Genomic DNA, 222,717 nt, shown 5'->3' with positions numbered 1-222,717 from the left:
CGAATGATGTCCAGGTTGCTCCTGCTCATGGATTTACCCCCACGTTCAGCTCGCGAATGAAAGCCTGCGGATCTGAAAAGATAGCGCTGGCAGGTAACAACTGCATGGCGCTGTCCGCTTGTTGCAGAACGAATGTCGGCACGCCTCGACCGCCCACGCGACGCAACAAGGCACGCCCCTGCCCCACACGATCATCGTTGGCCTGCAGCAAGCCCGAATCCGGACACGTCAGCCGCTGCGCGGCGGCATCCAGACCCAAGTCCGCCAGCACTGCTGTCAACGTCTCCAGTCGAGTCACGTCCAGGCCATCGACATAGCGCGCCGCCTGAATCGCCTTGAGCGCTTCGAACTCGTGCTCAGGCGAAGTCAGGCTCACTGCGCTGAGCGCCAGGGTAGACGGAGCACTGTCGAACCCCTGAAGACGGTCGGCGAGTACCTGGTCACGATAGCGTTCACTGAAGACCTGCCCGGTCAGGCGCTCGATACGCTGGTCGTTGCTCCAGGCGTAGGCCGCAAAGTCATCATCCATGGCGCGAGCACCGCTGCCAGAAAACAGCCCCGTCGGTATCAGGCGCGACGCAATGCCCGTGGATTCGAGAACCTGAGGCAGCGGTCCCCCTGCACCGTAGCACCAGCCGCACAGTGGATCGTAGAGGTAAACCAGGGTCTTGTTCATAGTGACGCGCCTTGAATGGAATGCCTCGAATCTTATAGCGCGCGAATTGACATTTAAACGCATACAAAATAAACACACTGTATGTTATTGGCATACATCAAGGGTAAATCAATGACCGGCGCTTCCAGCCTGAACAGGCTTGCGTACTTCACCGCGGTGGTCGAAACCGGCTCCTTCACCGCCGCTGCCGAGCGCCTCGGCATCACCAAGGCCGTGGTCAGCCAGCAGGTGGCGCGACTGGAAAGCGACTGTCGCACCACACTGCTGGTTCGCAGCACGCGGAAAGTCCGCACCACCGAGGCGGGTCAACAGTTCTATCACCGCTGTGCATTGATCCTCAAGGAGGCTGAAGAGGCTTTCGAGGAATTGTCCGAAGCCGCCAGCGAGCCGACGGGCACCCTACGCCTGACCGCCCCTTTCGATTACGGCATCGGTGTCGTGGTGCCGGCCATTACCGCATTCTCGCAGCGATATCCGCAGTGCAAGGTCGAGGCACACTTCAGCGACCATACCCTGGATCTGGGCGCCAACGATCTGGACCTTTCCATTCGTGTTGGCTGGATTACCGAGCAACATCTGCAGGCACGGCGAATCGGCGAGTTTGCGCAACGATTGGTGGCCGGCCCTCAGTGGCAAGCGCGAGTGGACAAACTGCAGGCCCCGGCGGATCTGGCCGAGTTGCCGATCGTGGCGAACCTGGCGCTGCGAGAACCGACCCGTTGGCTATTTGCCAAGGGTGCCTCGCAGCGCGAAACAGTGGAGATGAAAGCCAGCCTGTCGCTCAACGCCACCTTGGCAGTGCGCGAAGCCACGCTGCTCGGGGCCGGGCTATCGGTCCTTCCGGACTATGTGGCTGAACCTGACCTGCAAGCAGGCCGGCTGATCGAAGTGCTGCCGCAGTGGTCGCTGCCCCGAGGCGAGATCCATGCGGTCTTTCCAACGGCCCGCTTTCGCCCGGTCAAGGTGCGAGCATTCATCGAGCTTCTGGCAAGCCGCCTGGCTTAATGACTGCTAGCCGGCAGCCAACTTCAGGATTGGCTCTTTTTAGCATGGAACGGCGCGAAGGTCATACCGAAGAACCAGCCGCCGATCATTGCCAGCCAGATCGATTTGTATCCCTCTACGTTGTAGGCGCACCAATAGTTGATTGCCGTTATCACAACGAACATCGAGAAAAACTGCTTGCGAGAGTACCTGTTCAGGTAACGGGTGGCGGCTGCGTCCAGTTCTTTGAGTTTCTTCATTGCGTTTCATCCTTGAATAACCAAAACCGCAGACATGGATCTGCGGGGTTTTGAATGGTGGAGACCGAGACCGGAATCCAACCGACGTAAACGGACTTTGCTTTTAATGGCTCGAAGAGATCAAGTTTTCACAGAGTCTGCGAAGGCGCCTTTCCAGGTAGCTCAAGGCTGGAATCGCGTGGCGCACGCGTGGCATAGCCATGTGCGGCGCCATTCTTCCAGCTTGTCGTACTGCGCAACGTTGAACTTCCAGTGGCGCACAAATCCGATCACACCGATGGTGGCGAGCGTGGCTCCGATGAAGAACCTGGTCCAATCGACACCCCAGTAAGTGTTAATCAGCTTGAGACCATCGTAGAGGATGATGATACCTACTCCGGTCATGATCACAGGACCCAACAGGCGTTTGCCCGGGGGCGGACCTACGCTAGCAGCCAAATCGGTCTGATGCCGACCAGTTGTTTCTATCGTGACAGGACCATAGCTGGAGTTGCTCTGGTGAGTTGCTTGAATGCGAGTGGTACCAGCAGCGTGAATCACGGATAGCAGCTGGACATTTTGGCCTTGGCAATGCGGGCAGCAGATGGCGTTGTTGCTCACCACGTAATCATTCCTTTGAGGGGTGAAAAGCGGCCATTCTAAGGCAATTGCATACAGCAGGGCACTCAAAAAAGGGATCACCGAGCGCGTTTACCGTCGCGTCGGCGCAATCGCCACCCTGGCTGTGGCGAGCCTGAATCAGAAATGAAAAAAGCCCAGCGCGACGGCTGGGCTCTATTACGCAAGGAGATAGAAGATCATGGAGTCCAGTAAGCAATCTTGCCGGCTGCACCAACAGCTACAAAATTGCCGTTACCGTAGGCGACGCTGCGGATATCGGTTCCTGCGAAAGTGTTGGCTTGCTGAACCCAGCCGATCCCATCCTCGGAAACGGCTGTCTTGCCGCCGTCGCCGACAGCTACATACTTGCCATTACCGTAAGCAATGTCGCGGATGATGGTTCCACCGAAACTGGTATCTTCAACAGCAGTCCAGGTAAGCCCATCGGATGAATATGCCATCTTGCCATCCGCACCAACGATAAACATTTTCCCGTTGCAAAGCTTCATGGAAAGGATGGTGCTAGTGCCGAAGGTGCTGGTTCTGGTCGCGAATGATTGCGGATTACCCGTTGGCATCTTCACAGCGCTAAGCAGCTTCCCATTCGATCCCGCAATCAACACAAAAACGCCAATGACGTTGACGCAGTACACAGTCTCGCTAGAAGTGAAGGTCGTAGTGCGCTCCACCGTGCCTGACCAATCCTCATAACGGGAAAAGACTTTACCGTTAGACCCAACCAGTATCCAGGTCGCGATGTCGCCGTAAATTGGCTGATAATACACAATGCCATGCAAGTCTACATACGCGCGAGCAGCTGCCGTAAGGTCTGTCCAATCCCTTAAAGGGCGTGCAATGCTGCCCTGGACCACATTGCCGGATTGAGAAAGGCCTTGAAGCGTTGTCCCAAGACCGTTCCAGTACAGCTCGTTGAGGACCTTTCCGCTATCAGAGGTGACGGCGCCCTTGAGCTTGGTCCACGCTGTACCAGTTGCGTCTCCAGTGACAAGCTGAGTGGTTGTGGGAAGACCGTTGCCACCAGCCGCATAAAACTTGCCTTGCGCAAAAACCACGCGCCTAAGCATGCCGGTGTTCTCCACCGGGTCTACTTGAGTCCAAAGATCTTGCAAGGTTTGAGACGCCGAGTTTGCGTTATCCATTTTAAACTCCGTTACTGAGCTGATTTAAGTTCAGGCCTCTGTATTGGGCGTATGGCGCTCATGGGCGATGGTTCGAGACTCGAGGTCCTCTGGCGAAGATCAGGGGTGACGAGGTTTCACCAACCTCAGACCTGTCGCTGATGTGGGAAATTATGCCACACGAACACTGTATATTCAACCAGTATTCTGAAATTTTTATTCAGGGAACTTCGACGCATCCACCGCGTTTGAGTGGACACCCGGTACCTGTAGCAGCTTCTGCGCGCTCGCCGGCTTTCGTCAGCTTATCGAGGTCGTCGGCAGCAGCGGCCGCCTCACCTGACTAAACCCTGATACCAAGAACAGCAATATCACCCTGGCTCATACTTTCCTCCAGATAATAAAAAACCGCCCGGAGGCGGTTTTCATGGGAAGCGATGTCCTACTGATACCTTTCATTCACATAGATGTGATTATAGGGCTCCTTCCTTTTGAAGGCGTCATCCCAGGAGCGCGAATAGAAGGCCATATAGCTGACTTTTGTGATTTTCCATCCTGAGTTGGAGTCTTGTCTTTCCAGGAGGTACTTGAAGGCCGATCCCTTCTTCTTGTTCGCTTGCTCGCTGGAGTCAGTTGATGCCCCAGGATCAGGCGGAGTTAGATTCTTGATCGACGCCGTTACAATCGCTCTTGTGTCTGACTGTACGTCTACCGACTCAATAGTTCTCTCGTAGCTCTCCGACACGTCAGAGCATGTCATCGCGTACTCAATTGACTCTCCTGCAATCTGCTTGGTCTTCTCTTCTAGCTTCGCCCTAGATTTCACGAGCTCTCGGCAGAGCTCATCATCCAGCTTGATTGCAGCATCCTTGAGCGCCCACCATGACTTCACGGTCATGTCTGGTGATACAGCAGACACTTTCACATCAGAAGCCTGCTGGATTGCACTTGAAAGCGCAGCATTATCGCCGCCCTTATCAAAACACCCAGCCAAGACGGTTCCAGCCACTACCACCAGTCCCAAACGCTTCATGCGCGCCCTCCTTGTTGATGAGGGCAATCTACCACAGCCAGGTGACGTCATTAGTAATCTGGTCGGTACGCCGCTTCGCGCTCCTTCACATAATCGTCATAACGCCCTTGGAGGTAGCCAAATCCAGGCTTTGAAGCGTCGAAGGTTCCGATTTGAAATACGAATCCGGTGCTGACATCAGTATCAACGATGTCCAGAAGGTCGAACCAATACGGCTGGGTTTCGATAAGAATGCCCGTATCCTGCGGAAAGTACTTCTTCACAATTTCGATATTTTGACCAGGAAGGAACTCTTCCGACTTTTGAATGAGGGGTTGACCGGTTGCGGTGTCTACCCAATGGAAGGTGAATTTATAGAAGCTGGAGGCACGTTCGTATCCTTGCATCATCAATGATTCCATGAAAGCGAAAAGCGTAATGATAGCAACATGCCACCTCAAGGATCCAGCCTGTCCACCTATCCACCCTGGATGGAAAGCCAGTATCGGGGACGGCCGGTGGCGTAGTAGCGTTGTGCCTTTGAACGACATTACAGAGTTTGGGGGTCCAGTGACGCTGTTCAAAAAAGCTATGCAGCTGATCCGAAATGAAAGCAAGCGCCCATGGTCGGAGGTCAATAGCTGGGCACTAGCTCTGATAGGCGGGCCCAGTTTTCTAGTCGGCAGCTTCTACCTATGGAAAGTTAAAGAGGTTGCGCCAGACATCCTGCACGCTACGGAGCAAGGCGGGGTTACATCATTGGGGATCGCTGCTTATGGCATCGTAGGCGTGATGCTCATTGGTTCCTGGCATTTTCTGACTATTGCCAAACGTTGCTCTGAGGTACTCCGGCAGCGCCATTACAATTAGTTCAAGCCCGGCCAAGCGCCCGGCTGGCGCCTCCGTTCATCGGGAATCACGTTGGTCTGTCGGCCCCCCTCTACAATCGTCATTAACGACCCACGTTAAGCGTTAACGATGATCATCAGCTTCCGTTGCCAAGAAACGCAGGTGCTGTACACGACTGGCTCCTCCCGTAGATGGGCGCCAATCCAATCTGTCGCGCAGCGGAAACTGACGATGTTGAATGAGGCGGTCGCCCTGAAGGACCTCAGGGCACCTCCCGGGAATCGCCTGGAAGCACTACAAGGGAACCGGCAAGGGCAATACAGCATCCGAATAAATGATCAGTACCGCATTTGCTTCACCTGGGATGCTCAGGGGCCTGAAAACGTTGAAATTGTAGACTACCACTGAGGTGACTTGTGTTTACTAACGGTATGCGCCCGGTCCATCCGGGTGAGATCCTCAAGGAAGAGTTCCTCCATCCACTGGACCTCACAGCAACAGAGGTTGCCCGGAGGCTTCACGTCTCCGCACCGACTGTTCTGGATATTGTCAACGAGAAACGCGGCATCACAGCCGATGTAGCATTGCGCCTTGCAACCTGTTTTGACACTACCCCTCAGTTCTGGACGAACCTCCAGTCTGCTTACGAGTTGCGCAAAGCCGAAATCGCGCACGGCGCGGAAATACAGCAGCAAGTGCAAAGGGTCGTGGATAACGCTGATACGTAGGCGCTAGCTTTGAGCCCCCAAGCGTCCTTCGGGCTGTCCGCCTGCCGCTCAGAACCATACTTCATACGCATGTGCCCCATTCTATACGTTATAGAATGGGGCTTTATGCATACACGGCCAGCCTTAAGGCCATCATTGGAGCCCTAAATGACTGAGCCCACCTTCGCCTTCAGATGCCTCGGTCACACCGAGCGTGACAATGATACGATCGTGAGTAGACCATCGAGGTGTCCAGCTCGCGCAATGGTCGAGTTGAGGTACTGGAGGTAGAGCCCGATCACCTCACCTCGGCCCGAAGCATGAAAAGACTTCTCCTAAATCGATGCATGTTTTACTCAGCCACCCAGAATGATCATGTAAAGACCATCGCTGCGATGTTTGATGCTCAAGACGCTGAATCAGAACAAGAGCGCCTGTAACGAACAATCTCCTCATGCAGTGACAGCCGGTCGTGAGGCATTGTCCGCCGACAAGCGAGCCTACCCGCCACCCCATCCGGTCTATCCTTACCCTCCCAGATCACTCACATGAAGGGTGCAAAGATGCCCGACAATGAGAAGCGGAGATTTGCCGAGGCGCTGGAGCACTGGGCGGAGGCTGTGGATGCTATCCGCGCCAGGGATCGGGCCGAGGCCATTGCCCAGGTCGAAGAGCTACGGAGCATGCACCTGATGCGGGCTTTCCACACCAGCGCGCTATGGGAACACTATGCGTGGAAACGCCGGGGCCAGGGGTGAGCCCAGACGCAAAAAACCCAGCGCGGGGCTGGGCTACTTCTCTTTCTTTGGCGGCTCGCCTTCATCCTTTTTAGGCTTCCCGAACAGCCAATACGCAGCGATTCCGTACAACCCTAGGACCGTAGCTGTTGTTGAGGTAATGAAGGCTACCGCAACCGTGTCAGTCAGATGAAATTTGATGTAGTCGAACCATGGAAGGATGGGAGTGAACCATTGCCCAAAACCTTGCAGAAGAACTACGAACCAAACCAAGCATACCCAAGCAACCGCTTCAGCGAAGCACGGGACAAGGCAGCGAGAAAGCTCACCGCCGACGGCAACACCGATTTGGCCGCCAAGGTTCGGCAGTTCCAGTTCCGTGACATCCGACCAAAGGCCGCCTCAGAAATCGAGGACATCAGTCAAGCCAGCAGGCTGCTTGGCCACTCCAAGGAGGACATCACAAAGCGGGTGTACCGCCGTGTCGGTGAGGTCGTCAGTCCAACCAAGTAGAAGGTTGATGCGGAAACGATGCTGATTATGCGGAAACGATCTGCTTTTCTCGGCACAAAGAAAAACCCCGCAGACCTAGATCTGCGGGGTTTTCGAATGGTGGAGGCCGAGGTCGGAATCGAACCGGCGTAGACGGATTTGCAATCCGGAGCATAACCACTTTGCTACTCGGCCTCAAAGTCGGAGTCAGCTTTCGCTATCTCCTTGAAACCGCTGGACTTTTTCAAGTCAGCTGCGTTTCGATGGACGCCATTATGTCGGCATTCGATGCACCTTGCAACCCCCTTGAAGAAAAAAATCTTCAAGGGGTTCAAGGTGTTAGCGCAGGCGCCCGAGCTTGCTCCACAAGCCGACCAGGGTATTCTCCACTGCCCCGCTAGCGGCCACACCGATGCGCTCCTGCAGGCTCTTGCGCTCGGCGAAGCGCAGGTGGAACACATTGGCCTCGCGGGCGCTGCGGCTCAGGTATTCGTCGCTGGTGCCCAGCTCGTCGACCAGCTGGCGATTGAGCGCAGCGATGCCGAGCCAGACCTCGCCGGTCGCCACTTCGTCTATATGAAGCTGCGGGCGGTAGCGGGCGACGAAATCCTTGAACAGCTGGTGGGTGATGTCCAGGTCTTCCTGGAACTTCTCCCGGCCCTTGTCAGTGTTCTCGCCGAACACGGTCAGGGTGCGCTTGTATTCGCCGGCGGTGAGCACTTCGAAATCGATGTCGTGCTTCTTCAGCAGCCGGTTGACGTTGGGCATCTGCGCCACCACGCCGATCGAGCCCAGCACGGCGAACGGCGCGCTAACGATCTTCTCGCCGATACAGGCCATCATGTAGCCGCCGCTGGCTGCGACCTTGTCGATACAGATGGTCAGCGGGATGCCGGCCTCGCGGATGCGCGCCAGCTGCGAGGCTGCCAGGCCATAACTGTGCACCAGACCACCGCCGCTCTCCAGGCGCAGCACCACCTCGTCACGCGGGGTGGCGAGGGTCAGCAGCGCGGTGATCTCGTTGCGCAGGCTCTCGGTGGCCGAGGCCTTGATGTCGCCGTCGAAATCGAGGACGAACACCCGGCGTTTGTCCTCAGGCTTTTTCTTCTGCTGTTTTTCCGCCTTGGCCTGCTGCTTGCGCACAGCCTTGAGCTGGGCCTTGTCGAGCAAGCCCGACTCCAGGCGCTCGCGCAGTTCCTTGTAGAACTCGTTGAGGCGGGTGACCTGCAGTTGCCCGCCCGGCTTGCGCCGCCCTTTGCCACGCAGGCCGGCGATGGCCGACAGCACCACAAGGATAGCGATCACCAGGGTGGCGGTTTTGGCGAGAAAGCTTGCGTATTCGGCAAGAAACTCCACATTGACTCCTTGATAAACCAGCGCCGCAAGGGCGCGAACTGGATGCAAGCATACCGGGGCGCCAGAGGCGCTGCCAGCGGGTGAAAATGCTGGCAACACAGTTCAAACGACCTTTTCAAACACTTGTATGTTTTTTCGTTGACAGCCCGCCTGGGGCAACCTAACCTCGCAGCAACCTCCAACCGGGCCGGACTTCAACGTGGGAAACCTCTACCTGATCCGACATGGCCAAGCCTCCTTTGGTGCCGCCGACTACGACGTGCTGTCGCCCGTGGGCGAACGTCAGAGCCAGGCGCTGGGTGAACACCTCGCCCAACTGGGCCTGCGCCTGGACCGCTGCGTGGCGGGTACCTTGCGCCGCCAGCAGGATACCGCCCGCCTGGCCCTGGACGCGCTGCATGCCCATGGCAACCCGGTGCCGGCCATTGAGACCGATGCAGCCTTCAACGAGTTCGACGCCGATGGCGTGATTCGCGCCCTGCTCCCGCGCCTGCTGCCTGAAGAGCCCGAAGCCCTGCATGTACTGCGCAACGGTGCCCAGCACCGCAGCGAGTTCCAGCGCCTGTTCGCGCTGATGGTGCAGCGCTGGCACGACGGCGACCACGATCACGACGACCGCCTGGAAACCTGGCAGTCTTTCACCAGCCGGGTCGGCGACGGCCTGGAGCGCCTGCTCGACAGCGCCGCCAGCGGCGACAACATCGCCCTGTTCACTTCCGGCGGCACCATCGCCGCCCTGCTCCACCTGGTAAGCGGAATCACGCCGGCTCAGGCATTCACCCTGAACTGGCAGATCATCAACACGTCGCTCAGCCACCTGAAGTTCCGTGGCCGCGACGTCACCCTGGCTTCCTTCAACAGCCAAGCCCATGTGCGGCTGTTGCGGTTGCCGGAGCTCGTCACCTACCGATGAGCCCGGTCTGTTGTGTCCTTGCGGACGCGAATATCACTTAACAAGGAATACACCATGAGCGATGTAGCTAAAGCCGTCGAGGCGATGAAGGCAAAATTCAACCCTGCAGCTGCCGCCGGCCTGGATCTGGTGTTCGGCTTCAACATCACCGACGAAGACAAGCACTACGCCCTGCTGGTCAAGGACGGTACCTGCGAGATCCAGGAAGGCGAGAACGCCGACGCCAACTGCACCCTGGTAATGGACAGCGAAACCCTCAAGGGCATCGTCAGCGGTGAAACCGACGGCATGCAGGCCTTCATGGGCGGCAAGCTGCGCGTCGAAGGCGACATGATGCTGTCGATGAAGCTCAGCGAGCTGTTCCCGGCCTGATTGGCGCGGTAGATCGCGAATGAAAAAGACCGAAGCCTGATGCGCTTCGGTTTTTTTTCGCCCGCGCAACGCCGGTCCATCAGGGCCATTGATCGGCCGGCAACACCCAGGCCAATAAGCGCCTGGCACGCTTGTACCAGCTTCGACAGGAAATTAGATTAGCCAATAGTCCTTGCTATCGATCATAAGGAAATCGCATGACGCTCACCGACCAGTCCACCCAGGTACGCCCCGGCGAAGAACTCGACGCGGCCGTCATCGATCCGTACCTCAAGGGTCATATACCTGGCCTGCAGGGCAGCCCGACCATCAGCCAGTTTCCCGGTGGTGCCTCGAACCTGACCTACCTGGTGGCCTACCCGGGCAAGGAATTCGTCCTGCGCCGCCCACCGTTCGGCCACAAAGCCAAGTCGGCCCACGACATGGGCCGCGAGTTCCGTATCCTCAACCAGCTCAACGCCGGTTTCCCCTATTGCCCCAAGGCCTTCGTGCACTGCACCGATGAAGCCCTGATCGGCGGCGAGTTCTACGTGATGGAGCGGGTCAACGGCATCATCCTGCGTTCGGACATCCCCGCCGAACTCGACCTGGACGCCGGTCGGACCGAGGCACTGTGCAAGAGCTTCATCGATCGCCTGGTCGAGCTGCACCAGGTGGACTACCAGGCATGCGGCCTGGCCGACCTGGGCAAGCCGGAAGGTTATGTGCAGCGCCAGATCGAAGGCTGGGCCAGCCGCTATGAAAAAGCCCTGACCCCCGACGCGCCACGCTGGGAACAGGTGATCGCCTGGCTGCGCGAGAAAATGCCCGCCGACCACCCGCGCCCGGGCATCGTGCATAACGACTACCGCTTCGACAATGTCATCCTCGACAGCACCAACCCGATGCGCATCATCGGCGTGCTGGACTGGGAAATGGCCACCATCGGCGATCCGCTGATGGACCTGGGCAACAGCCTGGCCTACTGGATCGAGGCCGGCGACCCAGCGCCAGTTCAGCTGATGCGTCGCCAGCCGAGCAATGCGCCGGGCATGCTGACCCGCCAGCAGTTTGTCGACTACTACGCCGAGCGCGCCGGCATCCGTATCGACAACTTCGACTTCTATTACTGCTACGGCCTGTTCCGCCTGGCCGGCATCGTCCAGCAAATCTACTACCGCTTCTTCCACGGCCAGACCCAGGACAAACGCTTCGCCCAGTTCATCCACATGAACAAGCTGCTGGAGCACATGAGCCTGCAACTGATCGGCAAATCCAGCCTGTAACCCGGCCCACAACAAGGAATACCCGAATGTCCAAGACCCACCTGTTCGACCTCGACGGCAAGATCGCCTTCGTTTCCGGTGCCAGCCGTGGCATCGGTGAAGCCATCGCCCACCTGCTGGCCCAGCAGGGCGCCCATGTGATCGTCTCCAGCCGCAAGCTCGACGGCTGCCAGCAAGTGGCCGAGGCGATCGTAGCCGCCGGCGGCAAGGCAACCGCGGTGGCCTGCCATATCGGTGAGATGGAGCAGATCCAGCAGGTGTTCGCCGGCATCCGCGAACAGTTCGGGCGCCTCGACATCCTGGTCAACAACGCCGCCACCAACCCGCAGTTCTGCAACGTGCTGGATACCGACCTGGGCGCTTTCCAGAAGATCGTCGACGTCAATATCCGCGGTTACTTCTTCATGTCGGTGGAAGCCGGCAAGCTGATGCGCGAGCACGGCGGTGGCAGCATCATCAACGTGGCCTCGATCAACGGAGTGTCACCGGGGCTGTTCCAGGGCATCTACTCGGTGACCAAGGCGGCCGTGATCAACATGACCAAGGTGTTTGCCAAGGAGTGCGCGCAGTTCGGCATCCGCTGCAACGCCCTGCTGCCGGGCCTGACCGACACCAAGTTCGCCTCGGCGCTGGTGAAGAACGACAGCATCCGCAATGCCGCGTTGCAGCAGATCCCGCTCAAGCGCGTGGCCGACCCGAGCGAGATGGCCGGGGCGGTGCTGTACCTGGCCAGCGACGCCTCCAGCTATACCACCGGTACCGCGCTCAATGTGGACGGCGGGTTCTTGTCCTGACGGTGCCCCAGGCCTGACTGGCTTGTGGGAGCGGGCTTGCTCCCACAAAGCTTGCGGCCTAGACCTTTATTGCCTGCAACGTGTAGCTCAGCGGTAGCCGCCATGGCGCCTCGACCAGGCGCCACTCGCCGTCATCGCCCAACGCCATCTGCCCAGGCAAGGCCTCCCAGGGAATGCTCTGGTGCTCGTCCAGAGCAGTGATGCGTAGGCCGTTGCGCAACAACGCGGTGATCACCTCGCCGAGGCCATGGTTCCACTCATGGGTTTCAGTCTGCGTCAGGGCCTGGTCGGTGTCGACGTAGGTCTGGTCGCTGATCCACACAGTGGGCGCCTCGCGCTCGAAGTACGGATACTCCAGTTGCAAACGGTCCGCATGGTCTTCGTTGACCGCCATCAGCATCGGGTGGCCGTCGCGCAGAAACAGGCGTCCGCCCGGCTTGAGCAATGCCGCCACTGCCTGCGCCCAGCGCTCGATACTCGGCAGCCAGCACAACGCGCCGATACCGGTGTAGACCAGATCGAAACTATCGGCAGGCAGCACCTGTGCCGCCTGGTAGACGTCCGCTTCGACATAGGCAATACCAGCGCCGCACCGTTCGGCCAGGTCACGCGCCTGGGTCAGCGAGGCGGCAGAGAAGTCCAGGCCACAGACATCCGCACCCAGGCGCGCCAGCGACAAGGTGTCGGTACCGATATGGCATTGCAGGTGCACCGCGCGCAGGCCATGGATATCGCCCAGGCGCGGCAGGTCGAAACGCACCACCTCGGACAGATGGCCGGGTTCGGCGACAAAGCGTTCGACCTCGTAGTCCTTCGAGGCAGCGTGCAGTGGCGCCCGTTCATTCCAACTGGCGCGGTTGAGTTCCAGTGATCGGCTCATGCGGTGCATCCCTGTCCTGAATAGGTCAGGCGCCACGTTAACTGGCGCCGTCGGGCGCCGCAACCGCTCTGTCAACCTGAGGTTGACAGCTCAGGTATACTGAGCGCCTCGTCCATGCCCAAGGATCCAGCACCCATGACGGAAAACAGCTTCGCCTTTCGCCTCAAGGAACTGCTCGAACACCACAAGCTGACCCTGCAGGCGGTGGGCACGGCCCTTGGAATCTCGCGCACGGCGGTGCACAAGTGGACCCGCGGTGGCGAGATCGACTACGCCAACCTGCGCAAACTGGCCGAGTTGCTCAAGGTCAACTGGATCTGGCTGCGCTACGGCGAGGAGGCCCTGCACAGCGTGCAGCAGGCCGAGGTGGTCGAGCTGCCGATGACCGACGTGCGCCGACGCTACACCGCCGAAATCATGGAGAGCGAGACACGCATGAAGCTGGCGCAGGAGGGTGCGCGCATCGTCACCTGGGAGTGGAACCTGGTCACCGACGACGTGACCTACTCGCCCAATGTCGAGGCGGTATATGGCTGGCCACTACGGCGCAACGAGGACTTCTGGGAGCACATCCACCCCGAGGACGCCAGCCACATGCAGGGCATGTATGCCCAGGCCGTGGCCGACGGTACAGGCTGCGAGTGCGACTTCCGCATCACCCGCCCCGACGGCGGTCAACGCTGGATCGCCTCGCGCGCGACGGTGCTGGGCGACAGCGCCGGCCGCCCGGTGAAAATGGTTGGCATCAGCATGGACAATACCGAGCGCAAGGTGGCTGAAGAAGAGTTGCGCCAGAGCGAGGCGCGCTTTCGCACCATATTCGAACTGGCCTGGGGCGCGCTGGCCTACATTGACCCGGATGGCAGCTGGCAGCGGGTCAACGGCAGCCTTTGCGAACTGCTGGGTTACCGTGAGGACGAGCTGTACGGAACGACGTTCCAGCAACTCACCCACCCCGAGGACCTGCCGGACAACCTGGCGCTACTGCGGCGCCTGCTGGCCGGCGAGATCGAGCGATACGAAGTACAGAAGCGTGTTCGCCATAAAGACGGGCACTACCTCTGGGTGCGGGCACGCACCTCGCTGGAGCGCCGCGCCGACGGGCAGCCGGAACATCTGATCAGCGTGTTCGAGGAGATCGGCACCGAACGCGAGGCAAGCACGCGTCCTAACTGACACCTGCCCAGCGTCGAACCTGATAGGTACAGGTGACAGTCAGCGTTTGACGCCGTGCTGGATGACGATCGAGTCGGTGCCCAGCTTGGCCATCACCTCGGCCTTGCGCGCGTCCGCCTCGGCCTTGGCCGGGAACGGCCCCATCAGTACCACCGGCTTGCCGTCGCGGTATTCGACCCAGGACGGAATGCCCTTTTCGATCAGGCGTGCGGTCATGTCGGTCAGGGCGCCCATGTTCGGCCCCTGGATCACCTCGACATCCCAACCTTCCGGCGCCGGCTGGTCGGCCAGCGCCTCGGCGCGGCGCTGCAGGTCGGCGCCACCGCAGACTTCGCGGATTCGCAGGTTGTTGCCGGTCTCGTCGATGAGGATCTCGTACTGGCCATCGTGCTTGATCGCCACATAGCTGCGGTAAGGCTCGTACTGACCGGCATCATCCTTGCCGCGCACCTGGCCGCAGATGGAGCCCTGGGTGTCGAAACGCACGTTGGCGAACTTGGCCGTCTTGGGGTTGTTCAGGTGCTCGGCCACCTGCTTGTGCACGCCTTCGACCTCGTTGTTACAGCCCGCCAGGGCCAACACCGCCATTACCACCGCCAGTTTGCGCACGCCTGTACCTCCAGATTCGAAGGAGCGGATTCTAGCATGAGCGAACCGCTCGGCCGCAGGGATGAGGCGAAGGTGGAAAGTTGCAGCGTGTGTCGGCGACCAGGAACGGCGGAAAGCAAAAAGGGCGATCCTTTCGGATCGCCCTCTTCTGATTTGGTAGGCACAATTGGACTCGAACCAACGACCCCCACCATGTCAAGGTGGTGCTCTAACCAACTGAGCTATGTGCCTGTCGTGTGGGGCGCATATTAGTGATCGACTGCGCGCCTGTAAAGCGTTTTTTTCAAAAAAATCAAAAACTTTGCGAAATTCATCCGAACCGCCCCGGCGACCTGCGGAAAAGGCTTTTACCGGCCGAGCTCGCATCTGGTTCGCCCGCTGGACGCGACCAAAAGCAAAAAGGGCGATCCTTGCGGATCGCCCTCTTCTGATTTGGTAGGCACAATTGGACTCGAACCAACGACCCCCACCATGTCAAGGTGGTGGCTGAATACCTCATAAGCCGTTGATTTAAATGGAATTATTTAGAGCGCTGACGACCTGAAAAAAGCCAAAACTAGCCCATAAGAATCAATAAGTTAGCGAGGGGTTTTGCAAATAGAGCCGCGTAAATAATATTCCACACGTCGTCCGCGCCAAGAAACCGAGGCTTTCAATTCTGTGGCGCATGACGCGAGTCTTGCGTCTATCGGCAAGCGTAAGCCGCCGATACCAGAGGACCTTCGCGACGGGGGGCAGGAGAAAACAATAGTGGCACTTCGACATTGCGCAAGCTTAGAATGTGTGGAGGCAGTAAACCCACAAGGAAATGCGTTTTGAAGAAGTTCATTTACTCCCTAGCCTTGATCGGCATGACCTCTTACGTAGCCACCTCCGAGGCGGCCCCATCGCAATTCGCCGTCCCTGGCTCCTCGGATCATGATTTCGCGGTAGCCTGCTGGGATCAGGGCAAAGCCACCTTCACAGTCAACAAAAACAAGGACAACGATTACAGGCATGCTCGCAACATCGTATTCACTAACCTGGGCGGCGGACGGGTCGCTATTAGCCTGCTGCACGGATTTGGGGATGCCAATACGCCCAGTACTTACCTCACGTCTTCAACTGAACGTTGCGAGACCTTTCAACAATAAGGACGTACTGGACTTTATCGAGAGGACGAATTCGCTCAATTACTCGGTCAGCGTGTCGTATTCGTGCTCGCACTGCTGCCCGGCGATCCGGGCAATGTCATAAGCTTTCGCCAGCTCTCCCGCTTGAGCATCAGCCCGTGCGAGCAAGTCGGAGAGCACCATGGCGGCGCGGCGGGCTGCCTCGCGCAGTCGCCGGCCAGCAGCACCACTATCGGCAGGCGCCGACTGATGCCTCGTGCATCCGCTCGTAGCCGATGCGCTGACGGCGCTCGGCCAGCAGCGCCCGCACCTTCACCTCAAGGCTGTCAGTCTTGCGCAGGTCGGTACCGCCTGGCGGAATTCGTTTAGTGACTAACCAGAGGCTGTTTATCCAACATAGTTCGCCGGAAGTCTGATACAGCTCGGCAAGCTATATCCGCCGAGCGCCGCAAACGCTCTACCTCTTCGGCCGGAGCACCATCGTCCATTGCGGCGTGGTAGGCGCGTAAGGCCTCCAGCGCTGAACGTACGATCAACTCACCGGTGGCTACTTCTTCGTGGCTCACTTGTTTCACGGATGTTCTCTCACTGGCAAAATGGAATTTGCACTAGGGCTAGCGAAGCGTATAACGAGGAGAGACGACCAGCAGGCCGCAGAACGGGTAGCCAAAGTACCTTATCGGCAGGCGAAAGCGATCGCCTCTAGCATGCGCCCGTCTCCGGCCCGTAGTCGGTTTTGAGCCAGCAACGATTGCGTCGTCTTGCTTAATCCCAACGTCCGCGAACAAGCCACACCAGCGCCTTACCTTCAATGATCCAGTCGCCCCCTTAAACTTCAATGTCGACCGGTAACTTGTTCGTATTCCACAGCAGCAACCAACCAATCGCCTGCTTGCTGAATCTGGCGATGCCACTCCACGCGAGTAACCAGCCCTTGGCGAAGCATATCATTCGCAGTGCGAATCAAATCACAATAGTATTCATCAATGCACTGATCCAAGCCCTTTGGCAAGGCGACCAATTTTTCCCAATCAGCCAAAGTCATATCCTGCATTAGCGTCACCTTCTCGAGGATGATTATGGTAGGTATAGCAGGCCCATTAAGCGATGGGATCTTTCAGCTCAGTATGGATTAGAGGGCTACGGTCGACCGTGGAGGAGCGTCCATGAATCGGCAAGGCATTGAGCAACCAAGCAAAACAGCAGCATAAAGACCTGTCAATGACGGACCAAAGGCTGGTGCCCAAGCGAGTAAAGCTCGTAGTCGGTCACAGCCTGGAACGCTGATTCGGCGATGAGCCGGAGACGGTCGACCTCTTCAAGCGGTGCGCCGGCGGCTTCGGCGTTGTGGTAGGTGCGCAAAGCCGCGATAGCCTCGCGAATCAGCGGCTCGCCCGCGCTTATCATTCCTTCGATTGTTCTCTTCACGATACCGCCCTGGTGGATTGACCAAGTCAGTATAGGCTCAAGCGCGCCGCAACGAGCACCGTTTTAAGTCAGCATGCGGTGCCATGCCAAAGTGGCCAGCGCAATACCGCAGATCCAGAGCGCAACCATAGCCCACGACTGGACCTCGATCTTCAGTTTATTCCTTCGCATAACCGCTCCTTTGCCGGTTTCACGCCGAGACATCGCAATCTCGTTGCGACCAAGCACCACAGATGAAGGTTCATTCTGTTTACCCACAAGATGCCCCTACTCCACCAAGCCGTCATAGGATGCCTCGCAGGCCAGGCCAGCTACTCGGGCCCGGTCATACGCTGCCGCCAATTCTCGATTCGTTTCGACAGACCTGTTGAGCAGGTCGGAGAGCACCATTGCGGCGCGGCGAGCTGCCTCGCCTCGAGCGATAACGGCGGGATCCTGGCCGGGGCAACCGACGGCGGCAGCGAGTTTGCCGGCTTCATCGCGCAGCCGCTGGCCAGCAGCATCAGCCCGAGCAGCAGCACCCTCAGCGATCGTTCGTTGTTGCTGAGCATGCGCCCTCACCTCCTCTTGCGCTTCGACGCGCTGTTGCTCTTTCGCCCGCTCCCCTCGCTCACCCAGCACCTCGGCCAGGCGGTCGCCACTGTCCCTCTGTGCTGATGCTGTGGCAGCCTGGGCGCGCTCCACAGATCGGCCGTGCTGGTAGACGAGCCAGTACGAACCGACCACAGCCAGCAGCGCAATCACGCGCATACCCCACGTATTCATGCCAGCGCCCTTCGCAAGCCCTCAGCGAACACCGCCGCCGGATACTCGTAGTTCGCGTTCTCGTGCTTGATGATCGCGTGCACCAGGCCGCCCAGGACCTGCTGGTTCTTGATGTCCTGGATCGGATCGCTCGGGGCAAGGCCACAGCGCTGCGCTACGGTGCGGATGTAGGCATCGGTGTCGTTCTCTACCTCCGGTGCCCAGCGTTTGATGATCGCCGCAACAGTGCGCAGGCGGTGCTTGTTGTAGTAGGTCTGCAACAGCTTGCCGAGCGCACGAATGCCATTCTCCGGCGTGTCGAAGACGCAAAATCGGCCACCGGGCTCTTTACCGACCTGGCCTGCCCAGTTGTTGGTGGGGTTGAAATCGATGTTTCCCGGGTTGCGATTGCGCACGCCGCGGGGAAGCAATTGAGTCATGGTTTTCTCCAGGCAAGAAAAAGCCCCGTCAGTGCGGGGCTTTATTGGATGAGGCTTGGCAGCCAACTAGGTGCAGGCGGCCGATGCTCAGCGGTTGGGAAAGCGTCAGCAGCCGGCCAGTCGCGCAGCGCTCGGCGGTAGGCCTGCAACTCGGCGTACTGGTCCGGCGGGATGGTAGTCGCGGCCCCCAGCTCCACTTCGTCGCGGTGCCGGGCCACTACCCACTCATAGCGCGACAGCTCGGCGGTGCGCCAGGCTCGCTCCTGTTCGATTACAAACTCAGGGGATGGCTGTTGCCGCTCGCTCAGCGTAGGAGCGCCTTCGCTGTCGGGCGTAATCGCTTTGCCCGAGGCCTCGGCCGCCAGTAGCTCGGCATGCCGCTTGCGGGAAATCTTGGTGCCGCCGTTATCGTTGAGGTCGAACGAAAACCGGCCATCGGCCTCGACCCATTTAGCCCAAATGTCCATAACTGCCCTCAATAGCCAATGGCAATCCAGCGGATGTACGCGGTGCCGGAAAATGACGAACTGTTGATGACGTCTTCACGCCGAGATTGAAAGCCTGTCTCAGTGAGCAAGCGTGCCTGGGGGACCACCGTCGATTGGGTCATGGCACCATCATGCGTAAAGCCGCTGATGCACGCGGGGATGATGCTGAAGCTTAGGGGAAACGTGACGGTTGTCTCTGCGTCTGCCGCGTTGGCGATGTGAACGCCCCACTGGATCTTCAGTCCGCCCAACCATGTTGGAAAGACGATGGCGTTGTTTGCCCCGCCCCCACCCTTGATGAATGAAAAGCCCCAGCGCAGCTTGAACGGCGTCACCACGTTGGTGTCGGTGCTGCCGCTGTCGACTTCGGCCTGGCTGGCAATGGCCCCGGCCAGCAGAGGCTGGCCGTTCCATTTCAACTTGCCGATGGAGTCCATCACCAACTTGCCGGCCACCATCCCCAACCAGTGAAAGCCGATACCGGGCGCGCAAACCTCCCGTTGATCCGAAGCACCGACCTCCATCGCTTCACGGATGATGAGGGCACCAGAGCCGTACTCCGCCCCCCAAGCAGGAGACGCCAGCACCGGCTGTTGCCGGCTGACGGATCCCACCGTCAACCTGGCGGCCAAAGCCGTGTCGACCTCGCCTTTCGTGTAGGCATCGGTGATGCCGTACCCGCCGAGCGTGATAGCCCAGTTGGCCTTCTTGGATAAGAGCCCGTCGACTTGGGGGCGGGTGTAGTAACCCGCCGGATCGAAGTTACCGCTGTGCCACAGGATGCGTGTCTTACCCCACTGCCCCGAAGTCTTGGCCGAGCGGGCCGCGATGATCGGTTCGTCGCCCGAATACATGAAGCCAATCTGGGCCGCGTAATCGTCCGTGATGTAGGGGATGTTCAACACCGAAGCGTAATTGCCAAAGGTGGTTTGCCCATCCGTGAACGAATAGAAACCGCCGTCCAGCCCGATGGTGTCGATAGGGCCTGCCGGAGCGATATTCCCGCCAAGCCCGAGATACCCTTTTTTCAGTCCATCAGTGATGCCATGCCCGGCCAGGGTCGTGGGGTTACTGCCGCCGATGACCCGGCCTAGCGCATCCACGCTCACTTGGTTGTAGCTGCCGGCGGCCACACCGGTTTTACCCAGCAGCATCGCGAACGTCAGCGCCGTGGCGCCTATCTGCGGGGGCGTCGTGTTCGTCAGTTGCCACAGCGAACCGGCGTAACTCGCACCGGATTGCACGATGATCAGGTGGCCCGGCGTGCATTCGGCGTTCTCATTCGCGTCCAGCGCCCGCGACCATGCATTGGCCGAAGCCGTGTAGATCCAGTTCTGCGCGGCGTTGGCCTGATCCTTCACAAGCACCCGGTCACCGGCCAGCAGTGCCACGCCGTCAATCGTCTGCAGGCCAGACAAGGCAATCGGTCCCGTGGTAGTAACACGCACAGCGCGCTTGACGTCACCAGCGGCGAGGCCTTGGATCGCCTGCAGCAGCTGGCTGGTGTCGTCTTCGCTCGGTGTGAAGCCGGCGGCCTTGATCACCGCCAACAGCTCATCGGTGACCGCGTTGCCCCAGGCGGCCGGGATCAGCGAACCAGGCTGGCCGGTGCTGGGGTTTTCATCCGCGAACTTGCCGCCGATCAAGCCGACATTGGGGATGCGTTTCGGGTAGTCCATATCGCGTTATCCGTAGTTGATTGATTCAAGGGTGTGCGCCGGCGCGGCGCGGCTGACCAGGCATTCCAGCGCGCCATTGGCGGCACCGCCGAAGGTCTGGCCCCAATGGCTGAAACCGAAGCGACTGCCCTGGGCCAGGCGCGGCCCCGTCTCCAGGGTCCACATGAATTGCGCGCCCCAGGTGCCGAAGCGGGCCGAGCCGAAGCGTGACCGCCCAAACCGCGGCGCCCGGTGCTCGATCACGCGGGCATTGCGGTAGCCCAGCGAGAAAGCCAGCTCCACGAAGTAGGCCGGCGTCTGCCCGCCCACCTCCAGCAGCCGGCGGCGCACGGCCAATTGCCGGTCGGCGAACGCCGGCGACTCCCCCATACAAGGGTCGGGCAGGTGCATAACCCGCTCCCAGTCGGGAACCAGCTCGCGCACCGTGGCGGGCTCACTCTCGGCCAGCAGGTCGGCGGCGCGGCGGTCCTCGGTGGCCAGCTCCTGCGCCGCCGCCTGCAGCACCAGGTCGACGCCTGGGTTGAACTCGCGATCCCAGGCCGGCCCCGGCGGCAGCAGCGTGCACAACTGCGCGTAGTAGTCCTCTACCGTCCTCACGACCACAGCACACCCCCATAGGTCAGCAGCTCATTAGCGGCCGCCTGCACATCCCCGGCGGGACTGATGACCTTGTGATCACGCTCGCCCGTGGCACCGCTGATAGCCTCGGCAATGTGAGTGGCCAGCAGCGTGGCGCCCAGCGCCGATTCCCGGTTGTGCAGGTCCACCAGGGCGGCTTCCACGGCGCGGCGGACCGCGCTGCTGTCCGGGGTGACCGATAGCTGGTACTGCACCGGCTTCTCTGCCGGCGGCAGCACGTACACTTCGGCCGTAACGGGTCGCTCCTGCTCGATGTACGCCGCCACGGCCGCCAGGGCCTCGGCGCTGGGAATGATGTCGATATCGCCATCGCGCACGAAGAACACCCCCACCGTGCCCGGCCCCACCCAGTGCCGCACCACCCAGGCCCGGGTCACCCCGGCGACCTCCAGCGCCCAGGTCTCGTAATCGCTCTTGCTGCCGCCGTGGGCAATGACGCGATACGAACGAATCACCCGAGCGCGCAGCGCCTCGATACTCTCCTGCTCGGTGCCACCGGTCAGGCCCGGCGCTGCCACGGTGAACGTGTCATTGACGCCCAGCACCGGCGACACCAGGCGCAGCTGCGTGCCGGCAGGCGTGTTGCCCAGCTCGCCCGGCTCCAAGGCCTCGACCTGGGCGACGCCGTCGGTGCTGGTCAACTTGACCGAAGCCCGCACCCTGAACAGCACCTGGTCATCGCGCTGCAGCAGCGTGCCGGCGTCGAGCAGCGCCGAGGCGGCGCCGGTGAAGGTAGCGGCGCCGGTTGCCGCAACCGCCTGCAGGCGGCCACGCTTAAGCCGCGCCTGGGCCATACGCAGCAGGGTTTCGTCGTCGGCCGTGTCGGGCAGGATCTGGTCGGCAATGTAGCGCTGGTGGCCGTAGCGGCCGGACGACGCCGCGCCGAGCACGCGGGCCAGCACCTCGGCATCGGAGCGGACCAGGGCGCTACCGCCGGCCAAGTCAGCCTGTGCCCTGGCCACCAGCGCGGGCAATGTTGGGATTTCAAACGGCATTGATCACCTGCCACAGGTTGTCTAGTTGAACATCGATCACCGGGCCATCGCGCAGGCCGACCCGCACCTGCATGTCGAGGCGGTCGACCTTGCGCGACGCAGTTACCGTAACGGCGCTCACTCGGTCGTCATCCACCGCCCACTGCAGCGCCTCGCGGGCGAACGCCTCGGCCGTGCGCACCGTATCGTCGGTCAGCGTGCGCCGGCGCAGCTGCCACAGGCGCGAACCAATGCGGTCATTGGCCAGGGTCGGGAACGTGTCGCCCCACCAGCCGTAACGCTGGTCATCGTCCAGCAGGTCGCCGGCCTCGGCGCGCCGCCAAGTCAGCAAGCTGATCACCACGGCGCGCTGCCAGGCGCGTTCGGACTCGGCATCGAGCAGCGTCATGCGGTCACCACCGGCTTACCGCTCTGCTGATTACCTTTCGCCACTCCCTCATGCTGGTGGTTGACCTGGCTGACGCCGGCGGCGATCTGGTCGCCCTTGGAAACGATCTGGCCGGTGGTGCGGATCACCGGCGTGTCGAACTCCACGGCCGTCTCAGCCTTGACCTTGAGCGTCAGCGTCTCGATCTCGATCACGCGGCCGCGCTTGAAGTGCAGGCGGTCGCCTTCGTCGGTGTAAATAGCCACCTCACCGCTCTTGAGCGCCTGCAGGCGAAAGCGCCGGTCGGCGACGCAGACCACAACCCCATGGGAGCGGTCACCGCCCAGGAACGCCGCCAGGGCCTCGGCGCCGGGCAGCGGGTTGGACGTAAAGCCGTAGGGCTCGAAATGCTCCATGCCGTCTTTCACTTCGTCGGCGGTCAGACGCATCTGCAGGCCCTGCAGCTTGCGGCTGGCATCGACCAGGGCGACCACGCCCCGGGCGAGAAAATTTCTCATGGGTTTCATTGGCCAGGCTTCCAGTCGGCGGGAATCAGGTATTCGAAGTTGTCGGCCTTGCCGCCCTTCTTGAGCTTGCGCGACTTGTGCGGGTCTTTCGGCTCGGGGTCGAAGCCATCCGGCGGGCCTACCACGATGTTGGCTACGGTGCCGGCGTCATCGAGCACGTACTCGATTTCGCTGATGAGCATGTCGCGGTCGATACCGATCAGCGGGTCGACCACGCGCACGATCATGTTCGGCACCCACAGGGCGCCGGTGGACTGCCGCCATCCCTGGATTTTGTAACGCAGGGTCAGTGCCTTACCCATCCGGCTGCCGCGCTCCCAGTTGGCCCGCGCCTGGGCCAGCTCCGGGGTCATCTGGCCGCTTTCGTGGATCAGCAGCACCCGGCGCCGTGAGGCACGCGGATCGGTGACGCCGGCCTTCACTTCGCTGGCCGCCTCGCCGTAGTCAGTGTCGGTGCCCGAGCGCTGGCCGGTGACGCGGTACTCGGAAAACACCCCCGAGAAATCCAGCTCGGCGCTGCCGGTCAGCAGGTTCTGCCCCAGTTCCAGGCGGTCGACGGCGCGGCCGGCGCTGCCCGGCTTGATGATCACCACCCGCCCCCGGGCGTCATCGGTCGAGAGCAGCCGCGACAGCGTCAGCAGGCGGTCGATGGACTCGAAAGCCGTTTCGCCTGGCTCGATCTGGTGGTCGGCCAGCTTGGTGGTTTCCGCCACCTCGCTCAGCACCCGCATCCCGTAGGGCTCGGCCAGGGCCTGCACGATTTTCTGCACGCTCTGCCCGCGCCACTGGCCGGGCTTGTTTACCGCCGAGCAGTCCACCAGGTCGGCGGTCAGCGAGCGGCCGGCGACCGACCGTTCGACGCTGCGGGCGTCGTAGCTAATCGGCGTGCCGAACACCCAGCCCGTCAGCACCAGGTCGGCGCCGATCCGTACTTCGCAGCGGTCGCCCTGGCGCACCGGGATTTCCTGCACCTGGCCCGGCCAGCTCCATGTCACGCCCAGGCGGAAATCCCGGGCTTGGCGTTCAATGCCGGCGCTGATGCTGACTTTCTTCCAGCCGCGATAGTCCAGGCCGTTCACGCTCAGCGTGACAGCATTTTGGTTGTCCATGGATTCACTCTCGAGCGATGGTCAGCGCGCCCACGGGCAGGAAGCCCGGGTGCTGCACCTTGTTACGCGTAACGATTTCCTCGGCGCGGGTGGCATCACCGTAGCGCTGATACGCCAGCACCACCGCCGGCAGGCTTTCCCGCGTAGTGACCTCGGCCAGCCGCACGCCGGCGCGGGCCACTTCGGTCAGGTGCGCCCGCACATGGTTGCGCACCACCTCCAGCCGCTCGACGTGCTCGACCGGCGACGCCAGCGCGGCCAGCCACAGGGCGTCGCTGATGGCGTCACGCAGCGCTACCACGTCGGCCGTCACCGGCACCTCGGGGCGCTGGATCGGGGCCACCACCTGCTGTTCCAGGGTGGCGAAGCCGGTCAACGGCTCGGGCGCCTGCACCACCGGCATGGCCACCGCCTCGCGCACGGCCAGCACGATCAGCGCATCGCGCACCAGCTCGCGGGCAGCGGTGACCACGGCGGCGGTGTCGGTTCCTCCGGCCGGCGGCGGCGCGCTGGCCAACTGGCGGGCCTGATCCACCTGGCCGGTGATGGCCCGGCCAGACTCCGCGAAGCTGGCAAACTCCGGCGTGGCCTCGGGCAGCGCCGCGACGGTGCGGGCAAACTCCGGATCGGCCTCCAGGTTCGCCGACTCGCCGCCACTGGACGGCCCCCAGCGATAGCCCGACGACCTTGAACTGCCGCCGACACTGGCGAACTGCCCCCGGATCATCGCCGCGAAGTTGCCCGGGGCGTTGATCAGCATGTCGGCCAGCGCCTCCACCGAGCCGACCAGGCCGGTCAGCTGGCGAAGCTCCGAGGCAATAGCCATCTGCACGCCGGCAATGCCATTCTGCAGCGCGGCCACCGCTAGCCGCGCCCGGTTCACCACCGCCATGGCGGCCTTGTACCGGGAAATCGCCGACTCAAGCAGGCTTTCCGATGAGTCCTCCAGCTGCCGCGCCGTGTTCGGCACGCCAGCAGGAAAGCCTTTCTCGCCGTCCTCCACGAACACCAGGTCAAAGCGGACCATGCCGCCTTCGCGGCGCTCATGGCTGACGCTACAGGCCGTCGCGATAGCCGTCAGCCGGCCATACCACGGGTGGACCAGCTCGCCTGCCCCGGGCTTGTCCAGGGCGTTGAGCAGGTTGTCACGCTGAAAATAGCAGTCCTCCCCGATCACGAAGGCGGCCAGCTTGATTTCCCGCGTGACGCGGCCCAGGTCTTCAACCAGGGGCTTGTCCCGCTGCGGATACTCATGCGTTTGTGTGCGCCGTCCCGCCGGCATGCTGTCGCTGTCGACGTGGAACGGCACGCCCCGAAATGAGGCCGGGTGCAGCTGATCCCGCCAGGTACTCATGACGCCCTCCCCAAGGATCGGTAACCCACTTGTGGGCTGACCTGCAACCCGGGTTGATTGGTGTCGGCCTGCTCCACCCGCATGCCGGGCGGCGCGTTGTCGAAGCGCACGACCATTTGCCCTTCCAGCTGGGCTTTGCTGGCCTGGGCCGCCTGCTGCACCAGGGAGCCCCGCGACGCAGCCAGGGCACCCGCTGCAGGTGCTGCCAGCCTGTTCTGCCCAGGCAGGCCCATTTCAGCGCGTTTCAGCGCCTCCCCCGGGGTCAGCCCCTTGGCCAGGCTTTCCTGCGCATGCTCGGCCGCCTGAGAGGCCGACAGCGGCATTGCCGCCCATGGCCCTGGCTGGTCCGGTGCGCGCAGCAGGCTGGCCACGCTGGCGGCCTCGGGCATCAACTGCACCGGCTGCGCCATCGGCTTGACCAGTGCGCCCGGTACCGGCTCGCCGGCAGCATTGCGCGCCTTCTGCTGCTCGGCCCAGTCGTTGACCTTGGCCGTCGCCGCGCTGATCACGCCGTCGCCGCTCGACTCGCTGTCGAAGCCCAGGAATTTCATCATCGGCTCGATGATGGGTCGCAGCTTGTCCCAGATCCCCTTGAAAAAGCCGGTGATGGGCTCCCAGTGCTTGATGATCAAGCCCAGCGGCGACCAGTCAAAGACCGCCTTGAGGAAGTCGAAGAACGGCACCGACAGGGCTTTGACCAGCTCCCACAGCGCGCCAAAGAACGCCGTCAGTGGCTCCCAGTTGGCGACGATCAGACCCAGCGGCGACCAGGCGAAAGTGGTTTTCATCCACTCCCACACGGCCATCGCCGGGGCCTTGATCTTGTCCCACACCGCCTGGAAGTACGGCGCCACGGTCGACCAGTTGGCAATCAGGACGCCGGCAGCGATAGCGATACCACGGACGATCATGCCCACCGGGCTCATGCTAGCGACCCCGTTCATCAGGGCCAACGCCGCCGTGGCCCCGGCCGTGGCCAAGCGCAGCACGGTGAAGCCCACGGCCGCGCCCAGCACGCCCTTGATCAGCCACGGGTGCGCCCCGGCCAAGGTGGCCACGCTGCTGATGATCGGCCCCACGGCCGCCATGAAGTCGTTGAGCGGCGGCAACAGCATGCTGCCGACCGTGATACCCAGGCGGGTCACCCGGTTCTGCAGCAGCTGCATGGCGTTCTGCGTGGTCGCGGCCCGTGCGGCGTACTCGTTGTTCATCGACCCGGCATACTGACTTTCGTCGCCGACCGATTTGAAGTTCTTCTGCAGCGTGCCCAGGCTGGTCAGCAATGGCGCGATAGCCCCTACCGACTCCTTGCCAAACAGGTTGGTCAGTACCGCCGCCTGCTTGCTTTTCTCGACCTTGGCCAGCGTCTCCAGAACGCGGTTAATCGTCCCTTCGCTGTCCGTCTGCATGCCTTTGGCCAGCTCGTTGGCATCCAGGCGCAAGGCCTTGTAAGCCTCCTTCTGCGACTTGGTGGCCGCCGTGCCGGCGGTCAGGGTCAGCATGAAGTTTTTGATGCCCGTGGCGGCCACGTCCTGGGCAATGCCCACCCCGGCCAGGGTCGAGCCCATGGCGGCCAACTGCGCCGCGCTGACGCCTGCGACCTCGCCCAACGGGCCGATGGCGGTCAGGATGTTGGAGATTTGCCCGGTGCTGGCCGCGCCGGTGTTGCCCAGGTAGTTGATCTGGTCGGCCAGCGTGACCACTTCGGTCTGGTTCATCTTGAAGGCCGTGCGCCACTTGGCCATCATCGAACCCGCCTCGGCGGCGCCCGTGTCGAACGCGACACCCATTTTCACCGCGTCTTCCGCGAAGCGGTTCAGCTCTTCCCGGGCAATGCCGGACTGGCCGCCGGCGGCGACAATCTGCGCGATGCCCTCGGCCGCCATGGGCAGGCGCTCGGACAAGCCCAGCACGTCGTCACTCATCGCCTTGAACTGCGCCGGCGACTCGAAGTTGACCACCTTCTTGACGTCGGCCATGGCGCTTTCAAAGCCCATGGCCGCCTTCACGCCCATGACGAACGGGGCCGCAATCGCCCCGCCCTGCAGAGCCTCACCGAACGTGATCTTGCCCAGGCCCGAACTGTTCAGTTGCTTGCGCAGCACCGCGGCGTTCTTGCGAACACCGTTAAGCACTGGCGACAGCTTGTCGACGCCGGTGATCAGCGCCTTGAGTTGGAATTTATCCGCCACCGCCTCCCCCATTCAGCGCGTTGATGCGCCACGCGTTTTCCTCGCTCTCGAACAGCGTGTCGAGGGTCCAGCCCAGCACCTCGCCCGGGGTGGCTTTCCACCACCAGGCAAGGTCGTAGGCCAGCTCGGTCAGGCCGCCGACTGCTTCGAATCTTGGGGCATGAAAAAACCGACGATGATCCAGGCCAGGGTGTTCAGGTCCGACAGCTCCAGCTGGTTGACCGAGCTGGCCGGGATCGCGGCGCACACGGCGATGTATTTCGCCGCCGCCTCAAGGTCGACCACCGGGTAACCGTCGCCGCCGAGGTTGTACGGCAGCACCTTGATGGCTCGGCACTCCTGCACGGTCGGGCGGCGCAAGTTCAGTTCTTTGACTTCCTCACCGTGGGCCTGGATCGGGGTTGCGAGTTCGTGGGTTGCGGTAGCCATTACTGCCAGTCTCCTTGGATGCCTTCGAATTTGAGCGAGACCTTGGCGTCATCGCCGGTCACTTTGGACTCATCCACTTGGTACGCGCCGCTCAGCACATACACCGAGCCGTCTGCCAGCTCGGCGGTGATGGTCATATTGGTCCCGTTGGCCAGCTTGGCCCGGGGGAAGTTGGCGGTTTTCACCGCATCGACCACCACATAGGGGATCAGGTCTTCTTCCTTGAAGTAGCCCCGCGTGATCGTTTCGCGTTTTGTGTCCGACAGCGGGCATTCCACGCCGCCGGTGATCACCAGCTGATCGCCGTCGATCTTCACAAAGCAGGTGCCCGCGACTTTCTGACCCATAAAGGGCACTCCCATAAAAAAGCCCGCACTGGGCGGGCTGGGGTTGAACGATGAGGGTTACGCCGCGTCTGGGTACTGCAGGCGGAACTGGTACAGCAGCGCGAACACGCGCAGCTGGTTCACCAGGTCCGGCGGGAACAGCACACTCAGGCGGTTCGGGTTCTTCGGATCGCGCTCGACGATCAGGTACTGATTGAACGCCTCGGCGTTCTCGACAATGCCCTCACGCTCAAGCGCGCCATAGGCCGCGATCAGCTCGCCGCGAATCACCTTCGGCGTGACGATAGCCTGGCCGGGACCGAAGCGCGTGCCGTCGTTGGCCAGTTTGTGGCGGCCGTACTTGCTGGTGATGATGCTGCGCAGGTAGCGGATCACGTAGGCCGACTGGTGCAGCGTCTCGCTGTCCAGGTAGGAGTCATCCGGCTGGCCGTAGGCGTTACGCTGGTAGGTCGTAACGGCCCGCTCGATGCGGTAGCTGCCGCCGTTGTAGACAGCGGTGGCCACGCCACTGGTCAGCAGCGACTGCCGCTCGGTCAGGGTGAAACGATCACTCGCCTGCGCCGGGTCGATGCCCGTCAACGCGCCGGTCTGCGTCGGTCGCGCCGGGTCGGCGCTGATGAACACGGCGGTACGTGCCGCCCAGGCCGCCGCCACTTCCCACGCCGGCTGCGGCACGCCGCGCTCGAAGCCATGCACGGAGACATGCGGATCGTTGCGCAGGCGCCCAGCGGCGACCAACTGGCCCAACGTGCCGCGCTGCGCGCTGTACACATGGCCGTAGAGCTGCTTCGCCCAGGACCAGCGGCCGGCGCTGTCGTCCATGGCGGTTTTCCAGGCGCCCAGCGTGTCGGCATCGGTCCAGGGCTGGGCGATGAACTCGAATTCTTCGTCGCCCAGTGCAGCCAGCGCCGCCGACACGGCCGGGGTGCCGGCGCCGTTGGTCATGGACGTGGCCACCACCGTCAGGCCGGCCGGCGTGGTTTCGCCATTGGCGCGCCCCAGGCGGTTCAGCTGCACTTGGATATCGTTGCCCAGCTCGCCCTTGAATTTGGCCTGCAGGGTGACCACGCCGGCGGCGGCCGTGGCCGTCACCGGCAGGTCAATGGCGGCATTGATGGCCGCCGCCAGGCTGGCCGCCACGGCCTCGGCCGATGCACCGACCACCGCGTCGGCCCGCACGCGCTGGCCACCCACGTACAAATTGACTAGGCCGGCGGTGGCGACGCTGCCCGTTACGGTAACGGTGGCGGTCGCGGCCGCGCCGGTGGCCACCTTGAGCGGCAGGCACCAGACCTCGCCAGCCACGTCGATGGCCCGCCAGCGTGCATGCATGGCAGCCAGCATCGAGCCGGTGCCGCCAATGTCCTTGGCGTCGCTGGTCTTCGACACCAGCACCAGGCGGCCGATCTCCTCGCTGTCGGCGTCGTCGTTGACCTGGCCGACGATCAGCCGGCGCAGGCTGGACCCGCCGCTGTTGGCCATGGAGTTGTCGACTTCGGCATAGAACAGCGGCACGCGAATGTCGCTGGGGATGTTGTTGAAACTGATGCTCATCGCGCTTTGCTCCCCCGGGTGGTGGTCTTCTGTTCCAGGGCATCGCCGGCGATGATACGGCGTTCCCAATAGGCATCACGGGGCACCGCGGCGCCCTCGGCGGGCAGGTATTGGCCCGGCTGGCTTGGCATCGGGCAATCGCGCCCCGGGGCCGGTTTGAGGTGAATGGTGGTCATGGGTTCAAGTCCTCGCGGGTAATGAACTCGACCCGCCCGTCTGGCCCAGGGGCGTTGACGTTGGGGTCTTTCAGGGGGTTGAGGAAGTCGAGACGGGTGTCGATGCCTTCCAGGGCCGGCAGGCCGGCCAGCTGCCATTCCTGCCAGGTCTGCGGCTTGCCCTCGCCGGTTTGCTCCCAGCGGCCGAGCTGGAAATCGGCATAGAACCGATAGCGGTAGACCATGCGGTCGCGGTCGAGCAGCAGCAGCTGACCACCGTCGTACAGCAGCGGCCCCGATTCGTCGTCGGGCTCAAAGCCCACCAGGGCGCGCCACAGCTGGGCGCGAAGGTCGTGCAGCGGGTCAGCCACCGATTGCCCGCGCTCATCGTCGGTCGGCAGTACAACGCACACGTCGATAGCGTCGCGCACAGCCTGGGTGTAAACGTTCTGCGATTCCGGCTCGTCGGCCGAGTCGCCAACGGCGATCACGTAGGCCGCCGGGGGCTTCATCTTGGCGCTGTCGGCGGTCGGGTCCCAATCCAGACCACCGGCCACGCGCCCTTTGAAGCCGGGCGCATAGGTGCGCAGCTGCTCGATCACAGGCGTGATTTTCATGTCAGGTACTCAGTTGAGCAGCGCGGCGGCAAAGGCCTGCTGCAGGATGCGCCGCACCTCGTCGCGGCTGTCGACCAGGGCGTCGGTCATGTAGTTGTCACGCGGGGCAATCCGCCAGTCGTTTTGCCGCCGAGCTTCCAGCAGTTCCTGGCGCTTGCCACGCGCCCGACGCGCCATGCCCGGACCACGGCCTCGCACCCTCGAACCCATGCGCACGCCGTAATGCAGGTAGGCCGGGTAAAACTCCTTCATGCTGCTGGTCTTGGTTGGGGAGATACGCACCAGGAAACCCGCGCGCGACACCTTGTAGCCAATGGAATCAATGGTGGCCCCGCTGCGGCTGACTGGGTAGCCGTCCTGGCCCCCGCCGAGCGCCAAATTCATCTGCGCCCGGCCGGTGATCAGTTGGCCAACCTTGCGCATGCCGGCCCGGATCTTCCGCTTGTTGAAGGCCTCGCGGTCGAACTGGTCGAAACCTTCGACATGCAGATAGCCGTCAATCGAAACGGAGTTCGCCACGGCCACCTCCCGCCGGAGAGTCCGGCCCCAACTCTTCGACCTCGATCACCGACCAGATTTGCCGGCCGGCAAGCTCGGTAGGACGCTTGACCCGGTAGACCCTGCCCCGCCCGACAAACTCAATGTCCCCTTGTAACTCAGGAATGAATCGACAGTACAAACGGTGAGTGACGCCGGTCTTGGTCTGTTGAGCATTGACGTAGGTCGCGGTACCCAGCGGCTCGACTTTCACCCAGCGCATACAAATGTGCCGAAACTCAGACGCCAGCCCGGCCCCGGCGGTCTTATCGACACGCTCACGCACCGCCATACGGTGGATCAGCTCGCCTGATGCAGGTTCGCGGATACCTCTTGCTCCCGATGCCATGGCTAAAACCTCGGAGGGACGGTGATATCCGCCAGCAAGTGGTCAACAAAGCTCGACGGCACCTCAGCGAGCCCCTGGCCGACAATCAGCACGCCCCGGTGGGTGAACGCCGTTTCAGCCGCCATCAGCAACCAGCTGCGCACGCCGGGGTGCGCCTCCAGATCGACGCCAGCGCGGTACCGGATCCGCAACCGACCTGCTGGCCGGCCACCCGGAAACTCGAGGTAGCTTTCCTTGCCCCCCTGGGTTAGCTGAACCCCGCCCTCAAACGGCACCAAAACACCGGACTCGCCCAGCATGGCAACAGACTCAACAGCCACGACCTGACCAACATCCAGTGAATGGCCTGACAGATAGCTTGCCGGCCACTCCTCCTCGTAGACTGCCTCACGAATCGCCGCCCCTGTCTTCGACTCGCATTGGGCGGTTACCCCCGGAATGATCACCAGCTCAATCAGCTCGGGCTGGAGGTCTTCGGGTTCGGCCCTGCATTGAAAGGCCACCTGCTCTATCGACAATACGGGTGGTCCGGTGTATTCAATGCGGCGAGCCATGACTATGGCTTACCGTCAGCGTCGGCCTGATCGCCTGGGCTGCCAGCTTCCCCAGCATCTGCATCACTACTGGTCGCGGGCTTGCCAGCAGCCGGAGCGGCAGTTGCAGATCTGCCTTTCTTCGCGGTCGACTTGGCAGCTTCGACTGCGTAGCTCGACTCGATCAGGCTTTCGGCGACTGCAGAATCGAAGCCCGCCGTTTCACCAGCGGCATAGCCGCGCCAGTTTTTTTCGAACGTTACGATGACCTTGGTCATGAGATTTCCCCAGAGCTGAAATGGAATACCCGGCGTACCGGGCAAGAGGATTTACAGGGAGCTGCCCCATTTCACATCGGTCATCACCGCGACCGACTCGACGTGACGCGGGCCGAAGTCGTGCTTGGCGATCACTCGCACGAGGGTCTGGTCGCGCTGGAATGCACTGATGACGTTGCCGCTGCCGTCCTTGTAGGTGGCCTCCTTGCTGAAATCGATGACCATCGCGTCGTCTTCACCGATGAAGCAGTCGGCAAAGTCCGCGAAGTGGATCTCCGACGCATCACCATCAGCACCCAGGTTGATTGGGATCTGGGTGGTCGAGCCAACCGGGAAGCCCTTGAGCATGTTCTGATCCAGCTCGGGGTACGCCTTGTTGCCATTGCCATCACGCAGGGCTGCCAACCAGCGTTTGGTGCGCGGCGCCATGGCGAAGCCTGGTGCGGTCATGTTGGAGTTCGCGTTCTCCAACCGGAGGATCAGCGCAGACAGTGCGAACTCCACCGCTTCCAGCGTTACAGCTGCCGGGGCAGCAAACACGTTGAAGGATGGCGCCCAGAAGCGCAGCCCCTTTGGCAGGTTTCCAGTACCAGCACCGCGCAGGAAGGACAGGTCTTCCGCAGTCGCCACTGAGGCGACCAGATCGCTCACGACCAGGCGGTCAACGCTCGGATTGGTGCCGGAATAAGCCAGCAGGTCGTTGCTGATCGGCACCAGAGCGGCCAGCTTTTTCGACGACAGCTTCAGGTCGTCGAACTGCATGTCGGTGGACGGCATGTCTTCCTCGGTGCCGATGTAACCGACCACAGCGCCGCCTTTGATGCGCGGTACGGTGAGGTTGCCGTTTTGCAGCGGCAGCGAAACAGCACCAAGGCTGCGCACCACCGACTTCGGACGCAGCAGTTCGATGACTTCACTGGAGAAGCTTTGTGGTACCAACACCCCGCCAGCGCCTGGCGTCACGGTGCTGAGTGCCATCGCGATTTCGGGGTTGTAACCCGAGTCGGAAGCCATCTTTGCAGCCGCTTGCTGATCACCGCGGGAAGCAGCCAGCACGCGCACCATCTGCGCCATGTTGGCACCCGGCACCGGCTTGGCAGTGAACGGGCCGCTGATGCTGCCGGGCGGGCCGTTGAGTCCTTGAGCACCTTCGCTGACAGGCACCGCGCTTGCAGTCGCCATTCGCTCGGCCGCTTCAGCACGCGCGAGCCTATCCGTCAGCTCGTTGAACTGGGTGCTGAGTTGCTCGAACTGGGCGAGTTGTTCGGCGGTGAGCGAGGTTCCGGCCGCTTCGAGCTGAGCCAGGGCCTGGATCTGGCCATTGATAGTGGCGCGTTCGCTACGCAATTGAGTTACGAGGGACATGCTGCCTCCTGGGCATAAAAAAACCGCCGTTGGGCGGTTGTGGTCACTGCCGCGAACGCGGTCAGAGTTGTGACTGAATGGCGAAGGCCGAAGCCCTCACGCTGATGCGCTGTTGTGGCTGTGAGCCTTGGCGCTGGGCGCGGCTGAGAGCGACTGCTCGCGAGAGGTTGTCCACCGCCAGCTGCGGCGACTCCAGGCGGTCTGCCAAACCAATTTCGATGGCGGATGAACCGCGATAGCAGGCAGCCTCGGTAGCGATGATCTGGGCGACATCGCGGCCGCGGTACTCGGCAACGTGGGTCGTGAACAGCTGATAGCTCTCTTGCACAACTTCGTTGAGCACTTGTAGAGATTGCTCGGTAATCGGCGCGTTCGGACTCAAGTCATTCTTGTGCGCCCCGGCAAATACCGTCGTGACCTTAACCCCCATGCCTTCGATCATCTTCGAGCGATCCATGTGGCTGGCCACCACGCCGATCGAACCTACGCCAGAGGTCAAACTAACTACGACCTCAGTGCAAGCGGACGCGATTAGGTAGCCCCCGGAGTACGCCATGAAGTTGACTAGGCCGGTGATAGGCTTGATCTTGGTCGCGGCGCGAATGTCCGCCGCCAGTTCGAATGCACCGACCGCGCTGCCGCCTGGACTGTCAATGTCGAGCACGATGTGTTCGACCATGGGGTCGGCAATGGCCTTATTCAGGGCAGCTCGCAGCCCTTCGTAGCTGGTCATAGTCTCGCAGGCGTTCAAGTGGCTGCCGCGACTGACAAGAACGCCATGGACGGGAATCACCTCCACACCCGTCAGGGCGATGGCGGCACGGCGCTGTTCTTCACGGCGATCCTGCTCGGCCTGGTAGTCCTCATCGTCATAGAACATTGAAGGGTTAGCAGCGGCGCCGCTCATGTTCAGATTTACGATATTCAGGCTCATTGTCTGGTTCGCCCAGCGCACTGCCAGGTCCAGCATGTCGGGTGTCGTCAGCAGCGGCTGGTTGAACAGCAAGCTGGCTGCACGCAGATGTCGTTTCATGCGGCAAGCATCCTCTGGATGTCGTCGCGCTGCTGCTCCAGCTGGGCGCGGACGTTGGGGTTGTTCATGTCGGGCACGCCGTGCGCCACATCCGTCATGTTCAGCGGCTGCAAGTAGCTATCGCCATTGGCAACGGGCGGCATGTTCTCCAGGCGACGGATGTCGTTGATCGATAGCCACCCCCACTGCCTGCCGATTGCATAGGCGTCATAACGGCTTTTCTGATCGCCGCGCAACAAGCCGGACAGGTTGAACTCGATGAAGTAGTCCCGCCGCTCAGATGGCAACAAGAAGTCGCGCATCATGGCCTGCTCGTGGCGCTTCACCCAGGGCATAAGGGCGAAGATCACGTACTGGATCAGCAACTGCTCAAGGCTGTTGTAGCTGGCCTTTTCCAGCTCGTTGATCATGTGCGGAGGGATCTTGTAGATCCGGGCGATATCCAGGCCCGTCGCCTTCAGGATGCCTAGCAGCTCAGCGTCGACGTTGTTCATCGACACCGGTTTGAAGGTCATGCCTTCCTGCAGCATCGCGACCTTCTTCGCGTTGTCGATGCCTGAAAACTTGTTGCCCCATTGATCGAGGATACGGTCGATACTGCCCTGCTCTTTGATCGGAGGTGCCTCTCTGGGGCGCTCGATGACACCGCTGACAGCAGTGCCATTGGCAAATGACTTACCCGCATACTGTCTAACCGCCTGCGCAAGGCCGACTGCGTCTGCATGCAACTCAACGGGGGATAGGCCGGTATAGTGGTTCTTCGTGTGCCACCGCACATGGTGAATCAAGCGCATGGGCAGCGGATCGTGACCGCCAATACGGTAAACAGGCCGAAGATCGCCGCCCTTAAGGACCGTCACCTTGTCGTTTCTCAGCGGGTAAAGGGCTTTCACCGAACCATCGTCGTTGCGTTCGATGAAGCTGTAGCAGTTTCCTCGCAACCCCAGGGCGAGCTGGCCGGACTCGCGGTACTCGTAGGGCGTCTGCCAGGGATTCGGCTGGTAGCGTAGGACATCGTAGAGCGGGTGGGCCACGGCAGACTCACGCTTGCCGTCGCCAAGCCGGCGGTACAGTTCAAGTGGTAACTGGCCTACGCTCTCCGCCAGCAGCGTGACGCACGTCTGCAAAACGGTGATGGCCAAAGCGGTATCTGGCGTCACCGTTATGCCTGCAGCCGAACGCACAGAGCCAATCAAACCGCGCCAAAAGCTACTGCCAGCGTCCGAAACGAGCCCTTCACTTGCGCCGAGCAGATTGCTGAAGAACATGGTCAGCCTCCCTCTGGGCTACGTTTAAGCTGCATGCGGGCGGCCGCCTTGTCGGCCAGCCATGCCCAGCCGATCAAGCCTAGGCCTGCAGCCATGAATGCGGCAGGTACGTGGATCTGGGCGATGCCGGCAACCAGCAGTGCAAAGCCAACCAGGCCGGCAATCCACGCAGCGATTGCAATGGTATTCAAACCCCTACTCCTTCGTCGTAAATGGAACTGCCGCTGCTGCCAGAGGACACAGCGCCGCTGATACCGGTGGCCATGATTGCAGCGATGATGCCGTCGATGCGGCCTGTGGCTTTCGCCTTGTCGGCCTTGCGGTTGTTCGCTGGATCGGAAACGATCACTGCGTTACCGGCGCACCAGGTCATTACCGGGTTGCCGTCGTGTCGCAGCGACTCGACTGTCGTGGCCGGCAGCGCATAATCGAAGAACTCTGCCGTGCGACCTTCTTCCTCTGGCTGCCGCTCGATCATACCGAGCAGGCGCCGCTCAAACTCGTCCACCGCCGGGCCCATATCCTTGAAGCCCTGCCCGAACTCCACAAGCTCAGGCAGTGTGATGTCGTACTCGCTCATCAGTTGCCGCATGTCCTCGATGCGCCATCGATCGTAGGCAATCTTGTCTACCTGGAAGTAGTCGCAGATCGTCTGCATTCGACGGAGCACATGCAGCTTGCTGATGGCCCGTCCAGGCGTCGTTTCCAAATCCCGCGATTTGATCCATGCCGCATAAGGCACCTTGTCGCGGGCTTCACGCTTGTCCAGTTCGTGGTCGGGTATCCAGAAATACGGCAACAGCCGCCAGTGCGGGTCCTCATAGGTCGGATAGAACAGCAGGACGAACGATGTCAGGTCCGTGGTACTGGACAGGTCTAGCCCTCCGACACATGGCCGGTTGCGCAACAACGACATCGGCACGCGCTCTTCAGCCTGACTCCAGACATCCCACGAGATCCACGGCGATTCGGCACCGGTCCATTCACAAAAGTTGAGCCGGCGTACCATCGCCTCCTTGCTCGGCATACCTCGGGCCTCTGTGACCTGCTCTCGCAGGTACTTCATACCCGGCAGATCAGCGTCCTGGAGCGATGGATTCGACTTGAACCAGCAGCTTTCATCCTGGATCGGGTCATCGCCCTCGTCCAACGAGCAGATATAGGCGAAAAAGCCGTCATCAATGAGCGCTCCCGACGCTACGCGTGAGCCGTACTCGTGGTATTCCCAACAAGGCCCCCGTTTGTTCGAACCACTGTTGGTGATCATGAAGATGAGCGCCTGCTTACGGCTCTTGGTGCCGGCGCGCATCATCTCCACTACCATATTGGTCTTGTGTTCGTGTACTTCGTCGATCAGCGCCATATGCGGCCGCGGGCCAGACTGGCCATCGTCCGAGCTGATCGGCCTGAAAAATGATCCTGACTTTAGGTAAGCCAAGTTCCAAATGTTCTGACCAGTGCCGCTGCAGACCAGGCGCTTGGTCAACTCCGGCGATTGTTGCACCATCGCCACAGCATCCCGGAACAAGATCATGGCCTGATCTTTTTTGGTCGCGGCGGCGTAGATTTCGGCGCGCGCCTCGTTGTCTGCGATCAGTCCGGTCAGCCCTACCCCGGCAGCCAGGGGCGACTTGCCTGAACCTTTACCGCTCTCGACGTAAACGACCCGGAAACGGCGATAGCCGTCACTGGACTTCCATCCGAAGATGCTGCCCACTATAAATTTCTGCCAGGGCAACAGCTCGAACGGTAGCCCTTCAAATTCTCCACCGTTCAACTTAAGGACGGTGCGATAGAAGCGAATAGCTTTGTTGGCCGCAGCCAAGTCCCAGGTCAGTCCGCGCTTCGGCCCCTCTTCTAGATCCCGGAGATGGCGCGCGCACGCATTTCGAATGTCTGGCCCTGCGGCACGCTCACCAGAATGCACCTCCCTGGCGTACTGGGTCGCTGGATCGTCAGCCGAAGAACTCCGCGAACTGGTCTTCTTTTGGCTCATCGTCTTTTACTTGCACCTTGGATCGCGCGGCTGGAGTCAGGCCGAATTCGACCAGGTAGCTTTTGAAGCGGCGGTCTACGTCGGCCAGCATGGCCACCGCTGGGTTCGCCTTGAGCACCAGTTCGCCCTGGGTGCTAGTGGTTTCGTATGTACGGCCCTGCGCATCGATCACGTCACGTAGGGCAAGGATCTCGGAATAACAGTCGCAGAGGCGCTCGAGCGCAAAGCCATCGGCTTCAGTAAGCACTCCCATGCGGTCAAGCAGGACTGTGAGACGCCCCCAGGCGACCTGACCATCTGAACTGAGGTGGTCCGGGGCGCTGGGAATGCGCTTGGCTGGCTGGGGTTCGTTCTTGTTGATAGGGCGCTTCCCGGGGTTCCCTCTGACAAGCTTCAGCTCCGTCGGTGTGGGTCGTCTCCCGGCCATTTATTACTCTCAAAAAAAATCATTTCATTTCGCGGTTTTGCGTAAAGAGGTGGGCGATTGGTCAGGAAAAATTTCCGAAAAAACATTTCACCCCCCCTACCCTCTGGGATGGGGCCCCGCGCGTCCACCGGCTTTCAGGAGCGCCGATTCCAATGGTGCCTGGGGTCCAGCGGTCTGCCGCTGACATCGCACCCTACCTCGCGTCCTGACTTCTCCAGACGCTGCTTGTAGGAGCTGTGACAGTTGGTACACAGCGACTGCCAGTTGGTCCGATCCCAGAACAGGGTCATGTCGCCGCGGTGTGGCTGGATGTGGTCGACGACAGTGGCCGGCTTATTCAAGCCCGACTTCTTACAGCGGGCACATAGAGGGTTCTTGCGCAGCCAGCCTTCGCGGGCCTGCTGCCAACGGTAGCCATAGGGGCTCGGCGTCTTGCCTTGATCGGCGGGAGGCATGTGTCAGCCCTCTCTCTGCATGCCGACCTTCTTGGCGATATCGGCGGCACGCTCACGTACCTCCAGCACCTGGCCGTCGAACGTATGGACGATGGCGCAGACGCCGTGCCACTGGGAGCTGGTGCCAGCCTCCTGCACGCGGGCAATGGCGGTCGGCGCCAGGAAGTGCTGGCGGCGGTTGATGTCGGTCAGGGTGATCATTGCGATATCTCGCGCCACGAAACGGCGCACCTAGAATTTGTGGCGCAGCTCAGTCCGTCTTGCGGGCCGGCAGCTTGAAGTCGGTGACACGGTCAGCAATGGAACGGACCTTGTCCACGCCAAGCAAGCCGACCCATCCACCGACAAAGGCGGCCATGCTTTGCGGCAAGCCGAAGAACTCGAAGCCGCTGATCATCGTCAGTGTCAGGCCGCCGCAGATGGCGCCCTCGACCAGCATCTGGCGACGGGTGCCACCGCCGTAGGTGATCCGGAGGACTGCCATCGCGCAGGAAAGGCCAGCCGCGTAAAGGAGGGGCGAATGCTGGCTCAACCACGCAAGAGCAATCGCCCAGGTGTCTGGTTTGTCTGGCATGTTGGACATACTCAATTCCTCCCGTTGCGGGGAGCTCAAAGGAAAGTCCCAATAGGACAGGGACCATAAATAAAAAGGCCCGCGCAAGGCGGGCAAAGAGGGATCGTGCTTTCTTAAATCTGGTGGCTGTAGAACAGCGAGTACGATTCGATACCGTCGTTGGGCTGCTGGATGCCAGCGTTGGAATAGTGAATTGCTCGGATGCCCACCTTCTGAGTCTCCCCGATCTTCAGACCTGCCCCGATCCGGTCTTCGAAGTTGAACGCCGAACCGAATTCCTGATCGCCTGCGGATGTGCCGGAGAACACCGCCACGCCGATGCCCGCTTCAACGAATGGCTTTACATTGCCGCTGCCGAATTCGTAAACAAAGACCGGGGAGAAAGACAGCGAATGCGCACCACCAGAAGCATCGCCTGCCTCCCAGTAAGTGTAACCCGCATCCCAGTAGCCAGTGAGACGCCCGGCGCTCGACTCGAACCAGGACTTATCCCAGTTAAAGCCAAGACCCACACGGGCGGTTATGCCACCTTGGCTCGTTGCGCCGATCGCACCAGAGAGCTCAGCAGCGCCAGCCGAAGCGGCAAATAGGGTCAACATCGCCGCAGCGATGAATGTTTTCATGATCACGGTCTTCCATGGTTGTTTGTTAGCAACCTATCAGAAGCGAAGTGATATCAAAACGTTCAACACATTAAAAAATTTTTTTGCCGTGCTATCGGATGCTCGCATTCGGCATGCGGCACGCCTATAAAATCGAGCGCGAGAAGGGCAGCAAGCCAGCGCTATAGGTAATGCACCGATGCGTCGACGCTATAACTCAAGCTCGAATGCTAGATCCCGTGAGCTACCCTCAAACCCGATCCGCCATGACGGATTATCGTTCATGAGCTTTTCTAGAAGCAACCCTACCGCCTCGGAATAAAGCTTGGGGCATAGGCCAAATGGTGCGGATAGTCGAATGGAAATATGGTGGTGGCCAGGGCATGCAGGCCATGCAGCCAAAAGCTTGCTCTCCACCTCGAGTTCAATCGCTGCGGCAAGTATCGCTACGGTACGCTCCATGTTCGCGTCGCCTCCGATGCAGCGGAAAGCCTAGTAACTAGGTAGGGATTTGGTAAATCACGAATCGCCATCCGAGCGATTAGATTCGCCTTTTTGAACCCCGTCAAGCGGCTTGTTAGCGCTCCAGCACATCCATGGGAATCAGGAGGATAACCCCTCTAGCTCGCTGCCTAGAAGGTAGAATGAAGCAAAAAATGAATAATTCTAAAGTAAGGGTGTCATACCGCCATTCGCCACCCTACACGACCAGAGAGGACCGCCCCATGGCTCGATCGAGAAGCCAATACGAAACTACGTTGCGTCTTTATCAAGCCCAGGCTGAAATGGACTACATTCTCGACGTCTTCGGCGATAGCTTGGCCAAGGAACACAAGCTACCGAATGACCTCTACGGAATGGAAGCTGTCGACTTCTATCTAATGCAGAAGCATAACTGGACTGCCGCGCAGCTGAACCAAATGACTAGGGAGCAGAAGCGATTTGCTTTGAGCTCCGAGCTTGCTGGCTTCATTCTTCCGAAAAACGCCCATTTTGAGTTGTAGCCACCTACAGACAGCAGTGGGGCTCTAAGTCAACCTAGTACTGCAGCCTATCAAAGCGTAACCGTCCAATTGTTAGTATTGGATTAAGCGGCGCCACTGACTTAGCCCAGTTGCCCGGGCGCGTCATATGTATAAAACGAAAACCCCCGACGCAATGGCCGGGTTCACAGTGTCTCTAGGCTACCGGGTGAGTTCGATCAGCAACTCACTCGGGTCTCCTTCAAGACCGATCCTCCATTCGGGGCGCTCATCTGCCAGCTGTTGCAGCAGCATCCCGACTGCGTCGAAGTAAACGCTAGTGCTCGCACCAGGCGGTGCAGATAGCTTGACCGTAACGTGGTGAAAGCCCCCACCCAGACTCGGCTCAACGGGCAGTTGGCTATCGACTTGGCGTTTGAACTCAGCGGCAATACTTGATGCGGTAGTTTCCATGCTCGATTCCTTTCCAGCACATAAATAAAAGCCCCAGCCGCAGTGGCCAGGGCTCTCTGTGTCGCGTGACGTTGCAAGCTGGACACGCTGCTATGAAAACAGGTGTTTATCCGGCATGAAAGAACTTTTTACGCCGCTTCGCTAATGCCGTGCAGGTAGCCGTCGACGAAGCCGACTCCGCCCTTCACGATCTCCCTGGCCGTGCGCTCAGAGATCCCGGCAGACTCTCCAAGTCGAACCATGGTCCACTTCGAGCCGAAGTACAGCCAGATGAAGGCGCCCATCTGCTGGTTGCGCTTCGTCAGCTTGGCCACTGCCGAGTCGATTGCCAGGGCTTCGTCGTCGGTCATGGAGTATCGGCATCCACCGCCACCAGCAGCAGCTGTGATCGACGGCGACACGTACCGCGGCACACCCATTCCGTCCATTCGCCAGCTACCCCATTGCTCCAGTAGCCATTCGGTGTCACCCAGCGGCTTGTCCACGTAGGTCCGTTTCTTCATGCAGCCCTCCGGGGCGTTGGGTCGGTGTCCAGGCCGAACAGCTCGCGCAGCAGCTTGTCAGCGTGTTTGTTCTTGGCGTTGCCTTCGGTGATCCAGGCCTTGGCGAACTGCTCGAAGCCTACATTGGCGCGCGCGGCGTGCCAGTCGGCAACGATGTCCATCAGGGCCGCAGAAGCGATGCGGCCATTGGTCTGCTCCAGCAACACACGGTTGCCAACCTTGAGGAACTTGCACTCCACAGCGGTCAGGCTCTTGCGCGGCAGGGCCGCAGTTACATTACTCATCGAATCATCTCCAGATCTTCGTCCACCACCCGCACGCACTCGTCGAACACCTCCTTCGGCACTCGGGCATTCAGCTCGCGCAGGATGGCCTTGTCACGGGCCTGCCAGGCTGGGCAGTTGCGGCGCGCCTCGACGCGCAGCGCCTTCATGTGCTGCATCAGACGTTGGCGATCGCGGTTGATGTGCTTAAGCGCCGCCCTGGCGCGGTGGTACCAGTCAGGGTTGGCGTACTTGCCTTCTGCAACCGCCTTGCCCTTGGCCTGGCCGATCTGGCACTCCAGACGGATGGCATCGCGGCACAGCAGTTCCTCCAGTGCCTCGCACTCCGCCAGGGTGGCGGGCAGCTCTAACGGTCCGCGCGGGGCGCTGATGGTCGCCGGGGTGTTGCCACTGGCAATAGACTGCTGAGCGTCAGCACGCTTGGTGACGGTCACCGAGACAACGGGTTTTGCTGGGGTGCGCGCCGGCGGCTTATGGCCTGGCCACAGATCAGAAAGTTTCACGATGCTTGCTCCCCTTGCGGTGTTTGGAGAAATTCAGGACGCGCCCCACCTCGACCTCGTCGTCAGGTGGGAGGCGGTTACCGGCGAAGTTGACGAATCGGGCGTACTGCCCTTGGCGCTGGACCAGGCACGAGCCCTGCGGGGCCTGCCGTCCCTTGTCGAGGACCAACTCGGTGACGCCCTGCTCGCCCGCTTCCGACTCCGGGTCGTGGTGCACCAGGATCACCGCATCGGCGTCCTGCTCGATCTGGCCGGAGTCGCGCAGGTCACTGGCCTGAGGCTTCTTGCCGGGGCGGCTCGCCGGGTTTCGGTTGAGCTGCGCCAGCACCAGCACCGGCACGCTCAATTCCTTTGCCAGGTTTTTCAGGGCGATAGATACCTTGGCCACTGCGTCAGCACGGTTCTGACTCCTCCCGTCAGTGCCCACCAGCCCCAGGTAGTCGATCATCAGAATGTCGAGGCCCCGCTCGCGCTGAAGCCTTCTTGCCTCCGACCGAATGGCGCCGACGGTCAGGCCGGGGGTGTCGTTCAGGTACAGCTGGGCGGCCTCGATCTTCGTCCCGGCGGTGCCGATACGCTGCCACTCATCCTCATCCAGGCTCTTGACCTCCTCCATGCGGCGCAGGTCGACCCCGCCCTGTGAGGCGATCGTGCGAATGGTCAGCTCCTTCTCGTCCATTTCCAGGCTGAAGATCAGTCCCACGCCTGCGCCGCGGATGGCAACGTGGTTGACGATCTGCAGGCCCAGCATGGTCTTGCCGCTGCCGGGGCGTCCGGCGATTACCACCATGCTCTTGGGGCGCAGGAAGCCGATCAGCTTGTCCAGGTCAGCCAAGCCGGTGGAAAGCTTCGGTGGTGCTTGGTCATCCAGCACCTCCTGCATGCCATCGAAGACCTTCGGCAGCACCTCGGCCATGCGCTTGTACCCGGCCTTCCCGGCGCTCTGCAGGTCGCGCAGATCAGCCATGGCTTGCTGAGCCTGAGCGATGATCTCGTCCGGAATGACTCCGCTGGCCACCGATGCCTCAGCCGAGTGGCCGATGCCGATCACCTGGCGAATCACGGCCCATTGCTTGACCTGCTTGGCGTAGGTCATGACGTTGGCCACCGAGGGTACATCGCGGCTCAGCTCTGCCGCATAGGCCAGCGTGCTCTGGCCGCTTGGGAGTACGCGCTGCACGTCGCCCACGGTCACCGCATCCACCGGCATACCGCGCTCGCGGCAGTCCCGGATCACGTCGAACAGCGCCGCGTTGTCGTCGTACAGGAAGTCGCCGCTGGTCATCTGGCCAACGATGTCGTCAGCCAGGGCATGGTTGCCGTCCAGCGAGGCGAGCATGATGGCGCCCAGGACGCCCTGCTCAGCCTCTGGATACCCCATCACCAAATCCTTGGTCATGCTTCACCTCGCGCCGAAGCCCAGGTGAACAGGACAGCAGGCCCACCAGCATCGGTCAGCCGGTCGACGGCGCGGTCACCCAGGCACTTGCGCAGCCCGGCTATGCCCAGGTTGGAGATCACGATGGTCGGCATCAGTTGCCGGTACCGGGAGTCGATCACCTCAAACAGCACCTGCCTTTCGAAGTCACTCCCGTGCTGGACGCCCACCTCGTCGATCACCAGCAGGTCCGGCGCCAGCAGGGAGGCATACACGTCGCGCTCCGTCTGCTCAGACTTCTTGTCGAAGGTCATCTTGATGTCGCGGATGATCTCGATAGCCATGGTGTAGCGAGCGCTAGCCCCGAAGTCGCGAATCACCTGTTGGGCGACGGCGCAGCTCAGGTGCGTCTTCCCTGCACCCACGCTGCCCAACAGCATCATCGAGCGGCCAGTGTCCCAGTTGTCTTCAAAGCCAACCGCATACTCCAGGCACTGGTTCAGGGCGACAGCCTGGCCCTCGGTTTCGGTTCGGTAGCTGTCCAGAGTCGAGGCCCGGAAGCGCAGCGGAACACCAGACTCCAGCAACCTGGCGTTCGTCGCTCGGTCGCGCCGGATAGCCAGCGCAGGATTGCGGATCGCATCGTCGGTCGAGTGGACTGCGTCGAACTGGCAGCGCGTGCACCCCTGCCAGAAGTGGTCACCGGAAAACGACTCAATCAGTTCGTCGGTGAACTCGCCGTGCACACGGCACTGGCCATGCTTGTATTCGAGAATTTGCGGTGCGGTCATGGTCTTGCTACCCGGTAAGTCCCGTCAGGCTGGCGAACCAGGCCTTCGGTGTGGTCAATCTTGTCGAGGTCGGTGTGGTGCGACTGGTAGCTGGCGCCAGCCCCTGGTAGCACCTTGTCCGGGAAGAGCCCCCTCCAGCCATTGCTGATGGACTGGTTGATCACCTTGTCTGGGTTAGGGTGCTTGGCCAGCTGTTGGGCCTGGTGTTTGCAACTGGTCGCCGTCAATGGCCTCTTGATCTCGCGGCGGTGTTGGCACCAGTCGGCCCAAACCTGTTCGCTCACGTTGCCCGGCTTGACGGTCATCGGATCGAACTTCTGAGCCTTCGTCTTCGGTGCCGAGGGAGCGTTAGCTCCCATCATTGGTTCTTTCTCTATTGATTGAGTAATAGAATCCTTTATTAAGTAGCTGTCGGTTTGCCCACAGTTCGGTAAACCCACACTTCGGTTAACCGAATATTCGGAAACCTGTAGGTTCGGTTCGTAGTGGACGATCACGCGACGGCCGAGTACCTTGCCGGTCCCCTCCTCGCGCACGACTTCATGGCTGACCAGACCCAAATCTTTGAGGCAGGCCATGGCCTTCGAATAGCGCTCACGACCGATTGCGAACCGGTCCTGCAGGTGCGAGCCGATCACCTTCCAATCGCTGGAACGGGTCTGCAGGTAGGTCCAGATCGCCAAGGCATCGGGGTTGATGATCATGGCAACCACATCGTTGCTTAATGAGCTATACGGCGCCTGTTTGGCGTGGAACGTCGTTGGCGTGGCTTTCTCCACGTTCACTGGCTTGCTCACAGCTCCAACTCCTCAGTGACCCGGCGCACGAACTCGTCGTAGCTCTCGCTCATCACCAGGCCCTGGAGCTCCAGCGCCTCGCGGTAGGCCTTCGCACTGCCGTAAAGCACCCAGCGGTCGCGATCTGGCAGATCACGGAAGCCGGCATAGCTTGGCCATAGGCCGCTGATGATCATTGCGCCAGCGCGCTGCTGGGGCGCCTGGACTGGGTTCGGGGTCGTGGTCATTGGAGGGTCTCCGATGAGGGACCGGTGCTATCCGTCCATGGGTTGACCTGGACCACTTCAACGCCAGCAAAGGGCGAACCTGGGCCGAACAGATCAGGCAGGTCGCCTTCGGGAGCCGTCTTGATCCAGTCGACCATCGCCATGAAGCACGCCTCGAACAACGGGCCACCCTCACCCCAACCCTCGGACTGTGGGCTGGCGCTGTTTTCCAGCCGTGCTACGTAGATCAGCCCGGCAAGACCTCGCTCGTCGTTCTGGATTGCTGGACGATGTACCGGGTTGATGCTCAGCAGGTCGCACAAGCAGTCGAAGCCAATGGCGTCGTAGCTGTTGTCGGTGTCCTTGACTAGGTGGTAACCCAGACCGATCAGACCCTGTTTGGTGGTCTTGTGGTCATCTTCACGATGGCTCTTGGATTTCGCCAGGAGGATGTCTGCCTGGTGCTGCGCCACTGGGTACGCCTTGAGCTTTGCCGCCTCGCGACGGAAGACGCGGCGTTCATCGCGAATCTGCTGCAGCTTGGCCAAACCGTTGCGCACCACTCGCTGAGTAAGGATCAGCATCGTTTTGCGAGAGAGGTTGGGCTTGTTCGCGATGCTTGCGATCTTTTCGGCAATTTCGAGTTTGATGGTGCTCATGCGGTTTCTCCCGGAGCGCCGAACAGGTCGGCCAGGTCAATTTGGTAAACGGCTGCCCAGGCGGCTGCAGGCCAGGAGCGAACCCAGCCGAATCGAGGGTCTTGGACTTTCGGGGCGCTCACCCCGTGGCTGTCGCACCAGTTCTTGAGCGGGCGGAAACCCTGGCCGCCGAAGGTACGGTGTGCCGCTCTCTCCACTGCGGTAACGGTGGCGTGCTGGCAGCCACGGCCTAGCTCGTTCTCCAGGTGCATGACTTTGCGCACCGCTGCGGACGCAGTGGCCATAGCCGTGGCTTCGCGGCGGGTGCCAATTTCGGCTTTCGTTCGGACGGCCTCATCGCGCTGCTGGGCGATCTGTCGGTTTTCGGCGATCAGCGCCAGCTGCTTTTCAACGGCGCCTTGCAGCGCAATGAGGGCACCTTCCTGGGTCGTAACGTCAGGCTGGCTGGCCCGGTTGCGCTCTTGCACCAACTCCCAGAACTCGCGGACCAGCTTCTTCTTGAAGGCGCGCACGATCTCGGTGTTACGCATGAAGGTCAGCAGCAGGGTTGCCTGGGGCTCGGTCAATAGCGCGAACTCAGTTTCGCCGCCCCCGTGCTGACCCGCTGATCTTGGTCGGATTTCAAATCGGACCAAGTCGAACTCTTCCAGGTCGCTGACATACCGCCGGACAAGGGCAATAACACTGGCGTGATCGTTCTGAGTGCCATCGGCAATGGCCAGGCTCGTGGTGACTGCATCGCCATCCTTGATGGTTACCAGGTTCATGCTGCACCTCCCGCGCCACGTTTTGCAGGGGTAGGTTTTTGTGGCGCGGCGACTGCCGACTCGATGCGCTTCTCGAGACTTTCTCGCTCGCCATCCAGCGCGTTGTGCCAGTCATCGGCGTTGTAGATGGCCAGGTTCGCCACGTTTGCGCCGTGCGCATCACCGGCACTCTTGAGTCGATCCTGCAGCAAATGCAGAACGCTCCGCAGCCAATCGATCTGACACATGGCGCACTGGATCTGGAAGGTTGCGTCCTGGGCTATGGTTTCCAGTTCATTTGTGCTCATACGGCACCTCCCTGATCGGGTGTGACGCCAGCGTGCACGCTGTAAATCAGAGCGAGCGCTGCGTCGCAGGCGAAATAGATCAACGTCGCTTGGTTGGAAATTGACGGTTCGGCCATCAAGTCGCGCAGACCGGCAATGACCGCTTCCAGGCGATCGGTTGCGGCATCGAGCGATTCGTGGATCGGGACGCCGGCCGCCGCTTCGAACACGTCGTGATTCCCGGTTGTCGCGAACGGGTGGGCAACCGTTTGAGGTCTAGGGGTCATTGCTCACCCCCGCGGCCAGCTGCGCAGGCAACACTCTTCTCAACCGACCAGATCAGCGCGCTCACGGTCTCGCCCAGAAACGCGAGAGTCGCCGCGCCATCGCAATACGCCGACTCGCCCAAGTTCAAGCTGTCGTGCAGGTGGGAGCAAAGCTGGCTCATCCCTGAAGAAAGCGTGCGGGCTACACGTAGAGCGTCTTCTGCATTCGCGCCAGACGCAACAGCGAGTAGTTGAATGCCTCGGTTGTCGATTGGCGTGCTGAGGAAACCAGTCTCGCTGGTGAGGATGGGTTGCGCCGATGATGGCGAGGTGGTATTTTCTGACTTCATCGTTTTGTCCCTTCGAAAGACAAAGTGGTACCAAAGCCACCAGGTGCGAACTGGTAGCGACTTAAAGGCTCAGCTAAGGCTGGGCTTTTTTGTGGGCGGTCGAAAAGTTCAGCCGCTCAGCAAAAACTGGGATGGGGACGGCTTCATGGCGAGACCTGCGCAGTACTGGATGGGCATACAGAGCCAACAGGCCCAGGTGCGTCAGAGGCAAATTTGCCGGATGATTCACCTACCTTGTGGCGAGCTTCGACTTGAGCAATCAGAGGGCACAGGGACGCGGCGCTGATAGCGCCTCCGGTGGCGAGTTCGGCAAGAAATGCTTTTTCAGCGCTGATCTTCACGGCCCCAGAAAGCCAATACGAAACGGTGGCCTGAGACACGCCCAGCGCCTTCGCAGTCAAAGCCTGAGTGCCGAAATGGGTTATCAGCTTGCTGATTGAATGAGCCATCTAGAGGGCCTCTGATAAGTCAATTTATATGCTGCACAGAAGCACACTTCTTTGCAAGCACATAAGCATTTTTATAGGATCAGCGGATGAATCTATCTCAACGAATCAGGGCGGCCAGACGCCACGCGAGCCTTACCCAGAGCCAGCTGGCCGAGAAAGTGGGCATCGCGCAAACAGCGATCAGTCAGCTTGAATCCGGCAAGACACAGCGCTCGACTTACCTCTTTCATATCGCTGAGGCATGTGGCGTATCGCCAACTTGGCTTGTAAGCGGTATTGGGGGGATGCTGTTCGGCCCCGAACAGCTGCGCGATAGCGAAGGAGAGCGACAGTTTCGAGAAGGCTATGAAGAGGGGCTCGCAGAGCAGTCCCGGGACGCTAGCGGCCTTACCAGCATAGGGTTTTCACCTATCAGCGTTTGGGACGATGACACACCGCTGGACGACGACGAGGTCGAAATACCCTTCCTACGGGAGGTTGAGCTTTCTGCAGGGAGCGGGCGCACAGTGATTGAGAGAAGCACCACCGCAAAACTGAGATTCGGAAAGCGTTCGCTTCGCTCACACAACGTCCAATTCGACCAGGCCGTCTGCGTGGTGGTATCGGGGAACTCCATGGAGCCTGTTCTTCCCGATGGAAGCACCGTGGGTGTGAACATAGGCCAAACCCAAATCGTCGATGGGAAAATGTACGCAGTCAAGCATGACGGTCAGTTGCGGGTGAAGGTCCTGTATCGGGTGCCAGGAGGTGGAGTTCGATTCCGAAGCTTCAACCAAAGCGAGCATCCCGACGAGACCTACACCGCAGAAGAGATGATCGAGAAATCTATTGAGATCATTGGTCGCGTATTCTGGGGCGCGTCCTTCTACTAGCCCAACCCCTGCCCAAAAAGCCCGGTCAACCCGGGCTTTTTGTTGCCCGCTGATCAGAAAATCACTCCACTGATAAAAAAATATAAGCAAACCGCTTGCAGATATTTATCAATCTGCTTATATTTCGATTCATCCTTTTACACATGGAGGTGCCAAATGCAGGGCGTAATCAGCTTCAGAGGTATGGAAGGCGATGTCGGCATTCTCGCCGCTCAAGAACTGAAGGCGGCCCTCGGGATCTGCTCCGGTTTGAGTAACAAGGAGATATCGCGAGAACTGTCCTGCTCGCCGGCGACCGTTAAGAAATCAGTAGAGCGCATTTTCTACAAGCTCGGGATCAGTAGCCGATCCGCAGTGCCGACTGAGCTGTTCTTTCGGGGTATCGCCAGGAAGCTGTCCATCTTGATGTGCGCGGTATTCCTGGGGCACGCCGCTATAGGCGACGACCACATGCTTAGGGTTCGTCGAGGTGGTGGCGAAAAGAGGATCGAAACAAGGCTCGCAGGGCGCCGAATCGAGCATCAGGTTGCGCTGGCGTAGCAGCGGCGAGCGCCTTCGGTGAGGGCGTTGTCCGGTGCGGAAGCATCACGGGCCACGGCGGGGCTGGGCATGGCCAGGTAGGGTCCGGTATGGCAGGGCTAGGGCTGTTTACAGCGGTCTGCCCTTTCATTGAGAGGGCTTTCCGGTGGCGATAGCTGCCATGCGGTTGGGTGCGGTGCGGTTAGGCACGGCAGGGTGCGCTAGGGTGCGGCAAGGGCTGAAAACAGCGTAATGCCGATTGGCAACAGTCGGTATTGCGGTGTGAAAGCACCTCAGGCCAGGGTTCGGCTAGGCCTGGCGAGGTTGAGCTAGGCATGGCATGGCTAGGCAAGGGCTACGACGTAGCGGCCTATCTCTTCTGCGAGGAGGTAGTCCGGTACCGAGTACCACGAGGCAGTGCGAGGCGAGGCTTGGTGCGGTCGGGCAGAGCGCGGCGAGGGCTGATTCAGCGTAATGGCCTTTCATTGAGAGGTCATTGCGGTGTGAAAACACCTCAGGGCGTGGCCCGGCAGGGTGCGGCGCGGAGTGGCGTGGTTGGGCCTGGCGAGGGCGGTAATCCGCACGGGGTCACTAGCGTAACTGGTGACAACTTCAAAGAAACTTCCAACGAGGTTGTTTTGAAGTTCCAACACGCAAAGCACCGTGCATCGCATTGGGCGAAAAGGCACACGCAGCTATCTACTGGAGAATTCCATGCAAACTTTGAAAGTTAAACTCACTGGCACCCGTCCGCTTCTCGTACACGCCGACGTGTTCGCCGACCCTTTGAACAAATTGACCAAAGCGCATAAGCAACTTACTTCTAAGCGCAAAAAATCTGACGAAGACCACGAGCTTATTGCTCGCAGCGAATGGCGCGGTGGACTTTATTTTGATGAATCCATCGGCCCCTTCTTGCCCGGCATCAACATCGAGTCCGCACTCGTAGCTGGCGGCAAACTTTCGAAGATGGGCACCCAACTCAAGCGCTCGGTCGAGATCATGGACACCCGCTGCCCGATCATCTACGAAGGCCCGCGCACCGTAGAAGGCCTGTGGGATGAGCAGTTCTACGACGCCCGCTCGGTCAAGGTCGGGACCGCACGGATCACGCGATATCGCCCCCTCTTCCGTTCCTGGGCCGTGGTCTGCGAGATCGCCTACGACCAGGAATCTATCGACCGCGACCAGGTGCTGAAATGCCTGGAAGACGCTGGCCAATACTGCGGCGTCGGCGACTACCGCCCGAAATTCGGCCGCTTCGCCGTGGAGGTGCTGTGATGGCCGTCGTGCCGCTCAAGCCGAACACTTGGAGCCTGGAGAAGGCGATCGAGCAGTTCAAGGCTGACAAGTTCGAAGATGGCCAGCTGATCAGTCACGCCTGGCTGGAGTGGGCGCTCAACCTGCCGAAGCCGACCAGCGCGAAGGAAATGGTCAACTGCCAGTTCATTATCTTGGACCGTGTCGAGCAGTTCAAAGAAGCGCTGTTGACCCAGCACCAGATTTACATTGTCAGCGTGCGCGGCAAGGGTTATCGAATTGTTCCGCCAAGTGATCAAGCATTCATTGCTGTGGACAATGCAATGCAAGGAGTTCTCCGGGAGTTCAGTAAGTGTGAGAAGGTGATGAAGAATACTCGCCTGGGCGAACTTGATGCTGACCAAATCAAGCGTCATACCGATGCGCAGCTGAAAGTATCTGCGATCGCCGGAATGGTCGGCAAAGGAAAGCGCGAAGTGTTCAGCCTGTTCAAGGCATAACTTCCGCCTAGTAACACCGAAACTTTCACCGAACGCCAAGTTACTCGGCGGGTACTCGCTCGCTCTCGAAAAGGAGACTCACATGCTCATGCTCAGTCGGAATATCGGCAAGGCCGTCATCATCGGCGGCAACATCCGGGTCAGCGTGGCCCAGGTTAACGGCTGCCAGGTGCGCCTTGGGATTGAGGCGCCGCGGGGCGTGATTGTTGACCGTGAAGAGATCCACCAGCGCCGCGTCGCGGAAGGCACCGCCAAGGAGGCGCCAGACGTCGACATCGACGAACACGTCAAGCTGGCTGCCGATGCGCGCCGGTACCGCTGGCTGCGCGACCGTGACTGCATCCAAGATCCTGACGAAGACCTGCTGGTGTTGCGCGGCGGCACCTATTTCACCGGTGATGAACTGGATCGCGAAGTTGACACCGCCCTGCGCCTGGAAGCACTGGGTCAACAGGCGGCGCAGGACATGCAGGAGCAGCAGCCATGACCCAGGCCAACCTGCTCCTGCTGCTGTGGGATGCCCTGCAGCAGCGCTCGACCACCTTCGGCCAGGTACTGGACCTGTCGTCCGCTTGCGGCCTGGATGGGCGCCGGGTGCTGGCCGATCACTTCCGGAGGCTGCCATGACCAAGCGTCGAGCAATCAACCCCGCCGCCCTCCCCTCTGTCGGCCAGCCCCTGGGTGGCGGCTTCTTCGCCGGGCGCCTGTTCTTCGATGGTGCCGAGCATGCCGTGATCGATGCAGGCCGGGAGTTCGAGGTCGCTGCCCACTGGTGGCAAGAAGAAGGCCCGCGCCCGCGTATTCGTGGCGCTACGTCGCGCTTCGACGGCATGGCGAACACTCAAGCCATGGCCGCCGAGGGCAGCGCCATCGCTCGAAAGGTGCTGGGCATGAACATCCGTGGCACCTGGGGCTGGCACATCCCGTCGATCGAGGAGCTGCAGGTGCTGCGCTGCAACCTGCTCCAACTGCCCGATTGGGGGCGGCAGGGCCTCGGCCAGAACAAGGAAGCCGCACAGGCCTTCGTCTGTGCGCACGACTATTGGACCAGCAGCCAGAAGGCAAACTCGGCCACGGCCTGGTACATGGCCATGCTGCCCTGGTGTGCGCCCGAAACGAACTGGGTTAGCCGGATCAAGGGTATCCGCCCGGTGCGCACGCTGCTGATCAGCCAGGAAGCTTTCGTGCACGCGCCATCAACCGACACGCCACTCACCGACGCCGATCTGCGGGGCCTGGCCAACCAGCAAGCCGTGGCCACCGTGCTCGAGCGGTTCGTGAACGAAGACGCCGGCAAGTTCTACGGGCGCACCGAGGCCCTGGTGGCTGAACTGGCAGCGCTGGCGGGAGGTCGGGCATGAGCATTTTGCAGCAATTCCCCATCAACACCGCCGGGCGCGACTTTGCCGTGGGCGACATTCACGGCCACTTCACCCGGCTGCAGCGCGCTCTGGATGCGGTCGGCTTCGATCCTTCCGCTGACCGGCTGTTCTCGGTTGGCGACCTGGTCGACCGCGGCCCTGAATCTGACCAGGTGGACGCCTGGCTGGCCAAGCCATGGTTCCACGCCGTGCGCGGCAACCACGAGCAGATGGCGATCGAGGCGTACCGGTTCGATCCATCCGGCCGCATCGGTGACGTGCACCTGTCCAACGGCGGAGCCTGGCTCTACGCCAGATCAACCGTGGAGCAGGCGTGCTACGTCGAACTGCTGGCCGACCTGCCGCTGATCATCGAGGTAATGACGCCCCAGGGCCTGGTCGGGATCGTGCACGCCGACTGTCCGTTCCCGACCTGGGCCATGCTCGAATCCCGGGCTGATGGCTGCATGCCGGGCATGCGCAATGTCGAGGAGGCCGTGCAGTGGTCGCGCAGCCGTATCACCCACGAGCAGCACCACGGTGTCGGCGGCGTTCGCGCGGTGGTGGTCGGCCACACCCCAGTCAAGCGCCCGGCAGTGCTTGGCAACGTCTACCACATCGACACCGGCGGCTGGATGGATGGGCATTTCACGCTGCTGGACCTGCACACCCTGCAGGCTTACCCGCCGATTGATCCCAAGCTGCACTGGGACTGGGAGGAGCGACCATGAGCTATGCACTGCACTGCCGCTGTATCAACTGCGATGCGCGGAAGGATCATGCGCCCTTCAGCGCCGCGTTCGAGAACAAGTTCTTCAGCTCCCGGTTCTGTGAGGCCTGTGGAGAGTCTTGCGGCTTCTATGACTCGAAAGAGATCTGGGTGGATGACTCGCGACCGCTCAAGCCTTGGACTTGGTTCTGCGGGCACTGGGAGAAAGTCGACCGGCTGATAGCTGACGCGACAGATCGGCGTGACAACCAGAACCTGACGCGTCATGCGTCGAATCACAGTGACCACTGAGGCTAAACCATGGCTAAAGTCATAGCTCAGATCACCGCCAGCCTGCCCAGGCTCATGGAGGTGGGCGAATATCGCAAGCTGCGCTACGCCGGCGGAAAGCCGAGCTTGCAGCAGCTCAAGAAATGGATTGATGAGGGAGAGTTGGCGGGGGAAGTCCGTGGCGGCATGTACTTCGTCGACCTTCAGACCGCCGTGATCGGCTCGAATGATCCGCTCCTGGCTCAAATGCTGGATATTTGAAATGGCACCACGACCGCGTAGCCCGAAGAACAGAACGCTCCCGCCCAACCTGTACCCAAACGGGAAGTACTGGCGGTACAAGAACCCGATCACCGGGAAGATGACCAGCATCAACAAGCCGTATGAGGAGGCAGTGCGCCTGGCCAAGGCTGCCAACGCCAAGCTGGCCTTCCTAATGACCGACAACGGCGAAATGCTGGCAACCATCACAGGCGAGCGCCTACCGACTATCGGCGCCCTGATCGATCGCTTCGAAACCGAATGGCTGCCCGAGCGCGGCTATGCGCGTTCGTCCCTCGACGAGATCGGCTACAAGCTCAAGCGCTACCGGGTGGATATCGGGCACCTGCTGGTGGGGCAGTTCGACGTTCTTGCCGCCGCCGAGTACCTCGACCAGTTCAGCAACAATGCCTACACGAAGCACCGTAGCCTACTAGTCAGCATACTGACCTTCGCGATCGCCAAGGGCATGGTGGAGCGCAACGCCGCCGACATGACGCTGCTCAAGAAGGAAGCTAAGAAGAAGCGCCAGCGCCACACGCTGGAGGGTGTCCAGAAGATCCTCAATGCCGATACCACGCCAAGCTGGCTCAAGCGCGCCATCAGGCTGGGCCTGACCAGCTTGCAGCGACGTGAAGATATCGTGACCTGGAAGAAGTCGGCGGTCGACCTGATCAAGAACACCATCAGGGTATCGCCAGGCAAGACCGACAACTACGACACGCCGATCCACCTGCAGATCGTCATGGGCAAGGCTCTGCGCGAGACAGTGAACGAGTGCTTCCGGTCGCCGATCATTTCGCCACTCCTCATCCATTACCGTCCGAAGGCGCGCCGCCAGGATCAGATCGAGGCGAAAGAGCACTGGACGGCGGTCACCCCGGATTACCTGTCGAAGAGCTTCAGGAAGGCCAGGGATGCAGCGAAGGCCTACGACCACCTCGACCTTGAGGAACGCCCAACTTTCCACGAGATTCGGGCCTTGGGCGCCTGGCTGTATGAGCAGCAGAATTTTTCAACTGAGTACGTCCAGTTGCTGATGGGGCACGCCACTGCCGAAATGACAGAGCGGTATCAAGACGGGCACGCACCGAAGGGAATCCAGTACGTCGAAGTGAAAGCTGACCTGGCCATCTGACGAGCGGTAAGCGCCAGCCCAGACCAAATAGAGGTGGGTGGTTTTGCTGTACGGGACACCCACATCGGTTACACAAAAGTTCACTCACATAGGTGACAACACCTTGAGTGTTACATAACCATCGGTGGCATCCCGCACATCGACTCTGCCAAGGATGATGGGACCGAAAATAACATCCCAGACGCCATCCCCAACCTGCTCCAGGCCAATGGTCTGGTGCTTGAGCACATACCCTACGTAGATCCTCAAGCCCCGGCGGTTGATGATGCCGCAGCTATCAGCCGGCAAGCTCTCGATATGACTGGGATAGGCCATCTCGGGGAGCTTTTCAGGGAACTGGCGTGGCGAGGGCTGGTAGCAAGACGCCGGTGTTTTCTGGTTCAGTGCCTCATGCAAGCGCTCGTGATTGTAGTGCTGCCGGAAACGATCAAAGTGCCGTTGTTGAGCCTCCCAGGCCACTGCCGGCGGTGATGGGAGCGTGCTTTTTAGCGTCCGATGCATGCGTTCGTGGCGGCCATTTTGTTCAGGCCGACCAGGCGCAATGCGCTCGGGAATAATGCCTAGACGCAGCCACCAGATCGACAGCTGAGAAAGTCCCGCACGCCCCTTACTGGCAAACGGCACACCGTTATCGGTACGAATCCGCTCAGGCAAACCATTCTCTCGGAACACTTGGGTGAAAACGGCCTGGGTTTCCAGCAGGTTGGTATTGGGCATGCTGTGGCAGGCGAGCAGGAAACGACTGGCGTGATCCATGATCGTCAGCGGATAGCACCAGACGCCTGCACCTGTCAGAAATTGACCTTTGTAGTCCGCACTGAACAGCTGGTTAGGCGACTCTGCCTTCTCCAGTGGCTTGGGATAGATCGCTACCCGCTGACGTAAGCGGCGTGGTTTGACCAACTCGGCCTTCTTGAGGATGTTGTAGATCGCTGTCTTCGAGGGCGGTGCCTGATCAGGGAAACGCTCCTGCAGCGCCGCCTGAATCTTTTTCGGACCCGGTTCCGTTTCGCCTCGACTGCGCAATTCGATGATGGCTTCGCGAACTGCAGCGGGTACGACCCAGTCCTGGGTCAGCCGGCGGCGGCTGCGCTCTTCCAGCCCCGAAGGCCCCTCTTTCTCATATCGCTCGACCCATTTGTAGCCGGTCTTTCGGCTGATCTCGTAGGCCTGGCACAGGGCGCTGAAGCTGGGCGGCCCCTGCAGGTAATCCGCAATGAAAAGCATTTTAAGGTCCATAGGTTTCAGCTCTCGCCAAGGCATGGTCAGATCCTCGAAAACCGACCCTGCCAGTTAAAGACTGTTACCTATGTGCGTGAACTGATTTGTAACCCATGTGGGTGAGTCATACCTTGCAAAAGTTTTGCAAAAGTTTTGCAAAAACAAAAAAGGGCGACCCTCTCGGATCGCCCTTCAAGTGCCCGGAAACCGGGGCTTTTGTTTGGTAGGCACAATTGGACTCGAACCAACGACCCCCACCATGTCAAGGTGGTGCTCTAACCAACTGAGCTATGTGCCTGTCGTGTGGGGCGCATTCTACGCGATCCAGATACCCTGTCAACTGTTTTTTTCACGCTAAGCTACTGAATCTTAAACTATTTATAGAAAGGCCGAGCTTCAGGGGGGGCGTAAAGGATTTTCACCGGACGACTAGCGGGTGTTTATTATTATTGATAGCATCGGTACATTCGTTAAAAATATAAAACACGAGGTTCCTCGAGCATGGCTAACACCCCCTACCCCCAGTCCTACTACGCCGCCTCGGCCAACCCGGTGCCGCCACGTCCGGCGCTGCAGGGTGAGGTGGAAACCGATGTGTGCATCATCGGTGCCGGCTACACCGGCCTGTCCAGCGCCCTGTTCCTGCTGGAGAACGGCTTCAAGGTGAGCATCGTCGAGGCCGCCAAGGTCGGTTTCGGCGCCTCGGGCCGCAACGGTGGCCAGATCGTCAACAGCTATAGCCGCGACATCGATGTCATCGAGCGCACCGTCGGCCCCAAGCAGGCGCAACTGCTCGGCCAGATGGCCTTCGAGGGCGGGCGTATCATCCGTGAGCGCGTGGCCAAGTATGACATCCAGTGCGACCTGAAGGACGGCGGCGTGTTCGCCGCGCTGACCAGCAAGCAGATGGGCCACCTGGAATCGCAAAAACGCCTGTGGGAACGCTTTGGCCATACTCAGCTGGAGCTGATGGACCAGAAGCGTATCCGCGAAGTGGTGGCCTGCGACAACTATATTGGCGGCATGCTCGACATGAGTGGCGGCCATATCCACCCGCTGAACCTGGCCCTGGGCGAAGCCGCCGCGGTCGAGTCGCTGGGTGGCATCATCTATGAGCAAACCCCGGCCGTGCGCATCGAACGTGGCGCCAACCCTGTCGTACACACCCCGCAGGGCAAAGTGCGAGCCAAGTTCATCATCGTCGCCGGCAATGCCTACCTGGGCAACCTGGTACCGGAGCTGGCTGCCAAGTCGATGCCCTGCGGCACCCAGGTGATCACCACCGAGCCGCTGGGCGAGGAACTGGCCCGCACCTTGCTGCCGCAAGACTACTGCGTCGAGGACTGCAACTACCTGCTCGACTACTACCGCCTGACCAGCGACAAGCGCCTTATCTTCGGCGGCGGCGTGGTATACGGTGCGCGCGACCCGGCAAACATCGAGGCAATCATCCGTCCGAAGATGCTCAAGGCTTTCCCGCAGCTCAAGAATGTCAAGATTGACTACGCCTGGACCGGCAACTTCCTGCTGACCCTGTCGCGCCTGCCCCAGGTCGGCCGCATCGGTGACAACATCTACTACTCGCAGGGTTGCTCGGGCCACGGCGTGACCTACACCCACCTGGCGGGCAAAGTGCTGGCCGAAGCCCTGCGCGGCCAGGCCGAGCGCTTCGACGCGTTCGCCGGCCTGCCGCACTACCCGTTCCCGGGTGGCCAGATGCTCCGTGTGCCGTTCAGCGCCATCGGCGCCTGGTACTACAGCCTGCGCGATCGCCTGGGCTTCTGATGTAAAGCCATCGCGGGGCAAGCCCGCTCCCACAAGGCCAATCTTGTGGGAGCGGGCTTGCCCCGCGATCATTTCAGCCTCAGCGTCCGAGGCTGGTGACAGCCTGCCTCGCCGCGATCTCCTGCCCCGAACGGGCCAGTTCATCCGCCGCCTGCAACCAGCGCTGGCGATCCACCTGGGCCGGCAATTGCTGTGGTGATTGCAGCAACACCGCCCAGTTACCCTCCTTGGCCCACGCCGACTCGAAATCATCGAAGGCCATCAACTGGCGCCGATGCATGCCCGAGCGCAGCAATACCCGCTGTTTGTAGCGGTCATAGCCGATCAGCACCGCATAGCGCGGCTCGCTCCACCACGCCGAACCTTCCTGATAACGCAGCAACACCGGGTAGCCCGCCGCCACCTGGGCAAGCAAGGCATCCAGATGTTTGTCCAGCGGGTAGACGACCCGGCCGTATTCACGGGCAACCCGAGGAATGCCGGTTTCCAGGGACTCGGCGCCGGCAGGCAGGCCCAGCGACTTGTCGAGCAGGCCCGGCGTGATCGGCGCGCCCTGCTGCGACAACACGGCGGCCAGGGCCATCGAGCCACTGTGGTTGGCGTTGCCGCCGTAGAAGGGAACCCTGCTGATCTCGACCCGCTGCGGCAGGCCCTTGAGCGCGGCCGGTGGCGCGCTGGCACAACCCGACAACGTGGCCGCCACCAGGCAGGCGGCCAACAGGCGACGTGGGCCCAGGGCCCGGGACGTGATGAGTTTTTGCAACATGGACACTCGCATGATCCAGCGCCAGGCAGGCGGTGCCCGGCCATGAGTGCCGATCATAGGGCGCGGGCGGCTTTGGGTATAGCCCGACGCGGGCTTGGAACGAAACGGCCCGAGCACGTGGGTTTGTATGAAAAGTAGCCGAGCGGCGATCAGGCAAGGCCAAAACAGGCGAGGAACGACCGGGGTCGCGCCCGACTTGACTGGTTGTCAATGAGCATTCCGACCGGGCTGGCGCACCAGACTGTTTTCTACGCAGCATGATCGTCGCGCAGGCACTTTTCGTACAAAGCCTAGACCTTCGGTCAATGGAACGTCACAGGTAACAGGCTAGACTAAAGCAGTGTCTGGATGGCGGGCCTGGCTCGCCAGAGAGAAGGAGGCACACATGAGCCTGACAATGGCAATTCTAATGCTGGTTGGCATGTGGCTGAGCGTCGCAGCCGCCATGCTCTGGGGCGTACTGCGCATCGTGCGCCGCCATGCGCACCCACATCACCTACCCCCTCAAGCCCTGGTCAAACCACAACCTGTGCGCCGTGCGCGTCGGCATGCCGGGGCGCATTGAGCTGAAGCTTTCCTGAAACGCATCGCGGGGCCAGCCCGCCGCCACAAGCTACATGTCTTGTGGCGGCGGGCTGGCCCCGCGATGGTTCACGCCAGGTCAGCCCTCGGTCGCCTCACGTTTCAAGCGCGCCCGGCGGGCCATGATGTTGAGGATCTCGATCGCGGTCGAGAACGCCATGGCAGCGTATACGTAGCCTTTCGGCACATGGGCGCCGAAGCCTTCGGCGATCAGGGTCATGCCGATCATGATCAGGAAGCCCAGGGCCAGCATCACCACGGTCGGGTTGTCGTTGATGAACTTGGCCAGCGGGTCGGCGGCCACCAGCATCACGATCACGGCACTGATCACGGCGATGATCATGATCGGCAGGTGCTCGGTCATGCCCACGGCGGTAATGATGCTGTCGATCGAGAAGACGATGTCCAGCAGCAGGATCTGGAAGATCGCCGCGGTGAAGCCGATAGTCACGACGTTGCCGGCCTTGGACTCTTCCTTGGCGCCATGAGGGTCGACACTTTCATGGATCTCCTTGGTCGCCTTCCACAGCAGGAACAGGCCACCGGCAATGAGGATCATGTCCTTCCACGAGAACGTGTGGCCGAAGACTTCGATCACCGGCTCGGTCAGCTGGACAATCCAGGCCACCGTACTGAGCAGCGCCAGGCGCATGACCAGAGCCATGCTGATACCGATGCGCCGCGCCTTGGAACGATAGGCCTCGGGCAGCTTGTTGGTAAGGATGGAGATGAAGATCAGGTTGTCGATGCCGAGCACGACCTCCATGGCCACCAGGGTGGCAAGCGCTACCCAGGCGGTGGGGCTTGCGGCGAGTTCCAGCAAATATTCCATTGGTCAGTCCTGCTCTCAGATGTCCTGGGTGTCTTTCTTGTCGTCTTCGGTCTTGGCTTTCCCGCCATCGCCACCGATGGCGTCGCTCAAGGCCTGCTGGGCGGCGTCATTGGTCTTGTCGATGGCCTGCTTGGCCGATTCGGCGGCCTGGTCAAGCATCTGCTGGGCGGATTTTTCGGCCTGGTCGCAGCCAGACATGGCGAACAGGGCCAGGGCCAGCACCAGCGGTGTGCCAATGGATTTGAGTTGTAGCATGAGGTCCTCGCTTGTCGAATTCCGGGCGGCGCTTCATGCGCCTGATGGGGTGGCATTCTAGTGGGGCTGAAACATCCGGAAAATTCGTATTTTCAGCGTATATACTTCGGTTTTCCCGAATCGAGAAACGTATGCTCAACTATCGCCAGCTTCACTATTTCTGGGCGGTGGCCAAGACCGGCAGCATCGCCCGCGCCAGCGAACAGCTCAACCTCACCCCGCAGACCATCAGCGGCCAGATCAGCCTGTTCGAGCAGACCTGGAACCTGGAGCTGTTCCAGCGCGTCGGGCGCCAGCTGGAACTGACCGAGACCGGGCGACAGGCCCTGGCCTACGCCGAGCAGATGTTCCAGATCGGCGGCGAACTGGAGGCCATGCTGCGGGCCGGACCGCAGGAGCAGATCCTGTTTCGCGTGGGCGTGGCCGATGTGGTGCCCAAGTCCATCGTCTACCGCCTGCTGGCGCCAACCATGGAATTGGACGAGGTACTGCGTATCAACTGCCGCGAGGACAAGCTCGAGCGCCTGCTGGCGGACTTGGCAATCCAGCGCCTGGACCTGGTGATCTCCGACAGCCCCATGCCCAGCCACCTGGACATCAAGGGCTACAGCCAGAAGCTCGGCGAGTGCGGCCTGAGCTTCTTCGCTACACCGGCATTGGCCGAGCGCCTGGTTCGGCCCTTCCCCGCCTGCCTGGACGATGCGCCACTGTTGATCCCGGGCCAGGAAACCGTGCTGCGCAGCCGGCTGCTACGCTGGCTGGCCGAGCAGCAGGTACAACCGCGAATCGTCGGCGAGTTCGACGACAGCGCACTCATGCAAGCCTTCGGTCAATCGGGCAGCGGCATTTTCGTCGCCCCCAGCGTCATCGCCGAAGAGGTCTGCCGCCAGTACGGCGTGCGCCTGATCGGCCAGACCGAGGCGGTGAACGAGTCGTTCTACGCCATTTCGGTGGAGCGCAAGGTCAAGCACCCGGGGATCCTGGCGATCACCGAGGGCGCGCGGCGCGAGCTGTTTCACTGGTAGGACCGTGCCTACAGGCGCCAGCGTGGTCTGTGGTAAAGTCGCGCGCTTTCACGTAACTGGATTGCGCTGCACATGACCCCCATCCTCCGCCTCATCAACCGCACCGGCCTGGTGACGCAGATCTGCATCGGCCTGGTGGCCGGCATCGCCCTGGCCCTGCTCGCCCCCGACGTGGCCCGCGACCTGGGGTTCCTCGGCAAGGTCTTCGTCAGCGCCTTGAAGGCCGTGGCGCCGATCCTGGTGTTCATTTTGGTGATGGCCTCGATCGCCAACCACCGCCATGGCCAGGAAACCCACATCCGCCCGATCCTCTGGCTGTACCTGCTGGGCACCTTCGCCGCCGCGGTGGTGGCCGTGGTGGCCAGCATGCTGTTCCCCTCGAACCTGGTGCTGAGCACCGGCGAGGCCACGCTGAGCGCCCCCGGCGGCATCACCGAGGTGATGCAGAACCTGTTGCTCAGCGCCGTGGACAACCCGGTCAACGCATTGCTCAAAGCCAACTTCATCGGCGTGCTGACCTGGGCCATCGGCCTGGGCGTGGCCCTGCGCCATGCCGGTGACACCACCCGCACCGTGGTCGAGGACCTGTCCAACGGCGTGACCCTGATCGTGCGCATGGTGATCCGCTTCGCCCCGCTGGGCATCTTCGGCCTGGTCAGCGCCACCCTGGCGCAGTCGGGGCTGGACGCACTGCTCGGCTACCTGCACCTGCTGGCCGTGCTGATGGGCTGCATGCTGTTCGTGGCCCTGGTGATGAACCCGTTGATCGTTTACTGGAAGATCCGCCGCAATCCCTATCCACTGACCTTGCTGTGCCTGCGCGAAAGCGGCATTACCGCGTTCTTCACCCGCAGCTCGGCGGCCAACATCCCGGTCAACCTGGCGCTGTCGGAGAAGCTTGGCCTGCACGAAGACACCTATTCGGTGTCGATCCCGCTGGGCGCGACCATCAACATGGCCGGCGCGGCAATCACTATTACCGTGCTGACCCTGGCCGCCGTGCACACCCTGGGCATCCCGGTCGACCTGCCGACCGCGGTGCTGCTCAGCGTGGTGGCGGCGGTCTGCGCTTGCGGCGCCTCGGGCGTGGCCGGTGGCTCGCTGCTGCTGATCCCGCTGGCCTGCAGCCTGTTCGGCGTGCCCAGCGAGATCGCCATGCAGGTGGTGGCGGTCGGTTTCATCATCGGCGTACTGCAGGACTCGGCCGAGACTGCTCTGAACTCCTCGACCGACGTGCTGTTCACCGCCGCGGCCTGCCAGGCCATGGAGCGGCCCAGCAGCTGAAACCCCGGCCGTGCCAGCTCCAACGCCACAGGGGAGCTGGCTTGGCCGGCGACGCCAGCAGTGATTGCTTAAGCCCGGCGCTTTACCTAGGCTAGTGGCCTTTTCCTCGCAATGAGACAGGGCCATGTCAGAACACGAAAGCACCCGCGAAGGCCGTTTCAACAGCATCGAGATCCGCGTGCTCGGCTCACTGATCGAGAAACAGGCCACCAGCCCGGAAACCTACCCCCTGACCCTCAATGCCCTGGTCCTGGCCTGCAACCAGAAGACCAGCCGCGAACCGGTGATGAACCTCTCCCCCGGCCAGGTCGGCCAGGCCCTGCGCGCCCTGGAGAACCAGGGGATGGCTCGCCTGCAGATGGGCAGCCGCGCCGACCGTTGGGAACAGCGGGTGGATAAAGGCCTGGAGCTGGTACCGGCGCAGCTGGTGCTGATGGGCCTGATGTTCCTGCGTGGCCCGCAGACCCTCAGCGAACTGCTGACGCGCAGCAACCGCCTGCATGAGTTCGAGGATGTCGATCAGGTCCAGCACCAGCTCGAGCGCCTGGTCTCGCGGGGCCTGGCCTTGCACCTGCCGCGCCAGGCCGGCCAGCGCGAAGACCGCTACACCCACGCCCTGGGCGACCCGGCCGAGATCGAGGCGATCCTCGCTGCCCGCCAGCAGGAAGGCGGCACGCGCGCCAGCGCGGCGGACGAGCGCATCGAGGCGCTGGAAGCACGGGTCGCTGCGCTGGAGGCGCGCCTGGCCCAGCTCGAAGGTTGACTCAGGGCTTTTCGGCGTCGGGGAAGTTACGGCAACTCTTGCGTTCGGCCAGCTCCCGCTCACTGGGGCGCTGGTCGACGAACACGGTGCGGCCGTCGGCGTAGATTTCCAGGTAGCCCCAGTGCAGGTCTTGCTCGGTCTGCCCGGGCTTGGGCGGGACGAGCCACCAGGGTTCGCGGCTGATCAGGGTCATGGCGGGCTCCAGCGAATGTCTGGGGTAACTATAGAAGACAGACGGGCCCGACTAACCAGGCGGGGATTGTTCCGCAAAGAGCAATTATGAAGTGCCGAGAGCACCGATTCTCCCCACCTGCCGAACGGACTAATCTCGATCCTGCAAACCAAGCCCACCGACCTTGAGGATTGACCACGATGTCCCGCCCACCACTGCCCCCCTTCACCCGTGAAACCGCCATCGAGAAAGTCCGCCTTGCCGAAGACGGCTGGAACAGCCGCGACGCCGCCAAAGTGGCCCTGGCTTACACGACCGACACCCACTGGCGCAATCGCGCCGAGTTCTGCAGCAGCCGCGAAGAGGCCCAGGCCTTCCTCACCCGCAAGTGGAACCGCGAGCTCGAATACCGCCTGATCAAGGAGCTCTGGGCCTTCACCGACAACCGCATCGCCGTGCGCTACGCCTATGAGTACCGCGACGACAGCGGCCAGTGGTACCGCGCCTACGGCAACGAGAACTGGGAGTTCGCCGAGGACGGCCTGATGCGCAATCGCCACGCCAGCATCAACGAACAACCCATCAGCGAAGCCGAGCGCAAGTTCCGCTGGCCCCTGGGGCGCCGTCCGGACGATCACCCGGGCCTGAGCGACTTCGGCTTCTGAAGACCGACACCGGATCAGCGGGGCCGCTCGACGGCCCCGTTTCAGGTTTGGGAAACGGACTACGCGGCCTGGGGAAACAGTGAGCGCAGCGCTGTGCCAGACTTTGCGGCGAATCCACTTCAGGACAGCCCGATGACCCTCCTTGATGCCTTTTTACAGCGTCGACGCTATGATGCCTCCCATGTGCGCAAGCGGTTTCACATTGCGCGGAGGTGTCCAGCGATGGCAGCAAAAGCGAAGAAGGTCTCCGAACGGGACCTCGATACCCTTGAACAACAGATTCCCCTGCACGCCAGCGAGGCTACGCATTCGGCCTACCTGCGTGCCCTGCAGGCCAGCCAGCGCGGCGTGCTGTGTGTCGATGACGGTGAACTGGTGCGCGTCGGTGCCGATGGTGCCCGGACCGTGCTGGGCCAAGCCAGCCCCCGGCGCAAGGTCCGGGTCGGCGAAATAATCAGTGTACGCAGGGTCGATGACCAGACGGCCGGCGGGCGTGCCTAGGCTGCGTGTTTTTGCGGGCCCCAACGGCTCGGGCAAGAGCACCATCAAGGCAAGCCTGCCTGCGGCGTTGACACGCCTTTTCGTCAATGCCGACGAACTCGAGCAAGAGGCAAAGGACAGCGGCTTCATCGACCTCGCCCCGTTTGGTATTCAGGCCACTCAGGCCGAACTGCTGACGTTCCATCTCGATCATCATCTGATTGCCTCCCGGCAACTGGCCATGCACGCCCGGCAACTGCAAGTGCTCGACAACCGGATCGACTACCGTGCAGTGCCAGTGGACTCGTACTTCGCCTCGGTGATCGCCGACTTCATTCGCCAGCGCCTGCTGGAGGCGAAGCAGAGTTTCACCTTCGAAAGCGTCATGTCTCACCCGAGCAAGATCGAATTCATGCGCCTGGCACAAACCCAGGGCTATCGCACCTACCTCTATTTCGTCTCGACCGAAAACCCGCGGATCAATATCGAGCGGGTCGCCATTCGCGTGCGCGCGGGCGGCCATCCCGTCAGGGACGATCTGGTGCGCAGCCGCTACGAGCGCTCCCTCGACCTGCTCCCGGAGGCCATCGCCGCCAGCCATCGTGCCTATGTGTTCGACAACTCCGGGCAGAGCGCGGTGTGGCTGGCGGAAATCACCGATGGCGTGCAACTGGAGTACCGCAACGAAGATATACCCGACTGGTTTTTCGAAGCCTACGTGGATGAAGTGGAGCAGCCAGCAGAGACCTAGGTTGAGATAGAGCCCCGCGACATCTGCCCACAGTTTGGCGATACTGCGCAGCCCTCATCCATGAAAAGGACTTCGCTGATGAAGCGACTGCTTACCCTCGCCCTCCTCACCCTGGCCATCGCCGGCTGCGACAAGGCCGAACAGACCGCTGCAGTGTCTGGCCAATGCGCCAAGGACACCGACTGCAAAGGTGAGCGCATCTGTGAAAGTGGACAGTGCATCAACCCCCAGCCGCAACCCGCGCTGCTGGCCAAACCGGCCAGCGCGCCACTGGCGCCGAGCATCGCCTACGAGCCGCTGCCAGTCGGCGACGAAGGCGCCGGGCCGTTCACCGTGCAAGGCATGGAACTGGGCACCGCGCTGAACTACCAGTCCCGGGCGGGCGTGACGAACGTCATGGAGGCCGTCGTCGCCGATGCCGAAAGCACCGGCTACGTTGCCATCGAAAAGGCCTATACGTTCGGCCCCAACCGCTATGTACTCGTTGTGTCCACGGGCGAAGGCGGCAATGCCTGCCCGGCGTCCACCTATGTCTTCAGCTTCGACACCGCCAGCGAGCATGTGGACGGCAAGGCGGAGGTGGACGGCTGTTCGGAAATGGTCGAAAGCATGGCCGAGGGCAACAAGCTGACCATCAAGAAGGACGGCGCCGCGACCGTGGTGTACAACGGCCAGGTGAAGTGATCAAGGGCGATCAGGTGGCCCGGCTCGCGCCAGGCGCAACGCACTGAAGTCGTTGATGATTCCGCCATGGGCCCGGCAGAACTTTTTCCGTTTTGCCGGTCTATTGGGTGAGTGCGCCACGCGGCTGTCCTGGCATCCGCTGGCCACACGCTCAATTGCCCACAGAGGTTGTCTTCACTGATGAAAATCCCTGCCCCATGCATGCTGCTCGTTGGCCTGTTCGCACTCGCGGCCGCAGGCTTGGCATCCGCCGCACCGATGAAGACTGTTGTACCTTCCGCCCTGGTCCTCGACGCGGCGAGCCATCCCGCAGCCGAACACCCCTGGCCCAGCCTGGCAAGCGCGCCATCGGCAGCGCTGCTGGCCCATGACGACCGCTACCGCCACGACGAGCGCTGGCATGACCACCGCGACGACTGGCGCCGAGAGCAGTGGCGCCGCGAACAATGGCGCCGGGAGCAGCACCGCCGGGCAATGGAGCGGCAACGCTACTGGGACCGCCACCATGATCGCGCCCTGCACCATCGCTATGACGACGAGCGTCGTTACTATCGCCGCTGATCAGCACCCCGTGTATTCAGCTCCGCGCTGAAGCTCCACTGGGGGCTGGAGTCCACCGCAACGCTTCGCTGGAATATCTTGAAAAATCGTGCAGGCCCGACCTGTTGAATGGCAATCTAGGGCGCGCAGCAAACCCTCTTCAGGATATTCGACGGAGTCATGCACTCATGGCAGCAATGGATCGCGTTTTTCATGACCTTCACCGGCAAGGGCTGTTGCTGCTGGCCAATGTGGCGGACGCCGGCGGTGCACGCCTGGTCGAGCGCCAGGGCAGCAAGGCAGTTGCCACCAGCAGCGCCGCCGTGGCCTGGTCCCATGGTTACCAGGATGGTGACAAGCTGCCCTTGGCGCTGCTGGCCGGCACCGTCGAGTCGATGGCAAGGGTACTCAACGTGCCGCTGACCGTTGATATAGAAGGCGGCTACTCGGACGCTCCCGAACAGGTCGCCAAGGTCGTCGAGACCGTCATCGCCGCCGGCGCGGTGGGCATCAACATCGAGGACGGCACCCAACCCCCGGAACAGCTCCTGCGCAAGCTCGACGCCGCCAGAAACGCCGCCAGCCAGCGCGGGGTCGACCTGTTCATCAACGTGCGCAGCGATGTCTACCTGAAGCACCTGCTGCCCGCCGAGCAACGCCTCGAAGAGCTCCTGCGTCGCGCCACGCAGTATGCCGCCGGTGGCGCAAACGGGCTGTTCGCCGCCGGCGTGGTCGAGCCCGGCGAGATCGCCACGCTGTGCCGGGAGGTGACGTTGCCGGTCAACCTACTCTGGCGCGCAGGCTTGCCCAGCTCTGCCGAATTGCAACGGCTTGGCGTTCGCCGCCTGAGCGCCGGTTCGAGCATCGCCGAGTTTCTCTACGGTGCCATGAGCGGCCTGACCCAGCGCTTCCTGGAAAACGGACAGCTCGACACCAGCGGGTTGAAGGCCCACAGCTATGCAGAACTCAACGCACTGATGGCCACCAAGGCTGATAACACCTGAACGAAGCAAAGGCTGCACGTGCAGAAGCTGAGGCTGCACGTGCAAACCTTCGCGGCTCCACGCGCCGGGTCGCAACACATGAACGTCATACCGGTAGTGCCCCGCCCCCGACCCTGTGTATGCTGCTCGGGCGCGGCAAGCGGCCCACGGCGGCTTGCAGGACATCGCGCGGCCGCCCTGCGTGATCGGACCATGACCGGGCTACCCGTATCGGACACCCCCGCCCTATGCCCGTCGACCTGCAAGCGCTCTACCCCAGGCTGATCCACCTGATGCTGGACACCGTGTTCGTGGTCGACCGGGACGACACCATCGTGTTCGTGAGCGATGCCTGCGAGGCCTTGCTCGGCTACCGCGCCGACGAGCTCACCGGCACCCCGATCACCCGCTACATGCACCCGGATGACCTGGAGGCCACCCGCGCCTCGATCGTGCGGGTGATGAACGGCAACGCCCACTGTGACTTTCGCAACCGCTATGTGCGCAAGGATGGCGAGATCGTGCACATTCTCTGGGCGGCCTCCTGGTCCGATGAAGTAGGCGCGCGGATCGGTGTGGCCCGCAACGTCACCGCCCTCACCCAGGCCGAGCAGGAACTACGCTTCCTCGCCCATCACGACCCGCTGACCAAATTGACCAACCGCTCGCTGTTCAACGACCGCCTCGCCGCGGCCCTGCGCATGGCTCGCCAGCAGCGCCGGCGGCTGGCCTTGCTGTTTCTCGACGTCAATGATTTCAAGGGCATCAACGATGTGCATGGCCACGCCGCTGGCGACCGCGTGCTGTGCACCATCGCCCGCCGGCTGCAGGACAGCGTGCAGGCGGCGGACACGGTGGCGCGGATCGGCGGCGACGAGTTCATCGTGCTGCTGACTGACGTGCCCTCGGAGGATGCCGTGTACGAGATGGTCGAGCAGATCGCCAAGGTCATGGAGCAACCGCTCGGCGCCGAGTTCGGCGAGGTCCTGATGCCTTCCTGCAGCATCGGCGTGGCCTGCTACCCCAGCGATGGCGAGGATGCCGACACCTTGCTCAGCCACGCCGATGGCCAGATGTATCTCAAGAAACGGCGGCGCGTACGCGTAGGGTGAGCCGACCTCATCGCGGGGCAAGCCCACTCCCACGCGTTCGGGTAATGGTCCAAGCGATTGCTCAGCCCTTCCAGGCCTCCACGACCACCCGCGTGGCTGCCGCGATCGTCTCGCTGTTCCATGGCGCATCCGCCTTGGTTCCACGGCTGAACACCACCACGATCCACGGCGCCCGGCCTTTGGGCCAGATGACCGCGACATCGTTGGCCACGCCGTAGTCACCCGACCCGGTCTTGTCACCCACCACCCAATCCTTCGGCACACCGGCGCGGATGCGGGCATCGCCCGTGGTGTTGCCCTTGAGCCAATCCTGCAGCTGTTGGCGCTCGGCAGCAGCCAGGCCGTCGCCCAGCAACAGACGCTGCAGGGTCACCCCCATGGCCAGGGGTGTGGTGGTGTCACGCGGATCGCCCGGCAAGGCGGTGTTGAGGGTCGGTTCGTTGCGGTCGAGGCGGAACGTCGGGTCACCCAGGCTGCGGGTAAACGCCGTAAGACCCGACGGGCCACCAACCAGCTCAAGCAAGAGGTTGCCGGCAGTGTTGTCGCTGTACTGCACCGCGGCGGCGCAGAGCCCGGCGACGGTCATGCCGGCGCCCACGTGCTTTTCGGTGACCGGGGAATACACCACCAGCTGTTCGGCGCCGTAGGCGATACGCCGCTCCAGCAATCCCGGCTCGGCCTGGCTGCGGTGCAGGATGGCGCCGGCGAGGATGGCCTTGAAGGTGCTGCAGAACGCGAAGCGCTCCTCGGCGCGCCAGGCGAGTTGCTGGCCGCTGCCGGTGTCCAGGGCCCACAGGCCGATCGTGCTGCCGGTTGTGGCCTCCAGTTGCTGCAATGCTTTGCGCAGCGGGTCATCCGCCCAGGTTGGCAGGGCCAGCAGGGCCGAGCAGCCGAGCGCGCCCTGGAGCACGCGACGGCGGCTGAGGGTGGGAGTCATGCGGGTATTCCTTACGGCAATGAGCAAAACGCGAAGGCTAGAACGTTTTAGCATGCGCGCCAAGCAGAGGATGTGCCCAGGGCGGCCAGCGGGGCGCATGACACGTGCTTCTCCCGGGACCGTGCCAGGACAATTCTTTTCGCGCCACCGCCCTGGCCACCCTTGCGCTGACTGGCAAAAGGCACGAAAGTAACCGGGTATTCCCGCAAAGAAACGGAGATTCGCCTTGACTACCGATCGCCTGAGCCTGCTCGAGTACGAGAAGCTCAGCATGAAGCCCGCCGCAGCCGAGCAGTTTGGTCGCTCGTTGGAGGAGCTTAAACAGCTGACACTCCTCGACAGCTACGCCTCTCGCGCAGCCCACTACCTCGGCGACATGGCCGAAGCGGAGAACAGCCAGCAACTGGCGGTCGCCAAGGACCAGGGCATCGGTTTCACCGAGGGCCTGCTCACCGCTGCGGCAATCGAACACGCACTGGCGAAAAGACTGATCGAGGTCTTCAATAACGCCAGCGAACGCGCCCAAAAGCTGTTGCCTCAGTAATGCCTTCTAGAGCCCGGCCACATGCCGGGCTCTGCCCTGCCCCGACCCTGTCCTACCAGCTTCTGCGTCTCGCCTGGCATAGCCCAAGGAGTCCACATGCCCCTGGTACGCATCGACATCAAGCGCCACCCCGACCCGACCCACCTGCGCACGCTTGGCCAGATCGTCTACGCCTGCCTGCGGCGCACGATCAATGTCCCCGAGCACGACAACTTCCAGGTCCTGACCGAGCACGACGGTGATCGCCTGGTGTTCGACCCGCAGTACCTTGGCATTAAGCGCTCCGACGGCCAGGTGTTCATCCAGATCACCCTCAGCGAAGGCCGCACCCTGGAGCAGAAGAAAGCGCTGTACCAGGCGATCGCCGAAGGTTTCGAACGCGAGGCCGGGGTCCGCCCACAGGACGTGTTCATCAACCTGGTCGAAGTGCGCAAGGAGAACTGGTCGTTCGGCAACGGTATCGCCCAGTACGCGCTCTGAGGTAAAACGATCACCTGTCGCAGAGGACCTGCGTCCACCCCGGCATGACACGCACTCATTCAAGGAAGAAAAGAGATTGAAAACAGTTTTCGGCGCACTATTGTGGGCTTGCCTGACGACGCTTGCCTTTGCCGATGAGAACGCCATCGGCTTCCAATCCTCCACACTGCAGGATTCGCACACTGGCCGCCCACTGCAGATGGTGGTCTGGTACCCGACCGCAGCGACCACCACCGCGCAACTGATCGCCGACAATGCGTGCAAGCCTGGCGCACAGTCATTGCTCGAAGCGCAAGTGCCCGGCGATGGCATCTTTTGCCTGGACGGCGATAACGGCCGCGCCCGCGAGGTGATCCAGCAGCAGGTCACTTCACTGATAACAGCATTTCTCGCCCAGCCAGCCGGCAGAACAACAGGCAGTCTTTGAACTTGCGGTATTGACCGCGAGCTCACGCCCGCTCAATACCGACAACTGTCGTCATCGCGGTGGTTGCCTGTGTTGCCGCTGACCGCACGCCCTGCCCGAAGCAGCGACGATTGGTATACCGTTGCCGCGCCGAAACAATGTTCAACCCCTCCCCTGATTGATGGAGCACACGCGATGGCCAACGCGCCGTTCTTTCCCCTGCAGCCCCTGGCGGACGAACTGCTGCCCTGCCTGCCCGTTGCCAGCACCGACGGCTCCCACGACCTAGCCCATGTGCAGCGGGTGTGGAGCAACGTCCGGCGCATCCAGGCCAAGGAAGGTGGCGACCTTGAACTGCTGCTCGCCGCCACTGTGCTGCACGATTGCGTGGCGGTGGAGAAGAACTCGCCTCTGCGCAGCCAGGCCTCGACACTGTCGGCCGAACGGGCCGCCGCGATCCTCACTGACATGGGCTGGCCATCGGCACGCGTCGAACAAGCGGCCCATGCTGTGCAGACCCACAGTTTCTCGGCGGGCATCGCGCCGCTGAGCCTGGAGGCGAAGATCCTCCAGGACAGCGACCGCCTCGATGCCCTCGGCGCGGTGGGCGTCGCCCGTTGTTTTTATGTCGCAGGCCGCATGGGCTCGTCACTGTACGACTTCGAAAACCCCACCGCCGAAGGGCGAGACCACCAGGACAACCGGTACGCCATCGAGCATTTCCACACCAAGCTGCTCAAGCTCGCCTCGGGGTTCCAGACAACCGCGGGGGCTCGCCTGGCCATGCTGCGGCATGAACGGCTGACGTCGTTCCTGGACGACTTCATGGATGAGATCGGCGTGGCCTGAGCTCGTCTCAGGTCGCCGGCACCTGCAAGCCGGTCTTCACATTGCTCATCGACACCAGCGTCTTGAAGCGCTTCACATTGTTGCTCTGGAAGAACAGCTCCCGCGTCAACTGGGTGTACTGCGCCATGTCCCGCACCAGCATGATCAACACGAAGTCGCATGCTCCCGCCACGTAGTAGCACTGCTGCACCTGCGGGCAGGCCATGAAGGTGCGCTTCATGGCGTCGAGCAGGTCGAGCCGCTCGTTCTCCACCTCCACTTCGGTGATCACCGTCAGCGTGTAACCCAGCGCCAGCGGATCGACCTGGGCCACGGTGCGCTGAATCACGCCGTCTTGGGTGAGTTTTTTCAGCCGGCGGTTAACCGCAGCCGACGACAGGTTCACCTGCACGCCTAGGTCGATCTGGGAAGTGCTGGCATCACGCTGCACGGCGTCGAGCAGTGCGCGGTCGAAGGGGTCAAGGCTCATGTAGGTGGGGTCCTGGCAGGCGTATGCACCCGTAATGAAATTACGCTTTTGGCCTGAAAATCAATCTTTCAGTTCAGCACAAGCAAATATCATTTCGCCCACACCGCTTGAACGAGGCCCTGGAGAAACGCATGATCAAACTGCACCTGAACGGCCCGAAACTGCTGGAACAGATCCGTGCACTGGGCGAGATCGGCGCCGATGCGCAGAATGGAGGCCGCACGCGCATCGCCCTCACCGACGCCGACAAGGCCGGCCGCGACCAACTGGTTGCCTGGATGCGCGAGCTCGAACTGGAAGTCGCTATCGATCGCATCGGCAATATCTTCGGCACGCTGCGCGCCCTCGGCGATGCCGCACCGCTGATGATCGGTTCGCATATCGACAGCGTTACCAATGCCGGCGCCCTGGACGGCTGCTATGGCGTACTGGCCGGGCTGGCGGTACAGCGGGCCTACCGCGAGGCCGGCGTGACGCCCGCACGCTCGATTACCGTGGCGGCCTTCAGCAACGAGGAAGGCGTGCGCTACCAGCCGGACATGATGGGCTCGCTGGTGCATGCCGGCGGGCTCGCGCTGCAGGCGGCGCTGGATACTCTCGGCACCGATGGCACCCGCCTGGGTGACGAGCTGCAACGCATCGGCTACGCCGGCGATATGGAACCTGGCACGATCATGCCCCACGAGTACCTCGAGCTGCATATCGAACAGGGGCCGCTACTGGAAGCCGAGCAAACGCAGATCGGGGTGGTCGAAGACCTGCAAGGGATCTCCTGGCAGCAGGTGACGGTAACAGGCAACGCCAACCACGCCGGCACCACCCCGACCCGCTTGCGCCACGACGCAGGCTTCGTCGCCTGCGCCGCGGTCACCGAGCTGCGGCGCCTGGCCCGGGATAGCGGCACGACACTGGCCACCACCGGCTGCATGCGTTTCGAGCCCGACGTGATCAACGTGATCCCACGCCGCGCCACCTTTACTGTCGACCTGCGCGACCCGGATGAACAGCGCCTGCAACAGGCCGAGGCGCAGCTGGCGCGGATACTCCGGGCGCTTGCCGAAGCCGAAGGGGTCACCCTCGAAACCGAACAGTTGGTGCGTTTCCAGCCGGTGACATTCGACGCCACGCTGGCCAACACCATCGAGGCCAGCGCCCGGCGCCTGGGCCTGAGCCATCGGCGCATGACCTCAGGCGCCGGGCACGACGCGCAGATGATCGCGCGCATTGCCCCGGCGGCGATGATCTTCGTGCCCAGCCAGGGCGGTATCAGCCACAACCCCCGCGAGCATACCGACGACGCCCAGTTGCTCGACGGCGCGCGAGTGTTGCTGGACGTGGTCACCACACGACTGAACCCCACACGCTGATCCCGCCCTGTTGCTTTGCCTATTGGAGAATCACATGCTATTCGCCAACCCCAACGCCACCCGCACGCCCTACCCTCGCGCCCTGCAAGCCCTGATGAACATCCGCCAGGCAAACGAGAGCCGCCAATGGCTGGCGCACTGGCCGCAACTGCGTGCCACGGGCACGCCACTCTACGACCTGCCGGACCTGGCCGCCGAACTGGGTGTCGGCCAGGTGCGGGTCAAGGACGAATCGGTGCGCTCACCCCTGGGCAGTTTCAAGGCATTGGGGGCGCCCATCGCCCTGGTGCGCCTGATCCTGCGCACCTTCCCCGGGCACGGTTTCACCGCCGCCGACCTGTTCGCCGGGCGGCACGCCAGCCAGCTGGCCGGTTTCAGCGTAGTCAGCGCCACCGACGGCAACCATGGTCGCGCCCTGGCCGCCGCCGCGCAAAGCGTGGGATGTCGCTGCGTCATCGTCCTGCACGCCCACGTCAGCATGGAGCGCGAACAGGCCATTGCCGCCTACGGCGCGCAGATCGTACGGGTCGAGGGCAACTACGACGCCTCGGTGGCGCACGCCGCGGGCTTGGCCCAGGCCCACGGCTGGCAGGTCGTTTCAGACACGTCCTACGATGGCTACGAACAGATTCCCGGCGATGTGATGCAGGGTTACGGAACCCTCGCCGCCGAACTGGTCGAGGCCAGAGGACAAGACCCGGCCTTCACCCATGTGTTCCTGCAAGGAGGCGTGGGTGGCTTGGCGGCGGGCATCGTCAGCTACCTGTGGGAGCTGATGGGTGAGCAGCGTCCGACCTTCATCGTGGTCGAACCCGAGCAGGCCGACTGCCTGCTGCAAAGCGCCATGGCTGGCCAGCCCCGTGCCGCCAGCGGCTCGGTGGACTCGTTGATGGCCGGGCTGGCCTGCGGGGAAACCTCACCACTGGCATGGCGGTTCCTGCAGCCGAGCGTCGATTTCTTCATGACCCTGGGTGACTGCGATGCCATCGCGGCGATGCGCCGTCTGGCGCAAGGCAGTGCCCGGGACATTCCGTTGCTGGCGGGTGAGTCGGCGGTGGCCGGGCTGGCAGGGTTGGCGCGGTTGATGGCGGTGCCTGCGCTGGCGGCCCGGGTGGGCCTCGGGCGCGCTTCGAGGGTGTTGCTGATCAGCACCGAAGGGGCCACCGCGCCAGCCCTGTATACCGAGTTGGTGGGTGAAACGCCGGCATCGGTGCTGGCACGGCAGCAGGCGTGGGATTGAGTACCCCGAACATGCAAGCGTCAGATCCATGAAAGCCGACGGGCGTCTGGGGTTATCATGCCGACACGCTGAACCGCCCCAGGACATGGAGTCACCATGAACATCGAAAAGCTGCAGAACCGCCTGGACTTCCTGCGCCAGGCCGAACAACTCAAGAGCGTGCTGCGCAGCGCCCATACCTCCAGCGGCCGTGCCGAAAGCACCGCCGAGCACACCTGGCGGCTGTGCCTGATGGCCATCACCTTCGCCGACGAACTGGGCGACCTCGACCTGCTCAAGGTCCTGAAGATGTGCCTGGTCCACGACCTCGGCGAGGCCATCAGCGGCGACGTGCCCGCTGTCAGCAAGCAGGGTTTCCCCGACAAGAGCCAGCAGGAGCGCGACGACCTGCTGCAACTGATGGCGAGCCTGGATGCGCCTCTGCGCGAGGAGATCATGGGGCTGTGGGAAGACTATGAAGCCGCGACGTCCGCCGAGGCCCAGGCGGTCAAGGCCCTGGACAAACTGGAGACCCTGTTGCAGCACAACCAGGGCCGCAACCCTCCGGGCTTCGACTACGCCTTCAACCTCAACTACGGCAAGCGCTACACCGCCGCCACTCCGCTGTTCGAGGCCCTGCGCGGCCTGATCGACGCCGACACGCGCAGACACCTGGACAATGGCATCGCCCTGCGCGACGAACGCCCCGAAGACATCGACGCCATCGGCCAATTGACCGAAGCCGCCTTCGCCGACGCCGAGCACAGCAGCCACACCGAGCAGTTCATCGTCACGGCGTTGCGTCGGGCGGGGCAGCTCACTGTCTCGCTGGTGGCAGTGGAAGCCGGCACCGTCGTCGGCCATGTGGCGATTTCCCCGGTCACCCTGGCGTCGGGCGCCAGCGGCTGGTTCGGCCTCGGGCCGGTGTCGGTGTCGCCGGCGCGCCAGGGGCAAGGCATAGGCTCGGCGCTGATCAATGCCGCGCTGGCCCGGCTGCATGGGCTTGCCGGCCAGGGCTGCGTGGTGCTGGGCGACCCGCGCTACTATGCCCGCTTCGGCTTCAAGGCCCAGCCGGGCCTGACCTTGCCAGGGGTGCCTGCCGAGTACTTCCAGGCCCTGGCCTTCAGCGGTGATGTGCCGAAGGGCAGTGTGCAGTACGCCACGGCGTTCGAGGCAACCTCCAACGCGTAAAGCATGGTCGCTGCAGGCGCGGGGCAAGCCGGCGCCTGCAGGTAACGCATCATCACAAGAGTCGACGCGGGCAGATGTGCTCCACAGCCAGCGACCATCGTCTACCTGAACGTTTTCCACCGCGTCTTTCCTCCGCACCAGGTTTTCCGATGCAAGCACTCCTGCAAGAGATCCTCGACCACGTCCGCCCCCTGCTCGTCCAGGGCCAGGTGGCGCAGTACATTCCCGCCCTCGCCCAGGTCGACCCCAACCAGCTGGGCATCGCCGTGCAGAGCCTGGACGGCCAGTTGCACTGCGCCGGGGATGCGCGCACGCCGTTCTCGATCCAGAGCATCTCCAAAGTGTTCAGCCTGGTGCAGGCGATCAATCACAGCGGCGAGGACATCTGGTCGCGGCTGGGCTACGAACCTTCGGGGCAGGCGTTCAACTCGCTGGTGCAGCTGGAGGTGGAAAAGGGCCGCCCGCGCAACCCGTTCATCAATGCCGGGGCGCTGGTGATCTGCGACATCAACCAATCGCGCTATGCCACACCGACCCTGTCGATGCGCGACTTCGTCCGCCGCCTGGCGGCCAACCCGCGTATCGTCAGCGACACGGTGGTGGCCGAGTCGGAGTACCAGCACCGCGCACGCAATGCGGCCATGGCCTACCTGATGCAGGCCTTCGGCAACTTCCACAACGATGTCGACGCGGTGCTGCGCAGCTACTTCCATCACTGCGCGCTGTCGATGAGCTGCGCCGACGTCGCCCGTGGCTTCGCCTTCCTGGCCAACAGCGGCTACTGCCCGCACAGCGGCGAGCAGGTGCTCAGCCCACGCCAGGCGCAGCAGGTGAACGCGATCATGGCCACTAGCGGGCTGTATGACGAGGCCGGCAATTTCGCCTACCGGGTCGGCCTGCCGGGCAAGAGCGGCGTGGGCGGCGGCATCGTCGCGGTGGTGCCGGGGCGCTACAGCATCTGCGTGTGGTCGCCTGCGCTGAACGCCTCGGGCAACTCGCTGGCGGGGTTGCGGGTTCTGGAGCTGTTGAGCGAACGGATTACCGGGTCGGTGTTTTCGGCGGTCTGAGCGAGGGCGTTGCAGGCAAGGGCCTGGTTGCACACATGACCTGCGATGACGTCATGCCTAGGGCTCGCCCCGCCCAGCGCTTGTTCGTACAAAGCCTAGAGTTCAATGTCCACAAACAGATCGTTAGACCGAGGAAAGACAGCGTTAAACCGCCAGCTGGGCGGCTTGTTTCGCCACTCTCCAGGCCAATGGCCCTTGCCATAATTGAAAATGATGTCTGGACAGTTGTTTCTGCTCAGCAACAAAGCAATCAGATCAAAGTCAGGGTGTTTATGCTTCGCGCCACTCGTGCTGATCAAGAATCGCCGACAGTTGATCCTGTCCAGCAAATCCCGATCTGTGTTGCGCTTGCTGCCATGGTGGGAAACCTTCAAAAGATCAATGGGTCTGATATCGGGCAGATGCATCTTGAGACCGCTGGTGACCACTGAAGCTAACGCATCGGCCGCCAGCAATACCCGCTTGTTGTCGAAGGTCAGAAGCAAAGCAATGCTACTTCGATTGGGCGTCGATCCATCAGCGGTGAACCCCCCGATGCGGTAGTCACGATAGTCATTCAGCGGCCAGCGATCATTCGGGCCTAAACTATCACCGTGCACTACGCCTTCATCGGGCGGCGGTGATTGAGGGTTCGTCCATACTCTGGCGAGCGCTTTCAAACCTGGCTCATCGGGAGAAAGCACACGCACTTCAAGCCCTCCTGGCAGGGTTACTGGCAAGACGCCCTGGTGGATCGCCCCTCCTTCGCCACCCGCCCTGTCATTTGGGAAAGATGCATTCCAGGGTAATCCAAGGGATCGAATCAACCTGCTCAACTTATCGCCCTGCGCAGGGCCAAGTTTGTCCGCGGGCTGCAGGTGCTCGTAACCGTTGAACCAGACATCACCGATCTCAAGCCAGGACGGTTTCTGCTGCAACAGTTCGATCACGCCTTCGATGTGGTCAAGGTCATAATGCGTGACAACCAGTGCCTCAAGGCGAAGCCGGCCATTCACACCTTCTTCCCCAAGTACCTTGTTCAGCACCTTCTGCAAGGTTTTAGAGGGATTTGCCGGACCACCGTCCACGAGAAGATGACGGACATGGCCATCGCTCGTGTAGCTGACCAGCAGCGAATCACCGTGGTCAACCTGTATAGACCTGACTCTGAACATGCTCACCTGCCATCCTTGCCCAGGGCGATATCGGCATCACCGAAGGCGACCACGGCAAGCCCCAGCGCCACGCCTTCGATCAACAACTGGCGGCGCAACGCACTGATGATCTCTCCAATATGAACGGTGCCCCATGCGCTGGCCGCCTGACGCAAGTGCTTGGCCAGATCACGGGCCACGCGGTTGGCATGGCGGCCGAGTACGCTGGTCATGGCCGCGATCACTACACTCGCTCCACAGTTGCGCAAAATTGCCGGCAAACTGCTCCCGGGCATTTCGCCCAACCCAGTCGAACACCCAATTGCGATCACCAGGGGAGCACCGCCTACATGCTGCTCGCTCATGCCGCCAAGTGAGAGTGAATCTTCCGCCCCTGTGTACAGCCAGTTTTTGTCCTTGTGCAGAATCATGAGCAACATCGAAGGTGATTCCAGTTCCAGCCTGTAAGTCCAATCCTCCCACGTTGCCACCCGCTTGACCGCAAGTGCTGTTTCAATCGTCTGGAGCCGCACGACCTCTTGTTCGACATCACCGTCCCAGAACACATCGGCCCGGTCACTGGCGGTAAAGACCACCTTCGACAGGTCATCGATCCGATGCCTTCCGGGCTGTTCAACGGGCGGTCTGTTCCATAGGTTCGGCGCTTGTCCCGGCGTCCAGGTATGCCGCTCAATGATGCCCGATATACCCAGGAACCCCATTGGGCATAGTTGCTCACGGGCCTTTCGGATTCCACAGCCCGGCTCGGCACTTCCTCGTTTGAGGCACGTCACGCGTTGACTACACAGCGGAGCCTTTCTGGACGGTGGGATCGGCCCATCGTATAGATACTCGATCGGAAAGAATGCGTGATCTTGCGAAACCAGCTGCAAACGCCCTTCACTGCCCGGCCACTGCGGTTCGCGCTCTGTCAAAACTCGCTGAAGCAGCGCGCCGTCGTTTGCCAGGTCCATCATCAGCGGGGCCAGATCTGCCTCGGGGTTATTCACCGCACTCTGCAGCGTAAATAGCAGTTCTTTAGGGGCCTCTGCGATTTCATCATTGCCCAACGGAACGAATATCGGTTTCCCTGCCTGGGTAATGATAGAAACGCTGGGCTGGTTACCCAGACTGTCGTTGACCAGCAGGGCAAGGTCGAACGTCTTCTTTTCACGATGCAGCGGTGTGACCACATTCTCGATAAAGAAACTGATGGTTTCATTCGGCTTAGCCTGCAACCGGGCGGTTTGAAGGATTTGCGCACCGTCGCTTACCACAAAGCGCAGGTCGACCTCGCCACATCTCCCCTCCCGGATAAAGGTAACGACTCCTGACCCATCAGTCTTTGGCAAGTACAGCGGACGAGTCACGGGGGCTTGCCCAAACTCGAACAAGTGGATCTGCAGCCCCTTGTAATCATCTACCCACTCGATTCTGTCCTCCGGGAATGTCGGGGTACCGGATTGCAACGGCGTCTTTACCACAATCGCAAGATCCAACTCGACCTGGCCTGTTGTCGGCCAGTAATCGACTGGGTTCTGGCCCTGTCGGGCCGATGCAGTCAGCACCCTTTCGATCGGCGGGGACGGCCTCGGCTTCACTGGACGCCGAGGCCGAGAAACGGCCTCCCTGGAGGGAGAAGGCGGCCGAGTATCAGGCATTGGGCGCAAAACAGGAACGCGGTAATCCTCGACTGGCCGCTCTGTAATCTCCGGCGGCAACACCTTTGGCGGGGGCTCCTTGGGCGGCACGGTGGACGGCGTCTCCTTGACGAGCTCTTTCGATACGGAATCGATAACCCCAGGCGTAAGTCGATCCGGTCCTGGATCGCGGCGTACAGGGTCAGGAACCCTCCGTGCCTTGATCATTGAGTCTTCGGGAAAACCCCCACGAACATTCAAGAAGGATTGCGTGGAAGAAAGAACGTGGAACTGCAGACCACGCTCATCCGTTGCCTGCCTGACTGCCTGGACGAAGGTCATGCCTGCATAGGACCACAACCACAGCACACTATGTAGCCAATGAATGACGCCGTGGTTATCAGCGTTAATCTGCAACACACACTGTGCACTCAGGTCATCACGCAAACGGCTGACCTGTGCGAGCACGCTACCCAGCGGATTGCCCTGAACGATGACCAGTTTTGCAGCAGCGACCGCGCGTAAGGACTCGAGGTTGCTGACTACCAGAATGTCGACCACATCGTCACGACGCGTGGCCAGCTCCCAGGACAGTTGCTCCGACTCCCCCACCAATAGATTCTCTAAGGGTAAATCAGGGCCAGCGGCCACATAGGATCGTGGTCGCTCCTTGTGGATCCGCGGAAAGCGAGGTTTGGCATTACGCTGCCATTCTGGAAAGACATAGCCCGGCCCCACCAGCAGGGAAAGCTCGCTTAAAACCGAGGCGATGGTATCGGCTCCCCCCTCCCAATCCCATACCGATCTTGAAAGCTTGATCGCTGGCATCTCTCGCCATGACAAACTCTCAAAGGCCCGCCCAAGCGCGATGGCGCGCAGAGGATCGACCCACTGCTCTGCATTGAGCACGCTGGCATCCCCCCCCCAACTGACCGGCCCGTTGCGCCAAACAGCTTTCTCCAGGTGGACCGGTATCAGCGCTCGAGCATCCCACCACCCCCACTCACCGCGCTCCAGCAGGATACCCAATGCCGCACGTACTGCAGGCCCAAGCGAGGCGTACTCCTCACCCAACCACAGGATGTCTTTTTCCTTTCGATTCATTCCTGGCGTCCTTCCATTCGACGCAACGCCGTGCCGTATCGAGTCGGCGTGGGTCGCAAAAGCAAAATTGGAGGGGAAGATAACGCTTAACGCTGGCCTAAAGCCATCTCTGCATCATTGATCGGACTACAGGCACCGCGCCCCAATGCAAACCAACAAAAAGGGGCGCAAAGCGCCCCGGACCTCATTGGTGTGAGGGCAGATGCTCAGCCATCGACATGACCTTCGACCGTCACCGGCCCGACCTTCAGCTTGCCGTCATCCAGCGATACGCTGGGCAGGCCGGCTTCAGGCAGCTTGGGCAGGTCGAGGGTGGCCTTGACCTGGTAACCGAGCGGTTTCACCTCGGCCCCGACCGTGTTCCCGCCCTGCTCCACGCCCTTGACCTGCAGCCCCAGCTCGCGCTGCGCCGTGATCTGCGACGTTTCCTGGACCCCGGCCTTGCGCACGAACTCGCCCTGGGCATTGAACGACGGCGTGTAGCCGAAGGCGGGCTTGGCTTCGCCCTCCTTGGCCTCGCCCGGCTTGCCGACCAGGCCGGCGCCCAGGTCGAGACGCACCGAGGTGGTGGTGTCCTGACGCTCCTGGATGCTGAGCCCGCCGTCGAGCTTGCCGCCGATGTGCTGGCCTTCGACACGGGCGCCGCTCAGTTGCGCCGCGCCCGTGCTGTTCAACGCCACCGTGTCGGCGGCGATCCGGCTGTTCTGCTGGGTGGTGCCCTGCAGATGATCCACATGCACCTTGCCGCCGAGGTCGAAATCATGGGACGCAGTGGCCTGCTTGTCGGCGTCGGCCGGGGTATTGCGGCTCAGGTTGCCGCCGGCCTTCAGCTCGACGCCCCAGTTGTTGCGGCTCTGGGTGGACTGCGCCGACTCCAGCGCCAGGCCACCCTCGCCTGCGCCGACGTTGACGCCCCTAGCTGCGACCTGCGTGCCCTGCAGATGCACCGACTGGCCGGCCAGGTCCACATTGGCGTGGCTGTTCAGCTGGCCGCCGCTCAGGGTCTGCGAGCGTTCGTTGGTCTGGCCCACATTGAAGTTGCCGCCCAGCTTGCCGCTCAGGTCGCGGCCCTGCTCGCCGGTGGCTGCCTTGCCGCCGAGATTGAGGCCGCCGCCCAGGTGGCTGCCGCTGACGGTCCGGGTGTCGCTGGCGGCCTGCAGGTCAAGAGCGCCACCGGCCTTGAGTTCGACCGGGCCCGCCGCGTCGATGCGCGTACCTTGCAAGGTCTGGTCGCCACCGCTGCCCAGACGCACCGGGCCGCTGCCGCTGATGCTCGCCACCTGGGCCTTGCTGTCGGCGCTGTGTTCGCCGGCATGGTCGAGTTGCAGCCCCGCGCCCAGGTCAACCTTGTCGCCCACCGGCAAGGTGCCCACGGTCAGCGAAGCGCTGCCAGCGAGGCTGCTGGTGTCGCGACGCTCATGGTTGCTGGCCTGCTGCAGGGCCAGCTTGCCGCCGGTGTTGACGGCCACCGCGCCCTGGCCACCGTCGAGGTGGCTGCCTTCGAAGCGGGCATCGCCGCCGACCTGGATGTTCAGGCCCTGATTGCCAGTGAAGGTGCCGACCACGGCAGTGGAACGGTCTTCGGCCAGGCTCTTGCTCCCCCCCGAACCACTGGCGGTTACATTCAGGTCCTCGCCGGTCTTGGTGTAGACCCGGGCGGATACATCGGCATTCACCTGCTGCTCGCTGCGGCTGTGGGTGTTGCTGGCGGCGTCGGCCTGCAACGCGCCGGCCTTGATGTTCAGCGCGCCGCCGTTGGCGTTGTACTGGGTGCCCTGGTCCTTCAGCGCACCGGCCACGTCCAGCTGGACGCCCTGGCCGTTGAACTGGCTGACCACCGCGGTGCCGGTCTGCTCGCCCTGCTGCTGGCTGGCATGGCCCACGGCCAGGTCGACGCCCAGGTTCGGCGTGCCGAGCTTGCCCAAGGCGTCGGTCAGCGTGGTATTGCCGGCAAGCACGTCCTTGACATCGCCCAGCGGCAGCTTGCCGTCGAGCGCGTCCTTCACCGATACCTTGCCGCCCACCACATCCTTGACCACCCCGGCGATCGGCCGGGCGATGTCCTTGTACTCGACATTGACGCCGACATCCGCCGTCCAGTTGCTCTGCTGGTGGCTGCTGCTGGTGGTGTCGCGAGCCGCGCGGTTGTCCACCTGGTTGGCGCTGACGCTGAGGGTGCCGGCGCTGTTGACCTGCGCGCCTTCACTGGCCAGGGTGTCGGCCTTGATGGTCAAGCTGCCGGCGCTGTCGATGCCGGAGGTCTTGGCAGTGCTGCTGTTCGAGGTGTCCTGCTGGGTGCCATGGGCGAAGTCGACCCCGGCGCCGGCACGGTCGAGGCCGGCGGTGAGGTAGACGCCACCCCCGGTGTGGCTGCTGTCGCGGGACTCGCTGCGGCTGTCCTGCTCGGCCAGCAACGACACCTGCTTGCCGGCCAGGGTGGTATCGCCTGCGGTAGACTTCACCGCTGCGCCCTTGACGGTCAGGTCAGCGCCGGCGGTCAGCTGAACCTCGCTGCCGCTGAGGCTGGAACCCTGCTGGCTGACCTGGCTGCCAGTGGCGCTCTGGCGATCGCTCGCATAGCCGACGCCAGCGCGATACTGCCCCGAGCCCGACGCGGTCTCCTTGGCCGAGGCCACGAAACCACGGCTGCTGCTGGCGCTGCCATGCTCGCGGGTGTCCTGGGCCGAGGCGACTTTCAGGTCGCCCGCCGCGTCAGCGTTCAACGCGCCGGTGGCCTTGACCGTGGAGCCGACCACCTCGATGCTTTCGGCGCTGTTCAGGCCGACACTGCCACCGGCCACCAGCTCGCTGCGCACGGCGGTGCTTTCCCGGCTGTTCTGCTTGGCTTCGTTGTGGCTGACGCCGAAGAACTTGCTCTGCTGGTTCTGACTGTCGCGCTGGTCGGTGCGCGAGGCGTTGCTGATCTGCACCTGCTTGCCGGCGATGCGGATGTCCTGGCCGCTGGTCAGCTGGGCACCTTCAGCCAGCACCGAAGCCTTGGCCCGCAGTTCGATATCGCCGCCCTTGAGCTGGCTGGTGACGCTGCGCTGGGTTTCGCTGCGGTTGTCCCAGTCGGCCTTCCAGAAGCCCTTGGTGTGCTTGCCCTGGTCGCTGTTGACCTGGCGTTCGGTGGCGGCGGTCAGGCGCAGGTCGCCACCGCTGTTCAGACTCAGTTGGCCGGGCGCCTCGATGCTGGCGGCATTGACGGTGAGATCCTGGCCGGCGTTCGCCCGTACATCACGTTCGGCCACGACCTGCACCCCATGCTCGCGGGTATCACTGTCGGTCTGGGTGCGTTGGTAGGTTTCCCAATCGATGCCCAACGCGCCGCTGCGCCAGTTCTCGCGTTTTTCCTGAAGCTTGCGGCTTTGCACGGTGCTCAGGGTGAGGTTGCGCCCGGCGTCGAGCTTGACGTCGCGCCCGGCCACGTCGGCGGCTGCCAGGGTCAGGTCCTGGGCACCACGCAGTTGCACATCTCCCTGGCTGCTGCGCACGCCCGCGCGGGTCGCTTGCAGCGAGTCGGCCACGGCGGCGCCGCTGATGTTCAGGTCACCCGCCGAGTCGATGCGCACGCCGTCGCGGCCTTCGATCTGCTCCGGCCCGACCCGCACCCCGGCACCCTGCGCGGTGCTGACGATATTGATGCGCCCGGCCTGCATCGCGCCGAACAGGCTGGCGTCGATACGCTGCTCGCCGCTGGCCGCGCCCCCGTCAAGCACCTTGACCTGGCCGCTAGTGTAATCCACCTGGTTGCGGCCCACGGTGAGGTTGAGCTGGTCCCGGGCATCCAGGCGGCCCTGGCTGTCGATGCGCGGGGCGATCAGGTTGACCGAACCGCCGTCGTTGCGCAGGCCAGCGCCCTGCACCTGCAACCGGCCGTTGGCGTCCTGGGTGCCCAGGGCCTTGAGCCGGCCCGCTTCCAGCTCGGGCCGGCCCACCACCAGGCTGGCGTTGGGCGCGTTGATGAAGCTGGCGCCGTTGACCGAGATGCCGTTGGGGTTGGCCAGCACGTAGTCGGCGGCACGGCCGAAGATTTCCTGGGCGCCATTGATGGCGGAGGCATTGCGGCTGACCACTTCATTGAGGATCACGCTCGCCGCCTGGCCCTGGAACTGCGGGTTGGCCGCCAGCTCGCCGGCCAGCTGCGAGTGCCCGGTCTGCAGGGCGTTGTTCAGTACCAGGCCCTGGCGGTCGACGTTGTAGTCGAGGAACTGGTTATGCGACAGGCCCGCGCCGTTGGGGGCGACGATATTGACGATGGGCACGCCGCCCTGGGTCTGCAGTTGCGCCGTGCCCCCGGGCCCGGGGGCGACCACCACGCCGCCGGCCAGCGCCTGGGGCAGGCTGGTGGCCAGCAGCAGGCTGGCGATCGCCCAGCGCAGCTTGCCTTGCGGGGACAAATTGAAGGTAAAGGGGGTCTTGGGCATAGGTCACTCTCCATGTAGGTACTGCTGAATCGGTGCGCTCAAATCTGCACGGCGGCCCGCAACAGCCAGACTTCGGGCTCGCGCTGGTGACCGCGGGGAGTGTTGAGGCTGCGCTGGTAGTCGATGTCCAGCTGCAGCGCCTTCCAGCCCAGGTTCACGCCCAGGCTCGCGCCGCTCAGGCGCTGGCTGGCGGCGCCGTGGTCGGCCTTGATCCAGCCGTGGTCCAGGCCCAGCCGTGGGGTGACGCTCAACGGCCCCTGCGCCCGCAACGGCAGGCGCAGGGTGTTGCGCCATACCGCCCCACTGGCGCCGGACAGGCTGCTGATGCGGTAGCCGCGCACGGCCGAATCGTCGGTGCCGAGCAACTGCTCGATGGCCGGCAGCGGGTCCGGGCTGTACTGCAGGTTGAGCTGGCTCTGCCACTGCCAGGCCTGGCCCAGCAGCTGGCCATTGCGCCACTGGCTGAGCCCGGCGCGGTACTTGTGGAACTGCGCCCTGGGCAGGTCGGGCACCGGGCGATCGGCGTCATCGTCGGCCCCGAACCAGTGCAGCCCCTGGGCGTAGTTGAGGTCCAGGTTCCACACCGCGCGGTCGAGCCAGAACAGGTTGAGCCCGGCCTCGGCCACGGTCAGTGTCGGGCTCTGCACGTCCAGGCGGACCTTGGCGAACTCGCTGTCGACATCCTTGTGCGCCAGTTGCAGGCTGGCGCTCAGTTGATGGCGCTGGTCGCGCCACAGCACGCGCTCGCCGCGCAGGCTGAGCTGGTCGGTGATGCCGCGGCTATGCAGGGTCAGCCTGCTGAGCTTGACCGGCGAGCGGTACTCGGCATGGCTGGCGAACAGGCTGAAGGTCCAGTAGCCATAGGGGATCGCGTAGTACAGGCTGGCGTTGCGGCTGTAACGGTCGCCCTGGTTGAGGGTATCGCTGGCCGACAGGCTGAGCAGGTCGTTGAGTGCCAGCGGGTTGTCCAGGCCCAGGCTGAGCACGCGACGGTCGCGCCCGGTGCTGGCGCTGCCGAGGTTGTCCAGGCCCAGGCCCACGGCCACCCGTGGCTGGCCGGCGCTGCGCGGGCGCAGGATGATCCGCGAGGCGCCCGGCTGGCTGCCGGGGGCGATGTCGGCGGTCAGGTCGACCGAGCGCAGGCGGTTGAGCTGGTCCAGGCCCTGCTCCAGGTCACGCAGGTTCAGCGGCTCGCCGAGCATGCCGGGGAAGGCCCCGGCCAGGGACACCGGCAGGCGCTGGTCGGCCAGTTCGATGGCCTCCAGGTAGCCTTCGTCCACCAGGATGTCCAGCGACTGCCCGGCCGCCGGGGCGCTGGTCAGATACGGTCGGCTGGCGATATAGCCCTTTTCCAGATAGAGCGCGGTGATACTCGCCAGCAGCTGGTTGATCTGCCCCACGCCCATGCACGCCGCCACCAGCGGGTCGATGCGCGCATCGAGGGCGGCACGGTCGATCAGGGTGACGCCGCCCACCCGCACTCCGGCCAGCGGCCAGCAGTGCGTGTCCGGGGCCGCGGCCTGGGGGATCTGCGCGGAAGTATCGGGCCCTGTGAACGCACCGCGCTGCAGTTGGCGGCGGCGTTGTTCCAGTTGCAGTTGCTGCAGGTCCTGTTGTTGCTGTTGCTGTTGGCGCAACACTTCCTGGCCAGGCACGAACGTCTCGGCACGCACGTTGCCCAGGGACAGGCAAGCCAGTACGACACACAGCGATACGCGACGGCAATCAATAGCAGACAGGTACGACATACAACACCCATTCGCAGGCAAAGGCACAGCGAGAATCGCAGCACTTGGAACTTCCCGGCACGGTTACCGAGAGTTATCGGCACACGTGCAATAACTTTAGAAAGTTGAGCGTTATTCACTGGAACGCTCACGGAAAAGTTAATGACTGCCAATTACCACCCGAAGCCTGGCATGACCACCTGGTCACCCGACACCCCGTATTGCAGAGGCTAGAGGGACTGACGCGCTAGATTGTCCAACAATCAAACTTGCCGACTGTTTGAGCCAACGGTACTTCTAGACACGAGCGGGAGACACCGGACTTTAGTCGTACGCGGCCTGCTGGTTCAACTTCCCGGCTTGCGGGCAGAAGGAAAACCTGGCCAACATCGATTAAAAACCAAACATCGCGTCACTGATCAAGTGTTCTGTGCCCCGGGTTATTCGAGCAGATAAAGGGGATGAGTATCACACAAGGGCTGCGCGCTATTCAGCACCCGCTCGAGCAAGCAACGTTCTAATTCGGTGAAATACGTCGCGCCGAAATCGAAAAAGGTCCCGGCGGGATTTCGCTGTACGTGAAACAAGCCGACTAGATTATCGCCATCACGTTCTAAAATCAGTTCAAGATGCGACTCGGCCCGCGTATTACCGACAAGATAAATGTACCCTGCTACCTCTGCCCGACCGCACCAGTTCAGTTCTGCCCAGAGCTGCAGACTGCCATCCCCGGCTGCTGCTTGAGGCAACGACCATGCCCCGGTACCGTTTGCCCACCCACGCAAGGCCGGTAGCAATCGCTCGAGGGACAAAACCTCAAGCATGTGCCCACGCAAACCGAAATGCGCAGCGTTGATTGTCGATTCAGGAGCAGCATCCAGTGCGACCACCCTGGCCTGCAGCACATGGCTGAAGGCGATTTCAGAAGGTTGCTCACTCCAGCCATTGAGATCAGAAACACTTGGGCACCAGATGAGCCGTACGGTTTCATCAATCTGAATGCGCTCATGACGCTCGAAATAGGCAAGCGTGACCGTCCCTACGATCGGCAACAGCGCATCGAGACGCACCTGCGGCGCGCTGTGATCGACCTTGCTGCTATTGGGCCAGAACAGTGGCCAGTAAGTCTGCATCAGAGCAAATCCTCAACCGCCCATGCGCTTGGTCAACGCTTCGCTACCCTTGGGCGGGTAGACCACCTCCTGGGTATCGAGGTCGCGAATCTCGGAGGTAATAGTGATGGTCATCGTCTCTCGCCCAGGTGGGCCATTGATGGCATCAACCGTATCAAAGTCGACGATGTAGCGCTTGCCTGCACGAAACTCGACGTCACGCGCGGTGAAACCGCATTTGCCGCCACCGGTTCCCAGCGCATTCATCGAGGCCCAGCACCAACTCAGCGAGTGCTTGCCCGGCGTCAGGCGCAGCGCCTGCTTGCCTGCAATATCGAGAATCGACCGGCGCCCGGCCCCTTCGAGCAACTGGTCATCGACATGGGTGGCCAGCAGTAGCCGATGGAACGGCACGCCCAAGGCTCGGTAACGGACAGTGGCGAAGTACACGACCGGTGCGTCGGCCTGGTTACCGGACAGATCATGGGGCGCCATCGTTTCCGGCGCCCAGTCGCCCTGGTATTCCTTGTAGTGGTAGTTGGAGCAGGCGCCGAGCAGGCCGGCAAGTGACAGGGCGACAACCGATTTGAAGCAGGACGACAGACGCATGGTTCTTCCTTGATGAATGCAGGCGCAAGGATAGCGGCTGCGCCCCCTGAAAATCAAAATGCCATCACCCTTATGATTCACGCCCCGCGGTGTATGCTTCGCGCAAAGGCCAGCAGCCACCTGCGGCCTCCCTGCCCCTGAAAAGGACATCGTCATGCCCCGCCTGGACTGGCTTGAACACCACATGGCCCACAGCGATACCCTCGCCCAGTGGCTGCACCAACAGTTCCACTACGAGTACGCGGACGTGCCGCTTAGCGACTGGCAACGCGAGTTCGCCGAAGGCCAGCGCAACGGCCAATGGCGATGCCTGGTCGCCCTCGACGGCGACCGCCTGCTGGGCAGCGCCGCCCTGGCCAGCGACGACCTGCCCGGGCGCAGCGACCTTGGTCCGTGGCTGGCCTGCGTGTTCGTCACCCCGCAAGCACGAGGGCAAGGCCTGGCGGAGCAACTGATCGAAGGCATCTGCGACCATGCACGCAGCAGCGGGGTCTCCACGCTCTACCTGCACACCCAAGACCAGAGCGCCTACTACGCCAAGCGTGGCTGGGCAGCGCTGGAACCCTTCGAGGCCTGGGGGCAGCAGCACTGGCTGATGTCACGCACGCTCTGATCGCTTGCCCGATGGCCTATATAGAAGCGGGCTTGCCCCGCGCCAGAGCCATCCGTGCCGCACACAAATGATCCAGCAGGGAATTATTTAGCGCGCCGTTGTATCTGACCCTAGGTACAAGGCTGGCCAAACCATGGCCATGCCCCCAAGCCTTCAAGGACAACGGCCCATGAAATCACGCAGAAAACCCGTCAAGCCCATCGGCCTGAAGGACATCACCATCGTCGACGACGCCAAGATGCGCAAGGCCATCACCGCCGCCGCGCTGGGCAACGCGATGGAATGGTTCGACTTTGGCGTCTACGGCTTCGTCGCCTATGCCCTGGGCAAGGTGTTCTTCCCCAACGCCAGCCCCGGCGTGCAGATGATCGCGGCGCTGGCCACCTTCTCCGTGCCCTTCCTGATCCGCCCGCTGGGCGGGCTGTTCTTCGGCGCCCTGGGCGACCGCTACGGGCGCCAGAAAGTGCTGGCCGCGACCATCGTGATCATGTCCCTGAGCACCTTTGCCATCGGCCTGATCCCCTCCTACGCCAGCATCGGCATCTGGGCGCCGATCCTGCTGTTGCTGGCGAAGATGGCCCAGGGCTTCTCGGTGGGCGGTGAATACACCGGCGCCTCGATCTTCGTCGCCGAGTACGCCCCGGACCGCAAGCGCGGCTTCCTCGGCAGCTGGCTGGACTTCGGCTCGATCGCCGGCTTCGTCCTCGGCGCCGGCGTGGTGGTGCTGATCTCGACGCTCCTCGGCGAAGAACAGTTCCTCGAATGGGGCTGGCGCCTGCCGTTCTTCCTGGCCCTGCCGCTGGGCCTGATCGGCCTGTACCTGCGCCACGCGCTGGAAGAAACCCCGGCCTTCCAGCAACACGTCGAAAAACTCGAGCAAGGTGACCGCGAAGGCCTGGCCAGCGGCCCGAAAGTTTCGTTCAAGGAGGTGGCGACCCAGCACTGGCGCAGCCTGCTGACCTGCATCGGCGTGGTGATCGCCACCAACGTCACCTACTACATGCTGCTCACCTACATGCCCAGCTACCTCTCGCACAACCTGCACTACAGCGAAGACCACGGCGTGCTGATCATCATCGCGATCATGGTCGGCATGCTGTTCGTGCAGCCGATCATCGGCCTGCTCAGCGACAAATGGGGGCGCAAGCCATTCATCATCATCGGCAGCGTCGGCCTGTTCGCCCTGGCGATCCCGGCGTTCATGCTGATCACCAGCGGCAAGCTGGCGGTGATCTTCGCCGGCCTGTTGATCCTCGCCGTGCTGCTGAACTTCTTCATCGGCGTGATGGCCTCGACCCTGCCGGCGATGTTCCCCACGCATATCCGCTACAGCGCCCTGGCCAGCGCCTTCAACATCTCGGTGCTGATCGCCGGCCTGACCCCGACCCTCGCCGCCTGGCTGGTGGAAACCACCGACAACCTGTACATGCCGGCCTATTACCTGATGGTGATCGCCGTGATCGGCCTGCTCACCGGCCTGACCATGAAGGAGACCGCCAACCGTCCGTTGCGCGGCGCCGCCCCGGCCGCCTCGGATATCGACGAAGCCCGCGAACTTTTGCAGGAGCACCACGACAACATCGAACAGAAGATCGAGGACATCGACGCGCAGATCGCCGAGCTGGAGGCCAAGCGCAAGACCCTGGCCCAGCAGCACCCACGCATCGATTGAGGAGGCTTGCGCATTCCGCCGGATTGCTTGCCTGATCCTCTGAACCTGCGGGGTGCATCGATTGCGCAACGGGGCCATGTGCTAGCGTTTCTGGATTGGGGAACAGCGTATTCCCCGCTTCCAGAACCGATGATCAGCAGGTGAGCCCATGGAACTAAGAATCAACCAGCAGACCTACCAGGTCGAGGCTGACGCCGACACGCCCTTGCTCTGGGTGATCCGCGACGACCTCGGCCTGACCGGCACCAAGTACGGTTGCGGCCTGGCCCAATGCGGCGCCTGCTCGGTGCTGGTGGACGGCAATGTGGTGCGCGCCTGCGTCACCCCGGTGGCCGGCGTGGTCGGTCGTGAAGTCACCACCATCGAGGCCATCGAAGCCGACGCCGTAGGCAAGCGCGTGGTCGCCGCCTGGGTCGAGCACCAGGTGGCCCAGTGCGGCTACTGCCAGTCCGGCCAGGTGATGGCGGCCACCGCGCTGCTCAAGCACACCCCCAAGCCCAGCACCGAACAGATCGACGCGGCCATGGTCAACCTGTGCCGCTGCGGTACCTACAACGCCATCCATGCCGCCGTGCACGAACTGGCCCAAGGGGAGAACGCCTGATGAACGCGCGTCTCGACACCCTTGACGACCTGGCACGGCTGCGCAGCGGCGAAACGGTCAACCTGTCACGCCGGCGTTTTCTTGCCGGTAGCGCCATCGGCGCCCTGGTGCTGGGCTTCGGCCTGCCGCTGGGCTCGGCGCGGGTGCAGGCCGCCACCGCGAACACCGAGCGCGGCACCCAGGTGCCAGCCTTCCTGGAAATCCGCCCCGACGGCAGCGTGCACCTGCTCAGCCCGTTCATGGAGGGCGGGCAAGGCGTCAACACGGCCATGGCGCAGATCATCGGCGAAGAACTGGACGCCGACCCGGCCACCTTCGTGGTCGAAAGCGCGCCGGCGGGCGAGGCCTACGTGGTGATGGAGAACGGCCTGCGCATCACCGGCGGCAGCATGTCGGTGCGCATGAGCTACCCGACCATGCGCCGCCTCGGCGCCCTGGCCCGCGCCATGCTGCTGCAGGCCGGCGCCGAGCAGCTGGGGGTGCCAGTGGGTGAACTGAGCACCGAGCCTGGCAAGGTGGTGCACGCGGCCTCGGGCCGTGCGCTGGGCTACGGCGAACTGGCCGCCAAGGCCATGGACCTGCCTGTGCCTGACCCTGCCAGCGTCAAGCTGCGCGACCCCAGCCAGTTCCGCTGGATCGGCAAGCCGGTGCAGCGCCTCGACGCCTACGACAAGTCCACCGGCAAGGCCGTCTACAGCATCGACGTCAAGGTCGACGGCATGCTCCACGCCGCCGTGCAGCATGCCCCGCGCCTGGGCATGACCGTAGGCAACCTGCGCAACGAGGAACAGGTCAAGGCGATGAAGGGCGTGCACTCGGTGCATCAACTGCCCGGTGCGGTCGCCGTGGTCGCCGAACGCTGGTGGCACGCCAAGCGTGCGGTGGAAGCGCTGCAGGTGGACTGGAAGGAAGTGGCAGCCGACAGCCAGGTGCGGCCTATGCCTGCCGATTTCTCCAGCGATGGCTGGCGCGAACACCTGGCCGCCCAGACCGGGCCAAGCCGCGACGAGGAAAACCACGGCGATGTCGCCGGCGCCCTGGCCGCGGCCAAGACCAAGGTCGAAGCCACCTACCACAACCAGTTCCTCAACCACGCGCAGTTGGAACCGCCCTCCGCCACCGCCCGTTTCAACCCCGACGGCTCGCTGGAAGTGTGGCTGCCCAACCAGGCCCAGGACATGTTCCGCGACGACATCGCCAAGCGCACCGGCCTGGACCCGGCGCGGATCACCCTGCATTCGCCACTGCTCGGCGGTTTCTTCGGTCGGCACTTCCTGTACGACTCGGCCAACCCCTACCCGCAGGCCATCGCCCTGGCCAAGGCGGTCGGCAGGCCGGTGAAACTGATCTGGAGCCGCGAGGAGGAGTTCCTGCGCGATGCCATGCGCCCCATGGCTGTGGTCAAGTTCCGCGCCGCGCTGGACGAAAAAGGCCTGCCGGTGGCCATCGAGGCGATCAGCGCCACCGAAGGCCCGACTGAAGCCATTGCCGGCAAGCAGGGCGACACGGTAGACCCCACCGCCCTCGAAGGGCTGTCGGGCAAGGCCTACGCCATCGCCAACAAGCGCATCGCGCAGATCTATGTCAAAGGCCCGGCCATGCTCGGCTACTGGCGCTCGGTGGGCAATTCGCTGAACGACTTCTTCTACGAGTCGTTCCTCGACGAGCTGGCCGACAAGGGCGGCCACGATCCCTTCGAGCTGCGCCTGCAACTGCTGCGGGACAACCCGCGCCTGACCACCCTGCTGCAGGCGGTGGGCGAGCTGTCCGGCGGCTGGAAGCGCGGCCCGTTCACCGCCGAGGACGGCAGCAAGCGCGCCCGTGGCGTGGCCATGGCCTCGCCGTTCGGCTCGGAGGCGGCGGTCATCGCCGAAGTGTCGCTGGAGGGCGGCCAGGTCAAGGTGCACGACATCTGGCAGGCCATCGACCCGGGCAGCATCGTCAACCCGGCGATCATCGAGGCCCAGGTCAACGGCGCGGTATCCCTGGGTCTGTCCCAGGTGCTGCTGGAAGAATCGGTGTGGCTGAACGGCATGCCACGGGCGCGCAACTACGACCTCTACCCGGTGCTGCCGCCGTCGCGCATGGCCCGGGTGCATGTGCGCATCGTCGAGAGCGGGGCAAAGATGGGCGGCATCGGTGAACCGCCGCTGCCGGCGGTGGCGCCTGCGGTGGCCAACGCCGTGGCGCAGCTCACCGGCCAGCGCGTGCGCAGCATGCCCCTGAGCCGCCATACCTTCAGCTGACACGACAAGGACAGCCCATGAACAACAGCCGATTCGCAAGAACCACAGGCTGGCTGGCCTTGCCGTGCCTGGTCGCGGCAGGCCTGCTGGCCTGGTACGTCACCCGCGAGCCTGCCACGCCCTTCAGCGCCTCGGACAGCGCCAACGCCGCCCTGGTCAGCCGCGGTGAATACGTCGCCCGCCTCAGCGACTGCGTGGCCTGCCACAGCCTGCCGGGCAAGGCGCCCTTTGCCGGAGGCCTGGAAATGGCCACGCCGCTGGGGGCGATCCATGCCACCAACATCACCGCGGACCGCGAGCACGGCATCGGCGCCTACAGCCTGGCCGACTTCGACCGCGCCGTGCGCCAGGGTGTCGCGCCAGGAGGTCGACGGCTATACCCGGCCATGCCCTACTCGTCCTATGCCAAGCTCAGCGACGACGATGTGCGGGCGCTCTATGCGTTCTTCATGAAGGGCGTGCAACCGGCAGCCGAAGCCAATATTCCCAGCAGCATTCCCTGGCCATTGAACCTGCGCTGGCCCATAGCCCTGTGGAACGGCCTCTTCGCGCCGACCACCGCCTATGCGCAGAAACCCGACCAGGATCCGCTGTGGAATCGCGGCGCCTACATCGTCCAGGGCCCCGGCCACTGCGGCAGTTGCCATACGCCTCGGGGCCTGGCCTTCAACGAGAAAGCCCTGGACGAAAGCGGCGCGCCGTTCCTCGCCGGGGCCCTGCTCGATGGCTGGTACGCGCCGAGCCTGCGCCAGGACCACAACACCGGGCTCGGGCGCTGGAGCGAAGCCGAGATCGTGCAGTTCCTCAAGACCGGGCGCAATCGCCATGCAGTGGTGTACGGTTCGATGACCGAGGCGTTCAACAACTCCACGCAGTTCATGAGCGACGACGACCTGAGCGCGATCGCCCGCTACCTCAAGGCATTGCCCGGTGACCCTCGGCGTGATGGTGCGCCCTGGCAGTACCAGGCGACGGCCGCAGCGCCTGATGCGCCCGGCGCGCACACCTACGCGACCCGTTGCGCCAGCTGCCATGGCGCCGATGGCAAGGGCCAGGCCGAGTGGATGCCGCCGCTGGCGGGAGCCACCTCGATGCTGGCCGCAGAGAATGCCTCGGCGATCAACATCACCCTCAACGGCTCGCAGCGCATCGTCGCCGCGGGGGTGCCGGACGCCTACCGCATGCCGGCGTTCCGTGAGCAGCTGTCGGACCGGGAGATCGCCGAGGTGCTGAGTTTCGCCCGCAGTGCCTGGGGCAATCAGGGTGGCGCGGTACAGGCCAAGGCGGTGGGCGAGCTGCGCGGGCATACCGACCCTGCCAGCAGTAGCCCGATCATCCTGCATATGCGCTGATACAACATTCTCAGCGTGGGCCACAGACAACCGAGGACACCATGGAAAGCATCGACCTGCTGGTCCTGCGCACCACCCACGACTGGCTCCAGGCCGGGCACCGCGTGCTGCTCGCCACTGTCGCCCGCACCTGGGGCTCCTCCCCTCGCCCGGTCGGCTCGATGATGGCCCTGCGCAACGATGGCCGGGTGGTCGGCAGCGTGTCCGGCGGCTGCATCGAGGACGACCTGATCCATCGCTACACCACCGCCCATGGCGGCCCCGGCCTGCCCCTGGGCAGGCCCGAGGTGATCCGCTATGGCGTCAGCGCCGACGAGGCCCACCGCTTCGGCCTGCCCTGCGGTGGCACCCTGGAACTGATCCTGGAATTCGAACCGGCCGAGCTGCCCCTGCAGCAACTGCTGGATCACCTCGACCAGGGCCGGCTGATGCGCCGCCAACTGACCCTGCACAGTGGCACGGTGAGCCTGGCCGCCACTGCCACCCCCGAGCAGTTCAGCTTCGATGGCCGACACATGATCAACACCCTCGGCCCCGGCTACCGCATGCTGCTGATCGGCGCCGGCGCGCTGGCCGAATACCTGGCGACCATGGCCTTGTTCAACGGTTTTCGCGTGGCGGTGTGCGACCCTCGCCCCGAACACATGGCGACCTGGGCGGTGGCCGGTGTCGAGCACCTCAAGGGCATGCCGGACGATGCGGTGCGCGCCTTCAACGCAGACCTGCGCACCTGCATCATTGCCGTCAGCCACGACCCCAAGCTCGACGACCTGGCGCTGCTCGAGGCCCTGCACAGCCCGGCGTTCTATATCGGCGCCATCGGTTCGCGGCGCAACAGCCAACTGCGCCGCGAGCGATTGATCGAGCACTTCGGCGAAACCGAACAGTCCCTTGAGCGCCTGCATGGCCCCATCGGCATCTACATCGGCAGCAAGACCCCAGCAGAAATCGCGGTGAGCGTGATGGCCGAGGTCCTGGCCGCCAAGAATGCGGTCGACCTGCCACGCACTGTCAGCGTTTCCACTGCCAAGGCGTGGCAACTGCCGATGGCTTAATCGGCCAGCAGCTTGTCCACGGTCAGCGGGAAGTCGCGCATGCGCCGGCCCGTGGCGTGCTGCACGGCATTGGCTACCGCTGCAGCGACACCAATGATGCCGATCTCGCCCACACCCTTGGAGCCCAGTTCATTGACGATGTCGTCCGGCTCGTCAACGAAGATAACCTCGATGTCACCGATATCGGCGTTCACCGGCATGTGATACTCCGCCAGGTTGTGGTTCATGAAGCGCCCGAGGCCATGGTCGGTCTGGGTATGTTCTTGCAAGGCCATGCCCAGCCCCCAGACCACTCCACCAAGAATCTGGCTGCGGGCAGTCTTGGGGTTGATTACCCGCCCAGCGGCAATGGCGCTGACCACGCGCGTTACCCTTACCGTGCCCAGCGCCTCGTCCACCCGCACCTCGACGAACACCGCTGAATGGGTGGCAGTGGCGAAACCCTGGCGACGCGCGGACGGCTCGGCGTCCACCTTCACCTCCAGCGCATGCCCCTGCAGGATCGTGTCCAGGGCGTAGCCGCTGTCACCGACCCACAGCTTGCCCTCGCGCACCACGAAGCGTTCCGGCGCTTCGCCAGCCAGCGCCGAATACTGCGCCTTAGCCGCCTTGACCAAGGCCCCGCGCAGCAGTTGGCACACCTGGCGCACCGCCGAACCGACCGAGGACACGGTGAACGAGCCCCCTTGCAACGGCGCGGTCGGCAGCGCGCTGTCGCCCAGCTCGAAGGTCACGTCCGACACCGCCATAGAGGCAGCATCGGCAGCGATCTGCGTCATCACGGTGTAGGTGCCCGTCCCGATATCGGTCGTCGCGCTGCCCACCCACAGGTGGCCTTCACTGTCGAGTCGGGCCCGCGCACTGGCTTTCATCTGCATCGCCTCCCAGGCGCCGCCAGCCATCCCCCAGCCAATCAGCTCATGGCCCTCGCAGCGGCAGCGCGGCCGGGTTTCGCGCCTGTGCCAACCGAAAACGGCGGCACCCTGGTCGTAGCAAGCCAGCAGCGCCTTGCTGGAATAGGGCTTGCCCTCGTTGCCATTGATGTCGGTGAAATTGACCCGGCGCAAGGCCAGCGGATCCATACCGACTTGCCGCGCCAGTTCATCCATGGCGCACTCCAGGCCGATCAAGCCCAGCGCGGCACCGGGGGCGCGCATGTCCAACGGCGTGTAGACATCCAGCGGCACCAGCTTGTAGGCCATAGCCACGTTGTCGCAGCGATAGAGCATGCCGCTCCACTCCACCACGTGCTCGGTGAAATCCTCGAAGCGTGAAGTCTGGGCAATGGCCTCATGATGGATCGCCTGCAACCGGCCCTGGGCATCGGCGGCCAGGCGCAGGCGCTGCACGGTCCGGGGCCGGTAGCCAAAGGTGAACATCTGCTGACGGGTCAGGCTGACCCTGACCGACCGCTTGAGGTTCAGCGCGGCCATCGTCGCCAGCACCAGCTGGTACTGCGGTCGGAGGCCGGAACCGAACGCACCGCCGACGTAGGCGGCGCGTACCCGTACACGGTCCTTGGGCAAGTTGAACACCTGTACCAGGTAGTCCTGGCTGTTTTGCGTGCCCTGGGTCTTGTCATGCACCAGCAGGCTACCATCGTCTTGGTAGATCACCGTCGAGGCATGCGGCTCCATGGGGTTGTGGTGCTCCACCGGAGTGCTGTAGGTGGCATCGACCTTGAACGGCGCCTGGGCATATGCCGAGGCGAAATCGCCACGGGGCTTGGGCAACTCAACCGGCGCATCATGAGCCTGGTCGAAAGCGCAGAGCAAATCGGTCTGGTGGGGCTGTTCATCGATCTCGATCCGCACCAGGGTGCCAGCGTACCTGGCCAGTTCCAGTGTTTGCGCGACGACCAGCGCCAGCGGCTGACCGCTGTACAGCACCTGGTCGTTGAACAGGGGGCGAAACGGCTGGCCATCGGCAGCATCGGCGTCCTGGTAGGGCGCGTCGTCGCCGGCCATGGGTGGACGGTTCTGGTGATGCAGCACGGCGATCACGCCCGGTACTGCCAGCGCCGCAGAACAGTCGATGGCCCGCACGCTACCGCGCGCAATCGGGCTGCCGACCACGCTGCCATGCAGCAGGCCAGGCGCGGGATATTCGCCCGCATAGCGCGCCGTCCCTGTTACCTTGGCGGGCCCGTCGATGCGGTCCAGAGGTTGGCCGTTTGAAGGTTGTGGCAGGTTCATTGGCATTTCCCTCGTTGGGCCTGGATCAGGGCGCGGACGATGGCGTTGCGCGCAAGGCGAACCTTGAAGACGTTGCCTGGCAAGGGCCGGGCAGCACGCAACAGTGAGTCGGCGAAATGGGTATAGGTGTCTGCGGTGGCCGGCTGGCCAACGACCTGTCGCTCGAGCGCGGCATCGCGCCAGGGCTTATGGGCCACCCCTCCCAGCGCCACGTGCAGTGTACGGATGGCGCTGCCGTCGAGCTCCAGCGCCGCGGCCACGGACACCAGCGCAAAGGCATAGGAGGCGCGATCCCGGACCTTCAGGTAATGGCTGTACGCGGCGAAACGCGGCGCCGGGAGCTCGATGGCCAGGATCAACTCATCGTCGGCCAGGGTATTGTCACGTTCCGGCGTATCCCCAGGTAGCCGGTGAAAATCGGCAAAGGCCACGCATCGCTCGCCACTCCGTCCGCGGACGATCACCCGGGCCTCAAGGGCGGCCAGGGCGACGCACATATCCGATGGATGAACCGCCACGCACAGAGGGCTGGCGCCCAGAATCGCATGATTGCGGTTGAGACCGTCACGAGCCGGGCAACCGCTGCCAGGTGCCCGTTTGTTGCACGGTGTCGCCGTGTCGTAGAAGTAGAGGCAGCGGGTGCGCTGCAGCAGATTGCCGCCAGTGCTGGCCATGTTGCGCAACTGCGGGGAGGCACCGGCCAGGATCGCCTGGGCGAGCAACGGATAGCCCTGTTCAACGAGCGGGTTCCAGGCCAGCTCGGCATTGCTGACCAACGCGCCAATGCGCAGCCCACCGTCAGGAGTGGGGGAAATATCACGCAGCGGCAGGTCATTGATGTCGATCAACTGAGCGGGGCGGGCGACATTCTCTTTCATCAGATCGAGCAGGTTGGTGCCACCGGCGATAAAACGTGCGCCCGGCCCTGCGAGCTGCACCGCCTGGTCGATGCTGGAGGGTTTGGCGTAGGTGAAAGGCGTCATGGCCTGCAACCTCCCTGCCCATTCATCAGCGGCAACGCTTCCTCCACCGCTGCGGTGATGTTGGAGTAGGCGCCGCAGCGGCACAAATTGCCGCTCATGCCCTCACGAATCTCATCACGCGTATGCGCCCTGCCCTCACTCGCCAGGCCCAGCGCCGAACAGATCTGCCCTGGCGTGCAGTAGCCGCACTGGAAAGCATCATGGCGAATGAACGCCTGCTGCAACGGGTGCAGCGTGCCCCCTTGGGCCACACCTTCGATGGTGGTCAACGTATCACCGTCGCACATGACAGCCAGGGTCAGACAGGCATTGACCCGCCGACCATTGCGCAACACCGTGCACGCCCCGCATTGGCCGTGGTCGCAACCTTTGCGGGTGCCCACCAGGTCGAGCTGGTCACGCAACAGGTCGAGTAAAGTCAGCCAGGGCGGCAGTTGCAACAGGTGATGCTGGCCATTGACGGTCAGTTGGATGGGCAGCAATGCTGCCAGGGGTTCGCAATCGCTCATGATCAAGGCCTCACGGTGGGTTCAGGCAGCAGCAGCGACGGCTGCTTTTTCAGGTGCGACCCAGGGTGGAGTCCGGCCGTTCAAAGCGATTGCCAGGAACGTGACGCTGGGTAGCGTGCACATCGCAAGCCAATGACTATGCTTCACCTCGCAACCCCACCCTGGTATCGACCACAAGGAAGACAGGCCAATGACGCCAACCCGCTACTTCGCACGCGCTGTCGCTTTCGCCTCATTAGTGTCCGCCGCCAGCCTCAGCGCCCACGCAGCCGAACTGCCCATCGCCAGCGAGGCGCTGGAAAGCCATATCACCACCGAAGTGACCAAGATCGACCTGCCCAACCGCCAAGTCACGGTCAAGGGCCCCCACGACAAGGACGTGACCTTCCAGCTCACCGAACAGGCCAAGGCTCTGCCCAACCTCAAGGTCGGCGACCAGGTCGACATCAAAGTCACCCGTGCCATCGCCTATGTCCTGAACACCAATGTCGGCGGCGCGCCCAAGGCCTCCGAGGAATCGGGCACCATCCGCGCCACCGCGGCCAACCCAAACCCTGGTGGCGAGGCTTTCCGCCAGGTCAAGGTCACCTCGCAGATCAAGAAGATCGACCTCAACACGCATGAAGTCACCCTGCTGCCGCCCGAAGGCAAACTGCAGGTGGTCAAGGTCGAGAATCCCGAGCTGCAGGCACGCATGAAAAACCTCAAGGTCGACCAGACCGTCGAAGCCATCTTTACCGAAGTACTGAGCGTGGAAACTTCCCGCCCAGCCCAGTAAAACCTTTGGCCGGCCCGCGCATCGAAAGCCATGCGAGCCTTTCCCCCCTTCAGGAGGTTTCCCATGTCGATGCGCCTGGCCGTGCCGTTTTGCTGCTGTCTCACCCTCGTGCTCACGGGCTGCACCAGCGCCCGCGACGAGCAGCCACCACCCACCACGCAACAGGTCGAGCTCCAGCGCTACCAGGGCACCTGGTACGAACTGGCGCGCCTGCCGATGTTCTTCCAGCGCAACTGCGTGCAGTCCGAGGCCCGTTATGGCCTGCGCGAGGACGGGCGCATCGACGTCACCAACCGCTGCCTGGAAAACGACGGCCAATGGAACCAGGCCAACGGCATCGCCGAGGCGCAGGTGCCCGGCCGTACCGACAAGCTCTGGGTACGCTTCGACAACTGGTTCAGCCGCCTGGCACCGGACCTGACCAAGGGCGAGTACTGGGTGCTGTATCACGACGCGGATTACCGCGTGGCCGTGGTCGGCCACCCGAACCGCGAATACCTGTGGCTGCTGTCGCGCACCCCCACCGTCAGTGACCAGACCCGTGACCAGCTACTGGCGCTGGCGCGCAAGCAGGGTTATCCCACCGAGCAATTGATCTGGCGCCAGGCCATGCCCTAGTGTGATGTTTCACAAATAACGACCATAACTCGCGGCGATTTTTGGTCGTAATTGCAAAACACCACACTAGCTGCCCACACCCACGCCCTGTAAGGTGAGCCAGCCGGCTCACCCAAAGGATTGCGTGCAATGATCACCTGCCACCTCAAGTACATCATCGACCCCTACCAGGTCCCCGCCTTCGAAGCCTACGGCAAGCTGTGGATCGGCCTGGTCAACCGCATGGGCGGCAGCCACCATGGCTACTTCCTGCCCAGCGAAGGCGCCAACAATGTCGCCTACGCGCTGTTCAGCTTCCCCAGCCTGGCGACCTACGAGGAGTACCGCAAAGCCTCGGAAACCGACCCGGAGTGCATCGCCGCCTTCGCCCTGGCCACCGAGCAGCGTTTCATCCTCAGCTATGAACGAAGCTTCCTGCGACCCATGCTCGACTGAATTTCCCAGGCAAGACCCAGGCTCCTGCAGGGGCCGGTAAAGCCAACGGCAAACGCCACTGAACTATTGCGCCTCGATCACGATCCTCATCTAAGCACCCTCGACCCAGGATCGTCGATCGACAAGGAGCCTAGCCAGTGACCACCACCACCCTCCCCCGTAGCACCCCAGGGCCGCTGCACGCGACCCTGCTCGCCGGCAGCGTGCCGCTGTTTCTAGGCGCCCTGCTCAGCGACATCGCCTACTACCAGAGCTACCAGATCCAGTGGAGCAACTTCGCCGCCTGGCTGATCGCCGGGGCCCTGCTATCCAGCGGCCTGGCGCTGCTGTTCGCCCTGGCCAACCTGATCCGTGCGCCACGCAAGGCCGGTCGCCCGCTGCTGTACGTGCTGTTGCTGCTTGTCACTTGGGTACTGGGCCTGGTCAACGCCTTCGAGCACGCCAAGGACGCCTGGGCCGTGATGCCCGCAGGCCTGGTGCTGTCAGTGGTGGTCACGGTGCTGGCCATCCTCGCCACCTGGGCCGGCCTGACCCGCCTGCGCACGGAGGGCGAAGCATGAAGCACGCATTGAGCGCCCTGAGCATGGCCCTGCTGCTCAGCGCCTGTGGCGGCGATGGCGAGAAGACCCAGGCCCATGGCCCGGACCCAAAATTGCCGGCCCCCGAACGCGGGCTGCTGCCAAGCATGAAGATCGCCCAGCCGGCCGCCTGGGGTGAGCAAAAACCCCAAGTGCCCCAGGGCTACCGCGTCAGCGCCATCGCCACCGACCTGAAGATCCCGCGCCAGATCCTGGTGCTGCCCAATGGCGACATCCTCGTTGCCGAGGGGCGTGGCGGCAACGCCGCCAAACTCAAGCCCAAGGATGTGATCGCCAGCCAGATCAAGGCCAAGGGCAACACCCAGGTCAAGGGCGGCAACCGCCTTACCCTGCTGCGCGACGCCGACGGCGATGGCCGCTACGAACTACAGACGGTGTTCGCCGAACACCTCAATGCGCCCTATGGCCTGGCCTATGCCGACGGCAAGCTGTACGTGGCCAACCAGGACGCGCTGGTGCGCTTCGATTACCAGGACGGCCAGACCCAGGCCGGTGGCCCGCCGACCAAGGTCACCGACCTGCCCGCCGAGATCAACCACCACTGGACCAAGTCGTTGGCCATCAGCCCCGACGGCCGCTACCTGTACGTCGGCATCGGCTCCAACAGCAACATCACCGAGCGTGGCATGGAAGCGGAGGTCGACCGCGCGATGGTCTGGCAGGTCGATGCCGCGAGCGGCGCCCACCGGCCTTATGCCACCGGCCTGCGCAATCCGACCGCGCTAGCCATCCAACCGGGGGACGGCCAACTGTGGGCAGTGGTCAACGAGCGCGACGAACTGGGCCCGGACCTGGTCCCGGACTACCTGACCTCGGTGCGCGAAGGTGCGTTCTACGGCTGGCCGTACAGCTACTGGGGGCAGAACGTCGATGAGCGCGTGCGCCCGCAGAACCCGGACAAGGTGAAAGCCGCGATCAAGCCCGACTACAGCCTCGGCTCGCATGTGGCGGCGCTGGGCGTGGCCTTCTCCAACCCGGCCATGGGCGGAACCTTCGCCGACGGCGTGTTCGTGGGTGAACACGGCAGTTGGAACCGGCCCAACCCGGTGGGCTACAAAGTGATCTTCGTGCCGTTCCGTGACGGCAAGCCGGCCGGCGAGCCGGTGGATTTCGCCACCGGTTTCCTCGGTGAGGACGGCAAGACCCGTGGGCGCCCGGTGGGGGTCACGGTCGATCCGAAAGGCGCGCTAATCATCGCCGACGACCTGGCCAACACGGTTTGGCGGGTTACACGCAATCAGTAAGCGCCTGACGCTGAACAGCCCCTCTTGCGCGAAAGTCGCGCGGGAGAGGGCTCGGGTGCGGATAGCGCTGGCCAAGGTTCACAAAACAACAGTACTTCCCAGCAAAACCGGTATTTTTTCTGTAACGAAAATGTAAAATTCGTTTTCGCATACCTATAACAAGCTGGGAGCTTCACATGTTTGCCTTCTTCCGCCCTGCCGCGCACCAGGCGCCGCTGCCCGACGAGCGCGTCGACAGCACCTATCGCCGCCTACGTTGGCAAATCTTCGCCGGGATTTTCTTCGGCTATGCCGGCTACTATCTGCTGCGCAAGAACTTCTCCCTGGCCATGCCCTACCTCATCGAGGAAGAGGGCTACACCCGCGGCCAGCTGGGCCTGGCGATCTCCGCCATCGCCATCGCCTACGGTTTGTCCAAGTTCCTCATGGGCCTGGTCTCGGACCGCTCCAACCCACGCTACTTCCTGCCCTTCGGCCTGCTGATCTCGGCCGGGGTGATGTTCATTTTCGGTTTCGCGCATTGGGCCACGTCCAGCGTGACGATCATGTTCGTGCTGCTGTTCATCAACGGCTGGGCCCAGGGCATGGGCTGGCCGCCAAGCGGGCGGACCATGGTGCACTGGTGGTCGCAGAAAGAGCGCGGCAGCGTGGTGTCGGTGTGGAACGTCGCCCATAACGTCGGCGGCGGCCTGATCGGCCCGCTGTTCCTGCTGGGCCTGGCCTGGACCAACGACTGGCATGCGGCCTTCTACGTGCCTGCCACGGTTGCCGTGCTGGTGGCCGTGTTCGCTTTCGCCACCATGCGCGACACTCCGCAGTCGGTTGGCCTGCCGCCAGTCGAGCAGTACAAGAACGACTACCCCCAAGGCTACGATGAGAGCCACGAGCAGGAGTTCAGCGCCAAGCAGATCTTCGTCCAGTACGTGCTGTGCAACAAACTGCTGTGGTACATCGCCCTGGCCAACGTGTTCGTCTACCTGCTGCGCTACGGCGTGCTGGACTGGGCGCCGACCTACCTGAAGGAAGCCAAGCACTTCAGCGTCGACACCACCTCGTGGGCCTACTTCTTCTACGAGTGGGCCGGCATCCCCGGCACCCTGCTGTGCGGCTGGATGTCCGACAAGATCTTCCGCGGCAACCGTGGCCTGACCGGCATCGTGTTCATGGCCCTGGTGACCGTGGCCACCCTGGTGTACTGGCTCAACCCACCGGGCAACCCGACCATCGACATGATCGCGTTGTTCGCCATCGGCTTCCTGATCTACGGTCCGGTGATGCTGATCGGCCTGCAGGCGCTGGAACTGGCGCCGAAGAAAGCCGCTGGTACCGCAGCCGGCTTCACCGGGTTGTTCGGCTACCTGGGCGGCTCGGTCGCGGCCAGCGCCGCGATGGGCTACACCGTCGACCACTTCGGTTGGGACGGTGGCTTCGTGATGCTGGTCAGCGCGTGCGTGCTGGCGATCGCGTTCCTGATTCCGACCTTGCGCCATACCAAGGTGGCCAGTGCCGGTCGTGAGGCAGTGGCCTGACAGCCTCGGCTGACGCTCAAGTAAAAGCCCGGGGCCTGCACCTCGGGCTTTTTTTCAAGCGGCTTGATGCAACCGCGTGATCACCGGTTGATGGCGCTGGCGCGCCTGCCAGATGTCGTAGTCCACCTGGATCGTCAGCCACAGTCGCGCCGTGCTGATGCCGGCCATTTCCAGGCGTACCGCCAGGTCCGGAGAAACCGCCGCTCGGCCATGAAGGACCCGCGACAGCGCCTCACGCGAGAAACCCAGATGCTCGGCGAACGCCTTGACCGTAAGGCCCAAGGTCGGGAGGACATCTTCACGCAGGGTTTCGCCGGGGTGAGGCGGGTTGTGCATAGCCATGATCTTGCCCCTTGTCAGTGGTAGTCGAGATAGTCGACCAGTTCGACATCAAAGCCTGTGAAACGGAATACCAGGCGCCAATTGCCGGACACGCTTATCGACCAGAAACCGAGCCGCTCTCCTTTGAGCGGGTGCAACTGCCAGCCAGGCACATTCATGTCCTCAGCGACCACGGCACTGTCGAGGAACTGCAACTGTCGCCGCAGTCGCTGGACATGGGCAGCCTGAATGCCGCGGATATTGCCCGTTTCGTGGAAGAGCCGCAGGCCTTTGTGGCGAAAGCTGATGATCATGGGGCACGCATCCGTTCCATGCGACAAAACCAGAGTGTGACCCCACGCGTCACACATGGCAAAGTATCATATGTGACCCCGTGCGTCACACCCTGCCGATGAAAATGTCATGCACTGCCTACGTGGAGCTACCAAAGGCTGTGAAGCGTCGAAGAATCTCGCCATACTCGCACTATCAGCTGTTCAGAAAGACAAGACGCTCCAGGGATAGCCGATCCGGCGTCTATACATGGAAGCAAGATTTCAGGAGCCACAGTTGACCGCCCCAGCCTTCACCCCAGAGTACCTGGCCAGGCACGTTGGCAATGGGCCAGTCGACAAACAGGTCAGAAACTGGCTCGCCACACTCCCCTGCCTGGAGCGCATCGCCTTTCTGAAGGACCTGTGGTCTATCAATACCCGCTACGCCCTGTTGCTGACACAAGGCGCCAGACTCTCCCGGCAGGAAAATGCAGCATTGCTCCGCCACTGGCTGGAGTCAGGCAACCATAATGCAGCGCAGGCGCTGATCAGCTATTTAGAACCCGTACTCGGCAGACGGGTGTTCTGGCGCATCGCCGCACAATCGGCACTCACCGAGGCGATGGGCGACTTTCTCAACTATCACAGCCAGGGTCGGCTGGACGCCGAGCGCTCATCGCCAACGGTTTGCACATGAATACCCGGGAGAAACCATCTACCTCTGCGCGATGGGTTTCGCGGTAGCCGAGCCTCTGATAGATCTCGATGTTCTCCGTCATCCGCTCATGGGTGTAGAGCCTGATCGCCGCACACCCTGCTGCACGTGCATGGGCCTCGGCAAAATCGAGCATGTGTCGACCGATACCCCGCCCTTTGCATGCAAGTCGTACGGCAACGTTCACCAGTAGCAGGTCGCCCTTTTCACGGCGTACAACAAGAACGCCAGCGATACTCCTGGCCTGCATGGCCACGAACACATCGTCGTCACGTATGACCTGCGCATAGTCATCCAGCATGGGGGCTGGCTTACGGCCGATTCGTGCGATATAGGGGGTGTACGCTTCAGCGACCAACTCTGCTATTTCGCCAGCATCTTCGACACGCGCCGGACGCAGGGTGACCACAGTGCTCATCATGTCATCCTTGAGAAACAGCGCCATGGACTGGCCACAATACCGCCTGTGCAGCCACTACATATCCCTTGCTGCTATCGAAGGTCACGCAGGGTGAACCGTAAAGCTGATAGCCCAAGGCCAGGCTCTCGGAAATGCGCTGGCAGAAACTGGCGTCGTCCTTGCCGGTGATCAGGCGATAGACCGGCAGGTCGTTTGGTGGGGTCGAGGGCATTCGAGTGATCCTTTTGAAGCAGGCGCCAATCGCGTGCGAGGTGGGCATCATGCCATAGCTGCACTATTTCCCAGACGCGGCCTGCGCTGTTGCTGTGCGGTATCGCGCCATGAAGGCTTGCCCGCGCTGTAAACGAGACCATGGATGGTGCCAGAGACGCTGGTGATCGCGGCCGAGCCCGCTCCTACCAAGATCAAACCACCTGACCTCAGTCACCGCACCGTGCCCGTTCCCGCACCGGACACTGCGCCCGGTGCAGGTTCAACGCCGTATTGATGATGCCAATATGGCTGAACGCCTGCGGGAAATTCCCCAGCATCCGTTTGCCCACCGGATCGTACTGCTCGGCCAGCAATCCCACGTCATTGCACAAGGCCGTGAGCCGCTCATAAAGCGCCTGCGCCTCCTCCTGCCGCCCCAGCAGCACGTAGACATCCGCCAACCAGAACGAACACACCAGGAACGTCCCCTCCCCTGGCGTCAGGCCGTCGCTGCAACTGTCACTGTCGTAGCGCAGCAGCAGGCCGTTGCGCAGCAGGCGGGTTTCGATCTGTTCGAGGGTGCGCAGGAAACGTGGATCGTCGGCCGGCAGAAAGCCGGTCAGGGCGATCTGCAGCAGGCTCGCGTCCAGCTCGGTCGAGCCGTAGGCCTGAACGAAGTGACGCCCGTCGGCATCCAGCCCGCGACGGCAGACCTCGTCACGGATCTGGTCCGCCACCTGGCGGTAATGTCGCCCCCGTTCACGCCCTTCCTCGGTGGTGTCGGCCAGGCTCGCCGAGCGGTCGAAGGCAACCCAGGCCATGACCTTGGAGTGCACGAAGTGCTGGCGACCGCCACGTACCTCCCACAGCCCCTCGTCCGGCTCGCGCCAGATGCTTTCGAGGTACGGCAGGATCGAGCGGGCGATGGCGGCGCTGCGCGGATGACGCGGCAGCCCACCCTTGATGGCCTGCGTCATGGCGTCAGCCAGTTCGCCGTAGATATCCAGCTGCAACTGCTCGGACGCGGCATTGCCGACCCGCACCGGCTGCGAATGCTCGTAACCGGGCAGCCAGGGCAGGCTGAACTCCGGCAGGTCGCGCTCGCCGGCCAGCCCGTACATGATCTGCATCTGCTCGGGGTTGCCCGCCACCGAGCGCAGCAGCCACTCGCGCCAGGCCTGGGCCTCGTCGAAGTAGCCGAGGTTCATCAGCGCCAGCAAGGTCATGGTGGCGTCGCGCAGCCAGCAGTAGCGGTAGTCCCAGTTGCGCTCGCCACCGACGCGCTCGGGCAGCGAGGTAGTGACGGCGGCGACCATGCCCCCGGTGGGCGCGTAGGTCATGGCCTTGAGGGTCAGCAGCGAACGGCGTACCCGCTCGGTGTATGGGCCGACGTCGGGGCAGCGGGCGGCGAAGGCCTGCCATTGGTCGATGGTCTGGTCGAGGTCGTGGTCGACATCGCAACCGGGCTGCACAGGCAGGTGCGAGGGCTGATGGCAAAGGCTGAACACCTGACGCTCACCGGCGCGCACGCGAAACCGGGCAACGCTGTGGTGGTCCCGGCCATGGGTCTCGGTGCTGCTGCGCAGGATAAGGCGATCGGGGCCGGCCACCGCGCTCAGGGTCAGCGGGTCGAGCTTCTCCACCCAGGGCACGCTGCGGCCATAGTCGAAGCGCAGCACCAGGTCCATCTCGAACGCCGTCTCGCCGGCCAGGCCCTCGACAATACGCAAAACCGCATTGGCCTCGCCCAGGGGCATGCAGTCGAGTACGCGGGCGCGGCCGCTGGCGGTGGTCCAGGTGGTTTCCAGTACCAGGGTGTCGTCGAGGTAGCGGCGCGCGCTGTGCTCGACCGGGTCGCTGGGGGCGATGCGCCAACGGCCGTTTTCCTCGTTGCCCAGCAACGCGGCGAACACTGCGGGGGCGTCGAAGCGCGGCAGGCACAACCAGTCGAGGGCGCCGTCGCGGTTGATCAGGGCGGCGCTGCGGCAGTTGCCGATGAGGGCGTAGTCTTCGATCAGGGCGGGCATCTCGGATCCTCAGGCGGTGGGCGTGAGTTTGGATGCCGAAGCGCGATTGCCGGTTCCGTTGAGATGTATTTGGCGCAGGTTGCCGAGGCGTTGGAATCGATGCGCAGGAACATTGATCCACGGCACTGATTCACTGTTGCGCTGTGTTAGAAATACCGCGCCAGTGGTTGCTTATCAGGATGATTAAGCTTCTGCCCGTGCGCAACCATTGCGCTGAGTCACTACTTTCAACAAGGACGTTTTATGAAGATTGTCGGATTATCCGGAATACTGCCCTCACGCTGCGTCAGCAACCAGGACGTTATCAACCTGGTGGAAGAACACTCCCGCAACACTTTCCAGGAAGACTTGCCGAAAACACTGAAGACCATCGGCAAGTTGCTGGAAAAAAGCGGCAGCGACACCCGCCATTGGCTGGCGGCTGACGAGACGCCGATGCAATTGATGGAAGCGGCGTTCGACGCGGCGCTGGCCCAGGCCAATATCAGCAAGGCCGACCTGGACCTGCTGATCTACCCCAACGTCACCCGTGGCTTCATCGAGCCGGCCAACAGTACCTTCATCGCCAAGGCACTGGGGCTGAACTGCCGCAACTTCGATGTGGTCGACGCCTGCAACGGCTGGGTGACGGCGATGGACGTCATCAACAGCAAGATGCAAGCGGGTGAAATCCGCTACGCCGCCATCGTCAACATGGAGTTCGGCATGTCGGCGGGCGGGCCGGTGATGCCCAAGAACTTCTCGCTGCAGTCGCCGGCCGAACTGGCCTACAAGTTCCCGAGCTTTACCATCGGTGAAGCTGCCGTTGTCACCATCCTCAGTAATGAAGCAACGGACAACTTCAAGTTCTCGTACATCAACCGACCCGACCTGAGTGACTTGTCGACCATCTCGTTGCCGGATTGGAAACTGTTCTGCAACGAGGCGGATATCGCCAAGATCGAACCCACCGGTGGCCAATATCAATTCAACTCCTATGCCGCCGCCCTGCACGAAGATGGTCGCAACGAAGCGATCAAAGTCTTCAACCTACAAAAACTCACCGCGGACGACGTGCACAAAGTGTTCATCCATACCGGCTCGCCGAAGATGTGGGAACATATTGGCCAGATGATCGGCGTCGATCACAAGTTGCATCACGTCGGGCACAAGACCGGCAACATCATTACCGCGTCGATTCCCTTCGGTATCTTTGATGCGATGAGCCGGGGCGAAGCCGAGCAAGGCCAGTTCTGCATGGGCTGGGCGGGCAGTGGCGGGATGGTGTTCTCGGCCCTGTCGTTCACTTTGTAGGGCATATTTGCGCACCTACCGCCAACGGCGGTAGGTTGCTGCAGGCTCACCCCAGCGTATGCCACTCGCGCTTGTCCCGCGCCAGCAACTCATCACCGGCCTCGGGGCCATCCTCTCCCGCCGCATACTCATGCACCTCGCCACCCTCGGCCGCCCAGGCATCGAGGAACGGCTGCACGGCACGCCAACCGTTCTCGATATTGTCGGCGCGCTGGAACAGGGTCTGGTCGCCGGTAAGGCAGTCGTAGATCAACGTCTCGTAGCCGGTCGCCGGGGTCATCTTGAAGAAGTCCTTGTAGGCGAAACCCAGCTCGACATTTTCCATCACCAGCTCCGGCCCCGGGCGCTTGGCCTGCAGGTCGAACCACATGCCTTCGTTGGGCTGAATCTGGATCTTCAGGTAGTTGGGCTTGGGCCGCTCCAGTTCGCTTTCGCGGAACTGCGCGTAGGGCGCCGGTTTGAAGCAGATGGCGATCTCGGTGTCGCGCACGCTCATGCGCTTGCCGGTGCGCAGGTAGAACGGCACCCCCGCCCAGCGCCAGTTGTCGATCATCACCTTGAGCGCGACATAGGTCTCGGTCTGGCTGTGCGGGGCGACATTGGCTTCTTCGCGGTAGCCGGGCAGTTTCTTGCGTCCCTGCTTGCCGGTGCTGTACTGGCCACGCACGGAATTGCGCAGGGCCATCTTTTGCGACCAGGGACGGATGGCGCCGATCACCTTGGCCTTTTCACCGCGCACGGCATCAGCGCCGAAGGCCGCCGGCGGCTCCATGGCGACCATCGCCAGCAGCTGGAACAGGTGGTTGGGCACCATGTCGCGCAGAGCGCCGGTGTTGTCGTAGAACGCCCCGCGCGTCTCGACGCCGACGGTTTCGGCGGCGGTGATCTGCACGTGGTCGATGTAATGATTGTTCCAGAACGATTCGAACAGGCCGTTGGAGAAACGGCTGACCAGGATGTTCTGCACGGTTTCCTTGCCCAGGTAATGGTCGATGCGGTAGATCTGCCGCTCGTTCATCACCTTGAGCAGGCAAGCGTTGAGCGCTTCGGCGCTGGCAAGGTCAGTACCGAAGGGTTTCTCCACCACCACCCGGCGAAAGCCGCCGCCCGACTCGTCGAGCAGGCCGGCGTCGCCCAGGCGCTGGGCCACCTCGGGGAAGAAGCGTGGCGAGGTGGCCAGGTAGAAAATGGCATTGCCATGGCCGGTTTTAGCGATGCGCCGAGCCAGGGCCTGGTAAGTCTCGGGGTCGAGGAAGTCGCCGGTCTGATAGTCCAGGCGCTTGGCCAGGCGCGCCCAGAGCTTTTCGTCCAGGCACTTGGCACTCCCTTCCGCGCCCTTGTCCCGCGCCTGCATGAAGGCATGCAGGCGCGCGGCAAAGTCCTCGGCCGTGGCCGGGTTGTGGTCGACCCCAACGATACGCAGGTTGCGGTCGAGCAGGCCGTCACGGCTGAGGTTGTACAGCGCCGGCATCAGCAGGCGCTTGACCAGGTCGCCGTTGGCGCCGAACAGGAACAAGGTGCATGGCGGCGCCGCGGGGATGGTCGGTTTAGTCATTTAGTCCTTCTTTTTCTCGACGTGGCCGCCGAAGCCCAGGCGCATGGCGGAGAGGATCTTGTCACCGTAGGTGCCCTGCTGCTGGCGCGAGCGGAAACGGGCGAACAGCGCGCTGGACAGCACCGGCACCGGCACGGCCTGTTCGACGGCGGCGTCGATGGTCCAGCGCCCTTCGCCGCTGTCGGACACCGAGCCACTGAATTCGGTCAGTTGCGGGTCGGCCACCAGCGCGTCGGCGGTCAGGTCCAGCAGCCAGGAGGTGACCACGCTGCCGCGGCGCCAAACTTCGGCGATCTCGGCCACATTGAGGTCAAAGCGCTGCTCTTGCGGCAACTCCGGGCCACCCTTGCTGCGCAGCAGGTCGAAACCTTCGGCGTAGGCCTGCATCAGGCCGTACTCGATGCCGTTGTGCACCATCTTCACGTAGTGACCGGCGCCGGGCGGGCCAGCGTGGATGTAACCGTGTTCGGCGCGCTCGTGCTCGCCGCTGCGGCCCTGGGTGCGCGGAATGTCACCGACGCCCGGGGCGAGCGCCTTGAACAGCGGTTCCAGGCGCTCGAACACTTCTTTCTCGCCGCCGATCATCATGCAGTAGCCACGGTCCAGGCCCCACACGCCGCCGGAGGTGCCGACGTCGAGGTAGTGCAGGCCACGCTTGCCCAGCTCGGCGGCGCGGCGCACGTCGTCCTTGTAGAAGGTATTGCCACCATCGATGATCGCATCGCCCGGCTCGAGCAGGTCGGCCAGTTGCGCGATGGTCTGCTCGGTGATTTCGCCGGCGGGCAGCATGACCCACACCGCGCGCGGCGCCTTGAGTTTCTGCACCAGCGCCCCGAGGTCGTGGGCGCCGACGGCCCCTTCACTTTCCAGGGTAGTGATGGCTTCGCGGTTGCGATCGTGGACCACAGTGCTGTGACCTGCGCGCATCAGGCGCCTTGCGATATTGCCGCCCATGCGGCCAAGCCCGATGATTCCCAGTTGCATGTGCCGACGCTCCCGTTGGTTTTGCTTTACAACAATTGAAGATTTCAGATTAGTCCAGCGTTCTGGCGTAGGGTTCACCGACGAACGGGGCGACAACGATAAACAAAAAAGTTCCCAAGGGCCTGCAAAGAATTCAGAATGCGCGCCGCGTGAAGCGTCTACGCTTCAAAATGTCACCAGCCATGCGAGGTGTGTCCATGGGTACCCTGATGCCTGCCACTCCCACCCAGACCCTCTATGTCACCGTGCGCCGCGACGAGCTGCGCCAGTTGAAGGATGAGCGGGATGACCTGCGCCAGCAGGTCGCCAAGCTGAACCTGCTGCTTGAACAGGCCCGCCTGCAAGGCAAGGCCGCCGGCCTCTGAATCAACGCCCCATCTGCGTGGGAGCTGCCAGGCTCCCACCTCTTCACAGTTTCCCGCTGTGCTCACCTTGTGCCGCGCCTGTGGCGAATCCGGATCGCCTACGCCGTCTACCCTCATATTTTGCAACAACTCGCCAACGTTTGCGCGGGCAAAGCATCGCCACAAAAATGACCAATGGGTCACTTTCATACCGCTTCGTCTCCTACACTCCAGTTTCGGCCCGCGTTTTGCTCGGAAAAAGTCAGGTAAAAAAGTCGAACTTTCCAAAACCCGGGCAGGTCAGGAATTAAGTAGGGCCGAAGCAAAAGGACTGCCTCACGCCAGGCCCACACCCCCAACCAGTCCATACGTTTTTCGGCGGGAATGCCGAGCGTGCCGTGCCTGCGCGCACGAATCTGGGGCAAGGAACGCACTACGAAGATGCAACAACGATCAGAGAGCAGACCCACGAGCCAACGCCAAGTACACAGAACAAGGGACGGAGAGAAGTATGATCAGTGCCGCTGTCGAACCTCACGTAGAGTCATTCAACCCGGATAACCGCGAGCCGCTGCCTGCGGCCCTCGCCCCGACAGGCAAGGCACCCGGCGCGCAGCGCCAGCATAACCCGAACAAGCGCAAGGTGTTGTTCGTCACCTCGGAGATCGCCGACCTGGTCAAGACCGGCGGACTGGGCGACGTTTCCGCTGCCCTGCCCCGTGCCCTGGCGCACCTGCACGATGTGCGCGTGCTGATCCCCGGTTACCGCCAGGTGGTCGAGAGCGACAACCCCATTCACATCGTAGGCGAACTGGGCGGCCACGCCGCGCTGCCGCCGTGCAAGATCGGCCGCATGGATCTGGCCGACGGCCTGGTTATCTATGTGCTGATCTGCCCCGAGCTGTACCAGCGCGACGGCACGCCCTACGGCGCCAACAACGGTCGCGACTGGCCCGACAATCACATTCGTTTCGCCCGCCTGGGCCTGGCGGCTGCAGAAATAGCCGCCGGCGAAGGAATGGCCCACTGGCGCCCCGACCTGGTGCACGCCCACGACTGGCCGGCCGGGCTGGCCCCGGCCTACATGCACTGGCGCGGCCTGAGCACCCCGACCCTGTTCACCATCCACAACCTGGCCTACCAGGGCGTGTACAGCCGTGGCTGCAGCCCGGAGCTGGCGATCCCAGACCACGCCATGCAGCAGGAAGGCATGGAGTTCTACGGCAAGCTGTCGTTCCTCAAGGCCGGGCTTGCATACGCCAGTCAGATCACCACGGTCAGCGCCACCTACGCCAAGGAAATCACCACACCCGAGTTCGGCTGTGGCCTGGACGGTTTTCTTGCCAGCAAAGCCCAGCAAGGCCTGCTCGGCGGCATCCCCAACGGTATCGACGAAAGCTGGGACTCGGCCACCGACCAGCACCTGGACTACAACTTCAGCATCAACGACTGGGAGGGCAAGGCACGCAATGCCGACCAGGTCCGTGCGCTGTTCGGCCTGGAAGCGAGCGAGGGACCACTGTTTGCCGTGGTTTCGCGACTGGTCTACCAGAAAGGCCTGGACCTGACCCTGGGCGTGGCCGACTACATCGTCGAGCAAGGCGGCCAGATCGCCATCATCGGCCGTGGTGAACCCGAGGAAGAACAGGCCATGCGCGACCTGGCCCTGCGTCACCCCGGCCGCATCGGCGTGCGCATCGGCTTCAACGAGACCGACGCCCGGCGCATGTTCGCAGGCAGCGACTTCCTGCTCATGCCATCGCGCTACGAGCCCTGCGGCCTGAGCCAGATGTACGCCCAGCGTTTTGGCTCGTTGCCGGTGGCACGCAATACGGGCGGCTTGGCCGACACCATCGAGAACGGCGTGACCGGCTTCCTGTTCGACGACTCCACCGTGGACAGCTACCGCGAGGCCCTGAGCCGCGCTTTCTACGTGTATGGCAAGAAGCACCTGCTCAATGCCATGCGCTGCCTGTCGATGACCCAGCCATTCAACTGGTGCCAGGCGGTGGAACCTTACGCGCGGCTGTACGAAGACCTGGTGAAGCAGACCCAGCACGCCTACTACTGAGCGGAGAGCCGACGATGCACAAGCATGGCGCACAGTTACTGGACGCCACGTCGGCGCGCTTCGCCCTGTGGGCGCCGGATGCGCGCAGCGTGAGCGTGACGATCGGGGAGCGGCCACCTGTGGCACTGCTGCCCGACGACGATGGCTGGTACACCGGCATCGCCCCCTGCAAGGCGGGCGAGCACTATCAGTTCGTGATCGACGATGAACTGCGCGTGGCTGACCCGGCCTCGCGCTGCCAGCCCGAGGGCGTGCAGGGCCCCAGCGAACTGGTCGACCTGGGCGGCTACCCGTGGCGTCATCCCTGGCAGGGGCGGCCCTGGCACGAGGCGGTGATCCAGGAGCTGCACGTTGGCCTGCTAGAGGGCTACACGGGCGTTGCCAAGGTGCTGCCGCGCCTGGCCGAACTGGGGGTCAGCGCCATCGAGCTGATGCCGCTGGGGCAGTTCCCTGGCGAGCGCAACTGGGGCTACGACGGCGTGCTGCCGTTCGCCCCGCAGCACAGCTATGGCCGCCCGCAGGACCTGTGCGCGCTGGTCGACGCCGCCCATGGCCAGCGCTTGATGGTGCTGGTGGACGTGGTCTACAACCACTTCGGCCCGGACGGCAACTACCTGCACCGCTACGCCAGCCCGTTCTTCCGTGAAGACCGCCAGACACCGTGGGGCGCGGCCATCGACTTCCGCCGCGCCGAGGTGCGCGAGTTCTTCATCCAGAACGCCCTGATGTGGCTGTGCGACTACCGTTGCGACGGCCTGCGCCTGGACGCGGTGCACGCCATCGACCAGCCGGACTTTCTCGTCGAACTGGCCCAGCGCGTACGCGCCACGGTCGAGCCCGGGCGGCAGGTCTGGCTGGTTCTGGAGAACGAGCACAACCAGGCGACGCTGCTCGAGCAAGGCTTCGACGCGCAGTGGAACGACGACGGCCACAACGCCCTGCACGTACTGCTGACAGGCGAAACCGAAGGCTACTACGCCGATTACAAGGACCGGCCGATCGAGCAGCTGGCGCGCTGCCTGGCCGAGGGCTTCGTGTTTCAGGGCCAGCCCGATCGCCACGGCAGGCCCCGCGGCGAGCCCAGCGGCCACCTGCCGCCCAGCGCGTTCGTGCTGTTCCTGCAAAACCACGACCAGGTCGGCAACCGCGCCCTGGGCGAACGGCTGTCCCGGCTCTGCCCGCCGCAGGCACTGAAGGCCGCCACCACCCTGCTGCTGCTGGCGCCGATGATCCCGCTGCTGTTCATGGGCGACGACGACGGCAGCCGCAAGCCGTTCCTGTTCTTCACCGACTTCCACGACGCGCTGGCCGATGCCGTGCGTGAAGGCCGGCGTGGCGAGTTCGCCCATTTCGAGGCCTTCGCCGACCCGCAGAAGCGCGAGCAGATACCCGACCCCAACGCCGAGACCACCTTCGAGACCTCCAAACCTAGGCAACAGGAGGTGCTGGCCGGATGGCACGGTTTGTACCAGCAACTGCTCGAACTGCGCAGGCGCCATGTCATCCCGCACCTGCCCGGCACCCGCGCCGAGGGCTGCGAGGTACTCGGCGCCAAGGCGCTGACCGCCCGCTGGCGCCTGGGCGACGGCCAGCAGCTGCGCATCGACCTGAACCTCGAGGCCCAGCCCCAGCCGGTCACCCTGCCGGCCCTGCCCCGCCGCCTGTTCGACAGCAGCGACAACGCCCACCCCGACTCGATGCTCGCCGCGCACAGCTGCGTGGTGAGCCTGCTGCCCCCCGACCAGGAGATGCCATGAGCGCAGAGCCCCTTCACCGCCTGGCCGCCCGGGTGGGCCTGGCCCGCGACTGGATCGATGCCAACAACCGCCCGCAGCAGGTCAGCGATGACGTGCTGCGCCAGGTGCTCGCCGGCCTTGGCCACCCGGCCGGCAACGCTGCCGAGATCGACGCCAGCCTGCGCGCCGTGGAGCAGGCCGAAGACAGCGAGCACCTGCCACCGCTGCTGACCGTCGACATCGACCAGCCCCTGGACCTGCAGCGTTACTTCAGCGCCGCCAGCCAGGTCCGCTGCAGTCTGGAAGACGGCAGCCAGCGCAGTCTGACCCTGGACGCCCAGGCGCGGCTGCCGGCCGGCTTGCCCCTGGGCTATCACCGCCTGGATATCGATGGCCGGACCTGTACCGTGGCCGTGGCACCGGCGCGTTGCCATGCCCTGCAAGACTGCGTGGAGCAACCCCCGCCCCGTTGCTGGGGCCTTGCCGTGCAGCTGTACAGCCTGCGGCGCCCCGGCGACGGCGGCTTTGGCGACTGTCTGGCGCTGGAACAACTGGCGCGCCACGCCGCCGAGCGCGGTGCCGATGCCCTGGCGATCAGCCCGATCCACACCCTGTCGGCCTTCGACCAGCACCACTACAGCCCTTATTCGCCGTCCAGCCGCCTGCTGCTCAATGTGCTCTATGCCAGCCCCGGCGTGGTCTTCGGCGAACGCGAAGTGCGCATGGCCACCGAGGCCTGTGAACTGGAGGCGACCCTCGAAGCGCTGGAGCAGCACACGCTGGTGGACTGGCCCAGGGCCGCCGAGGCCCGGCTGCGCCTGCTCGAAGCGCTCTACCGACATTTCAGCCAGGGCGAGCACCCCCTGCGCGCAGACTTCGACAGTTTCCGCGCCAACGCCGGCGAGCAACTGGAACACCACTGCCGCTTCGAAGTGCTGCAGGCCGAGGCGGTGAGCAGCGGCCTGGGCGCGGACTGGCGCAACTGGCCCAAGGCCTGGCACGACCCCTACGATCCCGAGGTCGAAGCCTTCGCCAACGCCTATCCGGCGCGGGTCGAGTTCCATGCCTTCTGCCAGTGGCTGGCCGAGCGCAGCCTGCAGCGGGCCCAGGACGCGGCACGCGGTAACGGCATGGCCGTGGGCCTGATCGCCGACCTGGCAGTGGGCGCGGACGGTGCCGGCAGCCAGGCCTGGAGCCGCCAGGACGAACTGCTGGCGGAACTCAACGTCGGCGCGCCGCCCGACATACTCAATCGCGCCGGGCAAGACTGGGGCATCTGCGCGTTCTCCCCCGAAGGCCTGCGACGCAACGGCTACCGCGCCTTCATCGAGATGCTGAGGGCCAACCTGGCCCATGCCGGCGGCCTGCGCATCGATCACGTGATGGGCCTGCGCCGCCTGTGGCTGATCCCGCGTGGCGCCAAGCCCAGCGAAGGCGCCTACCTGGAGTATCCACTGGACGACCTGCTGCGCTTGCTGGCGCTGGAGTCGGCGCGGCACCAGGCGATCATCCTCGGCGAGGACCTGGGTACCGTGCCCGAGGGCCTGCGCGAACGCCTGGCCGACAAGGCCGTGCTGGGCATGCGCGTGCTGCCATTCGAGCAGCAGCCCCCCGGACGCTTCACACCGATCCTCGACTGGCCGGACAACGCCCTGGCCACCACCGGCACCCATGACCTGGCCCCACTCGCCGGCTGGCTGAGCGGCCGTGATATCGACTGGAGCCACCGCCTGCAATTGATCGATGCCGCCACCGAGCTGCACTGGCGCCATACCCGGGCGCTGGAGCGCGACGGCCTGCGCCGCACCCTGGAACAGAACTACGGGCCACTGCGCGACGATTCGGCACTGATCGACGCAGCGATCCGCTTTGTCGGCCATACCCGCGCGCCGCTGGTACTGGTGCCCCTGGAAGACCTGCTGGGCAACGACGAGCAACCCAACCTGCCCGGCACCACCACCGGCCATCCCAATTGGCGCCGCCGCTTCAAGGCGTCGGTGCGCGAACTGCTGGACGACGAGGACGCCGCCCGGCGTCTGGAACTGCTGGCCCAGGCCCGCGAACAAGCCTGGGAGCGTGACCGATGAAACCCTTGACCGCCACTCTGCGCCTGCAACTGCACAGCGACTTCACCCTCGACCACGCGGTGCCGCTGGTACCTTATTTTGCCCGGCTGGGAATCAGCCACTTGTACGCCTCGCCGATCCTCACCGCCCGCGCAGGCTCGCGCCATGGCTATGACGTGGTCGACCCGACCCGGGTCAATCCCGAACTCGGCGGCGAGGCAGCGCTCGAACGCCTGGTAGCGGCCTTGCGCCAGCATGGCATGGGGCTCATCGTCGACACGGTTTCCAACCACATGGCTGTAGGCGGCGCCGACAACCCCTGGTGGCAGAGCCTGCTGGCCTGGGGCCGGCGCAGCCCCTACGCGGAGTTCTTCGATATCCAATGGCACTCCAGCGATCCGTTGCTGGCCGGGCAACTGTTGCTGCCGTTCCTGGGCAGCGACTATGGCGCCGCCCTGCACAACGGCGAGATTCCGCTGACCTTCGATGCGCACCACGGGCGCTTCGAAGTTGCCCACCATGAGCACCGTTTCCCGATCTGCCCCCTGGACTATCCCCGAATTCTCGGCCAGGCCGAGGACCCGCGCCTGCAAGCGCTGGCGGCGCATTTCAGCGCCCTCGGCGAAGCGGCAGAGCCGTTGCGCGAAGTCCAGCCCCTGCACCGCGAACTGGCGCGCCTGGCCGCTGCCGGCGCGGATCCGCAATCAGCCCTCGCCGCCTTCGACAGCCGCGCAGAAGCAGGCTTCAAGCGCTTGCACCTACTCCTCGAGCGCCAGACCTACCGCCTGGCCAGCTGGCGCACCGCCGCCGACGACATCAACTGGCGGCGCTTCTTCGACATCAACGAACTCGGCGGCTTGCGCGTGGAGCGTGCCGTGGTGTTCGAGGCCACCCACGCCAAGCTGTTCGAGCTGATCGAGCGCGGCCTGGTCGATGGCCTGCGCATCGACCATATCGACGGCCTGGCCGATCCGCGCCGCTACTGCCGCAACCTGCGCCGCCGAGTCGACTCGCTCTTGGCGCGACGCCCCGTCGATGCCGCGTTGGCGCACTTCCCCATCTACGTCGAGAAAATCCTTGGCACGGACGAGCACTTGCACCGTGACTGGCTCACCGACGGCACCACCGGCTACGAGTTCATGAACCAGGTGTCGCTGCTGCAGCACGACCCTGCGGGCGAGCTCACCTTGGAGGAACTATGGCGCAGTACCAGCGAGCGTCCCGAATTCCCCGAGGAGGTTCGCATTGCCAGACTCCTGGTGCTCAACGCCAGCCTGGCCGGCGACTGCGAATCGGTGGCCCAGGCCCTGCTGCAAGTGGCCCGCGACGACTTGATGACCCGCGACCTCACCCTCGGCGCGATTCGCCGGGCGTTGCAGGCGCTGGTCGAGCACTACCCGGTGTACCGCACTTACATCAACGCCTGCGGCCGGCCCGCCGAGGACGAAGCGTTCTTCCAGCAGGCGCTGGCCGGGGCGCGCCAGTCGCTGGGTGAAGCCGACTGGCCGCTGCTCGAGCAACTCGAACGCTGGCTCGGCGGCCAACCCTGGCGGCACCTGCCGCCAGGCCGCCCGCGCAAGCATCTGCGCCACGCCTGTGTGCGCTTCCAGCAACTGACCGCCCCCAGCGCCGCCAAGGCCGTGGAAGACACCGCCTTCTATCGATCCGCCCGGCTGCTGTCGCGCAACGACGTGGGCTTCGACGCTGAGCGTTTCAGCGCCGACGCCGCCTGGTTCCACAACGAAGCACAGCGCCGCCTGCGCGACTTTCCCGACAACCTGCTGGCGACCGCCACCCATGACCACAAGCGCGGCGAAGACTGCCGCGCGCGGCTGGCCGTGCTCAGCGAACGCGCGCCCTGGCTGGCCAGCCGCGTCGAGCACTGGCGCGAGCTGGCCGCGCCGTTGCGCGAAACACTGGACGATGGGCAAGCGCCAAGCCCCGGCGACGAGCTGCTGCTGTTGCAGACGCTGCTCGGCAGCTGGCCGCTGGAGCTCGACCTGGAGGATGCGCAAGGCCTGCAGCGCTACGCCGAGCGTATTCGCCAATGGCAATGCAAGGCGCTGCGCGAGGCCAAGCTGCGCAGTAGCTGGGCGGCGCCCAATGAACGCTACGAGGCGGCTTGCGCGGCCTATGTCGACGGCCTGCTGCTGGACGAGGAAAACCAGCAGCTGCGCCAGTCCCTGCATGAGGCCGCGCAGCGCCTGGCCTGTCCCGGCGCCTTGAATGGCCTGGTGCAGTCCCTGCTGCGCATGACCACCCCCGGCGTGCCGGATTTGTACCAAGGCAACGAATACTGGGACCTCTCGCTGGTCGACCCGGACAACCGCCGCCCGGTGGACTACCCGGCCAGGCGCGCCAGCCTCGACGACGGCACGCCACTCGCCGAGCTGCTCGCCCACTGGCGCGATGGCCGCATCAAGCAGGCCCTGGTGGCCCGCGTGCTGGACGCCCGCCAGGCCCATCCCGAGCTGTTCCAGCGCGGCGCCTACCTGCCACTGACCGTGCAGGGCCGCCACGCCGACCAGGTGCTGGCCTTTGCCCGCCTCGGCCAGAGCGAGCGCGCCGTCATCGTTGTGCCACGGCTGGCCAGCGCCCTGTTGGGCGCGGCCGCCACTCCGTTGATCCCGGCACAGAACTGGGACGATACCCGGCTTGTACTGCCGTTTGCCCTGTCGCCTGCCAACTGTTCGGGACTTTTCGGCGGCGGTGCGGTCAGCCCTTCAAGGGAGCTGATGTTGAGCACCGTGCTGGCGGAGTTTCCGGTCAATGTGTTGATTGATCATGCCTAACTGTATTCAGGAGCGTCGTGATGAGTGTCGATGAAAAGCGTATTCGCGAGTTCGCCTATCAGATCTGGGAATCGGAGGGTAAGCCGGAGGGTCGCGAGGAGGAACATTGGGACAAGGCGCGCAAGCTGGCCGAAGCCGAGGCGCTGGCCCCCAAGGCCCCCCCGCGCAAAAAGACAGCGGCCAAGCCCAAGCCGCCTGCAGACCCCAAGGTGGCGGCGTTGCCGGGTGTGAAGCCGGCTGCGGCGGCTAAAAAACCGCGAGCGGCGAAGAAACCTGCCGCTGGTTGAGCCTTCTGCAGCCTGTACCGCCCTCATCGCGGGGCAAGTCGCATCGGCGCACCGCCGCTCCCACGCCTCAGTCACTGAGTGCTCGTGGGTGTGAGCGGGCGTGCCCCGCGATCCCTCTGTTCACGCATTCTCTGTTCACGCACTAAAGGAACGCCATGAGCCCCCGCACCCCGAAGAAAACCCGCTCCGTCGCCCCATCGCGCATCCGCGAAGGCCTGCCTTTCCCCCTCGGCGCCACCTGGGACGGCCTTGGGGTCAACTTCGCCCTGTTCTCAGCCAACGCCACCAAGGTCGAGCTGTGCCTGTTCGACGCCAGCGGCGAAACCGAGCTTGAGCGCATCGAGTTGCCCGAATACACCGATGAGATCTATCACGGCTACCTGCCCGACGCCCACCCGGGCCTGGTCTACGGCTATCGGGTGCACGGTCCCTACGAGCCGGAGAACGGCCACCGCTTCAACCCCAACAAGCTGCTGATCGACCCTTACGCCAAGCAATTGGTAGGCACGCTGAAATGGTCCGAGGCGTTGTTCGGCTACACCATCGGCCACCCCGACGGCGACCTGTCGTTCGACGAGCGCGACAGCGCGGCGTTCGTGCCCAAGTGCAAGGTCATCGACCCCGCCTTCACCTGGGGCCGCGACCAGCGCGTGTCGATCCCATGGGAGCGCACCATCATCTACGAGGCCCACACCCGCGGCATCAGCATGCGCCATCCGGCGGTGCCCGAGCACCTGCGCGGCACTTTCGCGGGCCTGGCCAACGACGAGCTGCTGGGCCATATCAAGGAGCTGGGCGTGTCGAGCATCGAGCTGCTGCCGATCCACGCCTTCGTCAATGATCAGCATCTGCTGGACAAGGGCCTGAACAACTACTGGGGCTACAACAGCATCGCCTTCTTTGCCCCCCACCCGCGCTATCTGGCCAGCGGCAAGATCGCCGAATTCAAGGAGATGGTCGCGCACCTGCACGACGCAGGCCTGGAGGTGATCCTTGACGTGGTCTACAACCACACCGCCGAAGGCAACGAACGCGGCCCGACCCTGTCGATGCGCGGTATCGACAACGCCTCGTACTACCGCCTGATGCCCGACGACCGGCGCTTTTACATCAACGATTCCGGTACCGGCAACACCCTAGACATGAGCCATCCACGGGTCCTGCAACTGGTCACCGACTCGCTGCGCTACTGGGCCGGAGAGATGCACGTGGATGGTTTTCGCTTCGACCTGGCGACCATCCTTGGCCGCTACCACGACGGCTACAGCGAGCGCCATGGCTTCCTTGTGGCCTGTCGCCAGGACCCGATGCTCAGCCAGACCAAACTGATCGCCGAACCCTGGGATTGCGGCCCGGGCGGCTACCAGGTGGGCAACTTCGCCCCAGGCTGGGCAGAGTGGAACGACCGCTTCCGCGACACGGTGCGCAGTTTCTGGAAAGGCGACGAAGGCATGCTCGCCGATTTCGCCGCGCGCATCACCGCCTCGGGCGACCTGTTCAACAACCGCGGCCGGCGCCCCTACGCTTCGGTCAACTTCGTCACTGCCCACGACGGCTTCACGCTACGTGACCTGGTGTCGTACAACGACAAGCACAACGAGGACAATGACGAGAACAACCAGGACGGCACCGACAACAACCTGTCGTGGAACTGCGGCGTCGAAGGGCCCACCGACGACCCGGCAATCAACGCCCTGCGCATGCGCCAGATGCGTAACTTCTTCGCGACACTGCTGCTGGCGCAGGGCACGCCAATGATCGTCGCCGGGGACGAATTCAGCCGCACCCAGCACGGCAACAACAACGCCTACTGCCAGGACAGCGAGATCGGCTGGGTGAACTGGGACTTGGATGAAGACGGTCTGGCGCTGATGGCCTTCGTCAAGCGCCTGACCCGGCTGCGCCTGGCCTATCCGATCCTGCGGCGTTCGCGCTTCCTGGTCGGCGACTACAACGAGGCGATCGGGGTCAAGGACGTCACCTGGCTGGCTCCGGACGCCAGCGAGATGACCGTCGAGCAGTGGGAGGATCCGCACGGGCGTTGCCTGGGCATGCTGATGGATGGCCGCGCCCAGGTCAGTGGCATCGCCCGCCCAGGCGCCGAGGCAACCATGCTGCTGATCGTCAACGCCTACCACGACGTCGTGCCATTCACCCTGCCGGCAGTGCCGGAGGGCGACTACTGGAGCTGCCTGGTCGACACCGACCGACCCGAGCTGCGCAAGGCGCAGCACCTGGCGTTCGACACCGTGTTCGAGGTCAAGGGGCGGTCGTTGCTGCTGATGGTGTTGCAGCGGGAGGAGGACTGAACCCGAAACAGGAAGTCCTGTCCTAGACTGTGTCGAGCCAGTTGAACCTGGGGCTGCTGCGCAGCCCTCATTGAACAGGAGCGGTCGTGAACCTCGAAGCCGGCAGTCCAGGTTTCGCCAGCGTCAGCCAGGCCCCGGCCGTGCACCGGGTCAAGGTGCTGACGGTCAACACCCACAAGGGCTTCACCGCCTTCAACCGGCGCTTCATCCTGCCGGAGCTGCGCGAGGCGGTGCGCAGCACCGGGGCTGACATCGTGTTCCTCCAGGAGGTGCTCGGCAGCCACGACCGCCACGCCGCGCGCTACCCCGGCTGGCCCCAGACTTCGCAGTACGAATTCCTCGCCGACAGCATGTGGAGCGACTTCGCCTACGGCCGCAACGCGGTTTATCCCGACGGCCACCACGGCAACGCGCTGCTGTCCAAGTACCCGATCATCGAGCATCGCAACCTCGACGTGTCGATCACCGGCCCCGAGCGCCGCGGCCTGTTGCACTGCGTGCTGGACGTACCCGGCCAGCGCCAGGTGCATGCGATCTGCGTGCACCTGTCATTGCTCGAACGGCACCGGCAGAAGCAGCTGCACCTGCTGCGCCAACTGCTCGACGCCCTGCCCGCCGGCGCCCCGGTGATCATCGCCGGCGACTTCAACGACTGGCAACTGCGCGGCAACCGGACCCTGCGCCTGCACCGCGACCTGCACGAGGCGTTCGAGCGCCACCACGGCCTGCTCGCCCGCACCTATCCCGCCCGCCTGCCCCTGCTGCGCCTGGACCGCGTGTACCTGCGCAATGCCGACAGCCATGCGCCGAGAATCCTCGGCAACAAGCCCTGGACCCACCTGTCCGATCACCTCCCGCTGGCGGTGGAAGTGCGGTTGTAGCAACGATTCGGCATAGCCACGCGACGGGAAATCACCATTGTCGATATACCGAATTAAAACTTGTCATTATTCAACAAGTTAAATAGACAAACAGGCATTTATCGATTATTTCACGCTTTCTTGACGCAACCGCCGTCCTCTCCTTAGCTGAACAGTAATCACCAGATGGAAAATCTCGTGCCGGGCCTCTAGCTCGCGCCCTCGTGCGCGTTCCAAGAAGCCGGCGCGCTGGTTTGGGTCGCCCCTGTTCTTGTCGTACAGCTCGTGACATCAGGCCAGGTATCGGGCTGTTCACTTCACACATCAACAGGAGATCCGCCATGAAAAGCACCTCGAATCCCTCGCGCTTCGACGCTTTTTTCTGTGCGGTTTCCACGTCGCTGCTCCTGGCAACCCCGGTGGAAACCTTCGCCTTCGAACTGCAGGAGGGCGAGCCCTTCGCCCCCTACCTGGCGCAACCGGAGGTGCCGCGATTATCGCTCGACCCGGTCAGCGCTGGCGGCCTGAGCCAGGGTATGCTCAGCGCCTTTTCCGAGCGCATGGGTGAACGCCACGGCCAGCTTGACAGCAACCACATCGCCAGCCAGTGGGCGCAGTTCTTCCCCGGCGGGCCGCGCCCAGGTGCCCAGCCGCCGGCGCAAGTGGAAGCGCCGAGCCAGCAGATGATGATCGGCCCGGACTTGTTCGTGCGTGAAACCAGCGCCGGCAACGTCCACCGCGCCGGCATCTTCGTCGGCCACAACAACCTGCAGAGCAGTTTCAACGGCATGCGCCCGCTGCTTGGCGACAAACAGCGTGACGCGGTCAACCTCAGCGGCGAGAGCCTGGGTGTGTACTGGAGCATGACCCACGCGCAGGGTTGGCACGTGGGCGCCGTGGCGATGGGCACGCGCATCGACGTCAATGGCCGCTCCCAGGCGGGCCAGCGCCTGGACGACAGCGGCCACGCGATGACTTTCTCAGTAGAGGGTGGCTATCCCATTGGCCTGGGCGCGGGCTGGGTGATCGAGCCTCAGGCACAGTTGATCAACCAGCAGTTTTTCCCTGGCAGCCAGGTGCAGGAAGAGACCTTGCAGGCATTCGACAGCCAGCCCAGCTGGAGTGGCCGGGTCGGCGCCAAGCTGTCGGCGCGTTACGAGGTGCGTGGCATGCCCATCGAACCCTATGTGCGTACCAACGTCTGGTACGACTTCAGCAACGCTGACCCGGTGAAGCTGGATCAGGTGGACAAGATCTCCAGCTCGCGCAGCGCCGCGACGGTTGAACTGGGGTTGGGTCTGGTAGCCCGGGTAACGCCGAGCGTGGCGCTGTTCGTCAGCGCCGACTACAGCTCCGATGTGGATGACAATGACCTCAATGGGCTGATCGGCAGCCTTGGAGTGCGGATGCGCTGGTAGCCGGGTAACCCATTGCGGGGCAAGCCCGCTCCCACGCCGAGGGCTAGGTAAAGGCGTGGGAGCGGGCTTGCCCCGCGATAGCGTCGGTACAGCCCCCGCCTCAGGCCGGTTTCATCACCAATACCCCCAGCGGCGGCAGGTTCAGCGCCAGCGACAATGGCTGGCCATGGCTGGCGACCTCATCGGCGACCACCGCCCCGAGATTGCCCACGTTCGACCCTGCATACAGTTCGGCATCACTGTTGAGCAGTTCCACCCAGTGCTCGCCGAACGGCACGCCGATGCGGTAGCCCTCGCGCGGCACCGGGGTGAAGTTGGCCACCACCAGCAACGGTTCGCCCTGGCTGCTCCAGCGCAACCAGGCATACACGCTGTTGTGCGCATCGTCGCCGATCAGCCACTGGAAGCCCTGGGGCTGGCAGTCCTGCTCGTGCAACGCGGGCAGGTCGCGGTACAGGCGGTTGAGGTCGGCCACCAGCTTCTGCACGCCCTGATGCTCGGGATACTGCAGCAGGTACCAGTCCAGTTGCTGGTCGTGGTTCCATTCGCGCCACTGACCGAACTCGCAGCCCATGAACAGCAGCTTCTTACCTGGATGCATCCACATGAAAGCCAGGTAGGCGCGCAGGTTGGCGAACTTCTGCCAGCGGTCGCCGGGCATCTTGTCAATCAGCGAATGTTTGCCATGCACCACTTCGTCGTGGGAGATCGGCAGGATGAAATGCTCGGAGTAGGCATAGATCAGCCCGAAGCTCATCTCGTTGTGGTGGTAGGTGCGGTGGATTGGGTCGTTCTGGATGTAATGCAGGGTGTCATGCATCCAGCCCATGTTCCACTTGTAGGCAAAGCCCAGCCCGCCCTGCTGCACCGGCTGGCTGACCCCAGGCCAGGCGGTGGACTCCTCGGCGATGATCAGCGCGCCCGGCGCCTCATGGGCGGCGACGCTGTTGAGGTGGCGGACGAAGTCGATGGCCTCGAGGTTCTCGCGCCCGCCATGGCGGTTGGGCACCCATTCGCCGGCCTTGCGCGAATAGTCGCGGTAAAGCATCGAAGCCACCGCGTCCACGCGCAGGCCATCAATGTGGAAGTGCTTGAGCCAGTGCAGCGCCGAGGCCAGCATGAAACCGCGCACCTCGTTGCGCCCGAGGTTGTAGATCAGCGTGTTCCAGTCCTGGTGGAAACCTTCCAACGGGTTGTCGTATTCGTACAAGGCGGTGCCGTCGAAGCGCGCCAGGCCATGCTCGTCGGTGGGGAAATGCGCCGGCACCCAGTCGAGGATCACACCGATGCCGCCCTGGTGGCAGGCGTCGATGAAGAAGGCGAAGTCCTCGGCGCTGCCGTAGCGCGAGGTCGGGGCGAACAGCGACAGCGGCTGGTAGCCCCAGGAGCCGCCGAAGGGGTGCTCCATGATCGGCATCAGCTCGATATGGGTAAAGCCCAGTTCCTGCACGTAAGGCACCAGGCGCTCGGCCAGTTCACGCCAGTTGTAGTAGCGCGCGACCTCGCCGGCGTCGTCCAGCTCGCAGCGCCAGGAGCCGGCGTGCAGCTCGTAGATCGACAGCGGCGCGCTGTAGGCGTGGCGCTGGGCCCTGTGTTCCAGCCACTGGCCATCGCGCCATTCGTGGGCCAGGGCGCCGGCCACCTTGGAGGCGGTGCTCGGCGGCAGTTCGGTCGCGCGGGCCAGGGGGTCGGCCTTGAGGGGCAGCACGCCGTCCTGGCCGAGCACTTCGAACTTGTAGGTCTCGCCCACGCCGAGGCGCGGCACGAACAGCTCCCACACCCCGGCGCCATGGCGCAGGCGCATGGGGTGGCGGCGGCCATCCCAGTTGTTGAATTCGCCCACCACCGACACCCGCCGGGCATTCGGCGCCCAAACCGAGAAGCACACCCCGGCAACCCCATCCACCTCGGTCGGCTGGGCGCCGAAACGCCCGGACAGGTCGCGGTGGTTGCCCTCGGCGAACAGGTACATGTCCATCTCGCCCAACTGCGGGCCGAAGCTGTAGGGGTCCTCGGTGACCTGCTCGCCGCCGGCCCAGCCGATCTGCAGCAGATACGGGCCAGCCTGGTCCAGGTGCGCGGTGAACAGGCCGGGCACGCCACCCTGGCGCATCTCGGCGAGTACCCGGCCGTCGTCGCGGGCCAGCACGCGCACGCTCAGGGCACTGGGCAGGAAGGCCCGGATGAACTGGCCGCCCGCACCATCGGGGTGCGGGCCGAGTACGGCGAACGGGTCGGCGTGCTCGGCGCGGGCCAGGGCATCGAGGTCCCGTTGCCGAAGGCCGCCGTTGTCACGCGTGGTTGCATTCATCTATGACTCTCCCCAGGTACTGATCAATCCATGCAGGCCATGCAAAGGCACGGCCAGCCAACTTGGCCGGTTCTCGGCTTCATAGGTAATTTCGTAGGCGGCCTTCTCCAGGCAAAACAGCTCCAGCGCGGCGCGCTCGCCCTCGGCCTGCTGCCAGGCGTGGGGCATGGCGGCGGTGGCCAACCCGTAGGCTTCGACGAAGGCATGGCGCGACTGGTGCAGGTACTGCCGGGCGACCCGCTGCCGGGCCTGGCGCGCCGCCTCGGAGAGGTCTACCGCCGAGGCGCTGCGCAGGATCATCGCAGCAGCATAGTCGAAGGATCGCAGCACACCGCTGACATCCTTGTACGGGCTGTGTTTGGCCCGGCGTTCGTCCAGCGGCCGCGCCGGCTCGCCCTCGAAATCGATCAGGTAGGCGTCGCCCTGTACCACCAGTACCTGGCCCAGGTGCAGGTCGCCGTGCACCCGCATCAGCAGCCCGCCCTGGGCTTGGCGCGCGAGACTGTCGACATGCTGTTGCAGCCCTTCGCGCTGTTGCTGCAGGTCGTCGACCAGAGCCTGGCTGTCACTGTCGAGGGTGTCACGGTGTTGGGCGAGCAGGTCGAGGGCATGGCTCAGCTCGGCACTGATCTGGCGGCTCCAACGCTCGCTGTCGCGGGCGTCGCTCGGGCGTGAACGGAACGCTTCGTCGTCGCTCGGCGCGGCCAGCAGCAGGTGCATCTCGCCCAGGCGCTGGCCGAGCAAGGCGGCAAAACCGGTCAGCTCGGCCAGGGCATCGGTGTGCGTCTCCTGCTCGACGCTGGCGGGTTCCATCTGGTCGCGGATCGCCCGTTCCAGAGTGTTCTGCGTCCAGTCCCAGGCATCGCCCTGGTTGCTCAGGTAGCCTTGGGCAATCATCAGCAGGTGCCGCTGCTCGCTGTCGTCCACACGGCTGACCCAGGCCAGCAACGGTGAGATATTGGCAAAGCCGGCGGCGGTCAGGTAGGCGCTCATCTCCAGCTCCGGGTGAATACCCGGATTGACCCGGCGAATCAATTTGAGCACCAGGCTGCCGCCGACCACCACCGAGCTGTTGGACTGCTCGGCGCTCAGGTAGCGCACCTCGCTCTGCTCATCGAGCTGCAGCGCGGCCAACTGCTCGGTGCTGTGGAAGCGCAACTCGCCCAGGCCATCGCCACAGGCCAGCCGCATGCCGTCCTGGCAGCCCTGGAGCACGGCGCGAATGAAGGGTTCGAGCACGAAGGCATCGGTGATCAGCCCCACCTGGCGGCCACGGCGTACCCGCGACAGCGCCAGCTGCTGCGGCAGCGCGGCATTGATCTGCTCCTCCGGCAACAGGCCGAAGGGCAGCTGGTAGTGGGTGACCACGCCTTCGCTGTGCACCTCCAGCTCGCCAAGTAGCACCGGCAACGCCGAGGTGGCCATGCGCACGCCATAGCGCAGGCGGACTTGGTCGATCGGCCCTTCCTTGCCGGCGAACCAGCGCCGCTTGGGCAGATACTGCGGCAGGATAGCGGTCTGCAATGCCTCGCGCGCCGGTGACTCGAGCAGTTCTTCCATGCGCTTGCGCAGCACCAGGGTGGTCAGCTCGGGCAGCCCCTCGCTGGGCTGGATATGCCAGCTGGGCATGCGGTCGTGGCTGGCCAGCAGGAACCAGTAGAAGCCATAGGGCGGCAACGTCAGCAGGAACGGCAGCTGGCCGATGGGCGGGAAGGCGCTGCCGCCTAGCATCTCCACCGGCACCTTGTCGGCATACTGCGACAGCTCCAGCTCGGCGGCCTGGGCGGCCCGCGAGACGTTGGCCACGCACAGCACGATCTCGACGTTGCCCTCGGCATCGGTGTATTCGCGGATATAGGCCAGCACCCGCCGGTTGCTCGGCGTGAGCATCTTCAGGCTGCCGCGACCGAAGGCCTTCTGCTGCTTGCGCACCGCCAGCAGCCGCCGGTTCCAGTTGAGCAGCGAATGCGGGTCGTGGGCCTGGGCCTCGACGTTGATCGTCTGGTAGCCGTACAGCGGATCCATGATCGGCGGCAGCACCAGGCGCTGCGGGTCGGCGCGGGAAAAGCCTCCATTGCGGTCCGGCGACCACTGCATGGGAGTGCGCACGCCATCGCGGTCACCCAGGTAGATGTTGTCGCCCATGCCCAGTTCGTCACCGTAGTACAGCGTCGGCGTGCCGGGCATCGACAGCAGCAGGCTGGTGAGCAGCTCGATACGCCGCCGGTCGCGTTGCAGCAGCGGCGCCAGGCGCCGGCGAATCCCCAGGTTGATGCGGGCGCGGCGGTCCTCGGCGTAGTAGTTCCACAGGTAGTCGCGCTCGCGGTCGGTGACCATCTCCAGGGTCAGTTCATCATGGTTGCGCAGGAAGATCGCCCACTGGCAGTTGGCCGGGATCTCCGGGGTCTGGCGCAGGATGTCGGTGATCGGGAAGCGGTCTTCCATGGCCAGGGCCATGTACATGCGCGGCATCAGCGGGAAGTGGAAGGCCATGTGGCATTCGTCGCCATCGCCCTCGCCGAAGTACGGGCGGGTGTCCTCGGGCCACTGGTTGGCCTCGGCCAAGAGCATGCGGTCGGGGTAGTTGGCGTCGATTTCGGCGCGGATCGCCTTGAGCACCACATGGGTCTCGGGGAGATTCTCGTTGTTGGTGCCGTCGCGCTCGATCAGGTAGGGGATGGCGTCCAGGCGCAGGCCGTCAACGCCGATATCGAGCCAGAAGCGCATCACCCCGATCACCGCCTTGAGCACCTGCGGGTTGTCGAAGTTGAGGTCCGGCTGGTGCGAGTAGAAGCGGTGCCAGAAGTACTGGCCGGCCACCGGGTCCCAGGTCCAGTTGGACTTCTCGGTATCGAGGAAGATGATCCGCGTGCCGTCGTACTTCTGGTCATCGTCCGACCACACGTAGAAGTCCCGGGCCTTGCTGCCGGGCTTGGCATGCCGGGCGCGCTGGAACCAGGGGTGCTGGTCGGAGGTGTGGTTGATGACCAGCTCGGTGATCACCCGCAGGCCGCGCTTGTGCGCCTCGGCGATGAAGCGCCTGGCGTCGGCCATGCTGCCGTAGTCCGGGTGCACGGCCTTGTACTCGGCAATGTCGTATCCGTCGTCGCGCCGTGGCGAGGGGTAGAACGGCAGCAACCAGAGGGTGTTGACGCCCAGTTCGGCGATATAGTCGAGCTTGCCGATCAAGCCCGCGAAATCGCCGATGCCGTCGTTGTTCGCATCGAAGAACGATTTCACGTGCAGTTGGTAGATCACCGCGTCCTTGTACCACAGCGGATCGTCGATGAAGGCTGCCGGGCGGGAACGCTTGGCCATTGGGGACTCCTTTGTGTCCGAGGGTTCAGCTTGAAGCCCATCGCGGGGCTAGCGCGATTTCTCGATGCGCCAGATACCGAACGGCTGGTGCCACGGCTCGATGCGCATCCACTGGGTCTTGCCATGCCAGGTCCAGCGCTGGCCGTTCATCAGGTCCTCGCCTTGCGTATCGGCGCTGTCGTCCAGCCCCAGTTCCCATAGCGGCAACTCGAAGCTGGCCTCCTGGGCGTTGTGCGGGTCGAGGCTGATGGCAACGAGGATGAAGTTGTCGCGCTCGGGGGTGCGCTTGGCGAAGTACAGAATGTTGTCGTTCCAGCAATTGAGGAACACCACCCCCAGATGGGTCTGCAGGGCGCGGTTCTGCCGACGGATGCGGTTGAGCTGGGCGATCTCGGCAACGATGTTGCCGGGCTGGGTGAAGTCCCGGGGGCGGATCTCGTATTTCTCCGAGTCCAGGTACTCCTCCTTGCCCGGCAGCGGCGTGCCCTCGCACAGTTCGAAGCCCGAGTACATGCCCCACAATCCCGAACCCATGGTCGCCAGCGCAGCGCGGATCAGGAAGCCCGCTCGCCCGGACGTCTGCAGGAAGAAGGGGTTGATGTCCGGAGTGTTGACGAAGAAATTGGGTCGATAGCACTGGCTCCACGGCGGCTGGTTGAGCTCCTCGAAGTATTCGCGCAGCTCTTGCTTGGTATTGCGCCAGGTGAAGTAGGTATAGCTCTGCGCGTAGCCGACCTTGCCCAGGCGCGCCATCATCGCCGGGCGGGTGAAGGCTTCGGCGAGGAAGATCACCTCGGGGTGCTGGCTGCGCACATTGGCGATCAGCCATTGCCAGAACGGCAGCGGCTTGGTGTGCGGGTTGTCGACGCGGAACGTCTTCACCCCCTCCTCGACCCAGCCGACCACCACGTCGCGCAGCGCCAGCCACAGGCTGGGCACCGCCTCGGGGGCATAGAAGTCGACGTTGACGATGTCCTGGTATTTCTTCGGTGGGTTTTCCGCGTAGCGGATGGTGCCGTCGGGGCGCCAGCTGAACCAGCCGGGGTGCTCCTGCAGCCAGGGATGGTCCTGGGAGCACTGGATGGCGAAGTCCAGGGCGATTTCCAGGCCGTGCTCGGCGGCGGCGGCGACCAGGCGGCGGAAGTCCTCGCGGCTGCCCAGCTGCGGGTGGATGGCATCGTGCCCACCTTCGGGGCTGCCGATGGCATAAGGGCTGCCGGGGTCGCCGGGGTCGGCCTGCAAGGCGTTGTTGCGGCCCTTGCGGTGCTTCATGCCGATGGGGTGGATCGGCGGGAAATACAGCACGTCGAAGCCCATGTCGCGGATCATCGGCAAGCGCTGGTGCACATCATCGAAGGTACCGTGGCGCTCGGGGTCGTCGGTGACCGAGCGCGGGAACAGCTCATACCAGCTGGCGAACTGGGCCGCCTCGCGGTCGACGTCCAGCGGGAATTCGCGGCTGCGGGTGAGGTAGCTGCGATGTTCCGCCTCCCCCATCAGGCGTGCGGCGTCGGGGTGCAGCAACAATTTCACCTGTTCATCCACCGGCAAGCCAGGCAAGCGCTGTTGCAACTGCGCCAGTTGCTCGCGCAGCAGGCCGTCGCTGCGTTCGATGCCCTTGCCCAGCAGCAGGCGGCCCTCCTCCAGCTCCAGCTTCACCTCCACGCCGGCGGCATACTTCTTCTCCAGGTCGTGGCAATAGGTGGCCCAGGGGTCGATCCAGGCCTCGATGCTGAACAGGTGCAGGCCCAGCTCGGCAGGCGTGAAGTCGGCCAGCCACAGGTCGTTGCCCGGCGAATGCATGGCCACGCAGTGCCAGCGCCGGCTGTGGGCCTGGCGCCAGTGCAGGGTCACGGCCAGGCGATCGTGACCGTCGGTGTAGACCTTGGCGCCCACTTCGACCTTGTGACCGCGCACGGCCTTGGCGGCGAAGGTGCCGCCGTCGAGCACCGGGCTTGCGTCCTCGATCACGATACGCGGCGCCAGCAGTGCCTGGGACAGGCTGATGGCCTGGTCCGGGTGATCACCTGCCATCGGCACGCTTTCGAACGGCTCGTTACCAGACATCGACCTTGCTCCCCTGGGCTGGTGGCGGTAAGGGTTCAGAGCCGTGCGCAAGCGCGAGGGTTCAAAAAAAATGAGCGCAGGGCGCAGGCCCGGGTCAAAGCCTGCGACACCTCTTCATTCATCCCGCGAGGCCAGGCCCATGAACATTCCCATTCCACCGGAGACACCCGACCCGAACATCGACGACCCGACCTTGCCGCCGCCGGTGCCCGAGGAGGACCCGGACGAGCTGCCGATCAAGCCGACCGTGCCGCCAACCGTAGGCGACCCGCCGAGCCAGGAGCCGCCGGTGAAAGCTTGAGGATAGACAAGGCCGCGGAAATCTGACCACCTGGGCCGGCCCTGTCGTGGGGCCGGCACTGACAGCACAAAGCTGACGAAACCGCACCTGGCATTTCTACCAGTAGCACCTGCCCGCAAAGCCACGTACAGAGAGGCCTCACCCTCTGACGATCCTCTGGCATGCGCTCACGCCTCTACATCGCCTTCCACCTGCAATGGCTCCTCGCCTGCTTCCTGGAACAGAGCCTGCACAACATCCGCCCCGGCGCCGCCCTGGACGAACTGGGCGCCGACAGCTTCGACGTGGTCGAACTGCAGGCTATCGTCGAAGAGACGTTCAACATCCTCATTCCCCAGCCAATTCGCACCTACACCACCTTTGCCGAGCTGGTGGAGCTGGTGTACCGCTTGCTGCCGCCCCAGGGCAAAGCCCCATCGACCAGCTGAATTGCTCCTGCCGTACCTGGCATTTCTGCCAGTTGTGGGCGCTGACGGCACATTTTAAAAAGTAGCTTCAAGACCCTTACGCATGGAGCAAAACGCAATGGCTGCCAAATCTTCCGTTGACCTCAAGCCAGCCGCGGATACCAACACCTTCCCGGTGCCCTACCAGATCAGCAACCAACCAGATGGTAGCCTGCCCGACATGCAGGACTTCGGCCTGGAGCGGGTGGGCAGCGTCGAAGGCGGATGGTACAGCCTGTGCCCGATCAAGGCCGGTCGTTCCCTGACCAAGGGCGAAACCATCAGCGCGTGCCTGGTGCACCGTCGCACCGGCGAACTGACTCGGGTCGACTACACAGCGACAGCCGACAAGCTGGACGCTACAAAGTGGCTCGCAGACTTCGCCGAACAGGTCGCCAAAGCCGGCAAGCCGATCACTGCGGGGGGCTGGAGCGACGATAATGAGTTTTCCAGCAGCCACGAGGCGCCGCGCCTGTGGTGCCAGGCCGACTACCGAGCGTTCAGCACTGCGCCGTTCAGCAGCAACATCGTCCAGGTGCTGGCCTGTGACGACAGTTTCTCGCTGGCCAAGGGCAGGACCCTGAGCCTGCAAGTGCGCGACCTCAAGACCCAGGCGCTGCACGAACAGCACTTCTTCACCGCCAAAGAGGACAGCGGCTGGAGCAAGGCCCTGTGCAAGCAGATCAACACTGGCAGCCACCTGTTGCGGGCTGGCGTGCTGGACGCGGCAACCTGCGCCGTGACACCCGGCGACAAAGGCAATGCCTTCTGGGGGCCGCAGCACGCCGAGCTGTGCGTGACCATCACCGAGGTAGACTGGTGGGCCAGCGATACGCTCGACGGCACCGCAGTACCCAGTGGCGGCACATTGCATGCCTGGGTCTACGACGCGTTCTCCCAGCGCCTGCTCGGGCACCATGCCTGGACCCCGGCCAAGGCGCAGCGAGCCAGTGGCAAATGGCTGGAGCCTTGGTCCACAGCGCTGGCAGGATCTGACGTTGCCCCCTACCTGCGCATCGATACCACCACGGCGTTGCTCGAACAGCGCGGCGACGGCCTGCGCATCTTCGCCACGCTGCCGGGTGATGAGCACACGGTCGAAGGCCCACTGCTGAAGACCGCCTTCAAGGCACCGGAAGATGCCGTACTGGTGACCGTGCGGCATCCCGGCAACCAGGCGCTGCTGCACCATGCGCTGTTCAGGCCTCAGGACTGCAAGACAGTCCCCAATGACCAGGCAACCTGGGTGAAGGCTTTGGCCGACTTCATCGAAGCGCAAAAATGGCCGGAGTTGAATGTCAAGAATGGCAAGCAGCTTTGGCTGCCACGGCATGCAGAGCTGGCGATTGCGCTGGACAACGTTGGCGACGGTCGCGGCTGGAACGGCGATACCTATGGGCTCGAACTGCTAAGCGCCGATGAGTGGCCACGGACCGCTGCAGCCGAACCGGGGAAGCTGAACATCTTTCCTCAACCAGGCGTGACCGAGCTGACGGTCGAGTCGCTAGGCACAGAACTTGTGTTTCGCCTGAGCAAAGCGGCACGCGACAAAGGCTACCGGGTGATGGCATGTGTGCCGCGGCAGCACGAGGTGGACCTCAAAGATGCCTACAATAGCTGTGTTGCTGCGACAGTCGCGGCGGGCGGCACCCTCGACGTACCATTCGCCGAACTTATGACCTTGAATAACACCGCCAAAATTGCCATGGCCGCTTGGCGGTATACCGACCTCGACATCCCGGATGATAAACCGAAAAACTTTGAATCTTCGGTAAGGCCCATCTGCTTCGGTGCACAACTCGCCATCAAATATGCTGCTATCAAAGCCGCCTATGGGGCAAGCGACGCTGGCACCGCCGAAGTCTACTGGAAAGACTTTGACGAAGATGCCTATAAGCGGATTTACCTCAGTGCCCTCAGGAGCGTTCTAATTACGGTATACCCTCACCGAAACTTCGATGGCGATTTGGAATCTATTGAGCCTATCGCCATTAAAAACGCCTCCTCTATCAAACGCCTGCTCAACATATCGGCCCCTATCCATAATGAGTTTTTTATTTTCAATACAGCGCTGGATATAACGCAGGACACCGTCATAACGGCCGCAGACAAGCTACTCAAGGTCGTTTGCAAGCTCGCTGAGACTTACATTGAAAAATATGATCCCAATGCCGACTTCCTTGCCCTTGTTGCTAGCCACATCAAGGACTTAGGCTTAGTAGATGCTGAAGACTTAATGAATTTCCTGATGGAATCAGAGGAGGTGACGGATGAGCTAGAGGAGGATATGTATGAGGTAAACGAGGCTGTGAATAAGAATGAATGCAACCAATTAAACAACTGGGGCATGCTCGTCGAAACCATTAAACTCTTATCTTCAATTAGTATGGCTCAACGTACCGCCCTACCAGTCTGGCCGGTGTCGGTCACTGCCGACACGATCACCTGGCAAGGGCCGCTGAACGATCAGAAATATGACATCTACTTGGACTACCCAGAGTCCGAACGCGGCGGAGCCCCCTTGACCGTGGGCCATATCGGTGCCCTACAAGCCAACCAGTTGTGGCACGCGCCCAAGCCCGTCAGCTTCATCCCGCCGAAGAAACTCAAGGAGTGGAAGGAAATCAGTTTCCTCTGCGAGGACTACGCCAACACCAGCCGTTCCGAACTGTTCGACACCACCGGCCATAGCGAATCAGGGGTCGACCCGCGCACCGGGTTGTTCCACGCCCATTACCCAGTGGCCAGCTTGCAGGGCCTGCAAGGCCAGGGGCCAGCTTGCGACCTGACCTTGCACTATTCGGCGCTGCGCGCCAACGAGGCCGGGCTGGGCGACGGCTGGGCCTGGCGCTTTTCCAGCGTACAGGTGCGCGACAGGCTGCTGACCTTGGCCGATGGTGCCCAGATCAAGTTCACCGACGCACAATGGGACGACCTGGGTAAAGGCGAGGCGCTCAAGCTGGCCTCATGCGTGGTGCGCAGCAACAAGGATTACAGCGAATTCACGCTTGACCTGCCCAGCGGCCGCCAGGAAACCCTGAAGGCGCCTGCAGCCGCAGGCAGCGACGACGAGGAGCCGAACAAAGAGTTTCATGACCTGGTCGTCAAGACGTTGAAAGCCATTCGGGACAAATCCAAACCTGACTTCCCGGCAAAACCGACGAATTGGCAGCAGTGGCTACTGATGTGCGTGCCCTGGTTCTATTATGCGACAGCAGCCATCGATTACGACGAGGCAGTCAAAGCGTGGGAGGGGGACGACAACATCAAGGAACTTAAAAAGCGCATCGCCGACTACGAAAAGCCCTTCGTGCTGCTGCTGCCCTCGACCCTCGAATCGCCCTATGGTGAACAGTTGACACTGGAGTGGAAGCGCCAGAAAGGTCAGTTCCTGCTGTTGGCGATCAACAGTGGCGATGAAGCCTTGTTCAAGGCCGAGTACGTCACGCCTCAGGAGAAAAAGGCCTCGCAGGTGAAGATGCAGGTCTGGCCGGACAGCGAGGCCGAGAAATACGAGGTGAACCTGGACCTCCAAGGTTATCTATTGCGCACCCTCAAACGCCTGCAGAATGGCAAGGTGCTGCAGCAGGTCGACTGTGATTACGATGACGACCTGGCCTTGGACCGAGTGCTGTGCGGCCTGCGAGAGCTGGATGGATCGGTCGAATGCGTGAAGTACCAAGCTGCCACGCAGGACAACGGCCGCCCTGGCCTGCCCCGCGTCAATCTGCACACCCTGCTGCCAGGGGATGAGCATGAGAACCAGGTGACGACCTACCGCTACGATGGAGAATTTCTGGAAACCGACCAGCGGATCGTCAGCGTCGAGTACGAATCCGGCGCGCATGGGGCCCGGGAGAAGCATCTGCTGGTGCACGGTCGTGTCAAGCACGATAAGCGTGTCGAGCGTTTCGAACTGCTGCGCGGCGTAGCCTCTGAGCAGGATCACTGGCTGGCCTTCAGCACCCGCAGCGACCAGAAAAAAAGCGACACGCATCGGTTGACCAAAGGCTACCGCTATACGGGCGCTGGGGATGAGTTTGCCGAACTGTTATACGCCATGAGGGCCGGCGCTGACAGCGACGAGCCTGTGGTGAGAGGGGGGGGAATGCTGATCGAACGCCAACATGAACTGCTGGCGTGGTTCTTCAATAAGTCAGATAACGCCGATCGCCCGAAACTGGCCGGCTGCATCACTCGGCTGTTGGCCAACATTCCCCACTCCGAACGCGAGGCACTGGGGCGCACGGTGGAAGTAGCCACGCAGGAAGAAGACCTGAACGGCAACATCCAGCGCCTGCACAAGAGCGACGAGCACACGCTTTACCGCTGCTACTACACCAAGGCCGGCGACAACCTGATCACGCTCAGCAAACTGGCAGGGTTGAAAGACCTCCCCACGCTAAAATGCCCCTTCATTCCGGACTATGCCGCCGCGCCGGTCATGGCGGAGTACCAGTGCGATCCATTCGGCAATCCCAAGGGTCTGCGCCTGTTCGGCTACCGCAAGGTCCAACGTGGCACTCGTGACATGCTGGAGCAGGCCGAGGTGGTCGTGATCGAGGGGGTCAAGGCTCAGCTCAAGGACGACCGGCTCGACGCCGACGCCACTTGGACGCTTGTCGGCGCCTCCTCACCGCTACTGTGGCGCCAGCGCAGCACCGAGGTCTCGGTAGTCAGCGCCAAGACAGCGCAAAGCAAAGTCATGCAGTGGTCGGTCAAAGATACCCAGGTCACTCACCTTGGCCAACTGAAGTTCGAGCTGAAGAACCTCCAGGCGTTCGAGGACAACCCGAATAACGCTGGCATCGTGGTCAGCGTAAGCGCCACCACCGAGGCCGGCACCGAAACGCTCAGCAAGGAACTGCGCTCACGCCATGCCCGGCGGCGCTTGGAACAGGTGGAGCAAGGCAAAGAAGTGCACTGGCAATACGATGCGCTGGGCCGCGTGACCCAGGAGACGCACTACCTGCTCAAGGCAGGCGGCAAGGGCAAGGAAAAGGACCAGAAAGCTGACGAGCAGACTGCCACCACCTATTCGGATGACGGCAAGATCGCCACCCACACCCATGCCAGCAAGGACGTCAGCCGCAGCTACCTGGATGGCTTGCAACGGGTTTGGCGCCGCGAGTGGCGCAAGCACGGCACCCAGCACTATGTCCCGCTGGAGCAATGCAGCCTGCAAGGCCTGGATGCATCGCAGTTGCTGGCCAGTTGCAGCTGGGACTACCTGCCTGGGGGCCAGGCCGTGATAGAGATGACCCCAGAGGTGTGGGCCATGGGGCCTCAAGCCTGGACGCGGGCACAAGGCGGTCTTGATGGGCCTGGCATGCGTAGCCTGCTGCAAGCCATGGCCAAGGACAAGGCCCCCGCAACGCAAAGCGCTCTGGTATTTGAAGCGCCGGGAACCCAGAACATCACCAGCCAGTGCCTGGTCGAACAGGGGCTGGATGATCAGTGCTTGTTCCAACGCAAAACCGATTACTCCTACCGCAAGGATGGCACCTTCGAGCAAGTTGATCGCCTGACCGACCCTGCTGGCAACACCAAGATGCAATTGCTCCGGCACTTCGACAGTTCGGGGCACGTCATCAAGTACCAACGCACTCTGGGCACGCAGACCGATACCTATAGCCTTGAACGGGACGCCTTGGGCCGGGTTACCCAGCTCACGCGCCCCGACAACTCCACCGTCGCGTACAGCTACCATGGCCTGAGCAACCACGCCACGCAGCTCAAGGTAGACAGCAAGGTGGTAGCAACACAGAAAGTGAGCAACGTCAGTACGCTGACGTCGCGCACCGTGGGCAAGCGCGCCTATGGTTTCACCGACACGACGGTTACCTTGCCCGACAAGACCATCCTCACCACTGCACAAGACGCCAAGGGCATGAGTTTTAAAGACCAGAAGCGGGCCCTCTCCAGCGTTACTCACGAGGACAACACGCTGACCTTGTCCTCGGACGCCAGCGACACCGCGATGTCCAGCGGCTGGACGCAGGCCTACCGTGACGAAAACCTGCCCGGTCGGCAGCAGGTTGAGCAAACTTCGCCACGCGCCACGCGCCAGGGCTACCGCTGGCAGAGCCTGCGTGGCCAGACACTGGCTTCGCTGCGCGCCGACGGCCACTGGCAACGGGAGTTCACCGATCGCCTGGGCCGGGTGCTGCGCACGTGCCAGGACCACGAGGAAGTACTGCATCGCTATGACGCACTGGGGCGCTTGCAGTCGCGTCAAGCCCAGGCACTCAAGGCTGGCGGCCGCTGGCAGGTATTCAGCGAATACGATGGGTTTGGCCAGGAAGTGACACGGCGCTTCCTGAGCAACGGCATCGAATGCTTCAAGCAGTGCCTGACCTGGCGCGGCGATGGCCGCCTGGCGAGCAAAACCAGCTATGAAAAAGGCACCCAACTGCGCGCCGAGCACTTCACCTACGACGCGCTTGACCGCCTGCAGAAGTATGAATGCAAGACCAGCGCCGCCGAGCATTGCCCGCAAGACTGCCAGGGCACGGCGGTCAAGGCCCAGGACTTCACCTGGGATGCCATGAGCAACCTGACCCAGTGCGTTACCACCGGCTTTGACGACAAGAAGCACACCGAGGACCTGGCCTATGCCGAGGCCGATCCGACCCAGCTGACAGGCGTCACCCGCGGCAAGGCCCCCCAAGAGGTGAAATGGAACAGCAATGGCTACCTGACCGACGCAGGCCAGCACTGCTTCAGCTATAACGCCGCCGGCCAGCTCGACAAAGTCCACGACAGCGAGAACAAGCTCCTGGCCCGGTACGAATACGACGGCAGCCAGCGCCTGGCGGCGCAGTACCTGGAGGCCGACAAGAGCACCCACGAGCTGCGCTACGACGGCGATGAACTGATTGGCGAGCTGCGTTACGACCAGGCCGGCAAGGTCAGCCAACGCACAAGCTTGAGCCGCGGCCTGGCGCAGTACGATGAAAACGAGGTGCGCTGGCTGATCGACGATCCCCAGGTCGGTGTCGCCGGGCAGGTCAAGGACGGTAAGCTGGAGCTGGCTCCGCTGCTGCCGTTCGGCGAGGGCAAGGCAGTGACCGGCCTTGTCAACGGCTACAACGGCATGCGCCGCGACCCCCTAACCGGCCACTACCACGCCGGCAACGGCTACCGCACCTACGACCCGGCCCTGCGCCGCTATGCCCAGCCTGACTGGCTCAGCCCGTTTGGTGAAGGAGGCGTCAACGACTACGCCCACTGCCCGGACCCCGTCAACCTGCACGACCCCAGCGGGGCCATCATGCTCAGTCGTTGGGACCAGGGAAAACAACTTGCGTCCTATCAACAGGCGCTGCAGGACACCCAGAAAATGCCGGTCGGCGGCCGCTGGCGAGGCCTGGCGTTCTCGGCATTGGTGGCCGTGGTGGGCGCGGTGCTGACCCTTTTCACCGGGGGCATGTCGGCGATCGTGCTGGGGTTCGTCACGGCGATGAGCGTGCTGTCGTTCGCCTTCGAAGTGGCGGCGGTGTTCACAGCAGACACGAACCCTGAACTATCCAGGAAATTGAGCATCGTTTCGGTCGCCACAGGGGTGCTGAGTACCTTGGGCTTCTCCGGGTTGTTCAAGCTTGGCTTTAATGGGCTGAAACTCATGGCAAGGGGGGCCAAGCTGCTCGGCAAAGGCGCCAAGGTGGTGTGGAACGCTGGCAAGACCTTTGCCCGCTACGGATTCAAGGGGTTGTCTGGCGCCAGACGCGCGGCCCGGGCGGGCGGCCGGGTGAGTACCTATGCCGATGAACTGCTGCGGGGAAATGGGGTGCCCGGGGAGGTAGGTGGCCTTTGGCGGCGGGCGAAATCTCACCTGACAGGGACTGTTGAAATCTATACGAAGACCAACTTCGCAAATGCAGGCGCCATTGGAAAAATTGGCAGCTATATGCAAGCCAAGGGAATGCACCTCCCCCTGGTTAGCCGCCACCTGCCGACCCACCTCTCGCAGTCTACCGCCTACGCGGCCGACATTGTCGGCAACGTACTCGACGCCAACCTCCTGCAAGGCACGATCCTGTCCAGCACCGGCCTGGAAGAACAGCGCCTGGCGCTGCTGGCGGAGGAACAGCCCGAGCGGGGGGCTGGGGGCCCGATCAGTGTACGGAACGCTGGGGATTCAACTTCCGCGCGGGTCCCCCGACTTCCATACGTGGGTACAGTACGGCACAGGGTGCCACCGGCCACGCAGGGCGTGAGATTCTGGTGGTGAGCTTGCCGGCGGCTTGGCAGTAGCCCGCGCAGCAGCGTTTTCCCAGCCCCGCGCTGGGGAAGCGCATCCATAGGCAATGACAACGGAGGTGGCAATCATCAGCGATACAAAGGGCAAGACTGGAAAAGTGGTGGAGTTCGATGACGACGAGGGCTACGGTTACATCGACTACAAATATCAAGGCACACGGGTGTACCTGCCCAAGGATCAGGCCGCGGGCCTGGAAGATGACGTCGAGGTGATTTTCGACATCAGACTGGTGGGAAACAAGCCGTACGCCATCAATGTGAGGCGCAAATAGACCACGGCGTGGTGTAGCGTGCCCCGCGTCAAGGCGCGGGGCACGTTCACTCGAAAGCATCGACCAGTGCCCTCGCACGCCAGATCATCTGCCGCCGATTTGCGCGACGCTGATCTCGCGCATGCGAAACTTCTGCACCTTCCCCGTCACCGTCATCGGGAATTCATCGACAAAGCGAAAATGCCTTGGCGCCTTGAAATGCGCCAGCCTAGCCTTGCACCACTGCTGCAGCTCATCCGCCGTGGCGCTGTGCCCCGGGTGCAGGCGAATCCACGCCACCACCTCCTCGCCATACTTGCTGCACGGAATTCCCACCACCTGCGCCTCGGCCACCGCCGGGTGTGTGTGAAAGAACTCCTCCAGCTCGCGCGGATAGATGTTCTCGCCGCCGCGAATGATCATGTCCTTGTTGCGCCCGACGATGCGCACGTAACCGGCTTCGTCCATCACCGCCAGGTCGCCGCTGTGCATCCAGCCGGCCGGGTCGATGGCGTCATGGGTGGCCTGGAGGTTGTCCCAGTAGCCGAGCATCACGCTATAGCCGCGGGTGCACAGCTCGCCGATCTCGCCTTGCGCGACGATGCGCCCGTCGGCATCCACCAGCTTGGTCTCCAGATGCGGCTGGGTGCGGCCCACGGTGGTCACGCGCAACTCCAGGCCATCGTCGGGGCCGGTCTGCAACGACACCGGGCTGGTCTCGGTCATGCCGTAGGCGATCTGCACTTCGGCCATGTGCAACTGGTCGATCACCTTGCGCATCACCTCGATCGGGCAAGTGGCGCCGGCCATGATGCCGCTGCGCAGGCTGGAAAGGTCCATGGCCTGGCGTGACGGATGGTCGAGCATGGCGATGAACATGGTCGGCACGCCATAGAGGATGCTGGCACGCTCCTCGGCCACGGCGCGCAGGGTCAGCTCCGGGTCGAAGGCATCATTGGGGTAGACCATGGTGCTGCCGTGGGTGATGCAGCCGAGGTTGGCCATGACCATGCCGAAGCAGTGGTACAGCGGCACCGGGATGACCATGCGGTCGCGCTCGGTCAGGCCCAGGCTCTGGCCGACCATGTAGCCGTTGTTGAGGATGTTGTAGTGGCTCAGGGTCGCGCCCTTGGGCGCGCCGGTGGTGCCGGAGGTGTACTGGATGTTCACCGGCTGGTCGAACTGCAGGCCCTGCTGTCGCGCCTGATAGGCGTCAACATCGACTGCCCCTGCCCGCCCGGCCAAGGCGGCCCAGGGCAGGAAGCCTGAAGGCGGCTCGGCGGCCAGGCTGATCACGCCGCGCAGGTCGGGCAGGCGTTCACTGGCCAGTTCGCCCAATGCGTGGGTGGCCAGTTCAGGCACCAGCTCCTGCACCATCGCGTGGTAGTCGGAGGTCTTGAAGGCATCGGCGCACACCAGCCAGCGGCAACCGGACTGACGCAGCACGTATTCCAGCTCACCCACCCGGTAGGCCGGGTTGATGTTGACCAGGATCGCGCCGACCTTGGCGGTGGCCAGCTGCAGGATGGACCACTGGGCGCAGTTGGGCGCCCAGATACCGACCCGTTCGCCCTCCTCCACCCCAAGCGCCATCAGCGCCCGGGCCTGCACATCGACCTCGGCGGCCAGCTCGCGCCAGCTGTAGCGCAGGCCCTGGTGACGCACCACCAGTGCCTCGCGCTCGCCGTGGCGGGCGACGGTGGCATCGAAGACCTGGCCGATGGTCAGGGTCAGCAAGGGGTGGTCCTGACGGCCGCGGGTATAGCTTGGTTGAGGCATGGTGATCCCTTCTTGTGGTTGTTCTGGGCATGACTGAAGCAGGCGGCAAATACTCTGGCGCAGATTTACGTTTACGTAAAGGTGATGATGCGATTGACAGCCCCGGACGGCAGGTTTACGTTAACGTCAACCACGAGCACCGACCCTGTGGGAGCGGGTTTGCCCGCGATGAGGCCGGACCAGACAACATCGCTGGCCGTTCTGACGGGCATCGCGGGCAAGCCCGCTCCCACAGGGTCGGTGCAGTACCTCGAATTTCAAGAACAACAAGGTGCCCCCATGCATTACCCCAGCCTGAACTTCGCCCTGGGCGAGACCATCGACATGCTCCGTGACCAGGTGCGCACCTTCGTTGCCGCCGAGCTGGCGCCGCGCGCCGCGCAGATCGACCATGACAACCTGTTCCCTGCCGACATGTGGCGCAAGTTCGGCGACATGGGCCTGCTGGGCATCACCGTGCCGGAGGAATACGGCGGCGCCGGCCTGGGCTACCTGGCCCACGTGGTGTCGATGGAAGAGATCAGCCGGGGCTCGGCGTCGGTGGCCCTGTCCTACGGCGCCCACTCCAACCTGTGCGTCAACCAGATCAACCGCAACGGCACTCACGAGCAGAAGCTCAAATACCTGCCCAAGCTGATCAGCGGCGAGCACATCGGCGCCCTGGCCATGAGCGAGCCCAACGCCGGCTCCGACGTGGTGTCGATGAAACTGCGCGCCGAAAAGCGCGGCGACCGCTACGTGCTCAACGGCAGCAAGACCTGGATCACCAACGGTCCCGACGCCAACACCTACGTGATCTACGCCAAGACCGACCTGGACAAGGGCCCCCACGGCATTACCGCGTTCATCGTCGAGCGCGACTGGAAAGGCTTCAGCCGCAGCAACAAGTTCGACAAGCTCGGCATGCGCGGCTCCAACACCTGCGAGCTGTTCTTCGATGACGTCGAAGTACCGCAAGAAAACATCCTCGGCCAGCTCAACGGCGGCGTGCGCGTGCTGATGAGCGGCCTGGACTACGAGCGCGTGGTGCTGTCGGGCGGCCCGACCGGCATCATGCAGAGCTGCATGGACCTGGTCGTGCCGTACATCCACGACCGCAAGCAGTTCGGCCAGAGCATCGGCGAGTTCCAGCTGATCCAGGGCAAGATCGCCGACATGTACACCCAGCTCAATGCCAGCCGCGCCTACCTGTACGCCGTGGCCCAGGCCTGCGACCGCGCCGAGACCACTCGCAAGGACGCCGCCGGGGTCATCCTCTACACCGCCGAACGCGCCACGCAGATGGCCCTGGAAGCGATCCAGATCCTCGGCGGCAACGGCTACATCAATGAATTCCCGGCTGGCCGCCTGTTGCGCGACGCCAAGCTGTACGAGATTGGCGCCGGCACCAGCGAGATCCGCCGGATGCTGATCGGCCGCGAACTGTTCAACGAAACCCGCTGAGCATAAGGAACGGGCGCACATGGCTACCCTGCACACCCAGATCAACCCGCGCTCGGCGGAATTCGCCGCCAACAGCGCGGCCATGCTCGAACAGGTCCAGGCCCTGCGCGGCCTGCTCGCCCAGGTCAGTCAGGGCGGCGGGCCGAAGGCTCAGGAGCGGCATACCTCGCGGGGCAAGCTGCTGCCTCGCGAGCGTATCGACCGCCTGCTCGACCCGGGCTCGGCGTTCCTCGAGATCGGCCAGCTGGCCGCCCATGAGGTGTACGGCGAAGACGTGCCGGCCGCCGGCGTGATCGCCGGCATCGGCCGCGTCGAAGGCGTGGAATGCATGATCGTGGCCAACGACGCCACGGTCAAAGGCGGCTCCTACTACCCGCTGACCGTGAAGAAACACCTGCGCGCCCAGACCATCGCCCTGCAGAACCGTCTGCCATGCATCTATCTGGTGGACTCCGGCGGCGCCAACCTGCCTCGTCAGGACGAGGTGTTCCCCGACCGTGAGCACTTCGGGCGGATCTTCTTCAACCAGGCCAACATGAGTGCCCTGGGCATCCCGCAGATTGCCGTGGTGATGGGCTCGTGCACCGCCGGTGGCGCCTATGTGCCGGCCATGGCCGACGAAGCGATCATGGTGCGCCAGCAGGCGACCATCTTCCTCGCAGGCCCCCCCCTGGTAAAGGCCGCAACCGGTGAAGTGGTCAGCGCCGAGGACCTCGGCGGCGCCGACGTGCATTGCCGCACCAGCGGCGTGGCCGATCACTATGCCGACAACGACGAGCACGCCCTGGCCATCGCCCGGCGCAGCGTCGCCAACCTCAACTGGCACAAGCAGGGCAAGCTGCAATGCCAGGCGCCGATTGCACCGCTGTATGGCGCAGAAGAGCTGTACGGCGTGGTTCCAGCCGACGCCAAGCAACCGTTCGACGTGCGCGAGGTGATTGCACGCCTGGTAGATGGCTCGGTGTTCGATGAGTTCAAGGCGCTGTTCGGCACCACCCTGGTGTGCGGCTTCGCCCACTTGCACGGCTACCCGGTGGCAATCCTGGCCAACAACGGCATCCTCTTTGCCGAGGCTGCACAGAAAGGCGCGCACTTCATCGAACTGGCCTGCCAACGCGGCATCCCGCTGCTGTTCCTGCAGAACATCACCGGTTTCATGGTCGGCAAGAAGTACGAGGAAGGCGGCATCGCCAAGCACGGCGCCAAACTGGTGACCGCGGTGGCCTGCGCCCAGGTGCCGAAGTTCACGGTGATCATCGGCGGCAGCTTCGGCGCCGGCAACTATGGCATGTGCGGCCGCGCCTACGACCCGCGCTTCCTGTGGATGTGGCCTAACGCCCGCATCGGCGTGATGGGCGCCGAGCAGGCCGCTGGCGTGCTGGCCCAGGTCAAGCGCGAGCAGAGCGAGCGCAGCGGCGAGGTTTTCAGCAGCGAAGACGAGAAGAAGCTCAAGCAGCCGATCCTCGACCAGTACGAACGCCAGGGCCACCCCTACTACTCCAGCGCCCGGCTGTGGGACGACGGTGTCATCGACCCGGCGCAGACCCGCGACGTGCTCGGCCTGGCGTTGTCCGCCGCGCTGAACGCCCCGATCGAACAAAGCCGCTTCGGCATTTTCCGGATGTGACCCATGAGCGAATTCGCCACCCTTGAACTGGTCAAGGACCCTCGCGGCTTCGCCACCCTGTGGCTGAGCCGGGAAGACAAGAACAACGCCTTCAACGCGCAGATGATCCGCGAGCTGATCGTCGCCATCGACCAACTGGGCGAGGACGCCAGCCTGCGCTTCGTGGTGCTGCGCGGCCGTGGCCGGCACTTCAGCGCCGGCGCCGACCTTGCCTGGATGCAGCAGTCGGCGCAGCTGGACTTCAACACCAACCTGGACGACGCCCATGAGCTGGGCGAGCTGATGTACGCCCTGCACCGGCTCAAAGTGCCGACCCTGGCCGTGGTCCAGGGCGCGGCCTTTGGCGGCGCGCTGGGGCTGATCAGTTGCTGCGACATGGCCATCGGTGCCGAAGACGCGCAGCTGTGCCTGTCGGAGGTGCGCATCGGCCTGGCGCCGGCGGTGATCAGCCCGTTCGTGGTCAAGGCCATCGGCGAGCGCGCCGCCCGCCGCTACGCCCTCACCGCCGAGCGTTTCAGCGGCGTGCGCGCCCGCGACCTCGGCCTGCTGGCCGAGGTGTACCCGGCCGCCGAACTGGACGCCCAGGTCGAGGCCTGGGTCGATAACCTGCTGCACAACAGCCCGCAGGCGCTGCGCGCCACCAAGGACCTGTTGCGCGAAGTGGATGACGGCGAGCTGAGCCCGGCCCTGCGCCGCTACTGCGAGAACACCATCGCCCGCATCCGCGTCAGCGCCGAAGGCCAGGAGGGCCTGCGCGCCTTCCTGGAAAAACGCCGCCCTGCCTGGCAAGACAACAAGGAACCGCGCCCATGAGCCGACCCACGCTGACCACCCTGCTGGTCGCCAACCGCGGCGAGATCGCCTGCCGGGTGATGCGCACCGCCAAGGCCATGGGCCTGACCACCGTGGCCGTGCACAGCGCCACCGACCGCGACGCGCGCCACAGCCGCGAGGCTGATATCCGCGTCGACCTCGGTGGCAGCAAGGCCGCCGACAGCTACCTGGTGATCGACAAGTTGCTCGCCGCGGCCAAGGCCAGCGGCGCCCAGGCGATCCACCCGGGCTATGGCTTTCTGTCCGAAAACGCCGGTTTCGCCCGCGCCATCGAACAGGCCGGGCTGATCTTCCTTGGCCCACCGGCCAGCGCCATCGACGCCATGGGCAGCAAGTCGGCGGCCAAGGCGCTGATGGAAGCCGCCGGGGTGCCGCTGGTGCCGGGCTACCACGGTGAGGCCCAGGATCTGGAAACCTTCCGCGCCGCCGCCGAGCGCATCGGCTACCCGGTGCTGCTCAAGGCCAGCGCCGGCGGTGGCGGTAAGGGCATGAAGGTGGTCGAGGAGGAAAGCCAGCTGGCCGACGCCCTGGCCTCGGCGCAACGTGAAGCGCAGTCGTCGTTCGGCGATGCGCGGATGCTGGTCGAGAAGTACGTGCTCAAGCCACGTCATGTGGAGATCCAGGTGTTCGCCGACCAGCACGGCCACTGCCTGTACCTCAACGAGCGTGACTGCTCGATCCAGCGCCGCCACCAGAAAGTGGTCGAGGAAGCCCCGGCGCCGGGCCTGTCCCCCGAGCTGCGCAAGGCCATGGGCGAGGCTGCGGTACGCGCCGCCCAGGCCATCGGCTATGTGGGCGCCGGTACCGTGGAGTTCCTGCTCGATGCCCGCGGCGAGTTCTTCTTCATGGAGATGAACACTCGCCTGCAGGTGGAGCATCCGGTCACCGAGGCCATCACCGGGCTCGACCTGGTGGCCTGGCAGATCCGCGTGGCCTGCGGTGAGCCGCTGCCTTTGACTCAAGAGCAGGTGCCGCTGATCGGCCATGCCATCGAGGTGCGGCTGTACGCGGAGGATCCGGCCAACGAATTCCTCCCGGCCACCGGCACCCTGGCGCTGTACCGCGAGTCGGCGCCGGGCGAAGGCCGTCGGGTGGACAGCGGTGTCAGCGAGGGCGATGTGGTATCGCCGTTCTACGACCCGATGCTGGGCAAGCTGATTGCCTGGGGGCAGGACCGCGAGCAAGCGCGCCTGCGACTGCTGGCGATGCTCGATGAGTTCGCCATTGGCGGGCTGAAGACCAACATTGCCTTCCTGCGCCGCATCCTGGCGCACCCGGCGTTTGCCGAGGCGGAGCTGGACACTGGCTTCATCCCGCGTCACCAGGATGTGCTGCTACCCCCGCCACAGGCGCTACCGGCGCAGTTCTGGGAGGCCGCCGCCGAAGCCTGGCTGCAAGGTGAGCCAGCGCAACTGCGCCAGGACGACCCCGCCTCGCCCTGGACCTTGCGCGATGGCCTGCGCCTGGGGCTGCCGGCACGCAGCAGCCTGCACCTGCAAAGCGACGGACATGAGCAGGCGGTGGCGCTGGAGCGTAGTGCGCCTTCGACTTATCGCCTGGAGGGTGAGCAACTGTGCCATGAGCAGGACGGCTTGCGCCGTCGTTACCTGGCGGTTCGCCGGGGCGGCACGCTGTACCTGCAGTGGCAGGGCGAACTGCACGCTGTCAGCGCCCATGATCCGATCGCTGCGGCCGAGGCCAGCCACAGCCACCAGGGCGGGCTGGAGGCGCCGATGAACGGCAGTATCGTGCGGGTGCTGGTGGAGCCGGGGCAGGTGATCGAGGCCGGTACAGCGCTGGTAGTGCTAGAGGCGATGAAGATGGAGCACAGCATTCGGGCGCCCCATGATGGGACGGTAAAGGCGCTGTTCTGCCAGGAGGGGGATATGGTCAGCGAGGGAACAGTGTTGGTCGAGCTGGAGGAGGCGTAACGGCGGCAATGTGTTCGCCGAAAGGGTTGTTTCGCCTATGAGATCGAGCGCCGCGCGGGCGGCGCTCGATCTAGAGAGCGCTGCAAGCCCCCCGCTTGGCACCACGCAGCCCTAACACGGTCTGCGCGGGCACCTAAAGCACCCCGTGCATCCGCACCACAACGCCAATGAACTCGCACCCTTCCTCGCACACTAGCGTTGGATAGGCATTGTTGAGCGCCTTCAGATACCGCTGCCCACCCTCCTCGGTCAGCTGCCGAAAGATCGCGGACTTGCCAGGCAGCCGGGCAATCACCAGACGCCCCGGCTCGACGGCCACGCCGTCATCGACCAGGATTCGAACCCCTTCGGGCACGCTCCTGCCGCTGGCCGCGCTCATGGTGTCGTTCTCGACCCTCAGCCAGAACGCCTTGCCTTGGGCCAGGTAGTCGGTCTGTTCGAAGACATCGGATGCCTCCTCCTGCTCCTGACCCAACGCGGCCCACTCACGCAGCGGATAGCGGAAACACACGAAGTATTTCGCCTGCCCGTCGTCATCGTCCTCTTCCTCGAGGCCGTAACGCGCCGGCTCCTCCCCCACCTGCCCCAACACACGCAGCTGCATGCTGACCTGGTAATGCGGCATGCCCAGCTCGATGAACGTACGGTTCATCGAGTCGACCCGAGGCTGACGGCGCTTCTTCAGCCAATGGCCGATGCTGCCTTGGGAAACCCCAACGCGCTCGGCAAGCTGCTCCTGGGAGATATCGAGCTCCTCGATCCGTTCCCGAACCAGGGCTATCCATTTGTCCATATTCATCGCAGGCACGATACGGACTGACTCCTTGCGTTCAATACACATCAAGTAGTATTTGCCCAAACACATTTAAATACTTTAGGTATTAGAATCGAGCTTCACCTTTCACCTACTGGTATTCGCAGGTAATCAGGATGAACATCTCGAAAGAAACGGAAACAGATCTCGACGAAGAAGCAGCCCGCCGCGCCCTCGATTTCTACCTCAACCCCACGCCCACGCCCCGCGACCTGGAACGTTCACTGTGGACCCTGCGCGAAGGCGTCAGCAACGCGCAGGCCAGCGAACACGCCATGGCCCTGCTGCGATGCGCTGCAGCCACGGCACAGGAAACCGGCAACCATTTGCAGGGCACGACGCGGGAAGTGGTGTTTGCGCTGATGCACATGATCAACATGGCCCGCGCCCTGCTGGAGCAGTGCCACGCCACGGAAAAGGCAACGATCTGAAGGGAGAACGTGATAGCCGACGAACGGCAAAAGCCCCTATTGCCGGGGACGAGGAGTGCGTCAGGAAGAATTTTTTAGTCAATCGCTGAAAAATCATTTGACTGGCAAATGATAACGATTATTATTGCACTCAGCAGGTCGCGAGACCCGCTGGATAACCTGCAACGTCCTCAGGTCGGACGCTCAGATTATCTCCTCATCAGGCTAATCACGGTTTTTGACCCGGCTTTTTGCCGGGTCATTTTTTTTGGCTCTTCAGGCTAATGAAGATCGTTTAATGGCAGCGATAATAGCAAAAGTGTGTCAGCACGTGAATGCTCATTACAAATCTTTGCGGAATCAGCACTTGAGAATCAATCTCGTTTAGCCTAAGCTGGCTCTGCATCAAGGAAGATGCCCCCACCCCTTTCCTTATGAGCAAGGAGCTGTCCATGACCCGCCTGCTGCTGCCCCTCGAGCACGATCCGCGCCCTGCCGAACTGCACGCTGAAGACGCGCTACTGCATGCACTCAAGCGCTTGCCGCGCCGGGTCCAGCAAGTTTTCCTGCTCAACCGCCTCGACCAGCAGAGCTTCGCCGCCATCGCCGAGCGCCTGGACCTGCCACTGATCAGCATCGAGCGCCACATGAACCAGGCCCTGCAGACCGCCCGCGCCCCCGGCGACGCGCTGGCCAGCATCGCCGGCCAATGGTACGTGCGCCTGCAAAGCCCGCAGGTGACCGCCAGCGAACGCATCGACTTCCGCCGCTGGCTGGATGCCGACCCCGACCACCTGCGCGCCTTCCACGAAACCGAACTGCGCTGGCGCAGCCTGCTCGCCCCGGCGCGGCAATTGGGCCATGACGGCTGGTACCGGCAAGGGCGCGCGGCGCTGTCGCTGGGTGGCTGCTCGATTGCCGTCGGGCTTGGTGTTGCTGCGCTTGTGGCGCTGGGGCTGCTGACCTGATTCGCAGGGGCGGACTCATCCACGACTGCGTCAATTAACCTGCGCACCCGCACCACCAGGCGGTGTAGAGTACGGTCACAACAACGCCAACAGGAGGCTGGCAATGACCGTGACGCTCTCCCCGCTGCACATCGACTGCGATTTCGACTCCGGCAACATCCTGGTCCTGGACGCCAGCGACCCTGCCCACGTCCACCTGAACATCCGCAAGGACAGTCACAGCGACCACTTCCAGTGGTTCCATTTCAAGGCCAGCGGCCTGACTCCGGGCCAGGTCCATCGATTCAGCCTGGACAACGCCCACCAGTCCTCCTACAAGAACGCCTGGACCGGCTACCACGCCGTGGCCTCGTACGACCAGCAGACCTGGTTCCGCGTGCCCAGCCAGTTTGACGGCAAGGCCCTGAGCTTCGACGTCAAGGCCGAACAGCCACAAGCCTGGTTCGCCTACTTCGAGCCCTACCCCCGTGCACGCCACAACCAGTTGATCGAACGCGCCAAGCAGATCCCCGGCGTCGAACTGCTGGCCAGCGGGCGCAGCGTGCAGGGTCGGGATATTCCGCTGCTGCGCGCAGGCAACGGCGCGGCCGGCAAGCGCAAGCTGTGGATCATCGCCCAGCAGCATCCGGGCGAGCACATGGCCGAATGGTTCATGGAAGGTGTGATCGACGCCCTCGAGGCCAATGGCCCGGTCATCCAGCAACTGCTGGCCAAGGCCGACCTGTACCTGATCCCGAACATGAACCCGGACGGTGCCTTCCTCGGACACCTGCGCACCAACTTCAAGGGCAAGGACCTCAACCGCGCCTGGCAGGACGCCAGCGTCGAGCTGAGCCCCGAGGTGTTCTTTGCCCAGAGCCAGATGAAGCTGCATGGTGTGGACGCCTTCATCGATGCCCATGGCGACGAGGAGATCCCCCATGTGTTCACCGCGGCCTGCGAGGGCAACCCCGGCTACACGCCGCGCATCGCCAAGCTGGAAGAGCAGTTCCGCAGCACCCTGTGCAGCCTGACCCCGGACTTCCAGACCCAGTACGGCTACACCCGCGATGAGCCAGGCGAGGCCAACATGACCCTGGCCTGCAATGCCGTGGGCCAGGCCCATGACTGCCTGTCGCTGACCCTGGAGATGCCGTTCAAGGACCACGACGATGCGCCGAACCCGCGCACCGGCTGGTCGGGTGAGCGCTCCAAGGCGCTGGCCGGGGCGGTGCTTGAGACGTTGCTGAAGATGGTCGGCGATCTGCGCTGAGCTACGCCAGCACTCAGAACTGCACATCCAGAATCACGCTGTCGGTATAGGTCGCCGCCGGCGGCGTGGCCTGGTCGGTGTACACCTTGGCGTTGTAGTTGAACACCTGGCTGCCCGTGCCGGTCCCCGCCCCCGGATTCACTTCGGCATCGCTGCTCGAACGCCGCGCCGCGCCCACCGAGCCCCAGCGCACCGCGCCGGCGCTCTTGAAGATGTCATAGGCCAGGTAGTTATTGGCACTGGACTTCATTCGCCGCCGCCCGCCCGCACCATTCTGCCCGTCATCCAGCCCCACCGTGTAGTTGCTGCCCTTGGTGCACGACACGCTCAAGCTCTGGTTCACCGTGCCAAACCCGGCCACCACCGGTGCGCTGGCGAAACTGATGTTGGGCGTGGTGATCTGGCAGTCGTTGCTTACCGTCAGGCTGACATTGAGGGTATTGCTACCACTGCCAATATCGCGCCCCAGGCAGATACTGCCGATGCCGATACCAGAGCAGTAGTTCCAGCTCCAGGCGACGGTCAGCGTTTCCTGGTACAGGCCGGCGGCGACGTTGCTACCGATCTGTGTACGCAGATAGATCGGTACTGCCTTGGGCGTCGTGCCATTGAGGAGGCCGAGCAGGTCGATGATGCCATTGCGGGCAAAGTCGAAGGCAACGCCCCGGGTGATCGGGTAGTTGACGCTGTTGTCGGCGTACAGGGTGTAGTTGATCACATCGCCGGTCGGGCCGACCAGGCCACCGGAGGCGGGCGTGATGGTTGCGTAGAAGTGGTCATTGCTGGACAGCAGGCTGAGCAGCGAGCCGGTACACTGCAAGCCGGAATTGGTGGTAGAGGCAGTCTGCACGGTGGTACGTACCAGCGTCGAGTTGACGGTGCCGAACGCTGCTGGCGTGGTGGCCACCGATGAGCACAGTGCCCAGGCCGGGCATGGCGCCAGCAACAGGCCAAACAGCAGGCCGTGCCGTTGAACATTCACTGGCACACCAGCGGACCGATCAACGGGATCGGCCCCTGCCCTTCAGGCAGGTCGAACGCCACCTGGCACTGCCCACCGTCGGCCTTGTCCACCTGCAGGCGATTGTGCGGCGCCAGGTTTTCCAGGTAGACCAGCCCGTCCCAGCCCACCACCGCCTCGACGCCGCTTTCCTGGTGGCGTACACGGCTGCCCAGCTTGAGCTCCTGTTGATTGCCGTCGACCAACACCAGGCTCGCCGCCATCACACGCTTGAGCGGGAACTCCAGCAGGTAGCCACTGCCACGGCGCACCGCCACTCGCTGTTCCACCTGCGGCGCCAGCACATCGGCGGGCAGGTCCATGGGGTCGATCTCGTATTTGCCGCGGTAATAGCCGCTGCTGTAAGGCACCAGCAAGTGGCCATTGCGGTCAGTGCGGCCGATCTGCTGGTTCTCGTAGCGCACCGGCACGTCGGCGTAGCCGCTGGTGCTGACCACCACAAAGGCGTCGTCGATGCGGTTGGCGGCGAACAGCCCCGCATCCATCAGCACCAGCGAACCGCTGGCGTCGGCCCAGCGGGTCATTTCGCCGCTGCTGCCGTAGGCACCCACCTGCAACTGCACCGACTGCAGGCGCCAGGTCAGGTCGGCCTGGCGGTAGTCGTCGCGGTTGCCGCCGGTGGCGTAGCCCAGGTTGTAGCCCAGCCCACCCCCCACCGGCACCGCCTGGCTGTAGTTGACCCGCTGCAGGTCCTGGCCGTCCTTGCCGCGCTCGGCGCTGAAGGCCAGCGTGCCGTGCAGGTCGAAGGGGATCACCAGTTGCGCCTGCACCGCCCACTGGCTGTCACCGACCTCGCGGTTGGCGGACAGGTACAGGCTGCTGTTGCGCCACAGCGGCTTGCTCCAGCTGAGGTTGATCAGCCGCGTGCGCGTGCCGTCACCAGCGCGCACATCGAAGTAGCCGGCGCCGAGGCTGCCGTAACTGTCCAGGTTCAGGCTCAGGGTCGCCTGCTCGCTGCGCTGGCTCAGGCGCGTGTAGGGGCTGTCGACCCGCGACAGGTCGGCGTAGTCGCCATGGCGCTGCACGCGCTGGTAGTTGAAGCCGATGCGCCGGCTGTTGTACTGGTAGCCCAGCGCCAGCTGCTGGCCTGTATCGCCTTCGAAGCGGCTCTGGGACACTGCCGCATTGATCACGCCGAATGTGCCAAGGCGCAGGTTGCCGCCCAGGCCGCCGAGCATCAGCGACTCGGCGCTCTCGGCATGGGTTTCCACGGTGAAGTAATCGGACAGCCCGTGGCGCAGGGTCGCCGAGGCCACACCCGGGCCATAGGCGAAATCGCGCACGGCGTAGTCGCGACGCAGGCTGCCGGCAGCCACCGAGAAGTCCGACAGGCCTTTGGCCAACAGGCTGCTGGTGACATAGAACGGCAAGGTGGTCGACACCTGCCGGCCCAGGGCATCGGTGGTGACCACCACCGCTTCGCCGGCGCCGTTGATGAACGGCACGTTGGTCAGGGTGTAAGGGCCAGGCTGCAACTCGGTACTGCTGCTCTTGTAGCCGTTGATGAACAGGTCCAGCGAGGTCGGCACAGCGGCTTCGCCGGCAAAGGCAGGCAGTGGATAGGTGACCAAGTCGGGACGGGCGCCGAAGTCGCGGGACAGTTGCAGGCCACCCACGCGCACCGAGGTGGTCCAGGGCAGCGCGCCGGTCACCAGGTCGCCAGCCTCATAGGTGAGCAGGCGCTGCTCGTCGGTGTAGCGGAAGGTGCTGTCGTAGCGCAGGAAGCCCTGCCGGCCCTGGGCCTGGGCGCCATTGAACGACTGGCGCCATTGCCCGGTGGTGGAAAAGGTGCCCCAGTCGTCGAACAGGCGCAGCTCGTTCCAGGCGGCCAGGTAGCTGCCGCCCTCATCGGTGTCGTTGAGGTAGGCGTCGTAGTTGAGCAAGGCACCGAAGCTGCTGCGGGCGTCGCTGGCGGGGTAGAGGTTGCGATCACCGACCTGCTGGTCGGGCAGCCAGGCTGGCGGCACCTGCAGCAGCAGGCGCTGGTTCTGGTTGTCATAGTCGCTGTGCAGGCCGGGGATATCGTCCAGGGCCACCTCGCCCTGAGGCTCGGCCGGCAGCCTGACGCCCGCCTCGCGCAGCACCTCGCTGGCCAGGTACAGCCGCCCGGCGCGCTGCTGGACCGGCACCAGCTCAGCCTTTGCCACCTGATTCACCAGCAGGTCGAGGTACAGCGTGGCGTCGGCGATGGCGGCATGTTCCGAGGGCGGCGGCGGCAGCTCGTCGGCCACGCCCAGGCCGGGCCCCAGCACCGCCAGGCCCAGCCACAACCGGTGCGTTGCCACCCGCACCCAGCTCACACACGATTTCCAACCATTACCGGGTCCTCCCTGGCCCCTGTGATCCGTTCAAGCGTGGGTCATTGCCCCTGTTTGATGGCCTGCGCCACCTCCTGGCCGTTGACCCGCCCTTTCAGCACGCTGGCGGCACCCGGCGTGGCCGGTGCCGGCCAGCGCATGCTGGCGCCGGGCAACACATAGCCGAGCAGCCCTTCGACCAATGGCCTGTCCTGGCCAGCCTGCTGCAGCACCACGTCGGTCAGGCGCGCATGCACAGGCCCCGTGTTGCGCAGCTCGACATAGGGCTTGCCCTGCACCGTGACCGCGCGCCAGCTCAGCTGCGGCTTGCCCACGCCTTCGGCGCTGCGCTTGCCCTCCGGGTCGGGCTTGCCCCACAGCCCTTCGCCGTAGACGAACAGCGGCACCGAATAACGCATCTGCAGGCGGATCGCCGCCTTCGGCCCTTCGCTGGCGGCATCAGCCGGCAACGGCGAGGGGATTTCGTCGATGATGATGCGGTACGCCTGCTCCTGGCCCGCGGGCGAACTACCCGTGCGGGTCAGGCGGATCAGTTGCTTCTGGCCCGCCGGGATATTGGCCACCGGCGGGCTGCCGATTATCTCGCGCTGGGCCTGGAACTGCTCCTGGTACTCGCCCTGGCGCCAGGCGAACACCCGCACCTGCAGGCTGGCCGGCGCCGTGCCACGGTTTTCCAGCCACAGCGCACCGGCCTTCTGGTCGGCCTCCAGCACCGGGTCGATCGGCCAGATCAACACCGAAGTGGCCGCGAAAGCCGGTGCACTGGCCAACAGCAGCAGCCCGATGATCCCACGCGCCCAGTTAACGCCTGCCCCCATGCCCCTCTCCTTCTCTGTTATCCGCAGTAGCCTTTCACCAGGTCACCGTCACTTGCACGACATCGGTGTAGGTCCCTGCCGGCAAGGTGCCGGTCAGGGTGGTACGGCCATAGACCGGCAGTTTGATTGCGGTCGGGTCGCTGTAGCTCACCGCCACGCTGCTGCCGATACCCAGGCTCTGGCTGAAACCGGCATCGCGGTATAGCTGGTAGGCCAGCAATTGCGTACCGCCCGAACGCTTGAGGTTGCGCGTGCCGCTGGCGCTGTTCTGGCCGCCGTCCAGGCTCATGCTCAGGGCCACGCCGGGGGTGCACTGAAACGTCACCGTGCTGCCGCCCAGCGAAGTGCTCAGGGTGGCCGTGGACAGTGCCGAGCTGGTGCCGTAGTCGAGCACGCCATAGGCCGTCACGCCGCCGACGACCAGGCAGCCGGCGACGATCTGTGCCGTCACCTGGAAGGTGCTGGTGGTGACCGCGTGGGCGCCCTGGGTCAATGTCAGGCACAAGCCGACCGCCAGTAGCCGCGCAGTGCCTGGCATGGCTCAGAAACTCAGCTCGACCGCCACCGTGTCGGTGTACACCCCGGCCGGCAGGCCGGCTTTACCCCGGGCCTGGCCATACAGGTTGACGGTCTGCGCCACGCCGGTACTGGTCGGCAGGGTGATGGTGCCGTCGATCGCCAACAGCTGGGTGTGCCCGGCGTCGGTGTAGAAGTCGTAGGGCACGAAATTACCCGCGCCATCGGCCAAGGCCCGGGTCCCGCCGGCGGACTGCGAGTCATGGGCGCCGGCACGTACCTTGATCGTCGGCACCGTGCCTGCCGAGCAGAGAATGCTCATGGCTCCGCCACCACCGCCGAGCACCTGGCCATTGGCGGTGGTGAACAGTGAATCCTGGGTGCCGAAGTTGAGGCTGCCGAAATTCAGCCCGGAAGTGCCACCGCTGCCGTTGACCTGGCAGGCAGCGGTCAGGGTCAGGGTCGAGCTGATGGTGCCGGTTACGGTGGCGGCCTGGGCCTGGGCAGCCAGGGCGAGGCCAAGGCTGGCGAGGATGCAGCGGGTGAGGTGCTTGGGCATCAGAATCTCCTTGCGTGTTACCAGTCCAGGGTCACCCTGAGGGTGTCGCGATACAGCCCGGCAGGCAGCGCGCGCGGTTGCGCGACCACCACGCCGTAGATGGGCACGGGCACTTGCTGGGTACTGCTGATGGTGAAGGTACGGGCCTGGCCGATGCCGTAGCGGCTGTTGCCGCCCGGGTCGATGGCCAGCTGGTAGGGAATGAGCTCACGACCGTTGCTCAGGCGGCGCACGCCGTCGCTGCCGTTCTGCCCGGCATTGATGCGCACGCTGAACGCGCGTACCTGGGGCGAACAGCTGATCTGCAGGCTGCCCTCGCCGCCGGCCTCGTCAACCCGGCTGGTCAGGGGTTGGTCCCAGGTCGGCCCCCGCGCACCGAAGTCCATCAACCCCGGGTTGCCCAGGGTGGCCGGTTGCGGGTCGCTGCTGATCTGGCAGGCGGCGCTGATCACCAGGCGCGCCTGGATGAAACCGGTGGTGGTGCCGTGGGCCGCGCCACTGGGCAGCAGCAGCGGGCCAAGGGTGAGCAGCAGGATCGAACCACGGTGCAGCGCGTCCATGAGCATGAAGCCTCCCTACCAGGTGACCGTGACTTTGAGCAGATCGGCATACAGGCCAGCGCGGGGCACCCAGGCCAGCTTGTCGATCCGTGCGTAGAGGGGAAGCTCCACCGAGCCGCTGTCCGGCACCCGCGCCGATTGCGCAACGTCCACCGCTAGCGGCTGGCGCCAGGTGGCGTCGCGGTACAGCCGGTAGGGAATCGGTCGAGCTTGGGCGTCATGGCTTGCCAGATAGCGCAGCTCGCCGACACCGCCGTGCTGGCCGCCATCCACACGCACCTGGTAGGGGGTATCGGGGTTACACTCCAGGCGCGGCGGGCGCCGGGCCAGCAGCACGCCACTCAACGGCGCATCGGGGCCATCCAGGCGCGCCGCGCTGCCCAGGTCGATGCGCCCCTGCGCCTGCGGGCCGGCATCGCGTTGCTGGTTGACCAGCATGCACCCGCGCTGCACGCGTACCTGCACTTCGACGAGAAAATCCGCTGCCATGGCGTTGCCACTCAACCACAGGCCCAACAGCATGGCCAGCCAGCGCTCAGTCACCGGTCGATCCTTGTGCGTATAGATTGAGCTTGAGCGTAGCAGCGCGATTGGATCCCAGCCGGGCCAGGCCTATCCCTCTTTGGCATTAATGAAAAGGCCAGGGCTGGCAAAATGCCTGGCGATTGCCGCATTCCGGGCTGCTGGGCACAGGTCGCGCACAACCGCGCTACCGGGAAAATTCAGACGCAGCAATGAAACCCTGGCGCCCGCCACCGTTCAAATAACCAGATTCCGGCAAAGCGGCCGCCATTCTGGTACCGTTCATCCGCCACATCCTGTGCGAACGCATGCACCATGCGTGGACGGGCCCTACAGGAGAGTCCCGTGACGACCGACCATAACCCTCTTGACCAGGCGATCGAACGCTGTGCCCAGGAGCCGATCCAGATTCCAGGCAGCATTCAGCCACAAGGCTTCCTCCTGACTGTCGACGACAGCACATTGCGCGTTCTCCAGGCGAGCGAAAACGTCGATCGATGGTTCGGCCTGCCCGCCAGTGAAATCCTGGGGCAATCGTTCGCCGAACTGGTCAGCGCGGACTTCGACCTGCGCGGCCAACTGGACTACCTGCCGGAGGCGGATGTCTTCCCCTTTCATATCGGCGACGTGCGGCTGCGCCAAGGCGCACCTGACCAGCCCCCCCTGCGCGTGCTCGCCCATCGCCATGACCAGGTGTTGATCCTGGAATTCGAGCCCAGTCAGAAAGCCGATGGGGTCTACAAAGGCGACTATTATCCGTTGGTGCGTGCGTTCGTCAGCTCGTTGCACCAGGCGACCAGCATCGAGGAACTGCTGCTGCACTCGGTACGCCAGATCAAGCGCATCACCGGATTCGGCCGGGTAAAGGCCTACCGCTTCGATAGCGAAGGCAATGGCACCGTCCTGGCCGAATCAGTCGACCCCGGTTACCCGAGTTACCTGGGCCTGAGCTTCCCGGCCTCCGACATCCCTCGCCAGGCCCGGGAGCTCTACCGCATCAACCGTATCCGCCTGATCGAAGATGCCAACTATCAGCCTTCACCCTTGCTCCCTGCGCTCAATCCCCTGACCGGCAAGCCGCTGGACATGAGTTTCGCCGCCTTGCGCAGCGTGTCGCCCGTTCATTTGCAGTACATGCGCAACATGGGCACCCTGGCCTCCATGTCGCTGTCGATCGTGGTCGACGGACAACTGTGGGGGTTGGTGTCCTGCCACCACGAACGACCGCGGCAAGTGGATGTCCAGACCCGCACAGCCTGCGAATTGCTGGCCAGTGTCCTGTCGCTGCAGCTCGAATCGCGCGAGTCCCACGAGCGCACCCGTACCCTGCTCGACCTGCGCGAACGCATCGTGCGCATGTTGGCAGCGATGGCTGACCATGACAGCGTGAGCCTGGGCCTGCTCGAACAGCCCGAGGTATTGCTCGCGTTCGCCGGGGCCAACGGCGCGGCCATCATCAGCGCTGAACGCTGCGACCTGATCGGCGAGACGCCTACAGCGGCGCAGGTCAATGCCCTGGTGCACTGGCTGGGGCGACGCGGCGACGAGGTGATATTCCACACCGACAACGTGAGCCGTGACATCGAAGAACTGCCGGAGCTCGCAAGTCGAGTCGGCGGTATCCTGGCGGTCGCCATCTCGCAACTCCATTCGCATTACCTGGTATGGTTCCGCCCGGAACAGGCACGCTTGGTCAACTGGGCCGGGCAGCCGGAAAAAGCCATCAGTCCGCAGGGGCATCTGAGTCCACGTCATAGTTTCGACCGTTGGCAGGAAGAAGTACGAGGGTTCAGCGCTCCGTGGGACTCACTCGTCATCGATGGCGTGCTTGAACTGCGCATGGCCGTGTTGGGTATCGTCTTGCGCAAGGCCGAGGAGCTCGCACAGCTGACTGGAGAGCTCAAGCGGTCCAACAAGGAACTCGAAGCCTTTTCCTACAGCGTTTCCCACGATCTGCGCGCGCCCCTGCGCCACATTGCCGGCTACACCGAACTGCTGAACGAGATCGAGGGCGAGCATCTCAGCGAACGTGGTCGACGCTTCCTGTCCCATATCGATGAGGCGGCACGATTCGCCGGCTCGCTGGTGGACAATCTTCTAAACTTCTCGCAAATGGGGCGCTCGGCGCTGCGCTTGGCGGACGTCGATCTCAACACCTTGGTGCACGCCATCCGCCAAGAGCTCGAGCCCGATTACCAGGGGCGCGACATCGTCTGGGCTATCGCTCCACTGCCAGTCGTCATCGGGGATCCGGCGTTCATAAACATGGCCCTGCACAACCTCGTCGCCAACGCCATCAAATACACCCGCGGACGCGCCCCTGCGCGAATCGAGATTGGCGCCATGCAACACGAGCAGGAAACCGAGGTGTATGTGCGCGATAATGGCGTGGGCTTCGACATGGCCTATGCCAACAAGCTGTTCGGTGTGTTCCAGCGCCTGCATCGCATGGAAGAGTTCGAAGGGACCGGCATCGGCCTGGCCAGCGTGCGCCGCATCATCGAGCGCCACGACGGCAGGGTCTGGGCTGAGGGCCAGGTCGGCCAGGGCGCCAGCTTCCATTTCACCCTCCCTCGCCATCAACCGTATTCCTGAGGCACTTGCACGTATCATGCTCAAACCCATTCTGCTGGTCGAAGACAACCCCAGAGACCTGGAGTTGACCCTCCTGGCGCTGGAACGCAGCCAACTGGCCAACGAAGTCATCGTGCTTCGTGATGGCGCCGAAGCGCTGGATTACCTCCTACGACGCAATAGCTACGCCGGACGTGACGATGGCAATCCGGCCGTATTGCTGCTGGACCTGAAACTGCCCAAGGTCGACGGCCTGGAAGTACTCAAGCAAGTGCGCGACACCGCCGAACTGCGCAGTATCCCGACGGTCATGCTGACGTCCTCGCGAGAGGAGCCGGACCTGTTGCGTGCATACGAACTGGGTGTCAACGCCTACGTGGTCAAGCCCGTCGAGTTCAAGGAATTCGTCGCCGCCATCTCTGATCTTGGCGTGTTCTGGGCAGTGCTCAACGAGCCACCGCCAGGTTCCCTGCGCTTGAACAGGCGCGGCAGCAATTGAGACATCCGACGATGCAAGGCGCACCCCTGAGGCTGCTGCTGGTCGAAGACAGCTCGATGGACGCCGAACTCACGGTGCTTTGCCTGGAGCGCAGCGGGCTGCAGGTCCAGTCGCGTCTGGTGTACGACCATGTCGGCGTGGAACATGCCCTGCGCGAAGGCAGCTACGACTTGATCCTGTGCGACTGCGTGCTCCCGGGGTCATCGGGCACCGACGTACTGGCCATCGCCCAGCGCCTGTCCCCCGACCTGCCGTTCATCTTCCTCTCCGGCATCTATGGCGAAGAACACGCGGTCGAGATGATCCGCCTGGGCGCCACCGACTATGTGCTGAAGAAGAACCTGCCCCTGCTGCCCAAGGCAGTGCGCCGTGCCTTGACAGAAGTGCATGAGCGCCAGCGCCGGCGCCGCGCCGAGGAGGCACTGGCCGACGTCGAAGCCCGCGCACGCATCGCCATCGACGCGGCGGGCATGGGCACCTGGGAGTTTCGCCCCCAGGATGGACTGCTACTGTGGGATGACCGTTGCAAAACTTTGTTCGGCCTGCCCACCGATACGCAGATGAGCCTCGAGGTATTCTACGAGGGTATTCTTCCCGAAGACGTGCCTCAGGTACGCGAGGCCGTGGAGCAAGCCATGCGCCCGGACAGCGACGGGTTGTACCGCGTCGAGTTCCGTATCGCCCAACCCAATGGCTTGGAACCGCGCTGGTTGCTTTCCAGCGGTCAGACCCAGTTCGTCGATGAGCGCTGCGTGCGCTTTTCCGGCGTACTGCAGGACATCCACCAGCAACGTCAGGCCACCCGCGCCCTGGAACAGCTCAACGAGATGCTGGGCGAACGGGTCGAGCGGCGTACCCGTGAGCGCGATCGTGCCTGGGAACTGTCCCAGGACCTGCTGGCAGTGCTGAACCACGACCTTACCCCCGTCACTCTGAACCCGGCGTGGGAAGCCAGCCTGGGTTTCACCCGGGAGCGCCTGGGCCAGACGTCGTTGCTGCATCTGGTCCCCGAGTCCGATCAGCCTGCCCTGCTCGGCGAACTGGCGGCCTTGTCGTCGGGCAATACCAGCGCCCGCTTCGTCGGGCGCATCCTGCACGCCAATGGCCACCCTCGCTGGCTTTCCTGGGTGGTGGTTCCCGACGACAGGCTGCTGTACGTGGTCGCACGCGATATCACCAGCGAGCGCGAGGCGACGCTCGAACTGGCCAAGGCCAACGAATCCCTGCGCCAACAGATTGCCGAACGTGAACGTATAGAAGCGACGTTGCAGCAGATGCAGCGCCTCGAGGCGGTCGGCCAGCTCACCGCGGGTGTCGCGCACGACTTCAACAACCTGCTGACGGTCATCCTCACCGGCGCCAGCTTCCTCCAGCGGGACCTGGAAAAAGGCTCGCTGGACAAGGCCAGCACGCGCTTGCAGCATATCCGCGAAGCGGGCGAGCGTGGCGCGAAGCTGACCGCGCAATTGCTGGCATTCTCTCGCAAGCAGCGGCTGGAGCCGGTAGCGGTCAATCTGAACCGCACCCTGTCCGGGCTGGAAGAGCTGCTGCGACGCACCCTGGGCGGCAATATCTCGGTGCGGCTGGACCTCGATCCCCTCCTGTGGCAAGCCCTGACTGACCTGACCCAGACCGAAATGATCATCCTCAACCTGGCCATCAATGCGCGAGACGCAATGCCCGATGGCGGCCAACTGACGCTGGCCACGCGCAACGACAGGGTCAGCAATCGCCCACTGCGCCCCGAGGACCCGGAACCGGGCGAATACGTGGTGCTGTCGATCCGCGATACCGGCTGCGGCATGAGTGAGGAGGTACTGGCCAAGGTCTTCGAGCCATTCTTCACCACCAAGGACATCGGCAAAGGTTCAGGCCTGGGCTTGGCCCAGGTGTTCGGGTTCGCCAAGCAGTCTGGCGGCGGCGTGCGCATCGATACCGCTCCGAGTCGCGGCACCCAGGTCAGTGTCTACCTGCCTGCGGTGCATCAAGCAGAGACGCTGACAATCCATGAACAGAGCGCACCGCCTGCGTTCACGCAACCGGGCGGTGTGCGCAGCGTACTGCTGGTGGATGACGACCACCTGGTACGTGAAATGATGAGTGACGTCCTGCTTCGTCAGGGCTATCAGGTGCGCCAGGCGCAGAACAGCGAACAGGCGCTGGCATTGCTCGACGATCAGGTTGAGCTACTGCTCACCGATTTCGCCATGCCGGAATTCAATGGCGCGCAACTGGCGCATGCGGCGCGCCAGCGCTTCCCTGGCCTGCCCGTGGTAATTCTGACCGGTTATGCCGAGTTGCAGGGGCTGGAACTGCCCGGCAGCCTGGTCATTCAGAAACCGGTGAGCGAACAGGTATTGGCCCAGGCACTGGCCGATCTGCTGGAAAAGAGGTAGGCAGAAACGAAAAAATCGCCGAAAGGCGATTTGGGGGGATAAATAGCTTGGTGATGGCAGGGGCGGCTGGATTCGAACCAACGCATGGCAGGATCAAAACCTGCTGCCTTACCGCTTGGCGACGCCCCTATATCGGCTGTGGCAAGTGACTGGCACTGCCTGGCTGACAATCCCTGGCAACTCCGTGTGTCGTCGCTCTGGAATGGCCGGCACTTTAACAAGCTTTTTTCCAAGTGCAAAGCTTTTTTTTTAAAAAAACGCAGAAAAACAGCAAGTTAGTCAGTCACCCAGCTGTTCGCGCGCTTCCACGGAGGGGGCTTGGGACCGCCCGCCCAGGTCTTCCCCGGGTACTGCAGTGGCCTCGCGAATACGGATATACAACCACTCGTCGTAATTGCGCCGCTTCGCCTCAACACAATCGCGTTCCGCCATTCCAATCAGATAGATCCCACCGGCGCATTACAAGGAGGACGCCATGCCCGTTTCCCATGACCTCTACCAGGACCTGCACTACCCGCGCGAAATCGTCCAGCAGCGGCGGCAGCACGACCTAAAACTCGACCGCCTGCTGGACGAATACATGGACATCGACAACCAGGTGCTGGCAGCCGAGTCGATCTCGGCAGGCAACTTTGTGGACGAAGACCTGCGTCACCTCAAGGAACGCCGCCTGGCGGTGAAGTACCTGATCGAGCGGCAACTCGAGCAAACGTCCTGACCTATCGCCTTTCGCGATCGGTGCCCGACACATTCTCGATTGGTCAAAATGCCTGGCATCGCGCAAGCTGCGCCCTGCCCCAGACTCGGCCCGAGGAGCCTGCCAATTGCCCACCTGGATTCCCGCGCCCTTGCGCCAGATTAGCCAGCGCCTGCGCTGTGCCCCAGCCAAGGCCCCCACCTTGTTGACCTACTTCCAGAACATGGCCACCGCGCGTGGCTATGCCCTGAGCGACGGGCAGCTTCAGGTGATCGAGGCAATGGCCGGTCTGTTGGGCAGCCTCGACGCAGGCCCGCCGCGCAGCCTGTACCTGCACGGTGCAGTCGGCCGCGGCAAGAGCTGGCTGCTCGATGGCTTCTTTCAGGCAGTGCCGACGGCGGCCAAGCGCCGCCTGCACTTTCACGATTTCTTCGCCCGCCTGCATCAGGGCATGCACCATCACCGGGCCCAGGCCGATGCCCTGGGGGCCACTCTCGACGCACTGCTGGGCCACTGCCAGGTCCTGTGTTTCGATGAGTTCCATGTCCATGACATCGGCGACGCCATGCTGCTCACCCGGCTGTTCGATGCGCTGTTCGCCCGACGCGTGGTCTTGCTGCTCACCTCCAACTATGCCCCTGAAGGGCTACTGCCCAACCCGCTGTACCACGCGCGCTTCTTGCCGGTGATCCGCCTGATCAACCGCCATATGCAGGTGCTGGAGGTAGCTGGGGATACCGACTTTCGCAGCCTGCCGGCCAATCGCGAACACCAGCGCTTTACCCAGGGGCACTATGTCTGGCCGGGCGATGCGCGGCAACGTACGGCGCTGCGGGTGCCCACACCGCAGAGGGTGCGGCTGGAGATCAACCAACGGCCCATGCGGGCGCTGGCCAGCGAGGGGCGTCAAGTGATGTTCAGCTTTGACGATCTGTGCGAACAACCGACCGCAGTGATTGATTACCTGGCCCTGGCCGAGCGTTATGATCGTTGGATCATCGACGGCCTGGATGACCTGGCCGCGTGCTCCCTGGCGGCCCAGCAGCGCTTCGTCAACCTGGTGGATGTGCTCTACGACCAGGACCGGGAGGTGCTGGTGATCGGCAAGCAGGCGCTGGACAAGAGCCTGGGCGGCGCCATCGCCGACCTGATGCGGACACGCAGCCGCCTGGGTCAGTTGCACCAGCAAGGGCCAGCCTGAGCGCTTCAACGGCGACGCTTGGCGGCGATGAGACCGCGCCCGCTAGGCCGGCACGGCCGGCTGTTGCTCCACCAGCAACCAGCCCCCCTGCCCGTCCACCTCAAGACAATGGGAATGGAACCCCGCCAGGGTGCTGCGGTGCCCGACGCTGACCAGCAGCGTCGCCGGCAACACCTCACGCAGCAGCGAATACAACGCATGCTCCAGCCCTTCGTCCATCGCCGAGGTGGACTCGTCGAGGAACACCACCTGCGGCCGGTTGAACAGCACCCGGGAGAAAGCCAGGCGCTGCTGTTCGCCCAGCGACAAGATGCGCGACCAGTCACGCGGCTCGTCCAGTCGCTCAGCCAGGTGAGCAAGATTCACCTGGCGCAAGGCCTGTTGCATGCGCGCATCATCCCCAGACTCGCCCGGCGCCGGATAGGCGATGGCGGTGCGCAGGTCCCCCAACGGCAGGTACGGACGTTGCGAGAGGAATAACGCCTGTGTCCCCAGAGGGCGCCTGACCTCACCGTCGGCATAGGGCCACAGGCCCGCCAGGGCGCGCAGCAAGGTGGTCTTGCCGCTGCCCGAAGGTCCCTTGATCAGCAGCGCCTGGCCGCTGTGCAGGTTCAGGTCGAGATCGGCGATCAGCGCGTGGCCGTCGGGCCGGCGCACCTGCAAACCATGAATGCCCAGCGCGAGCGCTTGGTCCACCGTGGCCACGCGTGGCAAATCGCTGGCCTGCTGGTTGGCCTCGAGAAACCCGGTAAGGCGGTCGAGGGTGGCACGATACTGGGCGAAGGTGTCGTAGGACTCTCGGAAGAACGACAATGAATCCTGCACCTGGCCAAAGGCCTGGGCGGTCTGCATCACGTCGCCGAGCTTGATCGCGCCACTGAAAAAGCGCGGCGCCTGGAGGATGAACGGGAACACCACCGCCACCTGGCTGACGCCCAGGTTGAAACCGCTGAACTTGAGGTTCCGGAATACCAGAGCCCAGGCATTGCCGATCAAGGCGAAGAAACGCCCGAGCAAGGTGCCGCGCTCCACCTGCGCGCCCTGGTAGAAGGCGATGTTCTCGGCGTTCTCGCGCAGGCGCATAAGTGCATAGCGGAAGTTGGCGGTGAGTTTTTCGTTGAGAAAATTCAGGCGGATCAGCGGCTGGCCGAGGCGAAAGGCGATCCAGGTAGCGATCAGCACATAGATGTAAACGGCAAACACCATCGCCCGGGGAATTTCGATGCCAGCCACTGCCAGTGGCGCCGACAGGCCCCACAGAATGCCGGTGAATGCCACCAACGACACCACCGCACTAACCGCCCCCAGTGCCAGCGCAACCGAGCCTGTGACGAAGTTGTTCACATCCAGTTCAATACGCTGGTCGGGGTTGTCCACGGGCTCTGCGAGGAATTGCCCGCGGTAGTAGGCATCGCCGTGCATCCAGTCGGCGGTCAGGCGCTCGGTGAGCCAAACCCGCCAGCGAATGTTGAAGGCCTGGGTCACATAGAAGGTAAACAGCGAACGCAGTACATGGATGGTCGCCAGCACCGCGAACACCCCGAGCATGTACCAGAACGCCGTCTGGTCCAGGGCCTGCAAGGCACTGTAGAAACCGTTGTACCAGAACGAGAACAGCACGTTCAGCCGCACCGCGAACAACGTCAGCACCAGCAGCAGGGCGAAGGCCAGCAAGGGCCGCCAACTACGACGCAAACTGAAGTAGGGCCCGGCCAGTTGCCAGAACTGCGCGCCCCAGCGGGTATGGCGTACCGCCAGCAACGCAGTGGCGGTGAAACAGACAAGGGTGACCAACGAGGCGATCGCCAGCCAGCTCAGGCTTGCTTGCAAGGCCTGGTGCCAGTTCATGTCCATGGAGGGCTTCCGTCAGGGTGTTTTTGCGAGCGTAGCACCGGCTACTCGTTAACCCTGCGAACATGACGGACATTTCATCCAGGCCATGCGCTGCGCCGACATCTGTGCAGGACGTGTCCGGGCGCGGATAATCGCGGCACCTTCATCGCAGAGCCCCACCATGCATATTCGCCTTGCTGGACTACAGGACCTGCCGGCACTGATCGCCATTGACACCGTTACCCGCCAAGACCCGCAGCGTGCCGAGCAGATCGCCGACTGGCTCGGGCAGTACCGTTGCCTGGTGGCAGAGATACAAGGCAAGGTGGCCGCCTATGCGGTGATGCACCGGCACTTCTTCGGCTGTGCGTTCATCGAGATGCTGATGGTTGGCGAAAACCATCGGCGCGCTGGGCTGGGAGCTGCGCTGCTGGCCTGCATACAAGCCGATTGCCGTGGGCAGAAGCTGTTCACCTCGACCAATCGCTCCAATGCGCCGATGCGCCGCTTGCTGGAGCGCCAGGGCTTCGTCGCAAGCGGTGTAGTCGAAAACCTCGACGAAGGGGATCCGGAGCAGATCTATTGCTGGAGATTGGATCAAAGTGAGCGCCCGCCGGTGGCCACAGGGCACCGCTGACGCGGCGCATCGCCGACAAGCCGGCTCCGACAACGACCGCATCAGCCTCAAGCCATCCTGCAGCAGCAGGCGAGCTACGCCAAAGCCTCCCGCACCTTGGGGTCGAGCCCCTCGCCTGCATGGGCCTCGATCCACTCCAGCAACTGCCGGCGCATGGCCGGCGTCCAGAAGCTCTGCAGATGCTGCCTCACCCCCTGCACCGCCTTGGCATGATCCGGCTCACTGTCGAAGTAATGGCCGATCTGGTTGGCCATCTTCACCAGGTTGTCGCTGCTCATCGACGCACCTCCGCCTTTTCTGCCTGACGCCGCTCCTTGAGCAAGCGCCGCTGCTCGTCACTGAAGCTCTGGTAGCGCTTCTGCCATTCCGACGGCTGGAACACCTTCACCACCTCTACTGCGGTGACTTTGTATTCCGGGCAGTTGGTGGCCCAGTCGGAGTTGTCGGTGGTGATCACGTTGGCCCCCGACTCGGGGAAGTGGAACGTTGTATACACCACCCCCGGGGCCACCCGGCTGCTGACCCTGGCACGCAGCACGCTCTGGCCGGCGCGGCTGCCCACGCCCACCCAGTCGCCGTCGGCGATGCCACGGCTCTCGGCGTCGCTGGGGTGGATCTCCAAGCGGTCTTCGTCGTGCCAGGCGACGTTGCTGGTGCGCCGGGTCTGCGCGCCGACGTTGTACTGGCTGAGGATGCGCCCGGTGGTCAGCAACAGCGGATAGCGACTGTTGACCTTCTCATCGGTGGGCACATAGCCGGTGAGCATGAAGCGGCCCTTGCCGCGCACGAACTGCTCGATGTGCATGGTCGGCGTACCATCGGGGGCGGCGTCGTTGCAGGGCCACTGCAGGCTGCCGTGGCGGTCGAGCTCGGCATAGCTGACCCGGCGGAAGGTTGGGGTCAGGCGGGCGATCTCGTCCATGATCTGCGACGGATGCTGGTACTCCATGTGATAGCCCAGGGCGTCGGCCAGGGCCAAGGTCGCCTGCCAGTCGGCCTTGCCAGCCAGCGGTTCCATCACCTTGCGCACCCGCGAAATGCGCCGCTCGGCATTGGTGAAGGTGCCATCCTTTTCAAGGAACGAGCTGCCCGGCAGGAACACATGGGCGAACTTGGCCGTCTCGTTGAGGAAGATGTCCTGTACCACCACGCATTCCATCGCCAACAGCGCGGCAGTGACGTGCTGGGTGTTGGGGTCGCTCTGGGCGATGTCTTCACCCTGGCAGTACAACGCCTTGAAGCTGCCGTCCAGCGCAGCCTCGAACATGTTCGGAATGCGCAACCCCGGGTCAGGTTGCAGGGTCACGCCCCAGGCCTGCTCGAACTCGGCGCGCACGCTTTCGTTGGAGATATGCCGGTAGCCGGGCAACTCGTGGGGGAACGAACCCATGTCGCACGAGCCCTGCACGTTGTTCTGCCCGCGCAGCGGGTTCACCCCCACTCCTTCGCGGCCGATGTTGCCGGTGGCCATGGCCAGGTTGGCGATGCCCATTACCGCGGTGCTGCCCTGGCTATGCTCGGTCACGCCCAGGCCATAGTAGATCGCCGCATTGCCGCCGGTGGCGTACAGCCGGGCGGCGGCGCGAATCTGCTCGGCGGGCACGCCACACACCGGGCCAAGCACTTCAGGGGCGTTGTCGGGTTGGGCGACGAAATCGCGCCAGCGTGCGAAATCCTCGGTCTCGCAGCGGGCATCGATGAAGCGCTGGTCGAGCAGGCCCTCGGTGACGATCACATGGGCCAAGGCGTTGAGCATGGCCACGTTGGTGCCTGGACGCAGTTGCAGGTGCAATTCGGCACGGGCATGCGGCGAGTCGACCAGGTCGATACGCCGCGGGTCGATGACGATCAATCGCGCACCCTGGCGCAGGCGGCGCTTGAGCTGCGAGCCGAACACCGGGTGGGCGTCGGTGGGGTTGGCGCCGATCACCAGCACCACATCGGCCAGCATCACCGAGTCGAAGCTCTGGGTGCCGGCGGACTCGCCCAAAGTCTGCTTGAGGCCGTAGCCGGTGGGCGAATGGCAGACCCGCGCGCAGGTGTCGACGTTGTTGTTGCCGAAGGCCGTGCGCACCAGTTTCTGCACCAGGTACGCCTCTTCGTTGGTGCAGCGGCTGGAGGTGATCCCACCGATCGAATCTCGCCCGTACTTGAGCTGGATGCGCCGCAACTCGCTGGCGGCATAGGTGACTGCCTCATCCCAGCTGACCTCTTGCCACGGGTCTTCCAGGCGTTTGCGAATCATTGGCTTGGTGATGCGGTCCGGGTGCGTGGCATAGCCCCAGGCGAAGCGGCCCTTGACGCAGGCATGGCCGTGGTTGGCGCCGCCATTCTTGTCCGGGACCATGCGCACCAGCTGGTCGCCCTTCATCTCGGCGCGGAACGAGCAGCCCACGCCGCAATAGGCACAGGTGGTGATTACCGCGCGCTCGGGCTGGCCGAGCTGGATCAGGCTTTTTTCGCTCAGGGTCGCCGTCGGGCAGGCCTGCACGCAGGCGCCGCAGGACACGCATTCGGAGCTGAGGAAATCGTCACCGCCGGCCGCCGCCACCCGCGAGTCGAAACCGCGCCCGGTGATGGTCAGGGCGAAGGTGCCCTGGATGTCTTCGCAGGCCCGCACGCAGCGGCTGCAGACAATGCACTTGCTCGGCTCGTAGTCGAAGTACGGGTTGGACACATCCTTGCCTTCGCCCAGGTGATTGGCGCCGTCGTAGCCATAACGTACCTCGCGCAAGCCGACCTGGCCGGCGACGGTCTGCAGTTCGCAGTTGCCGTTGGCCGAACAGGTCAGGCAATCCAGCGGATGGTCGGAGATATACAGTTCCATCACGTTGCGGCGCAGGTCGGCCAGGCGTGGCGTCTGCGTGCGCACCACCATGCCCTCGCCCACAGGCGTGGTGCAGGACGCCGGGTAGCCGCGCATGCCGTCGATCTCGACCATGCACATGCGGCACGAGCCGAAGGCCTCGAGGCTGTCGGTGGCGCACAGTTTGGGGATGCTGGTGCCGAGCATGGCCGCGGCGCGCATCACCGAGGTACCGGCGGGCACGCTGATCGCACGGCCGTCGATGACCAGGCTGACCTGCACCTCGCTGATGCGTTGCGGGGTACCCAGGTCGAGGTCGCTGCTGGGGTCGAAGTAATTGATCATTGCGCGGCCTCCAGGCCGAAATCGGCGGGGAAGTGCTTGAGGGCGCTGACCACCGGATACGGGGTCATCCCGCCCATGGCGCACAGCGAGCCGTACTGCATCGTGTCGCACAGGTCGCGCAGCAACCCCGCCTGGCTTTCGCGGTAGGCCGGGTCGGTGCTGGCAATCAGCCGATCGACCACTTCCATGCCGCGGGTCGAACCGATCCGGCACGGCGTGCACTTGCCGCAGGATTCTTCGGCGCAGAACTGCAGGGCGAAGCGAGCCATGCCGGCCATGTTCAGGGTATCGTCGGCCAACACCACACCGCCGTGGCCGAGCATCGCGCCAATGGCGGCGAAGGCCTCGTAGTCCAGCGGCGTGTCGAACTGTCCAGGCGGCACCCAGGCACCCAGCGGGCCGCCGACCTGCGCCGCCTTGATCGGCCGGCCACTGGCGGTTCCGCCACCGTAGCCTTCCACCAGCTCCCGCAAGGTCAGGCCGAAAGCGCGCTCCACCAACCCACCCTGGCGGATATTGCCGGCCAGCTGGAACGGCAAGGTGCCGAGCGAGCGGCCCATGCCGAAGTCGCGGTAATAGGCCGCGCCCTTGGCCAGGATGATCGGTACCGAGGCCAGGGTGAGCACGTTGTGCACCAGCGTCGGTTGGCCGAACAGGCCCTCCAGCGCCGGCAGCGGCGGCTTGGCCCGAACGATGCCACGCTTGCCCTCCAGGGACTCGAGCAACGCGGTTTCCTCGCCACAGATATAGGCACCCGCGCCGACCCGCACCTCCAGGTCGAAGGCCACGCCGCTGCCGGCGACATCCAGGTAACCGGCCTCGCGAGCCAGCAGGATCGCCTCGTTGAGCACACGCACGGCATCGGGGTACTCCGAGCGCACATAGATGTAGCCCTTGCTCGCTCCCACAGCGAGGCCGGCGATGATCATGCCCTCGATCAGCAGGAACGGGTCGCCCTCCATCAACATACGGTCGGCGAAGGTACCAGAGTCGCCCTCGTCGGCGTTGCACACCACGTACTTCTGCGCGGCCGACGCCTGGCGCACGGTGCGCCACTTGATGCCCGCCGGGAAGGCCGCGCCACCTCGGCCACGCAGGCCCGAATCGAGCACCGCCGCGACCACTTCGTCGCCGTCCAGCAACGTGGCCTGGCGCAGCCCCTCGAACCCACCGTTGGCGTGGTAGTCATCCAGCGACAGTGGCCGGGTGATGCCGGCTCGGGCGAACAACAGGCGCTGCTGGGTTTTCAGGTAGGGAATGTCCTCGACCGGCCCCAGCGCCAGCGCATGGCCGGCGTGGTCGCCCGCCAGGGCATCGAGCAAACCGGGGATATCCTCGAGCGCGACCGGCCCGAAGCCCAGCCGGCCTTGCGCGGTGTCCAGCTCCACCAGCGGCTCCAGCCAATACAGGCCACGGGAGCTGGTGCGCTTGATGCGTAGCGGCAGGTTGCGCTGCGCGGCCTCGTGGGTCAGTGCCTCGGCCACCTGATCGGCGCCCGCTGCCCGGGCCAGCGAATCACAGGAGATGCACAGGCTCAACATGCCTTGACCTCCTCTCGGCAGCTCGCCACCAGTGCCCGCAGGCGTTCCGGGGTGACGCGGGCGTGGAGCTGGCCGTCGAGTTCCAACGCCGGCGAGCAGGCACAGGCACCCAGGCAGTACACCGGGCGCAGGTCGAGCGCCCCGTCTTCGCTGCGGCCGTGATCATCCATCCCGAGCTGCTCGCGCAATTGCGCGGCCAGTGCCTCGGCGCCACGGCTCTGGCAGGACTCGGCGCGGCACAGGCGCAGGGTATGGCGAGCCGGCGGCGTGGTACGGAAATCGTGGTAGAAGCTGAGCACCCCGCGCACCTCGGCCTGGCTGAGGTTAAGGGCATGGGCGATCTCGCCGACGGCGATGTCGGGGATGTAGCCGGCGCCGGCCTGGATGGCGTGGAGGATCGGCAACAAGGCGCCGGGGGTGTCCTTTTCACGGGCCAGGACACGCTGGATCAGTGGCAGGTGGTTCAACTCATCAGGCATACAGCGGACCTCGGCAACCCGGCCCGGCCCTGATCGCGGGCCAGTGTCCGGCGGTGTTCAGCTGCGGTGCGCCGGCTGCGTCACGGTAGCGGCAGCCGGGCACCCTCCTTGCCTGTGGCCGGGCGTCTTGCTGCGCTCGGTCCACGGGCATCCTCAGAGCATGGCAGCTATTGCGCGAAGAGGTTGTGCGCGGGCGACCCGGCGCGTCCTGAAACCGACCATTGGAGGGGCCCCCGCATAGGCGGCCCTGACACTCAGTCCACGACCACATGCGGCACGAACCGCGAGCTGTCCTTGGTGATCAGGGTGTCGTCTTCACGAATGCCGATCCCCGAGGCCAGATCACCGACCACCCACGAACCGATCAGGGTGTAGCTGTCACCGAACTTCGGCAAAGGCGCGAAACCTTGCAGGATATACGGCGCATCATCGTAGGGGCCGTCCTCGAATACCCGCTGGTCATCGGTGGTGCGAATGTCCACATTGGCCCCCTCGCGGGAGAAATACGGCTTACGCACCCAGCCCTTGGGCACCGGCCGCCGTGGGTCTTCGTCGAGGAAGGCCGGCAACAGGTTCGGGTGGCCCTCATGCCATTCCCACAACAACGGCAGGATGCCCTTGTTGGAGATAAGCGACTTCCACGCCGGCTCGACGAACTGGGTATTGCAACCGGCGATCGCCCGGCCGAACTCCTCGTGGAAGATGTGCTCCCACGCGTGCAGCTTGAACAACCGCGGGATCGGTCGCCCCTCGAGATCGACGAAGCGCCCGTCACCATCCAGGCCGATATCCTCGATGTCGATATGCCGGGTACTGATACCCACGTGCCCGGCCATCTTGCGCAGGAAATCCGTGGTGCCACGGTCCTCGATGGACCCGCCGATGGCCGAGAAGTAGAACGGGCTTTCACGCTCGAAGGCGGCAAAAGCCCGCACCAGGTCTTCAGCCAGGGTGTTGAACTGGCTGGCATGGGCCGGCAGCACGCCGCGTTCGATCTGCTGCTCAAGCCAGATCAGCTGAAACGCCGCTGCTTCGTACAGGGAGGTCGGCGTGTCGTAGTTGGCCTCGATCAGCTTGGCCGGGCCTGTGCCGTCGTAGCTGAAGTCGAAACGCCCGTAGAGGTGCGCATGCCCCTCCTTCCACGAACGACGCACCAGGTCGAAGAACGCCGGCGCAATCGCCAGGCGGGTCATCAGCGCTTCGCTGTCGACGATGCGCGCCACTGCGTCCAGGCACATCGCATGCAGCTCCTGGGTCGGCGCTTCCAGGTCACGGCTGACCTGGGCCTCACTGAACTGGTAGTAACCGCGCTCATCCCAGTAGCGTTCGCCATCGATGGTGTGGAAGGCGAAGCCCTCTCGCTCGGCGGTGGCGCGCCAGTCTGGGCGTTCGTCGCAGTGGATCTTGCGCATGCTCAACCGCCGAAACTGAAGCCGCCGCTGCTCTTGCCGCCCCAGCCGCTGCGCGCAGTGGCCTGGCTGCCGAAGCCGCCACGGGAGATCGACGAGGACACGCTGGAGCGGGTCGAAGTGCTGGCCTTGTAGCTGCGGCCGCTGGAGCTGCCAGAGTAATAGCTGGAGTAGCTGCCACCGCTCTGCTGGGCCTGGTCGGAGCGCTCGAAACGCTTACCCTGATCGATCTGCTGGCCGAGCGTGGTGTTGCGGTAGCCACCGCTGCTGTCTCGGTACTGGTAGACCGGCTGCGAGTAGTACTGGCGATTGCCGCCACTGAGCACCTGGCCAAGCAGCAGGCCGGTCAGCAGGCCGTTGAAATTGCTGCCGCCGCTGCTGGCCTGGCCGCTGTTCTCGACCTGGGCGCGGGCCGCATCGACCTGTGACTGGCTGACCTCGCCCGATACCGCCAGCTCGAAACCGCCGAGGCGTGGCATGTAGCGGTTGTCGCTGGTGACCTGGCAGTAGTCCGGCACGAAGTCGGCCTCGCAGGCGGCCTTGTCGCCATAGGTCGGGGCGATGCGGCGATGGTCGGCCAATGCCTGCATGTAGGCATCGGAACACACGTCCACCGGTATCTTGTCATCGACACAGGCCTGGACGGTGGAGTAATTGCTGCGCTTGCTGACCGTGTAGGTCTCCTCCGGCGCGCTGCACGCGGTGAGCGCCAGTGGCAGGGAACTGGCCAGCACCAGCTTGACGGAACTGCGTCTCATGTATGGCTCCTTGCGCGCAAACGGCTCAGACCGACGGGGTCATGCAGGCCGAATTGAGGAAGCCCACGCTGATCGCCACGGCGGCGGCGTAGATCGCGGCGGCCATCTCGCCCTTGGCGATGCGGCTGGCCAGGCCCTTGAGCACCAGGCTGGTGATACCGAAGGCCAGCAGTTGCACCACGGCGGCGATCACCACCCAGACCACGAAGTCGAGCAGGCTGACGCTGTAGGCGATGATGTTGCTGGCCGGCAGCGAGAAGCCGATCAGCGCACCACCCAGGGCGATGGCCGCGGCGCTGTTGTTGTCGCGGATCAGGGCGAATTCGCGGTGCGGGGTGAGGTGCGTGTAGATGAACTGGAACAGCCAGAACAGCACCAGCGCCACGCTGATGTAGAGAATGAAGCCGATCACTGCCTGGGCGTTGAGCGACATGCGAAGTGCGTCGAGCATGGTGAATCCTTGTCAGATGACGTTGAAGTCCGTTGATTGCAGGGTGACACCCACCGAAGTGGTCAGGCTGACATTGCCGTCCTCGTCTTCCTCCACCGACAGCAGGAGGAATTCGCGGCGATCGGTCAGGCCGGTTTCGCGGGCATACAGCATCGACAGGTGCTGGATGCGGTAGCTGGTCTCGGGGCTGGTGACCCACTCGCTGATCGGCGTGAGCTCGGTCTGCCCCTCTTCGCTGCCCCACTGGCGAACGAACTCGTAGCCTTCGTGCTCGTAGTACGGCAGGCCGATGTTCGACTCGGGCCCGACCAGGCGCTTGAGCTCCGCGTCGCTGGTGACCGGCACCACGCTGTAGTAGCCGAACAGGATGATGTCACGGACATCGTCAGCCGACGCGCCATTCATCACCACCTGCAGCCAGTAGTCCTCGTCTTCCATATAGAAGCGCGCCAGGCGCACCGACTGGCCGAGGTCGACTTCACCGACCGCCCAGACCACCTCCTGCTCGGGGACCTCCAGCTCGGAATGCCCGTCGAGCAGCAGCTTGAGCGAGCGATCGAGCTTGAGCATGCGCCCGCTGCCCAGGCCGAATGGCAGGTTGCCTTGGGCCTGGCTGCCGGCGGCAGGTTTGGGGGCTTCGAAGCCCATGAAGCGTTTCAACCAACCCACGGGGCATCTCCTGGGTGAGAGGGTGACGGAACAGGAGCCAGTACTGGAGCTGTAGCGAACAGGCTGGGCCTGTTGGAAGAAGGCGACATTGAAAATCCCTTGGGTCGCGGCAGTCCTTTGGCGGGGGCGACACGATACTGCTTTTCGTGTGCCCCGCCAACGGGTCTGCAGCAGGGTTTTGCGCCAGCCGGGCCAGCTCCATCGCAGGGCAAGCCCGCTCCCACGGGCCCACGATAGGCCGGCCCGCTCAACTAATCACTCCGCCGGCTTGGCCGCCTTGGCCTTCAAGCGTGCCAGCACATCGTCGGCACCACTGTTGCTGGCGCCGATCCCGGCCGACTTCAGGCGTGCTTCCAGATCGCTGCCATCGGCCTTGGCCGCCAGCTCCGCCGCCGCTTCCAGCTCGGCGGCACGCTCGGTCTGGCGCTTCTTGATGCGGTCCAGCGAGCCGACCGCCGTTTCCAGGCTGCCATTGGCGCCGCCGGTGGCCGAGGCCGCACTGACCTGGGCACGCTGCACGCTCTCGCGGGCCTTGACCAGGTCTACCTGCTGCTTGAGGCCCTTGATCTGCGCCTCGGTTTTGCTCACGGTGGCGGTCAGGGTCGTCACCGACGCACCGAACTGGTCCGCCAGCGCCTGCTCGCTGTCACGCTGGTTGGTCAGGTCGGCGATGCGCGCCGCGCATTCGTGGGCCAGGCCCTCCTCGCCCTTGTCCAGCGCGGCAATGGCCTTTTGTTCCCAGTCGCCGATGGTCTTGTCGAACTCGGTGATGCGCTGCTGCGCGGTCTTGTGCTTGGCCATGATCTTGACCAGCTGGTTGCGCGCATCGATCAGGTTGTTGTCCGCGTCGCGAATCTCCTGGTCGAGGATGCGCAGGGCCTGGGAGTCGACGATCGCCTCACCGACTTCCGAAGCGCCGCCACGCAGGGCGGTGACGATCTTTCTCAACAAACTCATGGTGCAATCTCCGGAATCAGTGGGTGAAGTAGTCTTCGAAATCTTCGGCGGCGGTGATGACGTTGTCGGCCAGGGTGTGGATCTCCTGGACGATGTTGTCCAGCGACGAAGCCGCGCTCAGGGCGCCGAACATGGTGTATACCGACTCGCCCGAGGGCAGCGTGTGCAGGCCGATGGACGACAGCGGGAACACATCGCGGGTGCGCAGCACCGCATCGTTGAATGCAGCGCGGTCTTTCACCTGGCAGGCTTGCACCAGCAGCGTGTCGACCAGGATCTGCTCACCGGCCACGGCGATGTACAGCGGCAGGCCGTCCAGTTCGTTCATCACCAGCTTGAGGCTGGGCTCGGCGCCCTGTTGCAGGGACAGGCCGATCGACCCGCCGCGCACCTCGTCCAGGCCTTGCAGGGCGCCGTGCAGCGTTTCGATCGTCCAGTGGGTGTGCTCGGTCATGAAATCCTCCGTTCTGACCTGTTTGCCCGCGTGGGGCTGACGTAAAGCCTTCTCGATACCGCGCAGGGCGGCGGCGTGCTCGGGCAGGATCCACAGCTCACGCTTGACCAGGCCTGCGGCCTTGAGCCGGGCGCGCATGTCACGCATGTAGTCGGTGGAGCTTTTCTTGCCTGCCATCGAAGGGGGTGTCCTTGTCTCACATGTGATGCACGTTACGCCTGGATCATGAGCTGCACAAGCATCACATGTGAGGAGCAATGTTCACACGGTGCGCCCGCCCCAACCTACCCCGCCACACGCGTCAGCCGCTGCAGCGTCTCGATCACCTGCGGATCACGCGCCTCGAGCACATCCATCTGGATCCTTGCGATCACCGCCTTGAGCAGCTCGGTCTGACTCATCCGGGTTTGCCCCAGCAGCGTCAGGAAATCCTCGGCCATGTGCGCGTTGACCTTCATCGACAGCCGCCGCGTGGCTCCGGACGCCGGCAACCCCCGCTGATGCCGCTGCGCGTCGAGTGCCTGGACGAAGGCCTCGTGGCCGGGCTGCAGACCCGCCCCCTGGCGGGCCTGCACCAGCCAATGGAAATAATGGGCGAGGAACAGCTTGCGCAGGTGTGCCCCCGCCTCGCTGCTGACCGCTTGCATCGCCGCGTCGAGCACATCGAGATATACCGCCGGCAGCCGCGCCTCGATGGACTTGAGCTGCTGCTTGCGCGCCTCGCGGATAGCCGGAGTGGACTGCGGCGGGATGGCCACCACCGTATCGCAGCCATCGCACACGCCCACCAGGATGTCCCGCGCCACGCCCAGGCCATCACTGAAAGGCACGTCGCGCCGGGTGTAATGCATGGCGACCAACGCCTGGCAACGCTCGCACAGGGCCTGGCCGGTGTCGCCCTCGAACAGGATATTCATGCTTGGGTTACTCATTGGTGAACACTGATGAACCACGTCTGCGGCTCGATGAAATAGAACTTGATGTACCAACCGGAGCGCCTGAGCACATGGACTTCGATGGCTGGCACGGCATGGTGTGGGCTGCAGCTGTAGTGAGTGCCATTGCAAGCACGGATGACCTCGATGACATCGCCCGCACTGACCGCGCCAAGGGCCAACAGCTTCTTTACCTCGATATCGCCCCGCGCTGCATGCAGGTACCTCCCGGATTCGAGCGCGGCAATCACCGCGCTCCTGGCTGCCTTGAAGCCTTTTGGCATGCGCCCTCCCTGGCATTACGAAAATCATCGTACATTTTTCTGACCGAATCCAGCTTGCGCTTCGACTCAGCCGATCAACGGCGCTGTCGCGCACCGATGAAGCCTGGGCATGAACTATGGCCGCGGACACGCAAGTGTGTGGCCTGGATGTGTAACCAGCGCTTTCGGGGATTTACAGCGTGTTTCGCGCGGTCCTTGCCGACTCGATGATGACCCGCTGATCCGTCCGCCTCGATTGCCAGGTAATGCGCTGCGATAGCTGGGGCTGGCTGTCAGGTAGCGATCCCGGAAACAGCATTGACGCCTTCCAGCGTCGCGAAGGACATATCCTTTGCCGTGAGCAGGAAGTCGCTTACATAAGGCACTTCGAGCATGTCGCTGCGGACCGCCGCATACAGTTTTGCCTGCAGCCCCTTCTCCCCCAGTCGCTTGGTGGTCACGTAACCGCGCGAGCTGTATTCATGCACGGCCCAGTTCGGCAGGCAGCACACACCGCGGCCGCTGGCCACCAGTTGCATCATCATGATCGTCAGCTCCGAGGTGCGCACTTGCGCCGGCTCGATATCGGCCGGGTCAAGGAAGCGGGTGAAGATGTCCAGCCTGTTGCGCTCGATCGGGTAGGTGATCAGCGTCTGGCCGGCAAGATCGGCGGGCTCCAGATACGGCTTCACGCACAAGGCGTGATGATTATCGATGGCCAGCAATGCCTCATAGCCGAACAGTGGCACATAGCTGATCCCCGGCAGTTTCATCGGGTCGGACGTCACCACCAGGTCCAGATCGCCCCGCTCCAACGCCGGCAGTGGCGCGAATGAAAACCCCGACGCCAGGTCCAGCTCGACCTCCGGCCAGGCACCGCGAAATTCGTCCACCGTCGGCATCAGCCACTGATAGCAGCTGTGGCACTCGATGGCGATGTGCAGACGCCCGGCCGTACCACCCGCCAGTTTGCCCAGGTCCCGCTCGGTGGCACGGATCTGCGGCAGTACCTGCTCGGCCAGCTCCAGCAGCTTGAGACCAGCGCTGGTAAAACGTACCGGCCTGGACTTGCGCACGAACAGCGGCATGCCAATACGGTCTTCCAGCTCGCGGAACTGGTGCGACAACGCCGATTGGGTCAGGTGCAGCCGTTCGGCGGCCTCGTACAGGCTGTCGGTTTCGCGCAAGGCATGGATGGTGCGCAGGTGCCTCAGATCGATCATGAGAAAAACTACACTTGTATGCAAAAAAAATGAGTTTGTCTCATAAAGAGCTGATCTTTGACAATCCTTCATCGAATTTGCGCAAGCGACAAAGGCAGGCATGGGCGCGGCACCCATGAATCTCAACCCTGGCCTTCCTTGCCTCGCTTAAGACATCAGGGCTCACCACCACCATGAATAACGAGTTTGCATTCACCCTCAAACGGATCTGTTTCGATGAACACTACCAGCCTTCGGACAAGACCCGCACCACCACCAACTTCGCCAACCTGGCCAGGGGCAAGAGCCGCCAGGAAAACCTGCGCAATACCTTGAGGATGATCGACAACCGCTTCAATGCCCTGGCGCACTGGGATAACCCCAAAGGCGATCGCTACAGGGTCGAACTCGACATCATTTCAGTGGAAATGGATATCGGCCTCTCGGGGGCCGCCCCTGCACTGCCGTTGATCGAAATATTGAAAACGACGGTAGTTGACCGGGAAACCAACGAACGTATCGACGGCATGGTCGGCAATAATTTTTCGTCTTACGTGCGCGATTACGATTTCAGCGTGCTGTTGCAGGGGCACAACAAGGATCGGCACACCTTCAGCACCCCCGAGGACTTTGGCGACCTGCACGGAAAGCTGTTCAAGTGCTTCGTGAATTCACCCGCCTACAAAGCGCATTTCCGCAAGCCGCCCGTCATCTGCCTGAGCGTCTCGAGCAGCAAGGTGTATCACCGCACGGAAAACCAGCACCCGGTTCTGGGCGTGGAATACCTGCAGGCCGAATACTCGCTGACCGATGAGTACTTCAAGAAGATGGGCTTGAAGGTGCGCTACTTCATGCCGCCCAACAGTGCCGCGCCGCTGGCGTTCTATTTTGCCGGCGATCTGCTGGGCGACTACACCAACCTGGAACTGATCAGCACCATCAGCACGATGGACACCTTCCAGAAAATCTACCGGCCTGAAATCTACAACGCGAACTCCGCCGCCGGCAAAACCTACCAACCCAGCTTGCAGCACCAGGACTACTCGTTGACGCGCATCGTTTACGACCGCGAAGAGCGCAGCCGCCTGGCTGTCGAACAGGGCAAGTTCGCGCACGAACACTTCATCAAGCCCTACCAGGCCATTCTCGAGCAGTGGTCCGCCCGTTGCGCGCTTTGACTCAACCAGACACAAGGTTTTCCAGTATGAAAAAGCTGTTACCCACCTCCACTGCCGGCAGCCTGCCCAAACCCGCCTGGCTCGCTGAACCTGAGAAGCTCTGGTCGCCATGGAAGCTGGAGGGTGATGAACTGGTCGAGGGCAAGCAAGACGCGCTGCGCTTGTCCTTGCAAGAACAACAGCACGCCGGTATCGATATCGTCAGCGATGGCGAACAGACACGTCAGCATTTCGTCACGACCTTCATCGAACACCTCGACGGTGTCGATTTCGAGCAGCGCGAGACGGTCAGAATCCGTGATCGCTACGATGCGAGCGTGCCGACGGTCGTAGGCGCTGTTGCTCGCCGCCAGCCTGTGTTCGTCGATGACGCCAGGTTCTTGCGTCAGCAAACCTCACAACCCATCAAGTGGGCGCTGCCAGGCCCCATGACGATGATCGACACACTGTATGACGCCCACTACAAGAGCCGCGAAAAACTGGCCTGGGAATTCGCCAAGATCCTCAACCAGGAGGCCCGCGAACTCGAAGCGGCGGGTGTCGACATCATCCAGTTCGACGAACCGGCCTTCAACGTGTTCTTCGACGAGGTCAATGACTGGGGTGTGGCCACCCTGGAGCGCGCCATCGAAGGGCTCAAGTGCGAAACCGCCGTGCACATCTGCTACGGCTACGGCATCAAGGCCAACACCGACTGGAAAAAGACCCTGGGCTCGGAATGGCGGCAATACGAAGAAGCCTTCCCCAAGCTGCAGAAATCCAGCATCGACATCGTCTCGCTGGAGTGCCACAACTCCCACGTGCCGATGGAGCTGATCGAGCTTATCCGCGGCAAGAAAGTGATGGTTGGCGCCATTGATGTTGCCAACCACGCCATTGAAACCCCAGAGGAAGTCGCCAATACCCTGCGCAAGGCCCTGCAGTTCGTCGACGCCGACAAGCTCTACCCGTGCACCAACTGCGGCATGGCGCCCCTGCCGCGCCAGGTGGCAAGCGGCAAACTCAATGCGTTGAGCGCGGGCGCGGAGATTGTTCGCAGAGAGCTGGCAAACACGCGCTGAGCCGTGGGCGCCTGATGCTGTCGCGAGCACGCCCTGGCCATCAGTACAGCCCGCCCAAGGTCAACGCCAGGCCACCGCCCGCCTGCACGCCGATGTTGAACCCGGCGGAGAGGATCACGCCCTTGGCCGAGCGCAGCAGGCGCGGAAAAGTATCCTGCGGCAGGAACGCGCCACCCGCCCCTATCGCGGCGGTACCCAGGGCCAACAGCTTGGGATCCAGGCCGAACAGCACGCCCGAGCCGCTGCCACCGCCAACCAGGCCCACCCCGCCTTCGAGGAACACGCACCCGCCCTTGAAGTCGTCGCGCACCAGGCCACGGGCCGCGACCGATTCAGCCACCAGTACCTTACCGATCGCCGGGAGGTCTGCGCTGGTGCCCACCGCGCCGACGCTTTTGCCACGCACCAGCAGGTTGATCTTGCCTACCCGCGGCAAACGCGCGCCTGCGCCAACGCCGACTCCGAGCGAACCGTAGCGAAACTGCTGTTCGGCCTTGTTCGGATCGGTCAGGGTCAGCAAGCCACCGCTGGCGGCGGCAAACATCACCGTCAACCCACCCCCGCTGGCGCTCTTGTACTCCCAGTCGCTGACACTCAGCGGCAATGTGATCTGCATGTGCACCTCCGTGTAGTGGCAGCGTCACTCGACGCCGGCCAATCCGTGTGTCCAGATCGACAGCAGCATAGCAACCCGCGCCTTGCCAGCCCCATAGCCCCAATGAGCTATTGCCAAACTTCCCAATCGACTGACACATCTCATCCAGAAGCGATCGTTTGATCAGGCAAGGCGAAGACAGGCGAGAAACGGTAGGAGTCGCGCCTGGCCTTGCTGATTGCGCATGAAAACTCCGAACTTGTTTTCACCGCCGCATGACCGTCGCGCAGGCACTTTCGTACAAAGGCCTCGCCTGGCCTTCGGATATCCTTTCCATACCTTGGACACGGCTGGCCTCATGTCTGCTAGCGGTCTGACCAGGCAAAAATGTCAAGGGCAATGTGCTAGGATCGGGAAATACGGAGAATATCGTTGTGACGAACAGACCTGAAGCCGGGCTTGCCCGTCGTGCCGCTACCAGAAAAAAGTACCTCCTGCTGAAAGGCGGGAGAATGGAAGCATTGCGCATCACTGCTGACGATCTCGTTGAAGATCTCGCAACGAAAACCCTATCTGGCGGTACCTGGGTTACCGTCAAGATTCAAGGCAGGAATCGCCCTGCGAGAGCGCCGCACCTCTCCGATGTTGAGCGAGATCTGTCAGAACTGAAAAAGCTTGTCGCTGCCCTGGCTGTCCGTTCCGTTGCGCATGCAGAAATCACTAGTGTTGCTTCCTCGGGCATGACGGTTCTCGCCGCTGAGGCAGCCGAGCAGATGCTCGATGCTCCCCCTGAGCCCACCGAAGCGCTTCGTAACTTGCTCGCACTGCGCTGAGGGCATCAATGGACTTCATTACTGTCGACTTCGACAAGTCGATTGATCGCTCTGCGTTCGATTGTAAGATCCATCCCGCTCTCAACGCCTATATTACTCAACAAGCCGGCCAAGACCAGAAGCGCAACGTGTCGCGCACATTCATGTATATTGAGAAAAGCACTTTGCTGGGCTTTTACACGCTAGCTAATGCGTCCGTGGCGCTCGACTCGCTTAGTGAGAATCAGCAGAAAAAGATGCCTCGGTATCCGATCCCGGCAATTCTCTTGAGTCGTCTTGCAGTCGACCGAACCGCACAAAAACAAGGCCTTGGCAAACGCCTGATGGCAGACTTCTTTCGGCGAGTGTGCGTGGTTGCCCGACATTCGGGAGTTGCGTTCATTGTCGTTGATGCAAAGGACATGGACGCTGCCAGCTACTACCACAGCAAGCTTGGCTTCGTACCATCCAGCAATAATCCTTTTCGACTCGTATTACCCACCGCCACTCTTTTAAATACGGTTTAGACCGATCTGCCCAACGGAGGGAAATACACTGTGTGCCCGTGCGGGGCCAGTATGCGTGTAGCCAACGCCTAGGGGTTGGAGGGTTTCGTGTGCGAACTGCACATCAGCGCAATTCCGGCGTCACCCGTGATCGCCGGCTAACATGCAATGCCTCAGTCAGAACCCCGAGCGCTGCCATCGAGCGCCGAAGCCGCGAGCCTCGCCAACGCCAACCTGCCCTCCGGCTCAGCGCCGTCCTCGATCATCCAGGTCGCCGACAACCCTGCCCACGCCAGCACCCACTGCAACAGCCTGTGACGCTCGATACCGGCTGCCTGCGAAATGATCGCTATACGCCGTGAGAGGCGCCCCGGCGCCTGCGCGCTGGCTTCGTCCGGGTTGCAGAGGATGTTGGCAAAATCGAAGCCCCGCTCGCCGTACAACCCCTTGGGATCGATGGCGAGCCAACCGGCCGGCCCGAAATCCAGCACATTGCCGTGATGGATGTCGCCATGCAGCACCGCAGCGTCCTGGGGAGCTGCGAAAAGCGCCCTCGCTGCCTTTGCGCTGTGCTCCAGCACCCCACCGTGCGTCGCCGCCGCGCTCCACAATGCGTCGAACCATTGCTCCAGCGGCACCAGCGCAGGCCTCGGCGTAGACCGTGGCGCATGCAGGCGGGCCGCCACGGCACATAGAATGCGCGTGGCCTCGTCATCCCTGCCATCTGCGACCATCCTTGCAAGTGACGCCGCACCTTGCGCCCGCTTCATCAGCAACGCCTCGCCCGCGTGAGCCAGCACAGGGGCTGCACCGTCGCCTGCCCACCAGGCCATCAGCTGGCTACCGGCCTGCTCCTCTGGCGCCTGCGAGATTTTAAGTATCGCCGGTGTATCGCCCCGGCGAACGGGCAATAGATTGCCATTAGGTGAAACGAAAGCCTCCCCATCAATGGTCAGCCCCCACTGCTTCAGGTATTGGTCGAACATAGGCTCGCTGGTACTCACGCTTTCCATTTATTATCGCCGTTTGCCCCTGTGGACCCAGGATTGCCAGGTACGGCCAGTGAAACATAGTCCCAAGGCGGTGACGGAGCACGATGAACAATATCCCGGGAATGAATGTGGTAGTGGTGGGGGCAGGTATCGTGGGGGCCTCCGTTGCCTACCACCTTTCCTGCCAAGGCGCGCAGGTGACCATCGTGGAGGCTGGCCATGTAGCGTCTGGCGTGACTTCCACTTCCTTTGCATGGATCAATACCACCTACAGTGACGCAGATCCTGCCGCCGCACTGCGGGCCGCAGCCGTATCGGACTATCGTCGCCTCGAAGCGCAACTGCCAGACTTACACATTCAATGGACCGGTTCGCTGACCTATGGCCTCCCGGAAGTAACGCCTGCCCCTGGGATATCAACGGTCTCGGGGGCTCAGATCCTCACCCTGGAACCTAATCTGAAACACCCTCCTGCCCAGGCCAACCATGCTCCAGAGGAAGGCGCGCTGAACGCAGTAGCGGCCACCTGGGCCTTGATCAAAGGCGCTCAAGCCCGAGGCGCCAGGTTGCTGGAGCAGACACAGGTGGAAGGGTTCACGGGTAGCGCAGATAAAGTCTCAGGTGTGAAAACCACCCACGGGGTAATCGACGCGGACCTGGTGGTGCTTGCGGCGGGAACGGGTACCACGCTATTGACGGACGTGTTGGGCTACTCACTTGCGCTCGAGGCCTCTCCTGCGATCTATATCCGCTACCACTCGCCGCCCCACCTTGTTCGAGGGATCATTTCCAACGCAGCCATGGAGGTGCGGCATGCTGATGACGGCAGCCTGTTGGCGGCAGAGGATTATCTGGACGATGCAGCAGACAACCAACCAGGCGCGATTGCGCTGAGAACCGCAGAGGCCATCAGAGCAGAGTTGCATGGCGCCGTTTCACTCGACATTGAAAAGGCGTGTGTGGGTTTCAGGCCGATACCCAGCGATGGTGCACCGCTGGTTGGTTATCTGCCAGGTATCAGCGGCATCTACGTCTGTGTCATGCATCCTGGTGTCACCCTGGCCGCCACCGTGGGCCGCCTCGTAAGCATGGAAATCGTCAGTGGCAAGCCATCGCCCGATTTGGAGCCGTGCAGGCTTGGTCGCTTCAGCCAGTGAATAGGGGACCTGTCCCCTGCCTATTGCAACTTGATACCTAGGCTCACTAATGCGGCCAACTCCAGTGGGTTAAACTGGTTGAGGTTGGTGCTACGATCCGTGATGCTACGATCACCAGTGACTTTGAACTGCATATTAATATCGGGCATGTCAAGTTTCGCGCGAAGTAAACTGATTAGCTTGTCAGCCACGACCTCAGCGCGGGCCAGACGGCAGAGGAGCTCATTGTCATCATCGGCCTCTCCCACTAGCATGATAGCCGCCCCCACAACCTCATGTACCCGCTGACCGAAATGACCTTCTAGTTGCTCAAGAATCTTGTATGCCTCGTCAGCACCCAATTTATTTACATGCTCCTGAAACCCTTCGATAATGAAGCAACTTTGCGCTTCAGCATCCATCACCAGCTTGGAATTACTGGCTTTTTCGAACCAACGGCTTTCCTGCTCGTGTATGAATGCCACCAGTCCACCCAGAAAAACGCTTGTATTTGGACGCTGGCTGGCCAAGTTCGCCAGTGCTGCCTTGATTGAAGGCTGATGAGAGTCAGTTTCATGAGTCAAGCTCAACGCGAGGGTTCGCACCAACTGCAAGTCCCCACGGGTCTTCACCATCATCTCAATTTCTTTAAAATTTGCACTACCCTTGATAATCGCACCTTGCAAGTTATTAACCTGCTCGGCCTTCAGGGTTACATCGAAGCGGTTGTGATCAACTTGTGAGGCAGTTGTGAGCAGACTTACTGCATCCAGCACCGTCTTGAAGCCATTGCCAAAACCACGAGCGAAAGGTGCTGCGTGGCCAATCGGTTCGGCGTGCTGCATGCGTCGATCCTCCGCCAGGCCCTGAGCATCACCACCTCGGCCGAGACGACTGAGCAACCATTGGAGTAACTCCTTCAGCGGCTCTGCTATGGATACATTCAGGTGGTGGAGCCCCCCCCTACCTGGGCTGTATTCGATTCGCTTGGCCAAACGATTGGCCTCTGGCGAGGTAGTGACCAATCGCACCTGCGCCTCAGCAACAGTACCGGAACGAGTCTGCTCGCTGATTTGGCTGGGCAGGTACTGGTAACTCTGATAACCATTGATCAGCATAGGTAACTCCTTGGTTTAACCTAGCCATCAATGTATGACCTTGGGCAACGCACAGGCTATCAATGCTGATCGGTTTGTTTTAGGCGGTGCCTGCTCCCACACCCTGTTCCCGAAAAGCGTCGATGTAGATCATCCACAATCAGATTTTACCCCTTCCTTGTAGTCCATTTCCCAAACATACTGCCGCCTGTTTTCCGTTGCGGCTGCTCTGTGGGCGCTCTAGTCTCGGCCTGTCGTTGCACATCAACGACACAGCTTTGACAGGCTGTAACGGTAGAATCACGCAGGCAGTCCCCGTTCAATGGTGGCTGTACGTGTGGGCACGCTTGCGTGCGCCGGAACTTTTGCGTGGTTTACCGCCCGTCTGTCAACCCACGTACAGCTGCCGCCTTTCTGTTTGACAGCAGGCTGGTGGTGGCACCAGGAAAATTACCGCCTAATAATAAAAGAGCCGCGCGGTGCGCGACTCTTTTATTTTAACTGATCGCCCTTCTAAAGTGACTGCAGAGAAATACTGGCGCTCGTAGAGTCTTGCTGACTATCAGCATCCATCCAGACCCACTGCGTGCCGTCGCCTTGCAAGTTATTACTGACACTTTGAATCTGAGTCGCAACAATGGTGACAGCGCCTTGTTCCGAAGCCGTAGGCCCAATATTGGTGACTTGACCAGACAGCAGGCCATTGGAGGTTTCATTAACAACAAACACAGTAGCAGCCGCTTCTCGGAACTGGCACGAGATAAACTGGGTAATTTTGCTAACGATGGTCAAATTCATCCATTTTGACGGAGGCACCGAATAATAGCGATTATATTTGTTGAACGGATACTGCTCACCATTAGCCTGCAGCTGATTATTGTTCAGCCCGCTTGTATTGGTCGGCATGCTGGTACTGCCCAGCCACAGCTCGACCTGTGCGATGCCACTGTTGCTGGGCAGCGAAACCGAAATGGTCTGGGTATCGGTACCCGAAACAAAGCCCAGTGAGGCCAAGCCGGCATTGGCAGTGGTACCTGGAACAGTAATGCGTGCAGGGGGTTGGCTATTGCTCCATACCACATTGACAGTGGCATTGTTGTCACTACCTGCAGAGTTATAGATGAAAATCCCGTAAATCTGGCCAGGGCGCAACGTCGTACAGGTAGCCGTATCACCCGGAGTCAAAGTAATCCGTTGGCCACCGTTCCAGTTTATTTGTGAGGCTGCGATAGCGAAGCTTTCCATGGGATAGTCCTTTAGTAGATGCAGCATGATATACGCGCGTACGTCCCTAACATCCGTTGCGCGTCTACGAGCTTAGTCATCACAAAAAAATATGCTACGGAGCAATTAGAACCTTTGGCGATTAGCGAATAGTGGCTAAAAGCCATTTATCTTTCAGCGCAAACCTGAACACCACCTATACTAAAGTGAGTACTGGAATAGTACTTTCTACAACAGGCTGACACCCATTAATTTTCAGCGCTCGTTGAAACACCAGACTATTTGGCTTTCACGATAGAAATATATGCGATAACGGTTGATCGTTTTATTCAGACTATCGTCCCGCCATAGATATCGCTTGGCGCTGTACGAAATCCCGAGAACGCCAATCGTCGTCCCTCGGGCGCTGAGATACTGTCAATTCCGTGCACGCCCTCACCTGGGCTGAAAAGCCTGCAGGATTAATCACGCCCGAGCGTAACGGGAGAAGAGCGGTTGGCAGATCTTCTGATATCTGACTGCTCAGAGGCGTGCGGGCAATCGGCCTGATCGTCTCGCATCTCGGGACATGTAACGAAGACCCCAGGCCTGCCCCTTGCTGACCAGGCACGTCGATCAGCAAGGGCGCAGAGAAGAATGGGCACCCAAAGAGTGCCGAGGAGGCGTCATTCCAATCCACCGCCCATTTTTCCATACACCTCGGAAAACGGCATCAAGGATTGGAAGTCGCCATTACTGCCGTTGGCAGATCTTCAACCGTCAATCCCCGAGTAATCAGGAATCCGTGTTTATCCTCACGGGCCAGGTAATCCGTACTTGCCAAAGAGGCACGTAGCAGCGGGTAGTTGAAGGAATCCGGCCCCATGAGAACACGGCTGCCCGGATGCTGCTTGATGGTGGCACTGAGACAGGCGATGTCCGGACAGAGCCGATGGCGCTTTTCCAAATCCGGCAGCAGGGCAATGAACTGGTAGTTGGTAATGATCAAGCCGTCGCCCAGATTATCGATATCGGTATAGGCCAAGTGGTTGACTGTAGGCCAGACAATTTCACGACGGGCTTCTTTGGCTGCCTCCAGATAGCGCGCCTCGCCCACTACCAACTGCAACAGGCCAGCGAAGACTACGGCGATAATCAGCCCCATGAGCTGCAATGTCGCACTGCCACGGGTACGTTGACGCCACAGGGCACTCTGCGCCGATCCAAAGGCTCTCTGTAGCGGCACCAGTTCGCGCATCAATGCACCCTCAAGGATGGACGCGCCGCAGATCGCAGACATACCCAGCAGCGCCATCAAGAACCAGCCGTTGCGTTCATCATAAGCGCAGCAGTTCGAATAGACGCCGAAGGCCACGGCCGAGCATACCAGGTAGATCAAACCGATCTGGTTGACCAGGCGCTTCGGGGTGAACACGTTGAATGCGGCCAAGGTCAGCATGAGGAACAGCGGGAAGCGCCCGAACATGCTAGTCACCAAGCTCCAGCCATGCTCATAGATCCCCCCCCCATCAGACGCCCGCGAGGTCAGACTCATGAGAAAACTGAGATTCCCCAAAGCGGTCGGCATCGAAGGCGCGGAGTAGAAGATGATCATGAACGTTGTAGGCGGTACGATAATCAGCAGCAACCGCGCCAAGTACCAGCTAAGCCCTTTAGATGAGCGCAAACCGATCAGGATCAGGCTCAATGCGATCGCGACCGCACCAATTGCACCCGGCTGTTTGGTAATAGCGCCGATACCAGCAAACAACGCGGCGCACAGGGTGTAGTGGTCGACCCGCTCGTCTTGACGACCAAAGCAGGTCGCCAAATACAACACCGTACCCGCGATCAGGGTGAGCATCATCACGATCGGGTCGGTGATGCCGGCCAATAGAGTCGGGTTGAGCATGAAAATGCCCCACACCAAGAGAAACACAAGCAGCGCCGCCAGCGGCCGGCGGGCATTGGCCAAAGAACCAATTTGCACAACCAGCAACAATGGGAAGACACACAGCAACAAACGGGTCATGACCCATACCATCGGGTTGGCCTGGGCCTTGTAAACAAGCGACCACAGCCCCGGCAGGAACAAAGGATAGGCGGCGGTGTATGGGGAATAGGCGTTGTCGAACAATTGCATGGCCCAATTGTTCCAGGAGGCATTGACGTCCCATCCGGAGAGAACAATTTCTCCGCCAAAGATTGGCTTGAGCGCTCCTAACGGACTCAACAGCAGGCCGAGCGACATGAATGCCAGCATCAGCATCAGCCCGCCAAAACTGAAGCCGACGCTGGCGTCGTTCCCCTTGAGAAAACGGCGCACGGTCACCAGGGCCACCAGTATCAGTATCGGCAACGACAGGTCGCCCAAGTTCAGCCAGTAGGATACGAATACCACCAGCCAGCTCAACCAAAGCGACCTGGCCACAGTCAACGTTGCCAAGCATGCGCCATCAATACGCCCCCTGATCGGCCAAATGTACCCGATCAGCAACATGAACAGCACGACCGCCAGGAAACCAAAAAATAGCGTCATTTGTTGTCTCCAGCGCCGACGTAGGGCACAAACTTGATGCTCGACAGCATCACGGATGCCTTGGGGTCGGCGTAGTTGAGGCTAAAAGCGATCTTCATGTAGTGGGCATTGGGTGGGATACGGTTCGGTCCCTGCCCGGTTGGTGAAAACACACCACTTAGACTAAGTCGCCCATTGGCACGGGTGATCATGTGATTCGCGGCCACGCCAAACATGTGCGATTGCGGGTCGAGGATGATGTTCTTGTGCTGGTCGTAGAACATCAAGCCGGCGTACGTGGAGGAGCCCTTGTCGTCAGCACCATCGGCGACAGCCATCAGATCAAAACTCATCTGGTAGCTCTGGCTGCTGTCGATGGGCAACAACTGACGGCTATAAAGGTCGTTAGGACCTACGAACAGCGCACCACTACGGTAGCCCTGACGGACCAAGAGCAACTGGTTTTGGAACAACTGTTCGGTGTCACGAGCGTCGCTATAGCGGGAGTAATTCACCGCATTGATGTCGAAGTTGTCCCACAATCCAAAGCGTATGGACAACTCTTGCCGATACAGGTAGCTCGCGCCGATGAAAAGCCACAGCACCAGTAATGCCGCGATCACGCGAAAAGTGCGCACAGGCAATTGTGCTTCGTTGCCCGCTGAGGAAAGGGGCGCTTGATTGATCCGATTCATGTCTGACTCGCAAAAGCAGGGTAGAGGCGGCGACTTAGAATGGAAGCCGCTGGCCGAAGGCCAAAGCATCAGGGATGAGATGCTTTGGCCTGGCCTGGCCTGGCCTGGGCTGGTGGGCTGAAAGGAATTACCGAGTTGTTTCGGTACTTGGCAACACAGGTACCACAGACGTGCCCGCAGTGGCCGGCTTGAAGATAACGGCTTTTTGTACGAAGAAATTGAAGAAGAACAGGCTTAGTGTACCGACGATATAGGTCAGCACCTTCGGCATTTCGAACTGTTCTTTGGCCAGATCGATTAACGGTGCCAGAATTGAGATGTTCAGGAGCACCAAAAGGAGGTACTTTATGAAGGTTCTGACAGTGTCCCCTCCCACCTTGTATATAAAGCTTCGGGCAAGATAGAAGTAGCCCAGGGTACCAACAGTACGGGCCACGACCACAGACAGCAGGGTGGAGCCTGTCAACGAATCGAGTAGATGGAACGTCAGAAAGTCCATCAGGGCGAGGAGCAACGAGACCATGCCCCCACGCAATAGCACGGCATAGATCTTGGCGGAATCCTGCAGTTTACGGAAGTGTGAAGACGGGTTGCCCGGCTCATAGACAGTTTGAATCACGACTTCCTGCAGTTTGTTCCTGCGCGCGAAGAGAATCAATGCCGCCAGTTCGAAGTCATATCTGTCCTTGGGGATACCCAAGAGATCCTCATAAAAAGCTGAAGGAATGAATCGCAAGCCCGTCTGGGTGTCATTAACGCGCTTTCCGTGCACCAAGTGGAAGATCCGGATAGTCAATTCGTTGCCGAACTTGGAGCGCAGCGGCGTGGTCTTGTCAAACACTCGGCGCCCCAGGATCACTGAATCGTCGGCCTCAATGCCGGCCGCCATTACCCGGAGAATATCTACTGGCAGGTGCTGACCGTCGGCGTCAGCGGTTACCACGAAGGGCATTCCTCGATCACGTGCGATCGCGATGCCGGTTTTCAATGCCCCGCCCTTTCCCTTGTTTTCAGGATGGGTCACAACCTCGACACCCAGTGCCTCCAGATCGGCAAACACCTGGAGCGCACCTTCCCGACGGGAACCGTCATTGATGATGAGCAGCGGCACGTTCTGCTGGGTGGCGCGCATCATCTCAGTTAGTTCATTTACTAGCTTGACTAGGGTTCCATCAGGTTCGTACGCAGGAATCAAGATCACGACAAAAATCCGTATTTTAGGTCGAGGGCGGCGAATTCTATAGCCGAACGAAAGTGCCGTCAATCGGAAATGGACTAAAAAAATGAACTTAAAAAAGAAAACGATGTCGCCTCGACAGAAAAATTTAAGCTATTGATTTTACAGATAAAAACCAGAGCAATAATCAGCACCCCAACATCTCACAGTGATGAAAAAACCTCGAGCATGGACGCTCCCAGACAGAAGACCAGGCCACGGCACTTCTATCGACACATAAATGTTTACCCCAACCAACCTCGCTACTTTCAGTCGTGAAACGCGCCCTTATGTCCCCTGAAAAAAGCCAACAATAAAAATTCTGGCATAATCTGGAACTGCTCCAGATACAAAACACAATTAGCCCTCTTGACCGAATCGCTTGACGCCAATACATTCAGAATCAAATAGCACCAAAATAAGCAGGAAGACTATTTCATGAGACAAGACCAACAAACATCACCCTACTTGCCAAGCAAGTCCTATTATCGCCATATCTCATGGCAGCTGAATGTTACAGAGATTGACTTAACTGCGCCCAGCCAAGCAGTCCGAGATCGTTGACTTAGGCACTGAGCTAACACTGCACTGCGACCATCGCAGCGAAGCTTTCCGCCAGCTTGCGCTTGGTATGTACGAAGTATGTCTCAAAGGCCAGACAAGGCGAAACGGGGGAGGAAGCGGAGTGTCGGAGTACATGAGCATCCCGAGCCCCGCTTCAACACAGTATGGGTGACTGTGGATGTACAGAACCTATGAGGTGCAACCGCTTGAACACCTTGTTGTAGGCCTTCTGGTGTTGCCAGCCTCGCGGCTGAAGGCCTGCTTTCCTGATAGACTGCGAGCCCTTCCTATGAGATGCGGATCTGGGCGGTGAGGCCCGATGCCCCATCCTTGCACTTGCGCTGCGTGATGACTCCCTTGGATCTGCCACACGGCTGATTCGGGTTGCTACATTGTGGTAATGGGCATGAGGGGAGGAATAAGCAGAAACGATAGCAAACCGCATCAAATGAAAGATTCGAAAATGCAGCAGGCACAGACAGAAAACACCGGCAAACCAGCAGATACGGTAGTTAGGAGGTTTTCTGTCGCACCGATGATGGATTGGGCTAACTTTTCTTACAGGCCTTGAGCTACGTAGGCTGCAATGCAAATAGCTGAATAGCGTACCAATTTTTTACCACTCTCCATTCTCCGCTAACAGCCTACGGCTCCCAAACATCGGAGCTCGCAAACCGCTTAAGCTGACTAGACAAGAGCGGGTTAGATGGCACTGATCATCCAGGAGCGCGAGCGACGGCAGCACACCACGCTGTACGCACACCCGCTTCTTTCCTTTTTCTCCATCGACTATCATGCTGCGTAAGCAACAGATCACGCTTATACATCACTCAAACCTGAACGTGAGCTCCTCATGGAAGAAAGCAAAAAACTCTATAAGTATATGGGCCCGGATATTGCCGACAGATTTCTACTGGCAGACCACAAATGCACCCTAAAGTTATCTTACCTAAAAGATTACAACGATCCGTTTGAATTCTTCTTGACGATCGACTATAACCAAGAGCCCGAAATCCTCGCATACTACAAAGAAATAATCGCCATGGTAACTCATCAGCCAGTTACCTGCTTTTCCAAGTCCCCATTGATCACCCCTCTTTGGGCTCACTACGCTTCAAACTCACAAGGCTTCGTTGCTGAGATAGACGAGGCCGCACTCAATGAGTGGCTCGAGTCCCAGGAGAGCGAGTCGAGCTTTGGCGACATTGATTATCAAGATACGCCTCACGACGGCATGCAAGACATGCTCCTGCGTGCATACGTAGTCAGCAAGCCAAGACATGTTGGCTGGCTATGGCAGGCGATCGGCAGCGCAGCGTATTTCACAAAGCAAACCTGCTGGGGTTACGAGCAAGAGCGACGCTTGATCGCTGACGAAAAAACAGCTGTGAAAATAAATGAGCATTTAACGCTCCTCCACTTCCCGGCAAGTTGCGTAACCTCAATAATCGTAGGGGCGAAAGCTTCTACCGAAACAAAAGCAAAACTAAAAGAAGTTGCAACATCCATAGGATGCAAGTACTTCGAAAAACACATTGGAAGAAGCTCAACAACTCCATTTTTATTAGACTCCGAAAACAATACCCATATATTCAACGGTAATGAAATCACATCAACTCAAGATCGATGCATGCATTGCAAAGAGCCGACCCACTCCGAATCAGAAGCGTGTGCATGGTGCATGATTGACGATAACGACGTAAAGAATGCGGCAAACAGAAATACATTCCGCATGCTGAATAATGCAGGAATTCTCGAAAACTACTTGGACAACTTCATACAAATAGGGAAAAATTTCCGCAAATAGCATTCAACACCCCCCGGTTGTGCTGGAGTATTGACGAGAAAATGCGCCCAAACCCCATACGCAAAGGGCTTGGGCGCATTTCTCTACTGCCGGTGAAGAGTCCAAAGGGCATAGAGGGGCATGGAATGGCGCTCGGTTTGCCCCATTTTTGCCCCATGATCTGGCCTGCCTTTCTACCGGACTCGCCATAGCTGATCGATCCGCGTGGTGTACGAATGACTCATCATCTCACGCCGCATCCCCCAGTCAGGGGTGTCGGGGACGCTGGCCGTACGCATCGTCCCTCGGCCGTACTTGCCATTGATTTCGTCCAGCATCGACATCAGTCGATCGCAAGCCGCCGGCTGCGTCACAGCGAACAGATCATCGCTGAATTCCCCCGGCTGCCGCAGATCCATCAGCAGAACCTCGGCCTTGCTATAGCGGAAGCCCGAGCGGTAGACCTGCCCCACCGCTTCGGTGGCGGCCCTGGTGAGCAGCAGCGTATCGTTGGTTGGGTATGGCAGCTCGACCAAGGCGCCCCTGGCATACTTGGCTTCGTCCGGATTGAACATCCCCGTGCGGATGCTGACTCGCATGCGCTTGCATACCGATCCCTGGTCGCGCAGCTTCTCCGCTGCTCGCGCCGTGTAGGTGGCCACCGCCTGCTTGATAGGTGCCAGCTCCGTCAGCCGCTTGCCAAACATCCGGCTGCAGCAGATCTCCTGCTTCGGCGGGTCAGCCTCATCCAACTCGAGACAGGGTGTGCCGGCGAGCTCACGCGCGGTCTTCTCGACCACCACGCTGAATTTGTCGCGCAACATCTGCGGATCTGCCTTCGCCAAGTCCATGGCCGTTCGGATGCCCATCGCCTCTAGGTGCGCCGTCATCCGCCGACCAATCCCCCATACCTCTTTCACCTCAGTATTGCGCAGCACCCAATCGCGCTTGAAATCGTCAGTGATATCGACCACTCCGCCCGTATGCGCCTGCAGGCGCTTCGCCGTGTGGTTGGCGAGTTTCGCCAGAGTCTTGGTGCGGGCGATCCCGACCCCGACGGGGATGCCGGTACAGCGCAGCACCTTGGCACGCACATCCCGGCCGAACTGGGTCAGGCTCCCCTGCACGCCGGTCAGATCAGCGAAACATTCGTCGATCGAGTAGACCTCGGCCGCAGGCACCATCGACTCGATCAGCGACATGACCCGCTCGCTCATGTCGCCATACAGCGCATAGTTGGACGAGAACGCCACGATGCCATGGTGCCGCAGCTTCTCCTTGGCCTGGAAATAGGGCTCGCCCATCTTCACGTAGGGCTTAGCGTCGTATGACCGGGCGATCACACAGCCGTCGTTGTTGCTCAGCACCACGATGGGCGTCTTGGCCAGATCCGGGCGAAACACACGCTCGCAGCTCGCATAGAACGAGTTGCAGTCGATCAGCGCGAACACCTGGTCACTGGGCATGATCGCGCACGCTGTAGCGAACTACGCCCCAGATGACCAGGTCGTCGCCCTCCATGACGTGCCGCGGTGGGTAGGCGGGATTCTCCGATTGCAGGATCAACACACCGTCACGCCGGTACAGGCGCTTGCACACGGGCTCGGCGTTGATCGCGGCGATCACGATGTCGCCGTGCTCGGCCTCCTTGCTGCGGTCTACGATAAGAAGATCGCCCGAGAAGATCCCGGCCCCCTGCATGCTGTCGCCCTCCACCTGCACCAGGTACACGTGCGGGGCACGCAGGTCGAACAGCTCGTCGAGGGAGATATGCCGCTCCAGATGATCTGCCGCCGGCGAAGGGAACCCGGCCGGCACACGGAACGAATACACCGGCAGCAGCGCAGGGCCGCCCGTCGGCGCGCCCAGGAAGGTGATGGTCATGGCAGATCAACTCAAATGAATAGCTGTATATTCATACAGTAAACTGTCAGACCGTTCCTACGTCAATGCGCGGACGCGAGGCAGCCGACAAACGAGCGAGGTGTGGTATGTGCGGGAGGTATTCGATCTACGAGAGCATGGACGACTACCTGCGGCAGTTGGCTCTCGATCTGGTGGTCATCAACGGGTACGACCATGAGCGGATCAACCGGTACAACGTGGCGCCCTCTACCCGTGTAGAGCTGATAAGGCCAGTGCCTGGAGGGTTGAGCGTCGATCGGGTGAAGTGGGGATGGTCGCCGTTCTGGGCGAAGGGGAAGCGGCCCGACCCGATCAATGCGCGGGCCGAGACGGTGATGACGGGGAAGTTCTTCAAATCGCTTTGGCCGAATGGCCGAGCCTTGGCGCCGGCCAATGGCTGGTTCGAGTGGATACCCGATCCTGCGGACCCCAAGCGCAAGCAGCCCTACTACATCCAGGCTGCGGACGAGGCCCCTCTGCTCTTCGCGGCGCTGGCAGAAGTCCACGCCGGCATCGAGCCAGACGAGCGCGACGGTTTCGTGATCATCACCGCGGCAGCTGACCAAGGTCTCGTCGACATCCACGACCGTAAGCCGTTGGTCCTAAATCCTGCGTTGGCACGCGAATGGATCGACCCTGCCACCTCGGAGGAACGCGCCGCCGAAATCGTCCAGGCCGGTTGCCGCCCGGCAAGCGACTTCAAGTGGCACCCCGTGGACAAACAAGTGGGCAACGTGCGCAACGAAGGCGAAGCGTTGGTCCACAGCGTGGAAGCCAAAAAGCAGTGAATGTGCTGTCTGAATAGCAAAAGCCCAGCACGAAGCCAGGCTTGGCCTGACAACCCGTTCATCCAGGCCTGCGCGCCGGGACCTCGGGATCAGTGCTGCCCTGCGCTCTCGGATTGGCACGCATCGCGGCCTCCCTCGGAAGGCATTGCGAGATACCGCACCTGTTTGGAGAAAGACGGCTCATGGGCTCGGTCGATGTTCTGTCGCGCCATCAGTCGCCTTGGGGCCAGGCTTCGCAAAGGACGCGGCGATATCCCGTGCCAGCGCGACACCCCATGACATCGCGGTGGTCATGGATTGACCTGGCCTCGCCTTGTGCGCTTCCTCGTGGAGGCAAGCACCGTCCGGCCCATAGATGCCAATGAACAGTTCAGTGGCACCCACACGGGAAAGCCGGACCTGAACATCGATGGTCAACCCGAATTCGAGCACTTCAGTATGTGTACGACTGTGCAGCTTGGCATCCGCCCAATCCCAGAAGGTCTTGCCCCTCGATCTCATGACGTTCTCCGCTGGCATGAGATCCAAGTAAGGCACATAAAGCGAAGCGACCCTATGCCAGCCATCAGGACGGTCGGACAGTTGCGCCAGCTGATACATCGGGACAATCAATCAGGGAAAAAACGCATTGCCCGGTGAAGCTCGTTGATTGCATCACCAATATGCTCTTCATCCACCCAACGCCCGCGAGTGCCGGTGAGAAGGCCGCCAATGGCATGAAGCCGCAGATCGTTGGGAGGAATCCCCCTGACCGCTCCGGCAGCCAGTAACGCAAACACCACCTGTTCCAGTGCCGCTATTCGTTTCGCTTCGTCATCCATCACGTTCCCCCTCTGTCAGCCCTCAACAGTTCGGTCACTTTGCCAAGGGAAAGAGCGATCGATATGACCAGTGGCACGAAATACCGGGGTGCGTTGCAGCGCCAGCCCAAAAATCCCATTTTCCCCCTCTTCAATTATCATCTGCCCGCAGCTTTGATGATGAGTCGATACACATGTCCGATGCCATCCCAACCGACCGTAGCCCCTGGGCAGTGTTCTTGGTTTTTTTGCGCCTGGGGCTGACCTCCTTCGGCGGCCCGATTGCCCATTTGGGTTACTTCCGGGATGAACTGGTGGTGCGTCGACAGTGGCTGAGCGAGCGTTGCTATGCGGACTTGGTCGCCCTTTGCCAGTTTCTTCCGGGTCCGGCCAGTAGTCAGGTTGGTATCGCGGTTGGGCTGATACGTGCAGGCTATGGTGGTGCACTGGCTGCATGGGTGGGGTTTACCTTACCTTCGGCGGTCGCCCTTGTTCTGTTCGCGCTCGGCATCGCCAACCAGGGTGATGCCCTGCCTGCCGGGGTACTGCACGGTTTGCACGTAGTGGCGGTGGCGGTCGTGGCCCAGGCAGTGTGGGGTATGGCCCGCCATCTATGCCCGGATACGCCGCGGATCACCCTCATGGCAGTTGCGGCCTGCCTCATGCTGCTGATGCCTTACGCCTTGGCGCAAGTAGCGGTGATAGGCCTGGCGGCAGTCACGGGGCTGCTGCTGTTCAAGCCGCAGCCAAGTGGAGTGCATGAAGCACTCACCACGGGCCTGGGGCGTCGCGCGGGTCTTTTCTGGCTTGCCCTGTTCTTTGCATTGCTGCTTGGCCTGCCTTTCTTGGCAGGCCGGTTAAACTCCCAGTCACTGTCGATGATCGATTCCTTCTACCGCGCCGGCTCGCTGGTTTTTGGTGGTGGGCATGTCGTGCTGCCACTTTTGCAAGCGGAAGTTGTGCCTCCTGGCTGGGTTGATAATGATGTGTTCCTGGCTGGCTATGGGGCCGCCCAGGCTGTGCCAGGGCCGCTATTCACCTTCGCGGCCTTCCTCGGCGCCTCTATGCAGCAGGCACCCAATGGTTGGACAGGAGGCCTGATCTGCCTGCTGGCGATTTTCGCGCCTTCATTTTTCCTGGTGGTGGGCGCCTTGCCGTTCTGGCAGCATTTGCGCTGCAATGCCCGAGCCCAAGCGGCACTGCTGGGCATCAATGCTGCTGTCGTAGGTCTGTTGCTTGCCGCGCTGTATCAGCCGGTGTGGACGAGCGCAATCCACGCGCCGCAGGACGTTGGCCTGGCCTTGATGGCACTGGTTGCCTTGATGCTCTGGAAGTTGCCGGCGTGGTTGGTTGTGCTCGCCAGCGGGGTACTGGGGGCGCTGTTGGAAAACGCGCTGTGACGCCATGGTATGCTGCTGGCGGTCTTTATCAGTGCCTGGGCATTGATCATTTCAACAGGCGAGAACACGTCAGTACCGCGCAGGTGAAGACCTTGCGCAGCACTTTCAAGCGGTTATCCAGATGCTCATATCACCTTTACCGCGCGGCCAATGAACCTCACGGGCCCCGTCGGTAGCCCGGTAGGCGAGCCGCCGGATTTCTCCAATGTCAGCTCGAACAACTGGTTGGCCTCCAACGGGGGCAGGCGCTGTATCGGAACACGATAGGGTTCACCGGGTTTGACCAGCCCCAGCGACACCGGTGCTCGCCACTGCTCACCCTTGGTCCAGAACTGCAGGGCCATGCCTTCGGGGACGGCATCCTCGCCCAACGGAATCAGCTCGATCATGCGGCTGTCGCTGGTCTGCACCACCCAGCCGGGTGCCTGGTTGCCCGGCGCCACGAGAACCACCACGAATTGCGTGGTGGCCGGCGGCGCCGTCAACAACGCAAACGCCAGCAGTATGCTTGCAGCCAGCCCTGCAGCACTCAGTGCTTGCAACAGGCCGAGACGTTGCCACCAATGGGTTCGCTGCTGTTTCGAAGGCGTGGCCAGCTCGTTCAGGCTGCGCTGGATACGGCCCCATAGCCGGGCACTCGGTGGCTGGGGCGCAGCCAGCGCGGTCAGCTCCAGCAGACGTTCCTCCCAAGCATCCACCGCGGCACGCAGGGACGGGTCGACGCTCAGGCGCTCGGTCATCGCGGCGTGTTGCTCCGGTGACAACGTCCCCAGCACGAACTCGCCGGCAAGGGTGTCCAACGCTTCGGCAGTATCCGGCTTCATTCCAGGCACTCCCGCAGCGCCTTCAGGCTGCGCTTGATCCAAGCCTTGACGGTGCCTAACGGCGCACCCAGCAGGCCGGCTATTTCGGCGTGGCTGCAGCCGTCCACATAGGCGTGCAAGATGCAGCGCTGTGGCGTGGGCTGCAATTGTTCGAGGCAACGGTAGATTTTTGCCGAGCCTGACCAGAGGTCAATGTCATCGCCCCCTGCCGGCAATGCTGCCGAGCTATCGATGTCGGCGTCGTCCAGCACGGTTTCACGGCGGCTGTCGCGTATTGCATTGAGCGCCAGATGGCGAGTGATGCTGTAGATCCAGCCGCGAGCCGAGCCACGCGCCGGGTCAAAGCTGGCAGCACGGGTCCAGATGCGGATGAACGCATCGTGGACGATGTCCTCGGCGGTGGCATCGTCACGCACGATGCGCCGGGCAACGCCGAGCAGGCGCGCACCTTCCTGATCGTAGAGTGCCTGCAGGGCTCGCCGGTCGCCCAGTGCACACGCCTCCAGGCAGCGTTGGAAGTCCAAAGGGGTGACAGACGCATTCAACGTTTGCGGCTTCCTTGTGTGAGGCAAGGGACCCCGGCCATCCAGCCGGGGGCTTGCCATCGAGCGTAGATCATCAACGGCGGAGTGTCGGCCACGGGCGCGTCACTTGGCTGTCCAGAACACGTAGTCTGCCTGGTACTGCACGACCTGTTTGGCACCTTTGTTCTGCGTCGTGCAGTCGCTTGCCGGCGCCACGCCACCACGGGTTGCCAGGCGCTGGATATAGCTGACCCCTTGCATGGCGCCTTTGCCTTCGGCCGGGTTGGCCTTGACCAGCTGATAGGGGATGGCGCCTTTCTCCGCCTGGGCTACCGCCAGCTGCGTACCGGTGACTTTCGAGCCGTCCTTGGCTTGCCAAGTGGCGGGAGGGCCGAAGTAATCGCCTACCTGTTTGCCGGCGCGGTCATTGAGCACGGCCTTGGGGCCAACGAAAGTCCATTCGGTCTGGCCAGGCGCGGAGGCCTTGTCGCGGCATTCGTAGGTGATCTCGCCGACGCCGACAGTCTCGAGCATGACGCGATGGCCATCGGGGACCTTGACTGCCTCTGGCAGCGCAGATTGGGCGTGGGCTGGCTGCAGCGCAAGGATGAGGCTGCAAGCGAGCAGCATAGCGGAGAACTTGGGGCTCATGAGGTGTGCTCCTGACAGGTCATTGGCTGGGCAGTCACAGGCTGCCCATTAGTACTACCCACCAGCGATAGAACTGGATGCACGGCAGGGGAAAAATTGGTTTTGCCCGTGGTACGCCGAGCGCCAGCGATACATCAATGTGCACTCATCCTGGCCGAATCCATGAGCGGCTGCCGCTTCATCGTTCCAAAGGGGCCGGGTTGGCTCTGCCTGGCTCGCACCTGGCGTCGCCCAATTCGATCTCTCGTCGCTTCGCTCAGGCTTGAGCTGCCTGCTGGCGGGCGAAGGTCTGACACTCTTGGTAGACTAGGGCTCCTTTTTTCTTGAGGCGGATCCGGACGGTATGGATGACCGTTCCATCGGCCTTTTTCCTTGCTCTGATCGTTGCCATGTTTTCCGTTGGTACAAGCGTGAGTGGCGGTGGCAAATCGTACGCCATCACACCCAGAACGCCCGAAAAACCCCGGAAAATGGTACAAAACCGTGTAGACCAGAATGTCCCTAGAATCCGCTTCAACGCCATACACCACGCGCCCCGAGCCATCCCGCCGCTTCTCCGTGGCACCGATGATGGACTGGACAGACCGCCACTGCCGCTTCTTCCTGCGCCTGCTCTCAAGGCACGCCCTGCTCTACACCGAAATGGTCACCACCGGCGCGCTGCTGCACAACGACGCCCAGCGCTTCCTGCGCCACGACGTGTCCGAGCACCCGTTGGCCCTGCAACTGGGCGGCAGCGTGCCAGCGGACCTGGCCGCCTGTGCGCGCCTGGCCGAGGATGCCGGCTATGACGAGGTCAATCTCAACGTCGGCTGCCCCAGCGACCGGGTGCAGAACAACATGATCGGCGCCTGCCTGATGGGCCATCCGGCGCTGGTGGCCGATTGCGTCAAGGCCATGCAGGACGCAGTCAGCATTCCAGTCACGGTCAAGCACCGCATCGGCATCAACGGCCGCGACAGCTACGCCGAGCTGTGCGACTTCGTCGGCCAGGTGCGCGACGCCGGCTGCCGCAGTTTCACCGTGCATGCGCGCATCGCCATCCTCGAAGGCCTGTCGCCCAAGGAAAACCGCGAAATCCCGCCACTGCGCTATGACGTGGCGGCGCAGTTGAAGGCCGACTTCCCGGACCTGGAACTAGTGCTCAATGGCGGCATCAAGACCCTCGACGAATGCCGCACTCACCTGCAGACCTTCGATGGCGTGATGCTGGGACGCGAGGCGTACCACAACCCGTACCTGCTGGCCGAGGTCGACCAGCAGCTGTTCGGCAGCGCGGCGCCGGTGGTCAGCCGCGCAGAGGCCATTGCAAAGCTGCGCCCGTATATCGTCGCGCATATGCAAAGCGGCGGTGCGATGCATCACATCACCCGGCATATCCTCGGGCTGGGCCAGGGCTTCCCGGGGGCGCGGCGCTTCCGCCAGCTGCTGTCGGCGGACATTCACAAGGCCAGCGAGCCGCTGAAGGTGCTGGACCAGGCCGCCGAGCTGCTGCAGGGGCGCTGAGGGAACCTGCGGCGGGGTTGGCACTCGAAGGCAATGCCTTTTGCCGCAGCCCCGGTGTGAGCCGGGGCTGCTTTGCAGCCTGATGCGGGCAAGCGTGCGCCTATAGAAGGATCGCGTTGCCTGCGAAGGCTTTCCCGATACGCCTGCGACGGGCCTTGAGTGGCTGTCGGGGCTCGGGTAATGTCGAGTCATTGCACAGGACAGAGCACGCCCATGACCTCCAAGCTGGAACAACTCAAGCAGTTCACCACCGTGGTCGCCGACACCGGCGACCTGGATGCCATCACCCGCCTCAAACCGGTCGACGCCACCACCAACCCGTCGCTGCTGCTCAAGGCCGCGGCCATTGCCGGCTACGCCGACCTGCTCAAGCAGGTCAAGGCCGATGCAAAGGGCAATGTCGACCTGGCCTGCGACAAGTTCGCGGTGTCGGTGGGCTCGGGCATTCTCAAGGTCATTCCGGGGCGGATCTCCACCGAAGTGGACGCGCGGCTGTCGTTCGACGAGCCGGCGCTGCTGAAAAAGGCCCGTCAGTTGATCGAGCTGTATGAAGCAGCCGGTGTGCCCAAAGACCGCGTGCTGATCAAGCTGGCCTCCACCTGGGAAGGCATCCGCGCCGCCGAGAAACTTGAGAAGGAAGGCATCCAGACCAACCTCACCCTGCTGTTCTCCTTCGCCCAGGCCCAGGCCTGCGCCGATGCCGGGGTGTTCCTGATCTCGCCGTTCGTGGGGCGTATCTACGACTGGTACAAGAAGAGCACCGGCAAGGAGTACGTCGGCGCCGAGGACCCGGGCGTGGTATCGGTCACGCGCATCTACGACTACTACAAGACCAATGGCTACAACACCGTGGTCATGGGCGCGAGCTTCCGCAATATCGGCCAGATCGAACAACTGGCCGGCTGCGATCGCCTGACCATCAGCCCCGAGCTGCTGCAGCAGCTGGCGGACGACCAAGGCGATCTGCCGCGCATCCTCAAGCCGGGCAATGCCGGCGAAGCCAGGCAGCAGTTGAACGAGAGCCAGTTCCGCTGGGCAATGAACGAGGACGCCATGGCCACCGAGAAGCTGGCCGAAGGCATCCGCCAGTTCGCCCGCGACCAGGAGAAGCTGGAAGCGCTGATGGCTGGCTGACAAAGCCTGATACATCTTCGGCTTGATCGACGGGCGGTTAATGCAGAGCATTTCCGCCCGTTTTCGTTGGGGCCGCATTCCCCATAACCAGTGGGAGCGGGCTTGCCCCGCGATAGCGTCATACCAGACAAAACCGAGCCATAGATGATCCCCAGCACTACCCTCCCCCTTGTCCTTGCCGGCCCGGTACTGCGCCGCCTGGAGCCGCAGCGTCTGGCGATCTGGCTGGTCGGTTCGCAACCGCTGCAAGCCGAATTTGTCCTGGAACAGGCCGGCATCAGCGCCACCGCGCATTGCGAAGTGATCGCGGTCGGCACGCACGCCTTCATCCACCTGCTGGATATCCACTTCGAACAGCCGCTACCCAGCGACGTGGCGCTCGAGTACGACCTGCGCCTGGCCAACGGCCAGGGCATCGCCGACTGGGCCCCGCACCTGCTCTACCCCGGCGCCAGTCACCCCAGCTTCGTGCTGCGCGAGCGCCTCGACCAGGTGCTCCACGGCTCATGCCGCAAGCCCCATCATCCGGCTGCCGACGGCCTGTTGTGCGCCGACCGCCTGCTGGCCGCCGGCCCGCGCCCCGAGGAGCGCCCCGCCGTGTTGCTGATGAGCGGCGACCAGGTGTATGCCGACGATGTCGCCGGCCCGATGCTGCGCGCCATCCACGGGTTGATCGAGCGTCTGGGCCTGTTCGACGAGGCGCTGGACGGCGCCCTGGTCGACAGCGGCGCCGCGCTCTACCAGCACCCGGCCTGCTATTACCACCGCGCCGACCTGCTGCCGGCCCAGGAAGGCAACGAAACCCTGCGTGAGCGCTTCTTCGGCGGCAAGCGCAAGCCGATCTTCTCCTCCAGCAACGCCGACAACCACCTGGTGACCTTCGCCGAAGTCATGGCCATGTACCTGCTGGTCTGGTCGCCGCTGCCGTGGTCCCTGGTGGGCATGCAGATGCCATCCGGCCTCACCGACAAGCGCCAGGCCCGCTACCGCCAAGAGCGGCCGCTGATCGAGGCCTTCCGCGACGGCCTCGGCCAGGTGGCGCGGGTCATGGCCCACCTGCCCTGCCTGATGATCTTCGACGACCACGACATCACCGACGACTGGAACCTGTCGGCGCAATGGGAACAGACCGCCTACGGCCATCCGTTCTCGCGGCGGATCATCGGCAACGCGCTGCTCGGCTACCTGCTGTGCCAGGGCTGGGGCAACGACCCGGACGGCTGCGCGGCGCTGGTCCAACAGTGCCGCCAGTTGCATGAGGCGCGGGATGAACTGATCGGCGAACTGCTGCGCTTCCAGGGCTGGCAATACGCGCTGCCGAGCAACCCGACGCTGCTGGTGCTGGACACCCGCACCCGGCGCTGGCGCAGCGAAAGCAACCTGGCCAAGCCTTCGGGCCTGCTCGATTGGGAGGCGCTGAGTGAACTGCAGCAGGCGCTGCTCGATCACCCCTCGGCGATCATCGTGTCGCCGGCGCCGATCTTCGGGGTCAAGCTGATCGAAACCGTGCAACGGGTGTTCAGCGCCCTGGGCTACCCGTTGCTGGTCGATGCCGAGAACTGGATGGCGCACCGCGGCGCGGCGCAGGTGGTGCTCAATATCTTCCGCCACTCGCGCACGCCTGGGCATTACGTGGTGCTGTCGGGCGACGTGCACTACTCATTCGTCTACGAAGTGCTGATCCGCCATCGCCAGCGCAGCCCGCACTTGTGGCAGGTGACCAGCAGCGGGATCAAGAACGAGTTCCCCCGGCGCCTGCTGGATGTGCTCGACCGGCTCAACCGCTGGCTGTATTCGCCGCGCTCGCCGCTCAACTGGTTTACCAAGCGTCGCCAGATGGAAGTGGTGCCGCGTACACCCAGCCGGAGCAAGGCCGGGGAACGGCTGTGGAACAGCGCGGGGCTGGGGCAGGTGTTCTTCGATGACCAGGGGCGGCCGGCGCGGGTGTATCAGTTGAATGCCGATGGTTCGCCAGCTACGGCGTTCATCAAGGACTGAAGCCATCACGGGGGAAGCCCGCTCGCACAAAGCCCCCTCGCACTGCCTGTGGGTGGGCTGAGTGGGAGCGGCGGTGCGCCGATGCGACTTGCCCCGCGATAGATCAGGATCTTTCCAGCGCGCTCACCAGGTCATGGAACGCTTCGCGGTTGGAGTCGTTCAAGCCCATGAGGATCTTGTGCGCCTCCAGCACCTTGGAGCGCACCACGCTCTCGTCCTGGTCCTGGGAAGGCAGGTCGGTCAGGCACTCCGGGCACGGCACCGGGCGGTCGACGATGTTGAACACCTGGTCGAAGCCCATGGACTGCAGCAGCCGGGAAATGTCCGGGTTGGTGGTGACCACGGTCGGCAGCAGGCCGACCTTCTGCCGGGACAGGATCGACAGCTTGGCCAGCAGGCCCAGGGTGGTGCTGTCGATGCTTTCGGTTTCGGTCAGGTCGATGACGATGGCCGAGAAGTTCAGCGCGGTGAAGATCTTCTCGATCGTCGCATCCAGTGCCGAACACAGGGTCAGGCGCACTTCACCGACAAATTTCAGAACGAAGGTCCCGCTTTGTTCGGCAAACTGGATTCTACCAGTACTCATTCAAGGTTCCTGCTCAACACCAATAGGGCGATATCATCCGGCATCTCCCCAAGCGTAGCCAATTCGAATCGTTGGCGCAGCCCGTCCAGGCTACCACCCGCTGCCTTGACGATCTCCGGCAAGGCCGCTTCCTTATCTTTGAGTGTGTCCCCGGGCAAAAGGTCCAGAATGCCGTCGGACATCAGGGTGAGGCTGAACTGCGCTGGCAGCTCCAGCACCAGGTCCTGGTAGCTGGCCTCGTCGAACAACCCCACCGGCAGGCCGCGGCCTTCCAGGTAACGGGCTTGCCCGGGGGTATACAGCACCGGCAGCGGCAAGTGGCCGCCGACGCTGTAGGTGAGCAGGCCGGTGTCCTCGTCGATGACCCCACCGACCATGGTCACATGCTTGCCCAGCTTGCAGTTGATCAAGCCACGGTTGATGTGGCTGAGTACCTGCGAAGGCTTGAACTCGCGCATCTTGCCGCCACGCTTGAATTCGAACAGCAAGCGCGTGGTCATGAACTTCAGCAGCACCGTGACGAACGCCGACGAGGCACCGTGGCCGGATACGTCCGCCAGGTAGAAGGCAATGCGCCGGTCGTCCACCCGGAAGTAGTCGGCGAAGTCGCCCGACAGGTACAGCGACGGGATGATCTGGTGCTCGAAGGCGAAATCGCCGGCCACCCAGGGGTTTTCCGGCAGCATGTTCATCTGCACCTGGCGGCCGGCAGTCTGGTCCTCCTGCAGCAGGTGCAGGCTGGCCTCCAATTCGCGGTTGGCGGCTTCGAGCTTCTCCCGGTAGCGCTGGTTCTCAAGCACCAGGCGCGAGCGGTCGAGCGCGCGGCGCACCGAGTGCTCGAGCACGGCCAGGTCTTCGAGGGGCTTGATCAGGTAGTCCGCCGCGCCCAGGCGCAAGGCTTCGACCGCGTCGCTCATTACGCCGGCACCGGACACCACGATCACCGGCAACTGCGGCGCGCGCTCGCTGATCCGGCGGATCAGTTCGAGGCCGCCCATCTGCGGCATGCGCAGATCGCAGATCACGAGGTCGGGCTGGTGTGCTTCGAAGACCTGGAGGCCCTGCTGGCCGTTGCCGGCCTGGAGGACGCTGAAGCCGCTGTCTTCCAGATAGGCGGCGAGGCTGGCACGGACCACCTCGTCGTCATCGATGATCAGCAGCGTTGCACTGGGTTTCTGCATGTGGGCGAACGGCGCCAGATTTGGGTTGGCGTAGCGGCTGTGGAGGACCGACAGACAGCTACTGGAATGCTCTCTAGCCACTCTCTATCTGAGTTGTAGGACAAGAAGACTGGTCCGGCAAATAGTGAGGTGCCCTGTAAGGCGCTGACGGTACTCCCATCCGCCTGGCGTTTCAAGCATGGGCAGGTAGACTTCCCTGCACTTTACAGGGCAAATCACCCGGCGTTATAAGAATGTGGAGCAACGCAACCTGACGAAAGGATGCAAGCATGTCCCAGCCACCCGTGGATTACAGCGAAAAACGTGATTTCATTCGCATGCGTATTGAAGCCGAGGTCCAGCTGCTGCAGGCCGACCAGGTGATCAGCGCTGTGTGCATCGACCTCTCAAGCACAGGCATGCAGGTGCAGGCGCCGCAGCGGTTCCAGGTGGGTGACCACCTGGAGGTACGCATCGACTCGGACCACACGGCCCTCGCCGGGCTGCATGCCAGCACCGAAGTGGTGTGGATCGCCGACCAGCCAGGCGGTGCGCAGCGCTTCGGCTTGCGCATCCTGGCGATGCATTGAACCGTTACATATTCGCGTAATGCAAAAGGGGCCGCCCTGCGACCCATCGCCGGCAAGCCGGCCCTCACAGAGTTATGCGATCCCCTGTGGGAGCCGGCTTGCCGGCGATGGGCTGCAAAGCAGCCCCATTACCTGACCGAAGCGGTCAGAAGTCGTCTTCGACCTGGCCGTCCTTGACCTTGAACTCGCGGTTCTGCAAGTAGGCATTGCGCAGGAAGATGTACTTGTCGCCTTGGATCAGCTTCTCCGCCGACAGCAGGCTGGCGCGGGTATCGATCACGTCCAGGGCGAAGATCGAATTGCGCGTCGGCACATGGTCGATATAGCGATAGGGTTCGGTGTAGGTGTCCGGGTACTTGGCCAGGCCGTCGCGTACGGTGCTTGGGCCAAGGAACGGGATGACCACATATGGCCCGCTGGGCACGCCCCAGTAGCCAAGGGTCTGGCCGAAGTCTTCATCGTTGCGCTGCAGGCCCATCTTGGTGCCGACGTCAAAGAAGCCACCCAGGCCGAAAGTGGTGTTGACGATCAGGCGCGCCGTATCGATGCCCGCCGCCCGAGGCTTGAGCTGCAACACGTTGTTGGCCAGGTTGGTGACGTCGCCCAGGTTGCGGAAGACATTGTGGATGCCATCCTCAAGGAACTGCGGGGTGATGAACTGATAACCCTGGGCCAACGGCTTGAGGGCATAGGTATCGAGAACGTCGTTGAACTTGAAGATCGGTCGGTTGACCGACTCCCACGGATCTTCCTCGGTGGCCGCCTGGGTTGCTGCCACGGGCGCCAGCAGCAAGCTGGCGCAGACACAGGCCTGGGTGACTCGCTCGATCACTCCGGCACCGAACCTACGCATAGATGTTTCTCCATCGGATTTCACGGCGGCAGCGGCGATTGGCACGCTGCTCGATAGGGCGCAAGTATACTGGCTTGCTTGCTGAACGATAGTTTTACATAACTCTGTCAAGATTTTGTGAACAACTGTTGCGTCATCCCCCGGTAACAAATGCCGGATAGCCTGCGGGCTATTTAGGGACGTTGCCATGCAAGAAGCACCCGCCTTCACCGCGGTACTGTTCGGACTGCGCGGCTGCCTGGTCCAGGCGCCCGACGGCAGCCCTCTGCCCGCCCCGGGCGCCCTTGACTCCCTTCACCGCCTGCGCGCCCAGCAAGTGCCCTGCATCTGGCTCGACGAAGTCAGTACCGCACAAGGCAAACGCCTGAGCGGCGTGCTGCCCGACTGGCTGCCGGGGCACTGCGCCAATGGCAGCAGATGGCCGACCCCCAACGCCTGCTGGCAAGCGCTGATGAGCCTGCAAAGCCAGCGCCTGGACGGCTGCGTGCTGGTCAGTGGCGTGCCACTGCTGTTGCAGTCGGGGCTCAACGCCGGTCTGTGGACGGTGGGGCTGGCGGCCTGCGACCAAGGCTCGGCGCAATGGCAGGCGCTGAGCCGCCAGGAACAGGAGCTGGCCCGCGGCAAAGCCACCCTGGCGCTGTTTGGCCTGGGCGTGCATTCGGTGATCGACCACCTCGAATCCCTCGATGCCTGCCTCGCGGACATCGCCCAGCGCCGGCACAAAGGCGAGAAACCCTGATACATCCCCGTTGATACGGGTCATGCAAAGCGTCGGCAGGTGGATTACGCTAGAGGTCAGGCCCGAACCTTTGCCGCTTCGCTGAGGTCCATGCCTTGCCAAGTCATTGATGGAGTAAGAACAATGCCTGCCCGCGAACTGCAAGAGCGCCTGAATAGCCTGCGCGAGCAACTGGATCGCAATGTGCCGCTTTCGGAAGAGGAACTGGCCAGCCTGCATGAAGAAGCCAGGCAGATCGAAGCCCAGCTGAAGCTTGAGGAAGCCACCCCGGACAACAACCTGGTCGACGGCGTGAACCTTGCCATTGAACGCTTCGAGGCCGAACATCCCGACCTCACCGCCACCCTGCGCAGCATTGCCAACTCGCTGCACAGCATGGGGATCTGAACCCAACGGGGCTGCGTTGCAGCCCATCGCCGGCAAGCCGGCGATGGGCCGCTTCGCGGCCCCGTTACATTACTGCCGCACCAACCGCAGGTTCTGCGGGTTGATCGCCCCGGTGCTGCGGTACGGGTTGATATCCAGCCCACCCCGGCGCACATACCGTGCATACACCGTCAGGTGCTCAGGCTCGAGCAGGTTCTTCAGGTCCAGGTAGATCCGCTCCACGCACTGTTCGTGGAAGTCGGCATGCTGGCGGAAGCTGATCAGGTAGGTCAGCAGGCTGGCATGGTCCAGCGCCCGCCCCTTGTATTCCACCACCACGCTGCCCCAGTCCGGCTGACTGGTGACCGGGCAATTGGATTTGAGCAGATGGCTGTGCACGGTCTCTTCCACCACGCGATCCGCCGCACAGCGCAGCAATTCGGGCTGCGGTTGCTCGTAATTGCTGATGCTCACATCCAGCGCATCGATGCACTGACCCGGCAAGGCAGTCACGCCTTGGCCTTCGACTTCGGCCAGGGTGCTGACCTTGACCGCCACCGGCTTGCCCGCGGCGCCAGACAGGTCTTTCACCAGGCAGGCCTGTAACTCGGCCACCGAGGCGAACACGGTCTGGTTCAGCGAGTTGAGGTACAGCTTGAAGGACTTGGACTCGATGATATTCGGCGAGTCGCAAGGAATGGCGAACTCGCCGATGGCCACCACTGGCTTGCCCGAGGGTAGCAACCAGGACAGCTCGAAGCAGTTCCAGAAATCCACGCCCTGCCACGGCAGCGTGTCGCCACTGACACCCAGCTCGGCCCACTTGGCCAGGCGCGGGATGGGGAACAGCAGCGAGGGGGTGTAGGTGGCGACGTATTCGCTGGACTTGCCCAGCGGGGAGTGTTCGGCGGCGGGATGCATGGAAACTGACCTGAAGGTTCGAAATTGCCCCTAGTCTACCGGTTTTGCACCCCGCCTTGGAGCCGATGTCACTCGATGGTCAACGGCCCGACCATGCCGGCCTGGTAATGGCCCGGCACGTTGCAGGCGAACTCGATGGGCGCCGATTTGCGGAAGGTCCAGGTCAGCTCCGCGCGCTGGCCAGGCTGCACCAGCACGGTGTTGCCGGTGTCGTGGCCATGGCCGCCGCCCATCATCTGGCTGTGGTCCATCTGCCCATGGTCCATGCCTTCGTGATTCATGCCGGCGGTAAAGATCTTGCCTTGCATGGCGACCATTTCCTTTTGATGCTCGGCGTGCATGGCCTTGTCGCCCAGGTTGAACTCGTGGGGCAGCTTACCTTCGTTGACCAGCACGAAACGTACGGTTTCACCGGCCTTGACCTTGATGCTCTTGGGTTCGAAGGCGATGTCCTTGAGTACCACCTCGACAGTGCGGGTGGCCTTGGCTGCCGGCGCCGGCTCGCCGAAGGCGAAGGGTTTGGCTTCGCCAGCGAAGGTGGGCAGGCTGGTCAGGGCAAGCGCGGCGGTGAGGAACAGGTGTTTCATGGGTGACTCCAGATCAATGCAGCGAAGATGGCGCCATTGTCGAAAAGGCTGGCTGGCAGCTGGCTGACGGGAAGATTACAACTTTGTCAGCTTGGGCAGGCCGCCAGATCGTCACGTATCATTTCGGCATCACGTTGGCCCGAACCGTTGGTAAACACATGAAACTGCTGATCGTCGAAGACCAGGCCAAGACCGGCCAGTACCTGAGCCAGGGCTTGAGCGAGGCCGGCTTCGCCACCGAACTGGCCAGCGACGGCGACACCGGCCAGCACCTGGCCCTGAGCGGCGACCACGACCTGCTGATCCTCGACGTGATGCTGCCGGGGCGCAACGGCTGGCAGATCCTCCAGGCGGTGCGCCAGGCCGGGCTGGACACCCCGGTGCTGTTCCTCACCGCCCGCGACGCCGTCGAGGACCGCGTGCACGGCCTGGAGCTGGGCGCCGACGACTACCTGGTCAAACCCTTTGCCTTCTCCGAACTGCTGGCCCGCGTGCGCAGCCTGCTGCGCCGTGGCGCCAGTGCCAGCCAGGATACCTGCCTGGCACTGGCCGACCTGCGCCTGGATCTGATCCGCCGCCGCGCCGAGCGCGCCGGCCAGCGCATCGACCTGACCGCCAAGGAGTTCGCCCTGCTCGAACTGCTGCTGCGCCGCCAGGGCGAAGTGCTGCCCAAGTCGCTGATCGCCTCGCAGGTGTGGGACATGAATTTCGATAGCGATACCAACGTCATCGAGGTGGCCATCCGCCGCCTGCGCCTGAAGATCGACGACAGCCATGCCACCAAGCTGATCCATACCGTGCGTGGCATGGGCTACGTGCTCGAAGAGCGCCACGACTGATGCGCCGCCTGTCCCTGGGCAGCCGCCTCGCGCTGCTGTTCGCCGCCTGCACCGCTGCCGTGTCGCTGGGCGCCGGCCTGCTGTTCAGCCGTGCCAGCGAGCAGCATTTCGTCGAGCTCGACCAGCAATTGCTCAACGGCCGGCTTTCGCTGATGAGCAGCCTGCTCGCCGGCGTCGCTACCCAGGAGCAACTGGCCATGCGCCTGCCGGCGCTGCTCAACGAGCTGAGTCACCAGTCCGACCTGGCCTTGCGTGTACGCGGCGCCGACGGTGCGACCTGGTTCGCCAGCCGCGGCGAACTACCGCAAGCCCCCGCCCCAACAGGCCTGGCCACACTGCACAGCAACGGGGTCGATTACCGTAGCCTCAGCGCGCCACTGATCGACGGCCAGCGTGCTTCGCCACAACTGACCCTGTTCCTCGACATCACCCACCACCAGCACTTCCTGCAAGGCATGCAGCGCTTGATCTGGCTCACCGTCGGCCTGTCGGCGCTGGCCACCGCGCTGCTCGGCGCCTGGGCCGTACGCCGTGGCCTGAAACCGCTGCGGCAGATGGGCAAGGTGGCCGCCAGTGTCACCGCCGGCTCGCTGACCACGCGCTTGCCGGCCGCCGAGATGCCCGAGGAACTGGCCGAGCTGGCCGGCACCGTCAACGCCATGCTGCAGCGCCTGGACGATGCCTTCCAGCGCCTGTCGGCGTTCTCCGCCGACATCGCCCACGAGCTGCGCACGCCGTTGTCCAACCTGCTGACCCACACCCAGGTCACCCTCACCCGCCCGCGCAGCCTTGAGGAGTATCGCGAGGCCCTGCACGGCAACCTCGAGGAGCTGCAATGGATGGCCCAGCTGGTCAATGACATGCTCTACCTGGCCAAGGCCGACCACGGCCTGCTGATGCCCAGCCGCCAGGCGCTGGACCTGGCGACGGAGGTCGATGCGCTGCTGGAGTACTACGCGCCGCTGGCCGAGGACGCCCAGGTGCGCTTGCTGCGTGAGGGCCAGGCCCACACCGAAGGCGACCGGCACATGTTGCGCCGGGCGCTGTCCAACTTGCTGGACAACGCCCTGCGCTTCACCCCTGCTGATGGTGAGATCCGGGTAAGCCTGGAGCCCGGGCTGCGCATCGTGCTGGCCAACACCGGGCCAGCGATTGCGCCGCAACTGCTTGAGCGATTGTTCGACCGTTTCTACCGGGCGGATCCGGCGCGCCAGGAAGGCAGCAGCGAGCATGCGGGGTTGGGGCTGGCGATCACCCGCTCGATCGTGCAGGCACACGGCGGGAAAATTCGGGCGGAGTGTGAAGATGGATGGACGCGGTTCGTGATCGAGTTGCCCGCGTAGGGGCGCAAAGCGCCCCACCGGTGTTGCAATGTCTTACTCGTAACGCAACGCCATCGCCGGCTCGATCTGCGAGGCGCGGTAGGCCGGGTAGATCGTCGCCAGGAAGCTCATCACCAATCCCGCCACGCAGATGATCGCAACATCGCCCCATTGCAACTCCGACGGCAGGCTGCTGATGAAGTAGATGTCGGAGGTGAAGATATGCTGGCCGCTGACTCGCTCGAGCCAACCGACCACCGCGCTGACATTCAGCGCCAGGATCACCCCCAGCACACCGCCAAGCAAGGTACCGACGATACCGATCAAGCTGCCCTGGACCATGAAGGTGCCCATGATCTGCGCCGGCGTGGCGCCGATGGTGCGCAGGATGGCGATGTCCGCGCCCTTGTCGTTCACCACCATCACCAGGGTGGCGATGATGTTGAACGCGGCCACGGCGATGATCATCATCAGCAGCAGGCCGATCATGGTCTTTTCCATCTTCATCGCGCTGAACAGGCTGCCCTGGGTGTGCGACCAGTCATCGGCGTGGTAGCCCTCGCCCAGGCTCGCGGCGATGGCCTTGGACACCTGCGGCGCGGCATACAGGTCATGCAGCTTCAGGCGCACGCCCTGCACCTGGCCCGGTGCCCAGCGCTGCATTTCGCCGGCATCGGCGACGTGGATGTAGGCCTGGGAGCCATCCAGCTCGGCACCTACCTTGAAGATGCCGACCACGGTCAGGCGCTGCATGCGCGGGGTGATGCCGCCCGGCTCCTTGCTGATCTCCGGGACGATCAGGGTCAGCTTGTCGCCGGTATTCAGGCGAAAGCGCCGCGCGGTCAATTCACCGATGACCACGCCATACTCGCCCGGCACCAGGTCCTGCAGGCTGCCCTGGACGATGTGCTGGGTGACGATGGAGACCTTGCCCTCCTCGGCCGGCTCGATGCCGGCGACCTGAATCGGCTGCATCGCCCCCTTGTACGAGAGCATGCCCTCCATTTCAGTGATGGGCGCGGCGGCCATCACCGCCGGGTTGCCTTCGGCGGCGGCGGCGACCTTGCGCCAGTCATCCAGCGGTTGCGTCCCGAGGATGGCAGCATGAGGCACCAGGCCAAGCACACGCGAACTCATCTCGCGCTGGAAGCCGTTCATTACCGACAACACCGTGATCATGGCCAGCACGCCGAGCGACAGGCCGATCATCGAGGTCATCGAGATGAACGAGATGAAGTGGTTACGGCGCTTGGCACGGGTGTAGCGAGCACCGATGAACAAGGGCAAGGGTCTGAACATGAACGGGAACACCCAAGTAGAAAATGAACCGGGGCCACCTCACGGGGCCCCGCGCAAGCGACTCAGATCGCCACCAGGTGCCCGTCTTCCAGGCTCAGCACGCGGTCCATCTGGCGCGCCAGGTTGAGGTCGTGGGTCACCACCAGGAAGGCGGTCTGCGAGTGGGTCGACAGCTCGCGCATGAGTTCCTGGATGCCCTGGGCGGTGTGGTGATCGAGGTTGCCGGTGGGCTCGTCGAGCATCACCAGGCCCGGACGGTTGACCAGGGCGCGGGCAATCGCCACGCGCTGGCGCTCACCGCCGGACAGCTCCGCCGGCTTGTGGTTAAGGCGGTGGCCCAGGCCGACGCGCTTGAGCAGCGCCTCAGCGCGCTCGCGAGCCTCGCTGATCGGGGTCTTGCCGATCAGCAGCGGCATGCAGGCGTTCTCCAGGGCGGTAAACTCTGCCAGCAGGTGGTGGAACTGGTAGACGAAGCCCAACGCGCGGTTGCGCAGCAGGCCACGCGCCCGTTCGCCCAGCGCCGACAGCTCTTCGCCGGCCAGCCAGACGCTGCCCTGCGTCGGCGTGTCGAGACCGCCCAGCAGGTTGAGCAGCGTACTCTTGCCCGAGCCGGAGCTGCCGACGATGGCCACCCGCTCGCCCGGCTGCATTTCGAGGTTCAACCCCGATAACACCTGCACCGACTCCGGGCCTTCCTCGTAGCTCTTGCCCAGGTTGCGGCAGCTCAACACGGCTTTATCACTCATGCGCGACTCACTCATAACGTAGCGCCTCTGCAGGCTGGGTGCGCGAGGCGCGCCAGGCCGGGTACAGGGTGGCGAAGAAACTCAAAACCAGCGCCGCACCGCAGACCATGTACACGTCCTGGGCCTGGATCTGCGACGGCAGGTAATCGATGAAGTACACGTCGGCATTGAGGAACTTGTGCCCGATCAGGGCTTCGATGCCGGCGATGGCGGCGCTCACGTTGAGCGCGCCGAGGATGCCCAGTACCGCGCCGATCAGCGTTCCGACCACGCCGATCACCGTCCCCTGGACCATGAAGATGGCCATGATCTGCCTGGGCGTGGCGCCCAGGGTGCGCAGGATGGCGATGTCGCCACGCTTGTCGTTGACCACCATCACCAGGGTGGAAATGATGTTGAACGCCGCCACCGCGACGATCAGCAACAACAGCAGGCCGATCATGGATTTCTCCATGCGGATCGCCTGGTACAGGTTGCCGTGGGTGCGGGTCCAGTCCCGCGGGTAGTACTCCTGCTCGCCCAGCTGCTGGGCGATGGCCCAGGTGGCGCGCGGCGCCTGGAACAGGTCGTCGAACTTCAGGCGCACGCCCTGGACCTGGTCGGCCTTCCAGCGATGCAGGCGCGACAGGTCGGCGATGTTGGTCAGGCCCAGGTAGCCATCGATCTCGCCGGCGCCGACATGGAAGGTGCCGACCACGGTGAAGCGCTTCATGCGCGGGAACATGCCCGCCGGGGTCACGCTCACCTCGGGGGCGACGAAGGTCAGCTTGTCGCCGATGCCCACGCCCAGCTTCTGCGCGGCCTTGTCGCCGATCATGATGCCCCACTCGCCCGGCGCCAGTTTGTCGAGACCGCCGTCGAGGACGAACTTGTCGATGATCGACACCTCGCGCTCGCGGGCCGGGTCGATGCCGTTGAGCAGCACCTTCTGCACCTTGCCCTCATGGGTCAGCAGGCCCTGCATCTGGGTGAAGGGCGCAACCGCCAGCACCTGCGGATTCTGCTTTACTTTAGAGGCGAGGGCCTGCCAGTCGTCGATCGGCTGGCCGGTCTCCAGCGTGGCGTGAGGAATCATCCCCAGCACGCGGGTACGCATCTCGTGGTCGAACCCGTTCATCACCGACAGC

Annotated in this window: 227 protein-coding genes, 4 tRNA genes and 3 pseudogenes (2 of these 234 running past the window's edge); 100 read left to right on the top strand and 134 right to left on the bottom strand. The window is 62.9% G+C overall.

Annotation, left to right across the window (positions count from 1 at the left end; genetic code table 11):
- Positions 1-29 carry the 5' end (the start) of a nuclear transport factor 2 family protein gene (locus OH705_RS11155; RefSeq protein WP_023628800.1) on the bottom strand. Its footprint begins 364 nt before the window's first position, so the window shows 29 of its 393 coding nt (coding positions 1-29); the start codon lies at positions 27-29; the stop codon falls past the left edge of the window.
- Positions 26-676: a DsbA family protein gene (locus OH705_RS11150; RefSeq protein ID WP_267302211.1), complete on the bottom strand. Its 651-nt coding sequence runs from the start codon at positions 674-676 to the stop codon at positions 26-28. Before OH705_RS11150 ends, OH705_RS11155 begins: the two co-directional genes overlap by 4 nt.
- Positions 677-787: 111 nt before the next feature.
- Between OH705_RS11150 and OH705_RS11145 the strand changes: the two genes are divergently transcribed.
- A complete protein-coding gene (locus OH705_RS11145) occupies positions 788-1,681 on the top strand; it encodes a LysR family transcriptional regulator (protein ID WP_023628802.1) in 894 nt (297 codons plus the stop codon).
- A gap of 23 nt (positions 1,682-1,704) precedes the next feature.
- Here OH705_RS11145 and OH705_RS11140 read toward each other — a convergent pair whose 3' ends face one another.
- The 5 genes from OH705_RS11140 to OH705_RS11120 form a co-directional block, all read right to left on the bottom strand.
- Positions 1,705-1,920, bottom strand: coding sequence for a hypothetical protein (locus OH705_RS11140; RefSeq protein WP_094010461.1), 216 nt, complete (start codon positions 1,918-1,920; stop codon positions 1,705-1,707).
- Positions 1,921-2,082: 162 nt separating this feature from the next.
- Positions 2,083-2,520, bottom strand: a complete 438-nt coding sequence (locus tag OH705_RS11135) for a hypothetical protein (protein ID WP_267302210.1) — start codon at positions 2,518-2,520, stop codon at positions 2,083-2,085.
- A gap of 197 nt (positions 2,521-2,717) precedes the next feature.
- Positions 2,718-3,680 (bottom strand): hypothetical protein, encoded by a 963-nt coding sequence (locus OH705_RS11130; protein WP_094010463.1) that lies wholly within the window; start codon positions 3,678-3,680, stop codon positions 2,718-2,720.
- A gap of 421 nt (positions 3,681-4,101) precedes the next feature.
- Complete coding sequence (locus OH705_RS11125; protein WP_267302209.1) at positions 4,102-4,692, bottom strand: hypothetical protein; 591 nt, start codon at positions 4,690-4,692, stop codon at positions 4,102-4,104.
- Positions 4,693-4,742: 50 nt separating this feature from the next.
- The gene (locus OH705_RS11120) at positions 4,743-5,081 is read right to left on the bottom strand and encodes a hypothetical protein (protein WP_267302208.1); all 339 of its coding nucleotides are present in this window, start codon (positions 5,079-5,081) and stop codon (positions 4,743-4,745) included.
- A gap of 568 nt (positions 5,082-5,649) precedes the next feature.
- On the opposite strand from OH705_RS11120, the gene OH705_RS11115 reads away from it, so the two are divergent.
- The 4 genes from OH705_RS11115 (at position 5,650) to OH705_RS11100 (ending at position 7,477) form a co-directional block, all read left to right on the top strand.
- Entirely contained in the window at positions 5,650-5,928 is a 279-nt protein-coding gene (locus tag OH705_RS11115) for a type II toxin-antitoxin system RelE/ParE family toxin (protein ID WP_267302207.1), read from the top strand.
- 23 nt (positions 5,929-5,951) lie between these two features.
- Positions 5,952-6,248: a HigA family addiction module antitoxin gene (locus OH705_RS11110; RefSeq protein ID WP_416383576.1), complete on the top strand. Its 297-nt coding sequence runs from the start codon at positions 5,952-5,954 to the stop codon at positions 6,246-6,248.
- Between the two features lie 542 nt (positions 6,249-6,790).
- Entirely contained in the window at positions 6,791-6,985 is a 195-nt protein-coding gene (locus OH705_RS11105) for a hypothetical protein (protein ID WP_267302205.1), read from the top strand.
- Positions 6,986-7,153: 168 nt separating this feature from the next.
- Complete coding sequence (locus OH705_RS11100) at positions 7,154-7,477, top strand: hypothetical protein (RefSeq protein ID WP_267302204.1); 324 nt, start codon at positions 7,154-7,156, stop codon at positions 7,475-7,477.
- Positions 7,478-7,577: 100 nt separating this feature from the next.
- Here OH705_RS11100 and OH705_RS11095 read toward each other — a convergent pair.
- Both OH705_RS11095 and sohB read right to left on the bottom strand, forming a co-directional pair.
- Positions 7,578-7,651 (bottom strand) — tRNA-Cys (locus OH705_RS11095).
- Between the two features lie 144 nt (positions 7,652-7,795).
- Entirely contained in the window at positions 7,796-8,812 is a 1,017-nt protein-coding gene (gene sohB / locus OH705_RS11090; protein WP_023628805.1) for a protease SohB, read from the bottom strand.
- 199 nt (positions 8,813-9,011) lie between these two features.
- Here sohB and OH705_RS11085 point away from each other — a divergent pair, with 199 nt between their 5' ends.
- The 4 genes from OH705_RS11085 to OH705_RS11070 all read left to right on the top strand — a co-directional run bounded on the left by OH705_RS11085 (position 9,012) and on the right by OH705_RS11070 (position 12,156).
- Entirely contained in the window at positions 9,012-9,725 is a 714-nt protein-coding gene (locus OH705_RS11085) for a histidine phosphatase family protein (protein WP_267302203.1), read from the top strand.
- 54 nt (positions 9,726-9,779) lie between these two features.
- Complete coding sequence (locus tag OH705_RS11080) at positions 9,780-10,097, top strand: SCP2 sterol-binding domain-containing protein (protein WP_267302202.1); 318 nt, start codon at positions 9,780-9,782, stop codon at positions 10,095-10,097.
- Positions 10,098-10,294: 197 nt separating this feature from the next.
- Complete coding sequence (locus tag OH705_RS11075; RefSeq protein ID WP_102683326.1) at positions 10,295-11,362, top strand: phosphotransferase family protein; 1,068 nt, start codon at positions 10,295-10,297, stop codon at positions 11,360-11,362.
- Between the two features lie 26 nt (positions 11,363-11,388).
- Complete coding sequence (locus OH705_RS11070; RefSeq protein ID WP_267302201.1) at positions 11,389-12,156, top strand: SDR family oxidoreductase; 768 nt, start codon at positions 11,389-11,391, stop codon at positions 12,154-12,156.
- A gap of 58 nt (positions 12,157-12,214) precedes the next feature.
- On the opposite strand, the gene OH705_RS11065 is transcribed toward OH705_RS11070, so the two are convergent.
- Entirely contained in the window at positions 12,215-13,036 is an 822-nt protein-coding gene (locus OH705_RS11065) for a class I SAM-dependent methyltransferase (protein WP_094010748.1), read from the bottom strand.
- Between the two features lie 135 nt (positions 13,037-13,171).
- Between OH705_RS11065 and OH705_RS11060 the strand changes: the two genes are divergently transcribed.
- A complete protein-coding gene (locus tag OH705_RS11060) occupies positions 13,172-14,212 on the top strand; it encodes a helix-turn-helix domain-containing protein (RefSeq protein ID WP_160290568.1) in 1,041 nt (346 codons plus the stop codon).
- Between the two features lie 39 nt (positions 14,213-14,251).
- On the opposite strand, the gene OH705_RS11055 is transcribed toward OH705_RS11060, so the two are convergent.
- Positions 14,252-14,821 (bottom strand): SPOR domain-containing protein, encoded by a 570-nt coding sequence (locus OH705_RS11055; RefSeq protein WP_038705819.1) that lies wholly within the window; start codon positions 14,819-14,821, stop codon positions 14,252-14,254.
- A gap of 154 nt (positions 14,822-14,975) precedes the next feature.
- Positions 14,976-15,052 (bottom strand) — tRNA-Val (locus OH705_RS11050).
- Positions 15,053-15,636: 584 nt separating this feature from the next.
- Between OH705_RS11050 and OH705_RS11045 the strand changes: the two genes are divergently transcribed.
- Complete coding sequence (locus OH705_RS11045) at positions 15,637-15,954, top strand: hypothetical protein (protein ID WP_267302200.1); 318 nt, start codon at positions 15,637-15,639, stop codon at positions 15,952-15,954.
- A gap of 39 nt (positions 15,955-15,993) precedes the next feature.
- On the opposite strand, the gene OH705_RS11040 is transcribed toward OH705_RS11045, so the two are convergent.
- From OH705_RS11040 to OH705_RS10880, 34 genes and pseudogenes are all read right to left on the bottom strand, one after another.
- Entirely contained in the window at positions 15,994-16,143 is a 150-nt protein-coding gene (locus OH705_RS11040; RefSeq protein ID WP_416383575.1) for a DUF2514 family protein, read from the bottom strand.
- 19 nt (positions 16,144-16,162) lie between these two features.
- A pseudogene (locus OH705_RS29275) lies at positions 16,163-16,276 on the bottom strand (hypothetical protein); the annotation flags it as partial.
- A gap of 492 nt (positions 16,277-16,768) precedes the next feature.
- Complete coding sequence (locus OH705_RS11035; protein WP_267302199.1) at positions 16,769-16,987, bottom strand: hypothetical protein; 219 nt, start codon at positions 16,985-16,987, stop codon at positions 16,769-16,771.
- Positions 16,988-17,151: 164 nt separating this feature from the next.
- The gene (locus tag OH705_RS11030; protein WP_416383573.1) at positions 17,152-17,361 is read right to left on the bottom strand and encodes a hypothetical protein; all 210 of its coding nucleotides are present in this window, start codon (positions 17,359-17,361) and stop codon (positions 17,152-17,154) included.
- A 267-nt stretch (positions 17,362-17,628) separates the two neighbouring features.
- Positions 17,629-18,111, bottom strand: a complete 483-nt coding sequence (locus OH705_RS11025; protein ID WP_323873492.1) for a DUF2514 domain-containing protein — start codon at positions 18,109-18,111, stop codon at positions 17,629-17,631.
- A gap of 11 nt (positions 18,112-18,122) precedes the next feature.
- Positions 18,123-18,545 (bottom strand): structural protein, encoded by a 423-nt coding sequence (locus OH705_RS11020; RefSeq protein WP_267302197.1) that lies wholly within the window; start codon positions 18,543-18,545, stop codon positions 18,123-18,125.
- Between the two features lie 41 nt (positions 18,546-18,586).
- Positions 18,587-19,012 carry a phage tail assembly chaperone gene (locus OH705_RS11015; RefSeq protein ID WP_267302196.1) on the bottom strand — a complete coding sequence of 142 codons (426 nt, stop codon included), beginning with the start codon at positions 19,010-19,012 and terminating at the stop codon, positions 18,587-18,589.
- An 8-nt stretch (positions 19,013-19,020) separates the two neighbouring features.
- On the bottom strand, positions 19,021-20,712 hold the full coding sequence (locus tag OH705_RS11010) for a gp53-like domain-containing protein (RefSeq protein WP_267302195.1): 1,692 nt from the start codon (positions 20,710-20,712) through the stop codon (positions 19,021-19,023).
- Between the two features lie 6 nt (positions 20,713-20,718).
- Entirely contained in the window at positions 20,719-21,315 is a 597-nt protein-coding gene (locus tag OH705_RS11005) for a YmfQ family protein (protein ID WP_267302194.1), read from the bottom strand.
- Positions 21,306-22,346, bottom strand: coding sequence for a baseplate J/gp47 family protein (locus OH705_RS11000; protein WP_267302193.1), 1,041 nt, complete (start codon positions 22,344-22,346; stop codon positions 21,306-21,308). Before OH705_RS11000 ends, OH705_RS11005 begins: the two co-directional genes overlap by 10 nt.
- Positions 22,336-22,734, bottom strand: a complete 399-nt coding sequence (locus OH705_RS10995) for a phage GP46 family protein (protein WP_104444098.1) — start codon at positions 22,732-22,734, stop codon at positions 22,336-22,338. Before OH705_RS10995 ends, OH705_RS11000 begins: the two co-directional genes overlap by 11 nt.
- A complete protein-coding gene (locus tag OH705_RS10990; RefSeq protein ID WP_416383572.1) occupies positions 22,731-23,240 on the bottom strand; it encodes a phage baseplate assembly protein V in 510 nt (169 codons plus the stop codon). The genes OH705_RS10995 and OH705_RS10990 overlap by 4 nt, the downstream gene beginning before the upstream one ends.
- Positions 23,237-24,349 carry a phage baseplate assembly protein gene (locus tag OH705_RS10985; RefSeq protein ID WP_267302192.1) on the bottom strand — a complete coding sequence of 371 codons (1,113 nt, stop codon included), beginning with the start codon at positions 24,347-24,349 and terminating at the stop codon, positions 23,237-23,239. The genes OH705_RS10990 and OH705_RS10985 overlap by 4 nt, the downstream gene beginning before the upstream one ends.
- Before the next feature lie 4 nt (positions 24,350-24,353).
- Entirely contained in the window at positions 24,354-25,703 is a 1,350-nt protein-coding gene (locus OH705_RS10980) for a DNA circularization protein (RefSeq protein ID WP_267302191.1), read from the bottom strand.
- Positions 25,700-27,895 carry a phage tail tape measure protein gene (locus tag OH705_RS10975; RefSeq protein ID WP_267302190.1) on the bottom strand — a complete coding sequence of 732 codons (2,196 nt, stop codon included), beginning with the start codon at positions 27,893-27,895 and terminating at the stop codon, positions 25,700-25,702. The genes OH705_RS10980 and OH705_RS10975 overlap by 4 nt, the downstream gene beginning before the upstream one ends.
- Positions 27,896-28,024: 129 nt before the next feature.
- Entirely contained in the window at positions 28,025-28,324 is a 300-nt protein-coding gene (locus OH705_RS10970) for a phage tail assembly protein (protein WP_267302189.1), read from the bottom strand.
- Complete coding sequence (locus OH705_RS10965; RefSeq protein WP_267302188.1) at positions 28,324-28,671, bottom strand: phage tail tube protein; 348 nt, start codon at positions 28,669-28,671, stop codon at positions 28,324-28,326. The genes OH705_RS10970 and OH705_RS10965 overlap by 1 nt, the downstream gene beginning before the upstream one ends.
- A 57-nt stretch (positions 28,672-28,728) precedes the next feature.
- Complete coding sequence (locus OH705_RS10960; protein ID WP_267302187.1) at positions 28,729-30,225, bottom strand: phage tail sheath subtilisin-like domain-containing protein; 1,497 nt, start codon at positions 30,223-30,225, stop codon at positions 28,729-28,731.
- Positions 30,222-30,401, bottom strand: coding sequence for a DUF2635 domain-containing protein (locus OH705_RS10955; RefSeq protein ID WP_110698332.1), 180 nt, complete (start codon positions 30,399-30,401; stop codon positions 30,222-30,224). The genes OH705_RS10960 and OH705_RS10955 overlap by 4 nt, the downstream gene beginning before the upstream one ends.
- Positions 30,398-30,997, bottom strand: coding sequence for a hypothetical protein (locus tag OH705_RS10950; RefSeq protein ID WP_267302186.1), 600 nt, complete (start codon positions 30,995-30,997; stop codon positions 30,398-30,400). The genes OH705_RS10955 and OH705_RS10950 overlap by 4 nt, the downstream gene beginning before the upstream one ends.
- A gap of 9 nt (positions 30,998-31,006) precedes the next feature.
- Entirely contained in the window at positions 31,007-31,516 is a 510-nt protein-coding gene (locus OH705_RS10945) for a hypothetical protein (RefSeq protein WP_267302185.1), read from the bottom strand.
- Positions 31,494-31,883: a head-tail adaptor protein gene (locus tag OH705_RS10940; protein WP_267302184.1), complete on the bottom strand. Its 390-nt coding sequence runs from the start codon at positions 31,881-31,883 to the stop codon at positions 31,494-31,496. The genes OH705_RS10945 and OH705_RS10940 overlap by 23 nt, the downstream gene beginning before the upstream one ends.
- Before the next feature lie 2 nt (positions 31,884-31,885).
- Entirely contained in the window at positions 31,886-32,437 is a 552-nt protein-coding gene (locus OH705_RS10935) for a hypothetical protein (protein ID WP_267302183.1), read from the bottom strand.
- A 2-nt stretch (positions 32,438-32,439) separates the two neighbouring features.
- The gene (locus OH705_RS10930) at positions 32,440-32,694 is read right to left on the bottom strand and encodes a hypothetical protein (protein WP_267302182.1); all 255 of its coding nucleotides are present in this window, start codon (positions 32,692-32,694) and stop codon (positions 32,440-32,442) included.
- Between the two features lie 51 nt (positions 32,695-32,745).
- The gene (locus OH705_RS10925) at positions 32,746-34,041 is read right to left on the bottom strand and encodes a phage major capsid protein (protein ID WP_267302181.1); all 1,296 of its coding nucleotides are present in this window, start codon (positions 34,039-34,041) and stop codon (positions 32,746-32,748) included.
- Positions 34,042-34,120: 79 nt separating this feature from the next.
- Positions 34,121-35,092 carry a S49 family peptidase gene (locus tag OH705_RS10920; RefSeq protein ID WP_267302180.1) on the bottom strand — a complete coding sequence of 324 codons (972 nt, stop codon included), beginning with the start codon at positions 35,090-35,092 and terminating at the stop codon, positions 34,121-34,123.
- Entirely contained in the window at positions 35,089-36,360 is a 1,272-nt protein-coding gene (locus OH705_RS10915) for a phage portal protein (RefSeq protein ID WP_267302179.1), read from the bottom strand. The genes OH705_RS10920 and OH705_RS10915 overlap by 4 nt, the downstream gene beginning before the upstream one ends.
- 2 nt (positions 36,361-36,362) lie before the next feature.
- Positions 36,363-36,551, bottom strand: a complete 189-nt coding sequence (locus OH705_RS10910) for a hypothetical protein (RefSeq protein WP_267302178.1) — start codon at positions 36,549-36,551, stop codon at positions 36,363-36,365.
- Complete coding sequence (locus tag OH705_RS10905) at positions 36,548-38,356, bottom strand: terminase large subunit (protein ID WP_267302177.1); 1,809 nt, start codon at positions 38,354-38,356, stop codon at positions 36,548-36,550. The genes OH705_RS10910 and OH705_RS10905 overlap by 4 nt, the downstream gene beginning before the upstream one ends.
- Positions 38,316-38,621, bottom strand: coding sequence for a phage terminase small subunit P27 family (locus tag OH705_RS10900; RefSeq protein WP_238348908.1), 306 nt, complete (start codon positions 38,619-38,621; stop codon positions 38,316-38,318). The genes OH705_RS10905 and OH705_RS10900 overlap by 41 nt, the downstream gene beginning before the upstream one ends.
- Before the next feature lie 296 nt (positions 38,622-38,917).
- Positions 38,918-39,238 carry an HNH endonuclease gene (locus tag OH705_RS10895; protein WP_267302176.1) on the bottom strand — a complete coding sequence of 107 codons (321 nt, stop codon included), beginning with the start codon at positions 39,236-39,238 and terminating at the stop codon, positions 38,918-38,920.
- 3 nt (positions 39,239-39,241) lie between these two features.
- Complete coding sequence (locus OH705_RS10890; RefSeq protein WP_267302175.1) at positions 39,242-39,439, bottom strand: hypothetical protein; 198 nt, start codon at positions 39,437-39,439, stop codon at positions 39,242-39,244.
- 49 nt (positions 39,440-39,488) lie between these two features.
- The gene (locus tag OH705_RS10885; protein WP_267302174.1) at positions 39,489-39,821 is read right to left on the bottom strand and encodes a phage holin, lambda family; all 333 of its coding nucleotides are present in this window, start codon (positions 39,819-39,821) and stop codon (positions 39,489-39,491) included.
- Positions 39,822-39,925: 104 nt separating this feature from the next.
- A complete protein-coding gene (locus OH705_RS10880) occupies positions 39,926-40,435 on the bottom strand; it encodes an acyloxyacyl hydrolase (protein WP_267302173.1) in 510 nt (169 codons plus the stop codon).
- Positions 40,436-41,139: 704 nt separating this feature from the next.
- Here OH705_RS10880 and OH705_RS10875 point away from each other — a divergent pair.
- Positions 41,140-41,418 (top strand): hypothetical protein, encoded by a 279-nt coding sequence (locus tag OH705_RS10875; protein ID WP_267302172.1) that lies wholly within the window; start codon positions 41,140-41,142, stop codon positions 41,416-41,418.
- Positions 41,419-41,598: 180 nt separating this feature from the next.
- On the opposite strand, the gene OH705_RS10870 is transcribed toward OH705_RS10875, so the two are convergent.
- The 14 genes from OH705_RS10870 to OH705_RS29130 all read right to left on the bottom strand — a co-directional run bounded on the left by OH705_RS10870 (position 41,599) and on the right by OH705_RS29130 (position 49,069).
- A complete protein-coding gene (locus OH705_RS10870; RefSeq protein ID WP_267302171.1) occupies positions 41,599-41,850 on the bottom strand; it encodes a hypothetical protein in 252 nt (83 codons plus the stop codon).
- Positions 41,851-41,978: 128 nt separating this feature from the next.
- Positions 41,979-42,353 (bottom strand): antiterminator Q family protein, encoded by a 375-nt coding sequence (locus OH705_RS10865; protein ID WP_267302170.1) that lies wholly within the window; start codon positions 42,351-42,353, stop codon positions 41,979-41,981.
- A complete protein-coding gene (locus OH705_RS10860; protein ID WP_267302169.1) occupies positions 42,350-42,637 on the bottom strand; it encodes a hypothetical protein in 288 nt (95 codons plus the stop codon). The genes OH705_RS10865 and OH705_RS10860 overlap by 4 nt, the downstream gene beginning before the upstream one ends.
- A complete protein-coding gene (locus OH705_RS10855) occupies positions 42,634-43,140 on the bottom strand; it encodes a hypothetical protein (protein WP_267302168.1) in 507 nt (168 codons plus the stop codon). The genes OH705_RS10860 and OH705_RS10855 overlap by 4 nt, the downstream gene beginning before the upstream one ends.
- A complete protein-coding gene (locus OH705_RS10850; RefSeq protein WP_267302167.1) occupies positions 43,127-44,539 on the bottom strand; it encodes a replicative DNA helicase in 1,413 nt (470 codons plus the stop codon). The genes OH705_RS10855 and OH705_RS10850 overlap by 14 nt, the downstream gene beginning before the upstream one ends.
- The gene (locus OH705_RS10845; RefSeq protein WP_267302166.1) at positions 44,536-45,309 is read right to left on the bottom strand and encodes an ATP-binding protein; all 774 of its coding nucleotides are present in this window, start codon (positions 45,307-45,309) and stop codon (positions 44,536-44,538) included. The genes OH705_RS10850 and OH705_RS10845 overlap by 4 nt, the downstream gene beginning before the upstream one ends.
- Complete coding sequence (locus OH705_RS10840) at positions 45,306-46,106, bottom strand: DNA-binding domain-containing protein (RefSeq protein WP_267302165.1); 801 nt, start codon at positions 46,104-46,106, stop codon at positions 45,306-45,308. The genes OH705_RS10845 and OH705_RS10840 overlap by 4 nt, the downstream gene beginning before the upstream one ends.
- The gene (locus OH705_RS10835) at positions 46,103-46,333 is read right to left on the bottom strand and encodes a hypothetical protein (protein ID WP_267302164.1); all 231 of its coding nucleotides are present in this window, start codon (positions 46,331-46,333) and stop codon (positions 46,103-46,105) included. The genes OH705_RS10840 and OH705_RS10835 overlap by 4 nt, the downstream gene beginning before the upstream one ends.
- A complete protein-coding gene (locus tag OH705_RS10830) occupies positions 46,330-46,971 on the bottom strand; it encodes a hypothetical protein (protein WP_267302163.1) in 642 nt (213 codons plus the stop codon). The genes OH705_RS10835 and OH705_RS10830 overlap by 4 nt, the downstream gene beginning before the upstream one ends.
- Positions 46,968-47,738 carry a Rha family transcriptional regulator gene (locus tag OH705_RS10825; protein ID WP_267302162.1) on the bottom strand — a complete coding sequence of 257 codons (771 nt, stop codon included), beginning with the start codon at positions 47,736-47,738 and terminating at the stop codon, positions 46,968-46,970. Before OH705_RS10825 ends, OH705_RS10830 begins: the two co-directional genes overlap by 4 nt.
- On the bottom strand, positions 47,735-48,025 hold the full coding sequence (locus OH705_RS10820; RefSeq protein ID WP_267302161.1) for a hypothetical protein: 291 nt from the start codon (positions 48,023-48,025) through the stop codon (positions 47,735-47,737). The genes OH705_RS10825 and OH705_RS10820 overlap by 4 nt, the downstream gene beginning before the upstream one ends.
- The gene (locus tag OH705_RS10815) at positions 48,022-48,234 is read right to left on the bottom strand and encodes a hypothetical protein (protein WP_267302160.1); all 213 of its coding nucleotides are present in this window, start codon (positions 48,232-48,234) and stop codon (positions 48,022-48,024) included. The genes OH705_RS10820 and OH705_RS10815 overlap by 4 nt, the downstream gene beginning before the upstream one ends.
- A gap of 53 nt (positions 48,235-48,287) precedes the next feature.
- Positions 48,288-48,620, bottom strand: a complete 333-nt coding sequence (locus OH705_RS10810; RefSeq protein WP_267302159.1) for a hypothetical protein — start codon at positions 48,618-48,620, stop codon at positions 48,288-48,290.
- Positions 48,621-48,763: 143 nt separating this feature from the next.
- Positions 48,764-49,069, bottom strand: coding sequence for a transcriptional regulator (locus tag OH705_RS29130; RefSeq protein ID WP_323873491.1), 306 nt, complete (start codon positions 49,067-49,069; stop codon positions 48,764-48,766).
- 86 nt (positions 49,070-49,155) lie between these two features.
- On the opposite strand from OH705_RS29130, the gene OH705_RS10800 reads away from it, so the two are divergent.
- From OH705_RS10800 to OH705_RS10750, 11 genes are all read left to right on the top strand, one after another.
- Positions 49,156-49,941, top strand: coding sequence for an XRE family transcriptional regulator (locus OH705_RS10800; protein WP_267302158.1), 786 nt, complete (start codon positions 49,156-49,158; stop codon positions 49,939-49,941).
- A 156-nt stretch (positions 49,942-50,097) separates the two neighbouring features.
- Positions 50,098-50,481 carry a response regulator transcription factor gene (locus tag OH705_RS10795; protein WP_267302157.1) on the top strand — a complete coding sequence of 128 codons (384 nt, stop codon included), beginning with the start codon at positions 50,098-50,100 and terminating at the stop codon, positions 50,479-50,481.
- 693 nt (positions 50,482-51,174) lie between these two features.
- Positions 51,175-51,741: a hypothetical protein gene (locus OH705_RS10790; RefSeq protein ID WP_267302156.1), complete on the top strand. Its 567-nt coding sequence runs from the start codon at positions 51,175-51,177 to the stop codon at positions 51,739-51,741.
- Positions 51,741-52,220 carry a hypothetical protein gene (locus tag OH705_RS10785; protein ID WP_267302155.1) on the top strand — a complete coding sequence of 160 codons (480 nt, stop codon included), beginning with the start codon at positions 51,741-51,743 and terminating at the stop codon, positions 52,218-52,220. Before OH705_RS10790 ends, OH705_RS10785 begins: the two co-directional genes overlap by 1 nt.
- 82 nt (positions 52,221-52,302) lie before the next feature.
- Entirely contained in the window at positions 52,303-52,707 is a 405-nt protein-coding gene (locus OH705_RS29125) for a carbon storage regulator (RefSeq protein ID WP_323873490.1), read from the top strand.
- Positions 52,704-52,847 (top strand): hypothetical protein, encoded by a 144-nt coding sequence (locus OH705_RS10775; protein ID WP_267302154.1) that lies wholly within the window; start codon positions 52,704-52,706, stop codon positions 52,845-52,847. Before OH705_RS29125 ends, OH705_RS10775 begins: the two co-directional genes overlap by 4 nt.
- Complete coding sequence (locus OH705_RS10770) at positions 52,844-53,581, top strand: hypothetical protein (RefSeq protein ID WP_267302153.1); 738 nt, start codon at positions 52,844-52,846, stop codon at positions 53,579-53,581. Before OH705_RS10775 ends, OH705_RS10770 begins: the two co-directional genes overlap by 4 nt.
- Positions 53,578-54,312, top strand: coding sequence for a metallophosphoesterase (locus OH705_RS10765; protein WP_267302152.1), 735 nt, complete (start codon positions 53,578-53,580; stop codon positions 54,310-54,312). The genes OH705_RS10770 and OH705_RS10765 overlap by 4 nt, the downstream gene beginning before the upstream one ends.
- Entirely contained in the window at positions 54,309-54,602 is a 294-nt protein-coding gene (locus OH705_RS10760; RefSeq protein WP_267302151.1) for a hypothetical protein, read from the top strand. Before OH705_RS10765 ends, OH705_RS10760 begins: the two co-directional genes overlap by 4 nt.
- Positions 54,603-54,611: 9 nt before the next feature.
- The gene (locus tag OH705_RS10755; protein ID WP_267302150.1) at positions 54,612-54,842 is read left to right on the top strand and encodes a hypothetical protein; all 231 of its coding nucleotides are present in this window, start codon (positions 54,612-54,614) and stop codon (positions 54,840-54,842) included.
- Positions 54,808-55,980, top strand: coding sequence for a tyrosine-type recombinase/integrase (locus OH705_RS10750; RefSeq protein ID WP_323873489.1), 1,173 nt, complete (start codon positions 54,808-54,810; stop codon positions 55,978-55,980). The genes OH705_RS10755 and OH705_RS10750 overlap by 35 nt, the downstream gene beginning before the upstream one ends.
- Before the next feature lie 84 nt (positions 55,981-56,064).
- Here the strand turns inward: OH705_RS10750 and OH705_RS10745 are convergent, their stop codons facing one another.
- Both OH705_RS10745 and OH705_RS10740 read right to left on the bottom strand, forming a co-directional pair.
- A complete protein-coding gene (locus OH705_RS10745) occupies positions 56,065-57,243 on the bottom strand; it encodes an IS481 family transposase (RefSeq protein WP_267302148.1) in 1,179 nt (392 codons plus the stop codon).
- A gap of 179 nt (positions 57,244-57,422) precedes the next feature.
- Positions 57,423-57,499 (bottom strand) — tRNA-Val (locus tag OH705_RS10740).
- A gap of 203 nt (positions 57,500-57,702) precedes the next feature.
- On the opposite strand from OH705_RS10740, the gene OH705_RS10735 reads away from it, so the two are divergent.
- Complete coding sequence (locus OH705_RS10735) at positions 57,703-58,986, top strand: NAD(P)/FAD-dependent oxidoreductase (RefSeq protein ID WP_094010468.1); 1,284 nt, start codon at positions 57,703-57,705, stop codon at positions 58,984-58,986.
- A gap of 79 nt (positions 58,987-59,065) precedes the next feature.
- Here the strand turns inward: OH705_RS10735 and OH705_RS10730 are convergent, their stop codons facing one another.
- Positions 59,066-59,809 (bottom strand): peptidase C39 family protein, encoded by a 744-nt coding sequence (locus OH705_RS10730; protein ID WP_267302147.1) that lies wholly within the window; start codon positions 59,807-59,809, stop codon positions 59,066-59,068.
- Positions 59,810-60,137: 328 nt separating this feature from the next.
- Here OH705_RS10730 and OH705_RS10725 point away from each other — a divergent pair, with 328 nt between their 5' ends.
- Entirely contained in the window at positions 60,138-60,317 is a 180-nt protein-coding gene (locus tag OH705_RS10725) for a hypothetical protein (RefSeq protein ID WP_081941225.1), read from the top strand.
- A gap of 96 nt (positions 60,318-60,413) precedes the next feature.
- Here OH705_RS10725 and OH705_RS10720 read toward each other — a convergent pair whose 3' ends face one another.
- Positions 60,414-61,166 (bottom strand): TerC family protein, encoded by a 753-nt coding sequence (locus tag OH705_RS10720; protein ID WP_038705807.1) that lies wholly within the window; start codon positions 61,164-61,166, stop codon positions 60,414-60,416.
- A 15-nt stretch (positions 61,167-61,181) separates the two neighbouring features.
- The gene (locus OH705_RS10715; RefSeq protein ID WP_023632245.1) at positions 61,182-61,421 is read right to left on the bottom strand and encodes a hypothetical protein; all 240 of its coding nucleotides are present in this window, start codon (positions 61,419-61,421) and stop codon (positions 61,182-61,184) included.
- 131 nt (positions 61,422-61,552) lie between these two features.
- Here OH705_RS10715 and nhaR point away from each other — a divergent pair, with 131 nt between their 5' ends.
- The 3 genes from nhaR (at position 61,553) to OH705_RS10700 (ending at position 64,493) form a co-directional block, all read left to right on the top strand.
- Positions 61,553-62,446, top strand: coding sequence for a transcriptional activator NhaR (nhaR, locus tag OH705_RS10710; protein ID WP_023632244.1), 894 nt, complete (start codon positions 61,553-61,555; stop codon positions 62,444-62,446).
- A gap of 72 nt (positions 62,447-62,518) precedes the next feature.
- Positions 62,519-63,730, top strand: coding sequence for a serine/threonine transporter SstT (gene sstT / locus OH705_RS10705; protein WP_038705806.1), 1,212 nt, complete (start codon positions 62,519-62,521; stop codon positions 63,728-63,730).
- Positions 63,731-63,854: 124 nt separating this feature from the next.
- Positions 63,855-64,493 carry a YceH family protein gene (locus OH705_RS10700; RefSeq protein ID WP_038705805.1) on the top strand — a complete coding sequence of 213 codons (639 nt, stop codon included), beginning with the start codon at positions 63,855-63,857 and terminating at the stop codon, positions 64,491-64,493.
- Between the two features lies 1 nt (position 64,494).
- Here OH705_RS10700 and OH705_RS10695 read toward each other — a convergent pair whose 3' ends face one another.
- Positions 64,495-64,686, bottom strand: a complete 192-nt coding sequence (locus OH705_RS10695; RefSeq protein ID WP_023631521.1) for a hypothetical protein — start codon at positions 64,684-64,686, stop codon at positions 64,495-64,497.
- A gap of 179 nt (positions 64,687-64,865) precedes the next feature.
- On the opposite strand from OH705_RS10695, the gene OH705_RS10690 reads away from it, so the two are divergent.
- The 7 genes from OH705_RS10690 to OH705_RS10660 all read left to right on the top strand — a co-directional run bounded on the left by OH705_RS10690 (position 64,866) and on the right by OH705_RS10660 (position 69,880).
- Entirely contained in the window at positions 64,866-65,330 is a 465-nt protein-coding gene (locus OH705_RS10690; protein ID WP_046856235.1) for a DUF1348 family protein, read from the top strand.
- A 222-nt stretch (positions 65,331-65,552) separates the two neighbouring features.
- On the top strand, positions 65,553-65,831 hold the full coding sequence (locus tag OH705_RS10685; protein ID WP_023631519.1) for a hypothetical protein: 279 nt from the start codon (positions 65,553-65,555) through the stop codon (positions 65,829-65,831).
- Positions 65,803-66,561, top strand: coding sequence for a zeta toxin family protein (locus OH705_RS10680; protein ID WP_031315647.1), 759 nt, complete (start codon positions 65,803-65,805; stop codon positions 66,559-66,561). Before OH705_RS10685 ends, OH705_RS10680 begins: the two co-directional genes overlap by 29 nt.
- A gap of 78 nt (positions 66,562-66,639) precedes the next feature.
- Positions 66,640-67,245 (top strand): hypothetical protein, encoded by a 606-nt coding sequence (locus OH705_RS10675; RefSeq protein WP_267302146.1) that lies wholly within the window; start codon positions 66,640-66,642, stop codon positions 67,243-67,245.
- Positions 67,246-67,425: 180 nt separating this feature from the next.
- A complete protein-coding gene (locus OH705_RS10670) occupies positions 67,426-67,806 on the top strand; it encodes a hypothetical protein (RefSeq protein WP_267302145.1) in 381 nt (126 codons plus the stop codon).
- Positions 67,807-67,973: 167 nt separating this feature from the next.
- Positions 67,974-68,789 carry an isocitrate lyase/PEP mutase family protein gene (locus tag OH705_RS10665; protein ID WP_038705803.1) on the top strand — a complete coding sequence of 272 codons (816 nt, stop codon included), beginning with the start codon at positions 67,974-67,976 and terminating at the stop codon, positions 68,787-68,789.
- A 227-nt stretch (positions 68,790-69,016) separates the two neighbouring features.
- Positions 69,017-69,880: a diguanylate cyclase domain-containing protein gene (locus tag OH705_RS10660; protein ID WP_267302144.1), complete on the top strand. Its 864-nt coding sequence runs from the start codon at positions 69,017-69,019 to the stop codon at positions 69,878-69,880.
- A gap of 61 nt (positions 69,881-69,941) precedes the next feature.
- On the opposite strand, the gene bla is transcribed toward OH705_RS10660, so the two are convergent.
- Entirely contained in the window at positions 69,942-70,817 is an 876-nt protein-coding gene (gene bla, locus OH705_RS10655; RefSeq protein ID WP_081941224.1) for a class A beta-lactamase, read from the bottom strand.
- Between the two features lie 226 nt (positions 70,818-71,043).
- Here bla and OH705_RS10650 point away from each other — a divergent pair, with 226 nt between their 5' ends.
- The 4 genes from OH705_RS10650 to OH705_RS10635 all read left to right on the top strand — a co-directional run bounded on the left by OH705_RS10650 (position 71,044) and on the right by OH705_RS10635 (position 73,096).
- Positions 71,044-71,361, top strand: coding sequence for a hypothetical protein (locus OH705_RS10650; RefSeq protein WP_160290865.1), 318 nt, complete (start codon positions 71,044-71,046; stop codon positions 71,359-71,361).
- A gap of 96 nt (positions 71,362-71,457) precedes the next feature.
- Positions 71,458-71,841, top strand: coding sequence for a tautomerase family protein (locus OH705_RS10645; protein ID WP_160290864.1), 384 nt, complete (start codon positions 71,458-71,460; stop codon positions 71,839-71,841).
- A gap of 76 nt (positions 71,842-71,917) precedes the next feature.
- On the top strand, positions 71,918-72,268 hold the full coding sequence (locus OH705_RS29270; protein ID WP_023632460.1) for a hypothetical protein: 351 nt from the start codon (positions 71,918-71,920) through the stop codon (positions 72,266-72,268).
- Positions 72,269-72,442: 174 nt separating this feature from the next.
- Positions 72,443-73,096 carry an HD domain-containing protein gene (locus tag OH705_RS10635; protein WP_267302143.1) on the top strand — a complete coding sequence of 218 codons (654 nt, stop codon included), beginning with the start codon at positions 72,443-72,445 and terminating at the stop codon, positions 73,094-73,096.
- 7 nt (positions 73,097-73,103) lie between these two features.
- On the opposite strand, the gene OH705_RS10630 is transcribed toward OH705_RS10635, so the two are convergent.
- Positions 73,104-73,565 carry an Lrp/AsnC family transcriptional regulator gene (locus tag OH705_RS10630; RefSeq protein ID WP_023632458.1) on the bottom strand — a complete coding sequence of 154 codons (462 nt, stop codon included), beginning with the start codon at positions 73,563-73,565 and terminating at the stop codon, positions 73,104-73,106.
- Between the two features lie 131 nt (positions 73,566-73,696).
- On the opposite strand from OH705_RS10630, the gene OH705_RS10625 reads away from it, so the two are divergent.
- The 5 genes and pseudogenes from OH705_RS10625 to glsB all read left to right on the top strand — a co-directional run bounded on the left by OH705_RS10625 (position 73,697) and on the right by glsB (position 78,409).
- Positions 73,697-74,932, top strand: coding sequence for a Zn-dependent hydrolase (locus OH705_RS10625; protein ID WP_267302142.1), 1,236 nt, complete (start codon positions 73,697-73,699; stop codon positions 74,930-74,932).
- Between the two features lie 34 nt (positions 74,933-74,966).
- Positions 74,967-76,172, top strand: coding sequence for a diaminopropionate ammonia-lyase (locus tag OH705_RS10620; protein WP_267302141.1), 1,206 nt, complete (start codon positions 74,967-74,969; stop codon positions 76,170-76,172).
- Between the two features lie 96 nt (positions 76,173-76,268).
- Positions 76,269-76,826, top strand: a pseudogene (locus OH705_RS10615) (HD domain-containing protein); the annotation flags it as partial.
- 9 nt (positions 76,827-76,835) lie between these two features.
- Complete coding sequence (locus OH705_RS10610) at positions 76,836-77,342, top strand: GNAT family N-acetyltransferase (RefSeq protein WP_267302231.1); 507 nt, start codon at positions 76,836-76,838, stop codon at positions 77,340-77,342.
- A 149-nt stretch (positions 77,343-77,491) separates the two neighbouring features.
- Complete coding sequence (gene glsB / locus OH705_RS10605; RefSeq protein ID WP_038705799.1) at positions 77,492-78,409, top strand: glutaminase B; 918 nt, start codon at positions 77,492-77,494, stop codon at positions 78,407-78,409.
- A gap of 95 nt (positions 78,410-78,504) precedes the next feature.
- Here glsB and OH705_RS10600 read toward each other — a convergent pair whose 3' ends face one another.
- From OH705_RS10600 to OH705_RS10575, 6 genes are all read right to left on the bottom strand, one after another.
- Positions 78,505-79,563, bottom strand: a complete 1,059-nt coding sequence (locus tag OH705_RS10600) for a ComEC/Rec2 family competence protein (RefSeq protein ID WP_416383574.1) — start codon at positions 79,561-79,563, stop codon at positions 78,505-78,507.
- A 2-nt stretch (positions 79,564-79,565) separates the two neighbouring features.
- The gene (locus OH705_RS10595; protein WP_267302139.1) at positions 79,566-82,286 is read right to left on the bottom strand and encodes a hypothetical protein; all 2,721 of its coding nucleotides are present in this window, start codon (positions 82,284-82,286) and stop codon (positions 79,566-79,568) included.
- A 206-nt stretch (positions 82,287-82,492) separates the two neighbouring features.
- Positions 82,493-86,713 carry a hemagglutinin repeat-containing protein gene (locus tag OH705_RS10590; protein ID WP_267302138.1) on the bottom strand — a complete coding sequence of 1,407 codons (4,221 nt, stop codon included), beginning with the start codon at positions 86,711-86,713 and terminating at the stop codon, positions 82,493-82,495.
- 38 nt (positions 86,714-86,751) lie between these two features.
- Positions 86,752-88,461 (bottom strand): ShlB/FhaC/HecB family hemolysin secretion/activation protein, encoded by a 1,710-nt coding sequence (locus OH705_RS10585; protein ID WP_267302137.1) that lies wholly within the window; start codon positions 88,459-88,461, stop codon positions 86,752-86,754.
- Between the two features lie 419 nt (positions 88,462-88,880).
- Positions 88,881-89,573, bottom strand: coding sequence for a hypothetical protein (locus OH705_RS10580; protein WP_267302136.1), 693 nt, complete (start codon positions 89,571-89,573; stop codon positions 88,881-88,883).
- A 12-nt stretch (positions 89,574-89,585) separates the two neighbouring features.
- Complete coding sequence (locus OH705_RS10575) at positions 89,586-90,161, bottom strand: hypothetical protein (RefSeq protein ID WP_094010484.1); 576 nt, start codon at positions 90,159-90,161, stop codon at positions 89,586-89,588.
- A 154-nt stretch (positions 90,162-90,315) separates the two neighbouring features.
- On the opposite strand from OH705_RS10575, the gene OH705_RS10570 reads away from it, so the two are divergent.
- From OH705_RS10570 to OH705_RS10545, 6 genes are all read left to right on the top strand, one after another.
- Positions 90,316-90,774, top strand: a complete 459-nt coding sequence (locus OH705_RS10570) for a GNAT family N-acetyltransferase (protein WP_267302135.1) — start codon at positions 90,316-90,318, stop codon at positions 90,772-90,774.
- 169 nt (positions 90,775-90,943) lie between these two features.
- Positions 90,944-92,446: a glycine betaine/L-proline transporter ProP gene (gene proP / locus OH705_RS10565; RefSeq protein WP_023631310.1), complete on the top strand. Its 1,503-nt coding sequence runs from the start codon at positions 90,944-90,946 to the stop codon at positions 92,444-92,446.
- 148 nt (positions 92,447-92,594) lie between these two features.
- Positions 92,595-93,050: a (2Fe-2S)-binding protein gene (locus tag OH705_RS10560; RefSeq protein ID WP_023631311.1), complete on the top strand. Its 456-nt coding sequence runs from the start codon at positions 92,595-92,597 to the stop codon at positions 93,048-93,050.
- On the top strand, positions 93,050-95,296 hold the full coding sequence (locus tag OH705_RS10555) for a xanthine dehydrogenase family protein molybdopterin-binding subunit (RefSeq protein ID WP_267302134.1): 2,247 nt from the start codon (positions 93,050-93,052) through the stop codon (positions 95,294-95,296). Before OH705_RS10560 ends, OH705_RS10555 begins: the two co-directional genes overlap by 1 nt.
- A 17-nt stretch (positions 95,297-95,313) precedes the next feature.
- Positions 95,314-96,648 carry a c-type cytochrome gene (locus OH705_RS10550; protein WP_267302133.1) on the top strand — a complete coding sequence of 445 codons (1,335 nt, stop codon included), beginning with the start codon at positions 95,314-95,316 and terminating at the stop codon, positions 96,646-96,648.
- Positions 96,649-96,689: 41 nt separating this feature from the next.
- Complete coding sequence (locus OH705_RS10545; RefSeq protein ID WP_267302132.1) at positions 96,690-97,703, top strand: XdhC family protein; 1,014 nt, start codon at positions 96,690-96,692, stop codon at positions 97,701-97,703.
- On the opposite strand, the gene OH705_RS10540 is transcribed toward OH705_RS10545, so the two are convergent.
- Genes OH705_RS10540 through OH705_RS10530 form a run of 3 tightly spaced genes read right to left on the bottom strand, consistent with a single transcriptional unit; the run spans position 97,700 to position 101,390 of the window.
- On the bottom strand, positions 97,700-99,898 hold the full coding sequence (locus OH705_RS10540; RefSeq protein ID WP_267302131.1) for a xanthine dehydrogenase family protein molybdopterin-binding subunit: 2,199 nt from the start codon (positions 99,896-99,898) through the stop codon (positions 97,700-97,702). The two genes, OH705_RS10545 and OH705_RS10540, sit on opposite strands and share 4 nt — an antisense overlap.
- Positions 99,895-100,881, bottom strand: coding sequence for an FAD binding domain-containing protein (locus tag OH705_RS10535; protein WP_038705792.1), 987 nt, complete (start codon positions 100,879-100,881; stop codon positions 99,895-99,897). Before OH705_RS10535 ends, OH705_RS10540 begins: the two co-directional genes overlap by 4 nt.
- Positions 100,878-101,390 (bottom strand): (2Fe-2S)-binding protein, encoded by a 513-nt coding sequence (locus OH705_RS10530; protein ID WP_023629408.1) that lies wholly within the window; start codon positions 101,388-101,390, stop codon positions 100,878-100,880. Before OH705_RS10530 ends, OH705_RS10535 begins: the two co-directional genes overlap by 4 nt.
- A 190-nt stretch (positions 101,391-101,580) precedes the next feature.
- On the opposite strand from OH705_RS10530, the gene OH705_RS10525 reads away from it, so the two are divergent.
- The 6 genes from OH705_RS10525 to glpT all read left to right on the top strand — a co-directional run bounded on the left by OH705_RS10525 (position 101,581) and on the right by glpT (position 106,593).
- Complete coding sequence (locus tag OH705_RS10525) at positions 101,581-102,168, top strand: hypothetical protein (protein ID WP_023629409.1); 588 nt, start codon at positions 101,581-101,583, stop codon at positions 102,166-102,168.
- Between the two features lie 63 nt (positions 102,169-102,231).
- Positions 102,232-102,786: a lipocalin family protein gene (locus OH705_RS10520; RefSeq protein ID WP_023629410.1), complete on the top strand. Its 555-nt coding sequence runs from the start codon at positions 102,232-102,234 to the stop codon at positions 102,784-102,786.
- 129 nt (positions 102,787-102,915) lie between these two features.
- Positions 102,916-103,221 carry an NIPSNAP family protein gene (locus tag OH705_RS10515; RefSeq protein ID WP_267302130.1) on the top strand — a complete coding sequence of 102 codons (306 nt, stop codon included), beginning with the start codon at positions 102,916-102,918 and terminating at the stop codon, positions 103,219-103,221.
- A gap of 137 nt (positions 103,222-103,358) precedes the next feature.
- The gene (locus OH705_RS10510; protein ID WP_094010494.1) at positions 103,359-103,781 is read left to right on the top strand and encodes a DUF2231 domain-containing protein; all 423 of its coding nucleotides are present in this window, start codon (positions 103,359-103,361) and stop codon (positions 103,779-103,781) included.
- Entirely contained in the window at positions 103,778-105,064 is a 1,287-nt protein-coding gene (locus OH705_RS10505; protein WP_038705791.1) for a PQQ-dependent sugar dehydrogenase, read from the top strand. The genes OH705_RS10510 and OH705_RS10505 overlap by 4 nt, the downstream gene beginning before the upstream one ends.
- A 176-nt stretch (positions 105,065-105,240) precedes the next feature.
- A complete protein-coding gene (glpT, locus tag OH705_RS10500) occupies positions 105,241-106,593 on the top strand; it encodes a glycerol-3-phosphate transporter (RefSeq protein ID WP_023631748.1) in 1,353 nt (450 codons plus the stop codon).
- A gap of 54 nt (positions 106,594-106,647) precedes the next feature.
- On the opposite strand, the gene OH705_RS10495 is transcribed toward glpT, so the two are convergent.
- Both OH705_RS10495 and OH705_RS10490 read right to left on the bottom strand, forming a co-directional pair.
- Entirely contained in the window at positions 106,648-106,935 is a 288-nt protein-coding gene (locus OH705_RS10495; protein WP_267302129.1) for a HigA family addiction module antitoxin, read from the bottom strand.
- A 14-nt stretch (positions 106,936-106,949) separates the two neighbouring features.
- Positions 106,950-107,228, bottom strand: coding sequence for a type II toxin-antitoxin system RelE/ParE family toxin (locus OH705_RS10490; RefSeq protein WP_267302128.1), 279 nt, complete (start codon positions 107,226-107,228; stop codon positions 106,950-106,952).
- Between the two features lie 256 nt (positions 107,229-107,484).
- Between OH705_RS10490 and OH705_RS10485 the strand changes: the two genes are divergently transcribed.
- Entirely contained in the window at positions 107,485-107,886 is a 402-nt protein-coding gene (locus OH705_RS10485; RefSeq protein ID WP_267302127.1) for a hypothetical protein, read from the top strand.
- On the opposite strand, the gene OH705_RS10480 is transcribed toward OH705_RS10485, so the two are convergent.
- The 3 genes from OH705_RS10480 to OH705_RS10470 all read right to left on the bottom strand — a co-directional run bounded on the left by OH705_RS10480 (position 107,825) and on the right by OH705_RS10470 (position 110,544).
- Complete coding sequence (locus tag OH705_RS10480; RefSeq protein WP_416383571.1) at positions 107,825-108,349, bottom strand: GNAT family N-acetyltransferase; 525 nt, start codon at positions 108,347-108,349, stop codon at positions 107,825-107,827. The two genes, OH705_RS10485 and OH705_RS10480, sit on opposite strands and share 62 nt — an antisense overlap.
- Complete coding sequence (locus tag OH705_RS10475; RefSeq protein ID WP_267302126.1) at positions 108,327-108,536, bottom strand: DUF1737 domain-containing protein; 210 nt, start codon at positions 108,534-108,536, stop codon at positions 108,327-108,329. Before OH705_RS10475 ends, OH705_RS10480 begins: the two co-directional genes overlap by 23 nt.
- A gap of 208 nt (positions 108,537-108,744) precedes the next feature.
- Positions 108,745-110,544, bottom strand: a complete 1,800-nt coding sequence (locus OH705_RS10470; protein ID WP_267302125.1) for a glycoside hydrolase family 15 protein — start codon at positions 110,542-110,544, stop codon at positions 108,745-108,747.
- A gap of 243 nt (positions 110,545-110,787) precedes the next feature.
- On the opposite strand from OH705_RS10470, the gene OH705_RS10465 reads away from it, so the two are divergent.
- The gene (locus OH705_RS10465) at positions 110,788-111,837 is read left to right on the top strand and encodes a 3-oxoacyl-[acyl-carrier-protein] synthase III C-terminal domain-containing protein (RefSeq protein WP_023630065.1); all 1,050 of its coding nucleotides are present in this window, start codon (positions 110,788-110,790) and stop codon (positions 111,835-111,837) included.
- 46 nt (positions 111,838-111,883) lie between these two features.
- On the opposite strand, the gene zwf is transcribed toward OH705_RS10465, so the two are convergent.
- Positions 111,884-113,392: a glucose-6-phosphate dehydrogenase gene (zwf, locus tag OH705_RS10460; RefSeq protein ID WP_023630066.1), complete on the bottom strand. Its 1,509-nt coding sequence runs from the start codon at positions 113,390-113,392 to the stop codon at positions 111,884-111,886.
- Positions 113,393-114,412: a phosphogluconate dehydrogenase (NAD(+)-dependent, decarboxylating) gene (gnd, locus tag OH705_RS10455; protein ID WP_267302229.1), complete on the bottom strand. Its 1,020-nt coding sequence runs from the start codon at positions 114,410-114,412 to the stop codon at positions 113,393-113,395.
- A gap of 161 nt (positions 114,413-114,573) precedes the next feature.
- On the opposite strand from gnd, the gene OH705_RS10450 reads away from it, so the two are divergent.
- The 9 genes from OH705_RS10450 to OH705_RS10410 all read left to right on the top strand — a co-directional run bounded on the left by OH705_RS10450 (position 114,574) and on the right by OH705_RS10410 (position 128,259).
- Entirely contained in the window at positions 114,574-114,741 is a 168-nt protein-coding gene (locus OH705_RS10450; RefSeq protein WP_263158849.1) for a DUF6026 family protein, read from the top strand.
- 490 nt (positions 114,742-115,231) lie between these two features.
- The gene (gene glgA, locus OH705_RS10445) at positions 115,232-116,791 is read left to right on the top strand and encodes a glycogen synthase GlgA (protein ID WP_094010496.1); all 1,560 of its coding nucleotides are present in this window, start codon (positions 115,232-115,234) and stop codon (positions 116,789-116,791) included.
- 14 nt (positions 116,792-116,805) lie between these two features.
- On the top strand, positions 116,806-118,548 hold the full coding sequence (gene treZ / locus OH705_RS10440) for a malto-oligosyltrehalose trehalohydrolase (RefSeq protein WP_267302124.1): 1,743 nt from the start codon (positions 116,806-116,808) through the stop codon (positions 118,546-118,548).
- Positions 118,545-120,614, top strand: a complete 2,070-nt coding sequence (gene malQ, locus OH705_RS10435) for a 4-alpha-glucanotransferase (protein ID WP_267302123.1) — start codon at positions 118,545-118,547, stop codon at positions 120,612-120,614. Before treZ ends, malQ begins: the two co-directional genes overlap by 4 nt.
- The gene (locus OH705_RS10430) at positions 120,611-123,385 is read left to right on the top strand and encodes a malto-oligosyltrehalose synthase (protein WP_267302122.1); all 2,775 of its coding nucleotides are present in this window, start codon (positions 120,611-120,613) and stop codon (positions 123,383-123,385) included. The genes malQ and OH705_RS10430 overlap by 4 nt, the downstream gene beginning before the upstream one ends.
- A gap of 17 nt (positions 123,386-123,402) precedes the next feature.
- Positions 123,403-123,672: a DUF2934 domain-containing protein gene (locus OH705_RS10425; RefSeq protein ID WP_267302121.1), complete on the top strand. Its 270-nt coding sequence runs from the start codon at positions 123,403-123,405 to the stop codon at positions 123,670-123,672.
- Between the two features lie 155 nt (positions 123,673-123,827).
- Positions 123,828-125,981, top strand: coding sequence for a glycogen debranching protein GlgX (gene glgX, locus OH705_RS10420; protein WP_023632104.1), 2,154 nt, complete (start codon positions 123,828-123,830; stop codon positions 125,979-125,981).
- Positions 125,982-126,067: 86 nt separating this feature from the next.
- A complete protein-coding gene (locus OH705_RS10415) occupies positions 126,068-126,862 on the top strand; it encodes an endonuclease/exonuclease/phosphatase family protein (protein WP_104444179.1) in 795 nt (264 codons plus the stop codon).
- Between the two features lie 320 nt (positions 126,863-127,182).
- Positions 127,183-128,259, top strand: coding sequence for an autotransporter domain-containing protein (locus OH705_RS10410; protein WP_267302120.1), 1,077 nt, complete (start codon positions 127,183-127,185; stop codon positions 128,257-128,259).
- Positions 128,260-128,359: 100 nt separating this feature from the next.
- Here OH705_RS10410 and glgB read toward each other — a convergent pair whose 3' ends face one another.
- Genes glgB through OH705_RS10395 form a run of 3 tightly spaced genes read right to left on the bottom strand, consistent with a single transcriptional unit; the run spans position 128,360 to position 135,955 of the window.
- Positions 128,360-130,570 carry a 1,4-alpha-glucan branching protein GlgB gene (gene glgB, locus OH705_RS10405; protein WP_094010501.1) on the bottom strand — a complete coding sequence of 737 codons (2,211 nt, stop codon included), beginning with the start codon at positions 130,568-130,570 and terminating at the stop codon, positions 128,360-128,362.
- On the bottom strand, positions 130,571-133,888 hold the full coding sequence (treS, locus tag OH705_RS10400) for a maltose alpha-D-glucosyltransferase (RefSeq protein WP_267302119.1): 3,318 nt from the start codon (positions 133,886-133,888) through the stop codon (positions 130,571-130,573).
- Positions 133,889-133,936: 48 nt separating this feature from the next.
- Positions 133,937-135,955 (bottom strand): alpha-1,4-glucan--maltose-1-phosphate maltosyltransferase, encoded by a 2,019-nt coding sequence (locus OH705_RS10395; RefSeq protein ID WP_094010503.1) that lies wholly within the window; start codon positions 135,953-135,955, stop codon positions 133,937-133,939.
- A 139-nt stretch (positions 135,956-136,094) separates the two neighbouring features.
- Between OH705_RS10395 and OH705_RS10390 the strand changes: the two genes are divergently transcribed.
- From OH705_RS10390 to OH705_RS10375, 4 genes are all read left to right on the top strand, one after another.
- The gene (locus OH705_RS10390) at positions 136,095-136,256 is read left to right on the top strand and encodes a hypothetical protein (RefSeq protein ID WP_167388392.1); all 162 of its coding nucleotides are present in this window, start codon (positions 136,095-136,097) and stop codon (positions 136,254-136,256) included.
- A 161-nt stretch (positions 136,257-136,417) separates the two neighbouring features.
- Positions 136,418-136,684, top strand: coding sequence for an acyl carrier protein (locus OH705_RS10385; protein WP_094010504.1), 267 nt, complete (start codon positions 136,418-136,420; stop codon positions 136,682-136,684).
- A 199-nt stretch (positions 136,685-136,883) separates the two neighbouring features.
- Positions 136,884-144,935, top strand: a complete 8,052-nt coding sequence (locus tag OH705_RS10380; RefSeq protein WP_267302118.1) for an RHS repeat-associated core domain-containing protein — start codon at positions 136,884-136,886, stop codon at positions 144,933-144,935.
- Between the two features lie 88 nt (positions 144,936-145,023).
- Positions 145,024-145,236, top strand: a complete 213-nt coding sequence (locus tag OH705_RS10375) for a cold shock domain-containing protein (RefSeq protein ID WP_267302117.1) — start codon at positions 145,024-145,026, stop codon at positions 145,234-145,236.
- Positions 145,237-145,320: 84 nt separating this feature from the next.
- Here the strand turns inward: OH705_RS10375 and OH705_RS10370 are convergent, their stop codons facing one another.
- Positions 145,321-146,994: an AMP-binding protein gene (locus OH705_RS10370; RefSeq protein WP_267302116.1), complete on the bottom strand. Its 1,674-nt coding sequence runs from the start codon at positions 146,992-146,994 to the stop codon at positions 145,321-145,323.
- Between the two features lie 279 nt (positions 146,995-147,273).
- On the opposite strand from OH705_RS10370, the gene OH705_RS10365 reads away from it, so the two are divergent.
- Genes OH705_RS10365 through OH705_RS10350 form a run of 4 tightly spaced genes read left to right on the top strand, consistent with a single transcriptional unit; the run spans position 147,274 to position 152,829 of the window.
- On the top strand, positions 147,274-148,437 hold the full coding sequence (locus OH705_RS10365) for an isovaleryl-CoA dehydrogenase (protein ID WP_023631987.1): 1,164 nt from the start codon (positions 147,274-147,276) through the stop codon (positions 148,435-148,437).
- Positions 148,438-148,456: 19 nt separating this feature from the next.
- Positions 148,457-150,064 (top strand): carboxyl transferase domain-containing protein, encoded by a 1,608-nt coding sequence (locus OH705_RS10360; RefSeq protein ID WP_038705778.1) that lies wholly within the window; start codon positions 148,457-148,459, stop codon positions 150,062-150,064.
- Between the two features lie 3 nt (positions 150,065-150,067).
- On the top strand, positions 150,068-150,877 hold the full coding sequence (locus OH705_RS10355; RefSeq protein WP_038705777.1) for a gamma-carboxygeranoyl-CoA hydratase: 810 nt from the start codon (positions 150,068-150,070) through the stop codon (positions 150,875-150,877).
- Positions 150,874-152,829 carry an acetyl/propionyl/methylcrotonyl-CoA carboxylase subunit alpha gene (locus OH705_RS10350; protein WP_267302115.1) on the top strand — a complete coding sequence of 652 codons (1,956 nt, stop codon included), beginning with the start codon at positions 150,874-150,876 and terminating at the stop codon, positions 152,827-152,829. Before OH705_RS10355 ends, OH705_RS10350 begins: the two co-directional genes overlap by 4 nt.
- A gap of 133 nt (positions 152,830-152,962) precedes the next feature.
- On the opposite strand, the gene OH705_RS10345 is transcribed toward OH705_RS10350, so the two are convergent.
- Complete coding sequence (locus OH705_RS10345; RefSeq protein WP_031316878.1) at positions 152,963-153,670, bottom strand: S24 family peptidase; 708 nt, start codon at positions 153,668-153,670, stop codon at positions 152,963-152,965.
- A gap of 89 nt (positions 153,671-153,759) precedes the next feature.
- On the opposite strand from OH705_RS10345, the gene OH705_RS10340 reads away from it, so the two are divergent.
- The 3 genes from OH705_RS10340 (at position 153,760) to OH705_RS10330 (ending at position 156,273) form a co-directional block, all read left to right on the top strand.
- A complete protein-coding gene (locus OH705_RS10340) occupies positions 153,760-154,074 on the top strand; it encodes a DUF6124 family protein (RefSeq protein WP_023632873.1) in 315 nt (104 codons plus the stop codon).
- Between the two features lie 431 nt (positions 154,075-154,505).
- On the top strand, positions 154,506-155,021 hold the full coding sequence (locus OH705_RS10335; RefSeq protein ID WP_267302114.1) for a DUF4880 domain-containing protein: 516 nt from the start codon (positions 154,506-154,508) through the stop codon (positions 155,019-155,021).
- A gap of 103 nt (positions 155,022-155,124) precedes the next feature.
- Positions 155,125-156,273 (top strand): M14 family metallopeptidase, encoded by a 1,149-nt coding sequence (locus OH705_RS10330; protein WP_267302113.1) that lies wholly within the window; start codon positions 155,125-155,127, stop codon positions 156,271-156,273.
- A gap of 13 nt (positions 156,274-156,286) precedes the next feature.
- Here OH705_RS10330 and OH705_RS10325 read toward each other — a convergent pair whose 3' ends face one another.
- The 7 genes from OH705_RS10325 to OH705_RS10295 all read right to left on the bottom strand — a co-directional run bounded on the left by OH705_RS10325 (position 156,287) and on the right by OH705_RS10295 (position 162,608).
- Positions 156,287-157,255: a spore coat U domain-containing protein gene (locus OH705_RS10325; protein WP_267302112.1), complete on the bottom strand. Its 969-nt coding sequence runs from the start codon at positions 157,253-157,255 to the stop codon at positions 156,287-156,289.
- A complete protein-coding gene (locus OH705_RS10320) occupies positions 157,252-159,585 on the bottom strand; it encodes a fimbria/pilus outer membrane usher protein (protein WP_267302228.1) in 2,334 nt (777 codons plus the stop codon). Before OH705_RS10320 ends, OH705_RS10325 begins: the two co-directional genes overlap by 4 nt.
- Before the next feature lie 68 nt (positions 159,586-159,653).
- The gene (locus OH705_RS10315) at positions 159,654-160,430 is read right to left on the bottom strand and encodes a molecular chaperone (protein ID WP_038705773.1); all 777 of its coding nucleotides are present in this window, start codon (positions 160,428-160,430) and stop codon (positions 159,654-159,656) included.
- Between the two features lie 34 nt (positions 160,431-160,464).
- Positions 160,465-160,968: a spore coat U domain-containing protein gene (locus OH705_RS10310; RefSeq protein ID WP_023632358.1), complete on the bottom strand. Its 504-nt coding sequence runs from the start codon at positions 160,966-160,968 to the stop codon at positions 160,465-160,467.
- Positions 160,969-160,971: 3 nt separating this feature from the next.
- Positions 160,972-161,505 carry a spore coat U domain-containing protein gene (locus OH705_RS10305; RefSeq protein ID WP_023632357.1) on the bottom strand — a complete coding sequence of 178 codons (534 nt, stop codon included), beginning with the start codon at positions 161,503-161,505 and terminating at the stop codon, positions 160,972-160,974.
- A 17-nt stretch (positions 161,506-161,522) separates the two neighbouring features.
- Positions 161,523-162,056, bottom strand: coding sequence for a spore coat U domain-containing protein (locus OH705_RS10300; protein ID WP_038707477.1), 534 nt, complete (start codon positions 162,054-162,056; stop codon positions 161,523-161,525).
- Between the two features lie 24 nt (positions 162,057-162,080).
- Entirely contained in the window at positions 162,081-162,608 is a 528-nt protein-coding gene (locus OH705_RS10295) for a spore coat U domain-containing protein (RefSeq protein ID WP_160290851.1), read from the bottom strand.
- 324 nt (positions 162,609-162,932) lie between these two features.
- Between OH705_RS10295 and OH705_RS10290 the strand changes: the two genes are divergently transcribed.
- The 3 genes from OH705_RS10290 to OH705_RS10280 are packed head-to-tail and all read left to right on the top strand — an operon-like array spanning position 162,933 to position 168,056.
- Positions 162,933-165,182: an ATP-binding protein gene (locus tag OH705_RS10290; protein WP_416383570.1), complete on the top strand. Its 2,250-nt coding sequence runs from the start codon at positions 162,933-162,935 to the stop codon at positions 165,180-165,182.
- 16 nt (positions 165,183-165,198) lie between these two features.
- Complete coding sequence (locus OH705_RS10285; protein WP_023630737.1) at positions 165,199-165,660, top strand: response regulator; 462 nt, start codon at positions 165,199-165,201, stop codon at positions 165,658-165,660.
- 11 nt (positions 165,661-165,671) lie between these two features.
- The gene (locus OH705_RS10280; protein WP_267302110.1) at positions 165,672-168,056 is read left to right on the top strand and encodes a response regulator; all 2,385 of its coding nucleotides are present in this window, start codon (positions 165,672-165,674) and stop codon (positions 168,054-168,056) included.
- A 54-nt stretch (positions 168,057-168,110) separates the two neighbouring features.
- On the opposite strand, the gene OH705_RS10275 is transcribed toward OH705_RS10280, so the two are convergent.
- Positions 168,111-168,185 (bottom strand) — tRNA-Gln (locus OH705_RS10275).
- A 346-nt stretch (positions 168,186-168,531) separates the two neighbouring features.
- Between OH705_RS10275 and OH705_RS10270 the strand changes: the two genes are divergently transcribed.
- Positions 168,532-168,774 (top strand): hypothetical protein, encoded by a 243-nt coding sequence (locus tag OH705_RS10270; RefSeq protein WP_023630739.1) that lies wholly within the window; start codon positions 168,532-168,534, stop codon positions 168,772-168,774.
- Between the two features lie 106 nt (positions 168,775-168,880).
- Positions 168,881-169,954 (top strand): cell division protein ZapE, encoded by a 1,074-nt coding sequence (gene zapE / locus OH705_RS10265; RefSeq protein WP_267302109.1) that lies wholly within the window; start codon positions 168,881-168,883, stop codon positions 169,952-169,954.
- A gap of 42 nt (positions 169,955-169,996) precedes the next feature.
- On the opposite strand, the gene OH705_RS10260 is transcribed toward zapE, so the two are convergent.
- On the bottom strand, positions 169,997-171,808 hold the full coding sequence (locus tag OH705_RS10260) for an ABC transporter ATP-binding protein/permease (RefSeq protein ID WP_104444187.1): 1,812 nt from the start codon (positions 171,806-171,808) through the stop codon (positions 169,997-169,999).
- 160 nt (positions 171,809-171,968) lie between these two features.
- Between OH705_RS10260 and OH705_RS10255 the strand changes: the two genes are divergently transcribed.
- The gene (locus OH705_RS10255) at positions 171,969-172,424 is read left to right on the top strand and encodes a GNAT family N-acetyltransferase (protein ID WP_160290850.1); all 456 of its coding nucleotides are present in this window, start codon (positions 171,969-171,971) and stop codon (positions 172,422-172,424) included.
- Between the two features lie 74 nt (positions 172,425-172,498).
- On the opposite strand, the gene OH705_RS10250 is transcribed toward OH705_RS10255, so the two are convergent.
- The 13 genes from OH705_RS10250 to OH705_RS10190 form a co-directional block, all read right to left on the bottom strand.
- Positions 172,499-172,702, bottom strand: coding sequence for a formate dehydrogenase subunit delta (locus tag OH705_RS10250; RefSeq protein WP_023632932.1), 204 nt, complete (start codon positions 172,700-172,702; stop codon positions 172,499-172,501).
- Positions 172,699-175,575 (bottom strand): formate dehydrogenase subunit alpha, encoded by a 2,877-nt coding sequence (gene fdhF, locus OH705_RS10245; RefSeq protein WP_267302108.1) that lies wholly within the window; start codon positions 175,573-175,575, stop codon positions 172,699-172,701. Before fdhF ends, OH705_RS10250 begins: the two co-directional genes overlap by 4 nt.
- Positions 175,572-177,116 (bottom strand): formate dehydrogenase beta subunit, encoded by a 1,545-nt coding sequence (locus OH705_RS10240; protein WP_267302107.1) that lies wholly within the window; start codon positions 177,114-177,116, stop codon positions 175,572-175,574. Before OH705_RS10240 ends, fdhF begins: the two co-directional genes overlap by 4 nt.
- On the bottom strand, positions 177,110-177,595 hold the full coding sequence (locus OH705_RS10235) for a formate dehydrogenase subunit gamma (RefSeq protein WP_038705766.1): 486 nt from the start codon (positions 177,593-177,595) through the stop codon (positions 177,110-177,112). The genes OH705_RS10240 and OH705_RS10235 overlap by 7 nt, the downstream gene beginning before the upstream one ends.
- 254 nt (positions 177,596-177,849) lie before the next feature.
- Positions 177,850-179,007: a glutathionylspermidine synthase family protein gene (locus tag OH705_RS10230; protein WP_023631080.1), complete on the bottom strand. Its 1,158-nt coding sequence runs from the start codon at positions 179,005-179,007 to the stop codon at positions 177,850-177,852.
- A 2-nt stretch (positions 179,008-179,009) separates the two neighbouring features.
- Positions 179,010-179,762, bottom strand: a complete 753-nt coding sequence (locus OH705_RS10225) for a DUF1190 domain-containing protein (protein WP_023631081.1) — start codon at positions 179,760-179,762, stop codon at positions 179,010-179,012.
- A 25-nt stretch (positions 179,763-179,787) separates the two neighbouring features.
- On the bottom strand, positions 179,788-180,213 hold the full coding sequence (locus tag OH705_RS10220) for a DUF350 domain-containing protein (RefSeq protein ID WP_023631082.1): 426 nt from the start codon (positions 180,211-180,213) through the stop codon (positions 179,788-179,790).
- Positions 180,214-180,225: 12 nt separating this feature from the next.
- Positions 180,226-180,882, bottom strand: coding sequence for a DUF2491 family protein (locus OH705_RS10215; protein WP_046856318.1), 657 nt, complete (start codon positions 180,880-180,882; stop codon positions 180,226-180,228).
- Positions 180,883-181,137: 255 nt separating this feature from the next.
- A complete protein-coding gene (locus tag OH705_RS10210; protein ID WP_038705765.1) occupies positions 181,138-181,839 on the bottom strand; it encodes a PspA/IM30 family protein in 702 nt (233 codons plus the stop codon).
- 16 nt (positions 181,840-181,855) lie between these two features.
- Entirely contained in the window at positions 181,856-182,470 is a 615-nt protein-coding gene (locus OH705_RS10205; protein WP_023631917.1) for a YjfI family protein, read from the bottom strand.
- A 107-nt stretch (positions 182,471-182,577) separates the two neighbouring features.
- Positions 182,578-183,210 (bottom strand): hypothetical protein, encoded by a 633-nt coding sequence (locus tag OH705_RS10200; protein WP_094010521.1) that lies wholly within the window; start codon positions 183,208-183,210, stop codon positions 182,578-182,580.
- Between the two features lie 11 nt (positions 183,211-183,221).
- Positions 183,222-183,512, bottom strand: a complete 291-nt coding sequence (locus OH705_RS10195) for a hypothetical protein (RefSeq protein ID WP_023630567.1) — start codon at positions 183,510-183,512, stop codon at positions 183,222-183,224.
- Between the two features lie 272 nt (positions 183,513-183,784).
- Positions 183,785-184,714, bottom strand: a complete 930-nt coding sequence (locus tag OH705_RS10190) for a LysR family transcriptional regulator (RefSeq protein WP_094010522.1) — start codon at positions 184,712-184,714, stop codon at positions 183,785-183,787.
- 173 nt (positions 184,715-184,887) lie between these two features.
- Here OH705_RS10190 and OH705_RS10185 point away from each other — a divergent pair, with 173 nt between their 5' ends.
- Positions 184,888-185,871, top strand: coding sequence for a DUF1852 domain-containing protein (locus OH705_RS10185; RefSeq protein ID WP_023630565.1), 984 nt, complete (start codon positions 184,888-184,890; stop codon positions 185,869-185,871).
- Between the two features lie 26 nt (positions 185,872-185,897).
- The gene (locus OH705_RS10180) at positions 185,898-186,932 is read left to right on the top strand and encodes a methionine synthase (protein ID WP_267302106.1); all 1,035 of its coding nucleotides are present in this window, start codon (positions 185,898-185,900) and stop codon (positions 186,930-186,932) included.
- Positions 186,933-186,972: 40 nt separating this feature from the next.
- Here the strand turns inward: OH705_RS10180 and OH705_RS10175 are convergent, their stop codons facing one another.
- The gene (locus OH705_RS10175) at positions 186,973-187,548 is read right to left on the bottom strand and encodes a hypothetical protein (RefSeq protein WP_267302105.1); all 576 of its coding nucleotides are present in this window, start codon (positions 187,546-187,548) and stop codon (positions 186,973-186,975) included.
- A 491-nt stretch (positions 187,549-188,039) separates the two neighbouring features.
- Between OH705_RS10175 and OH705_RS10170 the strand changes: the two genes are divergently transcribed.
- Together OH705_RS10170 and OH705_RS10165 are read left to right on the top strand one after the other, a co-directional pair.
- Complete coding sequence (locus tag OH705_RS10170) at positions 188,040-188,360, top strand: hypothetical protein (RefSeq protein WP_267302104.1); 321 nt, start codon at positions 188,040-188,042, stop codon at positions 188,358-188,360.
- An 8-nt stretch (positions 188,361-188,368) separates the two neighbouring features.
- The gene (locus OH705_RS10165) at positions 188,369-188,866 is read left to right on the top strand and encodes a GNAT family N-acetyltransferase (RefSeq protein WP_267302103.1); all 498 of its coding nucleotides are present in this window, start codon (positions 188,369-188,371) and stop codon (positions 188,864-188,866) included.
- Positions 188,867-189,018: 152 nt separating this feature from the next.
- Here the strand turns inward: OH705_RS10165 and OH705_RS10160 are convergent, their stop codons facing one another.
- Positions 189,019-189,831, bottom strand: coding sequence for an aminoglycoside phosphotransferase family protein (locus OH705_RS10160; RefSeq protein ID WP_267302102.1), 813 nt, complete (start codon positions 189,829-189,831; stop codon positions 189,019-189,021).
- A gap of 110 nt (positions 189,832-189,941) precedes the next feature.
- On the opposite strand from OH705_RS10160, the gene OH705_RS10155 reads away from it, so the two are divergent.
- Positions 189,942-190,994 (top strand): NAD(P)/FAD-dependent oxidoreductase, encoded by a 1,053-nt coding sequence (locus OH705_RS10155; protein ID WP_267302101.1) that lies wholly within the window; start codon positions 189,942-189,944, stop codon positions 190,992-190,994.
- Positions 190,995-191,014: 20 nt separating this feature from the next.
- Here OH705_RS10155 and OH705_RS10150 read toward each other — a convergent pair whose 3' ends face one another.
- The 5 genes from OH705_RS10150 to OH705_RS10130 form a co-directional block, all read right to left on the bottom strand.
- Complete coding sequence (locus tag OH705_RS10150; RefSeq protein ID WP_267302100.1) at positions 191,015-192,091, bottom strand: hypothetical protein; 1,077 nt, start codon at positions 192,089-192,091, stop codon at positions 191,015-191,017.
- 492 nt (positions 192,092-192,583) lie between these two features.
- Positions 192,584-193,315 (bottom strand): hypothetical protein, encoded by a 732-nt coding sequence (locus OH705_RS10145; protein WP_046856331.1) that lies wholly within the window; start codon positions 193,313-193,315, stop codon positions 192,584-192,586.
- 691 nt (positions 193,316-194,006) lie between these two features.
- Positions 194,007-195,812 carry a hypothetical protein gene (locus OH705_RS10140; RefSeq protein WP_267302099.1) on the bottom strand — a complete coding sequence of 602 codons (1,806 nt, stop codon included), beginning with the start codon at positions 195,810-195,812 and terminating at the stop codon, positions 194,007-194,009.
- Positions 195,809-196,486 (bottom strand): hypothetical protein, encoded by a 678-nt coding sequence (locus OH705_RS10135; RefSeq protein ID WP_267302098.1) that lies wholly within the window; start codon positions 196,484-196,486, stop codon positions 195,809-195,811. Before OH705_RS10135 ends, OH705_RS10140 begins: the two co-directional genes overlap by 4 nt.
- A gap of 127 nt (positions 196,487-196,613) precedes the next feature.
- Positions 196,614-197,687, bottom strand: a complete 1,074-nt coding sequence (locus tag OH705_RS10130) for a glycosyltransferase (protein ID WP_267302097.1) — start codon at positions 197,685-197,687, stop codon at positions 196,614-196,616.
- A gap of 1,432 nt (positions 197,688-199,119) precedes the next feature.
- Here OH705_RS10130 and OH705_RS10125 point away from each other — a divergent pair.
- Entirely contained in the window at positions 199,120-200,073 is a 954-nt protein-coding gene (locus tag OH705_RS10125) for a DUF2971 domain-containing protein (RefSeq protein ID WP_267302096.1), read from the top strand.
- 173 nt (positions 200,074-200,246) lie between these two features.
- On the opposite strand, the gene umuC is transcribed toward OH705_RS10125, so the two are convergent.
- Together umuC and OH705_RS10115 are read right to left on the bottom strand one after the other, a co-directional pair.
- The gene (gene umuC, locus OH705_RS10120; RefSeq protein ID WP_267302095.1) at positions 200,247-201,518 is read right to left on the bottom strand and encodes a translesion error-prone DNA polymerase V subunit UmuC; all 1,272 of its coding nucleotides are present in this window, start codon (positions 201,516-201,518) and stop codon (positions 200,247-200,249) included.
- Positions 201,508-201,936, bottom strand: a complete 429-nt coding sequence (locus OH705_RS10115) for a LexA family protein (protein ID WP_050704511.1) — start codon at positions 201,934-201,936, stop codon at positions 201,508-201,510. The genes umuC and OH705_RS10115 overlap by 11 nt, the downstream gene beginning before the upstream one ends.
- 107 nt (positions 201,937-202,043) lie before the next feature.
- Between OH705_RS10115 and OH705_RS10110 the strand changes: the two genes are divergently transcribed.
- Entirely contained in the window at positions 202,044-202,745 is a 702-nt protein-coding gene (locus OH705_RS10110; protein ID WP_267302227.1) for an SOS response-associated peptidase family protein, read from the top strand.
- A gap of 180 nt (positions 202,746-202,925) precedes the next feature.
- Here the strand turns inward: OH705_RS10110 and OH705_RS10105 are convergent, their stop codons facing one another.
- Together OH705_RS10105 and OH705_RS10100 are read right to left on the bottom strand one after the other, a co-directional pair.
- Positions 202,926-203,345 carry a hypothetical protein gene (locus tag OH705_RS10105; RefSeq protein WP_323873488.1) on the bottom strand — a complete coding sequence of 140 codons (420 nt, stop codon included), beginning with the start codon at positions 203,343-203,345 and terminating at the stop codon, positions 202,926-202,928.
- An 8-nt stretch (positions 203,346-203,353) separates the two neighbouring features.
- Positions 203,354-203,566 (bottom strand): hypothetical protein, encoded by a 213-nt coding sequence (locus OH705_RS10100; RefSeq protein ID WP_023629602.1) that lies wholly within the window; start codon positions 203,564-203,566, stop codon positions 203,354-203,356.
- 173 nt (positions 203,567-203,739) lie between these two features.
- Between OH705_RS10100 and chrA the strand changes: the two genes are divergently transcribed.
- Positions 203,740-204,945 (top strand): chromate efflux transporter, encoded by a 1,206-nt coding sequence (gene chrA, locus OH705_RS10095; protein WP_181425866.1) that lies wholly within the window; start codon positions 203,740-203,742, stop codon positions 204,943-204,945.
- A gap of 125 nt (positions 204,946-205,070) precedes the next feature.
- Here chrA and OH705_RS10090 read toward each other — a convergent pair whose 3' ends face one another.
- From OH705_RS10090 to OH705_RS10075, 4 genes and pseudogenes are all read right to left on the bottom strand, one after another.
- Positions 205,071-205,769 carry an anti-sigma factor gene (locus tag OH705_RS10090; RefSeq protein ID WP_267302094.1) on the bottom strand — a complete coding sequence of 233 codons (699 nt, stop codon included), beginning with the start codon at positions 205,767-205,769 and terminating at the stop codon, positions 205,071-205,073.
- Entirely contained in the window at positions 205,766-206,314 is a 549-nt protein-coding gene (locus tag OH705_RS10085; RefSeq protein WP_023629604.1) for a sigma-70 family RNA polymerase sigma factor, read from the bottom strand. The genes OH705_RS10090 and OH705_RS10085 overlap by 4 nt, the downstream gene beginning before the upstream one ends.
- A gap of 102 nt (positions 206,315-206,416) precedes the next feature.
- Positions 206,417-206,944 carry a DUF3455 domain-containing protein gene (locus OH705_RS10080; RefSeq protein WP_094010542.1) on the bottom strand — a complete coding sequence of 176 codons (528 nt, stop codon included), beginning with the start codon at positions 206,942-206,944 and terminating at the stop codon, positions 206,417-206,419.
- A 259-nt stretch (positions 206,945-207,203) separates the two neighbouring features.
- Positions 207,204-207,335 (bottom strand): annotated as a pseudogene (locus OH705_RS10075) (site-specific integrase); the annotation flags it as partial.
- Positions 207,336-207,439: 104 nt separating this feature from the next.
- Between OH705_RS10075 and dusA the strand changes: the two are divergent.
- From dusA to OH705_RS10060, 3 genes are all read left to right on the top strand, one after another.
- Positions 207,440-208,450, top strand: a complete 1,011-nt coding sequence (gene dusA / locus OH705_RS10070) for a tRNA dihydrouridine(20/20a) synthase DusA (RefSeq protein WP_023629607.1) — start codon at positions 207,440-207,442, stop codon at positions 208,448-208,450.
- A 213-nt stretch (positions 208,451-208,663) separates the two neighbouring features.
- Positions 208,664-209,584, top strand: a complete 921-nt coding sequence (gene tal / locus OH705_RS10065) for a transaldolase (protein ID WP_038705759.1) — start codon at positions 208,664-208,666, stop codon at positions 209,582-209,584.
- Between the two features lie 144 nt (positions 209,585-209,728).
- Entirely contained in the window at positions 209,729-211,582 is a 1,854-nt protein-coding gene (locus OH705_RS10060; protein WP_267302093.1) for an alkaline phosphatase D family protein, read from the top strand.
- 103 nt (positions 211,583-211,685) lie between these two features.
- Here the strand turns inward: OH705_RS10060 and rssC are convergent, their stop codons facing one another.
- Together rssC and rssB are read right to left on the bottom strand one after the other, a co-directional pair.
- Positions 211,686-212,168 carry an anti-sigma factor antagonist RssC gene (gene rssC / locus OH705_RS10055; RefSeq protein ID WP_023631332.1) on the bottom strand — a complete coding sequence of 161 codons (483 nt, stop codon included), beginning with the start codon at positions 212,166-212,168 and terminating at the stop codon, positions 211,686-211,688.
- Entirely contained in the window at positions 212,165-213,349 is a 1,185-nt protein-coding gene (gene rssB, locus OH705_RS10050) for a two-component system response regulator RssB (protein WP_023631333.1), read from the bottom strand. The genes rssC and rssB overlap by 4 nt, the downstream gene beginning before the upstream one ends.
- A gap of 269 nt (positions 213,350-213,618) precedes the next feature.
- Between rssB and OH705_RS10045 the strand changes: the two genes are divergently transcribed.
- Positions 213,619-213,918, top strand: coding sequence for a PilZ domain-containing protein (locus OH705_RS10045; protein ID WP_104444205.1), 300 nt, complete (start codon positions 213,619-213,621; stop codon positions 213,916-213,918).
- A gap of 145 nt (positions 213,919-214,063) precedes the next feature.
- On the opposite strand, the gene OH705_RS10040 is transcribed toward OH705_RS10045, so the two are convergent.
- Positions 214,064-214,771 carry a VacJ family lipoprotein gene (locus tag OH705_RS10040; RefSeq protein WP_023631335.1) on the bottom strand — a complete coding sequence of 236 codons (708 nt, stop codon included), beginning with the start codon at positions 214,769-214,771 and terminating at the stop codon, positions 214,064-214,066.
- Positions 214,772-214,958: 187 nt separating this feature from the next.
- Between OH705_RS10040 and OH705_RS10035 the strand changes: the two genes are divergently transcribed.
- Together OH705_RS10035 and OH705_RS10030 are read left to right on the top strand one after the other, a co-directional pair.
- Complete coding sequence (locus tag OH705_RS10035; protein WP_038705757.1) at positions 214,959-215,510, top strand: hypothetical protein; 552 nt, start codon at positions 214,959-214,961, stop codon at positions 215,508-215,510.
- A 123-nt stretch (positions 215,511-215,633) separates the two neighbouring features.
- Positions 215,634-215,897: a DUF4404 family protein gene (locus OH705_RS10030; protein ID WP_031315272.1), complete on the top strand. Its 264-nt coding sequence runs from the start codon at positions 215,634-215,636 to the stop codon at positions 215,895-215,897.
- Positions 215,898-215,966: 69 nt separating this feature from the next.
- On the opposite strand, the gene queF is transcribed toward OH705_RS10030, so the two are convergent.
- Together queF and OH705_RS10020 are read right to left on the bottom strand one after the other, a co-directional pair.
- Positions 215,967-216,797, bottom strand: coding sequence for an NADPH-dependent 7-cyano-7-deazaguanine reductase QueF (queF, locus tag OH705_RS10025; protein ID WP_267302092.1), 831 nt, complete (start codon positions 216,795-216,797; stop codon positions 215,967-215,969).
- A gap of 68 nt (positions 216,798-216,865) precedes the next feature.
- Positions 216,866-217,384 (bottom strand): cupredoxin domain-containing protein, encoded by a 519-nt coding sequence (locus tag OH705_RS10020; RefSeq protein WP_023630949.1) that lies wholly within the window; start codon positions 217,382-217,384, stop codon positions 216,866-216,868.
- A gap of 158 nt (positions 217,385-217,542) precedes the next feature.
- On the opposite strand from OH705_RS10020, the gene OH705_RS10015 reads away from it, so the two are divergent.
- Both OH705_RS10015 and OH705_RS10010 read left to right on the top strand, forming a co-directional pair.
- On the top strand, positions 217,543-218,223 hold the full coding sequence (locus OH705_RS10015) for a heavy metal response regulator transcription factor (protein ID WP_038705756.1): 681 nt from the start codon (positions 217,543-217,545) through the stop codon (positions 218,221-218,223).
- On the top strand, positions 218,223-219,566 hold the full coding sequence (locus tag OH705_RS10010; protein ID WP_416383569.1) for a heavy metal sensor histidine kinase: 1,344 nt from the start codon (positions 218,223-218,225) through the stop codon (positions 219,564-219,566). Before OH705_RS10015 ends, OH705_RS10010 begins: the two co-directional genes overlap by 1 nt.
- 33 nt (positions 219,567-219,599) lie before the next feature.
- Here OH705_RS10010 and OH705_RS10005 read toward each other — a convergent pair whose 3' ends face one another.
- From OH705_RS10005 to OH705_RS09995, 3 genes are all read right to left on the bottom strand, one after another.
- Positions 219,600-220,844 (bottom strand): lipoprotein-releasing ABC transporter permease subunit, encoded by a 1,245-nt coding sequence (locus OH705_RS10005; RefSeq protein WP_038707473.1) that lies wholly within the window; start codon positions 220,842-220,844, stop codon positions 219,600-219,602.
- 62 nt (positions 220,845-220,906) lie between these two features.
- Positions 220,907-221,590: a lipoprotein-releasing ABC transporter ATP-binding protein LolD gene (gene lolD, locus OH705_RS10000; RefSeq protein WP_267302091.1), complete on the bottom strand. Its 684-nt coding sequence runs from the start codon at positions 221,588-221,590 to the stop codon at positions 220,907-220,909.
- A 7-nt stretch (positions 221,591-221,597) separates the two neighbouring features.
- Positions 221,598-222,717, bottom strand: the 3' portion of a protein-coding gene (locus OH705_RS09995) for a lipoprotein-releasing ABC transporter permease subunit (RefSeq protein WP_038705753.1). It continues 131 nt past the right edge of the window; 1,120 of the gene's 1,251 nt are visible here — the last part of the coding sequence; the start codon falls outside the window, past its right edge; the stop codon is at positions 221,598-221,600.

This window comes from Pseudomonas sp. BJa3 (assembly GCF_026343815.1).
GTDB lineage: Bacteria > Pseudomonadota > Gammaproteobacteria > Pseudomonadales > Pseudomonadaceae > Aquipseudomonas > Aquipseudomonas soli.
The sequence above is the reverse complement of the archived record's forward strand: the minus strand, read 5'-3'. Positions and strand labels throughout refer to the sequence as shown.

Excerpts from the sequence above, each read along its gene's own strand:
- OH705_RS10645 (WP_160290864.1), top strand. The coding sequence starts at position 71,458 with ATGCCCCTGGTACGCATCGACATCAAGCGCCACCCCGACCCGACCCAC.
- OH705_RS10475 (WP_267302126.1), bottom strand. The coding sequence starts at position 108,536 with ATGCCCTCGACCCCACCAAACGACCTGCCGGTCTATCGCCTGATCACC.
- OH705_RS11075 (WP_102683326.1), top strand. The coding sequence starts at position 10,295 with ATGACGCTCACCGACCAGTCCACCCAGGTACGCCCCGGCGAAGAACTC.
- OH705_RS10355 (WP_038705777.1), top strand. The coding sequence starts at position 150,068 with ATGAGCGAATTCGCCACCCTTGAACTGGTCAAGGACCCTCGCGGCTTC.
- OH705_RS10010 (WP_416383569.1), top strand. The coding sequence starts at position 218,223 with ATGCGCCGCCTGTCCCTGGGCAGCCGCCTCGCGCTGCTGTTCGCCGCC.
- OH705_RS10250 (WP_023632932.1), bottom strand. The coding sequence starts at position 172,702 with ATGAGCAGCGACAACCTGGTGAAGATGGCCAACCAGATCGGCCATTAC.
- OH705_RS10665 (WP_038705803.1), top strand. The coding sequence starts at position 67,974 with ATGGCAGCAATGGATCGCGTTTTTCATGACCTTCACCGGCAAGGGCTG.
- OH705_RS11035 (WP_267302199.1), bottom strand. The coding sequence starts at position 16,987 with ATGCAGGATATGACTTTGGCTGATTGGGAAAAATTGGTCGCCTTGCCA.
- OH705_RS11015 (WP_267302196.1), bottom strand. The coding sequence starts at position 19,012 with ATGGACATTTGGGCTAAATGGGTCGAGGCCGATGGCCGGTTTTCGTTC.
- OH705_RS10530 (WP_023629408.1), bottom strand. The coding sequence starts at position 101,390 with ATGAGCGATTGCGAACCCCTGGCAGCATTGCTGCCCATCCAACTGACC.
- OH705_RS10770 (WP_267302153.1), top strand. The coding sequence starts at position 52,844 with ATGACCAAGCGTCGAGCAATCAACCCCGCCGCCCTCCCCTCTGTCGGC.
- OH705_RS10555 (WP_267302134.1), top strand. The coding sequence starts at position 93,050 with ATGAACGCGCGTCTCGACACCCTTGACGACCTGGCACGGCTGCGCAGC.
- proP (WP_023631310.1), top strand. The coding sequence starts at position 90,944 with ATGAAATCACGCAGAAAACCCGTCAAGCCCATCGGCCTGAAGGACATC.
- OH705_RS10450 (WP_263158849.1), top strand. The coding sequence starts at position 114,574 with ATGGGTACCCTGATGCCTGCCACTCCCACCCAGACCCTCTATGTCACC.
- OH705_RS11065 (WP_094010748.1), bottom strand. The coding sequence starts at position 13,036 with ATGAGCCGATCACTGGAACTCAACCGCGCCAGTTGGAATGAACGGGCG.
- OH705_RS10950 (WP_267302186.1), bottom strand. The coding sequence starts at position 30,997 with ATGAAAATCACGCCTGTGATCGAGCAGCTGCGCACCTATGCGCCCGGC.
- OH705_RS10560 (WP_023631311.1), top strand. The coding sequence starts at position 92,595 with ATGGAACTAAGAATCAACCAGCAGACCTACCAGGTCGAGGCTGACGCC.
- OH705_RS10690 (WP_046856235.1), top strand. The coding sequence starts at position 64,866 with ATGTCCCGCCCACCACTGCCCCCCTTCACCCGTGAAACCGCCATCGAG.
- OH705_RS10955 (WP_110698332.1), bottom strand. The coding sequence starts at position 30,401 with ATGACCACCATTCACCTCAAACCGGCCCCGGGGCGCGATTGCCCGATG.
- OH705_RS10725 (WP_081941225.1), top strand. The coding sequence starts at position 60,138 with ATGAGCCTGACAATGGCAATTCTAATGCTGGTTGGCATGTGGCTGAGC.
- OH705_RS10145 (WP_046856331.1), bottom strand. The coding sequence starts at position 193,315 with ATGGAAAGCTTCGCTATCGCAGCCTCACAAATAAACTGGAACGGTGGC.
- chrA (WP_181425866.1), top strand. The coding sequence starts at position 203,740 with ATGTCCGATGCCATCCCAACCGACCGTAGCCCCTGGGCAGTGTTCTTG.
- OH705_RS10915 (WP_267302179.1), bottom strand. The coding sequence starts at position 36,360 with ATGTTCTTCAGCAATCTGCTCGGCGCAAGTGAAGGGCTCGTTTCGGAC.
- OH705_RS10305 (WP_023632357.1), bottom strand. The coding sequence starts at position 161,505 with ATGCCCAAGCACCTCACCCGCTGCATCCTCGCCAGCCTTGGCCTCGCC.
- OH705_RS11100 (WP_267302204.1), top strand. The coding sequence starts at position 7,154 with ATGAAATTTGATGTAGTCGAACCATGGAAGGATGGGAGTGAACCATTG.
- OH705_RS10735 (WP_094010468.1), top strand. The coding sequence starts at position 57,703 with ATGGCTAACACCCCCTACCCCCAGTCCTACTACGCCGCCTCGGCCAAC.
- OH705_RS10220 (WP_023631082.1), bottom strand. The coding sequence starts at position 180,213 with ATGCTCGACGCACTTCGCATGTCGCTCAACGCCCAGGCAGTGATCGGC.
- OH705_RS11115 (WP_267302207.1), top strand. The coding sequence starts at position 5,650 with ATGATCATCAGCTTCCGTTGCCAAGAAACGCAGGTGCTGTACACGACT.
- OH705_RS10600 (WP_416383574.1), bottom strand. The coding sequence starts at position 79,563 with ATGTTCAGAGTCAGGTCTATACAGGTTGACCACGGTGATTCGCTGCTG.
- glgB (WP_094010501.1), bottom strand. The coding sequence starts at position 130,570 with ATGAATGCAACCACGCGTGACAACGGCGGCCTTCGGCAACGGGACCTC.
- OH705_RS10030 (WP_031315272.1), top strand. The coding sequence starts at position 215,634 with ATGCCTGCCCGCGAACTGCAAGAGCGCCTGAATAGCCTGCGCGAGCAA.
- OH705_RS10360 (WP_038705778.1), top strand. The coding sequence starts at position 148,457 with ATGGCTACCCTGCACACCCAGATCAACCCGCGCTCGGCGGAATTCGCC.
- OH705_RS10205 (WP_023631917.1), bottom strand. The coding sequence starts at position 182,470 with ATGGCAGGCAAGAAAAGCTCCACCGACTACATGCGTGACATGCGCGCC.
- OH705_RS10495 (WP_267302129.1), bottom strand. The coding sequence starts at position 106,935 with ATGGCTATGCACAACCCGCCTCACCCCGGCGAAACCCTGCGTGAAGAT.
- tal (WP_038705759.1), top strand. The coding sequence starts at position 208,664 with ATGACCTCCAAGCTGGAACAACTCAAGCAGTTCACCACCGTGGTCGCC.
- OH705_RS10345 (WP_031316878.1), bottom strand. The coding sequence starts at position 153,670 with ATGTGTATTGAACGCAAGGAGTCAGTCCGTATCGTGCCTGCGATGAAT.
- OH705_RS10160 (WP_267302102.1), bottom strand. The coding sequence starts at position 189,831 with ATGTTCGACCAATACCTGAAGCAGTGGGGGCTGACCATTGATGGGGAG.
- OH705_RS10585 (WP_267302137.1), bottom strand. The coding sequence starts at position 88,461 with ATGTCGTACCTGTCTGCTATTGATTGCCGTCGCGTATCGCTGTGTGTC.
- queF (WP_267302092.1), bottom strand. The coding sequence starts at position 216,797 with ATGCATCCCGCCGCCGAACACTCCCCGCTGGGCAAGTCCAGCGAATAC.
- OH705_RS10995 (WP_104444098.1), bottom strand. The coding sequence starts at position 22,734 with ATGACGCTGCTCGATGCCGAGTCCGAACGCGCCTGGCAGCGCGCCGTG.
- OH705_RS10850 (WP_267302167.1), bottom strand. The coding sequence starts at position 44,539 with ATGACCAAGGATTTGGTGATGGGGTATCCAGAGGCTGAGCAGGGCGTC.
- lolD (WP_267302091.1), bottom strand. The coding sequence starts at position 221,590 with ATGAGTGATAAAGCCGTGTTGAGCTGCCGCAACCTGGGCAAGAGCTAC.
- OH705_RS10625 (WP_267302142.1), top strand. The coding sequence starts at position 73,697 with ATGATCAAACTGCACCTGAACGGCCCGAAACTGCTGGAACAGATCCGT.
- umuC (WP_267302095.1), bottom strand. The coding sequence starts at position 201,518 with ATGCCCAGTGACCAGGTGTTCGCGCTGATCGACTGCAACTCGTTCTAT.
- glgA (WP_094010496.1), top strand. The coding sequence starts at position 115,232 with ATGATCAGTGCCGCTGTCGAACCTCACGTAGAGTCATTCAACCCGGAT.
- OH705_RS10200 (WP_094010521.1), bottom strand. The coding sequence starts at position 183,210 with ATGAATATCCTGTTCGAGGGCGACACCGGCCAGGCCCTGTGCGAGCGT.
- OH705_RS10635 (WP_267302143.1), top strand. The coding sequence starts at position 72,443 with ATGGCCAACGCGCCGTTCTTTCCCCTGCAGCCCCTGGCGGACGAACTG.
- OH705_RS10535 (WP_038705792.1), bottom strand. The coding sequence starts at position 100,881 with ATGACGCCTTTCACCTACGCCAAACCCTCCAGCATCGACCAGGCGGTG.
- OH705_RS10490 (WP_267302128.1), bottom strand. The coding sequence starts at position 107,228 with ATGATCATCAGCTTTCGCCACAAAGGCCTGCGGCTCTTCCACGAAACG.
- OH705_RS10575 (WP_094010484.1), bottom strand. The coding sequence starts at position 90,161 with ATGCGTCTGTCGTCCTGCTTCAAATCGGTTGTCGCCCTGTCACTTGCC.
- OH705_RS10230 (WP_023631080.1), bottom strand. The coding sequence starts at position 179,007 with ATGCGCAAGATCCACTGCGACGAACGCCCAGACTGGCGCGCCACCGCC.
- OH705_RS10895 (WP_267302176.1), bottom strand. The coding sequence starts at position 39,238 with ATGCCTCCCGCCGATCAAGGCAAGACGCCGAGCCCCTATGGCTACCGT.
- OH705_RS10860 (WP_267302169.1), bottom strand. The coding sequence starts at position 42,637 with ATGAGTAATGTAACTGCGGCCCTGCCGCGCAAGAGCCTGACCGCTGTG.
- OH705_RS10675 (WP_267302146.1), top strand. The coding sequence starts at position 66,640 with ATGAAGCGACTGCTTACCCTCGCCCTCCTCACCCTGGCCATCGCCGGC.
- OH705_RS10715 (WP_023632245.1), bottom strand. The coding sequence starts at position 61,421 with ATGCTACAACTCAAATCCATTGGCACACCGCTGGTGCTGGCCCTGGCC.
- OH705_RS10920 (WP_267302180.1), bottom strand. The coding sequence starts at position 35,092 with ATGAAACGACATCTGCGTGCAGCCAGCTTGCTGTTCAACCAGCCGCTG.
- OH705_RS10015 (WP_038705756.1), top strand. The coding sequence starts at position 217,543 with ATGAAACTGCTGATCGTCGAAGACCAGGCCAAGACCGGCCAGTACCTG.
- OH705_RS10185 (WP_023630565.1), top strand. The coding sequence starts at position 184,888 with ATGAATAACGAGTTTGCATTCACCCTCAAACGGATCTGTTTCGATGAA.
- glpT (WP_023631748.1), top strand. The coding sequence starts at position 105,241 with ATGTTTGCCTTCTTCCGCCCTGCCGCGCACCAGGCGCCGCTGCCCGAC.
- OH705_RS10880 (WP_267302173.1), bottom strand. The coding sequence starts at position 40,435 with ATGAAAACATTCATCGCTGCGGCGATGTTGACCCTATTTGCCGCTTCG.
- glgX (WP_023632104.1), top strand. The coding sequence starts at position 123,828 with ATGAGCCCCCGCACCCCGAAGAAAACCCGCTCCGTCGCCCCATCGCGC.
- OH705_RS10965 (WP_267302188.1), bottom strand. The coding sequence starts at position 28,671 with ATGGGTCAGAAAGTCGCGGGCACCTGCTTTGTGAAGATCGACGGCGAT.
- OH705_RS10080 (WP_094010542.1), bottom strand. The coding sequence starts at position 206,944 with ATGAGCCCCAAGTTCTCCGCTATGCTGCTCGCTTGCAGCCTCATCCTT.
- OH705_RS10240 (WP_267302107.1), bottom strand. The coding sequence starts at position 177,116 with ATGTTGAGCCTGTGCATCTCCTGTGATTCGCTGGCCCGGGCAGCGGGC.
- OH705_RS11120 (WP_267302208.1), bottom strand. The coding sequence starts at position 5,081 with ATGATGCAAGGATACGAACGTGCCTCCAGCTTCTATAAATTCACCTTC.
- OH705_RS10730 (WP_267302147.1), bottom strand. The coding sequence starts at position 59,809 with ATGATCGGCACTCATGGCCGGGCACCGCCTGCCTGGCGCTGGATCATG.
- dusA (WP_023629607.1), top strand. The coding sequence starts at position 207,440 with ATGTCCCTAGAATCCGCTTCAACGCCATACACCACGCGCCCCGAGCCA.
- OH705_RS10750 (WP_323873489.1), top strand. The coding sequence starts at position 54,808 with ATGATCCGCTCCTGGCTCAAATGCTGGATATTTGAAATGGCACCACGA.
- OH705_RS10790 (WP_267302156.1), top strand. The coding sequence starts at position 51,175 with ATGCAAACTTTGAAAGTTAAACTCACTGGCACCCGTCCGCTTCTCGTA.
- OH705_RS10940 (WP_267302184.1), bottom strand. The coding sequence starts at position 31,883 with ATGGCATCGGGAGCAAGAGGTATCCGCGAACCTGCATCAGGCGAGCTG.
- OH705_RS10775 (WP_267302154.1), top strand. The coding sequence starts at position 52,704 with ATGACCCAGGCCAACCTGCTCCTGCTGCTGTGGGATGCCCTGCAGCAG.
- OH705_RS10795 (WP_267302157.1), top strand. The coding sequence starts at position 50,098 with ATGCAGGGCGTAATCAGCTTCAGAGGTATGGAAGGCGATGTCGGCATT.
- treZ (WP_267302124.1), top strand. The coding sequence starts at position 116,806 with ATGCACAAGCATGGCGCACAGTTACTGGACGCCACGTCGGCGCGCTTC.
- OH705_RS11080 (WP_267302202.1), top strand. The coding sequence starts at position 9,780 with ATGAGCGATGTAGCTAAAGCCGTCGAGGCGATGAAGGCAAAATTCAAC.
- OH705_RS10885 (WP_267302174.1), bottom strand. The coding sequence starts at position 39,821 with ATGTCCAACATGCCAGACAAACCAGACACCTGGGCGATTGCTCTTGCG.
- OH705_RS11125 (WP_267302209.1), bottom strand. The coding sequence starts at position 4,692 with ATGAAGCGTTTGGGACTGGTGGTAGTGGCTGGAACCGTCTTGGCTGGG.
- OH705_RS11130 (WP_094010463.1), bottom strand. The coding sequence starts at position 3,680 with ATGGATAACGCAAACTCGGCGTCTCAAACCTTGCAAGATCTTTGGACT.
- OH705_RS10235 (WP_038705766.1), bottom strand. The coding sequence starts at position 177,595 with ATGCCTGATGAGTTGAACCACCTGCCACTGATCCAGCGTGTCCTGGCC.
- OH705_RS10825 (WP_267302162.1), bottom strand. The coding sequence starts at position 47,738 with ATGAACCTGGTAACCATCAAGGATGGCGATGCAGTCACCACGAGCCTG.
- OH705_RS10695 (WP_023631521.1), bottom strand. The coding sequence starts at position 64,686 with ATGACCCTGATCAGCCGCGAACCCTGGTGGCTCGTCCCGCCCAAGCCC.
- OH705_RS10370 (WP_267302116.1), bottom strand. The coding sequence starts at position 146,994 with ATGCCTCAACCAAGCTATACCCGCGGCCGTCAGGACCACCCCTTGCTG.
- OH705_RS10390 (WP_167388392.1), top strand. The coding sequence starts at position 136,095 with ATGAACATTCCCATTCCACCGGAGACACCCGACCCGAACATCGACGAC.
- OH705_RS10785 (WP_267302155.1), top strand. The coding sequence starts at position 51,741 with ATGGCCGTCGTGCCGCTCAAGCCGAACACTTGGAGCCTGGAGAAGGCG.
- OH705_RS11150 (WP_267302211.1), bottom strand. The coding sequence starts at position 676 with ATGAACAAGACCCTGGTTTACCTCTACGATCCACTGTGCGGCTGGTGC.
- OH705_RS10765 (WP_267302152.1), top strand. The coding sequence starts at position 53,578 with ATGAGCATTTTGCAGCAATTCCCCATCAACACCGCCGGGCGCGACTTT.
- OH705_RS10260 (WP_104444187.1), bottom strand. The coding sequence starts at position 171,808 with ATGGACATGAACTGGCACCAGGCCTTGCAAGCAAGCCTGAGCTGGCTG.
- OH705_RS10960 (WP_267302187.1), bottom strand. The coding sequence starts at position 30,225 with ATGAGCATCAGTTTCAACAACATCCCCAGCGACATTCGCGTGCCGCTG.
- OH705_RS10670 (WP_267302145.1), top strand. The coding sequence starts at position 67,426 with ATGAAAATCCCTGCCCCATGCATGCTGCTCGTTGGCCTGTTCGCACTC.
- OH705_RS10040 (WP_023631335.1), bottom strand. The coding sequence starts at position 214,771 with ATGCGTAGGTTCGGTGCCGGAGTGATCGAGCGAGTCACCCAGGCCTGT.
- OH705_RS10310 (WP_023632358.1), bottom strand. The coding sequence starts at position 160,968 with ATGCCAGGCACTGCGCGGCTACTGGCGGTCGGCTTGTGCCTGACATTG.
- OH705_RS10280 (WP_267302110.1), top strand. The coding sequence starts at position 165,672 with ATGCAAGGCGCACCCCTGAGGCTGCTGCTGGTCGAAGACAGCTCGATG.
- rssC (WP_023631332.1), bottom strand. The coding sequence starts at position 212,168 with ATGAGTACTGGTAGAATCCAGTTTGCCGAACAAAGCGGGACCTTCGTT.
- bla (WP_081941224.1), bottom strand. The coding sequence starts at position 70,817 with ATGACTCCCACCCTCAGCCGCCGTCGCGTGCTCCAGGGCGCGCTCGGC.
- OH705_RS10680 (WP_031315647.1), top strand. The coding sequence starts at position 65,803 with ATGACCAGACGGCCGGCGGGCGTGCCTAGGCTGCGTGTTTTTGCGGGC.
- OH705_RS10045 (WP_104444205.1), top strand. The coding sequence starts at position 213,619 with ATGTCCCAGCCACCCGTGGATTACAGCGAAAAACGTGATTTCATTCGC.
- fdhF (WP_267302108.1), bottom strand. The coding sequence starts at position 175,575 with ATGATCAATTACTTCGACCCCAGCAGCGACCTCGACCTGGGTACCCCG.
- OH705_RS11070 (WP_267302201.1), top strand. The coding sequence starts at position 11,389 with ATGTCCAAGACCCACCTGTTCGACCTCGACGGCAAGATCGCCTTCGTT.
- OH705_RS29125 (WP_323873490.1), top strand. The coding sequence starts at position 52,303 with ATGCTCATGCTCAGTCGGAATATCGGCAAGGCCGTCATCATCGGCGGC.
- OH705_RS10270 (WP_023630739.1), top strand. The coding sequence starts at position 168,532 with ATGCCCGTTTCCCATGACCTCTACCAGGACCTGCACTACCCGCGCGAA.
- OH705_RS10480 (WP_416383571.1), bottom strand. The coding sequence starts at position 108,349 with ATGGCGCTGTTTCTCAAGGATGACATGATGAGCACTGTGGTCACCCTG.
- rssB (WP_023631333.1), bottom strand. The coding sequence starts at position 213,349 with ATGCAGAAACCCAGTGCAACGCTGCTGATCATCGATGACGACGAGGTG.
- OH705_RS10905 (WP_267302177.1), bottom strand. The coding sequence starts at position 38,356 with ATGAGCCAAAAGAAGACCAGTTCGCGGAGTTCTTCGGCTGACGATCCA.
- malQ (WP_267302123.1), top strand. The coding sequence starts at position 118,545 with ATGAGCGCAGAGCCCCTTCACCGCCTGGCCGCCCGGGTGGGCCTGGCC.
- OH705_RS11110 (WP_416383576.1), top strand. The coding sequence starts at position 5,952 with ATGCGCCCGGTCCATCCGGGTGAGATCCTCAAGGAAGAGTTCCTCCAT.
- OH705_RS10255 (WP_160290850.1), top strand. The coding sequence starts at position 171,969 with ATGCATATTCGCCTTGCTGGACTACAGGACCTGCCGGCACTGATCGCC.
- OH705_RS10175 (WP_267302105.1), bottom strand. The coding sequence starts at position 187,548 with ATGCAGATCACATTGCCGCTGAGTGTCAGCGACTGGGAGTACAAGAGC.
- nhaR (WP_023632244.1), top strand. The coding sequence starts at position 61,553 with ATGCTCAACTATCGCCAGCTTCACTATTTCTGGGCGGTGGCCAAGACC.
- OH705_RS10700 (WP_038705805.1), top strand. The coding sequence starts at position 63,855 with ATGTCAGAACACGAAAGCACCCGCGAAGGCCGTTTCAACAGCATCGAG.
- OH705_RS10365 (WP_023631987.1), top strand. The coding sequence starts at position 147,274 with ATGCATTACCCCAGCCTGAACTTCGCCCTGGGCGAGACCATCGACATG.
- OH705_RS10035 (WP_038705757.1), top strand. The coding sequence starts at position 214,959 with ATGCAAGAAGCACCCGCCTTCACCGCGGTACTGTTCGGACTGCGCGGC.
- OH705_RS10470 (WP_267302125.1), bottom strand. The coding sequence starts at position 110,544 with ATGCCCGCCCTGATCGAAGACTACGCCCTCATCGGCAACTGCCGCAGC.
- OH705_RS10125 (WP_267302096.1), top strand. The coding sequence starts at position 199,120 with ATGGAAGAAAGCAAAAAACTCTATAAGTATATGGGCCCGGATATTGCC.
- OH705_RS10225 (WP_023631081.1), bottom strand. The coding sequence starts at position 179,762 with ATGAGACGCAGTTCCGTCAAGCTGGTGCTGGCCAGTTCCCTGCCACTG.
- OH705_RS10540 (WP_267302131.1), bottom strand. The coding sequence starts at position 99,898 with ATGAACCTGCCACAACCTTCAAACGGCCAACCTCTGGACCGCATCGAC.
- OH705_RS11020 (WP_267302197.1), bottom strand. The coding sequence starts at position 18,545 with ATGACTCAATTGCTTCCCCGCGGCGTGCGCAATCGCAACCCGGGAAAC.
- OH705_RS10150 (WP_267302100.1), bottom strand. The coding sequence starts at position 192,091 with ATGCTGATCAATGGTTATCAGAGTTACCAGTACCTGCCCAGCCAAATC.
- OH705_RS10935 (WP_267302183.1), bottom strand. The coding sequence starts at position 32,437 with ATGGCTCGCCGCATTGAATACACCGGACCACCCGTATTGTCGATAGAG.
- OH705_RS10210 (WP_038705765.1), bottom strand. The coding sequence starts at position 181,839 with ATGAGTTTGTTGAGAAAGATCGTCACCGCCCTGCGTGGCGGCGCTTCG.
- OH705_RS10315 (WP_038705773.1), bottom strand. The coding sequence starts at position 160,430 with ATGGGGGCAGGCGTTAACTGGGCGCGTGGGATCATCGGGCTGCTGCTG.
- OH705_RS10990 (WP_416383572.1), bottom strand. The coding sequence starts at position 23,240 with ATGAAACCCATGAGAAATTTTCTCGCCCGGGGCGTGGTCGCCCTGGTC.
- OH705_RS11145 (WP_023628802.1), top strand. The coding sequence starts at position 788 with ATGACCGGCGCTTCCAGCCTGAACAGGCTTGCGTACTTCACCGCGGTG.
- OH705_RS10930 (WP_267302182.1), bottom strand. The coding sequence starts at position 32,694 with ATGACCAAGGTCATCGTAACGTTCGAAAAAAACTGGCGCGGCTATGCC.
- OH705_RS10005 (WP_038707473.1), bottom strand. The coding sequence starts at position 220,844 with ATGTTCAGACCCTTGCCCTTGTTCATCGGTGCTCGCTACACCCGTGCC.
- OH705_RS10350 (WP_267302115.1), top strand. The coding sequence starts at position 150,874 with ATGAGCCGACCCACGCTGACCACCCTGCTGGTCGCCAACCGCGGCGAG.
- OH705_RS10810 (WP_267302159.1), bottom strand. The coding sequence starts at position 48,620 with ATGAAGTCAGAAAATACCACCTCGCCATCATCGGCGCAACCCATCCTC.
- OH705_RS10335 (WP_267302114.1), top strand. The coding sequence starts at position 154,506 with ATGACCCGCCTGCTGCTGCCCCTCGAGCACGATCCGCGCCCTGCCGAA.
- OH705_RS10830 (WP_267302163.1), bottom strand. The coding sequence starts at position 46,971 with ATGAGCACCATCAAACTCGAAATTGCCGAAAAGATCGCAAGCATCGCG.
- OH705_RS10515 (WP_267302130.1), top strand. The coding sequence starts at position 102,916 with ATGATCACCTGCCACCTCAAGTACATCATCGACCCCTACCAGGTCCCC.
- OH705_RS10105 (WP_323873488.1), bottom strand. The coding sequence starts at position 203,345 with ATGTATCAGCTGGCGCAACTGTCCGACCGTCCTGATGGCTGGCATAGG.
- OH705_RS10720 (WP_038705807.1), bottom strand. The coding sequence starts at position 61,166 with ATGGAATATTTGCTGGAACTCGCCGCAAGCCCCACCGCCTGGGTAGCG.
- OH705_RS10410 (WP_267302120.1), top strand. The coding sequence starts at position 127,183 with ATGAAAAGCACCTCGAATCCCTCGCGCTTCGACGCTTTTTTCTGTGCG.
- OH705_RS10100 (WP_023629602.1), bottom strand. The coding sequence starts at position 203,566 with ATGGATGACGAAGCGAAACGAATAGCGGCACTGGAACAGGTGGTGTTT.
- OH705_RS10395 (WP_094010503.1), bottom strand. The coding sequence starts at position 135,955 with ATGTCTGGTAACGAGCCGTTCGAAAGCGTGCCGATGGCAGGTGATCAC.
- OH705_RS10755 (WP_267302150.1), top strand. The coding sequence starts at position 54,612 with ATGGCTAAAGTCATAGCTCAGATCACCGCCAGCCTGCCCAGGCTCATG.
- OH705_RS11105 (WP_267302205.1), top strand. The coding sequence starts at position 6,791 with ATGCCCGACAATGAGAAGCGGAGATTTGCCGAGGCGCTGGAGCACTGG.
- OH705_RS10570 (WP_267302135.1), top strand. The coding sequence starts at position 90,316 with ATGCCCCGCCTGGACTGGCTTGAACACCACATGGCCCACAGCGATACC.
- OH705_RS10875 (WP_267302172.1), top strand. The coding sequence starts at position 41,140 with ATGGCTCGATCGAGAAGCCAATACGAAACTACGTTGCGTCTTTATCAA.
- OH705_RS10835 (WP_267302164.1), bottom strand. The coding sequence starts at position 46,333 with ATGACCACGACCCCGAACCCAGTCCAGGCGCCCCAGCAGCGCGCTGGC.
- sstT (WP_038705806.1), top strand. The coding sequence starts at position 62,519 with ATGACCCCCATCCTCCGCCTCATCAACCGCACCGGCCTGGTGACGCAG.
- OH705_RS10170 (WP_267302104.1), top strand. The coding sequence starts at position 188,040 with ATGGAAGCATTGCGCATCACTGCTGACGATCTCGTTGAAGATCTCGCA.
- OH705_RS10520 (WP_023629410.1), top strand. The coding sequence starts at position 102,232 with ATGTCGATGCGCCTGGCCGTGCCGTTTTGCTGCTGTCTCACCCTCGTG.
- OH705_RS10060 (WP_267302093.1), top strand. The coding sequence starts at position 209,729 with ATGATCCCCAGCACTACCCTCCCCCTTGTCCTTGCCGGCCCGGTACTG.
- OH705_RS10165 (WP_267302103.1), top strand. The coding sequence starts at position 188,369 with ATGGACTTCATTACTGTCGACTTCGACAAGTCGATTGATCGCTCTGCG.
- OH705_RS10195 (WP_023630567.1), bottom strand. The coding sequence starts at position 183,512 with ATGCCAAAAGGCTTCAAGGCAGCCAGGAGCGCGGTGATTGCCGCGCTC.
- OH705_RS10190 (WP_094010522.1), bottom strand. The coding sequence starts at position 184,714 with ATGATCGATCTGAGGCACCTGCGCACCATCCATGCCTTGCGCGAAACC.
- OH705_RS10505 (WP_038705791.1), top strand. The coding sequence starts at position 103,778 with ATGAAGCACGCATTGAGCGCCCTGAGCATGGCCCTGCTGCTCAGCGCC.
- OH705_RS10090 (WP_267302094.1), bottom strand. The coding sequence starts at position 205,769 with ATGAAGCCGGATACTGCCGAAGCGTTGGACACCCTTGCCGGCGAGTTC.
- OH705_RS10630 (WP_023632458.1), bottom strand. The coding sequence starts at position 73,565 with ATGAGCCTTGACCCCTTCGACCGCGCACTGCTCGACGCCGTGCAGCGT.
- OH705_RS10590 (WP_267302138.1), bottom strand. The coding sequence starts at position 86,713 with ATGCCCAAGACCCCCTTTACCTTCAATTTGTCCCCGCAAGGCAAGCTG.
- OH705_RS10550 (WP_267302133.1), top strand. The coding sequence starts at position 95,314 with ATGAACAACAGCCGATTCGCAAGAACCACAGGCTGGCTGGCCTTGCCG.
- OH705_RS10135 (WP_267302098.1), bottom strand. The coding sequence starts at position 196,486 with ATGAATCGGATCAATCAAGCGCCCCTTTCCTCAGCGGGCAACGAAGCA.
- zwf (WP_023630066.1), bottom strand. The coding sequence starts at position 113,392 with ATGACTAAACCGACCATCCCCGCGGCGCCGCCATGCACCTTGTTCCTG.
- OH705_RS10760 (WP_267302151.1), top strand. The coding sequence starts at position 54,309 with ATGAGCTATGCACTGCACTGCCGCTGTATCAACTGCGATGCGCGGAAG.
- OH705_RS10180 (WP_267302106.1), top strand. The coding sequence starts at position 185,898 with ATGAAAAAGCTGTTACCCACCTCCACTGCCGGCAGCCTGCCCAAACCC.
- OH705_RS10800 (WP_267302158.1), top strand. The coding sequence starts at position 49,156 with ATGAATCTATCTCAACGAATCAGGGCGGCCAGACGCCACGCGAGCCTT.
- OH705_RS10465 (WP_023630065.1), top strand. The coding sequence starts at position 110,788 with ATGAAGATTGTCGGATTATCCGGAATACTGCCCTCACGCTGCGTCAGC.
- OH705_RS10745 (WP_267302148.1), bottom strand. The coding sequence starts at position 57,243 with ATGCCTTGGCGAGAGCTGAAACCTATGGACCTTAAAATGCTTTTCATT.
- OH705_RS10820 (WP_267302161.1), bottom strand. The coding sequence starts at position 48,025 with ATGAGCACAAATGAACTGGAAACCATAGCCCAGGACGCAACCTTCCAG.
- OH705_RS10340 (WP_023632873.1), top strand. The coding sequence starts at position 153,760 with ATGAACATCTCGAAAGAAACGGAAACAGATCTCGACGAAGAAGCAGCC.
- OH705_RS10385 (WP_094010504.1), top strand. The coding sequence starts at position 136,418 with ATGCGCTCACGCCTCTACATCGCCTTCCACCTGCAATGGCTCCTCGCC.
- OH705_RS10115 (WP_050704511.1), bottom strand. The coding sequence starts at position 201,936 with ATGACCATCACCTTCCTGGGCGCGCCGACGGGCGGCCCTGCGCTGCTG.
- OH705_RS10285 (WP_023630737.1), top strand. The coding sequence starts at position 165,199 with ATGCTCAAACCCATTCTGCTGGTCGAAGACAACCCCAGAGACCTGGAG.
- OH705_RS11000 (WP_267302193.1), bottom strand. The coding sequence starts at position 22,346 with ATGCCGTTTGAAATCCCAACATTGCCCGCGCTGGTGGCCAGGGCACAG.
- OH705_RS10430 (WP_267302122.1), top strand. The coding sequence starts at position 120,611 with ATGAAACCCTTGACCGCCACTCTGCGCCTGCAACTGCACAGCGACTTC.
- OH705_RS10595 (WP_267302139.1), bottom strand. The coding sequence starts at position 82,286 with ATGAATCGAAAGGAAAAAGACATCCTGTGGTTGGGTGAGGAGTACGCC.
- treS (WP_267302119.1), bottom strand. The coding sequence starts at position 133,888 with ATGGCCAAGCGTTCCCGCCCGGCAGCCTTCATCGACGATCCGCTGTGG.
- OH705_RS11025 (WP_323873492.1), bottom strand. The coding sequence starts at position 18,111 with ATGCGCGTGATTGCGCTGCTGGCTGTGGTCGGTTCGTACTGGCTCGTC.
- OH705_RS11060 (WP_160290568.1), top strand. The coding sequence starts at position 13,172 with ATGACGGAAAACAGCTTCGCCTTTCGCCTCAAGGAACTGCTCGAACAC.
- OH705_RS10660 (WP_267302144.1), top strand. The coding sequence starts at position 69,017 with ATGCCCGTCGACCTGCAAGCGCTCTACCCCAGGCTGATCCACCTGATG.
- glsB (WP_038705799.1), top strand. The coding sequence starts at position 77,492 with ATGCAAGCACTCCTGCAAGAGATCCTCGACCACGTCCGCCCCCTGCTC.
- OH705_RS10110 (WP_267302227.1), top strand. The coding sequence starts at position 202,044 with ATGTGCGGGAGGTATTCGATCTACGAGAGCATGGACGACTACCTGCGG.
- OH705_RS10580 (WP_267302136.1), bottom strand. The coding sequence starts at position 89,573 with ATGCAGACTTACTGGCCACTGTTCTGGCCCAATAGCAGCAAGGTCGAT.
- OH705_RS10020 (WP_023630949.1), bottom strand. The coding sequence starts at position 217,384 with ATGAAACACCTGTTCCTCACCGCCGCGCTTGCCCTGACCAGCCTGCCC.
- OH705_RS10545 (WP_267302132.1), top strand. The coding sequence starts at position 96,690 with ATGGAAAGCATCGACCTGCTGGTCCTGCGCACCACCCACGACTGGCTC.
- OH705_RS10140 (WP_267302099.1), bottom strand. The coding sequence starts at position 195,812 with ATGACGCTATTTTTTGGTTTCCTGGCGGTCGTGCTGTTCATGTTGCTG.
- OH705_RS10845 (WP_267302166.1), bottom strand. The coding sequence starts at position 45,309 with ATGACCGCACCGCAAATTCTCGAATACAAGCATGGCCAGTGCCGTGTG.
- OH705_RS11010 (WP_267302195.1), bottom strand. The coding sequence starts at position 20,712 with ATGGACTACCCGAAACGCATCCCCAATGTCGGCTTGATCGGCGGCAAG.
- OH705_RS10870 (WP_267302171.1), bottom strand. The coding sequence starts at position 41,850 with ATGGAAACTACCGCATCAAGTATTGCCGCTGAGTTCAAACGCCAAGTC.
- OH705_RS10970 (WP_267302189.1), bottom strand. The coding sequence starts at position 28,324 with ATGGCTACCGCAACCCACGAACTCGCAACCCCGATCCAGGCCCACGGT.
- OH705_RS10620 (WP_267302141.1), top strand. The coding sequence starts at position 74,967 with ATGCTATTCGCCAACCCCAACGCCACCCGCACGCCCTACCCTCGCGCC.
- OH705_RS10685 (WP_023631519.1), top strand. The coding sequence starts at position 65,553 with ATGGCAGCAAAAGCGAAGAAGGTCTCCGAACGGGACCTCGATACCCTT.
- OH705_RS29130 (WP_323873491.1), bottom strand. The coding sequence starts at position 49,069 with ATGGCTCATTCAATCAGCAAGCTGATAACCCATTTCGGCACTCAGGCT.
- OH705_RS10155 (WP_267302101.1), top strand. The coding sequence starts at position 189,942 with ATGAACAATATCCCGGGAATGAATGTGGTAGTGGTGGGGGCAGGTATC.
- OH705_RS10985 (WP_267302192.1), bottom strand. The coding sequence starts at position 24,349 with ATGGACAACCAAAATGCTGTCACGCTGAGCGTGAACGGCCTGGACTAT.
- OH705_RS11140 (WP_094010461.1), bottom strand. The coding sequence starts at position 1,920 with ATGAAGAAACTCAAAGAACTGGACGCAGCCGCCACCCGTTACCTGAAC.
- OH705_RS10980 (WP_267302191.1), bottom strand. The coding sequence starts at position 25,703 with ATGAGTACCTGGCGGGATCAGCTGCACCCGGCCTCATTTCGGGGCGTG.
- OH705_RS10525 (WP_023629409.1), top strand. The coding sequence starts at position 101,581 with ATGACGCCAACCCGCTACTTCGCACGCGCTGTCGCTTTCGCCTCATTA.
- OH705_RS10890 (WP_267302175.1), bottom strand. The coding sequence starts at position 39,439 with ATGATCACCCTGACCGACATCAACCGCCGCCAGCACTTCCTGGCGCCG.
- OH705_RS10865 (WP_267302170.1), bottom strand. The coding sequence starts at position 42,353 with ATGAAGAAACGGACCTACGTGGACAAGCCGCTGGGTGACACCGAATGG.
- OH705_RS10330 (WP_267302113.1), top strand. The coding sequence starts at position 155,125 with ATGACCGTGACGCTCTCCCCGCTGCACATCGACTGCGATTTCGACTCC.
- OH705_RS10380 (WP_267302118.1), top strand. The coding sequence starts at position 136,884 with ATGCAGGACTTCGGCCTGGAGCGGGTGGGCAGCGTCGAAGGCGGATGG.